General features: G+C 69.7%; 194 protein-coding genes, 5 tRNA genes, 1 other RNA gene, 4 pseudogenes and 2 riboswitches (2 of these 206 cut by a window edge). Of the genes and pseudogenes, 104 read left to right on the top strand and 100 right to left on the bottom strand.

Going from position 1 to position 230,686, the window contains the following annotated elements:
- Positions 1 to 980: the 5' portion of an FAD-binding oxidoreductase gene (locus G4X40_RS09830; RefSeq protein WP_277832053.1), read on the bottom strand. Its footprint begins 472 nt before the window's first position; only the first 980 of its 1,452 coding nucleotides appear in the window; its start codon is at positions 978 to 980; its stop codon lies off the left edge, out of view.
- Positions 981 to 1,088: 108 nt separating this feature from the next.
- Here G4X40_RS09830 and G4X40_RS09825 point away from each other — a divergent pair, with 108 nt between their 5' ends.
- The 7 genes from G4X40_RS09825 to G4X40_RS09795 all read left to right on the top strand — a co-directional run bounded on the left by G4X40_RS09825 (position 1,089) and on the right by G4X40_RS09795 (position 8,339).
- A complete protein-coding gene (locus tag G4X40_RS09825; protein WP_408642161.1) occupies positions 1,089 to 1,592 on the top strand; it encodes a GtrA family protein in 504 nt (167 codons plus the stop codon).
- Between the two features lie 92 nt (positions 1,593 to 1,684).
- Positions 1,685 to 3,559, top strand: a complete 1,875-nt coding sequence (locus G4X40_RS09820) for a glycosyltransferase (RefSeq protein WP_277832050.1) — start codon at positions 1,685 to 1,687, stop codon at positions 3,557 to 3,559.
- A gap of 77 nt (positions 3,560 to 3,636) precedes the next feature.
- Positions 3,637 to 3,972: a hypothetical protein gene (locus G4X40_RS09815; RefSeq protein WP_277832049.1), complete on the top strand. Its 336-nt coding sequence runs from the start codon at positions 3,637 to 3,639 to the stop codon at positions 3,970 to 3,972.
- Positions 3,969 to 4,553: a DUF3558 domain-containing protein gene (locus tag G4X40_RS09810; protein ID WP_332844333.1), complete on the top strand. Its 585-nt coding sequence runs from the start codon at positions 3,969 to 3,971 to the stop codon at positions 4,551 to 4,553. Before G4X40_RS09815 ends, G4X40_RS09810 begins: the two co-directional genes overlap by 4 nt.
- A 2-nt stretch (positions 4,554 to 4,555) precedes the next feature.
- Positions 4,556 to 6,067 carry a hypothetical protein gene (locus G4X40_RS09805; RefSeq protein WP_277832047.1) on the top strand — a complete coding sequence of 504 codons (1,512 nt, stop codon included), beginning with the start codon at positions 4,556 to 4,558 and terminating at the stop codon, positions 6,065 to 6,067.
- The gene (locus G4X40_RS09800; RefSeq protein WP_277832046.1) at positions 6,064 to 6,759 is read left to right on the top strand and encodes an ESX secretion-associated protein EspG; all 696 of its coding nucleotides are present in this window, start codon (positions 6,064 to 6,066) and stop codon (positions 6,757 to 6,759) included. Before G4X40_RS09805 ends, G4X40_RS09800 begins: the two co-directional genes overlap by 4 nt.
- Entirely contained in the window at positions 6,756 to 8,339 is a 1,584-nt protein-coding gene (locus G4X40_RS09795) for a glycosyltransferase family 39 protein (protein WP_277832044.1), read from the top strand. Before G4X40_RS09800 ends, G4X40_RS09795 begins: the two co-directional genes overlap by 4 nt.
- A gap of 3 nt (positions 8,340 to 8,342) precedes the next feature.
- On the opposite strand, the gene G4X40_RS09790 is transcribed toward G4X40_RS09795, so the two are convergent.
- Entirely contained in the window at positions 8,343 to 9,095 is a 753-nt protein-coding gene (locus tag G4X40_RS09790) for a VIT1/CCC1 transporter family protein (protein ID WP_277832042.1), read from the bottom strand.
- Between the two features lie 257 nt (positions 9,096 to 9,352).
- On the opposite strand from G4X40_RS09790, the gene G4X40_RS09785 reads away from it, so the two are divergent.
- Positions 9,353 to 11,023, top strand: a complete 1,671-nt coding sequence (locus G4X40_RS09785; RefSeq protein ID WP_277832040.1) for an LCP family protein — start codon at positions 9,353 to 9,355, stop codon at positions 11,021 to 11,023.
- Positions 11,024 to 11,157: 134 nt separating this feature from the next.
- Positions 11,158 to 11,328: riboswitch (M-box (ykoK) riboswitch) on the top strand.
- A 669-nt stretch (positions 11,329 to 11,997) separates the two neighbouring features.
- Entirely contained in the window at positions 11,998 to 13,290 is a 1,293-nt protein-coding gene (locus G4X40_RS09780; protein ID WP_408642178.1) for an NRAMP family divalent metal transporter, read from the top strand.
- A 33-nt stretch (positions 13,291 to 13,323) separates the two neighbouring features.
- Here G4X40_RS09780 and glfT1 read toward each other — a convergent pair whose 3' ends face one another.
- From glfT1 to G4X40_RS09760, 4 genes are read right to left on the bottom strand one after another with little or no spacing between them, the layout of a single operon-like run.
- A complete protein-coding gene (gene glfT1 / locus G4X40_RS09775) occupies positions 13,324 to 14,238 on the bottom strand; it encodes a galactofuranosyltransferase GlfT1 (protein WP_277832396.1) in 915 nt (304 codons plus the stop codon).
- Positions 14,231 to 15,031: a galactan export ABC transporter ATP-binding subunit Wzt/RfbE gene (gene wzt, locus G4X40_RS09770; RefSeq protein ID WP_277832037.1), complete on the bottom strand. Its 801-nt coding sequence runs from the start codon at positions 15,029 to 15,031 to the stop codon at positions 14,231 to 14,233. Before wzt ends, glfT1 begins: the two co-directional genes overlap by 8 nt.
- Positions 15,032 to 15,038: 7 nt before the next feature.
- The gene (gene wzm / locus G4X40_RS09765) at positions 15,039 to 15,908 is read right to left on the bottom strand and encodes a galactan export ABC transporter permease subunit Wzm/RfbD (RefSeq protein WP_408642160.1); all 870 of its coding nucleotides are present in this window, start codon (positions 15,906 to 15,908) and stop codon (positions 15,039 to 15,041) included.
- A gap of 19 nt (positions 15,909 to 15,927) precedes the next feature.
- A complete protein-coding gene (locus tag G4X40_RS09760; protein WP_277832034.1) occupies positions 15,928 to 16,473 on the bottom strand; it encodes a bacterial proteasome activator family protein in 546 nt (181 codons plus the stop codon).
- Positions 16,474 to 16,643: 170 nt separating this feature from the next.
- On the opposite strand from G4X40_RS09760, the gene G4X40_RS09755 reads away from it, so the two are divergent.
- Entirely contained in the window at positions 16,644 to 17,846 is a 1,203-nt protein-coding gene (locus tag G4X40_RS09755) for a cysteine desulfurase-like protein (RefSeq protein WP_277832032.1), read from the top strand.
- 30 nt (positions 17,847 to 17,876) lie between these two features.
- On the opposite strand, the gene G4X40_RS09750 is transcribed toward G4X40_RS09755, so the two are convergent.
- Positions 17,877 to 18,878, bottom strand: coding sequence for an NAD(P)H-quinone oxidoreductase (locus G4X40_RS09750; RefSeq protein ID WP_277832030.1), 1,002 nt, complete (start codon positions 18,876 to 18,878; stop codon positions 17,877 to 17,879).
- A 212-nt stretch (positions 18,879 to 19,090) separates the two neighbouring features.
- Between G4X40_RS09750 and G4X40_RS09745 the strand changes: the two genes are divergently transcribed.
- Positions 19,091 to 19,561 carry a MarR family winged helix-turn-helix transcriptional regulator gene (locus G4X40_RS09745; protein ID WP_277832394.1) on the top strand — a complete coding sequence of 157 codons (471 nt, stop codon included), beginning with the start codon at positions 19,091 to 19,093 and terminating at the stop codon, positions 19,559 to 19,561.
- Between the two features lie 40 nt (positions 19,562 to 19,601).
- Positions 19,602 to 19,689, top strand: a tRNA-Ser gene (locus G4X40_RS09740).
- 74 nt (positions 19,690 to 19,763) lie between these two features.
- Here G4X40_RS09740 and G4X40_RS09735 read toward each other — a convergent pair.
- Positions 19,764 to 20,681: an aldose 1-epimerase family protein gene (locus G4X40_RS09735; protein ID WP_277832028.1), complete on the bottom strand. Its 918-nt coding sequence runs from the start codon at positions 20,679 to 20,681 to the stop codon at positions 19,764 to 19,766.
- Positions 20,682 to 20,688: 7 nt separating this feature from the next.
- The gene (gene hisC, locus G4X40_RS09730; protein ID WP_277832027.1) at positions 20,689 to 21,765 is read right to left on the bottom strand and encodes a histidinol-phosphate transaminase; all 1,077 of its coding nucleotides are present in this window, start codon (positions 21,763 to 21,765) and stop codon (positions 20,689 to 20,691) included.
- 185 nt (positions 21,766 to 21,950) lie between these two features.
- Between hisC and G4X40_RS09725 the strand changes: the two genes are divergently transcribed.
- The 3 genes from G4X40_RS09725 (at position 21,951) to G4X40_RS09715 (ending at position 22,858) form a co-directional block, all read left to right on the top strand.
- A tRNA-Ser gene (locus tag G4X40_RS09725) sits at positions 21,951 to 22,040 on the top strand.
- Positions 22,041 to 22,088: 48 nt separating this feature from the next.
- A tRNA-Arg gene (locus tag G4X40_RS09720) sits at positions 22,089 to 22,161 on the top strand.
- A gap of 172 nt (positions 22,162 to 22,333) precedes the next feature.
- Complete coding sequence (locus tag G4X40_RS09715) at positions 22,334 to 22,858, top strand: DUF488 domain-containing protein (RefSeq protein ID WP_277832025.1); 525 nt, start codon at positions 22,334 to 22,336, stop codon at positions 22,856 to 22,858.
- A gap of 135 nt (positions 22,859 to 22,993) precedes the next feature.
- Here G4X40_RS09715 and G4X40_RS09710 read toward each other — a convergent pair whose 3' ends face one another.
- Entirely contained in the window at positions 22,994 to 24,520 is a 1,527-nt protein-coding gene (locus G4X40_RS09710; protein WP_277832024.1) for an MFS transporter, read from the bottom strand.
- 153 nt (positions 24,521 to 24,673) lie between these two features.
- Between G4X40_RS09710 and G4X40_RS09705 the strand changes: the two genes are divergently transcribed.
- From G4X40_RS09705 to G4X40_RS09640, 14 genes are all read left to right on the top strand, one after another.
- A complete protein-coding gene (locus tag G4X40_RS09705) occupies positions 24,674 to 25,297 on the top strand; it encodes a TetR/AcrR family transcriptional regulator (RefSeq protein ID WP_277832023.1) in 624 nt (207 codons plus the stop codon).
- Positions 25,298 to 25,418: 121 nt separating this feature from the next.
- Positions 25,419 to 30,272, top strand: a complete 4,854-nt coding sequence (locus G4X40_RS09700; protein ID WP_277832021.1) for a cation-translocating P-type ATPase — start codon at positions 25,419 to 25,421, stop codon at positions 30,270 to 30,272.
- A 38-nt stretch (positions 30,273 to 30,310) separates the two neighbouring features.
- The gene (locus G4X40_RS09695) at positions 30,311 to 30,694 is read left to right on the top strand and encodes a hypothetical protein (RefSeq protein ID WP_277832019.1); all 384 of its coding nucleotides are present in this window, start codon (positions 30,311 to 30,313) and stop codon (positions 30,692 to 30,694) included.
- Positions 30,695 to 30,976: 282 nt separating this feature from the next.
- On the top strand, positions 30,977 to 31,525 hold the full coding sequence (locus tag G4X40_RS09690; RefSeq protein ID WP_277832018.1) for a hypothetical protein: 549 nt from the start codon (positions 30,977 to 30,979) through the stop codon (positions 31,523 to 31,525).
- Positions 31,526 to 31,656: 131 nt separating this feature from the next.
- A complete protein-coding gene (locus G4X40_RS09685; RefSeq protein ID WP_277832016.1) occupies positions 31,657 to 31,788 on the top strand; it encodes a hypothetical protein in 132 nt (43 codons plus the stop codon).
- A 297-nt stretch (positions 31,789 to 32,085) separates the two neighbouring features.
- Positions 32,086 to 32,255, top strand: a riboswitch (M-box (ykoK) riboswitch).
- Between the two features lie 499 nt (positions 32,256 to 32,754).
- Positions 32,755 to 34,119, top strand: coding sequence for a magnesium transporter MgtE N-terminal domain-containing protein (locus G4X40_RS09680; protein ID WP_277832015.1), 1,365 nt, complete (start codon positions 32,755 to 32,757; stop codon positions 34,117 to 34,119).
- Positions 34,097 to 35,749 carry an NRAMP family divalent metal transporter gene (locus tag G4X40_RS09675; RefSeq protein WP_408642159.1) on the top strand — a complete coding sequence of 551 codons (1,653 nt, stop codon included), beginning with the start codon at positions 34,097 to 34,099 and terminating at the stop codon, positions 35,747 to 35,749. The genes G4X40_RS09680 and G4X40_RS09675 overlap by 23 nt, the downstream gene beginning before the upstream one ends.
- A gap of 3 nt (positions 35,750 to 35,752) precedes the next feature.
- Positions 35,753 to 36,685: a DUF3558 family protein gene (locus G4X40_RS09670; RefSeq protein WP_277832012.1), complete on the top strand. Its 933-nt coding sequence runs from the start codon at positions 35,753 to 35,755 to the stop codon at positions 36,683 to 36,685.
- 78 nt (positions 36,686 to 36,763) lie between these two features.
- Complete coding sequence (locus G4X40_RS09665; protein ID WP_277832011.1) at positions 36,764 to 37,570, top strand: hypothetical protein; 807 nt, start codon at positions 36,764 to 36,766, stop codon at positions 37,568 to 37,570.
- A gap of 56 nt (positions 37,571 to 37,626) precedes the next feature.
- Positions 37,627 to 38,079 carry a MarR family winged helix-turn-helix transcriptional regulator gene (locus G4X40_RS09660; RefSeq protein WP_277832009.1) on the top strand — a complete coding sequence of 151 codons (453 nt, stop codon included), beginning with the start codon at positions 37,627 to 37,629 and terminating at the stop codon, positions 38,077 to 38,079.
- Positions 38,079 to 39,977, top strand: coding sequence for an MFS transporter (locus tag G4X40_RS09655; protein ID WP_277832007.1), 1,899 nt, complete (start codon positions 38,079 to 38,081; stop codon positions 39,975 to 39,977). The genes G4X40_RS09660 and G4X40_RS09655 overlap by 1 nt, the downstream gene beginning before the upstream one ends.
- Positions 39,883 to 40,464, top strand: coding sequence for an isochorismatase family protein (locus tag G4X40_RS09650; RefSeq protein WP_277832006.1), 582 nt, complete (start codon positions 39,883 to 39,885; stop codon positions 40,462 to 40,464). Before G4X40_RS09655 ends, G4X40_RS09650 begins: the two co-directional genes overlap by 95 nt.
- A gap of 281 nt (positions 40,465 to 40,745) precedes the next feature.
- Positions 40,746 to 43,004, top strand: coding sequence for a 5-methyltetrahydropteroyltriglutamate--homocysteine S-methyltransferase (gene metE, locus G4X40_RS09645; protein ID WP_277832005.1), 2,259 nt, complete (start codon positions 40,746 to 40,748; stop codon positions 43,002 to 43,004).
- A gap of 143 nt (positions 43,005 to 43,147) precedes the next feature.
- Positions 43,148 to 43,696 (top strand): putative glycolipid-binding domain-containing protein, encoded by a 549-nt coding sequence (locus G4X40_RS09640; RefSeq protein ID WP_277832392.1) that lies wholly within the window; start codon positions 43,148 to 43,150, stop codon positions 43,694 to 43,696.
- Positions 43,697 to 43,742: 46 nt separating this feature from the next.
- Here G4X40_RS09640 and G4X40_RS09635 read toward each other — a convergent pair whose 3' ends face one another.
- Together G4X40_RS09635 and G4X40_RS09630 are read right to left on the bottom strand one after the other, a co-directional pair.
- Positions 43,743 to 45,074 (bottom strand): amidase, encoded by a 1,332-nt coding sequence (locus tag G4X40_RS09635; protein ID WP_277832003.1) that lies wholly within the window; start codon positions 45,072 to 45,074, stop codon positions 43,743 to 43,745.
- Entirely contained in the window at positions 45,071 to 45,970 is a 900-nt protein-coding gene (locus tag G4X40_RS09630) for a prephenate dehydrogenase (RefSeq protein ID WP_277832002.1), read from the bottom strand. The genes G4X40_RS09635 and G4X40_RS09630 overlap by 4 nt, the downstream gene beginning before the upstream one ends.
- An 88-nt stretch (positions 45,971 to 46,058) precedes the next feature.
- On the opposite strand from G4X40_RS09630, the gene G4X40_RS09625 reads away from it, so the two are divergent.
- The 3 genes from G4X40_RS09625 to G4X40_RS09615 all read left to right on the top strand — a co-directional run bounded on the left by G4X40_RS09625 (position 46,059) and on the right by G4X40_RS09615 (position 47,230).
- Positions 46,059 to 46,589: a tRNA adenosine deaminase-associated protein gene (locus tag G4X40_RS09625; protein ID WP_277832000.1), complete on the top strand. Its 531-nt coding sequence runs from the start codon at positions 46,059 to 46,061 to the stop codon at positions 46,587 to 46,589.
- 22 nt (positions 46,590 to 46,611) lie between these two features.
- Positions 46,612 to 47,094, top strand: a complete 483-nt coding sequence (locus G4X40_RS09620) for a nucleoside deaminase (RefSeq protein WP_277832390.1) — start codon at positions 46,612 to 46,614, stop codon at positions 47,092 to 47,094.
- Between the two features lie 45 nt (positions 47,095 to 47,139).
- Positions 47,140 to 47,230: transfer RNA gene (locus G4X40_RS09615), tRNA-Ser, on the top strand.
- A 49-nt stretch (positions 47,231 to 47,279) separates the two neighbouring features.
- On the opposite strand, the gene G4X40_RS09610 is transcribed toward G4X40_RS09615, so the two are convergent.
- The gene (locus G4X40_RS09610; RefSeq protein WP_277831998.1) at positions 47,280 to 47,549 is read right to left on the bottom strand and encodes a hypothetical protein; all 270 of its coding nucleotides are present in this window, start codon (positions 47,547 to 47,549) and stop codon (positions 47,280 to 47,282) included.
- Between the two features lie 40 nt (positions 47,550 to 47,589).
- Here G4X40_RS09610 and G4X40_RS09605 point away from each other — a divergent pair, with 40 nt between their 5' ends.
- Both G4X40_RS09605 and G4X40_RS09600 read left to right on the top strand, forming a co-directional pair.
- Complete coding sequence (locus G4X40_RS09605; protein ID WP_277831996.1) at positions 47,590 to 48,288, top strand: hypothetical protein; 699 nt, start codon at positions 47,590 to 47,592, stop codon at positions 48,286 to 48,288.
- An 18-nt stretch (positions 48,289 to 48,306) separates the two neighbouring features.
- Positions 48,307 to 48,735: an SRPBCC family protein gene (locus G4X40_RS09600; protein ID WP_277831994.1), complete on the top strand. Its 429-nt coding sequence runs from the start codon at positions 48,307 to 48,309 to the stop codon at positions 48,733 to 48,735.
- A 40-nt stretch (positions 48,736 to 48,775) separates the two neighbouring features.
- On the opposite strand, the gene G4X40_RS09595 is transcribed toward G4X40_RS09600, so the two are convergent.
- Positions 48,776 to 49,381: a TetR/AcrR family transcriptional regulator gene (locus tag G4X40_RS09595; protein ID WP_277831992.1), complete on the bottom strand. Its 606-nt coding sequence runs from the start codon at positions 49,379 to 49,381 to the stop codon at positions 48,776 to 48,778.
- A 142-nt stretch (positions 49,382 to 49,523) separates the two neighbouring features.
- Between G4X40_RS09595 and G4X40_RS09590 the strand changes: the two genes are divergently transcribed.
- From G4X40_RS09590 to G4X40_RS09575, 4 genes are all read left to right on the top strand, one after another.
- On the top strand, positions 49,524 to 50,636 hold the full coding sequence (locus G4X40_RS09590) for an ABC transporter permease (protein WP_277831990.1): 1,113 nt from the start codon (positions 49,524 to 49,526) through the stop codon (positions 50,634 to 50,636).
- Positions 50,637 to 50,674: 38 nt separating this feature from the next.
- Complete coding sequence (locus G4X40_RS09585) at positions 50,675 to 51,472, top strand: SDR family NAD(P)-dependent oxidoreductase (protein ID WP_277831988.1); 798 nt, start codon at positions 50,675 to 50,677, stop codon at positions 51,470 to 51,472.
- Positions 51,473 to 51,494: 22 nt separating this feature from the next.
- Positions 51,495 to 52,754 carry a tRNA guanosine(34) transglycosylase Tgt gene (gene tgt, locus G4X40_RS09580; RefSeq protein WP_277831986.1) on the top strand — a complete coding sequence of 420 codons (1,260 nt, stop codon included), beginning with the start codon at positions 51,495 to 51,497 and terminating at the stop codon, positions 52,752 to 52,754.
- Between the two features lie 1,448 nt (positions 52,755 to 54,202).
- A complete protein-coding gene (locus tag G4X40_RS09575; protein ID WP_277831985.1) occupies positions 54,203 to 54,655 on the top strand; it encodes an Lrp/AsnC family transcriptional regulator in 453 nt (150 codons plus the stop codon).
- Positions 54,656 to 54,668: 13 nt separating this feature from the next.
- On the opposite strand, the gene G4X40_RS09570 is transcribed toward G4X40_RS09575, so the two are convergent.
- From G4X40_RS09570 to gluQRS, 3 genes are all read right to left on the bottom strand, one after another.
- The gene (locus G4X40_RS09570; protein ID WP_277831984.1) at positions 54,669 to 55,391 is read right to left on the bottom strand and encodes a queuosine precursor transporter; all 723 of its coding nucleotides are present in this window, start codon (positions 55,389 to 55,391) and stop codon (positions 54,669 to 54,671) included.
- Positions 55,392 to 55,483: 92 nt separating this feature from the next.
- Positions 55,484 to 56,230, bottom strand: coding sequence for a DUF2189 domain-containing protein (locus G4X40_RS22885; RefSeq protein WP_332519443.1), 747 nt, complete (start codon positions 56,228 to 56,230; stop codon positions 55,484 to 55,486).
- Positions 56,231 to 56,739: 509 nt separating this feature from the next.
- Positions 56,740 to 57,687, bottom strand: a complete 948-nt coding sequence (gene gluQRS / locus G4X40_RS09560) for a tRNA glutamyl-Q(34) synthetase GluQRS (RefSeq protein WP_277831980.1) — start codon at positions 57,685 to 57,687, stop codon at positions 56,740 to 56,742.
- Positions 57,688 to 57,745: 58 nt separating this feature from the next.
- On the opposite strand from gluQRS, the gene G4X40_RS09555 reads away from it, so the two are divergent.
- Positions 57,746 to 58,474: a rhomboid-like protein gene (locus tag G4X40_RS09555; RefSeq protein WP_277831977.1), complete on the top strand. Its 729-nt coding sequence runs from the start codon at positions 57,746 to 57,748 to the stop codon at positions 58,472 to 58,474.
- A gap of 49 nt (positions 58,475 to 58,523) precedes the next feature.
- Here the strand turns inward: G4X40_RS09555 and G4X40_RS09550 are convergent.
- Positions 58,524 to 58,608 (bottom strand) — tRNA-Ser (locus G4X40_RS09550).
- Between the two features lie 69 nt (positions 58,609 to 58,677).
- The gene (locus G4X40_RS09545; RefSeq protein ID WP_277831975.1) at positions 58,678 to 59,442 is read right to left on the bottom strand and encodes a sulfite exporter TauE/SafE family protein; all 765 of its coding nucleotides are present in this window, start codon (positions 59,440 to 59,442) and stop codon (positions 58,678 to 58,680) included.
- Positions 59,443 to 59,565: 123 nt separating this feature from the next.
- On the opposite strand from G4X40_RS09545, the gene ffs reads away from it, so the two are divergent.
- From ffs to G4X40_RS09530, 3 genes are all read left to right on the top strand, one after another.
- Positions 59,566 to 59,660: signal recognition particle sRNA small type (gene ffs, locus G4X40_RS09540), an RNA gene on the top strand.
- A gap of 51 nt (positions 59,661 to 59,711) precedes the next feature.
- A complete protein-coding gene (locus G4X40_RS09535; protein WP_277831974.1) occupies positions 59,712 to 60,989 on the top strand; it encodes an aminotransferase class I/II-fold pyridoxal phosphate-dependent enzyme in 1,278 nt (425 codons plus the stop codon).
- Positions 60,990 to 61,212: 223 nt separating this feature from the next.
- Positions 61,213 to 62,454, top strand: coding sequence for a L,D-transpeptidase (locus tag G4X40_RS09530; RefSeq protein WP_277831973.1), 1,242 nt, complete (start codon positions 61,213 to 61,215; stop codon positions 62,452 to 62,454).
- Positions 62,455 to 62,465: 11 nt separating this feature from the next.
- Here the strand turns inward: G4X40_RS09530 and G4X40_RS09525 are convergent, their stop codons facing one another.
- Both G4X40_RS09525 and G4X40_RS09520 read right to left on the bottom strand, forming a co-directional pair.
- Positions 62,466 to 63,704, bottom strand: coding sequence for an RNA polymerase sigma factor (locus G4X40_RS09525; RefSeq protein WP_277831972.1), 1,239 nt, complete (start codon positions 63,702 to 63,704; stop codon positions 62,466 to 62,468).
- A 154-nt stretch (positions 63,705 to 63,858) separates the two neighbouring features.
- Positions 63,859 to 64,068, bottom strand: a pseudogene (locus tag G4X40_RS09520) (YciI family protein); the annotation flags it as partial.
- Between the two features lie 200 nt (positions 64,069 to 64,268).
- Between G4X40_RS09520 and G4X40_RS09515 the strand changes: the two are divergent.
- On the top strand, positions 64,269 to 65,459 hold the full coding sequence (locus G4X40_RS09515) for a hypothetical protein (protein WP_277831970.1): 1,191 nt from the start codon (positions 64,269 to 64,271) through the stop codon (positions 65,457 to 65,459).
- Positions 65,460 to 65,622: 163 nt separating this feature from the next.
- Here G4X40_RS09515 and G4X40_RS09510 read toward each other — a convergent pair whose 3' ends face one another.
- From G4X40_RS09510 to G4X40_RS09500, 3 genes are read right to left on the bottom strand one after another with little or no spacing between them, the layout of a single operon-like run.
- Positions 65,623 to 66,420, bottom strand: coding sequence for an SDR family NAD(P)-dependent oxidoreductase (locus tag G4X40_RS09510; RefSeq protein ID WP_277831969.1), 798 nt, complete (start codon positions 66,418 to 66,420; stop codon positions 65,623 to 65,625).
- Positions 66,413 to 67,456, bottom strand: coding sequence for a 2,3-butanediol dehydrogenase (locus G4X40_RS09505; RefSeq protein WP_277831968.1), 1,044 nt, complete (start codon positions 67,454 to 67,456; stop codon positions 66,413 to 66,415). Before G4X40_RS09505 ends, G4X40_RS09510 begins: the two co-directional genes overlap by 8 nt.
- On the bottom strand, positions 67,453 to 68,619 hold the full coding sequence (locus G4X40_RS09500; protein WP_277831967.1) for an LLM class flavin-dependent oxidoreductase: 1,167 nt from the start codon (positions 68,617 to 68,619) through the stop codon (positions 67,453 to 67,455). Before G4X40_RS09500 ends, G4X40_RS09505 begins: the two co-directional genes overlap by 4 nt.
- Before the next feature lie 137 nt (positions 68,620 to 68,756).
- On the opposite strand from G4X40_RS09500, the gene G4X40_RS09495 reads away from it, so the two are divergent.
- Positions 68,757 to 69,518 (top strand): helix-turn-helix transcriptional regulator, encoded by a 762-nt coding sequence (locus G4X40_RS09495; RefSeq protein WP_277831966.1) that lies wholly within the window; start codon positions 68,757 to 68,759, stop codon positions 69,516 to 69,518.
- Between the two features lie 124 nt (positions 69,519 to 69,642).
- Here the strand turns inward: G4X40_RS09495 and G4X40_RS09490 are convergent, their stop codons facing one another.
- Genes G4X40_RS09490 through G4X40_RS09480 form a run of 3 tightly spaced genes read right to left on the bottom strand, consistent with a single transcriptional unit; the run spans position 69,643 to position 72,848 of the window.
- Positions 69,643 to 70,044: a nitroreductase family deazaflavin-dependent oxidoreductase gene (locus G4X40_RS09490; RefSeq protein ID WP_277831964.1), complete on the bottom strand. Its 402-nt coding sequence runs from the start codon at positions 70,042 to 70,044 to the stop codon at positions 69,643 to 69,645.
- 21 nt (positions 70,045 to 70,065) lie between these two features.
- Positions 70,066 to 70,869, bottom strand: a complete 804-nt coding sequence (locus G4X40_RS09485) for a shikimate 5-dehydrogenase (protein WP_277831963.1) — start codon at positions 70,867 to 70,869, stop codon at positions 70,066 to 70,068.
- On the bottom strand, positions 70,866 to 72,848 hold the full coding sequence (locus tag G4X40_RS09480) for a M13 family metallopeptidase (protein ID WP_277831962.1): 1,983 nt from the start codon (positions 72,846 to 72,848) through the stop codon (positions 70,866 to 70,868). Before G4X40_RS09480 ends, G4X40_RS09485 begins: the two co-directional genes overlap by 4 nt.
- 138 nt (positions 72,849 to 72,986) lie before the next feature.
- On the opposite strand from G4X40_RS09480, the gene G4X40_RS09475 reads away from it, so the two are divergent.
- Entirely contained in the window at positions 72,987 to 74,282 is a 1,296-nt protein-coding gene (locus G4X40_RS09475) for a lipase family protein (RefSeq protein ID WP_408642158.1), read from the top strand.
- Here the strand turns inward: G4X40_RS09475 and G4X40_RS09470 are convergent.
- The 4 genes and pseudogenes from G4X40_RS09470 to G4X40_RS09455 all read right to left on the bottom strand — a co-directional run bounded on the left by G4X40_RS09470 (position 74,168) and on the right by G4X40_RS09455 (position 77,593).
- Entirely contained in the window at positions 74,168 to 74,917 is a 750-nt protein-coding gene (locus G4X40_RS09470) for a TetR/AcrR family transcriptional regulator (RefSeq protein WP_277831958.1), read from the bottom strand. The two genes, G4X40_RS09475 and G4X40_RS09470, sit on opposite strands and share 115 nt — an antisense overlap.
- 30 nt (positions 74,918 to 74,947) lie before the next feature.
- A complete protein-coding gene (locus tag G4X40_RS09465; RefSeq protein ID WP_277831956.1) occupies positions 74,948 to 75,793 on the bottom strand; it encodes an intradiol ring-cleavage dioxygenase in 846 nt (281 codons plus the stop codon).
- Complete coding sequence (locus G4X40_RS09460; protein ID WP_277831954.1) at positions 75,774 to 76,538, bottom strand: pirin family protein; 765 nt, start codon at positions 76,536 to 76,538, stop codon at positions 75,774 to 75,776. Before G4X40_RS09460 ends, G4X40_RS09465 begins: the two co-directional genes overlap by 20 nt.
- An 81-nt stretch (positions 76,539 to 76,619) precedes the next feature.
- Positions 76,620 to 77,593 (bottom strand): annotated as a pseudogene (locus G4X40_RS09455) (pirin family protein).
- 218 nt (positions 77,594 to 77,811) lie between these two features.
- Between G4X40_RS09455 and G4X40_RS09450 the strand changes: the two are divergent.
- The gene (locus G4X40_RS09450) at positions 77,812 to 80,559 is read left to right on the top strand and encodes an aminotransferase class I/II-fold pyridoxal phosphate-dependent enzyme (protein ID WP_277831952.1); all 2,748 of its coding nucleotides are present in this window, start codon (positions 77,812 to 77,814) and stop codon (positions 80,557 to 80,559) included.
- Between the two features lie 6 nt (positions 80,560 to 80,565).
- Here the strand turns inward: G4X40_RS09450 and G4X40_RS09445 are convergent, their stop codons facing one another.
- Entirely contained in the window at positions 80,566 to 80,997 is a 432-nt protein-coding gene (locus tag G4X40_RS09445; RefSeq protein ID WP_277831951.1) for a MarR family winged helix-turn-helix transcriptional regulator, read from the bottom strand.
- 87 nt (positions 80,998 to 81,084) lie between these two features.
- Here G4X40_RS09445 and G4X40_RS09440 point away from each other — a divergent pair, with 87 nt between their 5' ends.
- Positions 81,085 to 82,533 carry an MFS transporter gene (locus tag G4X40_RS09440; RefSeq protein WP_277831949.1) on the top strand — a complete coding sequence of 483 codons (1,449 nt, stop codon included), beginning with the start codon at positions 81,085 to 81,087 and terminating at the stop codon, positions 82,531 to 82,533.
- Between the two features lie 68 nt (positions 82,534 to 82,601).
- On the opposite strand, the gene G4X40_RS09435 is transcribed toward G4X40_RS09440, so the two are convergent.
- On the bottom strand, positions 82,602 to 83,435 hold the full coding sequence (locus G4X40_RS09435) for a hypothetical protein (protein ID WP_277831948.1): 834 nt from the start codon (positions 83,433 to 83,435) through the stop codon (positions 82,602 to 82,604).
- 184 nt (positions 83,436 to 83,619) lie between these two features.
- Between G4X40_RS09435 and G4X40_RS09430 the strand changes: the two genes are divergently transcribed.
- A complete protein-coding gene (locus tag G4X40_RS09430) occupies positions 83,620 to 85,053 on the top strand; it encodes an MFS transporter (protein ID WP_277831946.1) in 1,434 nt (477 codons plus the stop codon).
- A gap of 180 nt (positions 85,054 to 85,233) precedes the next feature.
- On the opposite strand, the gene G4X40_RS09425 is transcribed toward G4X40_RS09430, so the two are convergent.
- Both G4X40_RS09425 and G4X40_RS09420 read right to left on the bottom strand, forming a co-directional pair.
- Positions 85,234 to 90,738, bottom strand: coding sequence for an ATP-binding protein (locus G4X40_RS09425; RefSeq protein ID WP_277831945.1), 5,505 nt, complete (start codon positions 90,736 to 90,738; stop codon positions 85,234 to 85,236).
- Positions 90,739 to 91,443: 705 nt separating this feature from the next.
- Entirely contained in the window at positions 91,444 to 93,042 is a 1,599-nt protein-coding gene (locus G4X40_RS09420) for an ABC-F family ATP-binding cassette domain-containing protein (protein ID WP_277831944.1), read from the bottom strand.
- 241 nt (positions 93,043 to 93,283) lie between these two features.
- On the opposite strand from G4X40_RS09420, the gene G4X40_RS09415 reads away from it, so the two are divergent.
- Positions 93,284 to 95,011 carry an NTF2-like N-terminal transpeptidase domain-containing protein gene (locus G4X40_RS09415; protein WP_277832389.1) on the top strand — a complete coding sequence of 576 codons (1,728 nt, stop codon included), beginning with the start codon at positions 93,284 to 93,286 and terminating at the stop codon, positions 95,009 to 95,011.
- Here G4X40_RS09415 and G4X40_RS09410 read toward each other — a convergent pair.
- On the bottom strand, positions 94,968 to 95,921 hold the full coding sequence (locus tag G4X40_RS09410) for a LysR family transcriptional regulator (protein ID WP_277831943.1): 954 nt from the start codon (positions 95,919 to 95,921) through the stop codon (positions 94,968 to 94,970). The genes G4X40_RS09415 and G4X40_RS09410 overlap by 44 nt on opposite strands.
- Positions 95,922 to 96,023: 102 nt before the next feature.
- Between G4X40_RS09410 and G4X40_RS09405 the strand changes: the two genes are divergently transcribed.
- Positions 96,024 to 97,064, top strand: a complete 1,041-nt coding sequence (locus G4X40_RS09405) for a YeiH family protein (protein WP_277831942.1) — start codon at positions 96,024 to 96,026, stop codon at positions 97,062 to 97,064.
- 5 nt (positions 97,065 to 97,069) lie between these two features.
- On the opposite strand, the gene G4X40_RS09400 is transcribed toward G4X40_RS09405, so the two are convergent.
- From G4X40_RS09400 to G4X40_RS09380, 5 genes are all read right to left on the bottom strand, one after another.
- On the bottom strand, positions 97,070 to 98,476 hold the full coding sequence (locus tag G4X40_RS09400; RefSeq protein ID WP_408642177.1) for a peptide MFS transporter: 1,407 nt from the start codon (positions 98,474 to 98,476) through the stop codon (positions 97,070 to 97,072).
- Positions 98,477 to 98,600: 124 nt separating this feature from the next.
- Positions 98,601 to 99,434 (bottom strand): NAD-dependent epimerase/dehydratase family protein, encoded by an 834-nt coding sequence (locus G4X40_RS09395; RefSeq protein ID WP_277831940.1) that lies wholly within the window; start codon positions 99,432 to 99,434, stop codon positions 98,601 to 98,603.
- Positions 99,431 to 99,838, bottom strand: coding sequence for a DUF3054 domain-containing protein (locus G4X40_RS09390; RefSeq protein WP_277831939.1), 408 nt, complete (start codon positions 99,836 to 99,838; stop codon positions 99,431 to 99,433). Before G4X40_RS09390 ends, G4X40_RS09395 begins: the two co-directional genes overlap by 4 nt.
- A gap of 51 nt (positions 99,839 to 99,889) precedes the next feature.
- Positions 99,890 to 100,402, bottom strand: coding sequence for a cupin domain-containing protein (locus G4X40_RS09385; RefSeq protein ID WP_408642176.1), 513 nt, complete (start codon positions 100,400 to 100,402; stop codon positions 99,890 to 99,892).
- Positions 100,403 to 100,445: 43 nt separating this feature from the next.
- Positions 100,446 to 100,814 carry a DUF4267 domain-containing protein gene (locus G4X40_RS09380; protein WP_277831938.1) on the bottom strand — a complete coding sequence of 123 codons (369 nt, stop codon included), beginning with the start codon at positions 100,812 to 100,814 and terminating at the stop codon, positions 100,446 to 100,448.
- A gap of 81 nt (positions 100,815 to 100,895) precedes the next feature.
- Here G4X40_RS09380 and G4X40_RS09375 point away from each other — a divergent pair, with 81 nt between their 5' ends.
- The gene (locus G4X40_RS09375) at positions 100,896 to 101,459 is read left to right on the top strand and encodes a TetR/AcrR family transcriptional regulator (protein WP_277831936.1); all 564 of its coding nucleotides are present in this window, start codon (positions 100,896 to 100,898) and stop codon (positions 101,457 to 101,459) included.
- A 21-nt stretch (positions 101,460 to 101,480) separates the two neighbouring features.
- Here the strand turns inward: G4X40_RS09375 and G4X40_RS09370 are convergent, their stop codons facing one another.
- Positions 101,481 to 102,914, bottom strand: coding sequence for a coniferyl aldehyde dehydrogenase (locus G4X40_RS09370; protein ID WP_408642157.1), 1,434 nt, complete (start codon positions 102,912 to 102,914; stop codon positions 101,481 to 101,483).
- 152 nt (positions 102,915 to 103,066) lie between these two features.
- Here G4X40_RS09370 and G4X40_RS09365 point away from each other — a divergent pair, with 152 nt between their 5' ends.
- Complete coding sequence (locus G4X40_RS09365; RefSeq protein ID WP_277831934.1) at positions 103,067 to 104,185, top strand: NDMA-dependent alcohol dehydrogenase; 1,119 nt, start codon at positions 103,067 to 103,069, stop codon at positions 104,183 to 104,185.
- A gap of 80 nt (positions 104,186 to 104,265) precedes the next feature.
- On the opposite strand, the gene G4X40_RS09360 is transcribed toward G4X40_RS09365, so the two are convergent.
- Positions 104,266 to 104,817, bottom strand: a complete 552-nt coding sequence (locus G4X40_RS09360) for a YceI family protein (protein ID WP_277831933.1) — start codon at positions 104,815 to 104,817, stop codon at positions 104,266 to 104,268.
- Positions 104,818 to 104,899: 82 nt separating this feature from the next.
- Positions 104,900 to 106,435 (bottom strand): adenylate/guanylate cyclase domain-containing protein, encoded by a 1,536-nt coding sequence (locus G4X40_RS09355; protein ID WP_277831932.1) that lies wholly within the window; start codon positions 106,433 to 106,435, stop codon positions 104,900 to 104,902.
- 361 nt (positions 106,436 to 106,796) lie between these two features.
- On the opposite strand from G4X40_RS09355, the gene G4X40_RS09350 reads away from it, so the two are divergent.
- The 4 genes from G4X40_RS09350 to G4X40_RS09335 are packed head-to-tail and all read left to right on the top strand — an operon-like array spanning position 106,797 to position 109,579.
- Positions 106,797 to 107,030, top strand: coding sequence for a hypothetical protein (locus G4X40_RS09350; protein ID WP_277831931.1), 234 nt, complete (start codon positions 106,797 to 106,799; stop codon positions 107,028 to 107,030).
- Positions 107,027 to 108,058, top strand: a complete 1,032-nt coding sequence (locus tag G4X40_RS09345) for a WXG100 family type VII secretion target (protein ID WP_277831930.1) — start codon at positions 107,027 to 107,029, stop codon at positions 108,056 to 108,058. The genes G4X40_RS09350 and G4X40_RS09345 overlap by 4 nt, the downstream gene beginning before the upstream one ends.
- A gap of 49 nt (positions 108,059 to 108,107) precedes the next feature.
- Complete coding sequence (locus G4X40_RS09340; RefSeq protein WP_277831929.1) at positions 108,108 to 109,061, top strand: hypothetical protein; 954 nt, start codon at positions 108,108 to 108,110, stop codon at positions 109,059 to 109,061.
- Positions 108,998 to 109,579, top strand: a complete 582-nt coding sequence (locus tag G4X40_RS09335) for an LpqN/LpqT family lipoprotein (RefSeq protein WP_332844332.1) — start codon at positions 108,998 to 109,000, stop codon at positions 109,577 to 109,579. Before G4X40_RS09340 ends, G4X40_RS09335 begins: the two co-directional genes overlap by 64 nt.
- Before the next feature lie 34 nt (positions 109,580 to 109,613).
- Here the strand turns inward: G4X40_RS09335 and G4X40_RS09330 are convergent.
- Positions 109,614 to 111,017, bottom strand: a pseudogene (locus tag G4X40_RS09330) (2-isopropylmalate synthase); the annotation flags it as partial.
- 166 nt (positions 111,018 to 111,183) lie between these two features.
- Between G4X40_RS09330 and G4X40_RS09325 the strand changes: the two are divergent.
- The gene (locus G4X40_RS09325) at positions 111,184 to 111,876 is read left to right on the top strand and encodes a FadR/GntR family transcriptional regulator (protein ID WP_277831926.1); all 693 of its coding nucleotides are present in this window, start codon (positions 111,184 to 111,186) and stop codon (positions 111,874 to 111,876) included.
- A gap of 44 nt (positions 111,877 to 111,920) precedes the next feature.
- Here the strand turns inward: G4X40_RS09325 and G4X40_RS09320 are convergent, their stop codons facing one another.
- Together G4X40_RS09320 and G4X40_RS09315 are read right to left on the bottom strand one after the other, a co-directional pair.
- Positions 111,921 to 112,796, bottom strand: a complete 876-nt coding sequence (locus G4X40_RS09320) for a TIGR03619 family F420-dependent LLM class oxidoreductase (protein WP_277832386.1) — start codon at positions 112,794 to 112,796, stop codon at positions 111,921 to 111,923.
- 50 nt (positions 112,797 to 112,846) lie between these two features.
- Positions 112,847 to 113,485, bottom strand: coding sequence for a TetR/AcrR family transcriptional regulator (locus G4X40_RS09315; RefSeq protein ID WP_277831925.1), 639 nt, complete (start codon positions 113,483 to 113,485; stop codon positions 112,847 to 112,849).
- 143 nt (positions 113,486 to 113,628) lie between these two features.
- On the opposite strand from G4X40_RS09315, the gene G4X40_RS09310 reads away from it, so the two are divergent.
- Entirely contained in the window at positions 113,629 to 115,089 is a 1,461-nt protein-coding gene (locus G4X40_RS09310; protein ID WP_277831924.1) for an FAD-binding protein, read from the top strand.
- A 191-nt stretch (positions 115,090 to 115,280) separates the two neighbouring features.
- The gene (locus G4X40_RS09305) at positions 115,281 to 117,284 is read left to right on the top strand and encodes an acetoacetate--CoA ligase (RefSeq protein ID WP_277831923.1); all 2,004 of its coding nucleotides are present in this window, start codon (positions 115,281 to 115,283) and stop codon (positions 117,282 to 117,284) included.
- A gap of 18 nt (positions 117,285 to 117,302) precedes the next feature.
- Here the strand turns inward: G4X40_RS09305 and G4X40_RS09300 are convergent, their stop codons facing one another.
- Both G4X40_RS09300 and G4X40_RS09295 read right to left on the bottom strand, forming a co-directional pair.
- Positions 117,303 to 118,511 (bottom strand): lysylphosphatidylglycerol synthase transmembrane domain-containing protein, encoded by a 1,209-nt coding sequence (locus tag G4X40_RS09300; RefSeq protein WP_277831921.1) that lies wholly within the window; start codon positions 118,509 to 118,511, stop codon positions 117,303 to 117,305.
- Between the two features lie 58 nt (positions 118,512 to 118,569).
- Positions 118,570 to 120,015: an adenylate/guanylate cyclase domain-containing protein gene (locus G4X40_RS09295; RefSeq protein WP_277832384.1), complete on the bottom strand. Its 1,446-nt coding sequence runs from the start codon at positions 120,013 to 120,015 to the stop codon at positions 118,570 to 118,572.
- Between the two features lie 200 nt (positions 120,016 to 120,215).
- Here G4X40_RS09295 and G4X40_RS09290 point away from each other — a divergent pair, with 200 nt between their 5' ends.
- Positions 120,216 to 121,487 carry an AI-2E family transporter gene (locus tag G4X40_RS09290; RefSeq protein WP_277832382.1) on the top strand — a complete coding sequence of 424 codons (1,272 nt, stop codon included), beginning with the start codon at positions 120,216 to 120,218 and terminating at the stop codon, positions 121,485 to 121,487.
- Here G4X40_RS09290 and G4X40_RS09285 read toward each other — a convergent pair.
- On the bottom strand, positions 121,472 to 123,436 hold the full coding sequence (locus G4X40_RS09285; protein ID WP_277831920.1) for a neutral/alkaline non-lysosomal ceramidase N-terminal domain-containing protein: 1,965 nt from the start codon (positions 123,434 to 123,436) through the stop codon (positions 121,472 to 121,474). The two genes, G4X40_RS09290 and G4X40_RS09285, sit on opposite strands and share 16 nt — an antisense overlap.
- 226 nt (positions 123,437 to 123,662) lie before the next feature.
- Between G4X40_RS09285 and G4X40_RS09280 the strand changes: the two genes are divergently transcribed.
- Positions 123,663 to 124,901 (top strand): lipase family protein, encoded by a 1,239-nt coding sequence (locus G4X40_RS09280; RefSeq protein WP_277831919.1) that lies wholly within the window; start codon positions 123,663 to 123,665, stop codon positions 124,899 to 124,901.
- A gap of 153 nt (positions 124,902 to 125,054) precedes the next feature.
- On the opposite strand, the gene G4X40_RS09275 is transcribed toward G4X40_RS09280, so the two are convergent.
- The 5 genes from G4X40_RS09275 to G4X40_RS09255 all read right to left on the bottom strand — a co-directional run bounded on the left by G4X40_RS09275 (position 125,055) and on the right by G4X40_RS09255 (position 128,712).
- Positions 125,055 to 125,522: a zeta toxin family protein gene (locus G4X40_RS09275; RefSeq protein WP_277831918.1), complete on the bottom strand. Its 468-nt coding sequence runs from the start codon at positions 125,520 to 125,522 to the stop codon at positions 125,055 to 125,057.
- A 74-nt stretch (positions 125,523 to 125,596) separates the two neighbouring features.
- On the bottom strand, positions 125,597 to 125,917 hold the full coding sequence (locus G4X40_RS09270; protein WP_277831916.1) for a hypothetical protein: 321 nt from the start codon (positions 125,915 to 125,917) through the stop codon (positions 125,597 to 125,599).
- On the bottom strand, positions 125,914 to 126,384 hold the full coding sequence (locus G4X40_RS09265; protein ID WP_277831914.1) for a winged helix-turn-helix domain-containing protein: 471 nt from the start codon (positions 126,382 to 126,384) through the stop codon (positions 125,914 to 125,916). The genes G4X40_RS09270 and G4X40_RS09265 overlap by 4 nt, the downstream gene beginning before the upstream one ends.
- Before the next feature lie 62 nt (positions 126,385 to 126,446).
- The gene (locus tag G4X40_RS09260) at positions 126,447 to 127,424 is read right to left on the bottom strand and encodes an alpha/beta hydrolase (protein ID WP_277831913.1); all 978 of its coding nucleotides are present in this window, start codon (positions 127,422 to 127,424) and stop codon (positions 126,447 to 126,449) included.
- Positions 127,425 to 127,521: 97 nt separating this feature from the next.
- Complete coding sequence (locus tag G4X40_RS09255; RefSeq protein ID WP_277831911.1) at positions 127,522 to 128,712, bottom strand: PucR family transcriptional regulator; 1,191 nt, start codon at positions 128,710 to 128,712, stop codon at positions 127,522 to 127,524.
- A 225-nt stretch (positions 128,713 to 128,937) separates the two neighbouring features.
- On the opposite strand from G4X40_RS09255, the gene G4X40_RS09250 reads away from it, so the two are divergent.
- Positions 128,938 to 130,115 (top strand): IS3 family transposase gene (locus tag G4X40_RS09250; RefSeq protein WP_277831909.1). Its coding sequence is split into 2 segments (ribosomal slippage): positions 128,938 to 129,222 and positions 129,225 to 130,115, totalling 1,176 coding nucleotides; the frame shifts between segments, so codons are not numbered across the junction.
- A 274-nt stretch (positions 130,116 to 130,389) separates the two neighbouring features.
- On the opposite strand, the gene G4X40_RS09245 is transcribed toward G4X40_RS09250, so the two are convergent.
- The 3 genes from G4X40_RS09245 to G4X40_RS09235 all read right to left on the bottom strand — a co-directional run bounded on the left by G4X40_RS09245 (position 130,390) and on the right by G4X40_RS09235 (position 133,081).
- Positions 130,390 to 130,863, bottom strand: a complete 474-nt coding sequence (locus G4X40_RS09245; protein ID WP_277831907.1) for a hypothetical protein — start codon at positions 130,861 to 130,863, stop codon at positions 130,390 to 130,392.
- Positions 130,864 to 130,955: 92 nt separating this feature from the next.
- Positions 130,956 to 132,695, bottom strand: coding sequence for an alpha/beta hydrolase (locus G4X40_RS09240; protein WP_277831906.1), 1,740 nt, complete (start codon positions 132,693 to 132,695; stop codon positions 130,956 to 130,958).
- 74 nt (positions 132,696 to 132,769) lie between these two features.
- Complete coding sequence (locus G4X40_RS09235; RefSeq protein ID WP_277831905.1) at positions 132,770 to 133,081, bottom strand: type VII secretion target; 312 nt, start codon at positions 133,079 to 133,081, stop codon at positions 132,770 to 132,772.
- On the opposite strand from G4X40_RS09235, the gene G4X40_RS09230 reads away from it, so the two are divergent.
- Complete coding sequence (locus G4X40_RS09230) at positions 133,074 to 133,313, top strand: hypothetical protein (protein WP_277831904.1); 240 nt, start codon at positions 133,074 to 133,076, stop codon at positions 133,311 to 133,313. The two genes, G4X40_RS09235 and G4X40_RS09230, sit on opposite strands and share 8 nt — an antisense overlap.
- A 49-nt stretch (positions 133,314 to 133,362) precedes the next feature.
- On the opposite strand, the gene G4X40_RS09225 is transcribed toward G4X40_RS09230, so the two are convergent.
- From G4X40_RS09225 to G4X40_RS09215, 3 genes are all read right to left on the bottom strand, one after another.
- On the bottom strand, positions 133,363 to 134,331 hold the full coding sequence (locus G4X40_RS09225; protein WP_277831903.1) for a hypothetical protein: 969 nt from the start codon (positions 134,329 to 134,331) through the stop codon (positions 133,363 to 133,365).
- Between the two features lie 341 nt (positions 134,332 to 134,672).
- On the bottom strand, positions 134,673 to 135,296 hold the full coding sequence (locus G4X40_RS09220) for a PIN domain-containing protein (protein ID WP_332844331.1): 624 nt from the start codon (positions 135,294 to 135,296) through the stop codon (positions 134,673 to 134,675).
- A gap of 54 nt (positions 135,297 to 135,350) precedes the next feature.
- Positions 135,351 to 135,761: a helix-turn-helix domain-containing protein gene (locus tag G4X40_RS09215; protein ID WP_277831902.1), complete on the bottom strand. Its 411-nt coding sequence runs from the start codon at positions 135,759 to 135,761 to the stop codon at positions 135,351 to 135,353.
- Positions 135,762 to 135,980: 219 nt separating this feature from the next.
- Here G4X40_RS09215 and G4X40_RS09210 point away from each other — a divergent pair, with 219 nt between their 5' ends.
- The gene (locus G4X40_RS09210) at positions 135,981 to 136,490 is read left to right on the top strand and encodes a hypothetical protein (protein WP_277831901.1); all 510 of its coding nucleotides are present in this window, start codon (positions 135,981 to 135,983) and stop codon (positions 136,488 to 136,490) included.
- 169 nt (positions 136,491 to 136,659) lie between these two features.
- Here G4X40_RS09210 and G4X40_RS09205 read toward each other — a convergent pair whose 3' ends face one another.
- A complete protein-coding gene (locus tag G4X40_RS09205) occupies positions 136,660 to 139,233 on the bottom strand; it encodes a hypothetical protein (protein ID WP_277831900.1) in 2,574 nt (857 codons plus the stop codon).
- A gap of 280 nt (positions 139,234 to 139,513) precedes the next feature.
- Here G4X40_RS09205 and G4X40_RS09200 point away from each other — a divergent pair.
- A pseudogene (locus tag G4X40_RS09200) lies at positions 139,514 to 140,802 on the top strand (IS256 family transposase).
- Between the two features lie 197 nt (positions 140,803 to 140,999).
- Here the strand turns inward: G4X40_RS09200 and G4X40_RS09195 are convergent.
- Positions 141,000 to 141,656 (bottom strand): TetR/AcrR family transcriptional regulator, encoded by a 657-nt coding sequence (locus G4X40_RS09195; RefSeq protein WP_277831899.1) that lies wholly within the window; start codon positions 141,654 to 141,656, stop codon positions 141,000 to 141,002.
- A gap of 105 nt (positions 141,657 to 141,761) precedes the next feature.
- On the opposite strand from G4X40_RS09195, the gene G4X40_RS09190 reads away from it, so the two are divergent.
- Positions 141,762 to 142,784, top strand: coding sequence for a hypothetical protein (locus G4X40_RS09190; RefSeq protein WP_277831898.1), 1,023 nt, complete (start codon positions 141,762 to 141,764; stop codon positions 142,782 to 142,784).
- A 30-nt stretch (positions 142,785 to 142,814) separates the two neighbouring features.
- On the opposite strand, the gene G4X40_RS09185 is transcribed toward G4X40_RS09190, so the two are convergent.
- From G4X40_RS09185 to trmB, 3 genes are read right to left on the bottom strand one after another with little or no spacing between them, the layout of a single operon-like run.
- The gene (locus tag G4X40_RS09185; protein WP_277831897.1) at positions 142,815 to 145,580 is read right to left on the bottom strand and encodes an MMPL family transporter; all 2,766 of its coding nucleotides are present in this window, start codon (positions 145,578 to 145,580) and stop codon (positions 142,815 to 142,817) included.
- A 56-nt stretch (positions 145,581 to 145,636) separates the two neighbouring features.
- Entirely contained in the window at positions 145,637 to 146,302 is a 666-nt protein-coding gene (locus G4X40_RS09180) for an NYN domain-containing protein (protein ID WP_277831896.1), read from the bottom strand.
- Positions 146,299 to 147,060, bottom strand: coding sequence for a tRNA (guanosine(46)-N7)-methyltransferase TrmB (trmB, locus tag G4X40_RS09175; RefSeq protein ID WP_408642175.1), 762 nt, complete (start codon positions 147,058 to 147,060; stop codon positions 146,299 to 146,301). The genes G4X40_RS09180 and trmB overlap by 4 nt, the downstream gene beginning before the upstream one ends.
- A 97-nt stretch (positions 147,061 to 147,157) precedes the next feature.
- Between trmB and G4X40_RS09170 the strand changes: the two genes are divergently transcribed.
- The 11 genes from G4X40_RS09170 (at position 147,158) to G4X40_RS09120 (ending at position 159,414) form a co-directional block, all read left to right on the top strand.
- Entirely contained in the window at positions 147,158 to 148,180 is a 1,023-nt protein-coding gene (locus tag G4X40_RS09170; protein WP_277831894.1) for a hypothetical protein, read from the top strand.
- A complete protein-coding gene (locus G4X40_RS09165; protein WP_277831893.1) occupies positions 148,173 to 149,726 on the top strand; it encodes a hypothetical protein in 1,554 nt (517 codons plus the stop codon). Before G4X40_RS09170 ends, G4X40_RS09165 begins: the two co-directional genes overlap by 8 nt.
- A gap of 17 nt (positions 149,727 to 149,743) precedes the next feature.
- A complete protein-coding gene (locus G4X40_RS09160; RefSeq protein WP_277831892.1) occupies positions 149,744 to 150,010 on the top strand; it encodes a DUF6802 family protein in 267 nt (88 codons plus the stop codon).
- A gap of 19 nt (positions 150,011 to 150,029) precedes the next feature.
- A complete protein-coding gene (locus tag G4X40_RS09155) occupies positions 150,030 to 150,950 on the top strand; it encodes an alpha/beta fold hydrolase (RefSeq protein WP_277831890.1) in 921 nt (306 codons plus the stop codon).
- Between the two features lie 297 nt (positions 150,951 to 151,247).
- Positions 151,248 to 153,077, top strand: coding sequence for a phosphoenolpyruvate carboxykinase (GTP) (locus G4X40_RS09150; RefSeq protein ID WP_277831889.1), 1,830 nt, complete (start codon positions 151,248 to 151,250; stop codon positions 153,075 to 153,077).
- Between the two features lie 211 nt (positions 153,078 to 153,288).
- Positions 153,289 to 154,032, top strand: a complete 744-nt coding sequence (locus tag G4X40_RS09145) for a phosphatase PAP2 family protein (protein ID WP_277831887.1) — start codon at positions 153,289 to 153,291, stop codon at positions 154,030 to 154,032.
- Positions 154,033 to 154,157: 125 nt separating this feature from the next.
- Complete coding sequence (gene cysK, locus G4X40_RS09140) at positions 154,158 to 155,093, top strand: cysteine synthase A (protein ID WP_277831886.1); 936 nt, start codon at positions 154,158 to 154,160, stop codon at positions 155,091 to 155,093.
- 4 nt (positions 155,094 to 155,097) lie between these two features.
- A complete protein-coding gene (epsC, locus tag G4X40_RS09135) occupies positions 155,098 to 155,682 on the top strand; it encodes a serine O-acetyltransferase EpsC (protein ID WP_277831885.1) in 585 nt (194 codons plus the stop codon).
- Positions 155,683 to 155,688: 6 nt separating this feature from the next.
- Positions 155,689 to 156,237, top strand: coding sequence for a TetR/AcrR family transcriptional regulator (locus G4X40_RS09130; protein ID WP_277831883.1), 549 nt, complete (start codon positions 155,689 to 155,691; stop codon positions 156,235 to 156,237).
- 183 nt (positions 156,238 to 156,420) lie between these two features.
- Positions 156,421 to 158,016: a GMC oxidoreductase gene (locus tag G4X40_RS09125; protein WP_277831882.1), complete on the top strand. Its 1,596-nt coding sequence runs from the start codon at positions 156,421 to 156,423 to the stop codon at positions 158,014 to 158,016.
- Positions 158,017 to 158,118: 102 nt separating this feature from the next.
- Positions 158,119 to 159,414, top strand: a complete 1,296-nt coding sequence (locus tag G4X40_RS09120) for a lipase family protein (RefSeq protein WP_277831881.1) — start codon at positions 158,119 to 158,121, stop codon at positions 159,412 to 159,414.
- 3 nt (positions 159,415 to 159,417) lie between these two features.
- Here the strand turns inward: G4X40_RS09120 and G4X40_RS09115 are convergent, their stop codons facing one another.
- Together G4X40_RS09115 and G4X40_RS09110 are read right to left on the bottom strand one after the other, a co-directional pair.
- The gene (locus G4X40_RS09115; RefSeq protein ID WP_277831880.1) at positions 159,418 to 160,383 is read right to left on the bottom strand and encodes a cation diffusion facilitator family transporter; all 966 of its coding nucleotides are present in this window, start codon (positions 160,381 to 160,383) and stop codon (positions 159,418 to 159,420) included.
- Positions 160,383 to 161,399, bottom strand: a complete 1,017-nt coding sequence (locus G4X40_RS09110) for a phosphotransferase family protein (RefSeq protein WP_277831879.1) — start codon at positions 161,397 to 161,399, stop codon at positions 160,383 to 160,385. Before G4X40_RS09110 ends, G4X40_RS09115 begins: the two co-directional genes overlap by 1 nt.
- 193 nt (positions 161,400 to 161,592) lie before the next feature.
- On the opposite strand from G4X40_RS09110, the gene G4X40_RS09105 reads away from it, so the two are divergent.
- Both G4X40_RS09105 and G4X40_RS09100 read left to right on the top strand, forming a co-directional pair.
- Positions 161,593 to 162,363: an enoyl-CoA hydratase/isomerase family protein gene (locus G4X40_RS09105; RefSeq protein ID WP_277831878.1), complete on the top strand. Its 771-nt coding sequence runs from the start codon at positions 161,593 to 161,595 to the stop codon at positions 162,361 to 162,363.
- Between the two features lie 188 nt (positions 162,364 to 162,551).
- Entirely contained in the window at positions 162,552 to 163,130 is a 579-nt protein-coding gene (locus G4X40_RS09100; RefSeq protein ID WP_277831877.1) for a hypothetical protein, read from the top strand.
- 96 nt (positions 163,131 to 163,226) lie between these two features.
- Here G4X40_RS09100 and G4X40_RS09095 read toward each other — a convergent pair whose 3' ends face one another.
- From G4X40_RS09095 to G4X40_RS09065, 7 genes are all read right to left on the bottom strand, one after another.
- Positions 163,227 to 164,669 carry an aldehyde dehydrogenase gene (locus tag G4X40_RS09095; protein WP_277831876.1) on the bottom strand — a complete coding sequence of 481 codons (1,443 nt, stop codon included), beginning with the start codon at positions 164,667 to 164,669 and terminating at the stop codon, positions 163,227 to 163,229.
- Between the two features lie 188 nt (positions 164,670 to 164,857).
- Positions 164,858 to 165,736 (bottom strand): ROK family protein, encoded by an 879-nt coding sequence (locus G4X40_RS09090; RefSeq protein ID WP_277831875.1) that lies wholly within the window; start codon positions 165,734 to 165,736, stop codon positions 164,858 to 164,860.
- A gap of 58 nt (positions 165,737 to 165,794) precedes the next feature.
- Positions 165,795 to 166,568, bottom strand: coding sequence for a class I SAM-dependent methyltransferase (locus tag G4X40_RS09085; protein ID WP_277831874.1), 774 nt, complete (start codon positions 166,566 to 166,568; stop codon positions 165,795 to 165,797).
- Between the two features lie 31 nt (positions 166,569 to 166,599).
- The gene (locus G4X40_RS09080; RefSeq protein ID WP_277831872.1) at positions 166,600 to 167,484 is read right to left on the bottom strand and encodes a 5-oxoprolinase subunit C family protein; all 885 of its coding nucleotides are present in this window, start codon (positions 167,482 to 167,484) and stop codon (positions 166,600 to 166,602) included.
- A complete protein-coding gene (locus G4X40_RS09075) occupies positions 167,481 to 168,125 on the bottom strand; it encodes a 5-oxoprolinase subunit B family protein (RefSeq protein WP_277831870.1) in 645 nt (214 codons plus the stop codon). The genes G4X40_RS09080 and G4X40_RS09075 overlap by 4 nt, the downstream gene beginning before the upstream one ends.
- Positions 168,122 to 168,874: a LamB/YcsF family protein gene (locus G4X40_RS09070; RefSeq protein ID WP_277831868.1), complete on the bottom strand. Its 753-nt coding sequence runs from the start codon at positions 168,872 to 168,874 to the stop codon at positions 168,122 to 168,124. Before G4X40_RS09070 ends, G4X40_RS09075 begins: the two co-directional genes overlap by 4 nt.
- Before the next feature lie 341 nt (positions 168,875 to 169,215).
- On the bottom strand, positions 169,216 to 169,467 hold the full coding sequence (locus G4X40_RS09065; RefSeq protein WP_277831867.1) for a hypothetical protein: 252 nt from the start codon (positions 169,465 to 169,467) through the stop codon (positions 169,216 to 169,218).
- 261 nt (positions 169,468 to 169,728) lie between these two features.
- On the opposite strand from G4X40_RS09065, the gene G4X40_RS09060 reads away from it, so the two are divergent.
- Positions 169,729 to 170,988 carry a glycosyltransferase family 4 protein gene (locus G4X40_RS09060; RefSeq protein WP_277831866.1) on the top strand — a complete coding sequence of 420 codons (1,260 nt, stop codon included), beginning with the start codon at positions 169,729 to 169,731 and terminating at the stop codon, positions 170,986 to 170,988.
- On the opposite strand, the gene G4X40_RS09055 is transcribed toward G4X40_RS09060, so the two are convergent.
- Positions 170,884 to 172,671: a hypothetical protein gene (locus G4X40_RS09055; RefSeq protein ID WP_277831865.1), complete on the bottom strand. Its 1,788-nt coding sequence runs from the start codon at positions 172,669 to 172,671 to the stop codon at positions 170,884 to 170,886. The genes G4X40_RS09060 and G4X40_RS09055 overlap by 105 nt on opposite strands.
- Before the next feature lie 81 nt (positions 172,672 to 172,752).
- Here G4X40_RS09055 and G4X40_RS09050 point away from each other — a divergent pair, with 81 nt between their 5' ends.
- Complete coding sequence (locus tag G4X40_RS09050) at positions 172,753 to 174,018, top strand: polysaccharide biosynthesis protein (RefSeq protein ID WP_277832378.1); 1,266 nt, start codon at positions 172,753 to 172,755, stop codon at positions 174,016 to 174,018.
- Here G4X40_RS09050 and G4X40_RS09045 read toward each other — a convergent pair.
- The 4 genes from G4X40_RS09045 to ku all read right to left on the bottom strand — a co-directional run bounded on the left by G4X40_RS09045 (position 173,921) and on the right by ku (position 177,932).
- Positions 173,921 to 174,991 (bottom strand): phosphatase PAP2 family protein, encoded by a 1,071-nt coding sequence (locus G4X40_RS09045; protein ID WP_277831864.1) that lies wholly within the window; start codon positions 174,989 to 174,991, stop codon positions 173,921 to 173,923. The two genes, G4X40_RS09050 and G4X40_RS09045, sit on opposite strands and share 98 nt — an antisense overlap.
- Positions 174,992 to 175,116: 125 nt before the next feature.
- Positions 175,117 to 175,575 carry a nitroreductase family deazaflavin-dependent oxidoreductase gene (locus G4X40_RS09040; RefSeq protein WP_277831862.1) on the bottom strand — a complete coding sequence of 153 codons (459 nt, stop codon included), beginning with the start codon at positions 175,573 to 175,575 and terminating at the stop codon, positions 175,117 to 175,119.
- 170 nt (positions 175,576 to 175,745) lie between these two features.
- Positions 175,746 to 176,948: a DUF3068 domain-containing protein gene (locus G4X40_RS09035; RefSeq protein ID WP_277831860.1), complete on the bottom strand. Its 1,203-nt coding sequence runs from the start codon at positions 176,946 to 176,948 to the stop codon at positions 175,746 to 175,748.
- Between the two features lie 168 nt (positions 176,949 to 177,116).
- Positions 177,117 to 177,932: a non-homologous end joining protein Ku gene (ku, locus tag G4X40_RS09030; RefSeq protein ID WP_277831858.1), complete on the bottom strand. Its 816-nt coding sequence runs from the start codon at positions 177,930 to 177,932 to the stop codon at positions 177,117 to 177,119.
- Between the two features lie 50 nt (positions 177,933 to 177,982).
- On the opposite strand from ku, the gene G4X40_RS09025 reads away from it, so the two are divergent.
- A complete protein-coding gene (locus G4X40_RS09025) occupies positions 177,983 to 180,301 on the top strand; it encodes an ATP-dependent DNA ligase (RefSeq protein WP_277831856.1) in 2,319 nt (772 codons plus the stop codon).
- A gap of 18 nt (positions 180,302 to 180,319) precedes the next feature.
- Here the strand turns inward: G4X40_RS09025 and G4X40_RS09020 are convergent, their stop codons facing one another.
- Positions 180,320 to 180,766 carry a PAS domain S-box protein gene (locus tag G4X40_RS09020; protein ID WP_277831855.1) on the bottom strand — a complete coding sequence of 149 codons (447 nt, stop codon included), beginning with the start codon at positions 180,764 to 180,766 and terminating at the stop codon, positions 180,320 to 180,322.
- Between the two features lie 214 nt (positions 180,767 to 180,980).
- Between G4X40_RS09020 and G4X40_RS09015 the strand changes: the two genes are divergently transcribed.
- The 9 genes from G4X40_RS09015 to G4X40_RS08975 all read left to right on the top strand — a co-directional run bounded on the left by G4X40_RS09015 (position 180,981) and on the right by G4X40_RS08975 (position 189,883).
- On the top strand, positions 180,981 to 181,658 hold the full coding sequence (locus G4X40_RS09015; RefSeq protein WP_277831853.1) for a ScbR family autoregulator-binding transcription factor: 678 nt from the start codon (positions 180,981 to 180,983) through the stop codon (positions 181,656 to 181,658).
- Positions 181,659 to 181,678: 20 nt separating this feature from the next.
- On the top strand, positions 181,679 to 182,359 hold the full coding sequence (locus G4X40_RS09010) for a ScbR family autoregulator-binding transcription factor (RefSeq protein ID WP_277831852.1): 681 nt from the start codon (positions 181,679 to 181,681) through the stop codon (positions 182,357 to 182,359).
- A 113-nt stretch (positions 182,360 to 182,472) separates the two neighbouring features.
- Positions 182,473 to 183,276 carry an SDR family oxidoreductase gene (locus tag G4X40_RS09005; protein ID WP_277831851.1) on the top strand — a complete coding sequence of 268 codons (804 nt, stop codon included), beginning with the start codon at positions 182,473 to 182,475 and terminating at the stop codon, positions 183,274 to 183,276.
- A 17-nt stretch (positions 183,277 to 183,293) separates the two neighbouring features.
- Positions 183,294 to 184,112, top strand: a complete 819-nt coding sequence (locus G4X40_RS09000) for a class I SAM-dependent methyltransferase (RefSeq protein ID WP_277831850.1) — start codon at positions 183,294 to 183,296, stop codon at positions 184,110 to 184,112.
- Between the two features lie 223 nt (positions 184,113 to 184,335).
- Complete coding sequence (locus tag G4X40_RS08995) at positions 184,336 to 186,387, top strand: CocE/NonD family hydrolase (protein ID WP_277831849.1); 2,052 nt, start codon at positions 184,336 to 184,338, stop codon at positions 186,385 to 186,387.
- A gap of 47 nt (positions 186,388 to 186,434) precedes the next feature.
- Positions 186,435 to 187,631: an acyltransferase family protein gene (locus tag G4X40_RS08990; RefSeq protein WP_277831848.1), complete on the top strand. Its 1,197-nt coding sequence runs from the start codon at positions 186,435 to 186,437 to the stop codon at positions 187,629 to 187,631.
- Positions 187,632 to 187,732: 101 nt separating this feature from the next.
- On the top strand, positions 187,733 to 188,188 hold the full coding sequence (locus G4X40_RS08985; protein WP_277831847.1) for a hypothetical protein: 456 nt from the start codon (positions 187,733 to 187,735) through the stop codon (positions 188,186 to 188,188).
- 111 nt (positions 188,189 to 188,299) lie between these two features.
- A complete protein-coding gene (locus tag G4X40_RS08980; protein ID WP_277831846.1) occupies positions 188,300 to 188,839 on the top strand; it encodes a TetR/AcrR family transcriptional regulator in 540 nt (179 codons plus the stop codon).
- Between the two features lie 102 nt (positions 188,840 to 188,941).
- A complete protein-coding gene (locus G4X40_RS08975) occupies positions 188,942 to 189,883 on the top strand; it encodes a lipase family alpha/beta hydrolase (RefSeq protein WP_277831845.1) in 942 nt (313 codons plus the stop codon).
- 4 nt (positions 189,884 to 189,887) lie between these two features.
- Here G4X40_RS08975 and G4X40_RS08970 read toward each other — a convergent pair whose 3' ends face one another.
- From G4X40_RS08970 to G4X40_RS08945, 6 genes are all read right to left on the bottom strand, one after another.
- Positions 189,888 to 191,435: an adenylate/guanylate cyclase domain-containing protein gene (locus G4X40_RS08970; RefSeq protein WP_277831844.1), complete on the bottom strand. Its 1,548-nt coding sequence runs from the start codon at positions 191,433 to 191,435 to the stop codon at positions 189,888 to 189,890.
- Between the two features lie 13 nt (positions 191,436 to 191,448).
- Complete coding sequence (locus G4X40_RS08965) at positions 191,449 to 195,780, bottom strand: alpha-(1->3)-arabinofuranosyltransferase (protein ID WP_277831843.1); 4,332 nt, start codon at positions 195,778 to 195,780, stop codon at positions 191,449 to 191,451.
- Between the two features lie 64 nt (positions 195,781 to 195,844).
- A complete protein-coding gene (locus G4X40_RS08960) occupies positions 195,845 to 196,015 on the bottom strand; it encodes a DUF2613 domain-containing protein (RefSeq protein WP_277831842.1) in 171 nt (56 codons plus the stop codon).
- Positions 196,016 to 196,089: 74 nt separating this feature from the next.
- Complete coding sequence (locus G4X40_RS08955; protein WP_277831841.1) at positions 196,090 to 196,350, bottom strand: GlsB/YeaQ/YmgE family stress response membrane protein; 261 nt, start codon at positions 196,348 to 196,350, stop codon at positions 196,090 to 196,092.
- 84 nt (positions 196,351 to 196,434) lie between these two features.
- Positions 196,435 to 197,598 (bottom strand): isochorismate synthase, encoded by a 1,164-nt coding sequence (locus G4X40_RS08950; RefSeq protein ID WP_277831839.1) that lies wholly within the window; start codon positions 197,596 to 197,598, stop codon positions 196,435 to 196,437.
- Between the two features lie 114 nt (positions 197,599 to 197,712).
- Positions 197,713 to 198,189, bottom strand: coding sequence for a universal stress protein (locus G4X40_RS08945; RefSeq protein WP_277831837.1), 477 nt, complete (start codon positions 198,187 to 198,189; stop codon positions 197,713 to 197,715).
- 178 nt (positions 198,190 to 198,367) lie between these two features.
- Here G4X40_RS08945 and G4X40_RS08940 point away from each other — a divergent pair, with 178 nt between their 5' ends.
- Both G4X40_RS08940 and G4X40_RS08935 read left to right on the top strand, forming a co-directional pair.
- Positions 198,368 to 199,123 carry a DedA family protein gene (locus G4X40_RS08940; protein WP_277831836.1) on the top strand — a complete coding sequence of 252 codons (756 nt, stop codon included), beginning with the start codon at positions 198,368 to 198,370 and terminating at the stop codon, positions 199,121 to 199,123.
- 70 nt (positions 199,124 to 199,193) lie between these two features.
- Positions 199,194 to 199,820, top strand: coding sequence for a TetR/AcrR family transcriptional regulator (locus G4X40_RS08935; RefSeq protein WP_277831835.1), 627 nt, complete (start codon positions 199,194 to 199,196; stop codon positions 199,818 to 199,820).
- Positions 199,821 to 199,908: 88 nt separating this feature from the next.
- Here the strand turns inward: G4X40_RS08935 and G4X40_RS08930 are convergent, their stop codons facing one another.
- Positions 199,909 to 200,775 carry a MaoC family dehydratase gene (locus tag G4X40_RS08930; RefSeq protein ID WP_277831833.1) on the bottom strand — a complete coding sequence of 289 codons (867 nt, stop codon included), beginning with the start codon at positions 200,773 to 200,775 and terminating at the stop codon, positions 199,909 to 199,911.
- Positions 200,775 to 202,151 (bottom strand): 3-oxoacyl-ACP reductase, encoded by a 1,377-nt coding sequence (locus G4X40_RS08925; protein ID WP_277831832.1) that lies wholly within the window; start codon positions 202,149 to 202,151, stop codon positions 200,775 to 200,777. Before G4X40_RS08925 ends, G4X40_RS08930 begins: the two co-directional genes overlap by 1 nt.
- 382 nt (positions 202,152 to 202,533) lie before the next feature.
- On the opposite strand from G4X40_RS08925, the gene G4X40_RS08920 reads away from it, so the two are divergent.
- Complete coding sequence (locus G4X40_RS08920; protein WP_408642174.1) at positions 202,534 to 203,898, top strand: acetyl-CoA C-acetyltransferase; 1,365 nt, start codon at positions 202,534 to 202,536, stop codon at positions 203,896 to 203,898.
- Positions 203,899 to 204,195: 297 nt separating this feature from the next.
- Here the strand turns inward: G4X40_RS08920 and G4X40_RS08915 are convergent, their stop codons facing one another.
- Entirely contained in the window at positions 204,196 to 205,695 is a 1,500-nt protein-coding gene (locus G4X40_RS08915; protein ID WP_277831830.1) for an Ig-like domain-containing protein, read from the bottom strand.
- A 273-nt stretch (positions 205,696 to 205,968) separates the two neighbouring features.
- Here G4X40_RS08915 and G4X40_RS08910 point away from each other — a divergent pair, with 273 nt between their 5' ends.
- Complete coding sequence (locus G4X40_RS08910; protein WP_277831828.1) at positions 205,969 to 207,648, top strand: VanW family protein; 1,680 nt, start codon at positions 205,969 to 205,971, stop codon at positions 207,646 to 207,648.
- 76 nt (positions 207,649 to 207,724) lie between these two features.
- On the top strand, positions 207,725 to 208,186 hold the full coding sequence (locus G4X40_RS08905; protein WP_277831826.1) for a CD225/dispanin family protein: 462 nt from the start codon (positions 207,725 to 207,727) through the stop codon (positions 208,184 to 208,186).
- Positions 208,187 to 208,246: 60 nt separating this feature from the next.
- Here G4X40_RS08905 and G4X40_RS08900 read toward each other — a convergent pair whose 3' ends face one another.
- The 5 genes from G4X40_RS08900 to G4X40_RS08880 all read right to left on the bottom strand — a co-directional run bounded on the left by G4X40_RS08900 (position 208,247) and on the right by G4X40_RS08880 (position 214,978).
- Positions 208,247 to 210,259, bottom strand: a complete 2,013-nt coding sequence (locus tag G4X40_RS08900; RefSeq protein ID WP_277831824.1) for a YhgE/Pip domain-containing protein — start codon at positions 210,257 to 210,259, stop codon at positions 208,247 to 208,249.
- Positions 210,260 to 210,262: 3 nt separating this feature from the next.
- Complete coding sequence (locus G4X40_RS08895; RefSeq protein WP_277831822.1) at positions 210,263 to 210,958, bottom strand: P-loop NTPase family protein; 696 nt, start codon at positions 210,956 to 210,958, stop codon at positions 210,263 to 210,265.
- A gap of 126 nt (positions 210,959 to 211,084) precedes the next feature.
- Positions 211,085 to 212,920, bottom strand: a complete 1,836-nt coding sequence (locus tag G4X40_RS08890; RefSeq protein WP_277831820.1) for an acyl-CoA dehydrogenase — start codon at positions 212,918 to 212,920, stop codon at positions 211,085 to 211,087.
- Between the two features lie 283 nt (positions 212,921 to 213,203).
- A complete protein-coding gene (locus G4X40_RS08885) occupies positions 213,204 to 213,815 on the bottom strand; it encodes a class I SAM-dependent methyltransferase (protein WP_277831818.1) in 612 nt (203 codons plus the stop codon).
- A 23-nt stretch (positions 213,816 to 213,838) separates the two neighbouring features.
- Positions 213,839 to 214,978, bottom strand: coding sequence for a DUF4185 domain-containing protein (locus G4X40_RS08880; RefSeq protein ID WP_408642156.1), 1,140 nt, complete (start codon positions 214,976 to 214,978; stop codon positions 213,839 to 213,841).
- A gap of 340 nt (positions 214,979 to 215,318) precedes the next feature.
- On the opposite strand from G4X40_RS08880, the gene G4X40_RS08875 reads away from it, so the two are divergent.
- Genes G4X40_RS08875 through G4X40_RS08850 form a run of 6 tightly spaced genes read left to right on the top strand, consistent with a single transcriptional unit; the run spans position 215,319 to position 223,445 of the window.
- The gene (locus tag G4X40_RS08875) at positions 215,319 to 216,755 is read left to right on the top strand and encodes an L-fucose/L-arabinose isomerase family protein (RefSeq protein WP_277831814.1); all 1,437 of its coding nucleotides are present in this window, start codon (positions 215,319 to 215,321) and stop codon (positions 216,753 to 216,755) included.
- Positions 216,756 to 216,767: 12 nt separating this feature from the next.
- The gene (locus G4X40_RS08870; RefSeq protein ID WP_277831812.1) at positions 216,768 to 218,258 is read left to right on the top strand and encodes an FGGY-family carbohydrate kinase; all 1,491 of its coding nucleotides are present in this window, start codon (positions 216,768 to 216,770) and stop codon (positions 218,256 to 218,258) included.
- Complete coding sequence (locus G4X40_RS08865; protein WP_277831811.1) at positions 218,255 to 219,640, top strand: sugar porter family MFS transporter; 1,386 nt, start codon at positions 218,255 to 218,257, stop codon at positions 219,638 to 219,640. Before G4X40_RS08870 ends, G4X40_RS08865 begins: the two co-directional genes overlap by 4 nt.
- Positions 219,637 to 220,719: a glycoside hydrolase family 172 protein gene (locus G4X40_RS08860; RefSeq protein ID WP_277831809.1), complete on the top strand. Its 1,083-nt coding sequence runs from the start codon at positions 219,637 to 219,639 to the stop codon at positions 220,717 to 220,719. Before G4X40_RS08865 ends, G4X40_RS08860 begins: the two co-directional genes overlap by 4 nt.
- A gap of 4 nt (positions 220,720 to 220,723) precedes the next feature.
- Positions 220,724 to 222,547 carry a hypothetical protein gene (locus tag G4X40_RS08855; RefSeq protein WP_277831807.1) on the top strand — a complete coding sequence of 608 codons (1,824 nt, stop codon included), beginning with the start codon at positions 220,724 to 220,726 and terminating at the stop codon, positions 222,545 to 222,547.
- A gap of 10 nt (positions 222,548 to 222,557) precedes the next feature.
- Positions 222,558 to 223,445 carry a glycoside hydrolase family protein gene (locus G4X40_RS08850; protein WP_277831806.1) on the top strand — a complete coding sequence of 296 codons (888 nt, stop codon included), beginning with the start codon at positions 222,558 to 222,560 and terminating at the stop codon, positions 223,443 to 223,445.
- Between the two features lie 31 nt (positions 223,446 to 223,476).
- On the opposite strand, the gene G4X40_RS08845 is transcribed toward G4X40_RS08850, so the two are convergent.
- On the bottom strand, positions 223,477 to 225,150 hold the full coding sequence (locus G4X40_RS08845) for an oleate hydratase (RefSeq protein WP_277831805.1): 1,674 nt from the start codon (positions 225,148 to 225,150) through the stop codon (positions 223,477 to 223,479).
- Between the two features lie 200 nt (positions 225,151 to 225,350).
- On the opposite strand from G4X40_RS08845, the gene G4X40_RS08840 reads away from it, so the two are divergent.
- Positions 225,351 to 225,761, top strand: coding sequence for a DUF3761 domain-containing protein (locus G4X40_RS08840; RefSeq protein ID WP_277831803.1), 411 nt, complete (start codon positions 225,351 to 225,353; stop codon positions 225,759 to 225,761).
- A gap of 16 nt (positions 225,762 to 225,777) precedes the next feature.
- Here the strand turns inward: G4X40_RS08840 and G4X40_RS08835 are convergent, their stop codons facing one another.
- Positions 225,778 to 226,083 carry a DUF2218 domain-containing protein gene (locus G4X40_RS08835; RefSeq protein ID WP_277831801.1) on the bottom strand — a complete coding sequence of 102 codons (306 nt, stop codon included), beginning with the start codon at positions 226,081 to 226,083 and terminating at the stop codon, positions 225,778 to 225,780.
- Between the two features lies 1 nt (position 226,084).
- Positions 226,085 to 227,176 (bottom strand): hypothetical protein, encoded by a 1,092-nt coding sequence (locus tag G4X40_RS08830; protein WP_277831799.1) that lies wholly within the window; start codon positions 227,174 to 227,176, stop codon positions 226,085 to 226,087.
- A gap of 124 nt (positions 227,177 to 227,300) precedes the next feature.
- Between G4X40_RS08830 and G4X40_RS08825 the strand changes: the two genes are divergently transcribed.
- Complete coding sequence (locus G4X40_RS08825) at positions 227,301 to 228,953, top strand: APC family permease (RefSeq protein ID WP_277831798.1); 1,653 nt, start codon at positions 227,301 to 227,303, stop codon at positions 228,951 to 228,953.
- A 51-nt stretch (positions 228,954 to 229,004) separates the two neighbouring features.
- Here G4X40_RS08825 and G4X40_RS08820 read toward each other — a convergent pair whose 3' ends face one another.
- Together G4X40_RS08820 and G4X40_RS08815 are read right to left on the bottom strand one after the other, a co-directional pair.
- Positions 229,005 to 229,769, bottom strand: a complete 765-nt coding sequence (locus tag G4X40_RS08820) for a PIG-L deacetylase family protein (RefSeq protein WP_277831797.1) — start codon at positions 229,767 to 229,769, stop codon at positions 229,005 to 229,007.
- Between the two features lie 16 nt (positions 229,770 to 229,785).
- A protein-coding gene (locus G4X40_RS08815; protein ID WP_277831796.1) for an NAD(P)H-dependent amine dehydrogenase family protein crosses the window boundary here: on the bottom strand, positions 229,786 to 230,686 show its 3' portion. 164 nt of this gene lie beyond the right edge of the window; only the last 901 of its 1,065 coding nucleotides appear in the window; the start codon falls outside the window, past its right edge; it ends in the stop codon at positions 229,786 to 229,788.

Here is a 230,686-nt window from a genome sequence, read left to right as displayed (position 1 = left end):
CCGCGGTAGTTGCCGGACTTCTGGAACCACAGCTCGCCGATGGCGCTGAACGAGTACTTGTTGGCCAGCCCGTTCGGGAAGATGTCCGGCAGCGTCAGCAGGGTGGGCGCGTCGAACTTCAGCGGGTTCTTCTGCAGCTTCTTGGGCAGCTGATCCAGCTTGGCCAGGTTGCCGCGGGAGAGGGCGGCCCGGCCCAGCTTCGGCGGCGCGGCGATGGCGTCGAACCAGGCCGAGGAGTATTCGTAGTCGTTCTCGCTGCCGTCGCTGTGCAGGGCGATCGTCTCGTCGAGCGTGGACGTGCGGTCGCCGTCGGCGATGAAGTAGGCGGTCTCGGTGGGCGTCATCTTGATGGTCGCCCGCAGGATGATGCCGGTCAGGCCGGCGCCGCCGACGGTCGCCCAGAACAGCGCGCCCTTCGGGTCGTTCTTGCCGCCGCGCGGGGTCAGCTTGCGCACCTCGCCGTCCGCGGTCAGCAGGTCCATCGACACGACGTGGTTGCCGAAGCTGCCCGCGCTGTGGTGGTTCTTGCCGTGGATGTCGTTGGCGATCGCGCCGCCGACGGTCACCTGGCGGGTGCCCGGCAGCACCGGGACCCACAGGCCGAACGGCAGCGCGGCCTTCATCAGCTGATCGAGGTTCACGCCCGCGTCCAGGTCCACCAGTGCGGTGTCCCGGTCGATGCGGTGGATCTTGTTCAGCGCGTTCATGTCGACGACCAGCCCGCCGGCGTTCTGCGCCGGGTCGCCGTAGGAACGGCCCAGCCCGCGGGCGATGACGCCGCGGCGCAGGTGCGTGGGCTTGCCGTCGTTGTCGTCGGCGACCCGGGCCACCGCAGCCGCGATCACCTCGACGTCCGGCGTGCAGAGCACCTCCGCGGTCGTCGGTGCCGTCCGGCCCCAACCCGCGAGGGTCTGGGTGGTCGTCGTGAACGTGGGTGCCGTCGCGATATCGGCGGTGCTGCTGTCAGCGTTGGTGGACATCGCTGGAAAGGCTACCGCGTGCTATCTGGGAGGTCACCGATCCTGTCGCCGGGATCGCACCGCGGATGCCGGCCGCCCGGAACTCGTCACCTGCAGCGGGCTCACCGGATGCCCACAGCAAGGTCCGATACCCTCGACGCCGTGTCAGCACCCGTCCCGGAGCATCCGCGCGAGTACCCGCTCCCCGTCGAGATCCCCGTCACCGACAACATCGGCGGTGCCGAGGTCGGGTTGAAGACCCAACTGATCAGGTTCGTCATCACCGGCGGCCTGTCCGGCATCCTCGACTTCTCGGTGACACTGCTCCTGCAGAACGGGCTGGGATTGCCGCGCGCGGCAGCCAAGTCGGTCGGCTTCATCCTCGGCACGACGACGGCCTACCTGCTCAATCGCCGCTGGACGTTCAATGCGCCGCCCAGCCGGGCCCGGTTCCTGGCGGTCGTCGCGCTGTACGCGGTCACCTTCGCGGTGCAGGTCGGCATCTACACCGCGCTCGGGCAGGTCTGGCCGAGCACCATCGTCTACAACGCGCTGTCGTACGTCGTCGCGCAGGGCACCGCGACCGTCATCAACTTCGTCGTGCAGCGCGTCTGGATCTTCAAGATCGACTGACCGCGCCGACAATCCCCGCCGTCATGTGGGAGTGATCGGTTGACCGCTCGCTATCGTTGTCTCGCCCGATGCCAGCGGAAGTGGAGTGCTCAGTGGACAGGTCGACAGTGCAGCAACTGCCCGAGACGACGGCGATCCCGGTGGAGCCCGGCCGCAGCCTGGTGCAGCGCACGCTGTTCGCCGGCCCCGCGAGCTGGGTCAGCGTGGACCTGTACAGCAAGGTCAATGCCGGTGTCGCCCGCCGTCGCCGCAACGAGTTGCGGCTCGACGCGGGCGCGATCGTGCACACCAACTCGTATTTCGGCCGGTTCGAGGCGTCGTACTGGCAGCGCTGGACCACAGCGACCACGGTGCGGGTGCAGGTCACCGTTCAGGGTGACGCCGAAGGCGCGGTGCTGGTCCGCGCGTCCGACATCGGCAGCCACGAGCGCACGGTCACGGTCGCGCACGTCGAGGGCGGCGGCACGGTCACGCTGGACGCACCCATCGACAAGTTCCTCGACGGCGGCGCTATGTGGCTCGAGTTCCGGGCGGTCGACGGGACGCTGACGTTCACCGACGTGCGGTGGACGGTGGCCGAGGACGACACCGACCGGCCGGTCACGGAGCACCGTCCGACGGCGATCGCGATCTGCACGTTCAACCGTGCCGACGACTGCGCCAACACCGTCGCCTCGTTGGCCGCCGATCCCCAGGTGCTCGAGATCATCGACGCCGTCTACGTCACCGATCAGGGAACCGACGCGGTGGAGACGCGGGAGTTGTTCACCGAGACGGCGGCGAAGCTGGGCGACAAGCTGCACTACCTGCGCCAGCCGAACCTGGGCGGCGCCGGCGGGTTCAGCCGGGGCATGTTCGAGGTCACCGGCCGCGAGTCGCACGCCAACATCCTGCTGATGGACGACGACGTGCGGGTCGAACCCGAGACCGTGCTGCGGTTGACCGCGCTGGCCAACCACGCGACGTCGCCGATCCTGGTCGGCGCGCAGATGCTGTACCTCTACAACCCTGACTACCTGCTGGTGTCAGCCGAGCGGTGCAACATCGACACGCTGCATGCGGGCCTGCCCGCCGACGAGTGGTGCCTGCAGGACGAGAGCGTCATCGAGGAGGTCCAGGAGCGGCGGATCGACGCGCAGTACAACGCCTGGTGGTCGTGTCTGGTGCCGGCCGAGGTGGTCCGCGAGATCGGCCTGCCGATGCCGTACTTCTTCCAGTGGGACGACATCGAATACGGCCTGCGCGCCCGCGAGCGCGGATTCCCCACGGTGACGATGCCCGGCGCGGCGGTCTGGCACGCCGACTTCTACTGGAAGGACGGCGACGACTTCGGCCACTACTTCAGCATCCGCAACGGACTGATCACCTCGAGCCTGCGCAGCGGCTTCGACATCAAGGCGCTCAGCGGTGACCTGCGGCGCCGGGTCGGTCATGCGCTGGTCGGCATGCAGTACGGCTTCGCGTACACGACGTTGGAGGCGATCGAGGCGTTCCTCGAGGGGCCGGACGCGCTGGCCGACGGTGGCCAGGCGGCGCTGGCGCGAATCCGCCAGGAGCGCAGCAGGTTCCCGGAGACGGTCAAGCACGGGGTGGCGGAGATCCCCAACGGGGCTCCCACCCGACGTGCGGTCGGGCGACTCAAGCCGGGCAAGGAGGACCAGGTGCTGGCCAAGCGGGTCGTCCAGCAGGCCACCGGCAGGATCGAGCGCGGTCCGGTCGTGGTGCCTTATGAGGATTCGTTCTGGTGGCACGTGTCGCTGTTCGACAACGCGTACGTCACCGATGCGTCGCAGACGGGCGTGCGGGTGCGCCGTCGCGATCCGGAACTCGCCAAGGAATTGGGTAAGCGCGCGGTGCGGGTCTTCCGGCGTTTCCACGCCGAGGCGCCGGCGGTGCGCGACGCGTTCCGTGCCGCGCAGCCGCAGTTGACCAGCCGCGAGAACTGGGCGCGACTGTACGGGGTGTAGCCGGGAGGCGCTGATAGATTGGCCGGCGGTCGCGTGCCGGCCGGGCGCGTGGGGTGCGTAGGGGAGGAGATTTCGCCGTGGCCGACAAGTTGAGGCTGAGTCCGGAGGGTATTGCGCAGTGCGTCAAGGCGTGTGATGAGTTGATCGATACGTTGGATCGGCAGCTCAGCGCCACCTACAACCTGGACGCGCTCGATGGCTTCGGGCCGCTGCAGTCCGCGCAGATGCTTCGCGCTGGTTTTCTGCGCAAAGCGAGTGGAACGCCGGAATCGGCCAGGGAGCGTATCCATCAGTTCCGGGAGATCGCGGTACGGATGCGGGAGAACTTCGCCGCCGGTGGCGAGGGATTCGCGGAGACAGAGGCTGAATTCGCGTCGGCTCTGGGTAACGTCGCCAAGGGGTTGGAGGCGTGAGGACGAAAAGGCGCCTGAGCCTGGTAGTCGCGGCTGGGAGTGCGGTGCTCGCGGCGGCGTGCGCCACTCCGCACACGGGTGGGGTTTCCGCAGCGAGTTCAGTGCCGACTGCTTCGGTTCAATCGACGCTCGCGGGTGGCTCCGGGCGGTCAGAAGTTACCTTTGACCCCTGCCGCGACCTGCCTGCGGCCGTAGTCAGCGAGGCTGGCTATGACCCCCAATCAAGAGACACGCAGCAGAAGCCCTTTAATTCTGACGACGGAGAAACGTTTCTTCTGTGTGGGTTTCTTTCCGACCTGTATTCCATCGTGATCGACTCCGGAAACCGCACCGTGGCGGAGCAAAAGGCGCAGGCGTCAGGCAAGGAACTGACGCAGGTATCGATCAACGGCAGGCAGGGGCTCATCATTCACGATCCGGGCGACACCTATGCCTGCACGCTGGCCTTCTCGACTTCCTACGGAGAGATCATGCTGGCGCGGACTCTGCGTGATCCCGCAGAGAAGGCGGGGATGGATCCCTGCGGCGGCTTGCAGGACACCGCGAAGATCATTGCGTCGGCTTTGCCGAAGGGGGTTTGACCATGCCTGACAATTCAGGTCTGCAGGGACTGCTGATCCCGCCGGTTGGGCAGCAGTCGACCGGCGGTACGCCACCGCCGTTGGTTCCCGGTGTCACCGTGGCGCAACCGACGACAACGAAAGCGGCTGCTCCAGCGTCCGATGGCCTGGGTGGCCTGACGAGCATGTACCCCGGCACCTCTGCCGCTGAGCAGCAGTTGCGCCGGCTCGCGCACAACGAGACGGTGCTGACGGCGGACGCGTACGGAGCGGCAGACGACGCCTTCGTCGCCGGCTTCGAGAACTTCCAAGCATGGACGCAGGAACAGATCTTCGCTGCCGTCACTCCGATGCGCAGCACATCGATGAACAGTGTTGCCGGAGCGTGGACGCAGATCGGCTCGACGCTGGACGAGGCCTATACGACGTTCTTCACGAAGATCCAGTCGACGATCGGTGCGGAGTGGGAGGGTGACGGCGCGACCGCTGCGGCGCAGGCGGTTACGGCTTTCGCAAACTCCGGTCACAGCTTCACACAGGGGATGCGGGCGACGGCGTTGAAGATCGAGTCGGCGGCGGTGACCACCGACGCGGTGAAGGCTCAGGTGCCGGTACCCGCGACCCCTGCGGCGGACATCCTGATGATCACGAGCCCGCAGTCCGCGCAGATGATGGCGGAAGAGGAGCGCCAGCGGGCGATTCTGGCGATGCAGACGACGTACGTGCCGGGGTTCACGCAGGCAGGTACCGGTGTGCCGTTGCTCGCACCGCCACACAACGCCGTGAACGGTTTCTCCATGCCCGGCACGGCCGGCATGACCGGCGGTTCCGGCGGCGGACCGGTCGGTATCAACGGTGTGTACCAAGGTGATTCGTCTGATGGTGGCGCACCGGTGGATCCGGCCGGCGCCGGATCGGGTGCACCCGGCGCCGGTTCGGATGGTCCGGCCGACGCATATCGGGCGCCCGGACCCGGCGGTGGCGGTGATGCGGAGGGCGGCCTGCAGGACGGCTTCGGGGGCATGCCGGCCGGGACCCAGTCGGCCGGGCTGTCGCCTGCGGATTCCTTGGGGACCAACCGTTCCGGATCCGGAGGTTCCATGGGATCGCACGCCGGAGGCGCAGGTTCGCTCGGTTCGGGATCCGGCATGGGCGGTCTGGGTGTGGTGGTTCCCGGCGTGGGCGGAGGCTTCGGCGGCTCCGGCGGTGGGTACGACGGTTCGTCCGGTGGCTCGTTCGGCGGCGCCGTTCCGGGGCCGGGTTCCGGCTCGGGAGCAGGTGGTTCGACCGGACGCGGCGTCGCCGGCGGTTCGGTCGCGGAGGAACAGGCCGCCACGGCCGCGGCGAAGGCGGCGCGGTCGACGAGCAGGTCGATGGGCGCAATGCCGCACGGTGCTCGGCAGAACGGTGATGATGACGAGGAGTACCGTCCCGCAAGCTATTTGGTGTCTGCCGGTAACGGCAGCGAGCTGATCGGCGAGTTGCCTATGGTGGTGCCTGCGGTGATCGGCGCATTCGTCGAGGACGACCGGTGAGCTGGGTCCTGTCATCGGCGCAGTTCGCGTCGCTGTGGGAATCGGTGACCACGCTGGATCGGCTGCCGTACCCGGTCACCCACCGCGACACCGAACCCGATCTCACGGCCTACGAACGCGCGCAGACCGAACTCCGGCACTGGTGCGCCGGCGTCGATCCGCAGCTGCGCGCCGCGCTCGACACCGTGCAGCATCCGTCGGTGCGAGTCCAGGTGTATGCCGAGGCCGCGACCCCGATCCGGCTGCTCGGTGCCGCCCGGGCCGGCGTCGCCACGCTGATCGAGCAGGCCGCCGGACCGGACCGCGAGTTCGGCGGCGAGGTCCGCGTGTTCACCGGACCGGCACACGCGATCGCCGGGTCGATCATGCAGGCGTTACCGGCGAACCGGCCGGGACGCACGACCGCGCTGACCGCACACCACGACGAGGTACGCCGGCCCGACCGGGGCGCGGTGCTGCAGACTGTCGAATCCTCGGCCGCGACACGGCTGCGCCAACTGCTGCTGCGCGCCCGGGTCTGTACCGGATTCGTCACCGTCGAGTCGGCCGGGTCGTCGGCGACCACGCACCTGACCTGGCTCGATGTGGCGCAGGACGGCCGCTACCTGTTGCGCGGCGATGACGTCCTGCACGCGCAACCCTGCGACCCGCAACAGCTGTTCGGCGCGCTCGAGGAGGCCGTCGGGCGGTGACCAGTACGACGGACCCCACCCCGCTGAGGATCGAATCCGGTCGGCGGCATGCGGTGTGGCGGCGTGGCCGCGCGCTCGATGCGGTCACCGTCGGACTGATCGGGTTCGTCCTCGGCGTGATCGGCTCCTGGCGACCGTCGCTCTGGTACGACGAGGTGGCGACCGTGCACTCGGCGACGAGGACACTGCCGCAGCTGCACCACTTCCTCGAGAACCAAGATGCCGTGCACGGGCTCTACTACGTCGTCATGCACTTCTGGTTCGAACTGTTCGGGGCCTCACCGCTGTCGGCGCGGATCCCGAGTGCGATCGGAGTCGGAGTGGCTGCCGCGGGCGTGGTGGTTCTCGGAACTCGGCTGGGCACAAGACGATTCGGGTTGCTGTCCGGGCTGGTGTTCGTGGTGCTCCCGCGGGTCACCTGGGCGGCGGTCGAGGCGCGATCGTATGCCTGGACGATGGCCGCGGCGGTGTGGCTGACCGTGTTGTTCTGCGCTGCGATCCGCGCGACAACCGGGCGTAGCGGCTTGCTGTGCTGGCTGGGTTACGCGCTCGGCGTGACCTTTTCGACGGTGCTGTTCCTCTACAGCGCGACCCTGCTGATCGCGCACGCGCTCACCCTGTTGGTCGTGCGTGCGCCGCTGCGCACCTGGCGGCGCTGGGCGGCGGCATGCCTCGCCGGTCTGGTCGTGGCCTCGCCGCTGGTGCGGCTGATGGTGCACGAGCACGGTCAGGTCGCCTGGATCCCGGCCCTGGACCGGCACGCGGTCCGCTCCGTGCTCGGCTACCAGTGGTTCCTCGAGGCCCCGGTGTGCGCGGCGCTGGCCTGGATCCTGATGCTCGCTGCCCTGGCCTTCACCCGGCGCCGGACCCTGCCAGGCGTCCGCGTGGTCATGATCCCGTGGGCGCTGGCACCGACCGCGACGCTGGTGGCCGCATCACTGCTCTGGCGGCCGATCTACCTGGACCGTTACCTGACCTTCACGACGCCGGCGGTCGCGCTGCTGCTCGGCTGGGCGTTGCTGCAGTTCTCGGCACACGCCTGGGTGAGCCGGCTCGGGTTCGCCGTACTGGCGGCGGCCGCACTGCCGGCCTACGTCGGGCAGCGCGGTGAATACCCGAAGCCCAGCGGCATGGACTTCACCTCGGTCAACGATTACCTTGCGACGCACACCAGTCCCGGCGACTGTCTGCTGTTCGATCCGAAGCCGGCCTGGAACCCGACCTCCGCGCGACTGGCCAAGGATGCGGACCCCGGCCCGCTCGCGGGACTACGGGACCTGGAACTGGGCCGCACCGCCGCGAGCCAGGGCTCCCTCTGGGACGAGGACCTGCCGCTGGCGCAGGTGCAACAGCAGCTGCCGAGCTGCCCGACCGTCTGGTATGTCGCCGACATCGAACGTGAGGTGCCCGAACACATCCGGCACACGTCCAACGAGCAGTGGGGTCTGCCGTCGTATCACTTCGTCGACACCGACGACTACCGGCGGCTCGCCGCGCACGGCTTCCGGATCGTCGACCGCCGGGAGTTCCACGTCTCGCAGGTCGTCGAGCTGAAGCCTACGGAAGCCGCGCCCCGCTGAACGTCAGATCGTCAGCCCGACCAGGTGGCCGATCAGATAGGTGACGGCCAGCGCGACGGCGCCGCCGAGCACGATGCGGACGGTGGCGCGACCCGGTTGGGCGCCACCGAGGCGGGCGCCGACACCCCCGGTGAGGGCAAGGGCGGCGAGGACCGCGGCGAACGCGACCGGGATGCGTGCGGATGCCGGCGCGGCCAGCAGGGCCAGCAGCGGGAGCAGGGCGCCGACCGTGAACGAGATCGCCGACGAGACGGCGGCATGCCACGGGTTCGTCAGGTCGTCGGGGTCGATCCCGAGTTCGGCCTCGGCGTGGGCGGCGAACGCGTCGTGCGCGGTCAGTTCCTCGGCGACCTTCTGCGCGGTTGCGGGGGACAGGCCCTTCGCCCGATAGATCGCGGCCAGCTCGGCCAGCTCGGCTGCGGGCTCCTCGGCGAGCTCGCGTAGCTCGGTCTCCAACAGTGCGCGCTCGCTGTCGCGCTGGCTGCTGACGGAGACGTACTCGCCGAGGGCCATCGACACCGCCCCGGCGACCAGTCCGGCGATGCCCGCGGTGAGGATGGGGCCGCGCTCGGTGGTGGCCGCCGCGACGCCGATCACGATGCCGGCCACGGAGACGATCCCGTCGTTCGCGCCGAGCACACCGGCCCGAAGCCAGTTGAGCCGAGAGGACAGCCGCACCCGGTGCGTGTCGCCGGCGTGAAGCGCGTCGACCTCGACGGCGCGCCCACCGGGCACGCGGGAGTCCAGATCACTCATGCCCATCACGGTAACGGGGAAGATCATCTGCCACCAGCAATGAAAGGCTCGCCGAAGTTAGGTAATGCGTTCTATACCAAGGGATCCCACACCTAATATTGTGTCTGCCCGAACCGGACGCCGTGGGCGCGGACGGAGCCTGTCGAGCGATCCGGGCCGCGAGCCTGGTGCCCGTCGGGCGGTATCGGTGGTTCGATGGACGGAGATCCGAGCGCTCGGCGCCGCCAGTGCCTGGTGATGCGGAGGAGGTGTGCGCCATGTCCGATGCCGATCGTCCGGGGGTTCGCGCGCGCCGTCCCTTGCCGACGACGCAGCGGCACAAGTCCCCGCGGGTGGCGTTGCGCGTCGTGGTGGCGCTCTGCGCCGTGGCCTCGCTCGTCATCACCGGGCTGGCCTGGGCGGCCTATCACAATCTCACCGCCGGGCTGATCACGTCGCACGCGCTGTTCGGCGGTCCGACCTCGTCCAACGGGGACCAGAACATCCTGATCATGGGCCTGGACAGCCGGCTGGACGAGAAAGGCAATCCGCTGCCCCAGCAGATGTACGACGCGCTGCACGCGGGCGACGAGAGCAACGGCGGATACAACGCGAATGTGCTGATCCTGCTGCACGTTCCGGGCGACGGCTCGAAGGCCACCGCGATCTCCATACCTCGCGACGATTACGTCTCGCTGTCGGGTTGCCCGGACGGGCAGTGCAAGGGAAAGATCAAGCAGGCCTACGGCCTTGCGGTAGATCAGGCGCGCCGCACGCTCTCCGCGCAGGGGGTGACCGATCCGCAGCAGTTGGAGCAACAGTCGCGCGAGGCCGGCCGTAAGGCCGAGATCGCCACTGTCAGACAGTTCCTCGGCGACGTCCCGATCGACCACTTCGTCGAGATCACCCTGGCCGCCTTCTTCCAGATCGCGCAGGTCGTGCAGCCGATCCAGGTGTGCCTGAATGAGGACACCTCCGACAGCTACTCAGGCGCGAACTTCCACAAGGGGCTGCAGGAGATCGACGCCTCGCAGGCGATGGCATTCGTGCGCCAGCGCCGCGACCCGAATTCGGACCTGAACTTCACCGACCTCGACCGCGACCGCCGCCAGCAGGCGTTCATCGTGTCGCTTGCGCACAAGCTGCAGAGCAGCGGCACCTTGACCGATCCGGCCCAGCTGACCTCCATCCTCGACGTGGCCAAGCAGAACATGGCGGTCGACTCCGGGCTCGACCTGGTCTCCTTCGCTCGGAAGGCATCGGCCCTGACCAGCGGAAACATCACGTTCTTCACGCTGCCGATCCAGCGGTTCGGGCAGGACGCGAACGGCGAGGACGTCAACATCGTGAACACAGCTCAGATCCACGCGATCGTCGCGCAACTCCTCGGTGTACCGGAGGGCACGCCGACATCGACACGGACACCGACCCCCTCGCCGACGCCACCGGTGCCGACCTCGGTGGCGGGTGCCGAAGGCGTCGTGCTCGACGTCGTCAACGGCTCCGGGCGCAACGGACTGGCCGGCGAGCTCGAGGCCGACCTGTCGGCGCTGGGCTTCACCCAGGGATCAGCGTCCACCGGGGCGGTGCGTGCCGGCACGGCCGTCGACTACGGCCAGGGCGCTGAGCAACCCGCGCAACAGCTCGCGAAGCTCCTCGGCATCGACGCCTCCGCGGCACCGGAGTCGGCCGTGCCCGCCGGTACCGTCCGGTTGACGGTCGGTACCGACTTCGGCATGCCACCCGGGCTCGGAGGTGACTCAGGCGGTGACACTGTCAGTGGCACAGCAGGATCGGATTCAAACGACCCGGTCGGGACCGACTCCTCGGATCCGTCGACGGCGCCCTCCCCGGTCGCGCCGGTGTCGGCCACCGGATCCGGCGATCAGGCCCCGGGCCCCACGGACCTGACACAGCTCGGCGGCACCGGAATCCCCTGTGTTAAGTAGTGGGAAGACGAGTATCGGTCGAATGAAATGTATTGCGGGTCAAGGTGATGTACTCGTAAAGATCACGTAAGGACGAGTGTGTTCGCATCGTTTTCGATTTGACACGACGCGCGAACACGCTCACTATTTTCAGGCAAGCACCTCGCTAGGTGAGGCTCCTGCACGAACACAGGCCACTGATCTGACGACGTCGAGAGACGCCCAAGGTTAGGACAGGTCTCCCCGGATTAAGGGGTGACCCGAAGTGGCTTCCCGCCAAGGGATCACGTCGTGCAGTGCCGAAACTCTGACGAGAGGGGTGCCCGCCCGGGAATCTGAATCCGGGCGCCTCCCCGTGTGCATCGACACGACGCCCGCGTGCGTCTCGGCTGCGAGGAGGTGGGGAACACGATGAGTGGCGATAGTCCTTATCCGAGTATCGAATTGTTCCCACTCGGTCGCGGCCCGGTGCCGGCCCTCCGATCCTGAACGCAGCGTGATGCGCGGGGTGTGTCCTCGTCGCATCGCGTCGCCGTGGTCAGGTGACGGCTGATCGGCCTGCCGCGACCTTCCCCGTGAGGAGAAGCATCATGGCCTTCGTTCTGTCCCGTCGTGTCCACAACCCGGTCGCATTGTTGTCGATCACGGTGTGCCGCAATCACTTGCGACGTATCCGGGCTCGTCGCAACCTGACTCCGCAGGAGCGTGCGAACCTGCGTGCGGCGTGCGCGCCGACCGCAATCGTCGCGGCCTCCCTCGGCGGCGGTACGCACTGGTGAATGCCCGGGTCGGGCCGTCCGCGACCGTCGCTGCGACGGTCGCGGTGGTCTCGGGCATTCTGTTCGTCCAGGACCGGAGCACCCCGCCCGCGACCGCCCCGGCGCGATGAGCACGGGACGGGACGGGACGGCCTCGGCCGCCGAAGACGAAAGCGGTAGCGGAGCGTCGACCGCCAGGAAGCTGACAGGTTCCGGATCTAAGGTGAGCCTGCCCAAATCACTTCCCGAGAGGCGGCCAGGATGCTGGACACCGCACCGCGCCGGACCCCGCGCCGGGTGACACCCAAGACCGCGCTGCTGATGTGGCTGGCGACCGCCGGACCGGGCCTGGCGGTCATGCTCGCCGACACCGACGCCGGCAGCCTGATCACCGCCGCGCAGAGCGGCGCCACCTGGGGGTACTCGCTGCTGCTCGCGCAGCTCGTGCTGATCCCCATCGTGTTCGTGGTGCAGGAACTGACCGTTCGGCTCGGGCTGGTCACCGGCAAGGGGCACGGCGAGCTGATCCGGGAACGGTTCGGCACCGGGTGGGCGTGGCTGTCGGTGTCGACGCTGGTGCTCGCGTGCGCGGGAGCGATCGTCACCGAGATGAGCGGCATAGCGGGCGTCGGGATGATGTGGGGCCTCCCGAAGTGGGTGGGCACACTCGCGGTGGTCGCGTTCCTCGCGATCATGGTCGTCACCGGCAGCTACCGCCGCGTCGAGCGGGTCGCCATCGCCGTCGGCCTGTTCGAGCTGGTGTTCCTGGTGACGATGTTCCTGGCCGGTCCCGATCCGCACCAGATCGTGCGGGGTCTGGCCACATTCCCGATCGGCAACTCCGACTACATGTTCCTGATCGCCGCGAACATCGGCGCGGTGGTCATGCCGTGGATGATCTTCTATCAGCAGTCCGCGGTGGTGGACAAGGGACTGACCGTCAAGCATCTGCGCATCGCCCGCTGGGACACCGCGGTCGGGTCGGTCATCACCCAGCTGGTCATGGTAGGGATGCTGGTCACCGTCGCGGCCACGCTGTGGGCGCACGGTCAACAGAACGCGAGCCTGAACACCGTGCAGGACATCTCGGACGCGATTACCCCACACCTCGGCGACTTCGCCGGCCGCGTGCTGTTCTCCCTCGGGATGGTCGGCGCCTCGCTGATCGCCGCGATCGTCGCCAGCCTGACCGCCGCGTGGGGGCTCGGCGAGGTCACCGGCTACAAGCGTTCGCTCGAGCATTCGCCGCGCGAGGCGCCGTGGTTCTACGCGGTGTTCTTCGTCGTGATCCTCGCCGGCGCGATGATCGTGCTGTCGGGCGTCAACCTGATCCAGCTCAATTTGTGGGTGCAGGTGATGAACGCGCTGCTGCTGCCCACGGTGCTGACGTTCCTCTACCTGCTCGCCCGCAAGGCGCTGTCCGGCCGGTTCCGGCTGGCCGGCGCGTACCGGTGGATCGTGCTCGCGATCATCGCGGCGACCGCGGGGCTCGGCGTCTACTCCGCGGTGATGGGCATCCTCGGGACCTGAGGTCGCTCGAGAAGCCTGGGGGCGTCCGAAGAGCTAGGGCCGCTCGAACCGTTCCCGGCGGCCCAGGCCGCGCAGTCGCATCCACTCCCGGAATCCGCGCGGATCACGTTGCTGGACAAGGAAGAACCAGCCGAACCGGGCGTACTCCTGGGGGAGCAGCTTGCGCATCCCGGGCTGTGCCATCAGGTAGCCGCGGTTGCGATAGGTGAAGAACCGCTTGGTGTCGTTGTCCGGGTACTGGGTGTGCATCCGGCCGCCGAGGATCGGCTTGAACTCGTCCGCGCCGTTCGGGTGCAGGTAGGCCGTGGTCAGGCAGGTGCCGAACGGCAGACCCGAGCGGACCAGTCGGCGGTGCACCTCGACCTCGTCGCCGCGGACGAACAGGCGCAGGTCCGGCACGCCGACCGCGTCGATCGACTCGGCGCGGAACAGTGCGCCGTTGAACAGCGACGCGATGCCGGGCAGCAGGTCGTCGCCCGACCCTTCGGTGTGCAGTTCCGAGCGCCGCCGGCGCCAGACGGTCCCGCGGCGCAGCGGAAACGCCAGCCGGTCCGGGTCGTCGATGTCGCAGACCACCGGCGAGACCTCCGACAGTCCGTGCCGCGCAGCGCAATCCAGCAGCGTGGCGAGCACCTCGGGGCCCTCGGGCCGGCCGTCGTCGTCGGCCAGCCACACCCAGTCCGCGCCGAGCGAGAGCGCGTAGAGCATGCCCAGCGCGAAACCGCCTGCGCCGCCGAGGTTGTGGCGCGAGCCGAGGTAGCTGGTCGGCACCGGGAAGGCCTCGACCAGCGCCTTGACCTCGGGCTCGTCGGCGTTGTCGACGACCACCAGGTGGTCGACCGGCCGCGACTGTCCGGCCAGCACCTTGAGCGACTGTTCGAGCAGTTCGCGCCGCTTGTGGGTGACGACGACCGCGACGACCCGGTCAGGCTGGACCTCGTCAGGCACGGTCACCGGTCTCCGCGAGCACCCGGCGCACGTGTGCGGCGGCGTCGGGACCCTCGTAAGCGCCGACGACCTCGTCGATGCTGCTGTGCATCCGGATGGTGCCGTGGTCGATCCACATCGCCGAGTCGCACAACTGGGCGAGGAACTCGTTGGAGTGGCTGGCGAACACCAGGATCCCGGAGCGCTTGACCAACTCCTGCAGGCGGATCCGCGCCTTCTTCATGAACTCCGCGTCGACTGCGCCGATACCCTCGTCGAGCAGCAGGATCTCCGGGTCGATGCTGGTGACCACGCCCATCGCCAGGCGCACCCGCATGCCGGTCGAATAGGTGCGCAGCGGCATGTGCAGGTACTCGCCGAGCTCGGTGAAGTCCGCGATCTCGTCGATCTTGGCCTGCATCTGCTTGCGGGTCATGCCCAGGAACAGTCCGCGGATGATGATGTTCTCGAAGCCGGAGATCTCCGGGTCCATGCCGACGCCGAGGTCGAAGACCGGCGCGACCCGGCCCCGCACGACCGCACTGCCGCGGGTCGGTTCGTAGATCCCCGACAGCAACCGCAGCAGCGTCGACTTGCCCGCGCCGTTGTGCCCGACCAGGCCGATCCGGTCGCCCTCCTTGAGTGAGAGCGTGATGTCGCGCAGCGCCTCGACCACGACGGTGTTCGAGTCGGTGCGGCCGATGGCGCCGCCGGCCTTGCCCAGGAACGCCTTCTTCAGCGAGCGGGACTTGGCGTCGAAGATGGGGAAGTCGACGCACGCCTGGTACGTGTCGATGCTGACGGTCGATGTCATGTGAGCCTCACACCCAATAGGGCACGCGGGCCCGGTAGTTGCGCAGCGCCAGCAGGGCCAGCGCCCAGCCGACGACCGTGCAGCCGATGACGATGTACCAGTGGTACGCCTGCTGCGGCTCGCCGAGCATCGGCGCGCGGATGATGTCGAGATAGTGGTACAGCGGGTTGATCTCGGCCAGCTTCGCGCGGTCGGCCGCCTTGCCGCCGCGGTCGGTGATCACCTTGGTGGTCCACACGATCGGGGTCACGTAGAACAGCAACTGCACCATGCTGTTCAGCAGCGGGGCGATGTCGCGGTAGCGCGTGGCGAAGATGCCGAACAGCAGCGACGCCCACACCCCGTTGAGAACCAGCAGCGCGAGCGCCGGGATCGCCATCAGCGAACTCCACGACAGGTGGTGGCTGCCCAGGAACACCAGGATCAGGATGACGTAGATGATCAGGTTGTGCGCGAACAGCAGCAGTTGCCGCCACACCAACCGGTACACGTGCACACTCAGCGCCGACGGCAACTGTTTGATCAGGCCCTCATTGGCGATGAACACCTCGGAGCCCTCGAGGATGCAGCCCTGGATCAGCGTCCAGATGATCAGCCCGACCGTCAGGTACGGCAGGAAGTACGACATCTGCTGGTCGAGGATCACCGAGTAGAGCAGGCCCAACGCCAGCGCCATGACGCCGGTCGCGATGGTGATCCAGAACGGGCCGAGCACCGAGCGGCGGTACTTCTGCTTGATGTCCTGCCATCCGAGGTGCAGCCACAGCTCGCGCTGCTGCCACCCGTCACGCAGGTCCTGGAAGGCCCGCTTGAACGTCCGCGAATCCGACACGACGGGCCGCTGCTCGGCGACGGCAGGGCTCACATCAGCTGACACGGACGCCAAGAGTACCGGTCTAGAGGTACTGCCCCGTCCCGCCCATCGGGTTCACCGGACCGTCCTGCGGCGATCCGGGACCTTGCGGCAGTGCGTGTCGCATCTGCTCGAGTTGCGCCCGTGCCGCCATCTGCTGCGCGAACAGTGCCGTCTGGATGCCGTGGAACAGGCCTTCGAGCCAGCCGACGAGCTGAGCCTGCGCGATGCGCAGTTCGGCATCCGAGGGCACGGCGTCCTCGCTGAACGGCAGCGCGAGCCGCTCGAGCTCCTCCCGCAGTTCCGGGGCCAGGCCCTGTTCGAGCTCGTGGATCGAGGACTGGTGGATCGTGCGCAGCCGCGTGCGGCTGGCGTCGTCGAGCGGGGCCGCCCGCACCTCCTCCAGCAGCTGCTTGATCATGGTGCCGATCCGCATCACCTTGGCCGGCTGCTCGACCATGTCCGCGAGCGAGTTGTCGGTCGTCTCGTCGCCCGTCGCGGCGCCACCGGGTACCTGGCTCGCGGGGATCGCCACCGGTTGCCCGTTGGGGCCGATGACCACGACTTGCTCGTTCTCGGAATCCGCCATGGGGCCATTCTGCCGCCTACCGGTCGGCGCTGCGCGCGATGGCGCGGCCGCGGCCCGACGGACCCGGCGCGGCGGCGTCGTGTCGATACCCGGGTGGGGACCACGGCGGCCGCTCGGGCAACGGGGACGTGGATCACAGTCGGTAACACGGGGCACCTACTCTGTACGGCATGGTCTACGACGTCTGGCGGGTGAGGGGGCTCTTCCCGTCTTTGGGGGACGGCTGGATCCACCTCGATCCCCAGGCCGGGATGCAGATTCCGGACACGGTCGCCACCACGGTGTCGACGGCCTTCCGGGCATCGGTCTCGGCTCCGTCGGGGCCTTATCCGTCGGCGCGACGGAGCGCCGCGATCCTCGACGCGGCGCGTGCCGCGGTCGCCGACGTGGTCGGCGCCGACCCGGCGGGCGTGGTGCTCGGGCCGAACCGGTCGATGCTGCTGTCGGTGCTCGCTGAATCGATGCACCGCAGGCTGGGCATCGGGACCGAGGTGGTGCTGTCGCGTCTGGACGAGGAGTCCAACGTCTCGCCGTGGGTGCGCGCGGCCGACCTCTACGGCGCCCAGGTCCAGTGGGCCGAGGTGGACATCGAGACCTGTGAGCTGCCCGCCTGGCAGTACGGCGACCTGATCGGGCCGTCGACCAGGCTCGTCGCGGTGACCGCGGCCTCGGCGACCGTCGGCGTCGTGCCGGATGTGCCGGCGATCGCGAAGCTCGCCCACGAGGTCGGGGCGCTGGTCGTCGTGGACGCCGCCGCGGTGGCGCCGTACCGGCCGCTGGACATCGACGAACTCGGGGCCGACGTGCTCGTGCTCAACTCGGCATCGTGGGGCGGTCCGACGCTGGGCGCACTGGTCTTCCGCGACCCGCACCAGCTCGACCGGCTGCGCTCGCTGTCGCTGGACCCGCACGCGCGCGGGCCGGCGCGGCTCGAGGTGGGTGAGCACCAGTACGCGCTGCTGGCCGGGCTGGTGACCTCGGTCGAATACCTGGCCGGGCTGGACGAGTCGGCGACCGGCAGCCGGCGTGAGCGGCTGGTCAAGTCGCTGGCCGCGCTGCACACCCACCACGAGCCGCTGCTCGAACAGTTGCTCTCGGCGTTGCGCGCGCTGCCGTCGGTGATGGTGCTCGGCGGCACGGAGCAGCGTGTGCCGGCGCTCAGCTTCACCGTCGCCGGGGTCCCTGCCGTCGACGTCGTGCAGCGGCTGGCGGACAACGGGATCTGCGCGCTCAGCTCGACCCGGTCGGTCAACCGGCTACTGGACGCCATCGGCGTCACCGAGGTCGGCGGTGCGGTGACCATCGGTCTCGGCCACTACACGACCGCCTACGAGATCGACCAGCTGGTGCGGGTCGTCGCCTCGCTGACGTAATCCGTCGCCTCGGTGACGTAGTCGGGCGGGTCAGTTGCGCACGACCAGCACGATCTTGCCGACGACCTCACCCGAGTCGAGCAGCCGGTGCGCTGCGGCGGCCTCGGCGACCGGCAGTTCCGCGTGCACGACCGGCTGGACCAGGCCCTCGGAGATCAGCGGCCAGACCCGGTCGACGACGGCACCCGCGATCTCCGCCTTGCCGGACGGCCCGATTCGTGGACGGGTGCGCAGGCCGGTCGCGAGTACACGGGCACGCTTGGCCATCAGCGCCGACAGGTCGAGCTCGGCGGTGCGGCCGCCCTGCATGCCGATGATCACCAGCTGACCGTCGGGTGCCAATGCGTCGAGGTTCCGGGCGAGATACTTCGCGCCCATGTTGTCGAGGATCAGGTCCGCGCCCGGACGCGCCGAACCGGCGGTCGCCGCCTTGATCGCCTCGACGAAGTCCTCGGTGCGGTAGTTGACGGTGATCTCGGCGCCGAGTTCGCGGCAGCGCGCCAGCTTCTCGTCGGAGCCGGCGGTGACCGCCACCCGGACCCCCAGTGCGGTGGCCACCTGGATCGCGTGGGTCCCGATGCCGCCGGCGCCGCCGTGCACCAGCAGGAGTTGTCCCGATCGCATACCCGCAGCCATGACCAGGTTCGACCAGACCGTGCACGCCACCTCCGGCAGCGACGCCGCCACGTGGAGGTCGAGCCCGGCCGGGATCGGCATCAGTTGGGTCACCGGGACCGCGACCCGCTCGGCGTAGCCGCCGCCGGCGACCAGCGCGCACACCCGGTCGCCGACATGCCAGCGCGTCACGCCGGCACCGAGTTCGCTGATCACCCCCGAGCATTCGAGGCCCAGGATCTCGCTTTCGCCCGGCGGGGGCGGATAGAAGCCGAGGCGCTGCATCACGTCGGCGCGGTTGACCGCGGTCGCGGCCACGTCGACGATCACCTCGCCCGGTCCGGGACTCGGGTCGGGTTGCTCGCTCCAGCTCATCACATCCGGATCGCCGAAGCCGGACAGCGTGATCGCGTACATGCCTCCCGACGCTAGTACGGGTGTGGCCGTCGTGGGGATCGTGTGCCCGCTGCCTGCCCGTAGGCGGTGCGTCGCCGCAGGTCGGCCCGCCCTGTCGCCTGTCGACGAGTTGTACGAGCGCCCAACCAAGATCGGATGGGGGTTGATAGACGCCGGTCTAGAATATTTCTGTGACTGAGGTAGCTGTCGGGGGTGCCGGGGACCACGAGGTCGTGAACGATCGCCTCGAAGTCGAGTGGCTCGCGTCTGGTGAGCAGCGGGCGTGGCGCGCCTTCATCGAGGGGAGCCAGCGCCTGTTCGAGGTGCTCAACCGCGCGTTGGTGGACAAGCACGGGCTCTCCATGGACGACTATCGGATTCTGGTGATGCTCTCGGAGTCGCCGAACGGGTCGCTGCGGATGAGCGAGCTGGCCGACGGCGTGGTCGCCTCGCGCAGCAAGCTGACCCACCAGATCCGGCGGATGGAGGGCGAGAACCTGGTGGCCCGCGGGGGCTGTGATTCCGATCGGCGCGGGGTCAATGCGGTCATCACGGACGTCGGGCGTGATCGGCTGGCCGCGGCGGCCCCCGATCACGTCGCCGATGTGCGCCGCTACATGGTCGACGCGCTGACGCCCGATCAGTTGCGCACCGTCGCCGAGGTCTTCGAGAAGGTCAACGCGGCGGCGTCAGGCAACGGTTGAAGGTGCGGCGCCCGTGCCGCCACTGTGTAGGATTCGGCACGGAAGCGTGGCAGAGCGGCCGAATGCACTCGCCTTGAAAGCGAGCTTGGGTAACACCAACGGGGGTTCAAATCCCTCCGCTTCCGCCACAGCCCGTCGCCTGCTGTTGCAGGTGGCGGGCTCTTTTGTGTGGTTGGTTTGCGTCGCGGCCGTCGCTGCAGGCTCACCCGGTCAGCAGGCAACCCCATGTCGTCGTGGCGGATTCGCCGGGTTCGAGGCGGATGAGCCGGTCGCCGGTGGCGAAGGCGTTCGCCGGGGCGGTCATCGGCTCGGCCGCAAGCCCCGCACGCCGACGCCCGTCGGCGAGGGTGTGCGCCGTGTAGACCTGCAGGACCGGGAAGCTCTCGTCGACCCACACCGCCGCGGTGCGTCCGTCCCCGCCTGTCAACCTGACCCAGGCGCGGCCGTCGTCGTCGCGGGCGAGGTCGGTGAAGCCGTCGTCGAGCGCCGTCGCGCCGAGCCGGCGAGATCGCCGGAAGTCGTGGTCCGACTCCGCGACAGTGGTTGTGCCGGTGGGTAATCCCCGGTCGGGGTCGGTTGTGATCCGGGCGCCGGCGGTGATCTGCAGCAGGCACGCGTCGATCGCTCCCCGGCCCGGCGAGAGGTACGGGTGTTGCCCGTGCGCATACGGGCAGGTCCGCTCGCCCCGGTTGGTCGCGGTGGTCCGCACGGTCAGTCCGCCGTCGTCGAGCGTGTAGGTCGCCGACACCTCCAGCAGGAACGGGTAACCGGTCATCGGATTGAGCGCCGTCGTCATCGTCACCGAGTGCTCGACGTGCTCGACCGCCGCCCAGTTCCGCCACCGCAGCAGCCCGTGGATCGCATTGCCGGTGGCCGGCTCCGTCAATGCCAGTTGGTGCTCGACACCGTCGAATCGGTATCGCCCGTCCGCGATCCGGTTCGGCCAGGGGATCAGCGGCGCGCCGTGCGCACCGTCGCAGACCGCGTCGAGAGCGTAGGGGTGGAGCACGTCCCGGGTCCCCACGGCGTAGTCGCGGATCCCGCCGCCCACCTCGACGATCGTGGCGCGCTGGTCGCCGTGGGAGATCTCGTACTGGTGGCCGGACGGGACGACGGTCATGGCGTGGTCACCCCTGGTGGGCTGCGCGGTCGGTGGTCGCGAACGCGAGGAACGCGTCGTTCTCGTGGGGATCGCCGATGGTGACCCGCACGCCGTCGGCGGCGTACGGCCGCAACAGCACACCGGCCTCGGTCGACCGTGCCGAGAAGTCTTGGGTCTCTTCGCCGAGCGGCAGCCACACGAAGTTCGCCTCGCTGGATGGAACCTCGTAGCCGGCGGCGATCAGCGCGTCCCGGACGCGCGCCCGCTCCGCGACGACCGCGTCTGTGCGGTCGAGCAACTCGTGCTGGGCGTCCAGGCAGGCCACCGCGGCGGCCTGCGCGAGTGAGCTGACGCTGAACGGCACATAGACGACCCGCATGGCCTTGATCACCGACGGGTCGCCGACCGCGTAGCCGACGCGCACGCCGGCGAGCCCGTACGCCTTCGAGAAGGTGCGCAGCACGACGACGTTCGGGTGCGAGCGGGCGATCTCGACGCCGTCCGGGATCTCGTCGAGCTGGTCGCCGGGGCGCATGTACTCGAAGTACGCCTCGTCCAGCGCGACCGCGATGTGGTCCGGGACGCGGTCGAGGAAGGCCTCGATCTCGGCGCGGCCTACGGCGGTGCCGGTCGGGTTGTTCGGGTTGCAGATGATGATCAGACGGGTGCGGTCGGTGACCGCGTCGGCCATCGCGTCGAGGTCGTGCCGGTGATCGGCGGTCAGCGGCACCTGGACCGGAACCGCGCCGACCGCCTGGGTGGTCACCGGGTAGACCTCGAAGGAGCGCCACGCGAAGACGACCTCGTCGCCTGCGTTGCAGGTGGCCTGCATGAGCTGCTGGATCAGGCTCACCGATCCGCAGCCGGCCGCGATCTGGTCGGTCGAGACATCCAGGTGCTCGCCGAGTGAGCGGCTCAGCTCGACCCATCCGTTGTCGGGGTAGCGGTTGGCGGTCTCGACCGCCTCCGCGATGGCCTTGGCGACGCTGGGCAGCGGTCCGGCGGTGGTCTCGTTGCTGGCGAGCTTGATCGCGCCCGGCACCGACTTGCCCGGAACGTAGGCGGGCAGTGAATCGAGCTCGGGGCGCGTGTACGGCTTCATGGGTTCCCAGTATGTCGTGTCGGCCCCGCTCTCGGTGGCGCACCCGGGTCAGATCGTGGCCGATCACCGGCGAGTCGGTGTCCGGATCGGTCCGGTAGCGGGTCGATGGACCATCTGACCAGCCGTTTTGCCGAATCGGCCGATCGATGTGTAGTGTTTCCGTTCGGCGGCTCGCAAGGGCCTGAGGAGGCGTGCCAGAGCGGCCGAATGGGACTCACTGCTAATGAGTTGTCCCTTCACAGGGACCGGAGGTTCAAATCCTCTCGCCTCCGCCATCCGGTGCAGGTCACCGGACGCCGACTTCGGTCGGCACAACCGAATATGCGCCCGTAGCTCAACGGATAGAGCATCTGACTACGGATCAGAAGGTTAGGGGTTCGAATCCCTTCGGGCGCACACAGGAGAGCAGGTCCCGGGCAATGCGCCCGGGGCCTGCTTTCGTCTTGTGGTGCGGTCGGCGTCCGGTGGCTCGAACCGTGGATCCGGTCGCTCGGGCGGCCGCGGCCCGTTCGCGTCCTAGTCTGGTCACACGCGAGATCTGGTCCCACGCGAGCGGGAGGAGGCCGGTGTGGCCGCGACCGTGTACACCGTCGGGCATTCCACGCACCCGATCGCCGAGTTCCTTGCGATCTTGCGGGCTTACGGCATCGAGACCCTGGCGGACGTGCGGACCATCCCCAGGTCCCGGCACAATCCGCAGTTCGCGCAGGACGGACTGCCGGCGTCGCTTCGGGAGGAGGGGATCGTCTACCGGCGCATCGACGATCTCGGTGGACTGCGCCACACGCGCAAGGATTCGGTGAACACGGGCTGGCGCAACACTTCCTTCCGTGGATACGCCGACTACATGCAGACCGAGGGCTTCGCGCGCGGCGTCGCCGAGTTGGAGGCCATCGCGGCCGAGTCGGTCACCGCCATCATGTGCGCCGAGGCGGTGCCGTGGCGGTGTCACCGGTCGATGATCGGCGACGCATTGCTGGTGCGCGGCCACTGCGTGCTCGACATCTACAGCGCGACTCAGGCGAAACCGGAGAGGCTGACCTCCTTCGCCTCCGTCGACGGCACCACGATCACGTATCCGCCCGAGCAGTAGGGCACTTGCAACCTGCGCACCTCACATGCCGCCGGCGTACCTCGCACGGTGCCGGGGTCATGCGAAGTACACGCGGGGTGTGTGAGGTGCGCGGGTGGCGGCTCGCGGCGCCGACAGGTTCGGTCGGGACGCGTTTCACGCCGCGACCGGAGCGGCCTCCTCGTCCCTCGGCACGCCCGCAGGGTGGTCGGTGGTGATGAGCGCGAAGGACACCGCGGCGGCCAGCAGGACGGCGCCGACGCCCCACCAGATCCCGGTCGAGAAGCCGTGCACCATCGCCTCCATGTGCAGCATCCGCCCGGCGGCCGGCGAGGTGATCAGATGCGCGTGGACGGTGAGGTATGACGCGGTCGCGGTGGTGGCGATCGTGTTCAGCAGCGCGGTGCCGATCGCCCCGCCGATCTGCTGCGAGGTGTTGACCATTGCGGAGGCGACGCCGGCGTCCTGCTCGTCGATGCCGTGGGTGGCCAGGTTGATGGCGGGCATGAACGCCGTGCCGAGTCCGACGCCCATGAGGAACAGTCCGGGCAGCACGACCTCCGCATAGGAACTGTCCACCCGGATCTGCGCCAGGATCGCGAGTCCGCCCGCGGCGACCAGCAGTCCGGGCGTCATCAGCACGCGCGGCGCGACCCGGGTGGTCAGGCGGGCACCGATCTGCGTCGAGCCGATCATCATGCCGACCACCATCGGCAGGAAGGCCACACCGGCGACGACCGGGCTGTAGCGCAGCACCACCTGGAGGTAGAACGTCATGAAGAGGAACAGCCCGAACATGCCGATGACCGCCAGTCCCAACGACAGGAACGCGCCACCGCGGTTGCGCTCCAACACGACTCGCAAAGGCAGCAGCGGCGCCGGCGCGCGGGTCTGCCAGTAGGCGAATGCGCCCAGCAGCACCGCCGATGCGATCAGCACGGCAACGGTCCCGGTGTCGCTCCACCCGTCGGTCGCGGCCCTGCTGAACCCGAACACCAGCGCGGCCAGGCCCGCACTGGCGAGGGTTGCGCCGACCACGTCGAGCCGACGGTGACCGGCCCCGGTACGGGGCTCACGCACCACCGTCACCGCGCCGACCACCGCGACGGCGGCGAACGCGACGTTGATGTACAGCGTCCAGCGCCAGTTCAGGTATTCGGTCAGCACGCCGCCGAGGATGAGGCCGATCGCGGCGCCGCCGCCGACGATGGCCCCGAACACGCCGAAAGCCTTTGCGCGCTCACGAGGTTCGGTGAAGGTGACGGTCAGCAGCGACAAGGCCGCGGGAGCCAGCAATGCGCCGAACATGCCCTGCACGGCGCGGGCGCCCATCAGCATGCCGGTGCTCAGCGCCGCCCCGCCCAGCGCGGACGCCGCAGCGAAGCCGATCAGCCCGACGATGAACGTGCGCCGCCGACCCCACATGTCGGCGATGCGCCCGCCGAGCAGCAGCAGGCCGCCGAAGGCCAGGGCGTATGCCGTGATGACCCACTGCTTGTTGGCATCGGAGAAGCCCAGATCGGCCTGCGCGTGCGGCAGTGCGATGTTCACGACCGTCCCGTCCAGCACGACCATCAACTGCGCCAGGCAGATGAACGCGAGCGACCGCCACCGACGCGGATCTGGTGGGGTCCCCGATGAAGTTGGATCCACCCGGACTTCTGGAGCCTGACGATCGGTCATGACGATGACCACCTGATGATCGAGGGATGCCGGTCGAGCGCGTCGCCGACCATATCGGACGGTCGCGTTCTCTATTTCGGTAGCGTAGAACCGCCCGGTAGGAAACGCAACCGTGCACTAACCTGGAATCGGATCGGGAGAAGCGAGGTCGCGGTGAGCGTCACGGAACCGGCCGCCCCCGGCGCGGGCACACGGCGCAAGCGCGGTGCGGTCCTGGAGGACACCATCCGCTCGGCCGCGTATGCGGAGTTGTGCGACGTCGGCTACGCCGCCTTCACGGTCGAGGGTGTCGCGGCGCGCGCCCGGACCGGCAAGGCGAGCATCTACCGCCGCTGGCCCACCCGGCAGGAACTCGTCCTCGACGCGTTGTGCGCCGAGTTGCCGACCCCGGCGCAGTGCGGACTCGAAGTCGAGTTCGACGACTCGGTCGCGACGGCGGAGGCGCTCCGGCGCGTCGCGATGGTCATCAGTGCGGTCCTGGCGAGTCCCGCGGGCGCCGCCATGCGGGCGGTCAAACTCGAATCCGCCTCGGACCCGGACCTCGCGCGGGTGGTGGACGAGAGGTTCCAGGCTCCGCGCCGGGCGGTACTGCTCGCGCTCCTGCGGCGCGGGGTCGACCGTGGCGAGGTGCGTGAGGGTGCGGCGACCCAGTTGGTGGCCGACGTGCTGCCCGCGATGCTGCTGCACCGGATGCTGTTGCAGAACGAACCGGTCACCGGGCAGGACGTCGCAGAGATCGTCGAACAGGTGCTGATCCCGCTGGTCGCCGCACGCTGAGCGCGGCGAACACCGGCTGAACAGAAGGTTTCCTGGGAGAAACCTCGATGCGGCCCGCAGGGGTGACCGCTGGGGCACACTGGGGTGATGCTGTCGCCTGCGGTGACGGGGAGCTGACGCGATGGGGCCGTTGGGCATGTCCACCGCGTTGTCGTCGTTCGCAGCCATCGGGTCGACCGCTGTCCGGGCGGGTTTCACCGCCACCGCCATCGGCGCCGGGACCGTGATGGCGCTGACCGATCCCGCCGTGCACGCCGGACGCAGTGCCTTCGACGGCGCCCGGACACTGGTCGGGCAGGGGCCGGCGCTCGCATGGTCCGCTCGCGGCCGGCTGCACCTCGACCTCGAGCCGATGGTGCCGTTCCACCAACTCTCCAGGCACACCGCCGATATCGAGGACGCGGTCCGAGCGCTCCCCGGCGTCACGGTCGCGCACGTCGAGGGGACGCTGGGCCGGATCGTCGTCGAGCACGAGTCCGGTCTCGACGTCGAGGAGGTCCGGCGGGCGATCCGGGAGGCGACGACGCGGTTGCGACAAGGACCCGCCGCCCTCGCGCCCGCTGATCGTGAGGCGGACGAACGTGCGCGCGCTGCGCTCCGAGCGGCGAAACGTGCTGTACCGGTGGCCGATCCGGGAGACCTGCTGGCCATTGTCGTACCCGCGGTGATCGCCGCGTTGGACGTGGCGGCGGTGGCGGTCTCGTTGGCGACCGGATTCGGTCGGGTACCGGCCGCACCGCGTGCGGCCCGCGCGGCCGCCGCGGTGGTCCACCATCAGCCGAGAGTTGTTGCGGCACTGGAATCACGGCTCGGCCGAGTGGGCACCGACGTCGTGCTCGCCACGATGAGCGCCGCGACCAACGGCTTCGGCAGGGCTCCGGCCGCGCCGATGCTGGACCTGGTCCAGCGGGTCGCGCAGATCTCCGAGGCGCGCGCGCACCGGCACACCTGGGCCGGTCGCGAACGGGATCTGGCGAGTGCCGCCCGGCCGCAGGCCCCGGTCGTGCCGATCACCTCATCGGCGATCGAGGACCTGGACGAGCCGCGCCACAGTTGGGCTGCCGCCGCGGCGGGGGAGATCTCGCACGTCGTCGTCGATGCCGCGGTGGATGTGGCCGTCGACAGCGCGAAGGGTGCGAGCGGCGGCGTGGTCGAGGAATACACGGAGCAGGCCGCCAGCGGTTCGCTGCTGGCCGCGGCCGGCGCGCTGATCGCCAGCGGTCATCTCCACGACGTCGCCGATTCCATCCTGGCCGGCGTGCCGAAGGCCGCGCACGTGGGGCGTGGCATGTTCGCGGCGATTCTCGGCCGCGGACTGGCGCGGTCGGGCCAGCTGGTGCTCGACCCGGGCGCCCTGCGGCGGCTCGACCGGGTGAAGGTGGTGGTCATCGACGGCGCGGCACTGCGCGGCGACGCGCGGGCGGTGTTGCGGACCGAGGCGAGCGCGCCCGGCTGGGACGACGATCGCGTCTACGAGGTCGCCGATGCGCTGCTCCATCGTGAGCCACCCCCCGCGGCCGGCCCGGAAGAGCCGGACGCAGATCGCCCGGAACTGCACTGGCGCAAGCGTTCCTCGGCACCCTCGACGCCGGCGGAGGGTCTCGAGCGGGCCGACCTGGTCTGCGCGGGTGAGGTGGTCGGCACTGTCATGGTCGGCTGGGAACTGGATCAGTTCGCGGCGCCGCTGATCGAGACCGCGCGGCGCAGCGGCACCCGGGTGGTGCTGCGCCACGTCGCCGGCACCGAGGATCTCGCCGCGTCGGTGTCCGAGACGCACCCCGCCGGGACCCCGCTGCTGCAGGTCGTGCGCGAACTGCGCAAGGACCGAGGCCCCGTTTTGCTCGTCACCTCGCTGCACCCCGACTTCGCCTCCGCGGACACCCTCGCGGCGCTCGCCATCTCCGACATCGGCGTGGCACTGGACGATTCGAGTGCGGCGACACCCTGGACGGCCGACGTGCTGACCGGGTCGGACCTGTCCGCCGCGGTGCGGATCATCTCGGCGCTGCCGGCGGCCCGGCGGGCCAGCGCCACCGCCGTGCGGCTGGCCAAGGGCGGAACGACGCTGGCCGGTCTGCTGCTGGTGACGGGGGAGTCCGGCAGTCGCGGTGCGGTCGGTCTGGGTCGGTGGCTCAGCCCGGTGAACGCCGCGGCGGCGATGGCGATGCTCTCGGGTGCGCTCGCGGCCGTGGAGGTGTTGCGACGCCCCGACCCCGACCCGCAGCTGCTCACCGCCTGGCACGCGCTCGACCCGGACATCGTCTATGCGCGGCTCACCGAACAGGCACAGCCGTTGACCGCTCCTGCCGGACAAGGGTTCTGGCGTCGAGTGCAGACGGACCTGTCCGACAGTGTGGTGGCGGCGCCGCTGCTGGATCCGGCGCGCAACCTCGGCCGACTGCTGGCGGCGACCCGGCGCGAGCTGTCCGATCCGCTGACGCCGGTGCTGGCGGTGGGTGTCGCCGCATCGGCGATCCTCGGCAGCAGCATCGATGCACTGCTGGTCGGTGGGGTGATGGTGGTCAATGCCTTCGTCGGTGGCGCACAACGGGTCCGGGCCGACAATGCGGCGGCGGAGCTGTTCGCCACGCAGGATCAGCGTGCGCGCAGGGTGGTCGTCCCGATCATCGGGGGGACCCGTCGACGGCTGTCGGTCGCCCGCACCACCGAGCGGGTCGTGACGGTGTCCGCCGCCCGCCTGCATCCCGGCGATGTCGTCGACCTGCGCGCCAACGAGGTCGTTCCGGCGGATGCGCGACTGCTGCTCGTCGAGGACCTCGAGGTCGACGAGTCCTCACTCACCGGGGAGTCGGTGCCGGTGAGCAAGCAGGTCGATCCGGTCTCGGTCACCGAGTCCGAAGACCGCGCCAGCATGGTCTTCGAGGGCAGCACCGTGGTCGCCGGCCGAGGGCGGGCGATCGTGGTGGCGACCGGCACCGGCACGGCAGCGCACCGCGCGATCTGGGCCGCCTCGGGCATCGGGCCGGCCCCGGGGATCCAGGCCCGGCTGCACGAACTGACCTCGAAGGTGCTGCCGCTGGTGCTGGCCGGCGGCGCCGGGGTGACGGGCCTGTCGCTGCTGCGTCGCCGGCCGTTGCGGCAGGCCATCGCAGACGGCGTCGCGATCGCGGTCGCCGCCGTGCCCGAGGGGCTGCCGCTGGTCGCCACGATCGCGCAACTCGCCTCCGCCCGGCGACTGTCCCACCAGGGCGTGCTGGTGCGGACCCCGCGCACGCTCGAGGCGCTCGGGCGGGTCGACACCGTCTGCTTCGACAAGACCGGGACGCTCACCGAGAACCGGCTCCGGGTGGTCACCGTCGCCCGCTACCCGGACGGGGCGACCGGTGACGCGGCCGCGACGGTGCTGCGGGCGGCCGCGCGCGCGTGTCCACGGCCGAAGGCCGAGGAATCGCATGCGCACGCCACGGACGAGGCCGTCATCACCGCGGCGGGTGCTGCAGCGGAAACCGCGGACACCTGGCAGCTGCTCGACGAGGTGCCGTTCGAGTCGAGTCGCGGCTACGCGGCGGCGCTGGGGATGCACACGGACCGCGACGGCAGCCGGAAGATGTTGGTGCTCAAGGGTGCGCCGGAGGTACTGCATCCCCGGTGCCGATTCGACGATCCCGACGGGCCTGCCCGCGCGGAGGCCCTGGTGCATGAGCTCGCCGATCAAGGACTGCGGGTGATCGCGGTCGCGCGGGTGCCGGTCGAGCCGCACGCCAGATCAGTGGACGGCGATGCCGATGAGTTCGGTGCCGACGGCCTCGCCGAGACCGCGGACGATCTCGAACTGCTCGGCTATGTGGGACTGGCCGACACCCCGCGGCCGAGCGCGCGTCCGCTGCTCGAACAGCTGACCGCGGCCGGTCGCACCGCGGTCCTGATCACCGGCGACCACCCCGTCACGGCCCGCGCGATCGCGTGGCGGCTGGGCCTGCCCGACGACGTGGGTGTGGTCACCGGCGAGCAGCTGGCCGACTGCGACGAGGAGGCGCGGATCGGTCTGGTCTCGTCGGCGCAGGTGTTCGCGCGGGTGAGCCCGGAGCAGAAGATGCAGGTGGTCACGGCCCTGCAGTCCGCGGGACGGATCACCGCGATGGTCGGCGATGGCGCCAACGACGCCGCTGCCATCCGCGTGGCCGACGTCGGTATCGGCGTGACCAGTCGGGGTTCGACCGCAGCCCGCGGGGCCGCAGATCTGGTACTCACCGTCGACGACCTGACGACGATGCTCGATGCCTTCGTCGAGGGCAAGAACATGTGGCAGAGCGTGCGTGATGCGTTGGTGATCCTGCTCGGCGGCAACGCCGGCGAGGTTGCGTTCACGGTCGTCGGCACCGCGCTCGGCGGGCGTGCCCCGCTGGGCACTCGTCAACTGCTGCTGGTGAATCTGCTCACCGACATGTTCCCGGCGCTCGCCGTCGCGGTCACGCCGCATCGTCCGGCACCCGAGCTTGTCACCGACGGCGCATCGCCCGAGGACATCGAACAGCAGCGTGTCGAGCACCGCAGGGAGGCGCTGTCCGAACCGGCGCCGTCACTGGGCCGCCCGCTGGTCCGGGACATCGTCGAGCGCGGCGCGGTCACGACGGTCGGCGCGACCGCCGCCTGGGCGATCGGACGCTGGACGCCGGGCACCTATCGCCGCTCGGCCACGATGGGACTGGCCGCACTCGTGGGTACCCAGCTGGCGCAGACCCTGCGCGGCCGCACCCACAGCCCCCTCGTCGTCGCGACCGCCGCGGGCAGCATCGCCGTGCTGGTGGGGATCATCCAGACCCCCGGCGTGAGCCAGTTCTTCGGCTGTACGCCGCTCGGACCGGTCGCCTGGACGGGGGTGTTCGCCGCCACGGCCGGGGCCGGAGCGGTGTCGGTACTCGCCCCGCGGTGGCTCGCCGGTCATACCGTGGGATCCGCACCGGAGCCGGCCTCGGACCCGACCCCTGTGCCGACCGGAGAACGAACGGAATAGCGGAACCTGTCCGCCGAGCCCCGAGGAAAGGACACGACATGGCAACGACGAGCGGCAGATCCGCCGCCCCCGCGAAGAAGGCTACGAAGAAGGCCGCGGGCAGTCCGGCGAAATCCACCCGGAGCCCCGCGAAGGCAACCGCCGCAGGACGGTCGGAGCCGGTCGGCGAGGCGGCGGAACCGGTCGTCAAGCCCACGGCCGCAATCGAACTTCCTTTTCTCAGCGCATCGGTGACGCTGCCGAAGCCCGGCGCGAACGTGCGGGTCGGGCCGGTGTCGATGACGTTGCCGACCGGCTATCTGTACTACGGCGGCCTCGCGACCCTGGCGGTCGTCGGCACCTTGGAGTGGCCGATCGCGATCGCGCTGGGGACCGGCGGACTGGTGGTCGAGCGGGTGCGGTCGCGAGGCAAGGCAGGATGACGTGGAGCTCCGCGCCCGCCCCACGGTGATGAGTTCTCACAACCTACTTGGTGACAGGTACAGTGCCGGACAACTCGTTTCCAATTCAAACATGTTGGGACGCTGCCTAGTTCAATAGTTGATAATTACAGTTCTTCGCGGTGAGGCCTGTCTGCGCGTGTGCCGGATTGGTACAGATCCATGCGTGACGCGCCGACCATCACCGTGTCGAACGGTTTCCCGGTCGCGTTGCGGCCCGGCTCCCACAGCCGGGTGCCTGCCACCACCGACAAGGGAGACCCTGTGAAGAGAGCTGCTTCTGCGGCATTCGTGTCCGCCGCGTCCGCGCCACTGATGGCACTGGCATTGGCCGCGCCGGCGAACGCCGCACCCGCCGACGTGTCGATCCCTGCCCCGGTGGCCACCGGAAACTCGGTCGGCGTGCATGTCGTCAACAACAGTTCCCAGTGGATCCAGTGCACCGGCAACCTCGCCGGCGCGGGTGGGTGGCAGGCATCGCAGTCCATGAACCCGCTGCTGCTGATCGCGCCCGGCACCTCCTATGACTCGAACTTCTTGAACGTGCCCGCCGGGACGTATCAGTTCGGATGGGTCTGCAGTACGCCGGTCGCGCCCCAGCAGTTCTGGGGCACGGCGGGTGTGGGCGGCGGATCCGGATCGCCGACGGTCACCGCCCAGTCGTCGACCGTGGTCGTCGGCGGCTCCGGTGGCGGTGCGCCGGGGGGAAGCGGTAGCGCCGGCAGCAGCGGCAGTGCGGGCAGCAGCAGTGGCAGTGCCGGAAGCAGTGGAGGGGGTACAGGCATCTGGCAACTGCTGGGTATTCTCGGCTGATCGACGCACGATCCGTGAATCTTCACCGAAATAGTTGCGAATCAGCATGATCCGGCCACTGTGATCTCGCGTCCGAGCCGCGATCATGGTCGCATCGTGTCGACCAATCCAACTGAAGAGGAGTGTGCGACATGGACTTCGGCAGCGCCGTCGGCAACATCGCCAACATGCTGGTTCCGCTGTTCATCCATCAGAACGGGACATCCTCCACGATGGGACTGAGTTCGGGTCCCGAGGGCGGGGCCACCGGCTCCGCCATCTGATCGTCCGCCCGCCCGGCAGCACTGCTGTCGGGCGGGCTCCGCTCTGTTGGGCCGATCGGCCCGAGTTGACGGGAAGCGGCCGGCTGTCGCGGACGCTTGCCCGGAACGTGGACGCTCCTGTGAGTTGGCTGGGACTTTCGCCTCCGTCGTACCCGATTGCCGCTGCACCCAGCCCACGCTCGCCATTGATTGCACTGGTGGGCAACAGCTCTGACCGGACTCCCGGCATCGTCCACCGGAATCGGCCCGATTCGCCCGAGTTGACGCCCACGGGCGCCCGGGTGCATCATTCTCCGGTATGCACCTCGCTAGGCGAGGCGTCTGCAAGGACACAGGCCACTGACCCCGAACGTCGAGAGACGCCCCGGGTCAGGACAGCTCTTCCCGGATTAAGGGTTGAGCCCAAGTGGCTTCCGCGAAAGCGGATACGCCCTGCAGTGCCGAAGCTCTGACGAGAGGGGTGCTCGCATCGGGTTCTCCCGGGCGTCCTCCCCGTGTTGCTTTACAAACGTCGGCGCCCCCGCGCGCCCTGGCCGCGAGGAGGTGAGGACCGAGTGAGTTCGAGTCATAGTCCGTATCCGAAACACCGCTCAGTCCATGCTCACCCGCAGCCGGGTGCATCTTCACGCGAATCCGTCACGCGCGCTTTGTGATCTGCCGCATTGTGTGCGGTCGATGACGCGCGCCGCCGATGTGATGCCACGGTCGTGGGCCTGACGATTGGAGAGATCCGATGGTCTTTCATCGACGCGCCGATCTCGACGCTCACCACCGCCAGGTCGGCCCCACCGTGGTCGACGCGGCCTCGCTGAGCGGCCACCCCTAGCTCTCGCCCCGTGAGGGGGTCGTCGGCCGGTCGATTCGACATGCCGCCCACACCCCGGGGCCGTCCCGAATTCGCCTTGCGTTCTGTTCGGCGTGCGCATGATCGGCTGTCTGCAGCACGCCACTCGAGAAAGTGACAACATGAACGAATCCCACGCCGCGCGTGAGCTTTCCGGTGGAGGCCGGCCAACGACCGTGCACCTGTCCGACCTGCTCGGCCGCCCGATCGTCGCCCAGGGAGGCGACACCGTCGGTCGGGTCGACGACGTGATCGTCCGGTTGCCCGACGGCGAGGCGTTGCCGCGGGTGTCCGGCCTGGTCGCCGGGGTCGGCGGCCACCGGATCTACGTGTCGCTCGATCAGGTCGAGGACCTCCTTCAGGACAAGATCGCGTTGACCAGGAACAAGATCGACCTGCGTGGCTTCGAACGGCGCGAGGGTGAGGTGCTGCTGCGGGCCGATGTGCTCGATCACCGGCTGATCGATGTCTCGGCGGCGGAATTGGTGCACGCCTACGACATCGAACTCGAGCGGGACGGCGCCGAATGGACCGTCGCGCGGGTGGACACCCGGCGCCCCGCCCGGCTGTTCGGCCTGATCAAGCCGCAGGACGGCCACGCCGCGCGTGACTGGCGGGCATTCGCGCCGCTGATCGGGCACCGGCACTCGATGCCGGTCCGCCGGTCGGGGGCGGTGCACAGCCTCAAGCCGGCGCAGATCGCCGACCTGCTCGAGGAGGCGAACAAGCGCGAGGGCGGCGAGATCCTGGACCGCGTCCATGACGACCCGGAACTCGAGGCCGACGTCTTCGAGGAACTCGAACCCGAGAAGGCGACCAAACTCTTCGGCGACATGAGCGATCGGGAGGTCGCCGCCGTGCTGGGGCGCATGCGGGCGGACGATGCGGCGGACGCGGTGGCGGACCTGCGTCAGTCGCGTCGGCGCCGGGTGCTCGACCTGATGCCGGCGGGTCAGCGCGCCAAGGTGATCACGCTGATGGGATTCAACCCGTCCAGCGCGGGCGGGCTGATGAGCGTGGACGTCGTCGTGTGCCAGCCCGAGCAGACTGCCTCGCAGGGGCTGTCGATCATCTCGGTGGCGTCCACGTTGCAGCCGGAGGCGCTGCTGAAACTGCAGGTCGTCGACGGTGGTGGCCGGCTGCTCGGCGTCGTGTCGGTGATCCGGCTACTGCAGGCCGATCCTGACCTGCCGGTCGCCGAGCTGATGGACACCGACCCGGTGCGGGTCGCGGCCGACGCGGATCTGGTTGATGTCGCGCTGCTGATGGCCGACTACAACCTGACCACCATGCCGGTCGTCGACGAGGTCGACCGTGTGCTCGGCGTGGTCACCGTCGACGACGTCCTCGAGGCGACCATCCCGGACGACTGGCGGCGCCGCGAGCCGGCCCCCCGTCCGGTGTTCGAACGTCCGGCAGAGCCGGGGCCCAGTGGGGAAGAGGGAACAGAAGGAGAAGGCAGCGATGGAGACGGCCACCGTGACTGAGTCGAAGACCACGACACGCACCGGTGCGGTACTGGATTCGGCGCACGTCGGTGACATCGAGGGCGCGTTCGGCCGGATCAGCGTCACCGAGACCGACTCCGCGCGCACCATCAAGCGGCGTCTGCTCACGATGGCCGCCATCGTCGGGCCCGGGTTGATCGTCATGGTCGGCGACAACGACGCAGGCGGCGTTGCCACCTATGCGCAGGCCGGCCAGAACTACGGCTACTCGCTGCTGTGGGTGCTGCTGCTGCTGATCCCGGTGCTGATCGTCAACCAGGAGATGGTCGTTCGGCTCGGTGCGGTCACCGGCGTGGGGCATGCCCGGCTGATCAACGAGCGCTTCGGTCGCGGCTGGGGCTGGTTCAGTGTCGGCGACCTGTTCATCCTGAACTTCCTGACCATCGTCACCGAGTTCATCGGAATCTCGCTGGCCGCCAGCTACTTCGGCATCTCGAAGTATGTGGTGGTGCCGACCGCGGCGGTCGCGCTGGTGGCCATCATGGCCACCGGAAGCTTCCGGCGCTGGGAGCGCGCGATGTTCGTGTTCATCGCGATCAGTGCGGTGCAGATCCCGATGGTGCTGATGTCGCACCCCGATTGGGGCCGGGCCGCGCACGACTTCGTGGTGCCGGGCATCAAGGGCGGCGTCACCTCCGACGCGGTACTGCTGATCATCGCGATCGTCGGGACGACGGTGGCGCCGTGGCAGCTGTTCTTCCAACAATCCAACATCATCGACAAGCGGATCACCCCGCGGTTCATCGGCTACGAACGTGCCGACACCGTCCTGGGCGCGTTCGTCGTGGTCATCGGCGCGGCCGCGTTGGTGATGACCGCGGACTTCGCCGCGCGGGCGACCGGCACGTCCGGCGGTTTCGTTGACGCGGGCCAGATCGCGCACCTGCTCGGCGCGCACAGCGGTGCGCTCGGCACCATCTTCGCGATCGTGCTGCTCGACGCGTCGATCGTCGGCGCCGCGGCGGTCACGCTCTCGACCAGCTACGCCTTCGGTGACGTGTTCGGCATCAAGCACTCGCTGCACCGAGGATTCAAGGACGCCAAGCAGTTCTACGTGTCCTACAGCGTGATGATCGCGCTCGCCGCCGCGATCGTGCTGATCCCCGGCGCCCCGCTCGGCCTGATCACGACCGCGGTGCAGGCGCTGGCCGGCCTGCTGCTGCCCAGTGCCAGCGTCTTCCTGCTGCTGCTGTGCAACGACCGGGAGGTGCTGGGGCCGTGGGTGAACAAGCGGTGGCTCAACGTCGTCGCCGGGCTCATCGTCGGGGTGCTGCTGTTGCTGTCGGGGATCCTGATGGCCACCACGCTGTTCCCCGATCTCGACGTCATGACGGTGACCACCTACCTGGCCGTCGGCATGATCGTGGTGGCCGTCGTCGCGGTCGCCGGGATCAAGCTGGCGGAGCGGCGACGGGGCACGGCACCGGCCGTGCCGGCGCCGGAGTTCGGGCCGGAGGAGAAGCTCGGCTGGCGGATGCCGCCGCTCGCGTTGCTGCAGCCCGTGCGCTGGTCCGCCGGTACCCGGCTGGGCATGCTCGCGCTGCGCGGCTATCTGGTGATCGGGGCGATCCTGCTGGTGGTCAAGGCCGTCGAGCTGGGACGGGGCTGACTGATGGGGCGGCGTCGTCGGGCGGCGGGGGTGCTGGTGTCGCTCGCCGCGGCGCTGCCGCTGGCCGCCGGCTGCGGCTCGTCGACCGGAGCCGCGGCGACCGGGCCCACCGCGGCGGGTTTCGCCTTCGGCCGGTGCGATTCGGTCGGTGACGCGGAGGTGGCGGAGCAGGCGCACGACCGCACGCTCACCCGTACGATCACCAGTCCCTATGGGTGCCAATGGGAATCGCCGAGCCGGACGGTCCGCACCTGGTGGTACCGGGACAGTCCGCTCGCCGACGCACGCACCCGGGCGGGCGCCGATCGAGCGACCGTTGCCGACCTCACCGTGGCCGGCCTGCCCGCGCTGACCGACCGAAACCACGCCGGTCGCTGTGACGTCGATGTCGTCGCGGGTCCCGACGTCGTGGTGTGGTCGGTCGACGGGACCACGCCGGGGGTCGACGCCTGCACGGCGGCGACCGCACTGGCCGGGATCAGTGCGGCCCGGGGCCGGCGGTCGGGCGCCGACACCACGACGTTCGCCACACCCGACGAGGCCTATCCGTGCGGCCTCGCCGACGAGTCGACCGTGGCCGGGCAGGTCGGCGCGGCCGGGGGAGTGAAGGTGTTCGAGGGCGACGTGTGCCAGTGGTCGCTGGCGGTGCCCGGCGGCCGGGCCGACGCGCTGTCGTCGTGGTTCGTGCAGGACACCCTCGACCGGGAGAAGACGCTGACCGCAGCCCTGGGCTATGCGGCCACGCCGCTGCGGATCGACCGTGACCAGGCCGTCACGCTGCGTGACCCCAAGGTGCCAGGGGACTGCGGCGTCGAGGTGCAGACCGATTCCGGCACCGTGGGATGGTGGATCGCCTACCGCGCCCCGGCCGACCGCTCGGACCCGTGCGGGGTCGCCGCGACGCTGGCGAAGTCGACGCTCGATCTCGAGCCCTGACGCGCGCCGGAGATCCCCGACGTAGACGGCGGATAGGCTGGGCGTTCGTCGGACGGGCTGGTGTGGAGGGTGGTGGCGATGCGGTCACGGGGTAGGCGCCGCGGCTGGATCGTGGTGGTGGCGATCCTCGTTGCCGTCGGCGCCGCGTGGTTCGTGAACGTCGGACGCCACCATCTGCCGTCGCCGCCCGGGTGCACGGTTGCCGATCCCGACGGCGGGTCGGGCAGCTACGAGCTGACGCCGGGGCAGGCGGGCAACGCCGCGACCATCGCCGCGGTCGGGATGCAGATGGGCATGCCGAACCATGCGGTGACGGTGGCCCTGGCGACCGCCATGCAGGAGTCGAAGCTGATCAACCTGGCCGGTGGCGACCGTGACTCGGCGGGCCTGTTCCAGCAGCGGCCGAGCCAAGGGTGGGGCACGTACGACCAGGTGCGCGACCCGGTCTACGCGGCGAAGACCTTCTATCAGCACCTCGAGGCCGAGCCCGACTGGACGCAGCTGAGCGTGAACGACGCGGCGCAGCTGGTGCAGAACTCGGGCGCGCCGTCCGCCTACGCGAAGTGGGAGGGCGAGGCGCGCGCGGTGGCGATGGCGCTGACCGGGGAGTCACCGGCGGCGCTGTCGTGCCACGACCTGAAGCTGACGACCCCGCGGGGCAGCCTCGTCGACACCGCGTCGGCGGAACTCGGGACGACCACGCTCAGCGGCCCACACGACCCGGCGCGCGGGTGGGCGATCAGCGCGTGGCTGGTGGCGCACGCGAACGATCTGGGTGTCGACCGGGTCGGCTTCGCCGGGCACTCCTGGACCGCGGCGTCGGGCAAGTGGACGTCGGATGCGTCGGCGACCGACCTGACCTTCCACCAGGTCGGCACCGCTTGAGGCGGTCGCATTCACAGCAGTTGTTCAGGTCGGGTTTATCAGTTTAGCCTGAACATATGGCTGACGGGGTCGACGCCGACGAGGCCGATGCGGAACAGGTCGCCGCGGAGCTGCGGCTGAGTATCGGCCTGCTGGTTCGGAGGCTGCGCCAGGTGCGCATCGAGGGCGACCTCACGCTCCCGGAGAACTCGGCGCTGGCCCGGCTGGACCGGGACGGGCCCACCACCTCGAGCGCACTGGCGAAGATCGAGCAGATCAGCCCGCAGTCGATGGGGGCGACCGTCGCGGCGCTGCTCTCGCGGGGCCTGCTCGAGCAGCGCGAGGACCCCGCCGACGGGCGACGCCGGCTGCTGTGGGTCACCGAGGCCGGCCGTCAGGCGCTGGGCAGTCGGCGCAACGCGCGCACCCAGCAGCTGGCTCAGGTGCTCACGAGCGGGTTCACCCAGGACGAGCTGCGCCGGCTCGCGGCCGCGGCACCGCTGATCGAACGCCTCGCGCAGGAGCTGTGATGACATCCGGTGGCGGGATCGGCGGCGGGACCGACACAGCGACCGCCGCCCTGCCGCCGAGCGGCCCGGTGCGACCGGACCGCAACGCGTGGTCCGCGCTGGCGAACACGACCGCGGCGGTGTTCATGTCGGCCCTGGACGGCTCGATCGTGCTGATCGCGCTGCCGGCGATCTTCCGGGGCATCCACCTGGACCCGCTCGCGCCCGGCAACGTCGGCTTCCTGCTGTGGATGATCATGGGCTACCGGCTGGTGCAGGCGGTGCTGGTGGTCACGCTGGGGCGCCTCGGCGACATGGTCGGCCGCGTCAAGATCTACAACGCCGGTTTCGCGGTGTTCACCATCGCTTCGGTGCTGCTGTCGTTCGACCCGTTCAGTGGCGGGCACGGTGCGGTGTGGCTGATCTGCTGGCGGATGCTCCAGGCTGTCGGCGGCGCGATGCTCACCGCGAACTCGGCCGCGATCCTCACCGATGCCTTCCCCGCCGAACGCCGCGGCTTCGCGCTGGGCATCAACCAGGTCGCGGGCCTGGCCGGCCAGTTCATCGGGCTGGTCGCGGGCGGGCTGCTGGCGATGTGGGACTGGCGGGCGGTGTTCTGGGTGAACGTGCCGGTCGGCGTGTTCGGCACGCTGTGGGCGTACCTCAAGCTGCGTGACCGCGGCGAGCGGCATCCCGGGCGCATCGACTGGTGGGGCAACGTCACGTTCGCGGTCGGGCTGAGCGCGGTGCTGATCGCGATCACCAACGGGCTGCAGCCGTATCGCCGGCACGCGATGGGCTGGTCGAATCCGTCGGTGATCGCGATGCTGGCGGTCGGGGTCGCGTTGCTGATCGCGTTCGTCGTGATCGAACTACGGGTGAAGGATCCGATGTTCGAGCTGTCGCTGTTGCGGATCCGCGCGTTCACGGCCGGCAACCTGGCGGGGTTCGCCGCTGCCCTCGCGCGCGGCGGAGTGCAGTTCGTGTTGATCATCTGGCTGCAGGGGATCTGGCTGCCGCTGCACGGCTACGACTACGACCAGACGCCCCTGTGGGCGGGAATCTTCCTGCTGCCCATGACGATCGGCTTCCTCGTCGCCGGGCCGATCTCCGGGTTCGCATCCGACCGGCTGGGGTCGCGGGGGCTGGCGTCCGCGGGCATGGGGCTGTTCGCGCTGAGTTTCGTCGCGTTGATGCTGTTGCCGATCGACTTCCCGTACTGGGCCTTCGCGGTGACGATCGCCGTCAACGGCATCGGTACCGGCATGTTCGCCTCGCCGAACTCGTCGTCGATCATGGGCAGCGTCCCCGCGCGGTTCCGCGGCGTCACCTCGGGGATGCGCTCGACGTTCCAGAACTCCGGAACCGCGCTGTCGATCGGGGTGTTCTTCTCGCTGATGATCGCCGGGCTGGCGAGCAGCCTGCCGCACACGCTGACCGGCGGGCTGCAGCAGCACGGCGTGCCGTCCGAGGTCGCGCACCAGGTCGGGGCGCTGCCGCCGGTGTCCTCGCTGTTCGCGGCGATCCTGGGCATGAACCCGATCGAGCACCTGCTCGGACCGAGCGGGGCGCTGAACTCGGTGGGCGAGGCGAGCCGACAGGTCCTCACCGGCCGGGAGTTCTTCCCGCAGTTGATCTCCGGGCCGTTCCATCAGGGTCTGCTGATCGTGTTCGCGTTCTCCGCGGTCCTGGCCGTGTTCGCCGCGGTGGCATCGCTGATGCGGGGCGGCCGGCCGGTTGTGGAAGGTGCGGAGTCGGTTTCGGGGTCGGGCCCGGGGCCCGGTTCCGCTGTTGTCGTTGATGGTCGAGGAAAGGTAAGACACGATGACGTTGACGGTGATGGACGAGCGCGCCGCGTTGGTGGTGATCGACCTGCAGAAGGCGACGGTCGCCCGCACGACGGAGCCGCCCACCGCTGAGGTGGTGCAGCGGTCGGCGGAGCTGGCCAAGGCGTTCCGCGACCGAGGCCTTCCGGTCGTGCTGGTCAATGTGACCGGTGGGGCTCCCGGGCGCACCGATGCGACGCAGGCCCAGGCCAAGGCGCAGACCCAGACCCCGAAGCGGCCGGCCGACTGGGCGGAGCTGGTCCCGGAGTTGGACGCGCACCCCGACGACCTGCGGGTGACCAAGCAGACCTGGGGCGCCTTCCACGGCACCTCACTGCACGGGGACCTGCAGGCGCGCGGGGTCACGCAGGTGGTCCTCACCGGCATCGCGACGAGCATCGGCGTCGAGTCCACCGCACGCGCCGCCCACGAGCACGGCTATCACGTGGTCCTCGCTGTCGACGCGATGAGCGACCTGGATCCGGTGACGCACCGCCACAGCATCGAACGGGTCTTCCCGCGACTCGGCGAAACCGCCACCACCGCCGAGATTCTGGAGGTGCTCACGCGGGTTGGCTGATCGCCGCGGTGGAGGAGCGGCCCGGCACAGGCGGGACCTTCGTCACCTTCACAGGGGCTCTTCGAGGACTATGCTGGCGGTGCAGTCGGTTCGTGCGACAGGTCGCGAGGAGCCCCACGCGGCGGGTGTCACACGCCGACGCGCCGGGTACGCCGTGCCCGGCGGTCCGCCGCCTCGAGGGGGCGCGCAGATCTCACCGTGCCGGGGCTCGCACGCGGCTCCGGTCGATGAGAACGCGCCCGCGGTGGTGGTCCCTCCGCCGTGGGTACTGGAGTGAGACCGTGTCGCAAACAGAGAAGACGACGTTTCGTTCGACGATTCTGGGTAGTGCCCGGATCGGACCCGATCGCGAACTGAAGAAGGCCACCGAGGGCTACTGGCACGGTCGCGTCGACCGTGCCGGGTTGGAGTCCGTCGCCCGAAAACTGCGCGCGCAGAACTGGACTGCGTTGCGCGATGCGGGCCTGGACTCCGTGCCGGTGAACACCTTCTCGTTCTACGACCAGGTGCTCGACACGGCGGTCATGCTGGGTGCGCTGCCGCCGCGGTTCGCGCACATCGCCGATGACCGGGACCGCTACTTCGCCGCGGCCCGCGGCGACGACGACGTGCCGCCCTTGGAGATGACCAAGTGGTTCGACACCAACTATCACTACCTGGTGCCCGAGATCGACGAGCAGACACGGTTCACGCTCGACTCCCGCAAGGTGCTAGGTGAACTGACCGAGGCACTGGCACTGGGGATTCCGGCCCGCCCCGTCGTCATCGGCCCGATCACCTTCCTGCTGCTGTCGAAGTCGACAGACGGTGTGGCGCCGCTCGATCGGATCGAAGAGCTGGTGCCGCTGTACCGAGAGTTGCTGGCGGAGCTGGCGACCGCCGGTGCCGAATGGGTGCAGCTGGACGAACCCGCGCTCGTCGGCGATCGCGCCGAGGCCGAAATCGACGCCGCGGCAAGGGTGTATAGGAGTCTGGCCGCGGCAGAGGTGCGGCCGTCGATCCTGGTGGCGTCGTACTTCGGGCACCTCGGCGCGGCACTGCCGGCGCTGGCCGGGTCCGGTGTCGAGGGGCTGTCCGTCGACCTGACGGCCGTTGTGGCGCCGGAGCTTCCGCAACTGGGTGACACGCTGCTGGTGGCCGGGGTGGTCGACGGTCGCAACGTGTGGCGCACCGACCTCGACGCCGCGCTGGCAACGCTGCGCGCGCTGCCGGGCACGGTCGCCGTGTCGAGTTCCTGCTCGCTGCTGCACGTCCCGTATTCGCTCGTGCCGGAGACCGGGCTGGACCCGGCGTTGCGGTCGTGGCTGGCGTTCGGCGCCGAGAAGGTCGACGAGGTCGTCGTGCTCGCCCGGGCACTGGCCGCCGGCGACGGCGCGGTAGCCGAGCAACTGGCCGCGTCGCGGGCGGCGGCCGAACTGCGTCGCGGCGACCCGCGTCTGCGCGAGCCCTCCGTGCGGGCGCGGGTTGCCGCGCTCGGTGAGGAAGCCGCGACCCGGGCGCCCGCCGAGGAGCGGGCGGTGATGCAGGCGCGGGCGATACCGCTGCCGACGTTGCCGACCACCACGATCGGATCGTTCCCACAGACCCCGCGGATCCGGGCGGCGCGGGCGCAGTTGCGCTCCGGCGAGATCGATCAGGCCGAGTACGACCGGCGCATGCGCGAGGAGATCGCCGAGGTCGTCGCGTTGCAGGAACGGTTGGGGCTGGACGTGCTGGTGCACGGCGAGCCGGAGCGCAACGACATGGTGCAGTACTTCGCCGAACTGCTCGACGGGTTCGCCGCGACCGCTGCCGGCTGGGTGCAGTCCTACGGCACCCGTTGCGTGCGTCCGCCGATCCTGTTCGGCGACGTGCGCCGGACGTCGGCGATGACGGTCGACTGGATCGGCTACGCGCAATCGCTCACCGACAAGCCCGTCAAGGGCATGCTGACCGGGCCGGTGACGATCCTGGCGTGGTCGTTCGTCCGCGACGACCAGTCGCTCGCCGACACCGCGGCCCAGGTGGCGCTGGCCATCCGCGATGAGACGGTGGACCTGGAGGCGGCAGGGATCCAGGTGATCCAGGTCGATGAGCCTGCCCTGCGTGAACTGCTGCCGCTGCGCGCGGCCGACCAGCAGGCCTACCTGGACTGGGCGGTGCACGCGTTTCGGCTGGCGACCGCCGGGGTGCGCGAGGAGACCGCGGTGCATACGCACCTGTGCTATTCGGAGTTCGGGGACGTGATCGGGTCCATCGACAGGCTCGACGCCGATGTCACCTCGATCGAGGCCGCGCGGTCGCGGATGGAGGTGCTCGACGACCTGAACGCGGTCGGATTCGCCCGCGGTGTCGGGCCGGGCGTCTACGACATCCACTCGCCGCGCATCCCGGGCCGTGACGAGATCGTCCGATCGCTGAAACTGGCGTTGAAAGCCGTGCCGGCCGAAAGGGTCTGGGTCAACCCGGACTGCGGACTGAAGACCCGCACCGCCGAGGAGGTCGAGGCCTCGCTGACCAACATGGTCGCCGCGGCGGCCGAGGTGCGCGCCGGGCTGTGACGGCCGGACATCACGGGAGCCTGTGGTAGCCGGGCTCGGTGGCCTACGGTGGAAGGGTGACTGCCTCACCGGATGCCGGGGCCACCGAGCAGGGGCCGACCGCGGACGCGCGCCCGTCGGCGAACACGCAGCAGTGGCCGGCGATGCTGACCTGGCAGGCCCATCAGGCGCCGCGAATGGAGTCGGCGCGCGTGGCGCTCAACCGTAATCGCATCAAGGCCGCCGGGCGGATCATCGGCGGACACTGCGCGGAGCACCCGGCGTTCAGTGCCTCCTACGACCTGGTCACCGACGAGGCCGGGGTCACCCGTCGGCTGTCGATGCGCACCAGCACCCGCGCCGGGGAGCGGCAGCTGTCGATCAGCCGCGACGGAGAGGGCAAGTGGCTGATCAGCGACGGTCACCGCTCCACCCGCTCGACGTTCGGCGGGGCGCTCGACGTCGACGTCGTGCTCAGTCCGTTCTTCAACGTGCTGGCGGTGCGCCGCAACGCGCTCGCGCACGACGCCGCCGAATTGCAGCTGCCGCTGGTGTACGTGCGCCTGCCCGACCTGTCGGTCTCGGAGGAGCACCTGACCTACATCAGCGGACCCGAGGGCATCCACGTCATCTCGCCGGTGTCCAGCTCGACGATCACCGTCGACCAGGACGGCTTCGTGCTCGACTACCCGGGGCTTGCCAAGCGGATCTGAGTGGTCCGGGGTTCAGTCGGCCACCAGGTTCAGTCGGCCACCAGGTTCAGCCGGAGACGGCGAGCGCCAGTGCCAGCGCCGTCGACTCGCCCGGATGGGTGCCGCTCACCCCCGGGCCGGCGGTCGCGAGCCCGGCCAGCTGCAGGCCGATCGGCAGGCCGTCGACACCCGGGGCCGGCACCGAGACCGTCGGGATGCCCAGCGTGCTGAACGGGATGCACATGCGCAGCAGCTCCGAGGCGACCCGCCGCCCGTCGACCGTGCCCTCGTGCAGTCCGGTGGCACGGATCGGGGTGGTCGCGGTGAGCAGCGCGTCGAGTTCGAGGTCGCGGCGCAGTGTGTGCAGGGCCTCGTCGCGCATCCGCGCCATCGTCCGGGCGGCGCGGAGGTAGTCGGTGGCCGAATAGTCGATGTTGCCGGCCAGTCGCTCGAGCGTGCTCGCCTGGTAGGCGCCGGGCAGGCGGTCCATGTGCGTCTCGAGCGCCTCGCAGCCGACCACGACCGGATAGGTCGCGGACAGCTCCGCGGCGTGTGGCAATTCGACGTCCCGCACGGTCGCGCCCGCATCGGTCAGTGCGGTGCAGGCGCGGTCGAGCGCCGCCTCGATCTCGGGGTCGTGCACCTGCCAGAGTGGCCCGCGAAGCCGGCCGATCCGCAACCCGACCACCGGGGTCGGCAGATGCGCCACCCCGGGGACCGCGCCCCACGCCAGCGCCGTGTCGACGACGTCCTCGGCGATCAGCCCCACATGGTCGAGCGTGGTCGACAGCGGGAACACCCCACGGGTCGAGAGTGCTCCGAGCGTCGGCTTGAGCCCGACCACGCCGCACAGCGCCGACGGCACCCGCACACTGCAGCCGGTGTCGGTGCCCACCGCCAGCGGCACCACTCCCTTGGCGACCAGCGCGGCCGAGCCCGACGACGAGCCGCCGGTGATCCTGGTGGGGTCGTGCGGGTTCGCGGCCGGACCGTCCGCGTTGGCCTGGCCGGTCGGGCCGTAGGCGAACTCGTGAAGGTGCGCCTTGGCCACGACGATCGCCCCGGCGTCCTGCAGCCGGTCGACGATCCAGGCGTTCTTCTCCGCGGCCGTGGCATCGGCCAGTTCGGCGCTTCCGCAGCGGGTCGGCATGCCGACCACGTCGATGTTGTCCTTGATCGCGACCGCCACCCCGTGCAGCGGGCCGCGCCATCCGTCGCGCGCCAGCTCCCGGTCCAGCTGCGCGGCCCGCGACAGCGCGGCATCGTCGGCGCGGGCGGCGACCAGGTTCTCCCAGGCGGTGCCCTTGAGCTCGTCGAGTGCCGTCAGGGTCTGCTCGATGTGCGCGGTGACCGTCAACTCCTTGCGGGCCAGCGCGGTCGCCGTCTGACGCAGGGTCATCGCTGCCCCCGGGCGGCCAGGTAGCGCCGATGGGCCCGGTGCCCGGCCTCGACCAGCTCGGCGACCGTGCCGGGACCGGCCAGCTCCTCGCGCGCCCGCTCGAGCAGTTCGAGCGCCTCGTCCAGCGCACCGAGCAGCGATTCGGCGTTGGCCTCGCACATCGCGCGCACCAGGGCGGGGGCGGTCCCGGCGACCCGGGTGCCGTCGCGGAACGACCCTGCCGCCAGCTGCAGCGCGAGCCCGTCGTCGGCTCCGACGCACGCCAGCGCCTCGGCCAGCAGGTGCGGCAGGTGTGAGATGCGCGCGACCGCGTCGTCGTGCTCGTCGGGCGCGGCGGCGACGATCCGTGCGCCGCAGTCGTGCGCGAGCCGCTCGACCAGCGCACGGACCGGGGGATTGCCCGGATCGCCGTCGCAGACCACCCACACGGCGTCGCGGAACAGGTCCGCAGACCCGGCCGGCCAACCGGAGTCCGCGGTCCCGGCCATCGGGTGCCCGCCGACGTACCGAGCGGCCAGACCGTGGCGGGCGACCGCCTCGACGACCGGTCCCTTCACGCTGACCACATCGGTGAGCGGGCATCCGGGCGCGTGCTCGGCGACCGCGGCCAGGACCTGGTCGACCGCCGGCATCGGTACCGCGACGACGATCAGGGCACCGGCCTGCTGGGCCCGTGCGAGTGTCGCGGTGAGGTCCGCGGAGACGTCGAAGCCGTCGGCCGACGCCTCGGCGACGGTGGCCGCGGATCGGTTGTATCCCCAGGCTGTGCGGCCCGCCTTCGCCGCGGCGCGCAGCAGCGAGCCGCCGATCAGTCCGAGGCCGAGCACACACACCGGGGGGAACTCCTGCGGGTGCGCCGCGGCGCCCTTCGCGGAGTCGCTCACGTCGCCAGTCACCCGTCAAGGTTGGCATACCGGCCGTGGGTCCCGCTCGGATTGATTACAGAGTTCATATCGGCCGCGAAACCGGGCTACCGTTGGCCGCATGGCTGCACAGCAGGCGGGCAACAACAGTGCCCCGGACGACGATCTCGACGGCTTCGGCGTTGCTGTCGTGCGCGAGGAGGGCAAGTGGCGCTGCACGGCGCTGACCCCCGCCGTGCTCTCCAGCCTGGATGCCGCCGAGACCGAGCTGCGGGAGTTGAGAAGCGCGGGAGCTGTATTCGGCCTGATCGACGTCGACGACGAGTTCTTCGTCGTCGTCCGGCCGGCGCCGGCGGGCACGCAGTTGCTGGTCTCCGACGCGACCGCCGCGATCGACTACGACCTGGCGGCGGACGTGCTCGAGGCGCTCAACATCGAGATCCCCGACCTCGACCCCGACGAGATCGACGACGTCGAGCCGTGGGCCGAGGGCGACATGGCGCTGCTCAGCGACCTGGGACTGCCCGAGCCGGTGCTGACGATCATCACCTCCGACGCCGAGCTGTACCCGGACGAGCAGCTCGGGGACATCGCCGAACGGCTCGGCTTCCCCGCCGAGCTGCGCGCGGTGCTCGACAAGCTGCCGCACTGAGCCGGCGGTGACGCCCGGCCGGATGCACCCGGACGATCCGCTGCGCTCCGACCTGCGCCGCGACGAGGACCTGGTCCGCCGCGCCATCCAGGCGGCCGGTGCGGCGAAGGGGGAGGACGTCCCGGTCGGTGCGGTGATCGTCGACGCGCAGGGACGCGAGCTCGCACGCGCGTCGAACGCGCGTGAACAGCTGGCCGATCCGACCGCGCACGCGGAGATCCTGGCGCTGCGCGCGGCGGCCCCCCTGCACGGCGACGGCTGGCGGCTCGAGGGTGCGACGATCGCGGTGACGTTGGAGCCGTGCACGATGTGCGCGGGCGCGCTGGTGCTGGCCCGGGTGGCGCGCGTGGTGTTCGGCGCGTGGGAGCCGAAGACCGGCGCGGTCGGGTCGCTGTGGGACGTGGTGCGCGACCGTCGGCTCACCCATCGACCCGAGGTCCGCGGCGGTGTGCTCGAGCCGGAGTGCGCTGCGCTGCTCGAAGATTTCTTCCGCGACCGGCGCTGACGGGCCGATTTCGGCCTGGTGCGACGGTCCGGTACAGTTCTCGGCGGTGGCGTGTCCGAGCGGCCGAAGGTGCAGCACTCGAAATGCTGTGTGCGGTAACCCCGTACCGAGGGTTCAAATCCCTCCGCCACCGCCAAGAGTGAACCCTCGACCCCGCGGTCGGGGGTTCACTCGTTTCGCGACCCTCACGTCGTGTCGCCGGTGATGCGGTCGCCGGCCCGCCGCAGCACCTGATCAAGGGTATCCCCGGTGTGTGCGGCGGCATCCTCGGCCAAGTAGTGGCCCAGCATCACCAGCCCGGCGACCAGGTGCAGCGGGACCGCGGGGTCGGTGTCGGTGCCCAGCCGGGACAGCTCGTCGTCGAGGAACTGCGAGTCGCCGGTGACGCGGCTGTCCTCGTAGGCGGTCAGCACGTCGAAGGCCATGCGCAGGTTCAGTGCTTGCCGCGGCTCCATAGACGAATTCTGCCGCCTGCGATCGGGCTACATTCCGGGTATGGACGATCGGGTATCGATCGGTGACCTGGGCGACCGGCTGGGCCGGATCCAGGTGCGTCCGGGTTCGGACGCCGACCACGCGGACCGGACCCTGCAGCCGGCCGGGCTGTCGCTGTCGGGCACCGTCGTCGAACTCCTGCGCAGCGCACTCGACCACCTGGACCTGGCTTCCCGCGACGGCGACCCGCACGAGTTCGCGCACCCGACGTTGCTACGCTCGGCGATCACCACCGCGTCCACCGCCCTCTGGATGATGGCCGGTCCGGTCGACGAACAGTGTTATCGCACACTGCAGTTCGGGTTCCGTGACCAGGTGTTCAGGCATCAGTACCTGGAGATCGCCCGCGCCGACCCGACCGCTCAGGCCGCTGTCGACGCCCGGTGCGACGAGCTGGCCGCCGCCGCCCGCACACTGCGACCGGAGCTGAGCGAGCGCCGATTCCACACGATCGACTCGGACAGCTACATCGTCGCGCAGGCGGGGCTGCTGATGGCGCCGGGCGCGCTCGGCGGCCGCGACCCTGCGGTCGAGGTACTCACCCAGTGGAACCTGCTCAGCGCCTACGCGCACGGCCGGAGCTGGGCGGCGACCGTCACGGAGGGGGAGCGGCTCGACAGCGACAGCGTGGCGCTGGCCGTCGTCGACGCCGCGGTCGCGCGACTCGCGCAGGTCGCCGATGTGAGCGGCGGGGCGTGATCGACTAGTTTCGTCGGCATGACGGTGACCGGAGGACGTGAGGTCGACATCGCGGCGACGCCCGCGCAGGTGATGGCGGTGCTCGCCGATGTCGAGTCGATGCCGAGCTGGTCGCCGGTGCACCGCGACGTCACGGTCGAGTCCTGGCACCCGGACGGCCGCCCGCAGCGGGTGCGTCAGTCGGTGCTGGTCATGGGCGTCTCCGACGAGCACGTCGTGGAGTACGAGTGGGACGGCGACGAGCGCGTCAGCTGGAAGCTGGTCGAGAGCGCGCGGCTGAGCAGCCAGGACGGCGAATACCGGCTCACCGCGACGCCGAAGGGAACCCACGTCGCGTTCACGCTGGCGGTGGACATCCGCGCCTCGGTGCCGGGCTTCCTCGTCAAGCGGGCGCAGAAGTCGATCCTCGAGGCCGCGACCGACGGCCTGCGCAAGCGCGTCGGCTGACCCCGCGCCCTCGCGATACCGAGCCGCCGGCCTGAAACGGTCAGCCGTCGACCAGCAGCTGGATCGCGCGGCCGTAGTACGCGACCAGCTCCTCGGCCGGCGCCGAGACCAGCCCGGGATCCTGCACGACGTGCAGCGCGGCCATCAGGCCGGTGACCTGTGCCGAGATCAGGCGTGAGCGCAGGTCCGTCGAGGTCCCCGGCAGCCGCTGTGCCAGGTTCGCCACGATCATCTCGTCGACCGCCTCGCGCAGGTGCACCTGGACGGTGGGACGGTCAGAGGCGCGCAGCAGTGCCGCGAAGACGTGCGTGGCCTCGTTGCGGGTGCGCTGCACGAGGAAGTCGACCAGCCGGCGGCCGAGGTCGTCGAGCGGTCCGGCGATCACCGCGGTGAAGGTGTCCGGCATCGTCATCGTCCGCAGGAACAGCTTTTCCTTGGACCCGAACCAGCGGATGACCAGCGCCGGGTCCACACCGGCCCGGGCCGCGATCTCGCGCACGCCGGTGGCGGCGAAACCCTGGGCGGCGAACAGTTCGGTGGCCACTGCCTGAACCTGCTGCCGGTGCGCCTGCGTGCCGTTCGCCTTCGCCGGTCCGGGATCGGCGCCGGTCGCTGCCTGCGCGGCATCTGCATCACGTGTGGGCATGGGGTCCTCCGTTTCGTCCGCCTTCGAGTCAACCTCATCACGTGACGCTCGTCAACACTGTTGACAACCAGGCGTCAACGGTGTTGACTGCCCTTTGTCAACGTTGTTGACGCACGCAGTGACTTCAGTGAAGGTGGATCCGATGACTCAGCATCACGGCATGGAGGAATTCGAGGAGGCGTTCGAGGCCGACGTCGCCGCGGTCGCCCCGGCGGTCACGCTCGAACACGAGCGCCCCGGCCCCGCCCCGGCGGCAGACACGCCGAGCGCGCCGCCGTGGGGAGGCATCGCCAAGGCGATGGTGTTCCCGATCTTCTTCGTGGTCATGTTCGCGCTCTGCTACATCAGCGCGTTCCACCACCCGACCCCGCATGACGTCAAGCTCGCGCTGGTCGGCCCGTCCGCGCAGACCTCGATGGTCGCCGACCAGCTGAGTCAGCACTCCGACGGCGCGTTCGCGGTCAGCACCTCGACCGACCTGTCCGCCACGCTCGACCAGCTCCAGTACCAGAAGATCGCCGGGGCGATCGAGCTCGGCCCGACCGTCACTGCGCATGTCGCCTCGGGCGCGGGGATGACCGTGACGCAGACGGTCGAGAAGGTCGGGCAGCAACTGGCGTCGGCTACCGGCACCCAACTGGTGGTGCACGACGTCGCCCCGCTCGGAGGCGGTGACGGCACCGGTATGGGACTGTTCTACTTCATGGTGGTCTGCACCATTGGCGGCTACCTGACCGTCACCGTGGTCTCCCAGGCCGCACCGAAGCTGCGGGTGCGGCACCAGGTCACCGTGCTCGGCGTGATGTCGGTGCTCGCCACGCTGATCGCGTTCGGCATCTCCTCGATCTTCGTCGGCAGCTACGGCGCCACCGCAGCGGGACTGACGGCGATGGTGCTGATCGGCATGGTCTACACGTTCGCGGTCGGGTTGGTCGCGATGCTGTGCAACAAGGTGCTCGGGCAGGCGGCGATCTTCCTGGTGATGACGTTCGCGATCTTCCTGAACTTCCCGAGCGCCGGCGGCGCGATCCCGACCGGCTTCATGCCGCCGTTCTGGGAGTGGCTGCACAATTTCTGGATCGGTTCCGGTGTGGTGCAGGCGATGCGCTCGGTCGTCTACTTCGGCGGAGCGGGCGTCGGACACGGACTGCTGATCGTCGGCCTGTGGCTGGCCGCGGCGGCGGCGCTGACCGGGCTGGTCGTCTACCTCAAGCGGGACCGCAACGGCGGACGCCACGAAGCGGTCGCGGCGTGATCCACACCCGCACAACACGAATCGAAAGGATGCACACGATGAACAGGCTCGAGGGCAAGAAGGTCGTCATCACCGGGGCGGCCAGCGGAATCGGCCGGTCGGCGGCGGAGTTGATGGCCGGTGAGGGCGCACAGGTGCTGATCGCGGATCTGCACGACGACGCCGCACAGCAGGCCGCCGCCGAGATCCGGGCGAGCGGGGGCGCCGCAGTCGGCGTCGGCGTGGACGTGATGGACGAGGCGTCGGTGGCCGCGATGATCGACCGCGCGGTCGCCGAGTTCGGCGGCATCACCACGTTGAGCAACCACGTCGGCGGCAGCAACCCGAAAAAGGACCTCGACCTGCTGCGGCTCGACCTGGACGAGTGGGACCGGACGATGACGCTCAACGTGCGCAGCACGGTGGTCGCCTCGCGACTGGCGATCCCGCACATGATCGAGGCCGGCGGCGGGTCGATCATCAATACCGCCTCGGTCGGCGGGCTGCTCGGCGATTCGCTGCAGTGCGCCTACGGGTCGGCGAAGGCCGCGGTGATCCGACTGACCCAGTACATCGCCACCCAGTACGGCCGGCAGGGGATCCGCTGCAACGCGGTCGCGCCGGGCGCGATCATGACGCCGGCGCTGCGGGACAACCTGCCCGCGGACGTAGTCGCGGGCATCCAGGCGGCGAACGCGTTGGACATGCTGGGCAGCCCGGAGGACATCGGCTACGCGATGGTCTACCTGGCGTCGGACGAGTCGCGGTACGTGTCGGGGCAGACCCTCGTGGTCGACGGCGGACTCACCGCGCAGAGCCCTTTGGCCGCCGGTCGCCGCTCGATGCTCGGCGACTGAGCCGGTTTGATTGGATGGTCCGGTGACCGACGCCCCGACCAGTGACCGCCCGTTCTTCACCGTCCACACCCGGCTCGACGGGCACCTGGGGCGCACCGGCACCATCGCAACCCCACACGGCGACATCCGTACCCCGGCGTTCGTCCCGGTCGGCACCCAGGCGACGGTCAAGGCGGTGCTGCCGGAGACGATGGCAGAGCTGGGCGCGCAGGCACTGCTGGCGAACGCCTACCACCTGTACCTGCGGCCGGGGTCGGACATCGTCGACGAGGCCGGCGGGCTGGGCCGGTTCATGAACTGGCCGGGGCCGACGTTCACCGACAGCGGCGGCTTCCAGGTGATGTCGCTGGGGGTGGGCTTCAAGAAGGTGCTGGCGATGGAGGCGGTGGACATGCGTGCCGACGACGTCATCGCGGCCGGCAAGGAGCGCCTCGCGCACGTCGACGACGAGGGGGTGACGTTCAAGTCGCACCTGGACGGGTCGCGGCACCGGTTCACCCCCGAGGTGTCCATGCGGATCCAGCACCAGTTGGGGGCGGACGTCATCTTCGCGTTCGACGAGTTGACCACGCTGATGAACACCCGCGGCTACCAGGAGGAGTCGGTGCAGCGCACCCACGAGTGGGCGCTGCGCTGCCTCGTCGAGCACGAACGGCAGACCGCCGAGCGGAGCAGCAAGCCGTATCAGGCACTGTTCGGGGTGATCCAGGGCGCGCAGTACGAAGACCTGCGCCGGCAGGCGTGCCGGGGGCTGGAGTCGCTGCGCACCGACGACGGGCTCGGCTTCGACGGCTACGGCATCGGCGGGGCGCTGGAGAAGCAGAACCTCGGCACGATCGTCGGCTGGTGCAGCCAGGAACTGCCCGAGCACAAGCCGCGACACCTGCTCGGCATCAGCGAACCGGAGGACCTGTTCGTTGCCATCGAGAACGGGGCGGACACCTTCGACTGCGTGCAGCCTTCGCGGGTGGGTCGTAACGCGGCCATCTACACGTACGACGGGCGGTTCAACATCGACGCGGCCCGGTTCAAACGGGACTTCACGCCGATCGACGAGGACTGCGACTGCTATACCTGCGGGCACTACACGCGGGCGTATCTGCGGCACCTGTTCAAGGCCAAGGAGATGCTGGCGTCGACGCTGGCGACGATCCACAACGAGCGGTTCACGATCCGGTTGGTCGACCGAATCCGCGACGCCATCGACGACGGCAGCTATGAGGAGTTCAAGGCGGAGGTGTTGGGGCGGTACAAGGTGCGCGGAACCCAACAACAGCCGTAGGTCGGGCGGGTGATCGCGTCCGACCTACGGCTGTGTGAGTGGCTCGGGATCAGCCTCCGGTCAACGAATTCAAACTGCCCCAGCCTGCGCCTTGGGAGGAGGCGGTGTACAACCCGAGGACGGCAACGGCGAAATCGCCCATGCCCATACTAACTGATCCGTCTAAGAACTTGGACAGCATTCTTCAACTCCTTTTAAGAAAGCGCGTGCAGGAATGTGCCCACGGGCTCTTTGCCGCCCGTGAACCAGAACTTACCGAACACGCCGAGTAGGTCCACCGAAAGCATTTGGAGTGACGACATGAGGCTCCTTTCTTAGTGGGCCTGGAAGCCTATGGAAAGATTGAGCGGTTGGAGGAACATCATCTGGAACAGCATGGGAAGCATCTGCGTTACCGTCTGCCCAAGCGAGCTCGTTGATTCTGCGACTGACCCCTGAATGTTCATCTCATGCCCCGCTTGAATAGTCTTTTGAAGAGAGTGTGTTCAGCCCGCTGACAGAGCCGCCCAATGGGCCTGCGATGCCGTTGACCAGTTGCGACAATGCTTGCGCGAAATCGAAAAGCATCGGGTCACCTCACTGTACGAAGTTGAAGTGGTACGCGGACAGCGGGGGGAAGCCATAGCCGTGATCGGCGAACACGCTCGAGTTGATGTGGGTGTTCCCGCCGGACGCCCAGGGACTCGGAGTAGATGGCGAAGCTGCAGTGAGAACGACGTAACCCCCGGTGGTAACCGTTGTTGCCATAGCAGACGTGCCCTGGACGCAGTACTCGCCTCCCGAACCCGTGGTGGCATTGCCTGTCCACCCACTCGCGGTGCCGTCGCTGTTGTAGAGCGTTCCGGTCACAGTGACGCCGGGAATTCCCTGCGAGGTAGCGGGCGGAGCGGAGTTTTCCGTCCAGGTACCCGAATAGACGGTTCCGCATAGTTGATAACTGGCAGTCGGAACCCCCTCGACTGCTGTTGCAGCGGCAGCATTCGTGGCCAGCGTCAGCGTGGCTGCGCCGGCCACGGCTATGGCGCCGATGCCGATTCTTCTAGCTCTGCTGTGGAGCATTCGTACCCCTCGTGAAGAGTATTGCTGTCTTGTGACTTGCCTTGCGCGGTTCGGTGGTGGCCGGTTTGCGCACCCGAATTGCGTGTCGACTCAGGTGATCCACCTGGCGATGCGCAGAACGATAAATAACCGGTGTTGCCGCGTCGAGACAATTCGGCGACTTTCAAATACTTCGCTTGATTGTTCAGTGGCAGAGACGTCGGGCGACGAGATCTTTCGGCAGACCGGCGCCTGGCCGAAAAAGTTTCCGGACCGGCATGGGCGGAGTCGAAATCCGCCGGTTGAGGCGTCTCAGCCGATCTTGTAGATGCCGTGCGCACCACAGACTTTGCTGTGTTTCTGCCGAACGACCGGCGCTGTGTGGGTTCAGCCCGTTATCGTCCTGCGACATGACACATGTGGGGGATGGTCTGGATCAGGTGGACCAGCAGTTGGTCGACGAGTTGCTAAGCAACGGGCGGGCCAAGCTCAGCGACCTGGGGGCGAAGGTCATGCTCTCGGCATCCGCGGTGCACGCGCGGTTGCACCGCCTCGAAGCCACCGGCGTCATCGAGGGCTACCGCGCGGTGATCAATCCGGAAAAGCTCGGCTTCGCGGTCTCCGCGTTCGTTGCGGTCACGCCGACCGACCCGGCCGACCACGCCGACCTGGCCGAAAAACTGGTCAAGTATCCCGAGGTGGAGACCTGCTATTCGCTGGCCGGCACGGCCGACTACCTGATGCTGGTGCGGGTCGCCTCGGCGACCGCGCTGGGCGAGTTCCTCTCCGAGATCCGCACCGCGCTGCGGGTGAACAGTCAGGCCGGCGTGATCACCAAATCGTGCTCCGCATCGCCGCGGTGAGCGGGTCCCGGCGTCAGCCGGCGGCCTGGTACGTCGGCTCGTGCTTCTTCACGTACGCGATGACCCGGTAGGTGATCGGCATCAACGCCACCTCGAGCAGCGACTTGTAGACGAAGCCCAGCGCCACGTAGGTGATGAAGTCGTTCGCGGTCGAGATACCGATCGCGCCCGCGGCGATGGCGCAGAACACCAGTGTGTCGGCGAACTCGCCGACCACTGTCGACCCGACCAGCCGTGCCCACAGGTGCTTCTCCTTGGTGCGGGCCTTGATCCGCACCACGACCAGCGCGTTCAGCGTCTGCCCGACCATGTACCCGGCCAGGCTCGCCAGCAGGACCTGCAGGAACGCCCGGATGACGGTCTCGAACGACGACTGGTTCTGGTAGAAGTCGGCGGCCGGCAGCACCATCGCCAGCCAGAACGAGAAGCCGCCGAGCACCGCCAACCCGAATCCGATGTAGATCGCGCGGCGGGTGGCCTTGAAGCCGTATACCTCGCTGAGCACGTCGCCGAGCACGTAGGCGAGCGGGAACAGGAAGAAGCCGCCATCGGTGAGGATCGACCAGTTGCCGACGACGGGCCCGAATGCGATGCCCTTGGTCGCGCAGATGTTGGAGATCAGCAACAGGGGCGCGAAGATCGCGACGATGGTCGGATAGAAACTCTTTCCGACCTGGGCGAACGTCGCCTGCTGTGCGGTGGTGTCGGTCCGGTCTGTCGCTGTCACGCCGACCATCCAAGCATCTTGTGCTGTGAGGCATTGCCCCAGCACAGACGACGGCGCCGCCCGACCGCAGGGGTCGGACGGCGCCGTCGAGGGTGAGTCGGTCAGGGGGCGACCGGTCGGCCGGAGGCCACCCGGTACGCGTAGGTCGAGGCGATCATGGTGAGCGGGATGGTCACCAGCAGACCGACAAGGCACAGCAGCGCACCGATGATGTTGATACCGACCAGCGCCAGCGCCAGCAGGAACAGCGTCCCGACGTTCTGCGAGATCACCCGGTAGCTCGACTTGATCGCGGTCATCGCATCCATGTTCTGGTCGACCACGAACTGCATCGTCCACCAGGTCAGGAAGACCACGACCAGGCCCGGGATGATGAACAGCATCATGCCGATCCAGGTGGCGATGCCGACCACGATGCTGGCGATGACGATCGCGGCCACGTTGCGGAACTGGAAGAACGCCCCGAAGTCCGGCTTGTGGCCGTCGGTCTCGCGCAGCGCGCCGTGCACGAACGCGGCCTGGATGAAGATGCCGACCACGGCACCGACCAGCGTGCCGATGATCCGCATCGGGCTGTAGTAGTCGCCGAAACCGGATACGCCGCGGTTGAGCCCGAAGATCCAGTCGATGAGCACCTGGATGATCGCGGCGATCACCATCACGCCGATCCACACGCCGGCGTTGCCGCTGAACTTGCGCCAGCCGTACGAGATCGCGTCGCCGACGCTCAGCTGCTGCGGGCGGCCGGGCGGCATGCCCTGGCCGTAGCCCGGGCCACCGTAGCCCGGGCCACCGTAGCCGGGACCGCCGAATCCGGGCGGCGGGAAGCCACCGGGCGGCGGGGGCATGCTCCCCGGAGGCGGGTAATTACCGGGCGGGGGAGGCATGTGCCCACCCGGAGGCGGGTAGCTGCCGGGCGGCGGGGGCGGCATGCTCCCCGGAGGCGGGTAATTGCCGGGTGGGGGCGGCGGCATGCTGCCGGGCGGCGGATAGCCACCCTGCTGCGGCGGCCGCGCGCCACCGGGCGGCGGGTAGTTACCGGGCGGCGGGGGCGTGCGGCCAGGAGGGGGCGGGTAGCTGCCCGGGGCCGGCGGGTAATTGGGCGGCGGCGGGTAATTGCCCGGCGGGGGGTAGTTACCGGGCGGCGGCGGATAGTTGCCGGGCCGCGGTGCGGCACCGCCGGGCGGCGGGGTCTCGCGCTCAGGTGGGTTCGCCCCCGGACCGTGCTCGTTCGGGTCAGTTCCACCGGTTGTCATTCGGGCCCCTCTGTGTCAATCGGATCCGCGTGACGCGGACTTTGCCGCCCCGACCCTACGTGGGGATCGGCCGTTTGTGCAGGACCTGTGACCAGCGTGTGCTAGCGATGTCGCAACTGTTCGCCCGGCGAAATACCTTGTGGTTCGGCCATGATCGGTTCCGGCCGGACCACCCACGGCTCGCGCGGCAGCCGCGCCGGGGCGAACCGCGCGAGCAGCTCGGCGAGCATGACCATCTCGCCCGGCCCGGCCAGCCCCAGCGACCGCGCGATCGTCGCGAGTACGTCCGACGGCGAATGCCCCAGCGCCGCGAGATCGGCCAGCGTGACCGCGCCGTCGCGTTTGGCCAGGCGCTGCCCCTGCTCATTGAGCGCCAACGGCACGTGCGCGTACGTCGGCACCGGCAGGCCGAGCAACGTGGCGAGGTAGCCCTGGCGGGGCGACGACGCGAGCAGGTCGTCGCCGCGGACCACCTGGTCGACGCCCTGCGCCGCGTCGTCGACGACGACCGCCAGGTTGTAGGCCGGCGCGCCGTCGCCGCGGCGCAGCACCAGGTCGTCGACCGGACCGGTGAAGTCGCCGCACAACAGGTCGCGGACGGTGAACTCGGTGACGTCGGACCGCAGCCGCAGCGCAGGCGCCCGGCCGGACCGTTGCCGCTCGGCGCGCTCGTCGGCGGTCAGCGACCGGCAGGTTCCCGGATAGGCGCCGGGTATCCCGTGCGGGGCCTCGGTGGCCTGCTGGATTTCGCGCCGGGTGCAGAAGCACTCGTAGGTGCGGCCCGCGGCGGTCAGCCGGTCGATCGCCTCGGCGTAGAGGTCCAGCCGGGCCGACTGGTGCACGACCGGCCCGTCCCAATCCAGGCCCAGTGCCGCAAGGTCGGCGAGCTGGCGGGCCTCGGCGCCGGTGCGCGCCCGGTCGAGATCCTCGACGCGCAGCAGGAACCCGCGGCCGGTCGACCGCGAGAACAGCCACGCCAGCACCGCGGTGCGCAGATTGCCGATGTGCAGGTCGCCGGACGGGCTCGGCGCGAATCGTCCCGCATTCATGGGGGCATCGTCGCAGATACACAGTCATCGTTCACGAAGGCGGTGAATGATCGTGGACGTGACGGAACCCGCGAGGAGAGCTCCCGGACGGTGGTGGGCTCCGGTGGTGTGGGGTCCGGCGCTGTGGCACTACGTCCGCCGCGCGCCGGGCACTTTCATCTGGCTGGCGATACTGCTGGCCACGACGTTGACGCTGCGGCATCTGCCGGAGCACGTGCAGCACCACATCCTCGGTGCCCGGTCGACCAACCTGCATCACCTGGCCCAGGATCCGCTGCGGGTGCTCGTCCTGAGTGCCTTTTGGCTCGAGGGCGGCGGGTGGCTGTCGTACCTGGTGATCTACAACATCTTCCACGTGCCGGCCGAGCGGTGGCTGGGCACGCTGCGCTGGCTCGCGGTGGTGGTGATCGCGCACGTCGGCGCCACCTACATCAGCGAGGGCGTCCTCTACTGGGCCATCCAGCACGACGACGCGCCGCACCGGGCGATCTTCACGCTCGACGTCGGGGTCAGCTACGGGCTGATGGGGATCGTCGGCATCCTGACGTATCGGATCGCGCGGCCGTGGCGCTGGATCTATCTGGCCGGTGTCTTCCTCGTGGTCGTGATCCCGCTGGTGGAGGACCGCAACTTCACAGATCTCGGTCACTTCACCGCGGTGCTGATCGGGCTGGCCTGCTACCCGCTGATCGGGTCGCGCGCGGGCACGTGGGATCCGATGGTCACCGCGCGGGACTGGATCGGCCGGTTGCGTCGGCGTTCCGTCGGTCACGAGCGCACCGCCTGAGATACCGACGAGAATGGCCCGGACCGTGCGGTCCGGGCCATTCTCAGCGCGGAGGATAGGGGATTTGAACCCCTGAGGGCGTTAACCCAACCCGCGTTCCAGGCGAGCGCCATAGGCCACTAGGCGAATCCTCCGCTGGCGAGCATACCGGGTGATCCGGCACGGATGCACATCGCCTCGGGGCGACCGGTGAGACCGCCGCGTCACGCGGACAGCGCGAGGTAGGGCGCGAGCGCCAGCAGCGCGACGATCAACGCATATTTCAGCGTGCGGGTCGGCAGGGCGTGCGCGATCTTCCAGCCGACGATCACGCCGGCGAGTTCCGGGATGCCGACGATCGCGGCGAGGGCCCAGTCGATCGTGCCGTGCGCGGCGTAGCCGATCGTGCCGACGGTGGCGATCACGATCGACTGCGCCTGGGCGGCCGCGAGGGATTCGAGCACCGGCACCCCGCACGCGATCAGCAACGGAACGGTGAGCATCGGCCCGCCGATGCCGACGATCCCGCTCAGGACCGCGACGGCGAACCCGAGACCCGCGACGACCGCGACATGCGGGTGCCGTCCTGCACTGGGCGCGCGAGTCTCGCGATACCAGAGCAGCAGCGCGACCCCGCCGACGATGACCGCGAGGATGATCCCGAATACGTGCTTCGAGACCAGTGTGTTGACCACCACGCCGATCGGCGTTCCGACCACCGCGGCACCCGCCAAGACGAGCGCGGTTCGCCGGGTGTGCGGTTGGCGCAGCTGACCGGAGCGCGTGTACGCGAGGGTGCCCAGCGCGCCGGTCGCGATGTGCGTGACGATCGCGGTGCCGGCGACGGCGGAGGCCGACAGGTCGGTGAGCGCGAACAGGCCGATGGTCGGCAGCACGCCGCCCGGCCCGAGCGCGGTGATGCCGATGCCGCCGAGCAGCCCGAGCAGCGCCAGCACGGCGAGCAGGGGAACGGAGGCGCCGGAGATCACGCGAAGGCACCCTACCGTCCGTCGAACCCGCGGCCGGGCCGCCTCGACGGGGCATCCGACATCCCGAGCGGCGACGGAGGGGCACCGAGTCGTGCGCAGTCCGCGGGTCCCGGTACACTCGACCACGGACCCCGCGCGGCGTCCATCCTGTGAACTCCCCCAGGGCCGGAAGGCAGCAAGGGTCAACGGGCTCTGGCGGGTGCGCGGGGTCCCCTTATGTCTTCACCTCCCTGCGCCCACCCTCGATTTGCCTGTGAGAGGCCCCTGCGATGTGGATCGATTCCCTCGGCCGCGAGGAACTCCTCGCCGAACATGAGCGTCAAGCCGCGAAGTACGCGCAGCTCAAGGCCGAGAAGCTCGCGCTCGACCTCACGCGGGGAAAGCCGTCGCCGGAGCAACTGGACCTGTCTGCCGAGCTGCTGCGCCTACCGGGCGAGGAGTATCGCGACGCCGTCGGGACCGACTGCCGTAACTACGGCGGACTCGAGGGACTGCCCGAGCTGCGCGCGATCTTCGGTGAACTGCTGAACATCCCCGTCGGGAACCTCGTCGCCGGCAACAACGCCAGCCTCGAGATGATGCACGACCTCATCGTCTTCTCCCTGCTCAAGGGCAACCCCGATTCCCCGCAGCCGTGGTGCCGCGAGGAGAAGATCAAGTTCCTGTGCCCGAGCCCCGGCTACGACCGGCACTTCGCGATCACCGAGCAGTACGGCATCGAGATGATCACCGTGCCTATGCGCGAGGACGGCCCGGACGTGCACGTCATCGCCGAACTGGTCGCGAACGATGCGCAGATCAAGGGCCTGTGGGCGGTCCCGAACTACGCGAACCCCACCGGCGCCGTGTTCTCCGAGGAGGTCGTGCAGGCGCTCGTGTCGATGCCGACCGCCGCGCCGGACTTCCGGCTGTTCTGGGACAACGCCTACGCCGTGCACCCGCTGACCGAGACGGTCGCGCCGGTGCTGGACGTGCTCGGCATGGCCGCCGCGGCCGGCAACCCGAACCGTCCGCTGGTGTTCGCGTCGACCTCGAAGATCACCTTCGCCGGCGCCGGCGTGTGCTTCTTCGGCGCGTCGACCGCCAACCGCTCCTGGTACCTGGGCCTGCTCGGCAAGAAGACCATCGGCCCCGACAAGATCAACCAATTGCGGCACGTGAAGTTCTTCGGCGACGCCGACGGCGTGCGCGCCCACATGGCCAAGCACCGCGAGATCCTCGCGCCGAAGTTCGCGCTGGTGCAGAAGATCCTCGAGGACCGGCTCGGACCGCCGAAGGCCGCGTCGTGGACCGAGCCCGACGGCGGCTACTTCATCAGCATGGACGTGGCCGACGGCACCGCCGCGCGGGTGATCGAGCTGGCCAAGGACGCCGGCATCGCGCTGACCGCCGCAGGATCGGCGTTCCCGTACCGGATCGACCCCGACGACCGGAACATCCGCATCGCACCCAGCTACCCGTCACTCGACGAGCTGTCGACCGCGATGGACGGGGTCGCGACCTGCGTGCTGCTGGCCGCGACGGAGCGGGCCCTGAGCCTGCAGTGACCGCGCCCCGCGAGGGGTGATCGGGACGTGATTCCTGTCACGGGAACGGCGTGGATGCCTGACCTGTCGTAGCGCTGTGACCAGCCTGTAATGCCGGTTCGGCATTGTGGTGGTCGGTGCATGCCGGCATCGGCCGGCGTCGTCCGGTGAGCCGTCCGAAACAGACCATGGCACCGGAACGATGGTGTTCATCGAAACGATCGATTCGAGAGGTACGGGGCGGATGCGGGCTTGGCAGAAGTCACTGGGGCTGATCAGCGCCGGGGTGGCGACCCTGGTGGTGGCGGGATGCACGATCGGGGGCGCCGACAAGACCACCGGCAACGCGGTCGCGGGGCAGACCACGACCAAGTCCGCGAGCGAGGCTGTCGTCACGGTCACCCCCGCGAACGACGACCAGCCGGTCAACCCGCTCGACCAGGTGCGCGTCGACGTCGCCAAGGGCACGCTGACCTCGGTGACGCTCACCAACCCGGACGGCAAGGTGGTCCCCGGCATCACCACCCCGGATCGCACGTCGTGGAAGCCCGATGAGCCGCTCGGCTACGGCAAGACCTACCACCTGACGGTCAACGCGATCGACGGCAAGGGCCTGACGACCGCGAAGAGCACCACGTTCGCGACGCTCGAGCCAAGCAATCAGACCAAGGTGTACTTGAACACCACCGGTGGGGCGGCGCTCGCGGACGGCGGAACCTACGGCGTCGGGACGGTCGTGGTCGCGCACTTCGACGAGGCCATCGACGACAAGGCCGCTGCCGAGAAGACGCTGACGGTCAAGACCGACCCGCCGGTGCAGGGCTCGTGGTACTGGCTCGACAACCAGAACGCGCACTGGCGCCCGCAGAACTACTACCAGCCGGGCACCAAGGTCACCGTCGACGCCAAGCTGTACGGCAAGAAGGTCGGCGACGGCCTGTACGGCCAGGAGGACGAACACGTCGCCTTCCAGATCGGCGACTCGCACGTCTCGATCGCCGACGACGACACCAAGATGGTCACCGTCTACGAGAACGGCCAGGTCGCCCGCACGATGCCGACGTCGATGGGCATGGGCGGCGAGGAGGTCGTCGGCGGCAAGACCATCCACTTCTGGACGCAGCCCGGCACCTACACGGTGATGGACAAGGCGAACCCGGTGATCATGGATTCGTCGACGTTCGGCCTGCCGATCAACTCCCGGCTCGGCTACAAGGAGTCGATCAACTGGGCGACCCGGATCAGCACCGACGGCATCTACCTGCACGAGCTGGAGAGCACCGTGTGGGCGCAGGGCAACACCGACACCTCGCACGGCTGCCTGAACCTCAACCCGACCAACGCGAAGTGGTTCTACAACTTCTCGCAGCCCGGTGACGTCGTCGAGGTCAAGAACACCGGCGGCCCGGCGCTGGAGGTCTGGCAGAACGGCGACTGGTCGGTGCCGTGGAGCGAGTGGGCCGCGGGCAGCGCCCTGCACGCCTGACGGTCCGGGGTTCAGCCCAGCTGGTCGAGCCGGCCGGCCAGGAACTCGCGCTCGACCGCATTGCCCGCCAGCAGCAGTGCCTCCTGATAGGCCAGCCGCGCCTCATCGGTGCGGCCGAGCCGGCGCAGGAAGTCGGCACGGGCGGCGGCGAGGTAGTGATAGGTCGCGAGCGTGGGCTCGCCGGCCAGCGCGTCGAGCTCGGTGAGGCCCCGCCCGGGGCCGTGCGCCTCGCCGACGGCGACCGCCCGGTTCAGCGCGACGATCGGCGACGGCCACACCTGCACCAGCAGGTCGTAGAGCCCGGCGATCTCGGCCCAGTCGGTCTGCGACCACGTCGGCGCCTCGTCGTGCACGGCCGCGATCGCCGCCATCAGCGCATACCGGCCGGGCGGGCGGTGGTGCAGCGCCTCGCGGACCAGCGCGGTCCCCTCCGCGATCGCCGAGTGGTCCCAGTCGGCGCGGTCCTGGTCTGCCAGCAGCAGCAGACTCCCGTCGGGTGCGGTCCGGGCATCGCGGCGGGCATCGGTGAGCAGGATCAGCGCGAGCAGGCCGGTCACGTTCGAGTCGCGGGGCAGCAGCGTGTGCAGCATGCGGGCCAGGTCCATCGCGCGCTCGACGAGGTCCCGGCGGATCAGCGCCTCCCCTGTCGGCGCGGTGTGGCCGGTCGTGAACAGCAGGTGCACGACCGCGAGCACCGCATCGAGACGGTCGGGCAGTTCGGCCAGCGGCGGCACCCGGTAGGGGATACGCGCCGCGGCGATCTTCTTCTTCGCGCGGGTGATCCGCGCCGCCATGGTCGACTCGCTCACCAGGAACGCCCTTGCGACCTCGACGGTGGTCAGCCCGCACAGCAGCCGCAGCGTCAACGCCACCCGCGCCTCCACCGACAGCGCAGGGTGACAGCAGGTGAAGATCAACCGCAGCCGGTCGTCGGGCACCTCGTCCCGTGCTGTCGGCTCAGGTTCCGGATCGATCAGCAGCGGCAGCTTCGCCCGCTGGGTCGCGCCGCGGCGCAGCGCGTCGAGCCCGCGGTGGCGGGCCGCGGTGGTCAGCCAGGCGCCCGGCCGGCGCGGGATGCCGTCGCGCGGCCAGGTGGTCAGCGCCTGCGCATAGGCGTCCTGCACGCATTCCTCGGCCAGGTCGATGTCCCGGACCAGCCGCACGGTCGCGGCGAGCACGAACGCCCATTCCTCGCGGTGGGCCTGCGCGACCGCGGCGGTGACGGCCGGGTCCGGGACGATCGTCGACATCGTGGGCGAGGCTACTTCTCGAAGACCCGGATGGGGCGCACCTCGACGCCGCCGAACGGGCACGGCACGTCCCTGGCGATGGCCAGCGCGGCGTCCAGGTCGGGGCCTCGACCAGGTAGTAGCCGCCGAGTGCCTCCTTGGTCTCGGCGAACGCGCCGTCGGTGACGGTCAGGTCGCCGCTGCCGTCGGTCCCGCGCAGCGAGGTCGCGGTGGCGGTGGGTTGCAGCGCATTGCCACCGAGCACCGACGCGCCGTGCTTGCCCTGGAATGTCACGTGGTCCTGCAGGATCTGGTCCGACTGCTGCCGGTCGGCGTTGGCGTACTGGTTCTCGTCCTCGTACAAGAGGATCAGGTACTGCGACATGACGATCATCCCTTCGTCTCGGGGCCCGCTGTCCGGGCCGCTCGATTACTCGACGTGCGAGCCCGGCGGAAATCGACAGTTGGTGAAGAATCGGTGCGAATCTGTGCGGTGGCGACGGGGCTGGGGAACTTCGGGCGCGGGGCGACCCCGATGGGGGAGACTTGATTTTACCGACAGCACCCGCGGCGGAGGGAATGGAAGTGGGCAGGAAGAAGCACGTCGCCAAGGCCAAGACCAATGCGCCGCGGGGGAGCCGACGACGCGAGCGCGGACGGTCGTCCGTCGCGGTGCGCGAACCCGAGTTCGCGAATGTGCTGGGGCCGTTCCGGGACTGGCTTCGCGCCGAGGCAGAGCTGGACGGCCACGAGGACCTCGCCGTCGAGGGCGCGCTCGACGGGCTGCGGGTGATGCGGTCGGCAGATCCCAGATTCGACGAAACCGCCTGGAAGGCAGCAGATCTCGATTCGGTTCTCGCGGCCGTTCCGCTGGGCGGAGACGAGGAACAGCTCGGCTACGAGGACCCGGCCGAGGTGCTGGGCGACGTGTTCGCCCCGCTGGGGCTGTTGCTCGGGTTCCTTTTCGAGACCGGCCGGTGGACAGGCACCGAGCAGTCCTACCTGGTGTGCGCGGAGACCATCGACGAGTACCTGGAACCGGACTCCGGCCTGATCGACCTGGATGCGCTGGACGTTCCGGAGGTGGAACAGCAGGCCGAGTTGGCGGCGCTCGCCGGGCTGCCGGTGGTGCTCCAACTCGACACGTTGCTGACATGGATCGGCACCGGGCGTCCGGTGACCGGGGAGGGCACGCTCGGGCAGCAGGAGTTGCTCGAGGTCACCCGTGAGCTGGGCGTCGCCGTCGAATCGGGGGAGGCCGGCGATGTGGACACCCTCGCCCAGTCGGTCGCCGAGGTGTCCGAGTTCGACCTGCTGTGGTCGGTCGCCGAGGACGCCGAACTGGTCGCGGTGGCCGACGGCACCGTCACGCGGGGCACCGGCGCCGACGCGTGGTCGGGCCAGGACCCGGGGGCGCGGCTGGAGTTGCTGCGCGCGGTGGCGGCGCGGGTGTTCGCCGAGACGATGCTGCCTCCCGCCGACGACGACGGCCATCCGTACCAGGAGGCCGACGACCTGGCGATGGCGCTGGTCGCGGCCGCGTTCACCGACGACCCGGCCGAGGTCGGCTTCGTCGACGGCGAAGCGCTCGCCGACCTGTCGGACGACGAGCGCCGCGCGTTCGAGGAGACGGTCGCGCTGGTCAAGGAGACCATGCTCGACCTCGAGGACCAGGGCTTCGTCCGCATCGGCGAGACCTACACGGTGCCCGAGCCGGTCAAGCCCGCCGTGCACTGGGGGCTGGTCGCCGCCGCTGACGCGCTGTCCGCGGAGTAGGCGCGGGCCGGCGCGTCAGCCCCGCGCTTCGCAGCCGCCCCCGCCGCCCACTCCGCCCCCCGCCGCCACCTCGCACTTCACACAGGCCGCGAGCACTTCGCATGAGCCCGGGCCGGTGCGAGGTGCACGCAGGCTGTGTGAGGTCACCGCAATGGCGGTCAGGTCAGGCCCCGCCGACGATCTTCATGATGTCCGGGTAGTTCGAGAGCTCCCAGCCGCCGTCGACCATCAGGCTCGAGCCGGTGATGTAGCCGGCGTCGTCACTGGCCAGGTACAGGCACGGCGCGGCGATCTCGTCCGGCGTGGCGGGCCGGCCCATCGGGATGCGCTCGAGGAAGCCGGTGAGCAGCGGCTCGTAGCCGGTCACCCCGGCAACCAGCGGGGTGTCGACGAGTCCGGGCAGCACGGTGTTGACGCGGATGCCGTGCGCGGCCAACTCGAGCGCGGCGTTCTTGCCGAACATCTCGACGCCGGCCTTGCCGGTCACGTAGGGACTGCCGCCGTGCATCGGGACGTGTGCGTTGAGCGACGCGACGTTGACGATCGCGCCGCCGCGCTCGACCATGTGCCGCGCCTCGTGCTTGGTGCACAGGAACACGCCCTTCTGCACCAGGTCGATTGTGAAGTCCCAGTCCGACTCCTCGAGGTCGAGGATCTTGCCGCCGCGCGCTGCCCCGGCCACGTTGAATGCCAGGTCGAGTGCTCCGAATCGTTCGACCGCGACCCCGACGGCGGCGGCGACCTCACTCTCGACGGTGACATCGGCGGTCGCCCCGACGAACCGGTCGCCGAGTTCGCCGGCCATCCGGTCCAGCGCCTCGCCGGTGATGTCGATGCCGACGACCGACGCGCCCTCGCCGATCAGTCGCGTTGCGACGGCCGCACCGATACCGGATGCCGCGCCGGTCACGACGGCGACCTTACCGGCAAAGCGCGAACCGTCGAATGTGTTGTCAGCCATGGGAAACCTCCACGAGAACCTTCATGCGGCGACCATCGGACGCCGCCTGCACGCCGTCGACCACGTCCGCCAGGGGGACGCTCGACGTCCAGCCGTCGAGCGGATAGGCGCCTGCCGCCATCCGGTCGATCACAGTACGGAACTCGTCGCGCGAATAACAGAGCGACGACATCAGCCTCATCTCGCCGAACATCATCGCGTAGGTGTCGAGTGCCACCGGTTCCTTGTAGGTCGCCAGCAGCACGACCGCTCCGCGGGCCCGTACCGCGCCGAGCGCCGTATGCACCGCGACCGCCACGCCCGCGCACTCGAACACCGCGTCGGCCCCGGCACCGGCACCCGAGTCTCGCACCGCCGCAACCGGGTCGACCGACTCCGGATCGATCGCGTCGAAACCGAGTGCGGCGGCGACCTTTCTGCGCTCCGACGACCGCTCGCTGAGCAGGATCCGGTCGACTCCGCCGGCACGCAGGTTCAGCGCGGTGGCGATCCCGATGGGACCGGCCCCGATGATCAGCGCCGTCTGCCCCGGCGCGATGCCCGACAGCTCGACGGCGTGCAGCGCGACGGCGAGCGGTTCGACGACCGCCGCCTGTTCGAGCGTCACCGAGTCGGGCAGCACGTGCACGTTCGCCGCGGGGACCACTGTGCGCTCGGCCAGCCCGCCGCCCGGCGCGTTGATGCCGTGGAAGGCGGCGACCTCGCACAGGTGCTCCAGGCCGCCGCGGCAGCGAACGCACGTGTCGCAGTGGTAGTTCGGCTGCACGACGACGCGGTCACCCACGGCGATGCCGTCCACATCGGCGCCGAGTTCGCTTACCGTGCCGGAGAACTCGTGACCGAGGATCTGCGGTCCGCACACGCCGGTCAGCGGATGCGGCTGCGAGGAGATCCCGAACGCGTGGACCATGCCGAGGTCGGAGCCGCAGATCCCGTTGTACGCCACGTCGATCAGCACATGACCGGGCTGCACCCGCGGCTCGGGGACCTCCTCGACACGCAGGTCGTCGATGCCGTGCAGGACAGCGGCTCTCATTTCTTCGCCGCCAGTTCCGCCTCGTACTTCTCGGTCATGTGCGCGATCGCGGCGTGTTGCGCCTGGTTGTCGTTGTCGCGGCGTCCGCCGGCCCGCGCCGCGGCGTCGAACAGCGGCTGCGACTGGCCCTGGAAGTGCGGGGCCACCTCCTGCGCGATCAGTTCGAAGGACCGCCTGGTGGCGGCCGGGTTGGCCCAGTCGGTACCCATGATCAGCATCGAGCCGAAGCCGCCGGACTGCGCGATCAGCTTGTCGACCAGCTCCCGGGCCTGCGCGGGTGTGCCGATGATGCCCATCCCCGACTGGTTCATGTACTTGATCATGTCGTCCATCGCGGCTCCGCCGGAGCCGAAGTGCGGGAACGCCGCGACCTTGCCGAAGTAGTCGATCCACTCGCCGAGCCCGTACCGCACGTCCTGCTGGGCCTGCTCCTCGGTCTCCGCGATGTGCATCGGGCACACCAGCCGCCACTGGTCGCGGTCGACGGTGGTGCCGTAGGTGGCGGCGCGTTCCTCCATGATCCCGAAGTGGTGGCCGAGCGCGTCGAAGCCCTCGGGGGTGAGCGTCGCGCCGATCGAGAGCAGCCCGAGCCCGTGTCGTCCGGCCAGCCGCGGTCCGGTCGGGGAGGCGACGCCGGCGACCACGATGTCGAAGCACGGGTGCGAGTAGGGGCGCAGCTGCAGTTGCGCGTCGACGAGCGTGTGGGTCTTGGTTGTGGCGGTCACCGATTCACCGCGCAGCAACCGGACGACGATGTCGAGGTTGTCGTCGAGCAGTTCGCGGCACTCGGTGGGGTTCAGCCCGATCATCGCGGAGTCGGTGGGCAGCGAACCCGGGCCGACGCCGAGCATGACGCGGCCGCGGGTGAGGTGGTCGAGCAGGACCATGCGGTCCGCGACCCACAGCGGGTTGTGGTAGCTCAGCGAGGTCACGCCGGTGCCGAGCTTGATGCGCTGGGTGCGTTGCGCAGCCGCGGCGATGAAGATCTCCGGGCTGCCGATGATCTCGCTGCCGGCGGAGTGGTGCTCGCCGATCCACGCCTCGTCGAAGTCCATCCGGTCCAGGTGTTCGACGAGGTCGAGGTCGCGCTGCAGTGCGACGGTCGGGTTCTGTCCGATGGCGTGGTGCGGTGCGATGAAAGCGCCGAAACGTAGCCTGCCCATGCGTTCTGCTCCTCGGGATTCCGATGGGGTGCGGTCCTGAACGACGTTAGGATTCGCCGCGACCGGGAGACAGTGCACTTTGGTGGACAGTTCTCCGACGCCCGTGCCGTGACGACCCGAACTGGTGGTGATGTGAGGTGACCGAGGTGTCGTTGCGCACCGCCGACTACCAGCGCGTGTTCGCGGTGCTCGACCGGTGCGAGAGCGTCCGCACGGTGTCGGAGTTCCGGTCGCGGATCGTCACGGCGATGACCGAGGCGTTCCCGATGCGGGTGGCGACCTGCTTCGTCGGCGACAGGTTCGACACCCAGCTGTCGGATCCCGACGCGACCTTGGCCGGGGCGGGGTCGTGGGAGAGCAAGCGCTCCGACTATCACCGGCACTGGGCCAGGCACGACGTCTTCGGCACTCCCGAGGCGCGGCGGCACCTGGATGCGGGGCGGGTCGCCTCGCTGCGGGACCTGCGCGAGCTGCCCGACGAGTCGGCCGCGTACGTCCGCGACTACCTCGATGCGTTCCAGATGAGATCGGTCAATGCGATGCAGCTCGACCTGCCCGGCACCGGCCGCGCGATCGTCGGTCTGTTCGATACCGACGAGAACGCGCTCGGCCCAGCCGATCTCGCGGCGCTCCGGTTGCTGGCGCGGCAGCTGTCGGTGCTGACCCGGAGCCTGGACGCGGAGCCCTTGCGTGACGTGCTCGCGCCGCTCACCGAACGTCAGCGCCAGGTCGCGCGGCTGGTCGCCGACGGGCTGAGCAATGCGGCGATCGCGCGCCGGCTCACGCTCACCGAGGACACGGTCAAGAAGTATGTCAGCCGCATCCTTGCCGCGACCGGGTGTTCGTCGCGGACCCAGTTGGCGGTCGACGTGCAGCGCCAGGGGTTGCGGCCGGGCTAGTTCGTCCGCACGCCGCCGCAACCCGCCACCTCGCACAACCTGCGTGGACCTCACATGACCCCGGTGCTGTGCGAGGTGCACGCGGGTTCTGCGAAGTGGTGAGAGGCCTGACGACCGGACCGGCTCAGCCAAGCCCGGCGACCAGCACGCCGAGTCGTGGCACGACCCGCCGCGCCATCCACGGCAGGGCGGGATCGGCCGGGTCGGTGACGATCCGCGGCTCGGTCAGCCGGTACTGCCTGCCCCGGTACCGGACCTCGGGATCGCCGGCCGCCGCGAGGACGTTGCGGACCCAGTCGCTGTCCGACCCGTACAGCAGCACGATCGCGATCGACCCGCCCTTGCGCAGCGCCATCACCGGGGTCTGATAGATGCGGCCGGACTTGCGCCCGCAGTGGACCACCAGCGCCCACGGCGGCACATACGGTGCCCAGTACTTCTGCAGCCGGTTGTGGGTCGCCTTGTTGAAGCGCGGCAGCCAGTTCGGCATCATCGACGGTGTCGTCGGAATCTGCTTGTCACCCATTGCCTCTCCAATCGGGAACGGTCAGGAACGCGAATACTCCGATGCTCGCCGGATCTGCTCGTCGCTGGGGCGCACACCCGTGTACAGCGCGAACTGCTCCGCCGCCTGCAGTGCGCTCACCGCGGTACCGAGGATCACCTGCTTGCCCGCCTTACGGGCGCGCCGGACCAGCGGCGTCTGCTCCGGGACCGCGACCACCTCGAACACTGCGGCGGCCGCGTCGACGGCCTCGGCGGAGAAGGCCAGGTCCGCGGACTCCGCGCCGCCGTCCATCCCGACCGGGGTGGCATTGAGCAGCAGCGCGGGCCGCAGCTCGCCCAGTTCGCTGCGCCAGCCGAAGCCGTATCGCTCGGCCAGCAGCCGCCCGGTCTGCGGGTTGCGGGCGACGACCGTCACATCGTCGAATCCACTGTCGCGCAACGCCGCCACCGCGGCCTTGGCCATGCCGCCGCTGCCGGCGACCGCCGCCGGACCCTGGACGGCGGGCAGCAGTGCGCGCACCGCCAGATAGTCGGTGTTGTACGCCGTCAGCAGCCCGTCGTCGTTGACGATGGTGTTGGCCGACGCGATGACCGCCGCGGACGGGTCGACGACGTCGACGAGGTCGAGCACGTCCTCCTTGAACGGCATCGACACCCCGCACCCGCGGATCCCCAGCGCCCGGATCCCCAACATCGCCCCTTCGAGATCGGTTGTGGTGCACGCCTTGTAGACGAAGTCCAGCCCCAGCTCGCCGTAGAGGTAGTTGTGGAACCGGGTGCCGAGGTTCGAGGGACGCCCGGCCAGCGAGATGCACAGCCGGGTGTCCCTCGTCAGGTGGTTCACCAGATCCGCACCCGCTCGGCCGGATCGAGGTAGAGCGCGTCGCCCGCGGCGACGTCGAACGCGGCGTGGAAGTCGTCGACGTTGCGGATCACGCCGTTGCAGCGGAACTCCGGCGGCGAGTGTGGGTCGATCGCCAGCCGGCGGATCGCCTCGGACTCGCGGGCCTTGGTGCGCCACACCTGCGCCCAGCCGAAGAACACCCGCTGGATGCCGGTGAGTCCGTCGATGGCCGGCGGTTCGGCGCCGTCGGTCGCGATCCGGTAGGCGGCGAGCGCGATCGACAGCCCGCCGAGGTCGCCGATGTTCTCGCCGATGGTGAGCTCGCCGTTGACCTTGTGCCCGTCGAGGCCCTTGGGTGAGAACTGACCGTACTGCTCGATGAGCGCCCTTGTGCGCTTGCCGAATTCGGCACGGTCGTCGTCGCTCCACCAGTCGACCATGTTGCCGTCGCCGTCGTACTTGGCGCCCTGGTCGTCGAAGCCGTGCCCGATCTCGTGCCCGATGACCGCGCCGATCCCGCCGTAATTGGCGGCGTCGTCGGCGTCGGGGTCGAAGAACGGCGGCTGCAGGATCGCCGCGGGGAAGACGATCTCGTTCATGCCCGGGTTGTAGTAGGCGTTGACCGTCTGCGGGGTCATGAACCACTCGTCGCGGTCGACCGGTCCGCCCAGCTTGGCCAGGTCGCGGTCGTGCTCGGCGGCATACCCGCTGCGGTAGTTTGCGACCAGGTCGCCACGGGTCACCTGCACGGCCGAGTAGTCGCGCCACTTGGCCGGGTAGCCGATCTTCGGGGTGAACTTGTCCAGCTTGCGCAGCGCGGCCTCGCGGGTGGCCGGACTCATCCACTCGAGTACGGAGATGTTGCGGCGATACGCCTCGATCAGGTTCGCGACCAGCTCTTCCATGCGGGCCTTCGAGGACTCCGGGAAGTGCTGCTCCACGTAGAGCTTTCCGACGGCCTCTCCGAGCAGGTCCTCGACCAGCGAGACGCCGCGCTTCCAGCGGTCGCGCAGTTCCTCGGTGCCGGTGAGCGTCTTGCCGTAGAACTCGAAGTTCTCCTGCACCAGCTCGTCGGTCAGATACGGCGCGCGGGAGCGGATGACGCGCCAGCTCAGCCACGCCTTCCACTCGTCGAGACCGCGCTCGCTCCACAGCTGCGCGGCGCCGGTGAGGAAGCCGGGCTGACGCGCGACGACCTCGTGGAACGACTCCTCGGTGCCGCCCAGTGCGAGCGCCCAGGCGCGCCACGGGAATCCGGGGGCGAGCGTGTCGAGGTCGGCGAGGGTGTGCAGGTTGTAGGTCAGGTCGGCATCGCGGTTGCGCACCACGTCCCAGTGCGCCGCGGCCAGCGCCGTCTCCAACTCGAAGATCCGCTGCGCGAGCGCCTCGACGTCGTCGAACCCGGCGAGCGTGAGCATCGCCGCGACGTGCGCGACGTACTTCTCGCGGATCGGCGCGTAGGTGTCCTCGCGGTAGTACGACTCGTCGGGCAGGCCCAGACCGGACTGGTTCAGGTGCACCAGGTAGCGCTCGGAGTCCTTCGCGTCGGTGTCGACGAAGTTGCCGACCAGCCCGCCGACGCCGACCCGCTGCAGCCTGCCCAGCAGTGCAGCCAGCTCGTCGCGGTCGGCGACGGCGCGCACCTGGGCGAGCTCCTGCTCGAGCGGGGCCAGCCCGGCCGCCGCGACCGCGTCGGTGTCCATGAAGCTGGCGTAGAGGTCGCCGATCTTGCGGGTGATCGAACCGGGCTCGGCGTCGGCGTCGGCCGCGGACTCGATGATCGAGCGCACGTCGACCTCGGCGCGGTCGTAGAGGGTCCGGAAGGCGCCGTCGACGGCGCGGTCGGCGGGGATCTCGTGATCGGTCAGCCAACGCCCGTTGACGTGGACGAACAGGTCGTCCTGTGGCCGGGTGGCCGGGTCGAGGTGGGTGAGGTCGATGCCGGACTTGATCGAATCGGACTGCGCTGCGGTGGTCACCGTTTCATCCTTACACCAGGATGCCGATTCTTTCAGCGGCCCACGGGACCGGGCATTTTGCTTGACCGGTCGGTAATGCAACTCCTATCGTGACGATCGACCGATCGGTTCGGACCAGAGAGAGAAAAGAGCTGCGTCATGCCTCGTATCCACGGAAGACCCCGCGCCGGCGGGCGGTCCCTGAGATGGCGCGCCGTGACGGCGTGCACGGCCCTGGGGATCGCCGTCGCCGGTGCCGTGCTGCCCGCGACCACCGCGTCCGCGGCGCCCGACGCCACCCCCGGGACCGTCGTCTCCAGCACGCCGCTCGCGAGCAACCTGTGGATCCCCGGCACCGGGCAGGCGGATCGGGTTACCTACTGGTCCACCGGGCCCGACGGCGCACCCGTGCAGACGACCGGCGCCGTGTACGTCCCGAAGGGCGCCCCGCCGGCAGGCGGCTGGCCGGTGCTCTCGTGGGCGCACGGCACCGTCGGCCTCGCCCCGGACTGCGCGCCGTCGGTCGCCGGACCGGCCGCGCGGGACCGCGACATGGACTATCTGGGCACCTGGATGTCCAAGGGCTACGCCATCGTCGCCACCGACTACGCGTTCGTCGGCAACCCGGGCGTGATGCCGTACCTCGACGGCAAGGTCGAGGCCCACAACGTGGTCGACATGGTCAAGGCCGGGCGCAACCTCGACTCGAGCCTGTCGAACAAGTGGGTCGTCATCGGGCAGTCGCAGGGCGGCGGCGCGGCCATCACGACCGCGCGGTACGCCACCGAGTTCGGCGGTCCCGGGCTCGACTACCGCGGCGCGGTCGGTACCGGAGTGCCCGCCTACATCGAGAGCATCGTCGCGACGTTCGCGCCGGGCTTCCCGCCGGTCGCGCTGCCCGCGGGCATGACCGCCTACGGCATGTACATCCTTGCCGGACTGAATGTCTCGCACCCGGAGCTGAACGTCCCGTCCTACCTGAACGCCACCGGCAAGCAGTGGCTGCAGAAGGCGTCGACGATGTGCCTGGAGCCCTTCGAGAACGAGATCAAGGGCACGGTGCTGTCATCGCTGCTGACCAAGCCGCTCTCGTCGCTGAACGCGAACGGCCTGCTCTCGAGTTACATGGGCGTGCCGGAGAGCGGTTACGACAAGCCGTTCCTCATCGGCCAGGGCCTCAAGGACACCGACATCGTCATGCCGGCGACGCTGCTGTTCGGCACCCGGCTGGTCGCGAACCACCAGCCGGTGACGTTCAAGACCTATCCGACCGACCACAGCGGCACCATGGCCGCGTCGCTGCCCGACAGCGTTCCGTTCGTGCAGAAGCTGTTCGCCGGTCAGACCCCGGCGCCGGGCTTCGGCAGCGCGGGCGGCTCCGGGTCGGTCTCGGGCAGTGCCGGCACCGCGAGCGCCGGCGCGGTCGGCACCCTGCTGGGCAGCTCGGGTAGCTGACCCTCGCGCCACCGGCGCATCCGCGCGCGGTTCTCGTCGACGAACAGGTCGAAGGCCCGGTCGACGTGCGCGCGGTCGCCGGTGGCGAGGAGGTGCAGCAGCAGCCCGCGGATCTGGGCCAGCACGAGCGTCGCGTACAGCGAGGCCTGATCCGGCGGGCACCCGGCCCGCAGCACGATGCGCTCGAACGCGGTCAGCCAGTCGTCGACGAAGTGCGTGAGGAACCGGCGGTGCTCGTCCGGCTCCAGCAGTGCCTGCGCGAACACCTCGAGGGTGAGCCGGAACCGCGGCAACTCGTCCGGCGCGGTGCGCGCGGCCCACCAGGCCCGCATCACCTCGGTGGGGTCGATCTCGCCGGCGCCGGCGGTGGCGAAGTGGGCCAGCTCGGCCGGCATCGACTCGCGGCGCAGGTTCTCGACGACGGTGGAGAGCAGTTCGTTCTTGGAACCGAAGTGGTGCAGCAGCGCGGCGTGTGAGACGCCGACGGCCTTGGCCAGCGGCCGCATCGCGACCGCCGTGGTCCCGTGTTCGAGCACGTAGTCGGTGACCGCCCGGAGCAGCTGCTCGCGCCGGCCCGCGTACCGCAGCCGTCGGCCGTCGACCGGTTGGTCGTCGCTGGGCTGGGACTCGGGCACGACTTCAGCGTAGCCAGTCGTATGGGTCGGCTAGACCACGATGTTCACGGCGCCGAGGTGGCCGTCGGCGGTGGGGACGACGGTGACCAGGCCAAGCGGGTCGAAGATCGCGTCGGTGGCGTTGGTGACGTTGCGCTCGCGTCCGGTGTGCAGGTTGTAGGGGTCGGTGGCGTAGATCGCGTCGATCAGGGCCTCGTCGAAGTACAGCTGGGTGGTGCGCACGGTCTGCCGGTCGATGTGCACCTTGAGGTGGATGTGTGTGGTCCGGCCCGTGTACCAGCCCGGGAAGACCGTGGTGAAGCGGACGACACCCGCACCGTCGGTGACCTGCGCGCCGCGCAGGAAGGTGTCGTGGTCGGTGGGCGCGAAGAAGCCGTTGCCCTCGCTGTACGAGCCATGCGACACCTCGACCTTGCCGGGCGCGGGTGCCTGCTCCGGGGGCGCGCCGTCGTTCGCGGAGCGCGAGGACGACTCGAACCCGGAGTAGGCGCCGCTCGCATCGCAGTGCCACAGCTCGACCACCGCGTTCGGGATGGCGCCGCCGCCCTGAGGGGTGCAGGACGCCGTGTCCTGCACGCGCACAACGAGATCGAACCGCGATCCAGGTCGGCCCTCGCGGATGTCATTGCGGATCGAGTCGACGTCGAACCAGTACGGTCCCTGCGTCTGCTCGGGTATCGCGACGCACTGCGGCGCTCGGGTCAGCAGCGCCGGTACGTCGGGCGTGGTCGCCGCTTCTGTCGCGCCGGGGCCGGGAGACCGGCCCGACGAGCAGGCGGCGATCAGTCCGGACAGCCCGACGGCGCCGCCGACGGCGAGTACCCGTCGGCGGCCGAATCGTCGGGCCCGTCCGTCGTCAGTTCCCGAGCCGCGCATGCATCTCCCAGACGATGATCTCGGCGGGCTCGGAGGCCGAAACCCGTTGTCCGCCGGTGTTCGTCAGGCGCACCGCGTCACCCTGGTCGAGTCGGCCGGCGCCCTCGAAGTCCACGCTGCCCTGTGCGACGAACACGTGCACGAACGGAGCGTCGGGGAGAGTCACGGCGTGGCCGGGCTGCAGCCGCGCCACATACATCGCGGCGTAGCGGTTGCGGATCGTGATCGCCGACTGTCCGGCGTGCTGCGGCATGCCGGAGGCGACGGGAACCAGTGCGCCGCTGAGCAGTTCGTCGTCGATCTCGACCTGCTCATAGCCGGGTTCGATGCCTGCGGTGTCGGGGGCCACCCACATCTGGACGAACCGCACCGGCTCGTCGTGCTCGTCGGCGTTCGCGCCGGACAGCCGCCAGGAGTCGTTCTTCTCCGAGTGCAAGATGCCGGTGCCGGCGCTCATCCGTTGCGCCAGGCCCGGGTAGATCACGCCGGAGTGACCCATGGAGTCCTGGTGCACCAGCGACCCGCGCACCACCCAGGTGACGATCTCCATGTCGCGGTGCGGGTGGGTCTCGAACCCCTGGCCGGGCACCACGATGTCGTCGTTGTTGACCAGCAGCAGCCCGTGATGGGTGTTGTCGGGGTCGTAGTGGTGGCCGAACGAGAACGAGTGGTTCGAGTCGAGCCAGTCGATCTTCGTGCGCGGACGGTCGCCGGCGCGGCGGACGTCGATGATGGGTGTGGTCACGTGGGTTCCTCCGGAGTCGAGCGTAGCGGTCCGGCCGATGGGCCGATGCCCGCGCAGTGGCGCGGGCTCGGCCTACTCCTGTCAGTCGCCGTCGGTGACGCTCTCGTGGGCGGCGGGGATCGACCCGAGCCGGCCCGCCTCGTAGTCCTCGAACGCCTCGAGCAGTTCGGCCTTGGTGTTCATTACGAACGGTCCGTACATGGCGACCGGTTCGCGAATCGGCTTGCCGCCCAGGATGAACATCTCCAGCGCGTCGGTGCGTGAGTCCTGCGCGTCGGCCGCGGAGATCTCGAGGAAGTCTCCCTTGCCGAAGACCGCCATCTGGCCCATGTGCACCGGACGCCGCTCGGCGCCGACGGCGCCGTCGCCCGCGAGCACGTAGGCGAGCGCGTTGAACTCCTGGTTCCACGGCAGCACCAGGCGTGCCCCCGGCGCGATGGTCGCGTGCACCAGGCTGATCGGCGTGTAGGTCGAGCCGGGTCCGTGATGGCCGTCGACCTCGCCGGCGATCACGCGCACGAGCGATCCGCCGTCGTCGGTGGTGAGCAGGCTGACCTTCGATCCGGTGATGTCCTGGTAGCGCGGCGCGGCCATCTTGTTGTCGGGGGCAGGTTCACCCACAACTGGACGCCGTGGAACAGTCCGCCGCTGACGACGAGGTGTTCCGGCGGCTTCTCGATGTGCAGGATGCCGCCGCCGGCGGTCATCCACTGGGTGTCGCCGCCGCCGATCGTGCCGCCGCCGCCGTTGGAGTCCTGGTGCTCCATGATCCCGTCGATCATGTAGGTGACGGTCTCGAAGCCGCGGTGCGGGTGCCACGGGGTGCCCTTGGGCTCGCCGGGCGCGTACTGCACCTCACCCATCTGGTCCATGTGGATGAAAGGGTCGAGGTGGGCCAGGTCGATCCCTGCGAAGGCGCGGCGGACGGGGAAGCCCTCGCCCTCGAAGCCGCGGGGTGCGGTGGTGACCGAGTAGACGGGGCGCTCGGCGGCGTCGGCGCGGGGTGCGCCGATCCGGGGGAGTGCCAACTGGTCGGGTGCGGTGATCGCCGGCATCGGTTGCTCCTGTCTTCTAGTTGATTATTCAACTAGTTGTCTCAACACTACCACCCACCAGATATTCCGGCACCGCCTCGTACCGCCGACCGACGACGAACATCGTCGTTTTCTTGCCTGGTCAGAGCGGTCGGGAGCACGCTGGATACGTCCACCGAACCGCGCGGCCGTGCGCGCTGCGCGATCCGCTGTCGGGGTCGAGCCGCCGGGAGGCCGCCATGGTCAAGGTCAGTCCGCAGGTGCTGCGCCACGGTCTACGGGCCTACAACAGTGTCTGGCAGTACCGCGCCGACGAGTGGTGCCGGCTCGAGGAGGCGGCCGTCCGGCTCGCGGGAGGTGTGTCGACGGACCGGCCGCTGTCGATGCTGACCGAGACGGTCGAGGCGATGCTGGCGCAGTTGCAGCCGGTCGAGCGCTACTGGGCGTTCCCCGGCGCCCGCGGCTTCGCCCGGATCCAGCGGCTGTTCGCCTCCGGCGACCACGCCCGGTTCGCGCGCACCGTCGCCCAGGTGAATCGGGCGCTGACCACCGAGTCCTACCGGCACGACGGCACGCTCGCCCCCGTGTCCGGCGACCTCGAGGGACTCGACGACGCGCCCGCCGAGCACGAGGCGACGGAGGACGCGCCGACGCGCCCGTACTTCGAGGTGCTCGTCGTCGAGGCGATGACCGAGGCCCAGGAGCGGGCGCTGCGCCGCGAGCTGCGCCGCTGGCGCCGTCCGGACGACCAGTTCGTGTACGAGTTGGTGATCGTCGGCAGCGCCGAGGACGCGCTGATTGCGACCCGCGTCAACGTCGGCCTGCAGGCCTGCGTGATCCGTCGCCAGTTCACCCACCGTTCCGGGCAGCACGCGTCGTCGCTGACCAGCCTGGTCGCCGCCGACGTCGCCGCGGACCTGGCGGCGCCGACTACCGAGGAGCGGGTGCGGCTGCTCGCCCGCGCCCTCACCGAGACACGGCCGGACCTGGACCTGTACTTGATGACCGAGATCGAGGTCGAGGGGCTGGCCGGACGGCTCGGCCAGGACTTCCGGCGGGTCTTCCATGCGGGGGAGGGGTCGCTGGACCTGCACCTGAGCCTGCTCGACGGCATCGCCGCGCGGTACCGCACGCCGTTCTTCAGCGCGCTGCGCGAATACAGTCACCGGCCGACCGGGGTCTTCCACGCGCTGCCGATCTCGCAGGGCAAGTCGATCATCAACTCGCACTGGATCCGCGACATGGTCGACTTCTACGGGCTCGACGTGTTCCTGGCGGAGACGTCCGCCACCTGCGGCGGGCTGGACTCGCTGCTCGAGCCGACCGGTCCGCTGCGCGAGGCGCAGCAGTTGGCGGCCAAGGCGTTCGGGTCGCGGCAGACGTACTTCGTCACCAACGGCACCTCGACCGCCAACAAGATCGTCGTGCAGGCCCTGCTCGCGCCCGGTGACATCGTGCTGGTCGACCGGAACTGTCACCAGTCGCACCACTACGGGCTGATGCTCGCGGGCGCGCAGGTCACCTACCTGGACGCCTATCCGCTCAACCGGTATTCGATGTACGGCGCGGTGCCGATCCGGGAGATCAAGGCCCGGCTGCTGGCGCTGCGTCGCGCCGGCAAGCTGGACCGCGTCAAGCTCGTCATGCTGACCAACTGCACCTTCGACGGCGTGGTCTACGACGTCGAGCGGGTGATCGAGGAATGCCTGGCGATCAAGCCCGACCTCGCGTTCCTGTGGGACGAGGCCTGGTTCGGGTTCGCGCGGTTCCACCACGTCTACCGTCGGCGGACCGCGATGCACGCGGCGGCGGCGGTGCGCGAGCGGCTGCGCCGACCCGGGTCCCGCGAGGACTACGACCACTACGCGGAGGAGATCGCGGGCCTCGACGACGACGCGCTGCTGGACCGGCGGCTGATGCCCGATCCGGCGCGGGCGCGGGTGCGCGTCTACGCCACCCAGTCGACCCACAAGACGCTCACGTCGCTGCGGCAGGGATCGATGATCCACGTGTTCGACCAGGACTTCGACCAGAAGGTCGAGGAGACGTTCCACGAGGCGTACATGACGCACACGTCCACCTCGCCGAACTATCAGATCCTCGCCTCGCTCGACGTGGGTCGCCGGCAGGCCGCGCTCGAGGGAGTCGAGCTGGTGCAGCGGCAGGTCGAGAACGCGATGCAACTGCGCGACGCCATCGACAACCATCCGCTGCTGCGCAAATACATGCACTGCCTGACGACGGTCGAGCTGATCCCCGGGCAGTTCCGTCCGGCGGGCATCGGCCAGCCGCTGCGGTCGGGGCTGCACAACATGGAAACAGCTTGGGGGCAAGACGAATTCGTGCTCGACCCGTCGCGGGTGACGCTGTACATCGGGGCCACCGGGATCGACGGCGACACCTTCAAACGCGCCGAGCTGATGGACCGCTACGGCGTGCAGATCAACAAGACCTCGCGTAACACCGTGCTGTTCATGACCAACATCGGCACCACGCGCAGTTCGGTCGCCTACCTGGTGGAGGTGCTGGTCAAGCTCGCGCACGAACTCGACGACCGGATCGCCGACATGAGCCTGACCGAGCGGGCGATGCACGAGAACGCGGTCGTCCGGCTGACCAGTTCCTCGGCGCCGCTGCCGGACTTCAGCGGATTCCACCCGGCCTTCCTCGAGAACGACGGCGCTGCGGAACCGACGCCGGACGGCGACGTGCGCCGCGCGTTCTTCCTCGCCTACGACGACAACCTTTGCGAGTACCTGACCCCGGACGAGGTCGACGAGAAGCTCGATGCCGGCGACGCGGTGGTGTCGGCGACCTTCGTCACCCCGTACCCGCCAGGTTTCCCGGTGCTGGTGCCCGGGCAGATGTTCAGCCGCCAGATCGTGTCGTTCCTGCGCAGCCTGGACACCCCCGAGGTGCACGGCTACCGGCCGGAACTGGGCTACCGGGTCTACACGACCAAGGCGCTCGAGATCGCCGGCGGATAGGGCGCGTCAGCGGCCGTCGCAGGTGAAGGCCGCGTCCGCGGTGCACACCGCGACGTCGGCGCGCAGTGTGCTGCGATGGGTGGGCCGGGCCTCCTCGTAGCGGCGGCGGCCGGCGTCGGTGAGGCTGGTCCACATCGCACGCCGATCCGTGGTGCACACGTTGCGGGCGAGCAGGCCGTCCTTCTCCAGGCGGGACACGAGCCGGGACAGCGCGCTCTGACTCAGGTGCACCAGCTCCGCGAGCGTCGCCATCTTCATCTTCGGCTCGTCGTGCGTGTACAGCTGCTCGAGCACGTCGAACTCGCTGGAGCTCAGCCCGTGCGCCGACCCGAGGGCGCGGTCCAACGCACAGGTCAGCCGGTGATAGCGCCCCATCACCTCGTGCCACGACGCGGCCAGGGCGTCGTCGTCGACCGGGCTGACGGTGCGGGCGTTCATGGCCGCATCTTAGCAGATGCGACCGCATAATATGCATCTAAATATTATGCTTGTGCATTTAATGCGTATGCATCTAATGTTTCCCGCATGACCACAACCACTCAGGCCCCGCTGCGGGCGTCACACCTCGCGCCGGACATCCACGCGACCGTCGGCACCGCCACCGGATGGAGCCGGCGGATCTGGCTGCTGTTGGTCGTGCTGTGCGGCGCATTGTTCCTCGACGGACTGGACGTCTCGATGGTCGGCGTCGCACTGCCTTCGATCGGTGCAGATCTGCACATGGGCCAGGCCCAGTTGCAGTGGATCGTCAGCGGTTACGTGCTCGGCTACGGCGGGCTGCTGCTGCTCGGCGGTCGCGCCAGCGACCTGATCGGCCGGCGATCGGTGTTCCTGAGCGCGCTGGCGGTCTTCGGGCTGGCCTCGGTCGCCACTGCGCTGGTCGACGTCGACCTGCTGATCATCGCGTTGCGCTTTGTCAAGGGCGTGGCGGCGGCCTTCACGGTGCCGGCGGGCCTGTCGATCATCACCACGACCTTCGCGGAGGGTCCGGCCCGCAACAAGGCGCTGAGCATCTACACGGTCTGCGGTGCCAGCGGCTTCTCGCTCGGGCTCGTGTTCGGCGGCCTGCTGACCGAATTGAGCTGGCGCGCAACGCTGTTGTTCCCTGGTCCGGTGGCTCTGGTACTGCTCGCGGTCGGGCTCAAGGTGGTACCCCGCGCGGCCGGCCAGGGCTTCCGGCTCGCACACTTCGACGTGCTCGGCGCGCTGACCAGCACCGGTTCGCTGCTGGTGTTCGTCTACGCGGTGGTGCAGGCGCCGCAGGCCGGCTGGGGTTCCGGCAGCACGGTCGGCCTGCTGGTGGCCGCGGCGGTGCTGCTGGCCGCGTTCGTGGCGGTCGAGCGTAGGCACGCGCACCCGTTGCTGCGGTTGGGGATCCTGCGGTCGGTGCGCCTGGTGCACGCCAACCTGGCCGGAATGGCGATGTTCGGCGGATACGTCGCCTTCCAGTTCGTGGTGACGCTGTACCTGCAGGACTCGCTGCAGTGGTCGCCGCTCGCGATGGCGCTCGGCTTCCTGCCCGCCGGACTGATAGTCGTGGCCAGTGCCACCAAGATGGACAAGGTCCTCGACCGGGTGCCGACACCGCTGATGATCGCGGTGGGACTGGCCGCCTTCGTGATCGGCTACCTGCTGTTCCTGCGGGTGCAGCCGGGCATGGGCTACGCGGCCTTCCTGCTGCCGACGATCATCCTGCTCGGCGTCGGGTTCGCGCTGTGCTTCCCTGCCGTCAACTCGCAGGCCACCGCCGGCGTCGACGACGACGAGCAGGGCCTGGCCTCGGGGCTGGTCAACACCAGCATCCAGCTCGGCGGCGCGGTGATGCTGGCCGTGACGACCGCGATCCTCGGCAGCGCCGGCCGCCCGACCGCGGGCGCACTGATCCCGGGGATGATCCCGGCGGTCGCGGTGGTCTCGGCGCTGACCGTGACCGCGCTGGTGGCGACGATCGGGGTGATCGTGCGCCGGCGGTGAGCCGGGCGCGAGGGCGGGAGTGGTCCCGGCCCCCACTGGGGGGGGGTCGGGACCACTGCCGTTCGCGTTCAGTGGTGGTGCGCGCCGTGTCCCGCATGTGCGCCGAGGTGGTCGTGGCCGACGTGCGGGGCGTGGTCGGCGTGTTCCGGCGCCCCGCCGACCGCCACCGTGAATTCGGCTGTCCGGACGGTGTTCTCGTGCTGGAAGTCGAGGAACAGCCGGTAGGTTCCGACGCTCGGCGCCTGCGCGTGGAAGGTGATGTCGGGGCCGGCCGGGGTGACCCCGTCGCCGGGCTCGCCCTGCGGGTGGACGTGGAGGTAGGCCAGGTCGCCGGCGCGCAACGCCACCAGGTGTCCATAGGCGCCGAGGTACGGCTGCAGGTCGGTCACGGGCCGGCCGTCGCGGCTCACCGACAGCGTCAGTGGGCCGCCGGCGGTGGCCAGGTCTCCCGCGAGCGCGACGCGGTAGCCGTCCACCTCGGTGGTGCGCGAGGGTGCCGGCAGCGGGGTGGGCTCGAGTGCGCCCGCGACGTCGACCGTGCGGGTCAGCGTCAGCGCGGGACCGCCGGTGGGGTGGATGTCCGCGAACACCCGGTAGCTGCCGGCGTGCGCCCAGGTCCAGTCGATCGACCAGGTGCCGTCGTCGGCCAGGACCGGGTGCACGTGCCGGAATCCGCTGGTGTCGGTGCGGACGACGATCAGGTGCAGCTCCTTCTCGTGCTGCTCGTCGAAGGCGGTGACCGGGACGCCGGCGGCGTCGAGGATCCGGAAGCTCAGTGCGCCGGGCTCGTTCGCCGTGGCCGGCGCGGTGATCTCCGAGAGCGCGTAGCCCTGCTCGGCGACCTGCAATCCGCCGGGGACGAGGGCTGCGGCGTGATGGTGGGCGGCGTGGGCGGTGGTCATGACTGCCTCCTGTGGTCGGTTCGCAATACCCCAGTGGGGTATCAACTCGATGAGTGGAAAGTACCCCCCTGCGGTATGTGGCGCAACCCTGTCGAAAAGCTTGCCCTAGATACCCGGCGGGGGTATACATCTCGATCATGGTGATCGAGCCGCGATCGCCACCGGCGAGTCAGGAGTGATCGGGATGGTTCAGAAACGAAGTCTCGGAAGATCGCGAAAGTGGCTGGCGCTGGCGTTGATCGCGCTTGCGCAGTTCATGGTCATCATGGACACGTCGATCATCGGGGTGGCGCTGCCGCGGATGGCGGACGACCTCGGCTTCACCCAGGAGAACCTCACTTGGGTGTTCAACGCCTACGTCGTCGTGTTCGGCGGACTGTTGCTGCTCGGCGGCAGGCTCTCGGACCTGTTCGGCGCGCGCCGGATGTTCGGCCTGGGCTGGCTGATCCTGCTGGTCGGGTCCGCGGTCGCGGGATTCGCCGCGAACGTGCCGGTCGAGCTCGTCGGCCGGGCCGTGCAGGGTGCCGGCGCGGCCATGATCGCTCCGTCGGCGTTGACGCTACTGATGACGCTGTTCGGGGCGAGCCCGCGTGAGCTGACCCGGGCGCTCGCCGTCTACGGCGCCGCCGCCCCGGCCGGCGGGACCGCGGGGGTCTTCCTCGGCGGGCTGCTCACCGAGTACGCCTCGTGGTCGTGGGTGTTCTTCGTCAACATCCCCTTCGCAGTGCTGGCCCTGGCGGCGGCCCCGGTGCTGCTGCCGGGTGGTCGGGGAGCGGCGTCCGGTGGGGTCGACGTGCTCGGCGCCGCGACCGTCACCGCCGGCATCGGTGCGGCCGTGTACGGAATCGTCCGGGCGCCGCAGGTCGGCTGGGGATCGGCGGCGACCGGGGTGACCCTCGTGGTCGCGGCGGTCCTGCTGGCCGCGTTCCTGGTGATCCAGGCGCGCCGCCGCGCACCGCTGGTGCGGTTGGCGATCTTCCGCACACCGAACCTGGGCGCCGCGAACCTCGCCCAGTTCCTGCTCGGCGCCGCGTGGATCCCGATGTGGTTCTTCCTGAACCTGTACCTGCAGCAGGTGCTGGGACTCTCGGCGTTCCCCAGCGGCGCCGCGCTGATCCCGATGACGGCGCTGATCATGATCGTCATGGTCCTGGTGGCACCGCGGCTGATCGCGCGGTTCGGGCCGAAGCCGCTGGTCGTGGCGGGCCTGCTGCTGCTCGCGCTGGGGCTGGGCCGGCTCTCGCTGGTGCGCCCCGACGGCAACTTCCTCGTCGACGTCCTGCCGGCCTCGCTGGTGAGTGCGCTCGGCATGGCCCTCGCGTTCATCCCGTCGCTGGGCACGGCGATCTCCAGCGCACGTCCGGAGGAGGGTGGACTGGCCTCGGGGATCGTGAACACCAGCTATCAGCTGGGATCGGCGTTGGGGCTCGCGGTGGCGACCGCGGTCGCCGCGCTCGCCGGCACCGATGCGGTCGGCGACCTGACCGGCCTGACCGACGGGTTCTCGGCCGCGTTCGTCACCGCCGCGGTGCTCGCCGTCGCCGGCGCGGTCCTGGCCGCGGTCACGCTGCGGTCCGGAGCCCCGGCATCTGAGCCGGAGCGGGTGTCCGCCCGATGACCCGCACAGACGCCCTGCGGGACCCGCGGGTGCAGGCGGTGTTCAGGTGCACCCTGGGGTGCCTGCTGGTCGGGGTCCGGTCGTGGCTCGACCGGCGCCGCGCACCATGAAACGACCTGTGCAGCCACGAACGGCGCCACCGGAACGAATTCCGATGGCGCCGTTCGTGGTGGGGAGTTGCTATCCCTCGCGCCCGTTGAGTGTGCGGCTCATGCCGCGCTCGACGGCGGCGGCCAGGCGCGGGCGCAGATCGGCGGCGGGCACGATCGAGTGCACCGAACCGACCTGCAGCGCACGGTCGATGTTGTGCACCGACTCGAACTCGGTCGCGACCTCGCCGAGCTTGTCCGACCGCACCGCCGCACGGGTCGCGTCCAACTCGACCCGCAACTGCGCGCTCTCGGCCTCGTCGGTGGCGGCGGCCAGCCGCTCGGCGAGTGCCTTGACGCTCGGGTCGGCGTCGGTGCGCGCGTTGACCTCACGGGTGAACACGACCGCCGCGGCCGGCGCACCACCGATGACCGAGGCGAACGAGCCCTCGACCGCCAGTACCTCCATGTTGTCGTTCAGCGCTCCGGAGAACACCACGAACGCGCCGCCGTGGTAGCGGGAGATCACGCAGAACACGATCGGACCGTCGAAGTTGACGATGGCCCGGCCGATCTCGGCGCCGTACTCCAGCTGGATGTTGCGCAGCGACTCCGGCGAGCCGTCGAACCCGGACAGGTTCGCCAGCACCACGACCGGACGGTTCCCGCTGGCCGCGTTGATCGCCCGCGCGGTCTTGCGCGAGGACTGCGGGAACAGCGTGCCCGAGGTCCATTGGTCCGGACCGTCGGTCGGGAACCAGCCCTTGCGCGGGATCGCCCGCGACTCGATGCCGATGACCGAGACCGGCTGGCCGGCCAGGTGCGCGTCGAACACGACCGAGGTGTCGGCGTCGGCCATGTCCGCCCAACGCTCCAGGACCGCGTGGTCCTGGTCGACGATCGAGCGCATCACCGTGCGGATGTCGAACGGCTTCTTGCGATCCGGGTTCTTCTCCGCCGAGAAGACGTCGCCGACGGTGGTGAAGTCGCTGGCCGGGTGCACGTGCGGGTGGCTGCGCACGTCGCGGTCGACCGGGTCGGTGGTCACCGCCTTGCGCGGGAACCGTTCGCCCGGAGCGACATACGCGTGCTCGTAGTGCGTGAACAGCACCTCGCACGCGGCCGACAGGTTCGGCGCCCAGTACTGCGCCTGACCGTTCGGGCCCATCACGCGGTCGTAGCCGCCGATGCCGAAGTTGTCCTCGGCAGACACGCCGCCCGAGTAGTCCAGCGACTGCTTGCCGGTGAGCACCATCGCGCTGTCCGGCGTCATCACCAGGATGCCCTTGGTGTGCATGAGCATCGTGGCCTCGGCGTTCCAGTACGGCTGGGCGCCGACGTTGATACCCGCGACGATGACGTTGATCTCGCCGCCGTTCTGCGTGAACGTGATGATCCGGCGCAGCCCACGCGAGACCCAGTCCATGTTCTCGGTGCCCGACTCCATCGAGATGGTGGCGCCGGAGGACAGCGCGAACCACTCGACCGGGGCGCCGATCCGCTCGGCCAGGTCGATGGCCGCGACCACCCGCGAGCACTCGGCCTCGGCCACGGTGCCCAGCGCCTTGGTCGGGTCGCCGAACATCGCCACGCGGGTCATGCCCTCGGGGTATCGCGCGGTCGGGGTGGTGACCAGGCCGACGATCAGGCCGGCCTTGTTGCGACCGTAGGGCCGCTCGACCGGGACCAGCCGTCCGTGCTCGTCCAGGTCGTGCTCGACGAAGCTGCCGTTGTCTCCCGCGAGCAGCGGGATCAGCTCGTACGGGTACACGGTGCCGCGGGCCCGCGAGCGCTGGACCTTCTGGGTGTACTCGTCGAGCGGGCGCAGCGGCTCGGTCGGGCGGTCGGTCACGGTCGACACGACCCCCGCGCCGGGGCGGTAGGAGAAGCGCAGCGCGACCTCGCGCGACTCGGCGCCGGGCTGCTCGCGCAGGCGGCCGATGAAGGTGATCTCCTCCAGGCCCGCGCCGACGGTCAGGGGCGCGGTGTTCTTGGCGACGATCGCCATCCGCTCCACCGGGATCTCCAGGGTCGGCCACACGAACAGCGTCACCCGGTTGTGGTCCAGGCGGCGCTTGGCGCCGCGCTGTGCCTGCGCCCGGCGGATGCCGTCCAGGCACGCGGTCAGTGCGCGCTCCATCGCCGGCATCGCGACGATCTCACCGTTCTCGTCGAGATGCGGTGTCACATCGTGGATCTCGGCCATCACGAACAGCCGCTCGTCGGCCGGGTTCTCCTTGGCCGACAGGTGGAACAGGTACGTGTCGTCGGTGGCCGGGAGGCGGGTGCCGACGAAGTTGGTCAGCCGCCACAGGTCCAGTCGCTGGCCGGTCAGCGGGTGGATGTCGCGGATCGTCAGGTCCTCGACCAGTTCACCGTCGGCGTTGGGGCGGAAGGTGATCTGGTGTGTCTCCGGACCGGCCGGGTTGCACACGGTGACCGTGATCCGGCGGTAGCCCGCCAGCGTGGACCGCTCGGCCAGCACGCTGTGCAGCGCCGCGGCCCGGGTGTCGCCGTCTGCGGGGGCCTCCGGCCACGACAGGTACAGGTCGATCACGACATCGTGGGAATTCGTTGAGGTGGAGGCGATCTCGTCGATCGATGCCAGCGCCACCGGGAGCTCGGCGTAGTCGGCGACCGTGGAGATCAGGTGTCGGGTCTCGCCGCGGAGCTCGAAATCTCCGGTGACGAAGTGGCGACCCTCCAGGTCGAACGCCTTCACGCCGTCCAGCGAGCGGATCCGGTAGTAGCGGCGGGTGACCACCTCGAGCAGCGGTCCGACGTCGGCGCCGGCGCGGCCGATCCGCTGCGCGAGCAGGTCGGTCAGCGGTCCCGGCGCGGACACCAGGGCCTCGATGCGCTGGTTGTGGTCCGGTGCGTCCGGCCGCTCGGACAGGTAGGCAAGCGTGCCGCGTGCCCGGTCGTAGACCTGCTCGCGCGCCTGGCGGATGGTCGGCTCGTCGAACAGCCGGAATCGCAGGTGCCGGGCGGTGTCGCCGATGGCCGGGAAACGCAGCTGGGTGGCGATGATGAGACGGTCGAGCACCTCGCCGAGCTCGGCGGGGGTGGAGGTGGGCAGCGGAGACTCGGTGCGCCAGCGGTCCAACAGGGCCGCGATCACCGGGGTCTGATTGCCGATTCGCTGCTGCGCCAAGAAGATCCGATAGACGGCCTCCTCGGTCTCGGCGCACGGCGACACCTCGTCGATGTCGTAGTGGCGCAGCGCGCGGGACAGCTTGGCGCGGAACGACTCCGGCAGACCCTCGAGCTCCACGTCGAGCGAACGCAGGAAGGTGTGGAAGTGCTCGCGCGGGCTGTGCACGCCCTCGTGGTTGCCCTCCTCCGCCGCGGTCGGGCGGTTCCGGGACAGCTCACACAGGTCGGCGAAGGTGGTCAGCAGCGCCAGTTCCGCGCTGTCGAGTGCGGCGTCGTCGTGCGGGAGTTCGGCGCGCAGCGACTCGTACTCGGCGAGCACCGACCGGGTGCGTGCGGTGCCGACGTCGTATCCGGTGATCAGCGCCCGGAGCACGTCGAGCGCGGCGAGCGCGGACGCCTGCGGATCGGACTGGGTGGCGGCGACGGGCGGGGCGAACTCGACCCGCGGCGCCTGCGACTCGGCGGCCTCGTCGCCGGCCTGGTCGACGCGCAGCAGCGGCGCGCCGGCATCGACCTGTGAGTTGACGACGGCCAGGACCTCGCGGACCACACCGGCGTGCGGCGCGCGGATCGCGGTCTCCATCTTCATGGCCTCGAGCACGACCAGGGTGGCCCCGGCCTCGACCTCGTCGCCGACGGCCACCGGCAGCGCCACGACCACGGCGGGCGACGGGGCGCGGACCACGCCGGCCTCGTCCTGGCTGATCTGGTGGCTGATCCCGTCGACCTCGACGAGGTGGTGGGCCGGCCCGGCCACGGACACCACGTGGTGGCGGGAACCGTCGAGGGTGAGGCGGCACTCGAACTCGCCGAGCCGGTCGACGTCGACGTCACGTACGCCGCTGTCCCCGTCGATGCGGTAGCGGTGCGGGCCGACCTGCTCGACGGTCAGCTTGTACGGCTGACCCTGGTAGCTCAGCTCGACGCCGCGGCCGATCGTGTGGTTGGCGCGGGGACGGCCGCCGCGGGCCGCGGTGCGGAACTTGCCGAGCTCGATGGACTCCTCGGCGTCGTAGACGCCGATGGCGGTGGCGATCAGCGCGATCGACGCCGCATGGGTGGGGCCGGACGCGGTGCCCGCGCCGGTGCGGTCCAGCCAGCCGGTGTCGGCGCTGGCGTCGATCACCTCGGGCCGGTCGAGCAGGTCGAGCAGGAAGGACTTGGTGGTGGTGCCGCCGTCGAGCACGACGGTGGTCTCGCGCAGCGCGGTGCGCAGGCGGGCCAGGGCCTCGGAGCGGTCCTTGCCCCAGGCGATGATCTTGGCGACCATCGAGTCGTAGTCGGGCGGGATCACATCGCCCTGCGCGATGCCGGTGTCCACGCGCAGACCTGGGCCCAGCGGGAACTTCAGCAGCTGCACGGTGCCGGGCGCGGGGGCGAAGCCGTTGTCGGCGTCCTCCGCGTTCAGGCGGGCCTCGACGGCGTGGCCGAACTCGGACGGGCACGCGCCGGACAGCTCGCCGCCACCGGCGACGTGGATCTGCAGCTTGACCAGGTCGATGCCGGTCGTCGCCTCGGTGATCGGGTGCTCGACCTGCAAGCGGGTGTTGACCTCGAGGAAGGTGAACATCTTCTGCTCGGGCTGGTACAGGTACTCGACCGTGGCGGCGCCGCAGTAGCCGGCGGCGCGCACGAGGTCGGCCGAGACGGTCCGCAGCTCGTCGGCCTGTTCCTTGGTCAGCAGCGGGGAGGCGGATTCCTCGATGACCTTCTGGTTCTTGCGCTGGATCGAGCAGTCCCGCACGCCGGGCGCCCAGACGTTGCCGTGCGAGTCGGCGATGACCTGCACCTCGACGTGGCGGGCGTCGGTGACCAGGCGCTCGATGAACACGACGGGGTCGCCGAACGAGCGCTGCGCCTCGCCCTGGGTGCGCTCGAGCGCGAGTTCGAGCTCGTCCTCGGACCAGACCTTGCGGATGCCGCGGCCGCCGCCGCCGGAACGGGCCTTGATGATCAGCGGGTAACCGATGGCCTGCGCGTGCCGACGGGCGTCCGGGCGGGTCTCGACCGGTCCGCCCGACCACGGTGCGACCGGCACGCCGACCTTCTCGGCCAGCAGCTTCGCCTCGACCTTGTCGCCGAGCAGGCGCATGGCCTCGGGGGAGGGGCCGATGAAGGTGATGCCGAGGCGGACGCAGAGCTCGTCGAACGCCGGGTCCTCGGCGACGAAGCCCCAGCCGACCCACACCGCGTCGGCGCGCGACTCCCGCAGCGCCCGCTCGAGCTCGGCGTGGTCGAGGTACGGGGTGGCGGCCGTGGTGGACGGTCGCAGCACGACACCCTCGTCGGCCTGCCGGACGAACATCGCCCGGCGCTCCGCCTCGGTGTGCAGTGCGATCGTCGTGATGTGCCGGCCGCTCTCGGCGCTCAGCTCACGCACGGCGCGGATCAGGCGTACCGCAGCCTCCCCCCGGTTGACCACCGCAATCCGTGTGAACATCGTTTCGCTCCACCGTCCTTGAAAAGTCAATTCGCATCACCATTTGGTGACCCGTCATGAATCGTCCTGAGCGCGGTCGTGGTCACTCACAATCGACTGTGAGATCCGCACCGTGACGAACACGAGACTGCGGACGGCGGCCGTGGCGCATCCGCTTCCGGAAACGCCTCGATGTGTTGGCCCGGGACCCGTTCCGCGGCGAGCGGCGACCACCCCCGAAACCGCTGTTCGGTGGCCCCGCTCGCTGAAGGCTCGGACGTCCCGGATTGCCCATCCCGACAACCCACTCGGAAGTTCAGCATGCAGGAATCGCGCGGCCTTGTCATGTCCCGAATCGGACGTCTGTCCGGAGATGTCGGCGAGTGGTCGCAAACGTGCATGGAAGCTGTTCGGGCACAGCATGTTTCATGTCCGGGTGAACGCGTTGTGAATCGTCTTTGAATTCGTACCGTTGGGTAACTTATAACGTACTGATCAGTAGCATTTTGTTACGCGCCAGTAGCTTTCGCGGAGCCGGCGGTTGTGCCCACGGGGGAGGCCGCCCGTCCGCGTCCGGGTGTGCGAAGGGCGGTGTCGCGGGATCGATCTCCTGCTGCGCGCCGAGCGAAGATCGCCGAGCGCTTCTCGCCATCCGGGCACTTCGATATTCGATCTTGTATTTCCCGGAATGGCCTCCGCAATTGCTGCCCCGGCGTTTCGGTGCGGTCACAGGGGATCGATTTCCCGAATTGCTCCCGCATCCATTTCCAGCCAGCGGCCCATCTCGGCGTCCCTGAGGAATCCGACGTCGTGGCTGACGACGATCAACGCGCCGCGGAACGCGCGCAGCGCCTGCCCGAGTTGGCGCGCGCTCGCCATGTCGAGGTTGTTCGTCGGCTCGTCGAGCATCAGCAGCTTCGGCGTCGGATCGGTGGCCAGCGCCAGTGCCAGCGCGGCGCGGACGCGTTCACCGCCGGAGAGTGTCGACACCGGCGCCTCCGAGGCATTGCCCCGGAACAGGAACCGGGCCAGCAGCCCGCGCAGGGCCTGGTCGGGACTGCGTGGGGCATGCCGCCGGAGGTTGTCGAGCAGGCTCGTCTCTTCATCGAAGACGTCCAGGCGCTGCGGTAGCAGCGCGAAGGGCACCGCCGGCGGTGCGTCGGCCACCGCGCGCAACAGCGTGGTCTTGCCGCCGCCGTTGGGTCCGACCAGCGCGATCCGTTCGGGTCCGTGCACGACCAGTCCGGGCGTCTCGACGACGACCTGCGACGGGTGCACTGCGGTCTCGGATAGATCGATCCGGATCTCGCGGTCCTCACGTAGGCCGTCCTGGGCGCGGGCGAGCGTGTCGCGGGAGTCGGCCAGCCGGTCCTGGTGGGTGCCGCGCAGCTTGCCGGCCGACACCTCGGCCTGACGCTTGCGCATGCCCATGACGATCTTGGGCTCGCGCTTGTTCGCGCTCATCTTGTCGCCGTAGCGCCGCCGTCGGGCGAGCTTGGTCTGCGTCTCGGCCAGCTCGCGCGCCTGTTTGCGCACGTCCGACTCGGCGTCGCGCACCGCGGACCGCGCGGCGTGCTGCTCGGCGGCGATCACCTCCTCGTAGTGCGACAGCGGCCCGCCGAACAGCCGCAGCTCGCCGTCGCGCAGTTCGGCGATCGTGTCGACGCGTTCGAGCAGCGACCGGTCGTGGCTCACGGTGACCACGGTCCCGGGGAATCGGGCCAGCTCGTCGGACAGGCGGGCCCGGGCGCCGCGGTCGAGGCTGTTGGTCGGCTCGTCGAGCAGCAGCACGTCGGGTCCGCGCAGCAGCTCGGCGACCAGGCCCAGCAGTGTCGCCTCCCCACCGGAGAGGGTGCCGACCCTGCGGTCGAGGTCGGCGGCGTCGCCGACGATCCGGTCCAGGCCGAGGCGGTGCAGCAGCGCGATCGCGCGCTCCTCGACGTCCCAGTTGCCGGCGAGCTGCGCGAGGTCGGCGTCCGACCCCTCGCCGGATTCGACCCGGTGCAGCGCGGCCCGCAACGCGGCGATGCCGAGGATCTCGTCGACCCGCAGGCGGGTGTCGAGGAGCAGGTCCTGGCGCAGATAACCGAGCTCGCCGCGGATGGTGATCGAGCCGCTGTCCGGGCTGCGGCGCCCGGCGACGAGTTCGAGCAGCGTGGACTTGCCGGCGCCGTTGGCGCCGATCAGGCCGATGTGGCCCACACCGAACTCGGCACTGAGGTCTGTGAACACGCGCGACCCGTCGGGCCAGGCGAAGCGCAGCGCGGAGAGTGAGAGCGAGGGGCGCGCAGCGCCGGAAGATGCGGTGGACGGGAAAGTGGGCATGGGAGTGCTCCTGGAGGTTGTTGTCGCGGCGGTGTCGACGCAATGCGATCGACGACCGGAACGGTCGACGGCGAAACCTCTAACGGAGCATCGGCCGGTGTCCCCTTTCGGGTGATCGTCAAAAGTGTGAAAACAGATGGTAGATGCGGCGCGGAATTGACGGCAACCGAATTGATATGAGCAGTTGCCCGCGTCCTCGCGACGAACTCGGGGGTGGCAGGGCACAATTGGCCGGGTGGGGATGCATCGCTTGGCTCGGCGGGTCGGAAGCGCGGTGCCCCCTGCGGCACTGCTGGTGATCGCGATGTTGGCTGTCACGCTCACCGCATGCGGATCCGGCACGTCGACCTCTCAACAGGCAGTGGCGGATTTCGTCTCCGCTTTGAACCGGCACGACGTCAAGGCTGCGGCCGCGATGACGGACACGCCGTCCGCCGCGCAACCGGTGATCCAGCAGCTGATCGACGGGTTGGCGCCGAAGAACACGAATTATCAGGTGGAACAGGTGGCGCCCACCGGTGGGAACACCGGCAGTTTCAGCCTCAGTGCCGACTGGGACTTCGGGCAGGGACGGCAGTGGAAGTACACGACCGACGGGCAGCTCACGCAGCTCTCGATCGGGTGGCGGGTGTCCTGGTCCCCGCAGGTGCTGGCGCCCTCGCTGGCGCCCGGCGACACCGTCCACGAGGTGCGCACCGACGCGGCGGCGCCGAAGGTGCTCGATCGGACCAACGCACCCATCCTCACCGAGCAGACCATCAACAAGGTGCTGCTCGATCCCGCGCACATGCCGGATCCGGTCGCCTCGACCACCGAGCTGGCCAACATCCTCGTGCCGGTCGCCCCGCTGATCACCGCGCAGTCGTTGCAGCAGGAGCTGGCCGACTCGAAGGGCAAGCCGATCACCGCGGTGTCGCTGCGCGACGGCGACTTCGCGATCCTCGGTGACCGGATCCGCGCGGTCCCGGGTGTGGTCGTGCAGCAGGGACCGCAGCTGATCCCGGTCAGCGGCATCCTGTCCTCGCCCGCGCTCGACGGCGTCAAGACCTACTGGCAGCAGAGCCGCGACGCGACCGCCGGCTGGGCGGTGCTGATCAACCACCAGAACGGCAGTGTGTCCCAGGTGGCCGGCTTCCAGGGGCCGCCGCCGCCGGACGTGCCGACCACGCTGGACTCGCCGCTGCAGTTCGCGGCCGAGAACGCGGTGGCCTCGGTCGGGACGCCCGCCGTGCTGGTGGCGATGCAGCCGTCGACGGGTGCGATCCTCGCGGTCGCCCAGAACAACCAGGCCGATGCGCAGGGGCCGATCGCCTTCACCGGCCAGTACGCGCCCGGCCTGGTCTTCGACGCCCTCCACGAGGCCGCCGGACCTGCGCCGGCCGCACCCGGCTGCGCAGACAACGTCAACGCGGGCCACGCCACGCCGAACTCGGCCCAGGGCGGGCAGGGTGAGGACCGACCGGTCTCCGACAAGAAGTGCGCGGATCCCGGCCCGGCCGACTCGGCGCGCAGTTTCGCCAGGCAGCTCGGCCTGGGCGTGGACTTCACCGTGCCGGCACTGACCGCGCAGACCGGCAAGACCGACCCCAACAGCGAGATCACCGCGACCCCGTTCGGCATGGCGGTGGCGGCGGCCACGATCGGTAAGGGGTCCATCCCGATGCCGATGCTGATCAACGGAAAGCCGGGCACGGCGGACCAGAGCCCGACCCAGCTGGCCCAGCCGGCGCTGGATCGGATGCGCGCCCGCATGCGCGACTCGGTCGCGAACGGCGCGTTGAGTCAGCTCAACCAGTACCCCGGCGTCAACGCGCTGGTCGGCGAGGCCGGCAACACGCAGAATCCGCCCAGCTGGCTGATCGGCACCCGCGGCGACCTGGCCTTCGCGATCCTGGTCACCTCGACTGATCCGTCCGACAACCCGGTCATCGTGGCGAACCAGTTCCTGCGCCCGAACCAGCCGGGCTAGCCGGCGCCCGCCGCGCGATCGTCACCAGTTCGCCGGCCGGCCCGTCGAGCCGCCGCGCACCCCGCCACACCGCGCGCAGCGTGCGGCCGAGGTCGAGGCCGTCGACATCGACGACCCGCAGTTCGCCGGAGCGCACCTGATCCTCGACCGCGAAGGTGCTGAGCACCGCGGGGCCGACACCGGCCAGGATCGAGGTGCGCACCGCCGCGCTGCTGCCGAGCTCCAGCAGCGGCGCCGGGCGCGCGTGGTCGATCAGCGCGACGTCGAGGGTGGTGCGGGTGCCCGAGCCGGGCTCGCGGACCACCAGCGGTGTCGCGGCGAGTTCGGCGACGGTCAGCGGGCGGCGTCGCCGCGTCCACGGATGGTCCGCCCGCACGACCACCACCAGCCGGTCGTGCGCGACGGTCGCGCTGTGCAGCGTCGCGGCGTGCAGTGTCGACGGCACCGTCGGCGACTCGACGAACCCCAGGTCGCAGGCGCCGGCGGCGACCAGCTCGAAGATCTGCGTCGAGTTGTGCACCTGCAGGTGGATCTGCACCTCCGCATGGCGCCGGCGCAGCTCGCCGAGCCAACCCGGGACCAGGTACTCGGCGATGGTCATCGAGGCCCCGACCGTCAGCTCGGGGGCCTGCTCGGCGCGCAGCGACGCGGCGGCGTCCAGCAGCTCGGTCGCCGCGGTCAGCACCCGGCGGGCCCAGTGCGCGATCACCGTGCCCTGCGGGGTGAGCGTGGATCCGCGGGGGCTGCGCACCAGCAGCGGGGTGCCCAGCCGGCGCTCGAACGACTTGATCGCCCGGCTCGCATTCGGCTGCGCGACGCCGGCCGCCCGCGCGGCAGCACCGAGCCCGCCGTGGTCGTCGACCCCCACCAGCAGCTGCAGGACGAGCAGGTCGGGCCACGTGTCAGTCATGCAGAAAATGTATGACTCATGGCTGAGTCATATCAAGCTTGTATGACCTCATGTGAAACTGGGGACTACTGGGCGACGCTCGGCCGGACGACCCTGATCACCATGACGACGCAAACGAAGCCCGCCGGCACACCGGTCCGCCCGCAAGCAGGGCCGCCCGCGTTGTCCGCCGCGCTGCTCCCCGGTCTGGCCGTCTGCGTGCTGGCGACGGCGGTCGCGATGATCGCCAACCACTTCCTGCCGGCGGTGAGCCCGCTGCTGATCGCGATCATCCTCGGCGCGGTGATGGCGAACGTCGTGCACCTGCCGCAGCGACTGCAGCCGGGGCTGCAGTTCTCGGCGAAGCGGCTGCTGCGCGCCGGGGTGGCGCTGCTCGGCCTGCAGTTGATGTTCAGCCAGATCCTCGGCCTCGGCTGGGGCGTGATCGTGATGGTCGTCGCGATCGTCGGGCTCGGCATCACCGGGTCGATGTTCATCGGCAAGCTGCTGGGCCTGAGCTGGACCCAGCGGATCCTGATCGCCTGCGGGTTCTCGATCTGCGGTGCGGCCGCGGCGGCCGCCGTCGACGGCGTGGTCCAGGCCGAGGAGGAAGAGGTCGTCACCGCGGTCGCGCTGGTCATCATCTTCGGCACGCTGATGATCCCGATCATTCCCGCGCTGTCCGACCTGTTCGGCTTCGGTTCGAAGCAGGCCGGGCTGTGGGCCGGCGGTTCGGTGCACGAGGTCGCGCAGGTGGTCGCCACCGCGGGCGCGATCGGCGGTGGCGCGCTGGCGGTCGCGGTGGTGGTCAAGCTGGCGCGGGTGCTGATGCTCGCGCCGGTGATGGCGGTGCTCAGCCTGCGGCAGCGGCGGTCGGCCGAGGGACTGCCCGCAGGCAGCAAGCGGCCGCCGATCATCCCGCTGTTCGTGGCGATGTTCATCGCGATGGTCGCGCTGCGCTCGACCGGGGTCCTGCCGGACGCCGTGCTCGGCGCCGGCAAGTTCGTCGAGACCGCGCTGCTGACCGCTGCGATGTTCGCGCTGGGGGCCGGCGTGCAGGTCGCGACGATGCGGAAGGTCGGTGCGAAGCCGTTCGTGATGGCGCTGCTGTCGACCGTGTGGGTGATGTCGATCGCGCTGGTCGGGGTGCTGCTGGTGGGCTGAGCCGCTCAGCGCACGCCGCCCATGAGCGTGCGGATCGGGCGGGCGATCAACGTCAGCACGACGCCGATGGCGACCGCGACCACGCCGAGCCACAGGAAGTACGGGAACTCGTTGTTCTCGTCGTAGTACCCGGCCAGCGAGCCCGACAGCGCGGTGCCGAGGGCCACCGACAGGAAGAACAGGGCGACCATCTGGGTGTGGAACGCCTTGGGCGCGAGCTTGGTCGCCAGCGACAGCCCGACCGGCGAGAGCAGCAATTCGGAGACGGCGAACACTGCGAGGATCGCGATGACCGCGATGACCGGCACGCTGTTGGGCCCGCTGCCGGTCAGCGGCAGGAACAGCAGGAACGCGACGCCCATCCCGGCGGTGCCCAGGGCGAACTTGATCGGGGTCGACGGCTGGCGGTCGCCGAGCTTGTCCCACATCGCCGCGAACACCGGCGCCAGCGCGATCACCCAGACCGGTTCGATCGACTGCACCCACGACACCGGGAACGTCCAGCCGAAGATGTCGCGGTTCATCCGCTTGTCGGCGTAGATGGTCAGCACGGTGAAGATCTGCTGGAACAGCGACCAGAACGCGACGCTGGCGATGAACAGCGGGATGAAGGCGATCACCCGGCGGCGTTCGATCCGGTCCACCTGGCGGCTCGCGAGGATGACCACGAAATAGCAGATCGCGGCGAAGATCGAGACCCCGACCGTGATGTTCGCCAGGTTGGAGGCGTGGATCACGCCGGCCGCGATCAGCACGGCCAGCGCGATCAGCACGACCAGCGCCGCCGCGCCGTAGCGGAGGCGAAGCGCCGCGGGCAGCGGGTCGGTCGGCCGCTTGCCGATGCCGCCGAGGTTCTTGCGGAAGATCGTGTACTGGATCAGACCCAGCGCCATGCCGATCGCGGCCAGCCCGAAACCGTAGTGGAAGCCCAGCTTCTCCTGTGCGAGGCCGGTCAGCAGCGGTCCCACCAGCGCGCCGATGTTGATGCCCATGTAGAACAGCGAGAACCCGGCGTCGCGGCGCTTGTCGGTCTCGTCGTAGAGGTCGCCGACGATCGAGGTGGCGTTGGCCTTGAGGCCGCCGCTGCCGATCGCGACGCAGACCAGACCGACGCCCACGCCGGTGAGCCCGGGGAGCACCGAGAGCGCGATGTGGCCGATCATGATCAGCACCGCGCTGTAGAACAGGGTGCGCTCGGAGCCGAGCACGCGGTCGGCCACCCAGCCGCCGAGGATCGTCGCGAGGTAGACGAGCCCACCGTATGCGCCGACGATGCTGGTCGCGGTGGCCTGTGAGATGCCCAGCCCGCCCTGGTCGGCCGAGTAGTAGAGGTAGATCAGCAGGATGCCCTGCATCCCATAGAACGAGAAGCGTTCCCACATCTCGACGCCGAACAGGTTCGCCAGACCCATCGGCTGGCCGAAGAAGGCGCGGTCGCCCGGCGGACGGTCGCCCTCGGGCCTCGTCTCGGTGGTGGTCACGCTACAAACTCTGGCACTGCGGCGCGCGGCGCGTCGGGGAAGTGACCGGACCCGGTCAGGCGGTGAAGCCGGTGCGCCACGTGGAGTGGCGCGGAGACCAGCCCCTGCTGCGCGCCAACGCGTTCGAGATCGGGCGGCCGATCGGACCGTCGTCGGTGGGCTCGGGGGCGGGGGCGCCCACGGCGGCGGCGAACACCGGCGCCCAGTCTCGTCCGGAGGCCGGCTCGTCGTCGACGATGTTGACGATCCCTGCCGGCCAGTCCAACGCCGCGACCGTGGCGTCGACGGCGTCGTCGACGTGCACGAAGCTGGTCACCTCGGGGCCCGCGGGCAGCGTGCCGGCATGCGCCTGCTCGGCCATCAGGCCGTCCGGCGCGTACCAGGTTCCGGGGCCGTAGAGCATGCCGTAGCGCAGGATCACTGACTGCTCGATCTCCGCGACCGTGGACTCGAGCGCGCGTACGCCGTCGAGGGTCACCGCGCGGGCCGGGTCGTCGTCGATCGGGTCCTGCTCGGTTGCCGGTCGCGTGCCGTCCGGGTGGACGAAGGCGATGGACTGGGCGAGCAGGCGTTCGATGCCCGCGGTGCGTGCGGCGTCGACGAGGTTGCGGGTGGCCTGCTCGCGGATCCGGGAATTGGCCGCGAAGTCCCGGCTCGCGAGGTCGGTCAGCTGGTGGATGACGACGTCGGGTGCGCAGCCGGCGACGGCGGCCCGCACCGCCTCGGCGTCGAGCGCGTCCAGCAGCACCGGCCGCGCCCCGGCGGCGGCGATGGCGGCGGTGCGGTCGGGCCTGCGGGTGGTGCCCCACACCTCGTGGCCGGCGCCGGTCAGCGCCGGCACCAGCCGTCGCCCGATCACCCCGGACGCGCCCGCGAGGAAGATCCTCATGCGGACAACCGGTGCTCGTCGCGGCGGCGGTGATCGCGCACGCGGCGGCCCACGAACAGATACACCGCCCGCCAGCCCATCAGGAACAGGCCGACGAAGCAGGTCGCGACGATGATGAAACTGAACGCCGTGCCCTGACCGACGACGACCCGCAGGATCATGCCGCCGGCCACCGTGCCGATCCAGGCGGCGAGCCCTGTCGGCGCCAGCGCGGTGGGCCGGCGCCATCCGGCGACCACCACCCAGCCGATCGCGAGTCCGGCCAGGAACGGCCACGCGGTGTGCCATAGCCCGGCCAGCGCCTCGGATTCGTCGTGACTGTTCCGCCCGAGCGCGGCGAACAGCAGGATCAGGACGACGTCGGCGACGACGGAGGCGGCGAGGGCGGGGTGGAACTTCTTCATGCAGGTCACGGTAGCCCTGCGCCGTATCCGGGTCGCCGCGCGGTCGGGCTGTCAGCCTTGGGCCGAGGCCCCGCGAAGCCGCGCCCGCTCCTGCCACCATGCGGGTGCGTCGACGAAGTGGTTGTCGTATTCGTCCTGCGCCGCGGCGAGGTCGGCAAGGGTGGCCTCCCCGGACTGGATGCGGGCCAGCAGCCGGAAGTACTCGAACCGCTCGACGCCGGGGGTCAGCACGATCAGCACGCGGGCGGCCGCGTCGGCGGTGGCGCCGAACGCGTGTGGCATCAGGCGCGGGACCACCAGCGAGTCGCCGGCGGCGAGGCTGGTGATCCGGTCGCCCGTCATCACCTGCAGTTCTCCCTCGAGCAAGTAGAACAGCTCGGACGAGCGGGTGTGGAAGTGCGGTGCGGCGCCGTCCGCGCCCCGGCCGAGGCGCACCTCGAGGGTGCTCAGCGCGCCGGCGGTGTCGGACGCGTCCATCAGGAGGTGCATCGAGGTCGCGTCGTTGCCGACGACCTCGAGGTCCTGTGCGCGGACCGGTTCGGCGTGCTGCGGGTGGTCGGACATGGTTACCTCCGGGTCGATGGGCGCGGTGATCATGCGAGTGCGGTCAGGCCCAGAGCAGCCCCGCCGCGACGATCATCGCCGCTGCGGTGGCGCCGTGGACGGCGAACGCGGTGGCCCGGTTGCCGCGGTTGGACAGCACGATGCCCATGTCGCCGAACGGGATGATCGCGAGCAGCAGCACGAGCAGCGGCAGTGCGTCGCGCGCCGCGAAGGTGAAGACGATGACCAGCACGCCGGTGGCGACGTCGCGAATCCCCTTGACCTGCCACCATCCGCGAGCCTCGGCAGCGGGGAGGACCGGAAGTCCGAAGCCGGCGGCGTTACTGGCGCTTTTCGCGAGGTAGGCGATCCCGACACCGATGATGCCGAGCGCTCCGATCCAGCTGACGACGAGTCCGATCCAGGAGAGCATCTGAGATCCTTTCGTTGGAAGGCTTTTTAACGACATTAAGATAACGATGACTGTTTGTCTATCACTGTTAGGATCTGAACTGTGGGAGTCAGGGAACGCAAGGTGCGAGAGCGTCAGGAGCGCGAGGGCCGGATCGTCACTGGTGCGCGGGCGATCGCCGAGGAGGAGGGCTGGGCCGCGGTGACGATCCGGCGCCTGGCCGACGAGATCGAGTACAGTCCGCCGGTGCTCTACGGGCACTTCCCCGGCGGGCGGGACGACATCGTCAATGCCGTTGTCCTGGAAGGGTTTCACGACTTCACTAGGGTTATGCGCGCGGCGGTCGAGGGTGCGCAGGGCCGTGACCGGCTGCGCGTCGTCGTCGAGGCGTACCGAGGCTTCGCGGCCGACAACCCCGCGACGTATGAGGCGATGTTCTCGATGCGGTCGGGTCTGAAGTTCGCCCACGAGTCGACGCCGCCGGTGTTGCGCGAGGGCTTCGGTCTGCTCGTCTCCGTGGTCGATGATGGGCGGGGCGACGCCGACGCGCGCGCCGAGGTGTTCTGGAGCGCCTTGCACGGCATGTGCGTACTCGCCGCAGCAGGGCGTCTACCCGCGGCCGGCGAGCGGGCGCGGGTAGACGCCCTGTGTGAACTTTTCGGTTGAGTCCGGCTGCGAGAGAGCCTGTTACGGGGTGATCTGGGCGGCCATCATCGACTCGAAGTCCGGCCCGTACGGCGGGACCAGGCCGTACTCGCGGCGCAGGTCGCTCGGCGGCGCCTCGAACACGGTGCGGGCGTGGCTGAACTCGAGGAACCCCTCGCGGCCGTGGTAGTGGCCCATGCCGGAGGCGCCGACCCCGCCGAAGGGGGCGTCCTCGAGGCCGGGGTGCATCATCAGGTCGTTCACGGTGACACCGCCGGAGAGGGTGTGGTCGAGCACCTGCTGCTTCTCGGCGGCGTCGGTGCCGAAGTAGTACAGCGCCAACGGGTTCGGTCGGGCGTTGATGTCGGCCAGCACCTGCTCCACGGTGTCGTAGGGGAGCAGCACCACGGCGGGGCCGAAGATCTCCTCCCGCATGATCAGCGCGTCGGCGGGCGGGTCGATGACGATGTGCAGCGGAAGCCGGCGGTCCTCGGCCCGACCGCTCTCGTCGGCGGGAGCGACCTCGATCCGCGCCCCGTGTGCCGCGGCGTCGTCGAGGTAGCCGCGGATGCGGGCGTGGTGCTTGGCGCTGACGACACTGACCGCGTCGGGGTTGCCGGTGACCTGCGGCAGCAGCTCGCCGTACGTCTTCGCCAGGTCCGCGGCGAACTCGTCGAGCCGCTCCCGCGGCACGTAGACCAGATCGGCGTTCACGCAGAGCTGGCCGGCGTTGCTCGCCTTGGCCATCGCCGTCCGCTCGGCCGCCTGCGGCAGGTCGGCGCTGCGGCCGATCACCGTCGGCGACTTGCCGCCGAGTTCGAGGGTGACCGGCACGAGGTGCTCGGCGGCGTTGCGCATCACGGACTTTCCGACCGCGGTACTACCGGTGAACACCAGGTGGTCGAACGGCTGACGGGTGAACGCGTCGGCCAGTTCGGGCCCGCCGGTGACGACCGCGACGTCGGCCGGATCGACGCGCGCGGCGAAGAGCTCGGCCAGGATCGCCGCGGTGCGCGGGACGATCTCGGACGGCTTGAGGACGGCGCGGTTGCCCGCGGCGAGCGCGTACGCGAGCGGGCTCAGCAGCGTGAACAGCGGTGCGTTCCAGGTGCCGAGGATCCCGACCGAACCCTTGGGCTGATAGCGCACCTGCGCGGTCGCGCCCAGCTGGTCGTACGGTGCGAAGACCGGACGAGGCTCGGGCTGCATCCACGTCTCGAGGTGGTCGCGGGCGTGCTTGAGCGAGGTCAGCGACCCCAGCACGTCGTTCATGATCGAGTACCCGCGGGGCCGGCCGCCGAAGTCGAGGTCGATCGCCTCGACGAGCGTCCGGTGGTTCTCGACCAGCAGGTCGATGACCCGCTGGATCCGCACTCGTCGGGACGCGGCGTCGCCGCAGCCCTCGGCCAGTCGCTGCGCACGCTGGCGCGCGAGGAGGTCGGCGATGTGCTCGGCCGGTGTGGCGTCCACGATCACTCCCTGTTGTCGTCCCCGATGTTCGATGGGAGACGCTAGCCGCCGGGTGTGATGGCCGACACGTTCTGATCTTGCTGAGCGGGACGTCACCTCGGCCGCGGCTGCCCGTGCGGGTAGACCCGAGCGAAACCGTGCGCCCCTGAGGAGGACCCATGAAGACCCGCGCCGCCATCATCCGCGAGGCCCCCGGACGCTTCGAGGTGGTCGAGCTCGATCTCGACGAACCCCGGCAGAACGAGATCACGGTCAAGATGGTCGCGTCGGGACTGTGCCACTCCGACGATCACATCGCCCGCGGCGACCACGCGGTCGGCCACTATCCGATCTGCGGCGGTCACGAGGGCGCCGGCGTGGTCGTCGCGGTCGGTCCGCACACGCTCGGCTGGCAGGAGGGCGACCATGTGGTGTTCTCCTTCCTGGCCGGGTGCGGCAGGTGCCGCTGGTGCGCGCACGGCATGCAGAATCTCTGCGACCGCGGCGCCGCGATCATGACCGGCGGCCGGCCGGACGAGCCTGGCACCCACCGGCTCTCGCTCGACGGCGAACCGGTCGCCCAGACCTGCGGCATCTCCACGTTCAGCGAGTACACGACCGTCCACGTCGACAACGCGGTCAAGGTCGACCCGGCGCTGCCGCTCGACCGGCTCTGCCTGCTCGGCTGCGGGGTGGGCACCGGCTGGGGTGCGGCGGTGAACTCGGCGCAGGTGTACCCGGGTCAGACCGTGATCGTCATGGGTATCGGCGGAATCGGCATCAACGCGGTGCAGGGCGCCGCGCACGCCGGGGCTGCGCACATCATCGCGGTGGACCCGGTGCCGTTCAAGCAGGACAGCGCGCTGAAGTTCGGTGCCACCCATGCGGTCTCGACAATCGACGAGGCGGCCGAGATCGCCCGCTCGCTGACCAACGGTCAGGGGGCGGACTCGGCGATCGTCACGGTCGGCGTGACGACCGGTGAGCATGTGGCGCAGGCGTTCTCGTCGATCCGCAAGGCCGGGACCTGTGTGGTGACCGGGCTCGGGCGAATGGACGAGGTCGGGTTGCCGGTCAGCCTGCTCGAACTGGTGTTGTACCAGAAGCGGATTCAGGGATCACTGTTCGGCGAGTCGAGCCCGAGCGCGGACATCCCGTGGATGATCGACCTCTACACCAGCGGCAAGCTCGAGCTCGACGGACTGGTCACCAACACGTACCGGCTCGACGAGGTCGCGCAGGGCTTCGACGACATGCACGCCGGCAAGAACCTGCGCGGCGTCGTGCTGTTCGACTGACGAACGCAGAACGGCGGCGGTGCACCAGGGGCATCGGTGCACCGCCGCCGCCGTCGCCGGACGGGATCCGGCTGGTCGGGTCAGGCCTGGAGGCCGGCCTCGATCTCGAGCGTGATGGTGATCTTGTCGCCGACAACCGCGCCGCCACCCTCGAGCGGCATCTCGATCGAGATGCCGAAGTCCTTGCGGTTCAGCACGGTCCGGGCCTCGAATCCGGCCACCGGGCCGTGGCCCATGCCGGGGTTCACGCCGTTGAATTCGAGGTCCATCTCCACCTGCTTGGTCACGCCGCGCAGGGTGAAGTCGCCGACGAGCACGTAATCGTCGCCCTTGGCGTGTACCGAGGTCGACGTGAAGGTCGCGGTCGGGAATTGCTCGACGTCGAAGAAGTCGGCCGAGCGGATGTGCTGGTCGCGCTGCTCGTTCTGGGTGTTGATCGAGTCGACCTTGATCTCGGCCTCGACGGCGGGGGAGCCGTCCTCGGCGATGGTGATCTGGCCGCTGAACTCGGTGAAGGTGCCGCGCACCTTGCTCACCATGAGGTGGCGCACCGCGAATCCGACGGAGGAGTGGGCGGTGTCGATGGCCCAGGTGCCGGCGGTCAGTCCGTTGGGTGCAAGTGCGATGGTCATGGCGCCTCCAGGTTGGTCATTGGTTGAACTTTCAACAATATTAGCGCACGGGTGTCGTGGAAGATTCCCGATGTGACTCAGCTCACGTGCGGGTCGGCGCCAGCAGTCGCTGCCAGGTGGGCCGCGGCTCGTCGTCGTCCACCCTGACCGGCTCGGCCAGCCGGGTACGGGTGCTGCGGCCGCGCAATGTGACCCGATCGGCCAACCGCCAGTGCTCGGCCTCGGACTCGCCCGCCGCCGCGACGGTCCGGTCGGTGCTGAGCACCCGTGAGCGGCGACGCTTCGCCAACTCGGTCAGCCGAGCGGCCTCGTTGACCGGGTCGCCGATGACCGTGTACTCGAACCGCTCGGCGGCGCCGACGTTCCCGGCGACCGCCGGGCCCGAGGAGACCCCGATGCCAACGTCCACCCGGCCGGACTCCTTGACCCGCGCGCGCAACTCACGCGCCGCGGCCAGTGCGGACCCCGCGGCATCCTCGGCGTCCTGCGGCGCTCCGAAGATCGCCAGCGCGGCGTCGCCCTCGAACTTGTTGACGAACCCGCCGTGGGCACCGACGACGTCCACGACGATCGCGAAGAACTCGTTGAGCCGGCCGACCACCTCGCCGGGCGGTCGCGTCTCCGCCAGCCGGGTCGAGCCGATGATGTCGACGAACAGCACCGCCACCTCGCGCACGATCCCGCCGAGCTCGGTGCCGTGCTGCACGGCCTTGCGGGCCACGTCCTCGCCGACGTGCTTGACCAGCAGATCCTTCAGTTGTTCGCGTTCGGCCAGACCCTTGACCATCCGGTTGAAGCCGGTCTGCAACTGGCCGATCTCCGAGCCGTCGTACACCGAGACCGAGGTGTCGGTGTTCCCGTGCTCGACCTGCTCCATCGCCTGGCTGACCGAGCGGACCGGGTCGGAGATCGAGCGCGCCACGACGGTCATGCCGACCAGACCCACCACCAGCGCGATGACGGCGAGTGTCAGTGCCGACGCCGCGATCTGGCCGCTGACCGGCAGCACGTGACCGGTCAGCTTCGCGAGCGCGATCAGGCCGATGCCGAACACCGGGATCGCGGTGCTCAGCGCCCAGATCAGCAGGATGCGCAGGGTGATGCCCGGTGCGGTGTCGGATCGCGGGACGTGTGCCGCCATCGCCCGCGCGGTGATCGGCCGCAGCACCCGCTCACCGATCACGTAGACGATCGAGCAGGCGGCGGCGCCGCCGAGGACGACGGTGATGGCGATCGTCATCATCAGGTCCTCGCCGCCGCGTACGTTGATCGCGGTGAACAGCACCACCCCGACCGCCCACAGGCCCGCCTGCACCCACACCTGGCGGATCGGCTGACGCAGCGCCGCACGATGTTCGCGCGGGTCGGGGGACCCGCCCCGGGTGAGCCAGGTGACCACCGGCCGGCCCACCAACGTCCCGAAGGTGGCGCCGAGCGCCAACGCGACCGGCATGTATGCCGCGAAGACGATGTAGTTCAGCCGCGAGAGCACCGCGAGCTGGTCCGCACCCGGCAGCGGCAGCACAAACCGCAACAGGGTGAACACCACGACAGCGCCGACCATGTTGGCCAGCACCATGCCGACGGCATAGCGCGCCAGGGGCGATCGTCTGATCACCCGCGTCCGGCGTGCTTGCCATCGCATATGCCCAAGCTAGCGGACGATCGACAGCACGGGCTGTGAGATATTTCGCCGCGGAGAACCGCGGAACCGTGTTCGGCACATGGGGCCACCCCTCGCGCAATCTGCTCGATTCGATGCATCTGCGGACTCGACGCCGTGCGCCAGCGTTCTCGGCTCGCTCCGGTGAGTCAACACGGGGTGGGGCATGACGAACAAGGAGCGATGCGCTGCGGTGATACCGTTCCGGCGACCAGGGGCGGGGCCGTGACATCACGGCGAACTAGCAGGGGGCAGGGTGGACGTCGATCCCGCTGTGTTGCGGCGATTCTCCGACTCGACGGCGCAGCGAGCCGAGATGTTGGCTGAGTTGGATCTGGCCGGGCCCTTCGCTCCGACTCAGGGTGCGGTACCGGGCACCGAGATCGCCGGGGTCGGTCGTGAGGCGCTCGAGGCGACGCTGACCGCGGTGCGTCACGTGTGTCTCCGCTTGACCTGCGTCTCGCAACTCGCGAAGGGGACCGCGCAGGACTATCGGGTGACCGATACGGACTTCGCAGGGATGCTGAAGGCAATGGGGTCCGGAAGGTGACCGAAATCGGCATCTGTCTCATGCCGCTGACCGTGGCCGATGTCCGGGCGTGGCAACCGGACGAGTTGGCTGCCGCCTCGACGGCGATAGCGGGGCTTGTCGACCGGGTGGACGAGCAATTGAAAGGTCTTCGATCCGATCAAGGCGCGTTGGACGAGACGTGGCACGGGACGGCTGCGGCCGCGGCAACGGATCGGATCGACGAGGAAGTTCGACTCAGTGGTCGCATCAGTAAGGCACTGTCGGAAGTGGGCGAGGCGATCGGCTCGGGTACATCGGCACTGCACTCGGCGCGGCAAGCACTGCTCGGGCAGGTCGACGCCGCTCAGTCACGTGGATTCCGAGTTGCCGACGATGGCGCCGTGGACGCCACTGCTCTGATGGTGGGAGTAGACGAGCCGACAGCCGCCGCTCTGAAGGCTGAGGCACTGGAACTGACCGCCGCAGTTCGTGATCTGTTGCGGCAAGCGACGGACGCGGCGGATCACACGGGTAGCGTCGTCCGGTCGGCCGTCGGGCAACTGAGTGACGCAGCGGCAGCGGCTGAGCCGGGCAAGGTCGTCAAGAACGGTGACGACTTCAGTTGGAGCGTGGACGTTCCCGCGACCTCTGCGGCAGCGGTCACGGGCGCGATGAACGACGCGGTGCGCCGGGGCTTCGATGGCGCGACCGACGGGATCACGAAGGGAATCTCCAGGGGATTCGGGGCATTCGGCGCGATCCTCGGGACCGTGCCCGCGATTTCGGACGACATCAAGGGTGGAATGAGTCCGACGAAGGCCGTGGTGACGGAGAGTGCTGGGACGGCTGTCGGTGTTGGCGGCTCCTGGCTGGCGGACGCGATTCTCGCCCGAGTTGCTGCGGCTCCAGGAATCGAAGCCGGAGCTGAGTTGGGTGCCGCCGCCGGCAGTGTGGTGCCGGGTGCCGGAACCGCTGTGGGCCTCGTTGTCGGCGCCCTCGCCGGTGGGGTCGCCACGTACTTCGGTTCTAAAGGCGCACTGGCGATATGGAATGCGACTTCGAACTGACGAGGGCAACGCCGTCGACAGGTTGTATTCAGTAGAGCGGGAGGGTGATGTGAATCAATATGTCATTGGAGGGGATTCGCCGGACACTGGTGCTCCTGTGCAGAAGTCTGCGCTAGAAGCCCTCCAATCACGTCTGTTGGACGTGATGCAGACGCCGACATGGCCCCAGCGGCTTTCCTGGTCGACGGTTCCTCTTCTGATTCTTGGCTTGGGTGTGCTCTTCGTCGGCGTGACGAATGTGGTCTTGGCATTCGGCGTCGGGGATGTCGGAATCTTCCTGGTGGGTGCCGCGCTGACAGTTTCCACCCTGTGTGCTGGGAGTGCCTACTTATCCGTCGGGCCTTTTCGCCGGCATTCGTTGGCGCACCGTATCCGCGTCGTCGACGCCGGAGAAAGAGGAATCGAGATACCGGCGAGCCGTGCCTTCGCTCGAGCGGCGGAGGTATTCATCGCAGTGACGGCCGTCTATACCGTGTTGGGGTTCGTGCTCTGGCATACAAACCGGATCGCGCTCATGCCTGACCGGGCACGGAGCGACGCAACTGCGAACATTATGGGCTTGGTCGGAGTTGTACTTGCCGGAGCATTGATTTGGATTGCAGCGCAGGGAACACTGTGGATTTTTCTTTCGCCTTCTGGAATCGCGTGGGTGCGCTGTCGATTGTCTCGGAAGTCCATTGACACGGTCGTCAAATGGGACGACGTGACGCGGGTGTGGTCGGACGTTTTCAGGGTCCGCACCAACTTGGGTGTCACGGATGACCCGATGATCCGGATCGACGCCGACCGGTCCCTGAGAATCCTTCCGGCCAACTTGACTGCCGAACCCAATGCCCTCTTCGTTCTAGTCCAGCACATGGCGGCAAATCCTGACGACCGCTGTCTGCTTGCTGAAGCGGAGGCCGCGACACTGCTCGCACCGATACCGCTGCGAGAGCGGTGGGCAATTGCTCGAGAGATGGGCCGAGCGGCCGGAGAGAGCGGGAATCGAGGCCGGGCATAGTGACTGGACACCGAGTTGTCGGATACCTCAACGAGCGGGGCGTTGTGTGTTTGCCGTGCGGTCGCGGCGATCCCGCGCACCCAGGCGTGTCAATTCCTCAGCTTCCCGGGTGGGAGATGCTTCCGGACGAAGCCTTCCCGTCCGCGTCGCTGGTGCTTGCATACCAGGACCGCATATCCGATGGATGGTGCCCTGACGCTGTTGTGCTGCAGGGGAAGCTGCTGGGTGCGTTCGACGCTGCCGAACTGCTCGATCACGTCTACCGGGATGCACATGACCTGCCTTCCTGGGTGGGCTTTGAAACAGGAACAGGTGCGTGGAATGGCCACCCCTCGATGTTTCTCCGTGGCACCTACACGGTGGGCGACTGGCACCTTGCCGCCGCGACCCGCACGATCGTGTACGAGGGTCGCGGCGGCGTCTACCTGACGCAGTTGACGACCACTGTCATGGCCGGACAACTCGACGAGCTCGACATCGACCTGACCGTGATGCACACCGGATTGATGATCACCTGACCGCGTCGGCGGCGCGACTGTGTGCGTGCTCCGGGAAGTGCGTGCACAGCACGTCCCACAGCTGGGCCACGGTCAGCTCCCGTCCGGTGACGTCGGCGATCTGCTGGACCTTGCGGGCCAGGGCGACCTGCACCTCGCGCGGCAGTGTCACCCCGTATTCGGTTTCCAGCAGGTACGCGACCCCGCCCTTGCCGGACTGGCTGTTGACCCGGACGACTGCGGTGTAGTCGCGACCGACATCTGCGGGGTCGATCGGCAGGTACGGTACGGCCCAGGGCATCTCGGAAGGATCGCGACCGGCACGCTCCGCGGCGGCGCGATGGTGGGCGAAGCCCTTCTTGATCGCATCCTGGTGGGTGCCGGAGAACGCGGTGTACACCAGCGACCCCGCGTAAGGGTGCCGAGGATGCACCTCGATCCGATTGCAGTACTCGACAACGGCTTTGACATCGTCGAGGTGGGTGAAGTCGATCATCGGATCGACCCCCTGGGCGTGCAGGTTCAGTCCGAGCGTGACCAGGTCGACGTTGCCGGTGCGCTCACCGTTGCCGAACAGGCACCCCTCCACGCGTTGCGCGCCCGCGAGCACCGCCAGCTCCGCGCACGCGACGCCGGTCCCGCGGTCGTTGTGCGGGTGTACCGACAGGATCACCGACTCCCGGCGGTCCAGGTTCTTGTGCATGTACTCGATCTGGTCGGCGTAGAGGTTCGGCGTCGCGATCTCCACCGTGGCCGGCAGGTTGTGGACCACCGGGCGGTCCGGGCACGCCTGCCACAGCTCGGTCAGCCCGTTGCACACCTCGATCGCGTAGTCCGGCTCGGTCAGGACGAACACCTCGGGTGAGAACTCGAAACGGATCCCGGGACGGTCGCCGCCGCGGTGGAGGATGTCGCACGCTGCCTCGAAGATCATGTGCCGCAGGCTGTTCCGGTCGTAGCCCAGGACGACGTCACGCCACGTGGGCGCGGTGGCCGTGTACATGTGCACGACCGCCTTGCGCACCCCCTCGACCGCCTCGAAGGTGCGGGCGATCAGTTCCGCACGCGCGGGGGTGAACACCACGATGGTGACGTCGTCGGGGATCAGGTCCAGACGCACCAGGTCGCGGACGAAGTCGAAGTCGGCCTGGCTGGCGGAGGGATAGCCGACCTCGATCTCCTTGTAGCCCATGGTGATCATCAGCTCGAAGAACCGGCGCTTACGTTCCGGATCCATCGGCTCGGCGAGGGCCTGGTTTCCGTCGCGAAGATCCACCGGAACCCACAGCGGCGCGGAGGTGGTCCGGTGCGTCGGCCAGTCGCGGTCGACCAGTGGTACGTCCACCCGGTCCCAGGCGGGGAGATAGCGATGCGAGGGCATCGGGCTGGACTGCTGCGGATTCCATTGGGGCTGAGCGGGACTGGAGTTCGGGGAAGCGGAGGGTCGCGGCGAGTGCATCTGGGGCTCCTGGCGTGTCCGATGAGGCGACCGGCACACTCGAACCCCGCGGCGGGGAGCCGGCCTGGTCAGGCCCCGCCGCGGCTGCCGAGGAGAAGTCCGCGAATGGCCACGTGGGTAGACTAGGCGACCAGAACTTGTCTGACAACCTGAAAGGTGGGTCGTGGTGGCCGACGTGCACTTGCGGCGCAGTCCACTGGCGGAGCAGGCCGCCGAGGTGCTGGCCGTGCGGGTGACGTCGGGCGTCTGGACGGTCGGGGAGAAGTTGCCGGGTGAGACCACGCTGGCGACGGAACTCGGCGTGGGCCGGTCCACCATCCGGGAGGCCATCCGGACGCTGGTGGGCAAGGGTATGTTGCAGTCCCGGCAGGGTGCCGGCGTGTTCGTGTCGAGTGCGGCACCCGCCGCTGATGCCGATGCGCTCCTCGCGGCAGTGCAGTCCGCGGCGATCCTGCACGTGATCGAGGTGCGCAACGCACTCGAGATCGAGGCGGCACGGATGGCCGCCGAGCGCCGCACTCCCGCGGATGTGCGGCGCATGCGGGATGCCTTGCGGCGCAGATCGTCCGCCGCTCTCGGCGACGACGAGGAGTTCGTCGATGCCGACGTCGACCTGCACCGCGCCGTGGTCGCCGCCGCCCACAACCCGGTGCTGGCCGAATTGTTCGATGTCTTCCGGCCGCGCCTGCGTCAGGCCATGCTGGACCTGCTGACGCTGCGCGACCTGCGCCGCGCCGAACCCGACCACGGCGCGGGCGAGCACCTCGAGCTGGTCGAGGCCATCGCAGCCGGGGATGGCGCGTTGGCCGAACGGGTCAGCCGGGACCACCTCGAACAGATGGCCCGCGCCGTGGCCTGACCGGTCCGGGGCGATCGGGCCCGGGATCGGTCAGGCCGTCCACGTCAGTTCAGCTTGGAGATGACCGAATCCGCGTAGCGGTTCAGGTGCGCGATCTTCTTCTCGAGCGGCTGGGTGTCCTGGCCCATGATGTACGGCAGTCGGAACCCGACGATGACGTCGGTGATGCCCTTGTCCTCGAGACGCTTGATCCCGTCGAGGGTGTACGCGTCGCCGGAGATGACGTGGATCTCGAACGGGTCGTTCTCCTTGCCCTCCTCCTTGCGGATCTCGTTGAGCCGGCCCAGCAGGCGATCGAGTTCCTCGGCGTCGCCGCCGGCGTGCATCCAGCCGTCGCCGCGCACCACTGCACGGCGCAGCGCGGCCTCGCTGTGGCCGCCGACAAGGATCGGGATCGGCTGGGTCGGAACCGGGTTGATCTTGATGGACGGGATGTCGTAGATCTCGCCGTGGTACTCGAAGTAGCCGCCGTTCGTCAGCCCCCGCACGATATCGATGGCTTCGTTGAAGCGCTTGCCGCGCTTGGGGAACGGCACATCCATGACCTCGAAGTCCTCCGGCCACGGGCTCAGCCCGACGCCCAGGGCGAGGCGGTTGTTCGACATGTACGAGACGGTCGCGGCCTGCTTGGCGACCAGCACCGGCGGGCGGATCGGCAGCTTGAGCACGAACGGGATGAACCGCAGCGTCTTCGTGGCGGCGGCCATCGCCATGGCGAGGATGAACGTCTCGGGGAAGGCCTTGTCCTCGAGGAACTCCCGGCTGCCGTCGGGGGTGTAGGGGTAGGTCGAATCGGAGACCTCCGGGTAGCAGACGCTGTCGGGCAGCGTGATGCCGTGATACCCGGCCTCCTCGGCGGCCTGCGCGAGCGGCACGTAGAAGTCGGGGTTCGTCATCGCCTCGGCGTAGGTGAATCGCACTGCCATCACTCCTGGTCTCTGGTCGGTCGGGGGTCATGCTAGAACGTATTTCAGTGTTTGGGGAGGTCACTCCCGGTGGTGGCCGGACTCGGCGCGGTCAGCATCCCGACCAGCATGGCGACGAGGTCGTCGGCGCCGGAGCGGTCGGCACCTGCGGCCTCGCCTGCGTCGGCGCGCTCGTGGTCGGCGAGCAGTGCGAACATCGCCGTCGCCATCGCGGTGATCCGCCGCCGACGGAGAGGGTCGGGCATCGGGGCGAGTGCGCGGTGCAGCCGCGTCATCACGATGCGGATCGCCGGCCAGCGTTCGACGGACAGCTGTGCCCGAACGATGACGCGGTGCGGGCGGACCTGTTCGAGGAATCGGGCGTAATGGGTGGAGCCGTCCGCGTAGGGGATCTCCAGCATCGGCCGGACCATGATCTCGACCAGCGAGGCCGGGTCGTCGTCGCCCCCGGAGTCCTCGTGCTCGGCGAGCAGCGCGAGCTGGCGGGCCTCGAGCGAGGTCTGGCGACGGTCGAGGATCGCCTGGATCAGCCCGTCTCGGGAACCGAAGTGATAGTGCACGGCAGAGTTGTTGCGCTGGCCCGCTGCGGCCGCGACCTCGCGCAACGGCACCTCGACGCCGCGCTCGGCGATGAGTCGCTCGCCGGCGAGCAGGATGCGCTCGCGCGCGTCGGGGCTGGTCACAGCGTCCGACCTTATCCGATGTCGCGACCGTGTAAAGCGAAGTCATTGCAGAATTAAGGCATTGTGTTTAATCTCGCACCGACGACATCGCCGCGGGCCCACGACGGCCGCGGCGACCGGCCCGGACATGTGAAGGATGCGCGATGACCCTGCAGACCCCCGAACTGATCACCGCCGAGTCGGTCGCGTCGTGGTCCGACGAGTACGACGTGGTGGTGGTGGGATTCGGCATCGGTGGCGGCTGCGCCGCGGTCGAGGCCGCCGCCGCGGGCGCTCGGGTATTGGTGCTCGAGCGCGCGGCCGTGGCCGGCGGCACCACCGCGATGGCGGGCGGGCACTTCTATCTCGGCGGCGGGACCGCGGTGCAGCGCGCGACCGGTCAGGACGACAGCGCCGACGAGATGTACAAGTACCTCATGGCGGTCTCCCGCGACCCCGAGCCGGAGAAGATCCGCGCCTACTGCGACGGCAGTGTGGCGCACCTGGACTGGCTCGAGAGCCTCGGCTTCGAGTTCGAGCGCAGCTACTACCCAGAGAAGGCTGTGATCCAGCCCGGCACCGAGGGGCTGATGTACACCGGCAACGAGAAGGTGTGGCCGTACCGCGAGCAGGCCGTTCCGGCACCGCGCGGACACAAGGTCCCGGTCCCCGGCGACACCCAGGGCGCCGCGCTGGTGATCGACCTGCTGGTCAAGCGGGCGGCCGCGCTCGGCGTCGAGATCCGCTACGAGACCGGCGCGACCAACCTCGTCGTCGACGACGCCGACCAGGTCGTCGGTGTGAACTGGAAGCACTTCGCCGAGACCGGCGCAGTCAAGGCCGGGGCCGTCGTGCTGGCGGCGGGCGGCTTCGTGATGAACGACGAGATGGTTGCCGAGTATGTGCCGCAGCTGGCCGAGAAGCCGTACACGCTGGGCAGCACCTATGACGACGGCCTGGGTATCCGGATGGGCGCCTCGGCCGGCGGCGCGACCCGGCACATGGATCAGGCGTTCATCACCGCCCCGGTCTACCCGCCGTCGCGGCTGCTGACCGGCATCATCGTCAACAAGGACGGCGACCGCTTCGTGACCGAGGACTCGTACCACTCGCGGACCTCCGGATTCGTCATGGATCAGCCCGACGCGGTGGCGTATCTGATCGTCGACGAGGAACACCTGGAGCGGCCCAAGTTCCCGCTGGCTCCGTTCGTCGACGGCTGGGAGACGGTCGAGGAGATGGAGACCGCGCTGGGCATCCCGGCCGGGCGGTTGCAGGCGACGCTGGAGCGCTACAACGAGAACGCCGCGCGCGGAGAGGATCCCGACTTCCACAAGGCGGCGGAGTGGCTGGAGCCGCAGGAACACGGGCCGTGGGGCGCGTTCGACATGACCCTCGGGAAGGCCCTGTATGCGGGGTTCACCATCGGCGGGCTGCGGACCTCCGTCGATGCCGAAGTGCTGCGTGAGGACGGCAGCGTGGTCGCCGGCCTGTACGCGGCCGGTGCGTGCGCGGCGAACATCGCCCAGGACGGCAAGGGCTATTCCAGCGGCACGCAGCTGGGCGAGGGCTCGTTCTTCGGCCGGCGCGCCGGTCGGCATGCGGCCGCGCGCGCTGCCATGTAGGACGCAAGGGGAGGTTGTCGTGGCGCGGCCAGAGTTCCAACAGTGCGAACACTGCCAAGATTGGGAACACTCCCAACTGTGCGAACACTGGGAACTCTGGCGGCCGAGCGAGACCGTGTCCGCCGCCTCGATGCTCCCGAATTCAGTTATCGGCTGTTAACCTAGTTGTCAGCCGAGTGTGGGAGGTCACAGTGTCCGAGCAGCTTGCCGACGGAACTGCCGCGGGATCCGAGGTCGCCGGCACGGTCCTGTGGGAGCCCACCGAGGCCGGGATGCGCGCCGCGCGCATCACCGATTACCACCGCTTCGCGCACGAGCGGCACGGCGCGCCGCTCGGCCCGTACGCGGACCTGTGGCGGTGGTCGACCGAGCATCTCGCCGACTTCTGGCGCTCGCTGTGGGAGTACTTCGACGTCCCCTCGCGCACGGACCCCGGAGAGCCGCTGGCCGAGGCGTCGATGCCCGGCGCCCGGTGGTTCCCCGGAGCCCGGCTGAACTACGTCGACCAGGTGTTCCGCAACGCCACCGCCGCGCGGCCCGCCGTGCTCGACCTCGCCGAGGACCGCGACGGCCGCGAGCTCTCCTGGGCGGAGTTGCGCCGTCAGGTCGCCGCGCTGGCGGCGACGCTGCGCGACCGCGGGGTCGGCGAGGGCGACCGCGTGGTCGGGTACCTGCCGAACATCGCCGAATCGGCGGTCGCGTTCCTGGCCACCGCGAGCCTCGGCGCCGTCTGGGCCGCCTGTGGGCAGGACTATTCGGCACCCGCCGCGACGGACCGGCTCGGCCAGCTCGCCCCGAAGGCGCTGATCACCGCTGACGGCTACCGCTTCGCCGGACGTGAGCACGACCGCCGTGAGTCGGTCACCGAGCTGCGGGCGAGCCTCGGCGACTCGCTCGAGCTGACCGTCGTGGTGCCCCGACTGGCTACCGAGCCACCGGCCGGCACGCTCGGGTGGGCCGAGGCGACCGCCGGCGACCACCCGCTCGAACCTGTCTCGGTGCCGTTCGACCATCCGCTGTGGGTCGTGTTCTCGTCCGGCACCACCGGGCTGCCCAAGGGGATCGTGCACGGCCACGGCGGGGTGGTGCTCGAACATCTCAAACAGGTTGCGCTGCACACCGATCTGGGCCCCGACGACACCTTCTTCTGGTTCACCAGCCCCAGCTGGATGATGTGGAACTTCCTGCTCGGCGGACTGCTCTGCGGGTCGACGATTGTCTGCTACGACGGCAGCCCCGCCCATCCCGGCCCGGATGGGCTCTGGGCGCTGGCCTCCCGGCACCGGGTCACCGTGCTGGGTACCAGCCCCGGCTACCTGCTGGCCTGCATCAAGGCCGGCGCGCATCCCGGCGCCGACCACGAGCTGAGCGCACTGCGCACGGTCGGCGTCACCGGTGCCACGCTGCCCGCGAGTACCGCGCAGTGGCTGTGCGACGAACTCGGTCCCGGCGTGCAGATCGCCTCGGTCAGCGGCGGCACCGACGTCGTCACCGCGTTTCTCGGCACCGTCCCGACCGTGCCGGTGTGGGCGGGCGAGCTGTCGGTGCCGAGTCTCGGTGTGGCACTGGATGCCTTCGATGATTCCGGGCGTCCGGTGCGCGGGAAGGTGGGGGAGTTGGTCATCACCGCGCCAATGCCGTCGATGCCGGTCGCCTTCTGGAACGACCCGGACGGCCACCGCTACCGCGACGCCTACTTCGACACCTTCCCCGGGGTGTGGCGGCACGGCGACTGGATCACCATCACCGGGCGGGGCAGCGTGCAGATGCACGGCCGTTCCGATTCGACGTTGAACCGCAACGGGATCCGCATGGGTAGCGCCGACATCTACCAGGCGGTCGAGTCGCTGCCCGAGATCCTCGAGGCGTTGGTGATCGGCGCCGAACAGCCCGACGGCGGGTACTGGATGCCGCTGTTCGTGGTGCCGGCCGCCGGCGTGACCCTCGACGAGGAGCTCGAGCGCCGCATCGCGCAGGCCGTCCGAGAGCAGGCCTCGCCCCGACACGTGCCCGACGAGGTGATCGTCGCGCCGGGGATCCCGCACACCCGCACCGGCAAGAAGCTCGAGGTGCCGATCAAACGGATCCTGCAGGGCGCAGACCCCGCACAGGTGCTGGACCTGACCGCCGTCGATGCGCCCGAACTGATCGCCTGGTATGCCGACCGTCGCGCGGTGGCGGATGAGCCGGCGTAACTGCAGGGGGGCGGTCGGCTAGTCCGAGGACAGGCGCGGCTTCGGGCGGGGATGCAGTAGCGACGACTGCATCCCGTCCTCGCCGGGACCGCCGGTGCCCAGGTCCGGCCCCGGGGGGATCTGCTTGCCGGGGTCCGGGTTCTCGGGTGCGGGGTCACCGCCGTGGGACTCACGTTCGAGTAGTTCGCGGTCGAGGGCGAGGTCCTCGTGCTGGTGGGCGCGGTACATCAGCAGGAAGATGATCCACCCGACGATCGCCACCAGGATGAAGCTGATGATCCGGTACACCAGCACCGCAGCGACCGACTCTGCCCCGCTCATGCCCGCCGCGGTCAGCGCGGCGATCAGGGTCCCGTCGACGAACACCAGCCCGCCGGGCGCCAGCGGGATCGACCCGACCGCCTTGCCGGCGGCGTAGGCGATGGCCAGTCCCGCGATGCCGGGGTGGGCGCCGACCGCGAAGCAGGCGAACGCCAGGCAGGCGATGTCCGCGACCCAGTTGTAGAACGACCAGCCGAACGCGATGGCGGTGTCGCGCCGGCCCATCTGCACGGCCTCGAGCTGGTGCAGGATCTCCCGCCAGCGGTCGAGGCCCGCCTCGTCCGGCTTGTCGCGGACCTTGTTGTACCAGCCCAGCGCCCAGCGGCCCACGTCCTCCAACGAGTCCGGGTGGGCGGCCACGTAGCGGCCCGCGAAGACCAGCAGGATCACGCCGGCGATCGAGAACACGACGGTGAACGGGTTGACCGAGCTGCCGACGAACAGTGCGCCGCCCACACCGAGCACGGCCAGGCCGGCGGCGGCGAGCACACCGGACATCGCCACCTGCCAGGACGCGACCACCGGGGTGGCGCCCCACTTGCGGGTCTGCCGGTAGGTGAACGCGGTGGAGAAGACCTGACCGGCCGGCAGCGTCAGGCTCATCGCGGTGCTGGCGTAGATCACCGACAGCGAGCGGCGCTGGCTGATCCGGACCCCGGCGGCACCGAGCAGGCGCTGCTGGACCCGGCCGAAGCTGGACATCGACGCGGCCTGAGCAAGGATGCAGGCGGCGATCCAGCCCCAGTGCACCTCGGTCAGGGCCCGCCACGAGTTGTGCAGGGTCGGCCACAGGTAGACGCCCTCGGCGACCAGCAGCCCGATCAGGGCGACGCCGACGACCCATTTGGCCCACCAGAATCGACGGCGCCCCTTCGCGGTGGCGTCGTGGGTCTCCGACTCGGCCATTTGTCCAGCGTAACCAGAGCGGAAGCCGGTTTTGCATTTCTGGGCGACGACACGGGCGTCAAAGGGCGTCGACCGGCCAGGCCAGCTGGGTGGCAGAGCTGCGTCCGCGCAGCGTGACCGCGTCGCCGAAGTTCCACCGCGCCCGCTCCGTGGGATTCGAGGTTTCGATCACAGTGCTCGATGCGAGCACCCGGCCGGGTCGATGTTTGGCCAATTCGGTCAGTCGAGCGGCCTCGTTGACCGGGTCGCCGATCACGGTGTACTCGAACCGCTCGGCCGCCCCGACGTTGCCGGCGACGACGATGCCCGCCGAGACGCCGATGCCGGAGTCGAACTCGGGACGGGTCCGCAACTCCTCGTGTAGTTCGCGGGCCGCGGTCAGTGCGGCGGTCGACGAGTCGTCCCGTGCCAGGGGTGCCCCGAACACCGCGAACGCCTCGTCGCCGACGAACTTGTTGACGATCCCGCCGTTGCGGTGCACCACCGACACCACGATCCGGAAGAATTCGTTGAGCAGCTCCACCACGGTCGTCGGCGGCTGGGCGGCGGCGACCTTCGTCGACCCGATCAGGTCGATGAACAGCACGGCGACGAACCGGGTCTCGCCGCCCAGTTCGGTGCCGTGTTCGAGGGCGCGCCGGGCGACGTCCTCGCCGACGTGACGGCCGAACAGGTTCTGGATGCGGCGACGTTCGTCGGCCGCGCGGACCATACGGTTGAAGCCGACCTGCAGCATGCCGACCTCGCTGCCGTCGTAGACGTCGACAGGTCCGGGTGTCTGCCCGGCCTCGATCTGCTCGATCGCGCGACGCAACTCCCGGATCGGGTCGGAGATGTGTCCGGCGGTGAGCATCGACAGCAGGAACGCGGCCCCCGCGGTGACCGCGGCCACCACCAGGACCGAGATCGCGAACGCCGACCGCGAGGTCACCAGCGCGCCGTTGAGCTGCGTCACGCACAGCGCGATGATCCCGATGACCGGCACCAGCGTGCCCAGCCCCCAGGTCAGCATCAGCCGCACCCACACGCCGGGGGCCAGGTCCGCCGCGAACTCGCCCTCCGACATCGCGCGGGCGGCGACCGGCCGCAGGATGCGCTCGCCGAGCATGTAGCTGCCGCCGAAGTTGGCGACCGCGGCCAGACACACCGTCACCATCACGGCGACGGCGGTCTCCGGGATCAGCGAGTAGGTCATCGCGGTGAACAGGATCCCGCCGACGATCCACAGCGCCAGGTGCACCAGCGACTGGTTGAGCGGGGCGCGCATGGCCGCGGACTGCTCCTGGCGGGTCGGCGCGCCGCCGCGCAGATACCACCGGGCGACCGGCCGCAGCATGATGCCGGCCGCGACAACGCTGATGCCGGCGGCGATCACCAGATAGATGACGATCACGATCCAGGTCCACGGGTGATCGCGCAGCACGCGGTCCTCGCGCGGCAGCGGCAGCACATAGAAGAGGAACAAGATCACCAGGGCGCCGCCGAGCGCGTTCGTGACCAGCATCGAGGCGACGTAGAGCGGCCAGCGACTGCGGAATCCGCGCGAGACCAACAGGCCGATGGTGTTCACCCGGACCAACCTAATGCGGTCCCGTTACGCTGAGCCGGGTGAGTGCACACGAGCATCCCGACTCGGCCCGCGACACCACCTCGCAGGGCGCCGCCGGTGCCGCGGAACCGGCGAGGTTGCGCCCCGAGGTCTACGTGCATCCGCTGGTGCGGGTGGGCGCCGCGTGGACGTGGCGGCTGCTGGTCCTGCTCGCCGGACTGTTGGCCCTGGGCTATGTGGTGCACCGGCTCAACACGGTGGTGATCCCCGTGTGTCTGGCGCTGCTGGCGACGGCGTTCCTGGCGCCGATGGTGGACTGGATGCAGCGCAGGGGAGTGCCCCGCGCGCTCGGGGTGATCGTGGTGATCCTCGCGGGACTCGGGGTGATCGCCGGCATCCTCACCTTCGTCATCGAGCAGTTCGTCGACGGGTTGCCGCAGCTGACCAGCCAGGTCACCGACAGCGTCAAGCGGATGCAGAACTGGCTCACCGAGGGGCCGCTGCACTTTTCGGACACCCAGATCCGCAATGCGGGCGACTCGATCGTCAAGTCCCTGCAGACCCACCAGGACGCGCTGACCAGCGGCGCGCTGACGACGGCCACGGTGATCGGCGAGATCCTCACCGGTGCGCTGTTGACGCTGTTCACGACCATCTTCCTGCTCTACAGCGGCCGGCAGATCTGGGAGTTCTGCACGCGCATCGTCCCGAAGGGCACGCGTGAAAAGGTTCGTACCGCAGGAACATTGGGGTTCGGTTCGCTCGTCGGCTACGTGCGCGCAACGGTCGCCGTGGCCGCCGTGGACGCGATCGGGATCGGCGCGGGCCTCGCGGTGATCGGTGTCCCGCTGGCGCTGCCGCTGGCCTCGTTGGTGTTCATCGGCGCCTTCATCCCGATCGTCGGTGCGGTCCTCGCCGGCTGCGTCGCGGTGTTCGTCGCGCTGGTCACCAAGGGTCTGCTCAGCGCCCTGCTGACGTTGGCGATCGTGGTCGCGGTGATGCAGCTCGAGGGACACGTGCTGCAGCCGTTGCTGCTCGGCCGCGCCGTGCGGATCCACCCGCTCGCGGTCGTGCTGGCGATCACCACCGGCATCGTGCTGGCGGGCATCATCGGCGGTCTGCTCGCGGTCCCCCTGGTCGCGGTGCTCAACACTGCGATCCGCTCGCTGATGTCGGACGATCCGGAGGCGATCGCCGATGCGGAGCGTGACTCCGGCGAACCGCTGTATTCGGCGCGTGCCGACGAGCCGTACCCGGTACCTGAGTACGAGCGGGGCGGCTGGCTGCGTTGGGGTGCGGTCAAGCAGGACAACGGCAACCAGCCTGCCGTGGATCCGGTGTCGGGCCGACAGGATTCGGCCCGACGGGATTCGGGTGCGGAAGGTGGGAAGGGTAAGGACCCGGACGGCGCTCAGTCGAAAGGCTGACCGGCGATCTCCGGCTGTCCGGCGTTGGCGCACAACACGAAGCGATGCCGTCCCGGGCGGCCGAGCGGCGGTGCGAACCACCGGGTGACGTACCGGTGGCGTCCCCCGCTGCCGCCGAGGTATTCGACGCCGACCCGCCAGCCCTGGTCGTCCACCGGCAGTCCGTCCTGCGCGGCCGGCGCCCACGAGCCGTCCTCGAGTTCGGTCTGAACGCGCACCAGCGGTGCGTGCCAGTGCAGATCGCCGGGGCCGACGTCCGACCACTCCATCCTCCAGTGCGCGTCCTCGACCGCGGTGGCGTCGACGAACCGCGCCCTCTCGGCGCGGCGCGGAGCGGGGACGCCGTCGGGTCGGGCACGGTAGTGCCGGACGGTGAAGTCGAAGACACGATGACCGGGCACGTCGGCGACCACGCCGCCCTCGGCGAGATCCTCGGCGAGGTCCGCGGCGCAGGCGGCGACGAACTCCTGCTGCCGTGGGCCGTACAGGGTGCTCGCGCCCTCGTAGTACTGCGCGGCGTATTCCTCTGCGGTGGTGAGGTAGTCGCAGTGGTCGTTCGCGAGCGAGGAGACCACAACCGTCTCCGCGTCGGAGCGGGCGCGAACGGCGTCGGCGATGCGGCGCCCGGCCGCCACGGTCACCTCGAAGGGCAGGCCGAGGATCGCGACGTCGTCGATCCGCAGCAGCTGTACCGGCATGAACTGCGGGAAGCTCGCCGTGGGGTTGACCACGCGATGCGCGGGTTCGCCTGCCACCACCCGCTTTTCGGCCTGCATTCCGTGCGGCCGGCGCGGGCAGCCCGGCCGGAACGGCGGGATCCGGTCGAGCAGCGGTGTGGTGTTCTCCTGGGCGCCGGCGAGCTTGGCGACACCGATCCGCGGCTCGGGTAGCCGTATGCCCGCGACCTCGGGGTGCGCGGACATGTCGACCTCCCGCAGCCCGGCGGCGAGATCGACTCTGGAATGCAGGCTCTCGCCGAGACGCGCGTGCAGTTCCGCGGCCGCCGCCCCGATGCCGCGGCCCACCCGCTCCGCTTCGGGGAACACCAGCATGCCCGGGCGCACGGCCGGGGTCATGTCGCCGTGCGTGCCCTCGACCGCGCCGACGACCGGACGGGTGCCGGTGCGGTCGTGCACGCGTTGGGCGAGTTCACCGGTCAGATACGCCCAGACGTCCGCGTTGTAGGACCGGTCGTGATGGCTGATGCCGGTGCCGTGGATGGAGAACCAGGCGAACGCCGCCATCGGCACCGATCCCTCGGCCTGGCCGGTGCCGTCGGTGTCCACTCGCAGCAGGTGCAGCCACGGGTTGACCGCGGTGTACTTGCGTTGCGGCTCCGTGCGTTTGTCGGTCTCGGTTGCGTTTCGCACGTGCGCCGGCAGCGAGCGGTTACGGGTGTATCCCCACACCTCGGTGGAGCCGAAGGCGAGCCGGGCGGGCCGACGCCCGGCGACCGCGGTGCGTACCGCCGCGGCCAGTTGGTCGACGAGGAAGCCTGTGTAGGCGGGGTCGAAACCGGGGCGGTTGGACGACCACCGGTTGTAGAACTCGCTGCCGCTGAACTGGCCGGGCCCCGCGTGGGTGTGGGTGGCGCCCAGGAACAGTCCCGGCAGCCGGACGTCGGTGTCGTCAGCGAGCTGGTCGGCGAGCAGGCGGTGCACGATCGCCGAGCCGCTGAGCAGATCGCACGCGATCAGGGTCAGCGAGCTGTGTCCGGCACGCAGGTGCAGGACCCGCGCCCGCAGGCGCGTGCGGAAGCCGGTGCCGTCGTGGGCGTTCTTGGAGTGTCCGGCCTTCGGCATCCCCGGCGGCGGCGTGATGTCGACCTCCGCGCACCCGGCGAGAAGTCTTTCCTCCCAGGGGAGTTCGGAGTGTGTCGGGGTGGTCACCGCGATCCGCATCCGCTCGAAGGCCGGGTCGGCGAAGTCGTGCAGCGGGTTGCGGCGCATGGCTCAAGCTAACCCATCGGGGCTGTCGGGGAAACCGTCCGCGCGACCGATTTCGTGAACCTGGCCGGAGCCGTCGGCGCGGCACGGTGAATCGGGCCCGCCGATGGTGGACGCTTGTCCAGATCGGTGGATATGATCCGACTCACAGTGGCCAGTGGTGTCTCGCGTCGGTACGGGATGGCGAGAGCGGCCCGATGGAAGGGGAGAGCCCGTGGGGTGTACGACGGTGAAGGCGACGATGTTGGCGGGGCTGACGGTCGCCGCGATGGCGGTGCCGACGGCGGCGGTGCAGACGGTGGCGGCGGCGAGTCCGGCGCCGGCCGGCGACGCGTTCTATCAGCCGCCGTCGCCGCTTCCGGCGGGTGCACCGGGCGACGTGATCCGCACCGAGCCCTCCGGATTCCCGACGACGGCGATCAAGGGGCCGGTCACGACGACGAAGGTGATGTACCTGAGTCGCGACACCCACGATCGGCCGATCGCGGTGACCGGCACCGTGTTCGTCCCGGACGGCCCGTGGCGCGGACCCGGGCCGCGGCCGCTGGTGGTCGACGGGCCCGGGACGCAGGGGCAGGGCGACCAGTGCGCGCCGTCGAAGCTGTTCGCGAGCGGCGGCGAGTACGAGGCGGCCACGATCATCCCGATGCTCGCCGAAGGCTACGCGGTGGCGGTCACCGACTTCGAGGGCCTGGGCACCCCCGGAATCCATCCGTACATGAACCGACTCTCACAGGCGCACACCGTGATCGACATGGGCCGGGCGGCGCTGCGACTCGGCGATCCGTCGATCCCGAAGGATGCGCCGGTCGCGCTGTGGGGGTATTCGCAGGGCGGCGGTGCGGTTGCGTCAGCGGTGGAGCAGCTCCCGTCCTACGCGCCGGAACTCCACGTTGTCGGCGGCTTCGTCGGGGCGCCGCCGGCCGACCTGGCGGCCACCGCGAAGTACATCGACGGCACCGCGCTGATGGGCGCCATCGGCTACACGACCAACGGGCTGGTGGAGGACTACCCGCAGATCAAGCCGGCCGTGGAGGCCGCACTCAACGACAAGGGGCGCCAGTTCCTCGAGGACGTTTCCACCCAGTGTGAGTCGGAGACCATCGCGCAGTTCGGGTTCCACCACAGCAGTGAGTTCACCAGCGATGGCAGGTCGATCGGTGACCACCTGACCGAGGAGCCGATCAAGTCCGTCGTCGACGCGCAGCGCATCGGACTGATCAAACCGACCGTGCCCGTGTTTGTCACCAACAGCACCTCCGATGACCTGGTCCCGCCGTCGAATGTCGAAGGGCTGGTGCACGAGTGGTGCGCACTCGGCGCCGATGTCACCTACCGTGAGTACGCGCTGCCGCACGTCGCGCCGGTGGTCGATCACTCGATCCCCGGTGGGCTCGCGCTGCCGGAGGCCGGGCCGTGGATGGCCGACCGCTTCGCCGGCAAGCCGGTGCCTGTGGGTTGCGACTGACGGATGCGGGTCGGCTGTGACCGCCGGGTGGCGGTCACAGCTGGTGGGGGCGACAGCCGACGGTGGGGCATCCTCTCGCGGGGGCTTCGCCGTGGCCAGAGAGACGCGTGCGAGGTGACGAAAAGCTGCCCGCCGCACCGGTGATCACCCGATTCAGGACGTCGACGAGTCCGGCCGGGTCCGATTGAGGATCGTTTCCCACTCGCCGGTAGCGCTGCCGCGGAGGATCGTCACGTGGGTGTCGCCGACGGCCGCTGAGGCGAGTTCGGCGAGCTCGACGGCGTGCTGTGCGCACCTGGAAAGTTCGGTATCCGTGAAGCAGATGTCGATCGCGGCCGGGGGAGTGAAGCGGCCGCCGAGCAGATCGGTGCCCCCTACCCATCGGCGGCGGCCGCGCCACCAGCGGGCCAGGGCCTGCTCGTGGCAGGTGGTGCGGTCGGCGTCGATGGCGATGACCTCCACCCGCTGGTAGTCGCCTTGCGCGAGTTCGGTGACGAGCCGCGGCGCCTGTCCCCTCCAGCTGAGAGTGCCTTCCACCACGATGTTCTCGCGTTGCGCGATGCAGATTCGGCGGATCTGATCGATCAGCCGGATCGATTCGTGATGGACGAGCCCCGCCAACTCACGCGGCGCGACGGCCTCGCCGTCGGGCAGTGGGCGCGCCAGGATGTCGTCGTAGATCCCTCGGTCAGGGCCTACTCGAGCAGCGCGTCCTTGACGATGTCGGCGTCCAGGATCCGGTAACCGTCCAAGTCTGGTGCGCGCGCACGCAACGCGGTGCTCTTGCCGGCACCCGGGGCTCCGGCCGAGATCATCGCGGACAGACCACCTCGCACCGGATTCTGCCGGTCGAGGCACTTGGCGACGACCCGCTTGCGGAACTTCGCGCTGCGCACGTCGGCGGCGTAGCGGATGTAGGTGTTTCGATCAGAGTCGGTGTTCAGGACATGCCCCGGGGCGGTCAAAAATGACAGCTGTGCGGCGACAACGTCGCGCAGCGGCTCGGCTGCGGTCACTGAGTGCGGGCCGTGCGCTCGAGACGGGCCGTGTTGCGTTCGACGAGTCGGGTGAACTCGTCGTCGGTGAGTCGATCTTGGTAATACGCCTGCTCAACCTCGTCCCAGTTGCCGGTGGTGTGCGAGTCGGTGGCGACGCCGTCGACGTGCGGTACATCGCCGAAGGTGTAGGGCCAGTTCAACAACGTCTCCATCATCGCGGCTGCGTCGATCAGGCCGGCGTCACGCTTGTCGATCACCTCGGCGGGCGTCTCCTGCAGCAGCGCCGGATTCTCGGCGAACCAGGCCAGGATCCGCTGGATGGTGGCCTGCGAGTGCGCACCCACGCGGGCACTGATCTGCCTTTGCGACAGCCCGGCCTCGTGGGAGGCCCGGTAGATCGCCCGGTTGAGCGCGAGGTCCTCGACCCGGTAGCGAGCCGCGATACGGACCAACTCCTGCTCGGCGTGGCCGTCGATGGTCGTCATCACACCACCTCCTGATTCAGATTGAATCACCTTGGATCTGGCAGGCAAGACCCGACAGGGTCTCAGAGCAGGGCGCGGCTCAGATAAGCCAGACGGGTCTCGTTGGCCGTGCGGGACACTGCGGCATGCGGGACAAGGGAATTGAAGCCGTGGAATGCCCCGGGCCATACGTGCAGCTCCACGGGTACACCGGCGTACGACAGCCGCGTCGCGTACTCGACCGCCTCGCTCAGCAGCACTTCGCTGCTGCCCACATCGATGTAGGCCGGGGGCAGCCCGGAGAGGTCCTCGGCACGGGCCGGCGACGCGTACGGTGAGACGTCCGGCCCACCGGCCGCGTCGCCCAACAGGGACGCCCAACTGTGCTGCAGCATCTTCCGGAAGTTGGTGCTGTGCAGATCGGGGGCATGAATGGATGGCCCCTGCAGTCGGTCGTCCAGCATGGGGCATCCGAGGATCTGATGACTGATGACCGGTCCCCGCCGGTCGCGCGCCAGCAGCGCCGTCGACGCCGCCAGTGCAGACCCGGCGCTCCCGCCCATGACAACGATGCGCCGGGAGTCGATCCCCAGACCGCCGGCATTCTCCGCCACCCATTCCAACCCGGCGTAACAGTCTTCGACCGGGGCCGGATGCTGATGCTCGGGAGCGAGCCGGTACTCCACCGACACCACTACCACCTTCAGCGCCACAACCAGATCCGCAAGCGACTCCGCACCGTAGAAGCGATCGCCCGCAACCATCGCGCCGCCGTGAACGTGGTAGATCACCGGCCATGGGCCGTTCCCCTGGGCCGGGGACATGATCAGGAGTGTCACGTCGGGTTCGCCCTCAGGCCCCGGAACCTGCCGCTCGTCGACGACCACGGCGCCGCCGCGGGTCAAACTCTCCACACTCGGCCGCCAGGACGCCATCAGTGCCCGGGACTCCTCGATGCTGCTGGGCCCGTCCTCGGTGCCGAAGATGTCGGCCGGGAGATGCGTCAGGCCGACCTCGAGTTCGGGATCGTACGGGGCACGGATCGAAACTGCTTTGCCCACACTCGTACTCAATTGCTCTCCTCGATAGGACGATTCGCGATGAGACATATCATCAGCTACCGGGCGAGCGCGTGGCGACCGCCAACTGTCGGGGATGTCAGGCCAGATGCCGACGTACGGCTGTTGCCTCCCCGAAACCGCTCACCACCGCCGTCACGGGAAACGCGCCATCATCGGCCGAGCTACGGAGCAGCTGCAACGCATGCAGTGCAATGCTCGCGCGCAGCACATCGGACGGGTCAGCGAAGCTCCAGCCCAGCTTCAGTTCTGCCCGCGCGATGCGGGCAGCCACAGTGCTGTGGTGCATGTGCAATGACGCCGCAGCCTGGCGGAGCGAGCCCGCGCGGCACAAAGCGCCCACGGCTTCCAGCTCGATGCGACCACCGTCCGTCGTGGTGAGAGCTGCAAGCGCGACGACGTCCGGGTTTGCAGCGAGCCGGTCGGGCGGTACGTCCGCCAACAGCGCCACTGCGCCGAGTTGGTCGTGATCGATCACCGCCGACACCGTTCCGGCCGCGGCGAACCTCAACGCGAGCTTCCCCTGCAGCCACGACTGTCGCGCCAGGTGCGGCGGCACGGCGCTGCCGACGCCCGCCAATGTGTGCGGCGCGGCCGCGGTCCCAGGCGCTCCTCCGAGGTCCGAGACCACCATCGACGGATCCGATCGCGGTTGGAGAATGGCGGCCGCGAGCGACCCGATCGGGGCCACCCGGGCCCGTCCCGCCACCGCCGACCGGACTCGGGATACCAGCGCCCTGGCAGCCAGATCCGCGTTGTCGCCGCTCGTCGTCGCCACCGCGACCACTCGGACCGGCCGGTATGGATCCAGGCCGAGCAACCGAATCGCCCGCGCGCGATCCTCCGCGGAATGGGAGCCGGAGATCAGCACCTCCGTGAGCGCCGGGTCAGCGATATCCCGCGGCTGCAGTCCGTCTCGCGACGGCGTCAGCGCGCACGCGGCCAGGGCGAACCGCTCGAGGATGAGATCGTCCAATTCGTTGGGAATACCCGGTCTTTCCAGCCACACCGTTACGCCGTCGCCACACCGCCGCGGCTGCCACACGTCCGGATACTCGTCGTCCAACCGATCACCGTTCGGTGCGAAACGCACGACCGGGTCGTCGGGGCGACCGATGCCCGCCGCGCACTGGGCCAGCGCCGCGGTGGCCCGAGTCAACGCACCCACCGGGACCTGCCGCTCGACGAGCCGGTCGAACGCCGCGATGATCCGCACCGCCGCCTCCGCGCCGGCGTCTAGACCCGACAGCTTCACGAGCAGCCTGTCCACGTCCAACCTCCTGCTGAGAAGTGCCGCTTCCAGCGAACCGCAGTGGCGGACGCCCACGCACATTCTGTATCAGCCCCCGGCGGCGGCCCGGCGGCCCGGACCCTCGCAGCGATTTCACCCGGACTGGGACAGCCTGCCGTCGCGAGGTTCACCGCCAGGGACTGCTGCACGGATAGGTGACAACCAAGCTGCCTGGTCGAGAGACTGGGCTGGAAGGATGTTGCCGTGCCCAAGCCGTTCCCCAAGGAGTTCCGCGACGATGTGGTCCGCGTCGCGCGGAATCGCGATCCGAAGACCACGCTGGAGCAGATCGCGAAGGACTTCGGGATCCACGCCACCACCCTCGCGGGATGGATGCGGAAAGCCGATGTCGAAGACGGTGTGAAGCCCGGGACGACCGAGGATCAGAACGCCGAGCTTCGTGAGCTCAAGCGCCGCAACCGGCTGCTCGAGCAGGAGGTCGAGGTCCTGCGCCGCGCGGCCGCGTATCTGTCGCAGGCGAACCTGCCGGGAAAATGATCTACCCGCTCGTCCGCGAGTTGGCCGAAGACGGGATCCCCGTCGCGGTGACGTGCCGGGTACTGAAGATCGCACGCCAGCCCTACTACCGCTGGCTCGCCGCACCGGTGACCACCGCCGACCTCGACGAGGTGTACCGGGCGAACGCCCTGTTCGACGCGCACCGCGACGACCCGGAGTTCGGGTACCGGTTCCTCGTCGACGAGGCCGCGGACGCCGGCCAGAAAATGGCAACCCGCACCGGGTGGCGGATCTGTTCGGACAACAAGTGGTGGAGCTCGTTCGGCAAGAAGCGCGGCGCCAAGAACGCCCGTTCCGGCCCGCCGGTCCACGACGACCTCGTGGCCCGGGACTTCACCGCAGCTGCGCCGAACATGCTGTGGCTCACCGATATCACCGAGCATCACACCGGCGAGGGCAAGCTCTACCTGTGCGCGATCGAGGACGTGTTCTCGAACCGGATCGTGGGCTACTCGATCGACTCGCGGATGAAGGCACGTCTCGCTGTCGAGGCGCTCGATTCGGCAGTTGCCCGGAGGGCCGCGGCCGGCGATCGGGTCGCCGGATGTGTGGTTCACAGCGACCGTGGGTCGCAGTTTCGTTCTCGAAAGTTCGTGCGCGCCTTGGGTCGTCACGCGATGGTTGGGTCGATGGGCCGTGTTGGCGCGTGCGGTGACAACGCTGCGATGGAGTCGTTCTTCGCGTTGCTGCAGAAGAACGCCCTCGACCGCCGACCGTGGGCCACCCGTGATGACCTGCGGATCGCGATCGTGACCTGGATCGAACGGACCTATCATCGCCGCCGACGTCAGAGCAGGCTGGGGAAGTTGACCCCGGTCGAATACGAGACCATCATGACCACGCCAGCCACTCAGGCTGCGTGAACCGAACTGTCACCTGATCGTGCAGCAGTCCCATCTGTTGGGCAGCAGCTGAACCAGAACAAGGGACTGTCAGCGAGTGGGGTCACCTGGTTTCGTGCACATGCCGAGCCACTCCTAAGAACCAGTGCTGGCCGGCAGGAACCGGGGGCCAGCACCACTGCTGATGGGAGTGCCCGATAAACGGTGGATCCAGTCCGCTAGGCCGTCGGCTCGCGCCCCGAGCCACACGGCAGGCAGCGTTCGTGGACGCCGAGGAGAACGCGGCCGTGCTCGACTACTTCGCCTCCGACGGTTCGATCACGCTGGGCTGGGGTGTCGTTGTGCCCTGTGCCGATTCGGGAAAACAGGGGGAAAACGTAGCCAGGCTCAACGATCCATGTCCCTTGCCGGCGTCTTGCAGGGCGATGCTGTAACCGTCCGGCGTGGTGGCCACGGTGTAGTCATCAGTTGACCCGTGCCGGATCGTCCACCCCTTACCTGCCCAGAAGGCCCGGATCAGGTCGAAATAGTGCCGATCCTGCCCCGGCGGGACACCGACCAGCCAATACCTGATCTGGACATTCCACGGGCCGTGTTCGACGGTGTTGCTGTCATCGCACGGAACAGTGACACCGGGACGCAGGTCACCGAGCACGGGGCTGTCCGGGTGATACGACAGGCTCACCCCGGGAGGCAGCGCGGCGAGGGTCTGCCGCAGATAGTCGTAGCTGCGGTCCCTGGCAGCCTGTTCGGTCAACGACTGGTCCACGCCCGATTCCTTCCCACTGGTGTGGCCGCTGCATCCGGTGAGCACACCGACCAAGGCGGCCAGGACCGCCAAGGCCAAGGCTGCGCGGCGGGTCATTTCACCGCTCCGGTGTTGCCCGCCATGATGTCTCCAATGTTCTTCAACGAGGCACACGGCCCGCTCGGCCCCACGTCCCAGTAGTTGCTGTGCACGCTCGGGTTGTAGCCAAGGTAGTACCAGGGGCCGGTCGGTCCGGGATCTGAGGTGAAGACCTGCCCGCCGAAGTCGCTGCTGGTGGGGTCGATCCCGAACGGGCCACCGTCGTGTCCGGTGACAGCCTCGCCGATCAGGTTGGCGACCGCCCCAGCCGGGCCACCGGCGACCGACAGGTCGGACAGGTGACTGGCCAGCGGCACCGGATCGTTGGCGGCCTTGGTCGCGAAGATGTGCTGTCCGACTTGGTCTTGTGGGATTCCGTCGAGATGCAGATCGGTGGCGTGGTCGGCGTCGGCGCCGGGACTGGCCAACAGCACCACATTGTCGGCGGCCAGGTGATGCCCTCCCGCGGCGGCATCACCGATCACCGTGGTGCCATACGAATGACCGAGCACCACGTTGTACGACGGTGCGCCGTCATGGGTGACGCGGAGTCCGTCCTGGAAACTGTCGAGCCGCGGCGCGCCGGCATCGGCCCAATGGATGTGCGCTGCGTCGGGGATTTCCGGTGGCGCGTTGTAGCCGTACCAGGTGATCACCGACGAATCCGCCGGTGCGCCCGACGCAATGGCCTGGCCGAGCATCGTCTCCGAGCGGCCCATGTCCTTGGCGATGTCGGGCAGTTTGGTGCCGGTGCCAGGCACGAACGTGGTCACGTTCGGCGCGGTATCGGGGTTGTTGATCGCGATCGCGCCGCGGCCGCCGTCGTCGATCTGCATCAAGAACCGGTCAGACCGCCCGGCGACCTGCTTGTCGACGGCCTCGAAGCCGGAGAGCTTATCCTGCGCGGCCTGCAGTTTGGTGTGCCAGGAGTCGTAGTACTTCCAGGCGAAGTCGACGTCGCTGCGCTGCGTCGGAATGTTCTTGCCCTGCGCCCAGTCCGGATGCTGCGCGGTGAGCTGGTCGACCGTCGCCTGCGCCGAGGCCGTGAGCGTCGGCAGATTCAGCCGGTTGTAGTGGTCCCGGTCCGCGACGGGGATCCCGTCACGGTTGCCGAGGTTCGAGTCCTTCGCGAACAGGGCATCCTTGTCCGCCGCCGAGAACGTGCGCCACAACGCGTTGAGCGCCGCCGGATCCGTCGGCAAAGGCGTGCTTCCGTTCACATACGGCGCCGCAGCAGCATCGACTCCCTGCCCCGGGCTGGAGGCGGCGGCAGCGCCGGCCAGCGCCCCGATCGCCGCGGCGACGGCCGCCGCGGCAGCCTGGTCGGCGGCGTCGACCGCGATGAGCCCGCCGTGGATCTGCACCGTCAGCATCTCGGCCTCGGCCTGTTGCTCCAGGTACGCCAGCGCCATCGTTGCCATGATCGGATCGACGGCGGCGATCGCCGCCACCGTCGTCGGGATTCCGGCCGGGGCCGCCGGCGCGGTCACGGTCCCATCCTCGGCCACCGTCATACCCCGACTCTCGGCCGTGGTCACCAAGTGCAGCACGGCGTCTCGGGCCGCGCCGATGCCGCCTTGGCCGGCGCTGAGGGCGTCGGTGACGGCCAGCAGCCCGGCCGCAAGATGGTTCCCTGCCTGGTGTTCCATCTCCGCACGACCCTGCGCGGCCCGGGCACCGTTGCCCTGCCAATGGTCCATCGCCGTATCGACCGAACGCACCACCTGCGACATGGTCTGGTCGAACCGGTCCACCACCCCATCCAGACCTACACCCGCAGTACCGAGGGCGTGGGGCTGCCACGCCCGCAGCTGCCCGATCCCCGGCCTCACAGGCCACCGCCGAGACCGCGCAACTGGTCGAAGAACGCTTGCTCGGCGTCCTCATAGGCGGTCGCGTTCGACGAGGCGGTCTGCGACATCTGCGACAGCCGGCCCGAGACCTGGGCCAGTGCGGCCTTGATCGCGGCAGGCGCCTGCGCGCATGCCCGGGCCGTATCCGAACCGGCCAACGCGCCGACGATCGGATCGAACACCGGTGCCGCGTCCAAACCCGTCACCTGATCGGCCTGCCCCTGCAGATCCGCGCCGAGCTGCCGCAACAGGCCCGCGTCGACCTTCAACACCTGCGGCGTGGTCACCGCGATCACCCCCGTGTCTGCTTCGGGATCTCCCCTGCCCGAACTCGCCGGTAACGGTAACAAGACGGCGCGCAGGTTCCCGCGGCAACCGTGGTGTGGACCCGCCGCCGGGCACGGCAATACGAGGTGCACGCCGCCACGCCGAACGCCGCTGACCGGCGACGAAGTCCTCGATGTGCTCGTCGCCCGCTACGGCATGGCCGAAGCCGTGGACATGCTGCGTAACCCCTGACCACCGCCACCCGACAGTGTGGCCGGACAGGAAGTGATCCGCCGTCGGCCTATCGGCCGGGGCGTTCGAGAATCCGCCGTTCAGACCAGGGTTCGAGACTCGCTGATGGAGGAAAAACCCGGCTTATCCAGCGATCATCTGCTCCGACGCTCGCGAAATCTTCTGGGCTGAGGCGGGATTCGCAATAGTTCAGCATCAACACCAGGCTCGCATCCCCGGATGGCGTCACCAGCGTTACCGAGCAGGAATCACGCCCGGGGCGGTAGCAGGTGCACCACTGATCCTGCACGAGCATCCCGAGCCCCCATTGTGGATCGGTGAGGGCGGCGACGAGTAGGTCATGGCTGCCCGGCACCTTGTGGTTCAGCTCGAGCCAGACCTTCAGTGTGTTGCTGTTGCTGTACGTGTATGTGCAGTGAGCTGCACTGAATCTGGTGAAGACCCCGATCCTCCGCAGCAGTTTCGATTCCAGCGCCACCAGCGGATCGTCTGAACGCCCTTCCAGGAATTCGCGCTCTTCCGCAGTGAGGGTGGGCCGGCGGCTGAGCGTCGTGGTCCCCCACTGATCGACGTTCCGTTGATGGGCTTTCAGATCAGCAGCCCAATCGATGTCCCCGACACCCCTGATGATGAGCAGGGCATCGGTCTGCGCGAACCCCAGGTGAAGATCCCGTCCCCGGGCACCCCTGATCCGGATCCCTGGCGAATCCTCCACGTAGCCATCGGAGTCGATGGTGGGGAGGACTGTCTCCAGAAACTGCGCGCAGACAGATCGTCCCTCGGCGTCACCGTCGAGGAAGACGATCGGTGCATCCCCATCAACGAGGCGAATACGCCCGACGTGGAGGGGATGAGCCGACCGTTCGTCGATCCCCGACAAGGCGCGGAACACCGCCGACTCGAGCCTCTGCTGGTTCTTGTCTGGGCACGACAGCAACGCCGGTGAGGGAGGCATCGGCCGGAAGGAAAGATGCTGGTGAGACTCACCTGTGTGGGTGTGAAAACTGAACGTGGGCATGCTCGTCGACCCGCCTTCATGTACCGCTCACCTTCAGTACGAAATCTGCTCGACGCTGCCATAAGTTGATTCGCCACACACGAACACACTGGCTTCATCCGAGCGCCACGGTGAGGACAGCCACTCGGAAACGGTGCCACGAACCGGCCCGGACGCTACCGCAGACAGCAACTGCGTGTCCTCGGATTCGGGGACGAACCGACGCGCAACGCAGGGGACGCATTCGGCCTTCTCGAGAGCGTGACCGCAGGCCCCGCCGACTGCCACTGCCACACCCAGCCGGTATCGGTCAGGGGAATCGATAGAAGACCGGATCTCGACCTATCCACTCCGCTTGGTCTTCAAGCCCACTCGGGCGCGCATGAGAGCGCCCGAGCGACCGCCGGAGTCTGCATCATCGTGCGGATTGCGGCGGCGAAGTTCGGGGCCGGTGCGGATTCGAGCCGGGAAACAAGGTTGAACGACCCTCCTCGCCGGCGGTGATAGGCGATCTGGTCGAGCAGCGCTTCCCGAACGGTGATGATCGAGTCCTTGTGGACCAGCATCAAGAAGTCGTCCGGGGTGTAGACCTCGTATCCGAGGAGGTCGTCGTTGTCGGCAGCGAACCGGTGGAATCCCTCGTCGCTGGTGATGACGTACTGGACGCGGCCGTGCTCGGCCGCGGCGTGCAGGTGCGCGTCGTACTCGTCGGTGTACTCGAGCCCCGGATCGATCTCGTATCCGCGGATCCGGCCATGCTCAGCGACAGCGGTGATCCGGTCTCGCACGCCGCCGATCTGCTGATCAGAGAAGTGCGGGTGATTCTTCCGCAGGTGGTAGACCAGCTCTGCAAGGATGTCTTCGGTCCAGCAGAGTCGGAACAGTGGCGGACCGGACCTGTTGGCGAGCAGGCAGATCCAATCGCGCAACGTCCTCGAATACAGCACGTTCGCGTCCGGCAGCACGTTCGGCACCCCTGCACTCACCCGAGTGAGGATAGGCGCCGGCACCGAACGTGCCACCAGGCGCGCGGATCGAGATCAGTAGTCCAGGCCCTCGGAGTCTTCGAAGTCGCGGAGTTCCCACAACGCCTCACGCTGTTGCTCACGCAGACGGTCGCGGTAGGCGAGGACGTCAGCGGTACGAAGCCGGGTGTGGGTACCGACCTTGTGGGCGGCGATCTGCCCGGTGGTGACCAGCTTCATCAACGTCGGACGTGAAATGCCAAGCAGGTCCGCAGCCGAGGTCGTCGTCAACTCCTCCGGCATCGCTCCGATCGTGACCGTTCCCCCTGCGGCGACGATCCGCGTCACCTCGACAAGAACCCCCGCCAGCTCCGGCGGCACCACCGACTCCAATGCCGAACGGTCGACCGCGCCCGCCTGCGACATTTCAGCCGCGGTCACCATCAGTGTCGCCTTCGCAGCCCCACGATCAACCATCGAGTTCATCGCCGCGCACCTCCTTGCACACCACCGACCGTAAACAGTTGCACTTATAAGTGCAACTCAATTTTGGGGCTTCCCCACGGCGATCGGCCGTGGCAAGAAGTACGCACGGCCGGCAGAACGAGGGCAACAGGCGCGCCATCCGGCCAGGTCACACCCCTAAAGTAGATGCTTTTTATATACTTAGTTGATACTTTCGTCATAGTTGTTATAGTGGTTTTCATGATCACAACCGAAGACACCGTCGTCGTTTTCACCGCCAAGAGCCCCGCAACGATCCTCCGGGAGGGCGGCTCCCAGGCCTGGAAGCTCGACCCGACCCGCGCCAAGAAGTGCACGTGGCTCGTGTGCACGCAGAACGCCCACAACGTCGAGGACTACGCCGACGGCAACGAACCCCACGGCAGCGCCTTCCTGATCGGCCGGATCTCCCGCATCAGCCCGGCAACCGAAGTCGGAGTCGAGGGCCGTTGGAAGGTCGAGTTCAGCGAGTACGCCCGCATCGCCTCCCCCAACGTGTGGGGCGGGGACCGTAACCCCGTCCGGTACACCAGCCTCGACGCTCTGGGCCTCGATCTCGACGGCGCCGACTTCCAGAAGGTGGACCGCGACAGTGCAGTGAAGCCGACGCCAGCCGTCTCGGCGGGGCTGACGATCGCGCAGGCAAAAGCCGGGCTCGCCGCCACCTACGGTGTCAGCGTCGACGCCATCGAAATCGTGATCCGCGGATAGCGTCATCCATAAAGCGGCGGTCCCATTTACCTATGGGGGCCGCCGCTTTCGGCTTCCTCGAGACAGCCGGTGACAGGCCCACCTCGCCGCCGGGGTACGGGTGATCGAGGGCAAGAGGGCGCGCAGCGGCCTCGCGGCAGCCCTCTCTTCTACGAGCAGTTTCCGGTGGCTACAGGCCGTGTCCGGTGTCGCGGGGCGCCTCGTAACCCATGTCGTAGGTGAAGTTCGAGGTGGTGGCCGCCGGCGCCGGGCGGGTGGGCTTGGCTTTTCGGGCGGGCGGGGCGTAGCCGGGGATCGTCCGCAGGTGACGCTCGGCGTCGATCGCGGCGACGTCGGCGAGCTCGCGCTGGATGTGGGGGTGGTCTTCGAGGGCGTCGAGTCGGTGTTCGAGGGCGGCCATGCCGGCCTCGGTGCGGGCGGCGCGGCGCAGTTCGGGTGCGGCGAGGGCCGTGCGGGTTTCGACCAGCCGTGCTGTGGCGAGGGATCGGGCGGTGGCCAGTTCTTGGTCGCTCATCCGGGCGTGGTCTGCCCGGTAGTGGCGGCCGTCGATCGCGGTGATCGCGTCGCGCAGTGGCCCGTTGGTGTCGGGGTGGACCCCGCCCATCGGGTCGGGGTCCTCGAGCGCGGTGCCGGTGAACATGCGGTGCGAGGTGATCGCTTCGATGACCTCGCGGCGCAACCGGTGGCGGCGCGGGTCGGCGCCAGGATCGCCGAGCGCGGTCACCCAGGTGGGCTGGTCGCGTTCGGCGGTGTCGGTGTGCTCACGGATCGCGGTAGTGATCGTCTTCGCCGTCCGGGCGAGCGGGGTGGCCGGATTCGTGTGCGGCGGCGGTAGGAGCAGGCCGATGTGCTGCAGGTCGTCGGTCCGCTCGGGCAACGGACCACGCGCGGCAGCGATCTGGCGGGCCAAAACCCGCGCCGGAGTGTTGCCGGCCTGGTCGAAGCCCTTCGCTTTGCCGACCTTCTGCAGTTCCTTGACCGCCGTCAGCACGATCGCAGGAGTATCCCGTTCGGCCATGTCGGTGCGGCCAATCTGCCGGGTCACCTGCCGCCACCCGGCCGTATCCCCTTCGAGGGTGCGCATGTTGTGGTCGGGTAGCAGCTCACCGAGCAGGGTCCGGGCCCGCTGCTCGTAGAAGTCGTGGATCTGGTGGGCGTAGTCGCGGATCTGCGTGGCACGGGCCGTCGGATCCTGCGACAACACGAAGGTATTGGCCTCGGCGGTGAGGTGGGTGGTGGCGTGCTCGAGCGCCCGCTGGCGTTCCGCGACCACCGTCCCGGCGGCCGCTGCAGGCAAGGCTCGGGAGAAATCGTTGACCGATAAACCATCCCTGAACTGCTGCGGGGTGAGAACTGGTGGGGCCTGCGGGTTTTCACCGTCGGTTGTTGCTGCGGCGTCGCAGCCCTCGGCGGTGATCCGGTCACACAGCCGCCACCACAGGGCGGCGGCGGGCAGTTCGTCGGGCAACGGCCGCCCCGCCACTGCCTCACCGGCGAGGGCCGGGACGTCGATACCGGACTGGTGGGCGGTGGTGAACCGTTCGGCCAGTTCGGGCCAATACGGATCGGTGGTGATGCGGGGGTCGAGCTGGTCGGCGAGGGGCTGCCAGCGGCCGGTGTGCGCGTGCGGATCCCCGAGAACCTCGGCCGCGCGGGCGTCGAGGCGTTGTTGCGCGCGGCGTTGCGCGGCGGTGGTGCGGTGCGGTCCGGTCGGCCGGCGGTCGGCGTCCGGGACCGCGAATGCGGCGCGGGCGACGGCGAGGTCGGCGACCAGCTCGCGCTGGCCGGCGGCGAGCAGTGGGCGCGCCCACCGCGGCGCCAACGCGGTATCCCATGCGGCGGCACGCGCGTGGACCTGCGCGGCGAGGTCGGTGACGAGATCACGCCTGCGGCCGAGGTCGGTGACGAGATCACGCCTGCGGCCGAGGTAGTCGGCCATGGCGGCGTCGATGGTCAGCATCATCGGGATCTTCGGCAGCCACGGCACCAGGCCCTGGCCGGCGCCGTGGCTGCCGGTGGGGTCGGGGGCGAGGCGCCAGTCCAGCACGGCAGCCGGGTCGGCGGCGGTCGCCAACTCGCGCGAGTCCACGACTGCCGCAAGCCGGTCGATCGGATCGGTTCCGTCGAGTTCGAGGTCGAGGGCCGCCAGGCGGCGGCGCAGCACCGGATACGCGGGTGCGTCGGTCAGGCCGGGGTGGATCTGTTCGGCGGCGGCGTCGATCCGCGCCAGCTTCTCGGCGCCGGCCTGGTGTTCGGCCGCGGTGCCGACCGCATCCTCGAACGCGGCGGCGGCCGCCGCCAGCCGGGTGGCGAGGTCGGCGAGTTCCCGTGCGGTGGTGGTGGCCGACTTCTGTGCCCCGTCCCGGGACAGAATTCCGGTGAGCACGTCGACCGCGGTCGGCGGGGACAGCACCTCGCGGCGGAGCACGGTTTCCGGGTCACCATCGTGCGCGGTGCCGAGATACAGGTGGTTCGCCCGTTTGCCGCGGGTGAGCGCCACGTAGGCGAGTTGCCGGGTTTCTGCGCCGGTCGCGACGACATGGCAGGACTCGGCGGTGATGCCCTGGGCGCCGTGGATGGTGCGGGCGTAGCCGAGCGTGACGTGCTCACGCACATACTCCGCCGGCAACGTGATGGTCCGGGCGGCGTCGCCGATCCGGGTGGCGGTCACGGACCCGTCCGGGTGCACGTTGTTGAGCGTCCAGCGGTCGCCGTTGCGCACGAAATCGGTGGCCGTCAGCATCAGCCGACGGTCGTTGCGGCGGGTGCAAATGACATCCCCGGCGGACGCTTGCAGCTCGTCGGACAGCCACACCGATGCCCCCGGCTCGGCGGTCTCGGTGCCTGTTTCGGCGGCGAGACGGTCGGTGCGGGCACGTTCGTTCAGGGCTTTGACGGCGTCCGCGGGAGTTGAGTCCCGCATAGTGGTGTAGCGCGGTCACCGTCCTCGTCCTGGACGAGGTGCGGCCACCGCGTGACCCTTTCGAGTGAACCTTCCAAGCACTCTCGGACGGAGCCCCACGATGACCGCACCCCATATTGTCGATCCTGCAGGCCTTCTTGGCGAGGCACTCGCGGAAGCCTCCCCGGATCTGATGCGTCACCTGCTGCAAACGATCGTCAACGCCCTGCTCTCCGCCGACGCCGACGCCGTGGTCGGCGCCGAATGGGGCCAGCAAAGCCCGGACCGAAGCGCCCAACGCAACGGCTACCGCCGCCGCGGCCTCGACACCCGCGTCGGGACGATCGACGTCGCGATCCCGAAACTGCGCAAAGGAACCTACTTTCCCGAATGGCTCCTCGAACGCCGCAAACGCGCCGAGTCCGCGTTGATCACCGTGGTCGCCGACTGCTACCTCGCCGGCGTCTCGACCCGCCGGATGGCTCCCCCGCTGCCCGCTTCGCGATCATCGCAGCGGGCGGTGCCCCCAAACTGGTCAAAACCCTCGGCATCGATTCGTTGTCGAAGTCGCAGGTCTCGCGTATGGCCCAGGACCTCGACGGGCTCGTCGACGACTTCCGTCACCGCCCGCTGGATCAAGCTGGCCCGTTCACGTTCGTGTCCGCGGACGCGCTCACGATGAAAGTCCGTGAAGGCGGCCGCGTCGTGAACACCGTCGTGTTGCTGGCCACCGGCGTCAACGGCGACGGGCACCGCGAGGTCCTCGGCATGCGCGTGGCGACCAGCGAAACCGGCGCGGCATGGAACGAGTTCTTCGCCGACCTCGTCGCCCGCGGACTCGGCGGGGTCCGGTTGGTCACTTCCGATGCCCACGCCGGACTGCGGGAGGCGATCGCGGCGAACCTGCCAGGCGCCTGCTGGCAACGTTGCCGCACCCACTACGCCGCGAATTTGATGAGTATCTGCCCGAAATCGATGTGGCCGGCGGTCAAAGCGATGCTCCACTCGGTCTACGACCAGCCCGACGCCCCGGCGGTGCACGCCCAGTTCGACCGGCTCCTCGACTACGTGACCGAGAAACTCCCCGCGGTGGCAGACCATCTCGGCGGCGCCCGCGAGGACATCCTCGCGTTCACCGGCTTCCCGAAAGACGTGTGGACGCAGATCTGGTCGAACAACCCGACCGAGCGGCTCAACAAGGAGATCCGTCGCCGCACCGATTCGGTGGGGATCTTCCCGAACCGCGACGCGATCGTCCGCCTGGTCGGTGCGGTGCTGGCCGAGCAGACCGACGAATGGGCCGAAGGGCGCCGCTACCTCGGCCTGGACATCCTGGCCCGCTGCCGGCTGACCACCATCACCACCGAACCCGAGATCGGAGTCGACACCATGCCCGCCCTGTCCGCCTAACCCAGCATCGGGTCACGCAGCGCTACACCACATCCCGGGACTTGACCGTGTGGCGGTCGCCGTCGGCGTTACTCCGGTGCTTGCGTAGCAACTCGCTGACGGTCACCCGCGGCCCGTTCGGGTCGCAGCGGTGCCGTCCGACCCCGGTGACCTCCGTGTCGGTCTTCGGTGCCTTCCCGCCGGTGCGTGTGTCGGGTTCACCCGCGCTCTGTGTCGTGGTGACTCTTCGCGGCCGAGTCGAGTGCCGGCGCCAGCGGTGCGAGCGCGGCGCGGAGGTGGTCGGGGAGTGATCCGGACATCACGACCAGGCCAGTGCCAGTGAGGTTTTCATCCGCCGGTCGCAGCCAACGCTCGAGTGCGATGCGGACCGCCACTGCCACGCCGGCGGCGAGCACGTGAGCCGTGTGGCCGTCGGCGCCGCCGAGTCGCTCGGTGATGGCGTCGGCGAGCGGTTGCTCCAGGGCGCTCGTGGTGCCCAGGAACGCCTGCCGGAGGGCTGGCTGGGTCGTGATCAGCAGCAGCGCATCACGACGGTGTTCGCCCGCGTCGGTGTACTGCTCGACGATCGCATCGGTGATGGCGTCGGAAAGCCGGGCGGTCGAGGGTTGTGCGGCAACTGCCGCAGCGACCTGGGCTTCCCGTTCGGCCGTGACGCCGGCGACGATCGCGTGCTCGCGACTGGAGAAGTAGTTGTTGTAGGTCCGGGGTGAGACGCCGGCGGCCTCGGCGATGTCCTCGACGCGCACGTTTTCCGGTCCGCGTTGGAGAGCCAGTCTCAGTGCTGATTCGCGTAGAGCTCGGCGAGTGGCTTGCTTCTTGCGCTCGCGCAACCCGGGTTGTTCCGTCGACACCACACCATCATGTCAACAAAGACTGCGCCCGCGCAATATTGCGTGCACGCATGTTTACGTTTAGCGTGTGACCGCGAACCGACATGCCCGACGGAAGGGACCGCTCAGATGCGCGGCAAGGGAATGACTTACGACACCGGCTTCGTCCGGAACGGCAGGGTGTCACGTGAGGAGTTCGACCCCGAGGTGGTCGGGCGCGAACTCTCCATCATCCGAAATGATCTGCACTGCACCGCAGTCCAGATCGTCGGCGGTGACCCTGGCCGACTCGAGCTCGCCGCTCGCTGCGCCGCCGAGGTGGGGTTGGAGGTCTGGTTCTCCCCCTACCCGCTGGACCTGACCCCCGACGAGATCGCGACCCTGTTCGTCGACTGCGCGGAGCGCGCCGAGCGGATCCGACGCACCGGAGCCGAGGTCGTGTTCGTCGCCGGTGTCGAGTTGAGCATCATGAACCACGGTTTCATCCCCGGCGAAAGCACTTCGGAGCGACTGGATCTGCTGCTGGGTGACCCCGATGCCCGGCCCGCCCGGTTCGCCGAGGTGAGTACACGGCTCAACGACTTCTTCGGTGAGGTGCTGCCTCGAGTGCGGGCACGCTTCGAGGGCAAGGTCACCTACGCCTGCATACAGTTCGAGCAGATCGATTGGACCCCGTTCGACTATTTGTCGATGGAACTGATCCGGTCCGCAGAGGTGGCAGACCGGTTCCGGGAGGGTGTGCGCACGCTCGTCGCGCAAGGAAAGCCGGTGGCCGTCACCGGATTCGGGACGGCAACGTGGTCCGGCTCCGGTGACGTCGCGCCCCGCAGCATGGAGATCGCCGAGCATGACGCATACGGTGACCCGATCCGGCTGAACGGGCACTACACACGTGACGAGGCCGGCCAGGCCGCGTATCTGCGTGAACTGCTCGAGATCTTCGACAGCGAGGGTGTCGACAGCACTTTCGTGTTTCTCTTCGCGCTCTACAACTATCCGCACCGGCCGAACGGTGACCCGCGCGACGACCTGGACCTCGCCGGCCTCGGGATCGTCAAGGTGCTCGAGGACCGGCGCGGCCACACCTACCCCGACATGGCGTGGGAGCCCAAGATGGCGTTCACGGCGGTGGCCGAGCACTACCGGAAATGACGCCCGGCATCCGGTCGGGCCCCGCCGGGATCACTCCCGGTGCTTGCGCAGCAACTCGCTGACGGTGACCCGCGGCCCGTCCTCGCCGCGGTGCCGGCCGCCGCTGGTGGTCTCCGCCTCGGTCTCCGGGATCCTCCGCCGACGTCCCGGGCGCGGGACCTCGCTGCCGTTGGCGCCGGCGGATTCCGGTGCAGCCGGCGATTCGGTGGCCACCTCCCACGGCATCGCCCGCGGCGTGGGCGCGGGGCGAGAGGGAGCGGGCTGCGGTGTGGGCCGGGCCGCCTCCGGTGCGGGCTGACGAGGCCGAACCGGCTGCGGGGCAGGGGCGGGCTGTCGCTGCGAGGGAACGGGCGCCGGCCTGGGTGCCGGGGCCGGCGCGGCCTCCGGAGCGGGCTTCGCCACCGGGGCCGGCCTCGGCTCGGGAACGGGCCGGAGAACCGGGACCGGCCTCGACGTGGCCCGCGGGCCCGACTCGGATCCACCCTGCGCCGCAGCGCCGCCCGAACCACCGGTGGCCGGCTTCGGGCGGGGCTGCGGCGCGGACGGTTTGACCGGCGCCGGCGCATCGGCGGCGAACGCGGGTGTCAGATCCGCGGTGATCCGCGGGATCGCCTCGGTCAGCGGTTCGCGGTCCCGCACCGGCGCGGGACGGTCGCCGAGTTCGTTCTCGAGCTGGATCTCGCCCAGGCCGATCTTGCGCTGGATCTTCTTCATCCACTGCGGGGCCCACCAGCAGTCGTCCCCGAGCAGCTGCATCACCGCGGGCACCAGCAGCATGCGGATGACGGTGGCGTCGAGGATCAGCGCAGCGATCATGCCGTAGGCGATGTACTTCATCATCACGATCTCGGAGAACCCGAAGGCGCCGGTGACCATGATCAGGATCAGGGCGGCCGCGGTGATGATCCGGCCGGTGTGCGCGGTGCCGGCCCGGATCGCCTCGGTGGTGGTCGCGCCCTGTTCGCGGGCCTCGACCATCCGCGAGAGCAGGAACACCTCGTAGTCGGTGGACAGGCCGAACAGGATCGCCAGCATCAGCGGGATCACCGCGACCATCAGCGGCCCGGGCGTGAAATTCGATATCCCCGAGCCGTGACCGTCGATGAAGATCCAGGTCAGGATGCCGAGCGTGGAGCCGAGGCTCAGCGCGCTCATCAGCACGGCCTTGATCGGCAGCACCAGCGACCCGAACGCCAGGAACATCAGGATCGTCGTCACCAGGATGACGAAGATGACCATGAACGGCAGCCGCGCGCCGACCGCGTCGATCGAATCCTGGTTGCTGGCAGGTGTGCCGCCGACGAGGATCCGCACCCCGTCCGGCGCCGGGATCGCCCGCAGCGCATTGATCTGCGACTGCGGGTGCATGCTGTCGACCAGGGTCGACGAGAGCACGTCCACACCGTTCGTGGTCGCCTGGGACGGGGTGAACTTGCCGGTGAAGCCGGGCACCTGGTTGGCCGCGCGCGCGATCTGGCTCAGCTGCTGGGAGTCGGCGTTCTCGATGACCAGGTTGATCGGGTCGGTGCGCAGCTTCGGGAACAGCTCGTCGAAGTGCTCCTGCGCCACGCGGGTGGGGTTGTTCGGCGGCAGATAGGTCTCGCTGAGACCGCCGAACTGGATGTTCTTGAACGGCACGATCAGCAGCAGCATGACGATCACGATCGGCGCGGCGACCACGGCCGGATGCTTCATCACCCAGTCGGTGGTGCGGGCCCAGAAACCGCTCTCGATCTCTTCCTGTGTCTTGGTGCGGCGCAGGAACTTCAGCCCCAGCGCGTCGACGCGGTGACCGAGCATGCCGAGCAGGGCGGGCAGCACTGTCAGCGAGGCGATCGCCGCGAACGCGACCGCGAAGATGCCGCCCAGGGCCACCGACTTGAGGAAGCCCTGCGGGAACATCAGCAGCCCGCCCATGCAGACGAGCAGCAGCGTCGCGGAGAACACGACGGTCCGGCCGGCGGTCATCACCGTGCGACGCACCGCGGCCCCGGTGTCGTATCCCTCGGCGATCTCCTCACGGAACCGGCTGACGATGAACAGCCCATAGTCGATCGCCAGGCCCAGGCCGATCAGGCTGATCACCGGCGAGGCGAACGTGTTGATGTCCATGAAGTGGGTCATCACCCACATCGCGCCGGTCGCGCCGGCGATGGTGAGCACGCCGATGATCACCGGCAGCGAGGCGGCGACGACGCCGCCGAAGACGAAGAACAGCAGCAGCGCGACCAGCGGCAGCGCGATCACCTCGGCCCGGCGGGTGTCCTCCTCCATGCCGTTGCCGATCGCGTCACCGATCGGCTGCAGCCCGGACACCTCGACCTTGACGCCGGGGATGTCGAAGTCGTTCTTGACCGTCTTGAACTGGTTGAGCGTCTCGGTGTCGGTGTTGCCGGTGAGCTCGACGCGCGCGAACGCATGCTGTTTGGAGTCGTCTGTGAAGATCGTCGCGTGCGTCGACCAGTAGCTGATGACCGAGCCGATGACGCCCGGATGCTCGGTCTTGAGCCGGTCGAGGCTGGCCTGGATCTCCTGCGTCAGCTGCGGGTCGTCGACGGTCTTGCCCTCGGGCGCGGTGTAGAGGACCAGGATGTCGCTGCCGTGGTCGCGGCCGAAGGTGGCGTCCGCGAGCTGGGCGGCCTGCGTCGACTGCGACGCCGGGTCGTCGTAGCCGCTCTGGCTGAGCCGGCTGCCGAGTCCGAGGCCGATCCCGCCGGCGATGAGCAGCGCGATGACCATCACGGCGAGCACCACGCGTCGGCGGCGGTAGACGAACCGTCCCCATCTGGTGAACACGTCGGACTCCTTCGTTCTCTGCTGAGCTGGACTCGCCGCGAGGCGGGGCGGCCGGGCTACCGGCTGCTGAGCAGGGCGGCCAGCGGACGGAACGGCTGCAGCCAGGCACCCTCGGCGGGCAGCGAGTCCAGGCTGATCCGCGGGAGCGGCTCGCGGAAGACGCCGGGAATGTCCTCGAGGTCGACGAACTCGAGCAGCTCCGAGGACAGCGCCCAGCTGGCGTGTTCACGGAAACCGATCACCTGCACCGGGATCCCGGCCTCGGCGAGCACCTCGAGCGGCTCGCGGAACGCCTGACCGTCGGCGGAGGCGACGATCACGCCGGCCAGGCCGTTGTCCCGGTTCCGCAGCGCGATGTGGTCGAGCATGTCGGAGTCGACGTCGCTGTCCTCGTCGACCTTCGGCTTGGCGAACACCGCGAAACCGACATTGCGCAGCGCCTCGACCCAGGGCCGGACGACGTCGGCGCTGCCGGGCGCGATGTTGGTGAAGACCGTGGCCTCGGGCTCCGGCGGCGGGGCGTCGGCACCGGTGAGGTCGTCGGTGCGCGAGAGCAGCCAGCGGCCCAGCGCGTCGAAACGCGGCCGGTGGGCGGCGGTCGGACGTCCGCCGAGGATGGCACCGAGGCCCATGTCCAGGTTCGGGGCATCCCAGACCAGCAGCACCCGGCGCGACGGGGCGCCGGCGGACCCTGCGGCGCGCTGTCCGTCGCCCACGGTCACTTCTCTTCTCCGGTGGACACGCTCTTCATCCACGTGAACTCTGTCACTGCGCTCCCTGCCCGTTCCGCTTTGCCTTCGAACTTGGTGGTCGGCCGCTCCAGACTCATCGGCATTTCCGCAGTTGACGAGTCCTGGACCAGCGATTCCCAGTCGAGCCTACGCAGCGCAGGCTCCGAGTTTCCTGCTTCCGCGATGGCCTCCGCGTAATCCGCGTGATCGGTGGCCACGTGCAGCACGCCGCCCGGGACCAGCCGCGAGGCGATCAGCGTGAACGCGGACGGCTTGAGCAGACGGCGCTTGTGGTGGCGGGCCTTGGGCCACGGATCCGGGAAGAACACCCGCACGCCGGTCAGCGACTCCGGGGCGATCATGCTCTCGAGCACGTCGACGGCGTCGCCGCGCAGCAACCGGATGTTGTCGATGGTCTCGCGGTCGATGGTCTGCAGCAGCTTGGCCAGCCCCGGCCGGTAGACCTCGATCGCGATCAGGTTGATCTCCGGCTCGGCCTGGGCCATCGCCGCCGTGGCGGTTCCGGTGCCGGAACCGATCTCCAGCACGAGCGGCGCGTGACGGCCGAACCAGGCGTCGGCATCGACCGGGGTGTCGCCGACGTCGGCCCCGATCACCGGCCAGAGCCGTTCCCAGGTCTGTTGCTGTGGCGCGGTCAGCGCGCCGCGTCGGGACCGGAAGCTGGTCACCCTCGGGTAGAGCCGGGAGGGTGCGCTGTCGGGGGTGTTCACGCGTCCATGGTTCCGTATATCCGCCCCGTGCAGCACGTGGGGCTGGATATGTCGAGGTCAGGCCCGTAACCTGACCCTGCACCGACGAGGGGTGAAGCGTATGTGCGGGGGAGAGATGCTGCAGGGGGAAGAACTGTCGGACCGGTTGCTGACGCCGCCGGTGCGGGTGGCCGTGTGCGGCCGGATCGGGGTCGGCAGGTCGACGCTGATCGGCGCGCTGGCGCCGAGGCTGGCCGCGGCCGGAGTCGCCGCGGAGCTGGTCGAGACCCCGGCGACGAACGATCCGGCGACGAACGATCCGGTCGGCGCCCGTGCGGTCGACGACTGCGAGGTCGTGCTGTACGTGCTGACCGACCGGGTCCTCGACTCGGATCGGCGATGGCTGTCCGGGCTGGGGGACCGCCTGTCGCTGGTCGTGCTGAACAAGGCCGACACGCTGCCCGCGGGCCTGCCGGCCGGGCTGTCCGCCCTGCCGGGGCCGGTGCTGCCCACGGTAGCCGGGCTCGGCCGGGCCTCGGTGGACGCAGCGGCGCTGTCGCCGGAGGACCGCGCGCTGCTGCACGCGATCGCCGAGGCGGGGGAGATGCCCGTCGATGCCCAGCACTTCGTGTCCGCGGGATCCGAGCAGGAGCAGGCCGGGCGGCGGTCGTTGCTCGAGCGTTGGGACCTGTACGGCATCGGCTGCGTGGTGTCCGCCCTGCGGTCCTGGGGGTCGGGGTCCGGAGGGGCAGGGTCGGCGTGGGCCGGAGACGATGCGGCGCTGTTCGCCCGGATGTCGCAGTGGAGCGGCGTCGACGCCGTGGTCTCCCGGCTGGCCGTGCTCGCCGACCGTGCCCGCTCGCTGCGGGTGGACCGGCAGCTACGCGAGTTGGACGCCGAGGCGGCCACCGGCACCCGGCGTGATGCGATCGAACGACTGCTCGCCACGGAGGCGGCCGGCCTGCGGGTGGCGACCGTGCTGGACCGCCGGCACGAACCGCGCACCTCCGGCGCCGCCGTCGAGATCGCCGGACGGTGGCGGGAACGTGCCCACGCCGCCACCGACACCTCGGCCTGGCGTGCGGCGATGGACCAGCACCGGCGCTACGCGGCACTGGCGGTCCGGTTGCGTGCGCGAGAGACGGCCCCGGGTGCCTGACGGCCCGCCCGGCGCCGGACCTGCCGCGACGGTGCGCGCCCGCGACGGTGCGGTCGACCGGGCCCGGACGGTGCTGCGCCGCCTTGCACCGGAGGCCGCCGAACGGCTCGAACGGACGGGCCGCGCGGACGAGGGTGCCGCGACGGTCGGGGTGCTGGGGTTGCCCGGCGTCGGTGTGCGCACCCTGGCGGGGCTCCTGCAAGGTCGAGACTCTCAGGGCAGCAACCGATTCCAGGTCGGCAGTGCCGGTACGGTGACGGTGTTCGTGCTCGACGCCGGGACACCCCTGGGCGTCGACGAGCTCGCACTGCTCACACGCTCCGCCCCCGATCCGGCCACCACGGTGTTCGCGCTGAACAAGGCGGATCTGCACCGCGACTGGCGTGCGGTCGCCGAGCGGAACCGCGCCCTGTTGCGCGCGCACGCCCGCAACCACGCCGACGCCGCCGTGATCGCGGTGTCGGGTGTGGGCGAGCCGGGCGTGGCGGCGCTGGACCGTGCACTGCGGCAGGCGGTCGCCGGCGGTGCGGCCCGGGAGGCCCTCCTGCGGGATCGGATCCGTGCGGTCGCCGCCGACGGACTGATCGAGGCGGCGGCGGAGCGACGCGCGCTCGTCGAGTCGCTGCGCCGCAGCAGCGAGGTCGAGGCGTTGCGCGCGGAGCGGCAGCAACTGGTGCGGGCGCGCGGCACCGGCCGCGGCGGGCACGGGCAGCCCGCGGAACTGGCAGGGGTGCGGGCGCGGTTCCAACTCGCCCGGGTCGACCTCGCCCACGAGGTCGCGGCGCAGTGCCGGACCCTGACGTCGGACGTGCGCCGGCACATCGAGGCCGCCGATCGCGGCGAGCTGCGCCGGTCTGCGGACGACCTGCGGCAGCGGCTGTCGGAGGCGTCCGAGCGGCTCGGCGAGGCGGTCGCCGCCCGGCTGGGCGGGGCCGAGCGCGTCGCCGTCGACGGCCCGGCGATCGGTGCTCCCGAGCCGCGACGGCGGGGGACCGAGGACCGGATGATGATCGCGGTGGGCGCCTCCGGCGGGGTCGGCCTGGGCCGGTTGGTGGTCATGCCGATGTCGTTGGTGCCTGCCTGGGACCTGATCTCCATCCCGGCCACCCTCGCGCTGGGGGCGGGAGCCGCGTGGTGGATGGTGCGGTCGCGTGCCCACCTGGCCGATCGAGTGCGGGTCAAGCAGTGGTCCGTCGACGTGCTCGCGGACTTCCGGGCGGCCTGGGACCAGGCGGTGCTCGCCGCCGCGCTCGAGGCCGAGGCGCGCGCGGTCGCCGAGGTGACCCGCGCCAACGCCGACCGGCTCGAACGGATCGATCGTCGGCTGCACGCGGTGGACGGGGAGTTGCAGCGGTGCGCGGCGGAGCGCTCGGCCGCCGTCCGGGCCGTCGAGGCGGATCTGGCGGAACTGGGCGCCGTGCTCGCCGAGTTGCAGGCCGATCGGGGGGAACCGCACGCGTCGTCGGTGCGTCGAACTCGGCAACGGCCCCTCCCCGAGGGCGGCCGGGCCGGCGAGGCCTGTCGGAGTTCGGAGTACGGAGAGTGACAGCGGAGGAGCGCGCGATGTGGTTGCCGGATGAGCTGGTCTTCGAGCCGGCGGAATTCGACGCAGGGCACGCTGTCGACACCGACGGCGACGGGCTGGCAGAGACGATGGTCGTGCAGGGCGACGACGGGTTGACCGTCGCCTACGACCTCGACGGCGACGGTCACACCGACTACCAGGTGGAGTTCGATCCCACCGGCGGCTACCGCTCCTGGGAGCTGCACACCGGGGCCGACGGCGCCGCGGCATGGCGGCTGACCGACCGGGGGACGGTCGCCGAGTGACGGATGGCAGGCTGTCGACATGAGCGACGTCACAATCTCGCGGAGCACCGAGCCCCGGGTCGAGGGCACGGTCGAGGTCGGCGGCCACCGGCGGTTGAGCTTCTCGGAGTTCGGGGACCCGCACGGCCGCGCGGTGATCTGGCTGCACGGCACCCCCGGCGCACGCCGGCAGATCCCGCACGAGGCGCGCGCCTACGCCGCCCGCGAGAACATCCGCATCGTCGGCATCGACCGCCCGGGCATCGGCAGCTCGACGCCGTACCGCTATCACGACTTCGGCGAGTTCACCGCGGACCTCGACATCCTGGCCGACTGCCTCGGCATCGACCAGATGGCGGTGATCGGGCTGTCCGGCGGCGGCCCGTACACGCTCGCCGCCGCGCACGCGTTCCCCGACCGGGTGGTGGCCTGCGCCGTGCTCGGCGGAGTGGCGCCCACCCGCGGCCCCGACGCGATCGGCGGCGGGCTGGCCGGGTTCGGTGCGCGTATGGCGCCGCTGGTCTCGGTCGGGCGGATTCCGATCGGCGTGAGCCTGACCGCGGCGGTGCGGGTGGTCAAGCCGCTGGCCTCGCCGATCATCGACCTGTACGGCCGGCTCTCCCCGCCCGGCGATCGGCACCTGCTCGCCCGCCCCGAGTTCAAGGCCATGTTCCTCGACGACCTGCTCAACGGCAGCCGCAAGCAGTTCTCGGCGCCGTTCTCCGACATCCTGCTGTTCTCGCAGGACTGGGGGTTCCGGTTGGACACCGTGACGGTGCCGGTCCGGTGGTGGCACGGCGACGCCGACCACATCGTGCCGTTCGCGCACGGCGAGCACGTCGTCTCGCTGCTCCCGGACGCCCAGCTCACCACCCTGCACGGCGAGAGCCACCTGGGTGGGCTGGGTGTGGCCGAGGAGATCCTGACCACGTTGATGGAGCTGTGGGACCGGCGCGCCTGAGCGGTCGCCGTCCGGCCTCGGCCGCGGCGTCGACGCGACCGTCCCCGGAGTCCCGCAGAGATCGACTCGCGGCTGCGCGGCGACATCTGAATCGATACGTCGGTCACGAGGGGCGCCCCGGTTCTGTGAACGATTGCCAACGGCGTTAACCTCGATGCAGGACACCCGGCGCTCGCGCGCCTTCCCGCCCGTTCGAGGACGGCGGGTCGCGCGGGCAGCACCCCGCCGATGGGGGCGCAGCCGGGTTCGCCGCGGTGGTGCGGGGGACCCGGTTCCGGCCCACCCCAGGAGAGGCTGATGACCGCAGCGACCATTCCAGGCTTGAACGGAACGGATGGCAACCCGCCGACCCAGCACGCAGGGCTGCTCGCCTGGGTCCGGGAGGTAGCGGAACTCACCGAGCCCGACCGTGTCGTCTTCGCCGACGGCTCCGACGAGGAGTGGGACCGGCTGACCGCGAAGCTGGTCGAGGCCGGCACCTTCGTCAAGCTCGACGAGGCCAAGAAGCCGAACTCGTTCGCCGCGCAGTCCGACCCGAGCGACGTCGCCCGTGTCGAGTCGCGCACCTTCATCTGCTCGCGCGACGAGATCGACGCCGGTCCGACCAACAATTGGATGGACCCGGCCGAGATGCGCTCGCTCATGACCGGCCTGTACCGGGGCTGCATGAAGGGCCGCACCATGTACGTGGTGCCTTTCTGCATGGGCCCGCTCGGCGCCGACGACCCGAAGCTGGGCGTCGAGATCACCGACTCGGAGTACGTCGTCGTCTCCATGCGCGTGATGACCCGCATGGGCCGCGCCGCGATGGACAAGCTCGGCACCGACCGCCCGTTCGTCAAGGCGCTGCACTCGGTGGGCGCGCCGCTGGCCGAGGGCCAGGCCGATGTTCCGTGGCCGTGCAGCGACACCAAGTACATCACCCACTTCCCCGAGGACCGCGAGATCTGGTCCTTCGGTTCCGGCTACGGCGGCAACGCGCTGCTGGGCAAGAAGTGCTACTCGCTGCGCATCGCCTCGGCGATGGCGCACGACGAGGGCTGGCTGGCCGAGCACATGCTGATCCTCAAGCTGATCTCGCCGGAGAACAAGAACTACTACGTCGCGGCCGCGTTCCCGAGCGCCTGCGGCAAGACCAACCTGGCGATGCTCCAGCCGACCGTGCCGGGCTGGCGTGCCGAGACACTCGGCGACGACATCGCGTGGATGCGGTTCGGTGAGGACGGTCGGCTGTACGCGGTCAACCCGGAGTTCGGCTTCTTCGGCGTCGCGCCGGGCACCAACCACGAGTCGAACCCGAACGCGATGAAGACGATGGAGGCCGGCAACACGGTCTACACCAACGTCGCGCTCACCGACGACGGCGACGTGTGGTGGGAGGGGCTCGAGGGCACCCCCGCGCACCTGACCGACTGGAAGGGCAACGACTGGACCCCCGAGTCCGGCGAGAAGGCCGCCCACCCGAACTCGCGCTACTGCACCCCGATGTCGCAGTGCCCGATCCTCGCCCCCGAGTGGGACGACCCGCAGGGTGTGCCGATCTCGGCGATCCTGTTCGGCGGCCGTCGCAAGACGACCATCCCGCTGGTGACCGAGTCGTTCGACTGGCAGCACGGTGTGTTCATGGGTTCGACGCTGTCGTCCGAGCAGACCGCCGCGGCCGAGGGCAAGGTCGGCAACGTGCGCCGCGACCCGATGGCGATGATCCCGTTCATCGGCTACAACGCCGGTGACTACCTGAACCACTGGATCAACACCGGCAAGCATGCCGATGCGACCAAGCTGCCGAAGATCTTCTACGTCAACTGGTTCCGTCGCGGCGACGACGGCCGGTTCCTGTGGCCCGGATTCGGCGAGAACTCGCGCGTGCTCAAGTGGATCATCGAGCGCATCGAGGGCAAGGCGACCGCCCAGTCCACCGCGGTCGGCTACGTGCCGACCGCCGGCGAGCTGGACCTGGCCGGCCTGGACGTCGACGCCGCCGATGTCGACGAGGCCCTCAAGGTCGACGTCGAGGAGTGGAAGGCGGAGATCCCGCTGATCGAGGAGTGGTTCGAGTTCCTCGGCGAGAAGTTGCCCTCCGGCATCCGCGACGAGTTCGAGGCGCTCAAGCACCGCCTCGGCTAGTCCGACACGGCACCGCACGACGGCGAATGCCGCGGCGGTTCGGCCCCGCGCCGAACCCCGCGGCATTCGCCGTCTGTGCGGACGGTTCGGCCGGGCGGTATCGCGCCCGGCCCGCCGTCGACGCCGATAGGCTCGGCGTATGAGCGATCACTACGGGCGGACCGCGCTCTGGGACGAGGCCGGCGTCCGGCCCGGGGCGGTCTAGTTCGACGTGAAGCGCCCGCCGTTGTGGGGCGAGGTGCTCGTCGTCGTGGCATTGGCGTGGGGATACGACCTGATCGAGGGGCTCGCCCCGGCGCGACGCGCGACGGCGCTTGCGCACGGCCAGGACCTGCTCGTCCTCGAGCAGTGGTTGCGCGTCGACGTGGAGGCCGACCTGAATTCCGCGCTGCTGCGGGCGGGGTCGGTCGTCGAACTGGCCGCCGACTACTACTACGCGATGCTGCACTTCGCGGTCACCTTCGCGGTCCTCGGCTGGCTGTACCTGCGCCGGCCGGCAGGCTACCGGCGGTGGCGGAACATCCTCGTCGTCGTCAATGCCGTTGCGCTGGTGGTCTTCTGGCTCTACCCCGTCGCGCCGCCGAGGTTGCTCAGCGGCTTCGTCGACACCGTCGTCGCCGACCACACGCTCGGCTCGTGGGGCAGCCCGGCCGCGTCGAGCGCGAACGTCTACGCGGCGATGCCCAGCCTGCACGTGGCGTGGGCGCTGTGGTGTGCGGCGGCGATCGCGGCGACCGCGCGTCACGGGTGGGTGCGGTCGGTCGTGTGGATCTATCCGCTGCTGACCGGGGTCGTGGTGATCGCCACCGCCAACCACTACCTGCTCGACACGCTCGCCGCGGTGGTCGTCGTCGCCGTGTCGTGGGCGCTCGTCGCCGCCGGACACCGGGTCCTGGCGCGGCCGCCGGATGCCGTGCCCGTCGAGCGCAGGCCCCCCACGCGCGTGCAAAGATGAATCCGCGGCACCGGATCGCGTCATCCGCGCGGGTCCCGGTGCGCAGGATCCCGGCGCACCGGATGCAGTGCACCGGGGGCGACCACAGCGAAGCCGGCCGCGGAGCGGTCGGGAGGAGGACGGCCGTGAGCAAGATCTACGACAACGTCACCGAGCTCGTCGGACGCACCCCGCTGGTGCGGCTGAACCGGTTGACCGACGGACTCGGCGCGCAGGTCGCGGCCAAGCTCGAGTTCTACAACCCGGCGAACAGCGTCAAGGACCGTATCGGGGTCGCGATCATCGATGCCGCGGAGAAGTCGGGGGAGCTGCGCCCCGGCGGCACCATCGTCGAGGGCACGTCCGGGAACACCGGTATCGCGCTGGCGATGGTCGCGGCGGCCCGCGGCTACAAGGCGATCTTCACGATGCCCGAGACCGCGTCCACCGAGCGCAGGGTGATGCTGCGCGCGTACGGCGCCGAGATCGTGCTGACCCCGGGTGCCGCGGGCATGGCCGGGGCGGTCGAGAAGGCCGAGGAGATCGTCGCGCAGACCGACAACGCGGTCCTCGCCCGGCAGTTCGGGAACCCGGCGAACCCGGATGTGCATGCCCGCACCACCGGCGAGGAGATCTGGGCCGACAGCAACGGTGCCGTCGACATCTTCGTCGCGGGCATCGGCACCGGCGGCACGCTGACCGGCGCCGGCCGCACCCTGCGCAAGTACAAGCCGGAGGTCACGGTCGTCGGCGTCGAACCCGCCGACTCCCCGATCCTCACCGGCGGGGCGCCCGGCCCGCACAAGATCCAGGGCCTGGGTGCAAACTTCGTCCCCGAGGTGCTCGACCGCGACATCTACGACGAGATCGTCGACGTTCAGTTCGACGACGCGATCCGGGTCGCCCGCGACCTCGGCACCCAGGAGGGCATCCTGGGCGGCATCTCTGCCGGTGCCAACGTGTGGGCGGCCCTCCAGCTCGCCGCGCGGCCGGAGAACGCCGGCAAGCTGATCGTGGTGATCGTGCCGGACTTCGGCGAGCGTTACATCTCCACCCCGCTGTTCGAGCACATCCGGGACTGACGCGGTGAGCCTGCTCTCCACCCTCCGCGAGGACCTCGCCGCCGCCAAGGGCCGGGACCCGGCCGCGCGCAGCGACTTCGAGAACGCCCTCGTCTACTCGGGCCTGCACGCGATCTGGTCGCACCGCCTCGCGCATGCGATGTGGGAGCGGCCGGCGCTGCGGGGCCCCGCACGGGTGCTGGCGCAGGCGACCCGTCTGGTCACCGGTATCGAGATCCATCCCGGTGCGACGATCGGCCGTCGGTTCTTCATCGACCACGGCATGGGGGTGGTCATCGGCGAGACCGCCGAGATCGGTGACGACGTGCTGATCTATCACGGCGTCACCCTCGGCGGCCGGTCGATGTCGAAGACCAAGCGGCACCCGACCATCGGCGACCGGGTCACCATCGGCGCCGGCGCGAAGGTGCTGGGGCCGATCGTGATCGGCGACGACAGCGCGGTCGGCGCGAACGCGGTCGTGACCCGCGATGTGCCCGCCGATGCGATCGCGACCGGGATTCCTGCCTCGGTGCGCCATCGCAGCGGCAAGCAGCACGAGGACCTGGTCGACCCCACCAGCTACGTCGACCCGGCCATGTACATCTGAACTGCCGTGAGGTCACGAAGGAAGATCCTGGACGCGACCGTCGAGCTGATCCGGCGGGACACGTTCGCGGACGTCTCCATTGCCGCTGTGGCGCAGCGCGCGGGGGTCACGCGGCAGACCGTGTACTCGAACTTCGGCACCCGCGAGGAACTGGTCTCGCAGGCGATCGGCGGCCTCGCCGTGCGTGTGTTGGGCGACATCCGGGCGCGGCTCGACGCGGCCGACACACCCGTCGAGTACGTCGTCGAACTGATTGTGTTCGGCCGGTACGTAATGCGCACCAATCCCGTCCTGATGACGCTGCTCAACGTCGAGCCCGGCAATCCGATTTTTGATGCAGGGATGATCGATCGCGCCAAACCGGTTGCACGTGAATTGCTTTCGCCATTGGAATCGCGGATCTCGGAATTGGGCAAAAGCCTCGACGACATCGTCGAGATCACCCTGTTGCTGGCGCTGTCGGTGGTGTTCTTCGACGACGAGCCGGTGCGTTCAGACGATGCTCTGCGCGCGTTCCTCACCCGCTGGCTCGGTCCGGCGCTACGCGCCGACTGAGAACCGTTCCGCGCAGCTATCGGCGTGATACTTGACACATGAATGTCTCGGTGTCTAGTTTTTAGCTCGCCCAAGGGGCGGTTGGGTGGCTGCATATCCCGACCGGGGTGGCGGGACCCACGTGTCTGCGGGCCGTGGCGAGGTGTGTTCGTCGTCGAGTCGTGTCCGAGAGCGGAGTCAGTCATGTCCGAGGTCAAGCGCAGGTCATTTCTGGTGGGAGCGGCGGTGGCCGGTGTCGCACTGGCGACGCCCGGTGTCGCGCAGTCGGCCACCGGGATCGCGGCGCGGGTCACCGGTGTGCCGGTCACCCGTGAGCAGCACCGGGTGGTGGTCGTGGGCTCGGGCTTCGGCGGCGGCATCACCGCGCTGCGGCTGGCCCGTGCCGGCGTGCCCGTGACGGTCCTCGAGCGTGGACTGCGTTGGCCCACAGGACCGAATGCGAACACCTTTCCGGATCCGACCCGGCCCGACAAGCGCATGCTCTGGTACGGCTCGGCTCCGGAACTCTTCGGTCGGCCGGTGGACCTCGCGCCGTACGCCGGCCTGCTCGAGGCCGTGTCCGGTGACAACATGACCGCCCTGTGTGCCGCCGGTGTCGGCGGCGGATCCCTTGTGTACCAAGGCATGACGCTGGAGCCGACCGAGGCGGCCTTCTACACGCAGTTCCCGCACGGCCTGGACTGGGCCGAGATGCACCGCGTCTTCTATCCGCGGGTCGCGAACATGCTGCAGATCGAGGTCGCACCCGACGCGCTCATCGACAGCCCCACCTACAAGGCGGCAAGGGTGTTCGCGCGCAACGCCCGCCGCGCGGGACTGCCGGTGTCGAAGATCCCGATGCCGATCGACTGGAACTACGCGCTCGACGAACTCCGAGGAAAGATGAAGCCGTCCTACACCAACGGTGACGGCGCGCTGGGGGTGAACAACGGCGGCAAGCACTCTGTGGACGTCACCTATCTCAGGGCGGCCGAGGCAACCGGGCGGGTGACGGTGCAAACGCTGCACCGTGTCACCGACGTCGAACGAGCACGGGACGGCCGATGGACGGTCCATGTCGACCGTACCGATGCGACGGGCAGGGTACTCGAGAAGAAGCTCCTGACCACCGGCGCCCTGGTGATGGCTGCGGGAAGCCTGAACACCACGAAACTGCTGGTGCGGGCGTCGGCGACCGGACAGATCCCGGACATGCCACGCGAACTCGGATCCGGGTGGGGGACGAATGCGGACCGCATCTACGTGTGGACCGATCTGCAGACCGACTTCGGCGCCGCGCAGGGCGGCCCGGTGGTGTACGGGAGCCTGGACTGGGCCGAGCCGGCGAACGCCGCCACGCTCATCCAGGCGTCGATCCCACCGCTGTCCGTGGACCCGCACAGCACAATGCTGGTCGGATACGGCGTCAGCGACGCCCGGGGAGGATTCGTCTACGACCGGGCTGTGGACGAGGCGAGACTGCACTGGCCGGCGAACGGCGACCACGTCATTCAGGACGGTCGCATCGCTCCGCTCGCACGCAAGATCGTCGGGAACTCAGGGCTGCTCACCGACACCAACGCGATCGCCCCGTCGACCTGGCATCCGCTCGGAGGCGCCTGCATGGGAACCGTGTGCGACCTCGAGGGTCGCGTGCATGGACAGCGCGGTTTGTATGTGATCGACGGGGCACTGATCCCCGGAAACTGTGCTGCGTGCAACCCGTCGATGACCATTGCGGCGGTCGCCGAGCGTGCGCTCGACCGCATCGTCAGAAGCGATGTGGGCCAGATCATCTGAGCAGTCCATTGGTTCCGGTGGCACCGTGGGAACGGGCCCCCGGATGAAGTTCACGGCACGGCCGTCGTGTGTGAGGGGATGGGGATTGACATGGGTTCACTGATGCGCAGGATCGTTGCGCTGACGCTCGCCGGCTGTGTGGGCGGCGCGCTCGCTGCGGCGGTGTCCACCGGCGTTGCCGGTGCCGCACCGGTCGGCGATTTCTACACACCGCCGGGCACACTGCCGGCGGCGTCCGGCGCGATCGTGCGGACGGAGCCGATGCCGCTTTACCTGACCGCACCGGGGCACGGTGGGGAATACCCGCTGACGGGTCGGCTGGTGATGTACACCTCCCGTCTGGAGGACGGCACCCCGACCGCCGTCACCGGTACCTACGTCGACAGCAGTCAGCCGTGGCGCGGCAAGGGACCGCGGCCGACGGTGGTCATCGCGCCCGGAACGTCTGGGCAGGGTGACCAGTGCGCGATGTCCCATGCGTTCTCGACCGGCCTGTACGCGACGGTGACACCGCCGTCCTTCTCCGCAAACCAGGAGGCTCTGTCCGCGGGGCTGTGGAATGCGCTGGGGGCGCGGGTGTTCGTCACCGACTACATCGGCCTCGGCACGCCCGGTATCCATACCTACGTCAATCGGGTCGAGGAGGCGCACGCCGTGCTCGACGCGGCCCGTGCTGCCGATGCGCTCAGTGGGACCGGTGCGGCGACCCCGCTTGCGCTGTGGGGCTATTCGCAGGGCGGCGGCGCGGTTGCTGCGGCCGCCGAACTGGCGCCGACCTATGCCCCTGATCTCAACATCAAGGGCGTTTGGGCGGGGGCGCCGCCGGCCGACCTGACTGCGGTGCTCGCCAAGGTCGACGGCGGGCTGATCGGCGGCGTGATCGGGTTTGCGATGAACGGGTTCGTCGCGCGCCACCCCGAGTTGGCAAACGTGTTGCACGAGCGAATGACCCCGGACGGTGTGGCAGTCCTCAGGGATCTGAGTACCGAGTGCATCGGTGACGTCATCCTCCGGCACCCCTTCCTGCGGACCGGTCTGTACACCAAGGACCACCGGTCCCTGCTCGACAACCTGCGAACGATTCCCTCGGCGATGCGGGTGCTCGACGAGCAGCGCATCGGACGGCTGAAGCCGCAGACGCCGGTACTGATCACCAGTGGTCGCAACGACGACACCGTCCCGTACGGTCAGGCAAGACAACTGGCACTCGACTGGTGCAGCAAGGGGGCGACCGTCACCTTCCATACCGACGAGTTGCCGCCGATCGCGCCCGGCACGACGATCGGCAACCACTTCGGTCCGGAGTTCATCGACGGCTACGGCACCAACGGCGCAGTTTCCTACGTCCTGGACCGGTTGAACGACGTACCCATCGCGCAGCACTGCTCGATCAACTGACCGTCACTCGGAGAGGCTCGGCTCGTCCTCCGTGGAGAGGGTGAGCACCGCCCGGCGCACCACCGGCGCCTCGGTGCAGATCCGCTCCTCGAGCTCGCGGAGGGTATGGGCCACACGTGATTCGGCGTAGTCACCGACCAGATCGACGCTGGCGACCAGGTACAACTGGTGCGGTCCGAGGAACTCCAGCCGCAGGTAGGTGACCCGCAGGACCTCGGGGCAGGTGAGCAGCTTCGCGAGCGCATGCTCGCGGAACTCGGGCGTGCCGGGTTCACCGACGAGGAAGCGGCGGTTGCGGTCCATGAGGATCACCGCGATGACGCCGAGCAACACCCCGACCGCGATCGAGCCGATCGCGTCGGGGATCGGCGAGCCGGTCAGCTGGTGCGCGAGAATCCCGGCGAATGCGATGACCAGGCCGATCAGCGCGGCCGAGTCCTCGGCGAAGACGGCTCGGGCGGTGGGGTCGGAGGTGAGCAGCGCGTGCTCGAGCAGGTCACGGTGCGCGGCATCGGCCTCGGCCCGGAGCTGGCGCAGTGCCTGCCGGAACGAGATGCCCTCCAGCACGAAGGAGATCCCGAGCACCGCGTAGGCGATCCCGAAATCGGTCGCCGGCTCGGAGCTGAACAGTTGCTGAATGCCGTGGGTGATCGACACCCCGGCGCCGACAGCGAACAGGCCGAGGGCGGCGAACAGCGACCACACGTACGCCTCGCGGCCGAACCCCAGCGGGTGCGCGACGTCCGGTTTCTTGCGGGAGCGTCGATCCGCGACGATCAACAGGATCTCGTTGCCGGTGTCGGCCCACGAATGGACCGCCTCGGCGACCATCGACGCGGATCCGGTGAGCACTGCCGCGACCGACTTCGCCACGGCGATCAGCGCATTGGCGGCGAACGCGAGCAGGACGGTCAGCGTGCTCTCGCCCGATCCGGACGCGGCTGTGGTGCTCCTCTGATCGGCGCTCATCAGGTCAGGGCCCGCAGGCCCTCCGCGGCCAGCACCGGCACCGCCTCGCCGACCCTGTCGAAGCCCTCGCCGACCGTCTTGCCCATCAGGAAGCGGGCGTGGATGCCCTCGGCGATCACCGCCAGCTTGTAGTAGCCGAGCCCGAGGTAGAAGTGCAGATCGGCCAGATCCCGTCCGGAGGCGAGCGCGTAACGCTGCGCCATCGCCTCGATGTCGGGCAGGCGGGGACTGGTCGACGCCGCAGCCTCCGCGCCGAGGATCGGATCGAAGGCGGGATCCCGGTAGACCAGGTGCAGCCCGAGATCGGCGAGCGGGTCGCCGAGCGTTGCCATCTCCCAGTCGACGACCGCGAGGGCCTTCGGTGCAGTGGGCGAGAGGATCACGTTGTCGATCCGGTAGTCGCCGTGCACGATCGACGCACCCGACTCCGCGGGCACCCGCTCGGCGAGCCGGGCGTGCAGGGTCTCGACGTCCGCGAGTTCCCGGGTCCGCACCCGGGACCACTGGTCGTTCCAGCGGTGCACCTGCCGTTCCAGATAGCCGGACGGCCGGCCGAACTCGCCCAGGCCGACCTCGCCGTAGGGGACCGCGTGCAGTCGGGCGAGCACATCGATGAGTTCGCCCGCCAGCGAGTCGATCTCGCTCTGCGCCAGCGCATGCAGCTCGGACTGCGTGCGGATCACCCGTCCGTCGACGTACTCGACCACCGAGAACGGTGCGCCGATCACGGATGCGTCCTCGCACAGCACGGTCGCCCGGGCCACGGGCACGCCTGATCCGTGCAGCGCCGCGACCACACGGAACTCACGCGGCATGTCGTGCGCCGACGGGGTCAGCCCGCCCAGCGGGGGACGGCGCAGCACCCAGGACGTCTCACCGTCGCCGAGCAGATACGTCAGGTTCGACTTGCCGCCCTGGAGCAGGCGGGCCGTCAGGCCACCGCGGAAGCCGGGCACCCGCTCGGCGAAATACCGCTCGAGTGCGGGCAACTCCAATCCCTGCACGGTCTCGGTCACCAGTGACGTCCTTCCGCTGGGCGGTGCGGCCGATCGACATCGGCCCGGCTAGCACGATAGCCGCGCGGCAGGACGCGCGGGCGGGCTCGCGCGACCGTGTCGTCCGGCGGCAGGGGTGGTGTCGTCGGGCGGCAGGGACGGTGCAGACCGCACCTGGTAGGAGTTGAGGAACCCCTGACCCCGTGGAGGAGACATGAGCGCAGTACTGGTGGAGCGGGACGGCAACCTGCTCACGATCAAGCTGAACCGTCCGGAGCGTGGCAACGCCATCGACTTCCCGCTGGCGGAGGGGCTGTCGGCGGCCCTGAAGCAGGTCGACTCGTCGGTCCGGGTGGTGCTGCTGGCCGCCGAGGGCAAGAACTTCTGCGTCGGCGGCGACCTCGGCGAGTTCGGTGCGGCCGAGAAGCCCGGCGAGTTCCTCACGGCGCTGGCCGGCCAATTGCACGTGGCGGTCAAGGCGCTGGCCGCGCTCGACGTGCCGCTGGTGATCGCACTGCAGGGCGCGGCAGGCGGGGCGGGAATGAGCCTGGCGCTGCTCGGCGACGTGGTCGTGTGCGGGAAGTCGTCGAAGCTGCGTCCCGCGTACCTCGCGGTCGGGTTGACGCCGGACGGCGGCATGTCCTGGGCGCTGCCGCAGCGGCTCGGCCGCACCCGCTTCATGGACCTGCTGATGACCGGCGACCTGCTCACCGCCGAACAGGCGCTGGCCGCCGGCGTGGTGAGCCGGGTCGTCGAGGACGGCGAGGTCTGGGCCGAGGCCTTCCGGCTGGCCAAGGAGCTCGAGCAGGGACCGACCGAGTCGTACAAGCGGCTCAAGGCGCTGGTGCGTGACGGCGCGGATCGTTCGCTGTCCGAGCAGCTCGACGCGGAGGCGATCGGCATCGGTGCGTCCGCGGACAGCGCCGACGGGCGGGAGGGCGTGGCCGCGTTCCTCGAGCGCCGTCCCGCCAAGTTCGGGGCCTGACAAGCACATCCGGGCCGCCTGTGGTCCGTCACAAGGTGGTACGAACGTACAACGAATGAGTCTCGGTCAGATGTCGATCATGCTGTTTCGATGGCACTCTGGCCGAGACTTCACGTTTGCTGTGAATCGTGTGTCCTGCCGTGCCGGCCGGACCGCCACCTCTGCCGGACCCCGGAAAGGGCTAGTACATGCGCACTCTCACCCGAAAGCCGCTCAAGGTCGCTGCTGGCGTGGCCGCCTCGGCCGCCGTCGTCGGCACGATGGCGCTCGCGGCGCCGGCCACCGCGTCCGCCGCGACGACGACGCAGGCGCCGGTGATCACCACGCAGCTCAGCGGCAACAATGTCTCGTTCACGCTGCAGGACAACAACAGCGGTGTCCTGGAGGGCTGTGCGGCGGCGGTCGTCGACGCCAAGGACGCGGTGAAGATCAGCGGGGCTCTCGCCAACATCACCGACCCGACCAACTTCATCACCGTGCTGAACAGTGGCGTCATCAAGGGCACACCGGCCGCGACCACGATCCTGAACCGCACCGCGACCGGGTCCGCCGGCAACCTGCCCAACGGGGTCTACGTCGTCGTCGGCGCCTGTGGAGGGGTCGGTGAGAAGACTGCCACCGCGATGAAGCCGGTGATCATCCCGTCCGGCGCCGGCAGCGTGACCAGCGTGCTCGACCTGGGCAGCACCGTGCTGCAGAACCCGGACTCGATCCCGGTGTTCCTGGGGCTGCTCAGCGGCGGCGGGCTGCTCGGCAACGGCAGCTGACGGACACGCCCCGAACACGTGGCGCCCGGCAAACGGCGCCCCGAACGCACTGCGCCCCTGCACCGGATCCGGTGCAGGGGCGCAGTGGCGTCGTGCCTAGGAGGTGTAGCCGGGCGGCATCAGGATCGACTTGAGCTCGCAGAACGCCGCCACGCCCTCGGGGCCGTTCTCGCGGCCGATGCCGGAGGTCTTGTAGCCGCCGAACGGGGAGCCCGGGTCGAAGGCGTACCAGTTGATCCCGTAGGTGCCGGTGCGGACCTTCTTGGCGACCTCGAGGCCGTGGTCGATGTCGGTGGTCCACACCGAGCCGGCCAGGCCGTAGTCCGAATCGTTGGCGATCTTGATCGCCTCCTCCTCGGTGTCGTACGCGATGACAGACAGCACCGGGCCGAAGATCTCCTCGCGGGCGATCGTCATCGTGTTGTCGACGTCGGCGAAGATCGTCGGCTGCACGTACCAGCCGTTGTCGAAGCCCTCGGGGCGGCCGCCGCCGACGACGACGCGCGCGCCCTCCTCCTTGCCCTTGGCGATGTAGCTCTCCACCCGGTCGCGCTGACGCTCGTTGATCAGCGGGCCGAGCTGGCTGCCCGGGTCGGACGGGTCGCCCTGCGCCATGAACGGCAGGACACCGGCCAGCGCCTCGACCACCTCTTCGTAGCGCGAACGCGGTGCCAGGATGCGGGTCTGCGCGACACATGCCTGGCCGGTGTTCATCAGCCCGGACATCAGCAGCATCGGCGCGCTGGCCGCGATGTCGGCGTCCTCGAGCACGATGGCGGCGGACTTGCCGCCGAGTTCGAGCGAGCAGCGCTTGAGCATGTCCGCGGCGATGGCGCCGATCTTGCGCCCCACCGCGGAGCTGCCGGTGAAGGTGACCTTGTCGACCTCCGGGTGGCGGACCAGGTACTCGCCGGTCTCCGCGCCGCCCGGCAGCACCGAGAGCACGCCCTCGGGCAGGCCGGCCTCGGTGAAGATCTCGGCCAGCGCGATGGTGCTCAGCGGGGCGTCCGGCGCGGGCTTGAGCACGATCGGGCAGCCGGCGACGACCGCCGGGGCGATCTTGTTGACGGCCAGGAAGATCGGCACGTTCCACGCGGTGATGGCGCCGACGACGCCGACCGGCTCGCGGCGCACGCGGGTCTCGCCGAACACACCGTGGCGGGTCTCCTCCCACGGGAACGCCTCGCCCTGGGTCGCGTAGAAGTTCAGCGTGGCCAGCGACGGCGTGATCTGCATCATGTCGACGACGGTGACCGGGGCGCCCATCTCGGCGGAGGACAGCGCGATCAGGTCGGCCTTGCGCTCCTCGATCAGCTTGGCCGCGCGCGAGAGCACCTCGGCCCGCTGCACCGGGTCGGTCGCGGCCCACTTGTCGAACGCGGCGCGAGCGGCGGCGACCGCGGTGTCGACATCGGCGGGGGTCGCCTCGGCGGTGCTGCCGACCTTCTCTCCGGTGGCGGGCGAGAACACCTCCAGGACGCGATCGGAAGCGGGCTCCACCCACTGCCCGCCGATGAAGAGCTTGTCGTACGTGGTCATCGAATCTCCTCTTGTCTGTCTGCTCGGCTCGCCGGCCACGCGGCCGCCACCGCTCGGTAGAACGTGTGCCAGGTTCGGGGAGGTGTGATCCCCGACTCGCTGCTCTTAGCGGAGACTACGCGGAAATGAACGTGTTGCATATGTCTCCGCTGCGGCCGGTCTGAGGGCGGGTCGAACCAACCCGGCGATCAGCTGTGCAGCGCGCCCGCGCCGATCAGCGTCGCGCTCGGGCCGAGCGATGCCGGGACCACCTTGAGGTCGTGCAGATAGGACAGCCGCGCGTGTCGCGCGACGGTCTCGGTCAGCGGCTCCCACAGCGCCGGACCGGAGCGCGCGAACCCGCCGCCGACGACCACCAGGGACAGGTCGAGCAGTGCGGCCGCCCCGGCGATCGCGTGCCCCAGTGCCGTCCCGGCGCGGGCCAGCGCGGCGACCGCGGTCGCGTGTCCGGCGGCCGCGGACTCGGCGAGGTCGGAGCCGGTGTTGCCGGTCCAGCCGCGGCCCTGCGCCCAGCGCACCGCCGAAGGCCCGCTGGCGACCGTCTCGAGGCAGCCGTGTCCGCCGCAGGCGCACTCGTCGTGCTCGCCGGGGACCACGATGTGCCCGATGTGGCCGGCGTTGCCGGTACGCCCGGCGACCACCGCGCCGTCGAGCAGGATGCCGCCGCCGACGCCGGTCGACACGACCATGCCGAGCATGTTCGGCACGCCGCGGGCGGCGCCGTAGCGGAACTCGGCCAGCGCGGTGGCGGCGCCGTCGATGGCCAGGGAGATCTTCGCCTGGGGGAACAACGCGTGCACGGCGTCGGTGATCGCGAAGCCGTCGCGCCAGTCGGGGATGTTCAGCGGCCCGATGCGGCCGCCGGGGATGTCGACCGGTCCGGCCGAGGCGATGCCGACGCTGCGGACGGCGTCGCCGTCGGCGACCGACTGCAGCAGCGCGGCGCAGGTGTCCCAGACATCGTGCTCGGGCGTCTGGCATCGCCGGGACCCGAGCACCGATCCGTCCTCGGCGACGACGCCGGCCGCCAGTTTTGTTCCGCCGATGTCCAGGGCAAGCGCGGTCATGCCTATTACTGTGCGCGCTTTGCGGGGTCCGGTGCACGAAAAACGCGCACGGGGTGGGTCAGCGTCGGCGCAGCACGACGACCAGGTTGCTCACCAGCAGCTCGCGCAGCACCGGGACGCGCACCATCCACCAGGCCCAGCGCGGGTGGTACCGGGGGAATGCGGCGAGCAGTTCGCCGTCGGTGGTCGAGCGGGCCCAGCGCAGGCCCTCGCCGCAGTGCACCGCGAACAGCGATCGGCCGAACCGGTTCTTGGGCTCGTGCCCGGTCTTGCGGCGGTAGCGACGGGCGGCGCGCTCGCCGCCGAGGTAGTGCCACCGGCCGGTTTCGTGCCCGCCGAACGGTCCCCACCACAGCGTGTACGACAGCACCATCAGCCCGCCGGGCTTGGTGACACGCAGCATCTCGTCCGCCATCTGCCACGGCTGCGGCACGTGTTCGGCGACGTTCGAGGAGAAGCACACGTCGACGCTGCCGGTGCGGATCGGCAGCGCCATCCCCGAACCGCGGACGGCGACGCCGGACAGGTCGATGTCGCGGGCGTGCATCTCGGTCGGGTCCGGTTCGACCGGAAGGTAGGTCGCTCCGACGGCGCGGAACCCGTCCGCGAAATAGCCCGGCCCGCCGCCGACGTCGAGCACGACCGTGCCGGACAGATCGGATCCGGTCGCTCCCCGGTGCAGGTCCTCGATCAGGTGGACCGAGTCGGCCGCCAACGCCCCGTAGAACCGGTCCGGATCGGACTGCTCGAAACGGAAGTCGCTCAGCAGACGCACCGAGCGGGACAGGGTGGCGCGCGCGGCGAAACGCCGGGTCACAGGGGGCTGGCTCATCCGGATCAGCGTAGCGACGAAGCAGCGGCGTTCAGCGGGCGACCGGACGGAACCGCACCTCCCGGCCGGGGCGCGCCTGCGCGAGCAACGCGACGTCGTCGTGGACGACCGTGGCGACCACCGGGTAGCCGCCGGTGATGGGATGGTCGGCGAGGAAGACCACCGGTTGCCCGCTCGGCGGTACCTGCACCGCGCCGAGGGCCATTCCCTCCGTCGGCAGTTCGCCGGTGCGGGCACGCCTGAGCGTCGGCGCGCCGGACGGCCGGTGCAGCCGGACGCCGATCCGGTCGCTGTCGGGGGACACCGTCCACGTCGCGGTGCACAGCACCTCCGGCTCGGTGAACCAGTCGTCGCGGGGGCCGAACACGATCCGCACGGTCAGCGGATCGTTGCCGATCGGTGCCACCGGGGCGGCGCCGATCCGGGGCCAGCCCGACGGTGGTGGGCCGACCGCGAGCAGGTCGCCGGGTTGCAGCGGGGCGGGACCGATGCCGGCGAGGGTGTCTCGGCTGCGGGATCCGAGCACCGCGGGCACGTCCAGGCCGCCGCGTACCGCCAGGTAGCAGCGCAGTCCCGCGTCGGCGACGCCGATCCGAATCCGCTGCCCCGGCTGCGCGACCACCACGGAACTGTGCGCCACCGGCGTGCTGTCCACGTCGACGGGGCACGGCGCACCGGTGACCGCGAACAGGACGGTCCCGCGCGCCTCGACGACGAGACCGCCGAGCAGACATTCGACTGCCGCGGCGTTCTCGTCGTTGGCCAGCAGACGGTTGGCCAAGGTCAGCGATCGCCGGTCGGCGGCACCGGACACCCCCACCCCGGCGTGGAACCAGCCCGGGCGGCCGAGGTCCTGGACCGTGCACAGCGGTCCGGTCGCCGACACCCGCAGGGCGCGCGCCGCCGGTGGGTTCACCGTCGATCCCGGTCGACGAACCGGACGACCGTGCCCGGCCGCAGCAGCGACGGCTCGGCACGGTCCAGGTCCCACATCACGGTGTCGGTGGTGCCGATCAGCTGCCACCCGCCGGGGGAGCGGCGTGGATAGACGGCGCTGTAACCGCCGGCCAGTGCGACCGCGCCTGCCGGAACGGCCGTGCGCGACTGGGTCCGTCGGGGCACGGACGGTAAGGGACGGTCCGGCTCGAGATAGCCGAAACCGGGCGCGAAGCCCAGGAACGAGCACCGCCACCGCCGCGAGGTGTGTTCGGTGATCAACTCGTCCGCGGTGCAGCCCAGCAACGTCGCGACGTCGTGCAGGTCTTCGCCGTCGTAGCGGACGGGCACGGTCACGGCGCCGAACCGATCGTGGGCGCCCTCCTCGGGTCCGTCGGCCGTGACAACGGTTCCGAGCCGGACCAGTTCGGTGCCCACCCACTGCCGGTCGGCGTGGGCCGTCAGGGTCACCAGAATCGTTCGCGCCGCGGGAAGGACGTCCTCGACGCCCTCGGGGGTGTCGACGGTGAGCAGGTCGACCAGCGCCGAAAGCTGCGCGGGATCGGCCGGTTCGAGCAGCAGGGCGCGGTCTCCGGCGGATCGGACGGTCGGCGCCCTCACGTGAACGGTCGGATCTCGATGCCCTGCTCGACGAGAGCCGCGCGTACAGCACGGGCCATCGCCACGGCGTCCGGGGAGTCGCCGTGCACGCACAGGCTGCGCGCCGGCACCGTCACCCGGTCGCCGGTGCCGGCGACCGCCGCAGTCCCCGAGGTGGCCAGTGACAGTGCCTGGGCCAGTGCGGCACGCTGCCCCAGTACCGCGCCGGGCTCGCTGCGCGGGACCAGATCGCCCGATTCGGTGTAGGCACGGTCGACGAAACCTTCTGCGAAGAAGGCGATCTCATGCCTGGTGGCCGCCCGCTCGAGCTCGCTGCGATGCGGACCCAGCAGCGCCAGGTGGGGATCGAAGGCGCGCATGGCGGCGACGATCGCGTCCGCCAGCTCGGGGTCGGATGAGGCCGAATGATAGAGCGCCCCATGAGGTTTGACGTAGCGTATGCGATCGCCGGCGACGCGGGCCGCGGCGTCGAGTGCGCCGATCTGATAGAGCGTCTGGTCGCCGACCTGCGCCGGCGGGAGGTCCATCGGGCGACGGCCGAACCCCTCGAGGTCGGGGTAGCTGATGTGCGCGCCGATGCGTACCCCGCCGGAGACCGCGCGCTCGCAGGTGCGGCGCATGATGCTCGCGTCGCCGCCGTGGAACCCGCAGGCGATGTTGGCGCTGGACACGATCGACAGCAGTGCGTCGTCGTCGGCCACCTCGACGGAGCCGACGCCCTCGCCGAGGTCGCTGTTGAGATCGAGCATCTGTCGGTTCCTTCGGGCTGCGGTCCGGCGGTGCGGGTCACGCGAGCGCGCACCTGTCCCGACGATACTGCGGTCCGAACCGGGCTGGACCCCGTCGGCGCCGAACGGCCCTCACCCCCGCTGGGGCAGTTGCGGGGGTGAGGGCTGTTCAGTTGTGAGTCGCGGTCACCGGTGCTGAACCCGGGTTGCGGGGCCCGCCGGGCCGGGATTGTTGTTCCGGCGCCTCGATAAACCCTCAGATTCTGATGATCTATCAAGGCCGCGGAATCATAGGTGCGACCGTGACGCGCGGCCGTCCGGATCCGGCAGGCCGAGCCGAGCCGGACCGGGCCGGGCCGCGCTCAGGGGGCCATCGGGACGAGGATCTGGCCGGGCATCGCCTGGGACGGATCGATGGGTGCACTGATCATCCGGCCGTGGCCGAGGGATCCGGTGCTGCCCATCGCACTGATCATCCGGCCGTGGCCGAGGGATCCGGTGCTGCCCATCGCGTTGGCCGCGCCGACCCCGAGGCCGACGGTGCCGCCGAGGGCGAGCGCGGTGACGGCCAGTGCGGTGAGTCCGTGCTTGACGGTGCTGATGGTCTTCGACATGACGTGGTCTCCTTGGGATCCGATGCCTCGGCGAGGCGGTGATTTGCGAGGTCCCCGATCGGGGTGCTTCCAGCCTGCGGCGAAGGCGCCGACCGTCCCAGGGGGCCAAGCGGTGGAGACGGTTCATCCCAGGTGGTCGGAAAGTCGATCCGAGGTGGGGGTTGACAAATCCTTCTCGTTCGGGGCGTGATCAGATTCGGTCCGGAGAGCGGTTAGGGTGGTCGAAGCTCAGGAAGCTGGTCCGGTCAGAAAGTGGCGCTCGTGCGAGAAGTTCTGTTGTTGTGCTGGCGCGATACCGGACACCCTCAGGGCGGTGGCAGCGAGCGTTATCTCGAAGAGGTCGGGGCCGTGCTGGCCGCGCAGGGCGTGCGGGTCACGCTGCGGACGGCCGCCTATCCGGGTGCGCCGGCGACCGAGACCGTCAACGGCATCCGGATCAGCCGCGGCGGCGGCCGTTACACCGTCTATCCCCGGGCCCTCGGCGCGCTGCTGGCGGCGAGGTTCGGGTTCGGTCCGCTGGCCGGCGTGCGCCCCGATGCGGTGGTCGACACCCAGAACGGGGTGCCCTTCTTCGCCCGCGCGGTCGTCAAGGCGCCGGTCGCGTTGCTGGTGCACCACTGCCACCGCGAACAGTGGCCGGTGGCGGGGCGTCTGGTCGGCCGCGTCGGATGGTGGATCGAGTCGCGGCTGTCCCCGCGGGTGCACCGCGACGACCAATACCTGACGGTGTCGTTGCCCTCCGCGGAAGAGCTGATCGCGCTGGGCGTCGAGCCGGACCGCATCGCCGTCGTCCGGGCCGGAGCCGACGAGGTGCCCGGCACCGTCACCGTCGGCAGCGAACTGACCCGCACCGCGCACCCGAGCATGTGCGTGCTCTCGCGGCTGGTGCCGCACAAGCAGATCGAGGACGCGCTGCACGCGCTGTCGGTGCTGCGGCCGTCGATCCCGGACCTGCACCTCGACGTCATCGGTGACGGATGGTGGGCCGAGCGGCTCCGGGCGCACGCCGCGGAACTCGGCATCGTCGACGCGGTGACCTTCCACGGTCACGTGTCGGAGGAGCGCAAGAACGAACTGCTGGCGCGGTCGTGGGTGCACGTGATGCCGTCGCGCAAGGAAGGGTGGGGCCTCGCCGTCGTCGAGGCGGCCCAGCACGGCGTGCCGACCATCGGTTACCGCAGCTCGCGTGGCCTGACCGACTCGGTCGTCGACGGGGTGACCGGTCTGCTCGTCGACAATCGCGACGACCTGAGCGCGGCGGCCGCGCGGCTGCTGACCGACGCCGACCGCCGGATCGAGCTGGGTGAGAAGGCCCGCAATCGGGTCGACGAGTTCTCGTGGACCACCTCGGCGGCCGGGGTGCGCACCGTCCTGGCCGCGGTCAGTCGCGGCGCCCGGGTCTCCGGCGTCGTCGGCTCAGACGGCGTCCCGGCTGCGTCCGGCGCGGCCACCGACGGTGCGCCGCCGCGCAACGTATTTCACGAGATCCGGCACAACACAGACCAGCAGGCCGCCGGCTAGCACCGCCGCCCACAGCAGGTGCGCGCCGATCATCACCGCGCGCGCCCCGGTCGCCGTCGGATAGGCGACGACCGGCCCGGGCACCCGATACAGCGCCAGACCGTCGTCGGCGTACACCCGCTCGAGTCGTTCGAGTGTCCGTGTGCTCGCACCGAACTCGCCGAGGCTGCCGCGTTCGACCAGCACCCAGCGCACCCCCGACTCGGCGAGCCGCGCGGGCTCGGCCCCGTCCAGCAGTGCCTGCTGCACCGCCTGGGCGCGGTGTCCCTCGCCGCCGACGGCGGTGCCGTCGACCACCAGTGACCCGACCTGCAGCACGTCGGGGCGCAGCATCCGCGGCGCCGGGTCCAGCACGGCGACCGGACCGCTCCACGGGAACATGCGGAACGTGCCGGTCGGCAGTACCGCGACGTCGCCGCTCCGGTCGGTCGCGGTGATTGCCTCGACCGACCGCCACGAGGACGGGTAGTGGACCGGTCGCAGCGCGCCGTGCACGCCCCACGCCAGATCCGGCAGGAACGCGATCAGCGCGGCGCAGGCCAGCACCGGGGCGGCGGGGCCGAGCACCCGGCCCGCGAGCCGGCGCTGCACCCAGGCCACGCCCGCCGCGGCCGCCACCGAATAGCCAGGCATCGCGAGCGCCACCCATTTCTGTGCGTCCCGGGCCAGCCCGGCCCCCGGCACATGCGCGACCGCCCACCGGCCCACGTCCAGGCCGGCACCGGTGGCGCCCAACGCCGGCAGCACCACCGCGGCCGCCGCCATCGCCACCACCGCGACCACCGTCGGGTTGCGTCGTCGCCGCCACAGTTGCGGCAGACCGGCGGCGACCAGCCCCACCAGCACCAGCGTCGCGATCGGCGTGAACAGTCCGGTTCGCGAACCGGGCACCGCCAGCCGGTTCCAGATGCCGCCGAGCCCCGCCAGGCTGCCGAGCGTCCCCAGCCCGAATTCAGCGCGGGCCGCGAACGCCGCGACCCCCGTCGGATCGGAGCCGGACGTGTCGGCGCCGCCGAGCGCCGCGGCCAGCAGCCACGGCGCCGACACCACCACGAACAGCGCGACCGCGCCCAGCACCCGGCGCGCGCGGGCCCCGCCGCCCGGGACCGCCATCATCACCACCACCGCGGTGATCGCGGCCAGCACCGCGCCGGTCGGGGTCAGGCCCGCGCACGCCATCGGCACCGCGAGCGCCGCCCAGTCCCGCGGCCCGCGCGCGGGGCGGCGCAGCCGCAGTCCCGCGCACACCACCCACGGCAACGCCGCGTATCCGACCAGCAGGCTCCAGTGACCCTGCAGCAGCCGCTCGGCGACGTACGGGTTCCACACCGCCACGGTCGCGGCGACCAGGCGCGGACCGAGTCGCAGTCCGGGCAGGAGCCGTCCGGCCATTGCCGCCGCGCCAACCCCGGCCGACCACAGCGCCAGGCCGAGGATCAGCTTGATCAGCACGCCGCCGTCGATCACCGTCGACAGCGCCGCGACGATCGTGTCCTGCGGGACCGCCCGCGGTGCGGCGTCGGACAGGCCGAGCGCCGAGTCGTTCAGGTACGAGCGCGGCGTGCTCACCGCGTCGCGCACCAGCAGATAGCCGGGGCCGAGCAGCGGGCCGAGGATCAGCAGTGTCAGCGCCAGGCTGTATGCGGGCACCGCGAGCCGTCGGACCCCGGTGCGCACGCTCATCCCCGGAACCCTACGGGCGCGATCGCGGCGCCGGCGCGGGCGGGCACCCGCGCGCGGGGTGACATCATGAGCGACGTGGAGATGCCCCGGCAGGACGGTTCGACGGCAAGGCGGGCCGCGTTGACCGGGATGACGATGGTGACTGTCGGTTCGATGACCGCGAACGTCGCCGCCTACCTGCTGCACCTGGTGGCCGGGCGATTCCTGCAACCCGACGGCTACGGCGAGTTCGCCAGCCTGCTGACCGCCCAGTTGGTCATCGCTGTTCCCGCCCTCGCACTGCAGACCGTGGTGGCCCGCGAGGTTGCCCGCGGGGCGGACCCGGCCGGCGCCCGCCGGCTCGGCTACCGCTGCACGGTCATCGCCGCGCTGCTGGCCGCCGCGGCGACGCCGCTGTGCGCGGCGGTGCTGGGCACCGGGGAGTGGACCGCGGCCGCCGCGCTGGTCGCCGCCCCACTGCTGGTGCTGCTCGGCGCCGAACAGGGCCTGCTGCAGGGTCAGGGACGGTTCGGACCGCTCAGCGCGGTGCTGGCCGGGGCGGGGCTCGCACGGGTGATCCCCGGCGTCGCCGTGCTGTGGGCCGGCGGCGGACCGGCGGCCGCGCTGCTGGCCGGCGCGGTCGGCACCGCGGTGGCGGCGGGGGCGGCGCACCTGATGGCGCGCACGGGATTGCAGTCCGGGCTGCGGATCGACCCGGCCGGGCGGACCGCCGGTGTGGTCGCGGTGCTGCTGGCCTCGCAGGTGCAGTTGGTGCTGGTCGTGCTCACCTCGCTCGACCTGATCGTGGCCCGCGCGGTCCTCGACGAGGACCACGCGGGCCTGTATGCGATGGGGGCGATCGCCACCAAGGCGGCGTTCTGGCTGCCCCAGGCGGTCGGCGTCGTGCTCTATCCGCGGATGGCGAACCCCGACCACTCGGCGCGGGCCGTGCGGACCGCGCTGCTGGTGCTCGCCGGGGTCGGTGTGCTCGCGGTGCTGGCCGCGGCGGTCGCCGCGCCGCTGGTGCCGCTGCTGGTCGGCGACGCCTACCGCCCGGTGACCGGGCTGTTGTGGTTGTTCGCGCTCGAGGGCGCGATCCTGGCGTTGCTGCAGGGTGCGCTGCTGTCGACGATCGCCCGAGAGCGCACCGGATTCGCCGGGGTCGCCTGGGTCGGCGTGGCCGTCGAGGCGGTCGTGCTGCCGCTGGCCGGATCGGTCACCGCGCTGCTGGTCTCCGCCGTCGCCTGTGCCGCGGTGACGACGGCGGTCGTCACGGCGTTGGTGCTGCGGTCGGTCGCCGACGCTCCCGCCACCGGTCGAACCAGCCGAACCCGACGAGCACGGCGGCCGCGAGCGCCCAGCCGATGAGGATGTCCGTGATGTAGTGCTCGCCGGTGTAGACCAGCGCGAACGCCATGCCCAGCGCGTACGCGGCGAGCAGCGGTCTCCAGCGTCGCCGGACCAGCGGCCACAGGAACGCCATCACCATCGCGGTCAGGCCCGCGTGCAGCGACGGGATCGCCGCGACCAGGTTCGAACTGGCCTGGTTCGAGTCGACCATCGTGCTGGCGGCGCCGAAGTGCAGGGTGTCCCAGCCGCGGTTCGACAGTCGCTCGACGTACGGCTCCGCGCCCGGATTGTGCGGATGGACCGGGCCCAGCAGCCCGCCGTCGGGCACCCCGGCCGGCGACTCGAACATGCAGGCCGGCGCGGACGGGCCGTCGGCGACCTCCGCGGGGGTGCAGCGGGCGGCCGCCCACGGCGGGGCCGCGGGCACCAGGACGTAACCGACCAGCGCCAGGAACGACATCACGATGAACCGGTAGATGTACTTGCGCCAGACCACGCGGTCGCGCAGCCACAGCACCGCGGCGATCGCGTAGGGGACGATGAAGAACGAGATGTAGATCGCGCTGATGATCACCTCCCACCAGCTGGGGGTGGCGGTTTTCAGGTGCGATTGCAGCCACACCGTCGGGACCTCGCCGAACATCGCACGGTCTGCGTCCGGACCCAGGTGCCAGTGCACCGGCAGCCCGATCACGCTGGTGACGCGGCGGCTGAGGTCGTAGGCGACGAGCAGCAGCGCGAACGGCAGCCAATCGAGCGCGACCGTGACCATCCGACGCCGGCCAATGCACGCGACCATCAGCCCCGGCACGATCAGCAGCAGGATCTGGGTGCGGTCGAACGAGACGCCCAGCAGCGCCAGCCGCAGCACGACGAGCGCGAGCCAGGTGGCCAGCGCGATGCGGCGCACCTTGGTCAGGTCGCGCGGCGGGCGGTCGGGTCCGGGGTCCGGCGGGGTGCTGCCGGACGCATGCTCCTCGAGCTCGGTCACCCCGGTGCCTCCCGTTCACCCGCCGTTGGCGGACTCTTAATCGTGCACGATCAACGGGGCACGTTAGTACCGAATCCTGGGGGTGGGTCGGGGGGTGGCCGAAAGACGGGGCCCGCGCCGCTGTGCTAGACGGTGTGGATCCGGAAAACCGGGTAGCCGGGCGCGATCGACAGCAGCGTCTCGTCCGAGGCATCTGCTCCGATGCCGTCGAAGAACACGCCCACCTCGAACTTCCACCGCCGCAGGTACGCCCGCAGCACCTCGGGCTTGTCGGCATCGGTCATCTCGACGGCGCTGAACGTCTCGGTGCGCCGGCCCACCCGCAGCAGTCCCTCGCCGCTCGCCCGCAGATTGCGGACCCACTGGGTGTGCCCGCGCGGGGCGACCAGGTAGCGCTGCCCGTCGTGGTCGAGGACGTTGACCGGGGTGTTGCGCCACTCGCCGCTCTTGCGGCCGCGCACCGACAGGATCCGGCTGCCGAACAGGCTGATCCCGCGACTTGTCAGTCCCGCGACGGCGCGGTTCATCAGCGGAGCGACGCGGCCGTCGGGCCGGATGTTGCGGGTGCTGTCGTAGCTGGTCATCACGTCTCCTCAGATTGTGAACAGTGCTCTCTGTCGAGTTCAGTGAACACTGCTCGCGGATCCGAGTCAAGAGCACTGCTCTCGCTTTTGGCGAGGAGGGTGCATTCCCGGCCAGAGAATGCCGAATGCCCCGCTCACACGCGTGAGCGGGGCATTCGGAAGTGGAGCGATCAGTCCCGGTTGGCCGGGCCCTCGTCGGTCCCCTTCTCGTGGGAACCGTGCTCGTGCTGGTCGGCCGCGGGGAAGACCTCGGTGTTGGCCTCGCCCCAGTCCTGGCCGGCGGGTCCGCCCTTGCCGTAGTCGATCACCTGCGTCTCGGCGTTGTCGAACGCCGGGTCGCCGCTGCCGGCCGGGGCCTGCTTCTTCATCGACACGCCCCGCTGCTTGACCGAGCGCAGGCCGAGGATGACGCCGCCGATCAGCGCGATCAGGCCGACGATCAGGGCGACGAGCGGCAGGATCCGGGTGTACAGCGAGATCTTGTCCTGGCCGTCCTTCGCCTGGTTGATCTGGTACTCGATGGTCGCCTCGTTGAAGCTGACGTTCATGTCCAGCACGGTCAGCGCGCGCTCTTCGGGGTTGCGGCCGAAGTACTGGGTCATGTGGTCGGTCGACTTGATGATGGTGCCGGTGACCGGGTCGACCCACATGGTGCGGTCGTCGGTGTAGTAGCGGTGCATGGTGACCGGCGCGTCACCCGGCAGGCCCCAGTTCTTCGCCGGCAGGCTGACCAGGTTGTCGCTGCCGGGCGCGGTCTTCGACAGGTCCGTGACCGGCACGACCTGGTGGAACTTGTACACCTTCATGCCGTTGATCTCGGTCTGGTCGACGAAATCGATCGGGTTGGTGGTGCGGGCGGTGACGTCGAAGTACGGGTAGGTCTTCTTCTCCACGTCGAACGGCCACTTGTACTGCAGGCCGTGGCGTTCGACCGGGATGCCCGGGCGGCCCGGCTGCGTCTGGATGGTGCCGACCGGGTCGTTCGTCGGCATCGAGGTCTTGCGGTCGACGGTGACCCGGTCGACCAACGCGTTGACGACCGCGGCGTCGCCGCTCTTGTCGCCGCGGCGCAGGGTCTGCCCGGACTGGACGGTCATGATGTCTGCGTTCGACGGGTCCTCGACTGTGACGAAGCGCTGCACGGTCAGCGGCACGTCCTTGTCGACGTGCGCGGTGCCGGACGCGAGCGAGGCGACGTCGAGGACCGAGCCCTTGCCGTTCGCGACGATGGTGACCTCGAGGTCCAGCGGCGTCTTGAGCGCGTGACTCTTGGTGTAGGTCGGCAGCAGCGCCGCGCAGGTGAGCAGGAACGCGCCCAGCGCGACCAGCACACAGGCGAGGATCCGTGACGTCCTACCGGGGCTATTGGCCATTGTCGTTGTCTCCTCAACAGTGCTCGCGCAGACCTTCTGCAACCAACGAAACCTGCGCGAGTAGTCGCCGAACCCACCTGTGGGCACGGATATACCACGCGTGTGGTGACCTTAACAGTGATGATCGAGACGTTCGATCCAGTACCGGCGTGTTTTGCCGCCTGCTTGCTACCGGGTGGCGCCGCGTCGACCCCCGGTGTCCCCGGTGGTCGCTCGGACGCTCTTCTCCAGCGCGGTCAGCAGATCGATGACCTCGGCGTCCGCGTCGCCGCCCCCGATTTCCGTGGTCGCAGGGCCGAAGGCCTCGCCGCCCTCGAGCTTCGCCTCGACCAGTTCGGCGAGCTCCTCTTGATACGTGTCGTGATACCGGTCGGGGTCGAAGCTCGCGGACATGCTGTCCACCAGTGTCTTCGCCATCGCCAGTTCGGCGTCCTTGACCGTGACGTCCTTGTCCAGCACCGGGAAGTCGGCGGTGCGCACCTCGTCCGGCCACAGCAGCGTCTGCACCAGCAGGGCGTCGCCGCGCACCCGCAGCGTCGCGAGCCGGGTCTTGCGGCGCAGCGCGAAATGGACGATGGCCACCCGGCCGGTGTCCTCGAGCGTGCGGCGCAGCAGTGCGTAGGCCTTCGGTGACGGTCCGGACGGCTCCAGGAAATAGCTGCGATCGAAGGTGATCGGGTCGAGTTCGTCCTCGGCGACGAACTCGAGCACCTCGATCTCGTGCGCGGATTCCTCGGGCAGCGTCGCGAGGTCGTCGTCGGTGATGATGACGCTGCGGCCGTCGTCGGCGGTGTAGGCGCGGGCGATGTCGGTGAACTGGACCGTCTCGCCGCACACCTCGCAGACCCGCCGGTAGCGGATCTTGCCGTGGTCCGCCGCGTGCACCTGACCGAACTTCAGGTCGTGGTCCTCGGTCGCGGCGTAGGCCTTGACCGGGACGTTGACCAGACCGAACGCGAGCGAGCCCTTCCAGATCGACCGCATCTTCGCATTATGGCCGGTCACGAAGGGTTCGTGCCGGTTAATCTCGCAACGTGGCGACCTTCGACGGTCGACGGGTCGAGTTCACCAACCGCGACAAGGTGATGTATCCGGCGACCGGGACGACCAAGGGCGACGTGATCGAGTACTTCCTCGGCGTGGCCCCGGCGATGCTGCCGCACCTGCGGTGCCGGCCTGTGACCCGCAAGCGCTGGCCGAACGGCGTGGACCACGATGCGTTCTTCGAGAAGAACCTGCCGGACTCGGCGCCGCACTGGCTCCCGGCACGCCGGATCGAACATCGTGCCCGCACCGTCCGGTATCCGCTGATCGAATCGGTGGCGGGCCTGGCGTGGCTGGGTCAGCAGGCGGCGCTCGAGGCGCACGTGCCCCAGTGGCGCTTCACCGGGAGCGGCGCGGTCGGGCCCGACTCCGCGATCGGACCGGCGACCCGGTTGGTGTTCGACCTCGACCCCGGCGAGGGGGTCACGCTGACGCAGTGCGCCGAGGTCGCGCAGGCGATCCGCGACCGACTCGACGAGATCGGACTGCCGGCCTTCCCGGTGACCAGCGGGGGCAAGGGAATCCACCTGTATGTGCCGTTGGCCGACCGGCCGATCCGTTCCGCGTCGGCGTCGACCCTGGCGCACCGGGTGGCGACGATCCTGGAACGGCAGTGGCCCGACCGGGTGACGGCGAGGATGTCGCGGACCCGCCGGGCGGGGAAAGTGTTCATCGACTGGAGCCAGAACCACGCCAATAAGACGACGATCTGCCCGTACTCGCTGCGCGGTCGCGCGGAGCCGACGGTCGCGGCGCCGCGGACATGGGCCGAACTCGAGGACCCGCAGCTGCGGCAACTGCGGTACGACGAGGTGATCGAGCGGTTGCGGCGCGACGGCGACCTGCTCGCCGGGCTCGACCCCGACACGGGTACGGGCCAGGACGCCGCGGACCGGCTTGCGGACTACCGGAGCAAACGCGACCCGCGCCGCACCCCGGAGCCCATCCCGCACGCGAACGCCGCGCCGGCGCCCGGCCCCGGCGCGACGTTCGTCGTCCAGGAACACCATGCGACCCGGCTGCACTGGGACTTCCGGCTCGAACGCGACGGCGTGCTGGTCTCGTGGGCGGTGCCGAAGAACCTGCCGGACGACCCGGGCGAGAACCGGCTGGCGATCCAGACGGAGGACCACCCGCTCGAGTACGGCGGCTTCGCGGGCGACATCCCGAAGGGCGAGTACGGCGGCGGGCACGTCGAGATCTACGACCGCGGCACCTATGACACCGAGAAATGGCGCGACGACGAGGTCATCGTCGACCTGCACGGCGACCGTCTCAGCGGGCGGTACGCGCTGATCCGTACCGGCGGCACGCAGTGGCTGGTACACCGGATGAAGCCGGGGCCGGCCCAGGGAGACCAGGCGAGCTCGGACCTGTCGAGCGGGGGCCTGCCCAGCGGGCTGCGTCCGATGCTCGCCACCGCCGGCACCGTCAGCGGACTCGACCCGGACGAGTGGGCCTTCGAGGGCAAGTACGACGGCTATCGGGTGCTCGTCGAGGTGGACGGCGGCCGGCTGCGGCTGGTCAGCCGCTCCGGCCGCGACCTCACCGCCGACTATCCGGCGCTCGCCGGGCTGGGGGAGGACCTGCGCAACCACCGGGCGGTGCTCGACGGGGAGCTGGTGGTGACCGACCCTTCCGGCGCACCGAGTTTCGCGCTGCTGCAGGATGTCCGCCGCCGCGTGGAGGTGGTGCTGTATCTGTTCGACGTGCTCCACCTCGACGGGGTGTCGTTGCTGCACAAGCGATATGACGACCGACGCAGGGTGCTCGAGTCGCTGGCGCGCATGCTCACCCGCGCGGAGGTCCCGGACCGGATCGGCGGCACGGGTGCGCAGGCGTTGGCCGAGAGCGGTCGGCGCGGCCTCGAAGGGGTGGTCGCCAAGCGGCGGGACTCGACCTACCTTCCGGGTCGGCGCGGTTCGGCGTGGATCAAGGAGAAGCACTGGAACGCAGCGGAAGTCGTGATCGGCGGCTTCCGCCGCGGTGAGGGCTCGCGCGCCGCGACCTTCGGGTCGTTGCTGCTCGGTCTCCCCGGCGAAGGCGGGCTGCGCTATCTGGGCCGGGTCGGCACCGGGTTCACCGAGGCCCAGCTGTCCTCGCTTGCCGAGCGGCTCGGGGAGCTGGGCTGCGCCGACAGCCCGTTCGTGGAGGAGCTGCCCGCGGCGGACCGCAAGGATGCGTGCTGGGTGCGGCCGGAACTGGTCGGTGAGGTCAGGTACGCGGAGCAGACCGCGTCGGGACACCTGCGGCATCCGAGTTGGCGCGGGCTGCGTCCGGACAAGAGCCCCGGGGAACTCGGCGGCTGATCCGGTCGCGTGGACGGATCAGTTGCCGCTGTCGGCCGGGTCCGTCGATGCCATGAACCCCGGATCCGACCACTTGTGGTCGGTCCAGTCCTCGACGACGGTCAGGACCAGCGTCCGATCCTGTCGCCGTGCCGCGCTGGCGTGCACCCGTACCCATCGGGTGCTGCCGTCCTTGTGGATCAATTTGCGGCCGCCGGACATCGACCGCGCCTCGCCGCTGTCGAGTGCCGCCCAGTGGTGCTCGAGGTCGTCGCCGTAGTCGGCGGGCACCATCTGACGGATGTTGACGTGCGGGGCCTCCTGCACCGAATAACCGAACAGATCGGCAAAGGCGTCGTTGATCGCATAGATCCGCCCGCAGGTGTCGTTCACCGCGACCGCGAGATCGAGATTGGCGAGCAGTTCGGCGTAGTCGGACGCGTCGATGCCGCCCGCGGTGGAGCTGGTGAGCGCCTTGTCGTGCATATTTCCCTCTTCATGGTCCCGACCGTTTGACCTTTAGGTTCGCACCGGGACCGTGGTCCGTTACACGGTTCGGGACAAGTGTGAGCGAGCCAACGAAGTGGACGAACCCTGTCTGCTTCGTTAGCGTTCGTTATCGGTTCGTTAGCGTTTGTGACCGTTTGCCACGATGTGTGGCGGTTCGTCATCGGAAAACGATCGAAAGGGAGAGCCGTACGTGGTTGCGTCGAAGGAGCCAAGAGCGGAGACGACTCGACGTGCGATCCTCGACTCGGCTGCGGACGAGTTCTCCAGACGCGGGTACAGCCGCGTCAACATCAGCGACATCGTGGCGGGCGCGCAGGTCAGCAAGGGTGCGCTGCATTTCCATTTCCCCAGCAAACTCGAGCTGGCCGAGGCCGTCATCGACGAGAAGCGCCGGCTCTTCCGGGAAGCGGTGGCCGAAACGTTCACCCGGCGGTTGTCCGGCCTCGAATCGGTGATGGACATCTTCTTCGCGACCGGCCGCCGTTTCGTCGAGAACCGCATGGTGCAGGCGGGGGTCCGGCTGACGGTCGAGATCGGCCGCGACACCGATGTGCTCCGGGACAGCCAGGCCGAATGGACCGGCGTGCTCGGTGGGCTGATCGAGCGGGCGACCGTGGAGGGCGACGTCCGCGGCGACCACACTCCCGACGGGCTCTCGCGGATCCTGACGTCGATCATGTTCGGCCTCGGTGACTACGCCGATCCACGGGATCCGGCCCGGTTCCTGCTGGACATCCAGCACGCGTGGGAACTGGTGCTCCCCGGGGTCGTGCCGGCGGACAAGCTCCCCTATTTCGTCCACCTGGTCCAGCGCCGCGGGCGTCACGAGATCCGGGAACTGACGTCCTCCCCCGTGGCGATCAGCTGACGACGCGCGAGGACACCGACATGCCACGACAGATCCGTGCAGAGACCACCCGTCACAACATCATCGCCGCGGCGGTGGACGTGTTCGGTCACCTGGGCTACGGGCGGGCCAGCCTCAACGACATCATCAGCGGGGCCGGTGTCACCAAGGGCTCGTTGTACTTTCACTTCGATTCCAAAGAGGCCCTGGCGCGTGCGGTCATCGACGCGTCGGTGGATCAGCTCCGGGCCGAGTTGACGAACATCACCAGTTCGCGTGCCCCGGCCCTGGAGAAGTTCATCCATTGCTGTTTTGTGACGGCCGTGCTGTTCCGCGAGGAGGCGTTGTTGCGGACCGGGGGCCGCCTGTTGCTGGAGATCGGTGACTTCCGGGGAGCCGAGGGCGAGAGCTTCCAGGACTGGACCGGTGTGGTCCGGGCGGTGGTGCAGGCCGCCGTCGACCAGGGCGACATCGACGACGGCCTGGACCTCGACGAGCTGACCTCCGGCGTCACCAGCGCGCTGTCCGGCGCGTTCTTCGCCTCCGAGGCACTCGGCGGTCGCACGGACGTCGTCGGACGGCTGGAGACGGTGTGGCGGTTGCTGGTTCGGGCCGCAGTCCCTCCTGCCGGGCAGTCGTACTTCCAGGAGTTCCTCTCTCGCGAGACCGCGACCGCCCGCGCCGGCGCGGTCACTCCCGACGCGGACACTCCGGCCGGCTGACACCTCCCGCTCGGCGGGAGACGACCGCGATGCGGCGGCGGTTCTGCGGCAATAGTGTGCTGCACACCCGCAGGCCGGAGTCGGCCGTACCCGCGGGACGAAAGGGGCTCTCGATGGCGACCTATGCACTGACCGGCACGGCCTCCGGGCTCGGCGCCGCCACCCGGGAACGACTGCAGTCTGCCGGTCACCGCGTGATCGGGGTCGACCGGGCGGGCGCGGACGTCAACGTCGATCTGGGGTCCGCCGCCGGACGTGCGGAGGCGGTCGAACGGGTCGCCGAACTCGCCGCCGGCAGCCTCGACGGCTTCGTGCCGTTCGCCGGGTTGGCGTCCACCGGCGGCCGCGCCGGCAGCCTGCTGGTCGCGGTGAACTACTTCGGGGCGATCGAGGTGCTCGAGGGCCTGCGTTCGCTGCTGGCCGCCGGGCAGGACTCGTCGGTCGTGCTGATCAGCTCCAATTCCACGACGACGCAACCGAACTGGCCGGTCGAACTCGCCGAGGCCTGCCTGGCCGGCGACGAGGACAAGGCCAGGTCCCTGGCGGACGGATTCGGCGATCTCGGCGGGCTGCAGGCCTATCCGGCCACCAAGGCCGCGCTGGCGTACTACGCGCGCACCCGGTCGGCCGAGTACATCGCGCAGGGCATCCGGCTCAACGCGATCGCGCCGGGGCTGATCGACACTCCGATGACCGACGGGCTCCGCGGCGACCAGGTGACGGGCGCGGCCATCGAACAGTTCATCGCCTCGACCCCGATCGGGCGCGGCGGACGCCCCGACGAGGTGGCCGCGCTGGTGGCGTTCCTGCTCGGGGCGGAGTCGAGCTATTTCGTCGGATCGGTGCTGTTCATGGACGGCGGGGTGGACGCGGCCTTCCGTGGAAAGGACTGGCCTCGGGTGTGGGACCTCGCCTGATGGGTTAGGTTTCGGTGATGGCGCAGAACGACCCGCTGCCCCTGGGCGCGGTGCAGCAGACGCTGTACTTCCCGCTCGCCGCTCGTGCGCGCGAGACCGGCAGGCGCCGTGCGATCCTGCGCGACCCCAAGGCCGTCGAGATCCTCGACGCGCTGAACGTGCCGGCCCCGCGCTACAGCCGATGGCCGGCCACGGCGATCATGGTGTTGCGCACGGCGATTCTCGACTGCTGGGTGCGCGAGTTCCTCGCCGAGCATCCCTGCGGCACGGTCGTCGAGATCGGCACCGGGCTGAACACCCGCTTCGAGCGGACGGACAACGGTTCCGTGCGGTGGTTCGACCTGGACCTGCCGGACACGATGGCTTTGCGCCGCAGGTACTTCGACGACACCGACCGTCGCCGGACCGTCGCCGCGTCGGTGCTCGACGAGGACTGGATGGACCGCCTCGAGACGAGCCCGCCCCCGCGGCTGTTCGTCGCCGAGGGCGTGCTGGTCTATCTGCCCGAAGACCGGGTGCGGCGCACCTTGTCCGTGCTGTCGCGGCGGTTTCCCGGCGCCGTGCTGGCCGCCGACCTCTACACCCGCGATGAGGTGCGGCGCCAGCATCGGCGGGCAGCCCGCAACAACCTCGAGGTCCCGTGGTCGTGGGCGTGTGACGATCCGGCGGAACTGCGCGAGTCGGGTTGGTGCCCTCTCGAATCGACCACGATCGCCCGTCCGCCGCGGGAAGTGCGCGCCCGGCTGTCGCCTGCGTATCGGACGCTGCTGCCGCTGTTCGATCCGATGCTGCGCCGTTCGTTCACGCTGAACCGGTTCGCGGCGGCGCCGAACTGACCGGCACGGTGGGACGGGCGGCACGGCCGGGCGCGTCCCGCGGTGCTCGTTGTAAACCGGCCGGTCCCATCTCACCTGGCGTTCATCTCGTTATTGATTAATGGTCAACAGTGTGATTGGGTATGCCCGCGAATGTGTTCCGGTGGTGTGGGTCACGCTCTTTCCTCATGGCCGGCGGTCGCGTTCGACAACCGTAACGGTGCGGGAGACGGGGGATTCTCTGATGAGTCGACGGCGGATGATCACGGCCGCGATGGGGGCTGCGCTGGCAGCGGCGACGACGATGGCGGTGGCGCTGCCGGCGGCCGCGGCGCCGAGTCCGGTCGCCCCGCACACCCCGGATGCGGGGGCGCTCGGCGCCCAGTGGACTGCGACCGAGCGTGGGCCGCAGAAGTATCCGGGGATGCACATCGACTGGGACGTGCCGATCCGGATGAGTGACGGCGTGGTCCTCAAGGCCAACGTGTACCGCCCGGCGGACGCCTCGGGCCGGCCGGTCGACGTGAAGACGCCGGTCATCGTCAACATGACCCCGTACACCAAGCTGGTCTCGGCCATCGCCTCCGCGGCGCTCAACCAGCCGCCGCTGGCGCAGCCGGCGATCGACATCGCGAATGCGATCAACCTGTCGGGCACTCCGGTCAGCGGGCTCGGCGACCTGATCAAGGCGGTCTCCGGCGGCGGGCTGCGCACGTTCACCGTCGACCCGAAGCTGATCGAGTCGGGTTACACCCAGGTCGTCGCCGACGTGCGCGGCACCGGCTTCTCGCAGGGCACCTGGCAGGTGCTCCAGGGCCGCGAGCAGCAGGACACCGTCGAGACCGTCGACTGGGCCGCCGAGCAGCCGTGGTCGGACGGCAAGGTCGGCATGAGCGGCGTCTCGTACTCGGCGATCAACCAGGTGCAGGCGGCCAGTCGTCGCCCGGCCGCGCTCAAGGCGATCTTCCCGGTCGAGCCGGGCGGCGACATCCTGCGCGACGTGGTCGCCCCGGGCGGCGCGTTGGGCATCGGCTTCATGCCGATGTGGCTGGCCGCGGTCAACGGGCTCAAGTGGGTGCCCAACGTCCAGTCGATGCTCAACGGCACCTTCGACTGGAAGTGGCTGGCGGACCGGCAGAAAGACCCGCTGACCTTCATGAACCTGCTGTGGGCGGCGCTGACCGTGCCCACCGTCAAAGACATCCCGCCGGACCTGCAGAAGTTGCTCGACCCGAACAGTTCGCTACGCAAGGATCTGGTCCTGCAGCCGCAGAACATCGACACCCCCACCATGGTGTACGGCGGCTGGCACGACATCTTCACCAACAGCGAGCCGCGGATCTACAACGCGATCCCGCTGCCGGCCGGTCAGAAGCAGCTGATCATGGGCGACACCTACCATCTCGACCCCGGCTCGACGATGGGGCAGCCCGGCAACCCGCCGGGTCTGGACGTGCTGCAGCGGGCCTGGTTCGACCACTGGCTCAAGGGGATCGACAACGGTATCCAGACCTACGGCCCGATCACCTCGTGGCAGCAGGGCAACGGCTGGACCACTCTCGACCGGTTCCCGCGGCCGGGCATGACCTATCACCGGATGTACCTCGGGGCGCAGGCCAGCGGCACCGCGCCGTACGCGACGCACGACGGCAGCTTGACCCCCGCCGCGGTCCCGGGAACCGTGTCGCTGACCGTCGCGCCGGGCCTGACCACGCTGTGCTCGCGGGACGCGTCCCAGGAGACGATCGGTGTGACCGCGGTGCTCGACGTCTGCGGCAAGGACTCGCGGATCGCCGAACGCGACGCGCTCACGTTCACCAGCGCCCCGGTGACCGCGCCCACGGAGATCTCCGGCCCGGTCAACCTGCATCTGAACACCGTGCTCGACGCGACCGACGGCTACTGGACCGCGACGCTCAACGACGTCGCGCCCGACGGCACCTCGACGGTGCTCACCAGCGGCCAACTCACCTCGTCGCTCCGTGCGGTCGACGAGGCCAAGAGCAGCAGGTCCGCCAACGGCGACTACACCGATCCGGTGCACATCCTGTCGCTGGCGTCGCGTAAGCCGATCGTCCCGGGGCAGCCGACCACACTCGACGTCGGCCTGACCGCGACCGATGCGGTGCTCAAGCCCGGGCACCGGTTGCGGGTGGACGTGTTCGCCAGCAACTTCCCCAAGGGCATGATGCTTCGTCCGCTGCTCAACGAGAGCGGGCTCAAGCCGCAGCACCTGGTGCTGGACCCGTCTGCACCCAGCTTCGTCAACGTGCCGCTGAGCAAGCCGATCGGCTGAGGCGGCTCCGCGGGCTCCCGCACACCGGTGGTCCATACTGAACCGCGATGGTGACCCAGACCGAGATCACGGCCGCGGCGGACGCGCAGGGAGCGCGCCCGGCCCGCGCCATCCCCTCGCCGCGGGGCTTCATCCCCGCGCTCGAGGGGATGCGCGCGTTCGCCGCGCTGGGCGTGGTCATCACGCACGTGGCCTTCCAGACCGGCAACTCCGGCGCGTCGGTGCTCGGACGGATCTGGGGGCGCTTCGACCTCGCGGTCGCGCTGTTCTTCGGGCTGTCCGGGTTCCTGCTGTGGCGCTCGCACGCGCAGGCGGCCCGCGGGATGCGCCCGCGCCCGGGTGCGGTCCGCTACCTGCGCTCCCGCGTCGTGCGGATCATGCCCGCCTACCTGGTGCTGGTCGTCCTGGTGCTGCTGTTCCTGCCGGACGCGCGGGGCGCCGGGGTCAGCACCTGGCTGGCGAATCTGACGTTGACGCAGGTCTTCGTCCCGTTGAGCCTGACCGGCGGGCTGACCCAGCTGTGGAGCCTGTCGGTGGAGGTGGCGTTCTACCTGGCGCTGCCGGTGCTGGCCTGGCTGCTGTGCGGGCTGCGCGGCGACCGCGCGCGCTACCGGATCCCGGTCATCGCCGCCGCCTGCGTGCTCAGCCTCGGGTGGGGGTTCGTGACGCTGCCGGTGCCCGGCGGTGTCAACACCGAGAACTGGTTGCCCGGCTACGTGGCCTGGTTCGGCGCCGGCATGCTGCTCGCCGAGTTGACCGTCAGCCCGCCCGGGCGGATGTATGCGCTCGCCCAGCGCCGGATCGTGATGGCACTGATCGCGCTGTTCGGGTTCGCGCTGTCGTGCACCGACCTGGCCGGTCCGCCGGGGCTGACCCAGCCGAGCCCGTGGCAGTACGCCACCAAGATCGCGCTGGGCGCGGTGTTCGCGTACGCGCTGCTCGCACCGCTGGTGCTGGGTCTGAAGGCGCGCACCGACGGCGACCGCGCCGCGCACAAGATCCTGGCGAGCCCACCCGCGCTGGCGGTCGGGCGATGGTCCTACGCGGTGTTCCTCTGGCATCTGTCGGTGCTGGCCCTGGTCTTCCCTGCCTTCGGGATCCGGCCGTTCGCCGGCAACATGGCGCTGGTCTGGGTGCTCACGGTGGCCCTGACGCTGCCGGTTGCCTCGGCGAGCTTCGCGCTGATCGAGGAACCGGCGCGGGTCCGCCTGGCCCGCTGGGAGCGTCGCCGCAGCCACGTCTGAGGCGGCTCCGCGGGGATTCGCGCGATTTCGCTGCCCCGGCGCGGTGAGCGTGCCACGCTCGGAAGTCGTCGGGGTCCTATCGCCGAGGGTGGGAGTGCGCCATGCGAGCTGCCCGGATCGTGGTCGTCGCGGTGGTGCTCGCGGCGTGTGTCGCCGTCGCGGTCGCGGCGGTCACGCTGCTCACCCGTACCCATGACAACGATGTGCCGCTGGCAGATCCGTCCCTGGTGGTCGAGGGCAGGTCGCAGACCTGCGCGCAGTTGTTCGACCGCACCTGCGACTTCTCGACCCAGCAGGCCTTCAACACGTGGGGCAGCGGGCTGGACCGGTTCGTGCCGTCGGTGCACCTCGACGCCAGCCTGCAGCCGATGTCGTACCGGCAGGTGGCGCTGCTCGGCCTGCAGACGTGCAACCTGCTGAACTCGTTCGACAACAACGAGACCGCGTTCCTGGCGATGGTCGCCGCGCAGTATCCGGGACACCGGCCGACACTGTTCTTTCCCGTCTGGAGCCAGTCGCGGTCGCAGCTGTGCCCGGAGACCGTGATGCGCCAGTGAGCCGGTCGTGGACCGGGAGGTGCCGCTGTAGGATGCCGTGGTGACCGGGTGGTCGGTCATCACGGTGGAGGCGGCGTGCATGCCGTCGTCCCGGGACGTTCGGAGGAGTCCATGGCAAGGCCCGCGGGGCCGGGGCGTACCGCACTGCTCGACGCCGGGACCGCGCTCGCCGACCGGGACGGGCTGCGGGGGCTGTCGGTCAACGCCATCGTCGCGGCTGCGGGGATGGCCAAAGGCAGTTTCTACCAACACTTTCCGAGCCGTCGAGACTTCGTGGTCGCGCTGCACCGTCGCTACCACGACGAGCTCACCGCGCTGGTGCTCGCCGCCGTCGAGGGCCTCGCCCCCGGCGCCGAGCGGCTCCGCATCGGCGTCGACAGTTTCCTGGACGCCTGCCTGGACACCAAGGGCACCAAGGCGTTTCTCGTGCAGGCGCGCACCGAGGCCGACCTGCTCGAGGAGGTTCGGAAGCGCAATGCGCAGGTCGGCGCGCTCGTCGCCGCAGACTTCACGGCGATGGGCCGGGACATGCCGGACGAGACGGCCCACCTGCTCGTGGCCATGGTCGCCGACCTCAGCCTGCAGGAGCTGTCCGACAGCGGTCCCCGCCGCGACCTGCGTGCCGCGCTCTTCGCGCTGATCCGCGTCTAGCTGCCCGTCGCCCCTCAAGCCGGCGAATGCCGGGGGTCTTGTGTCGGGCTGCTCAGCATGCAAAGGTATGACCGACTGGTCGGTCATACTTTTGGAGGGTGGATGTTCCGAACATCGGCGGTCACCGTTGCGGTACTGGCGGGAGTGTTCCTCGGCGGCGCCCTGCCGGCCGCCGCCGCGCCCGCGCCGCCCTCGATTCCGTACAGCTACCTGGCCGGGCTGGCCGCGCAGGCTGTGAGTCCGGGGCAGGCGCCCCCGGGGGCGGACGACTGGTCCTGCCGGCCCACGTCCGCGCACCCCGACCCGGTGATCCTGCTGCACGGCTTCGTGTCCACCAGCGCGCTGACCTGGCAGACGCTCTCGCCGCTGCTGGCCGGACACGGCTACTGCGTCTTCACCCTCGACTACGGCGTGGATCCGGTGACCGGCGTCGGCGGGCTGGGCCGGATCGACGACAGCGCCGACCAGCTCGCGGACTTCATCGGTCGCGTCCGGTCGGCCACGGGTGCCGCGCGGGTCGATCTCGTCGGCCACTCCGAGGGGGCGACCATGCCGTTCGCGTATCTTGCGCGTCACGACGGAGTCGAACACGCTGTGCGCCGGTATGTTTCACTCGCCGCCCTCGACCGCGGCACCACCCAGGACGGGCTGGCCCCGCTGATCCGTGCCGCGTTGGCAGTGCCGGGTGTCGGGGCGCCGGTCACCGAACACTGCGGGCCGTGCAGTGAACTGCTCGCCGGGTCGCAATTCCTGGTAGACCTCGACCCGCACGGGTGGCGCTACCCGGACATCGCCTTCACGAACATAGTCACCCGCGACGACGAGATCGCGACCCCGTACACGACGGGCCTGCTCGACGGACCCAATGTGACGAACATCGTTGTGCAGGAACGCTGCCCGGCCGACCATGCGGACCACCTCGAGCTGCCGTCGGATCCGGTCGCGACCGCGCTGGTGCTCACCGCACTCGACCCCGATCATCCGGCGACGCCGACCTGCCGGGCTGTGCTGCCGGTGGTGGGTCCGCCCCCCGCCCTCTCCTGACGGGTCACGCCACGTGCTGCGGCACGGCCAATCTGGTGGGTTCGAGCCGGCCCCGCAGCGTCACCTCGTCGCCGCACCGCCACCGCTCCGCCTCGGCGGGTGCGGCACCGGCGACCGCGCGCCCCGAGGCGACCGTGCGGCCGGGCAGGGTCTTGGCGAACTCGCAGAGCCGCGCGGCCTCGTTGACCGGGTCGCCGATGACGGTGTACTCGAAACGGGCGTGCGCGCCGACGTTTCCGGCGAGCGCACTGCCGGCGGCGACACCGATCGCCGCGCGGCACTCCGTCAGCTCGACGGTCAACCGGTCGGCGATCGCGCGTGCGGCGGCCAGTGCGCTGCCGCAATGGTCGTCGATCTCGAGGGGCGCACCGAAGATCGCGAGTGCCGCGTCACCCTCGAACTTGTTCACGAAACCGCCGTAGCGGTCGACCTCGTCGACGACGACGGCGAACAGCCGGTTGAGCATGTCGACCACCTCGGTCGGCGGGAGCGTCGCGGCGATGGTGGTGGAACCGATCAGGTCGACGAAGATGACGGCGACCTCGCGGACCTCGCCACCGAGGCCCGAGTGATCGAGTGCTGCGCGGGCGACGTCGCGGCCCACATGCCGTCCGAACAGGTCCCGGAGCCGTTCGCGTTCCCGCAGCCCGTCGGCCATCAGGTTGAATCCCGCCTGCAGTTGGCCGAGTTCGGTGCCGTCGAACACCGTGACGTCGGCCGAGAGGTCGCCCGCGGCAACCCGCTGCTGTGCGACCCGGACCGTGCGCACCGGCGCGACGGTCGACGACGCGACGAGCAATGTCAGCAGCAGGCCCGTTGCGAGGGCGACAGCGCCGATCGCGAGCATCGGGACGGCCAACTGGACGGTCGTCACCGTGCCCTCGGCCAGCGCCCAGATCGCGATGATCATCAGGCCCGCCACCGGCACCCCCGATCCGACCGCCCACGTCAGCACCATGCGGGTGGTGACGCCCGCACGGGCGGCGCGCGGTGTGTCCGCCTGCAGCGCCTGCGCCGCGATCGGGCGCAGGGCGAACTCGCTGAACAGATACGAGTTGGCGCAGACGACGGCGCCGCCGAGCAGGATCGTGAAGGCGATCTTGGGGATCAACTGGGGTTCGGCGATGCCGTAGAGCAGGGTGAACAGCGCGAAGGCGCCGAACCAGAGCAGACCCTGCAGCAGGGTGAGCCGCCACGGTACTGCGAGCGCGACACGCAGTTCGCCGGGGCTCGGTGCGCGATCGGTCTGCGCCCAGTGGAGCGCGCGGAGGGTCTTACGGGTGCCCAGGACGATGCCGAGCAGCAGCGCGAGCACCACGTAGAGCGGCACGGCGAGGAAGGTGATCGGCCACAGCGCGAAGGTGAACACGCTCGGGCCCGGCACCACGAACGCGACGAGCACCATGACGATGGCCGAGCCGATGAGGTTCGCCAGCACCAGCAGGGAGGTCAGCAGCAGCTGCACCCTGATCCTCCGCCGGCGCGTGCCCTCGCGGCCCGGCCCGAGGATCCGCGAGCCGAGGGGCGGTATCGCGGGCCGACGTCGTTGCATGGTGATCGAGAGCTTAGAGGGAATCGGTCTCGAAAGGTTCACCGTCCCTGTCGGGGCGGCGTGGCCGCAGCCGCCGCAGGATCGCCCGCGACAGCGGCACCGCCGACACCCCGACCGCGACCAGCGCGACCAGTGCCGGGAACTGCACGAGCATCGAGTGCCCCAGGTAGCCGTCGCGCGACCGCCACGGTCCGGTGGACAGGATCGCGGTGCCCACCACCATGCCCGTCCCGGCCAGTACGACCAGCGTGCGCACGGCGAACGCGCGGGAGCGGACCGCCGTCAGCCAACCGGTCAGCGCGGACAGCGCCACTGCGACCACGACCCCGACCGGGCCGCTGATCACGGTCGCCGACGCGACCACGCCGACCAACCCGAGGCCCGTCGAACGCCAGGTGCGGGTGGCCGGGCCGTGGACGTCCGCGCGGCGCTCGCGGCGCAGCGCGGGGACGAACGCGAGCAGGAACAGCGGGACCAACAGTGCGAGTCCGCCGAACAGGGCCCAGCGATACCAGGTGTCCGACGGGTACGACAGCGTGACGGTGGTGGCTGCGCCGGCCGGGACGATCCAGCCCTGCTGCCAGCCGTCGACGACGATCGGGTCGAGCCGGGTGCCGTGGGCGTCGGCGGCGATCCACCCGGGGTTGGTGCTCTCGGGAACCACCAGCAGCCGGCGCTGGTTCGACGCGGGCAGGTCGACGACGCGGCGGTTCGCGGACCAGTCGTCGGTGGTCAGGTGCTGCGGGGTTTCGGGGCCGCTCGCGGAAGCGCCTGTGGCCACAGGCAATTCCACACCGCCTGTGGCCACAGGCAATTCCACGCCGTCGACGAGGAAGGCGTCGCCGGGGCTCACGTTCACGTCCTGGCGGCCGGCCGGCAGTGTCACCGGATCGGGGTCGCAGATGGTGGCGGGAATCGGTGCGCCGCTGCGCAATTGCGCCGCGGTGGTGGTGATCGACGCGCGGCGGAACTGCCCGGCGACCGCGAGGGTCGGGCCGTGGGCGCAGTCGATGCGGATCGGCCGGTCCGGGTCGGCGGGTGCCGCGACCGGGACGGTGCCGCCGTCGGTGAGCACGCCGACACCGGCCAGCCCGGGCGCCTGGCGCTCGGCGAACCCCAGCCCGTTGACCCCGAGCACCGTGTCCCAGTCGACCAGCGACAGCATGATGGTGTCGGTCACCCGTGGGGTGAGCGCGATCGGCCTGTCGGACTTGCCGTCCGGCGTCAGCTTGCGGACCTGCGGGCCGTCGCCGAGGTTGACCGCCACCTCGGTCGGGTGTGCGGGCAGCGTGCCGATGCTGGGGGTGAGGACGAGTCCGGTGACCAGTTCGGGCCGGGGGAGCGTGATCGTCAGCGTCGGGTCGGCGGCCTTGACCGGCGCGGTCCAGCTGGTGTGCGGGTCGCCGTCGGTCGCGGCGAAGGCCGACCCGCGTGAGTCCGCCACCTGTGACTGCCCGGAGGCCTGCGGCCGATCCGGTTGTGCCAGCAGTGCATCGAGCGCGGGGCCGGGCCGTGGGCGCAGGTACAGTCGCGGCACGACCGCGGTGGCAGCGGGCACCGACAGCGTGCGCTGGAATCCGGACAGCGTCTCCGGACCGAGGGCGAGCGCGGTCGAGCACTGCACCATCCGGGGACCGTTCACGCAGCCGGGGCTGCCGGGGAACTCCTGGCCCAGGCTCCACCCGCGGACCGTCAGGCCGTCGGGGACCGGGGGCAGCACCACCCGGTGGTCGATCGGCACCACCTGTTCGTCGTGCCGGACCGTCAGCTCGCTGAGGCCGAATTGGACTCCCGCGGTGCCGTTCTCGGTTCCGATTGCGGTGATCTTGATCCAGTCGGTGGATCCGCCGGGCAGGGCGACGCTGACTTTCTCGCCGGGCTTGCTCACCCGCACCGTGGCGCTGCCGTTGTTGGTGGACACCTCGAGCAGGCTCACGGGTGTGCCGAGGGCCGCCGCGCTGGTGGTCAGGTCGAGCACTCCCTCGGTCAGCGGGGTGTCGAGGTCGATCTTCAACCACTGGCCGATCGCGGTCTGCAGTCCGTTGCTCAGCCAGCTGGTCGCGGGGTTGCCGTCGAAGGCCGCCGCGGCACTGGAGCCGGGCGAGACCGCGCCGAGCTGCGTGGCGTCGGCCGCGGAGCTCGACACCGTCACCCGCGCGCCGTCCCACCGGCCCTCGACGAGCGCCGCCCCGGGGACCGGATAGTCCGGCGCCCGGTTGTAGGTGCGGCGCGGGTCGCCGGGGGCGCGGATCGCGGAGCTGTGCCCGTCGACGCGCCCGAAGTCGACCTCGCGGTCGGTGGGGGTGTCGGTGACGATCGCGGACCTGCCGATGTCGGCCGCCGCCGGGCCGGTCAGGTCGGCGGCCAGCACCGCCGGACCGCCGACGTGGTCGGCCCCGGTGCGCTCGGCCAGCCGCTGCAACACCTCCGGGCCGCCCTGCACGACCGGCACCGAATCCAGGTTCACCGCATAGGGTCCCGCCACCTGCCGACCGGCCGCGCCGACCCGGTAGATCTCGATGGCCGGGTACTTCGGGCGCAGCCCCTCGTCGGCGACCAGGCCCTTGACCTCACCGGCCCCGATCTCGTCGCCGAACTGCGCGACCTTCGTCAGTCCGGGGGAGCCGTCGATGGCGTTGTGCACCACGATCGGCCGGGCCGAGCGGGAGTTGTCGGGGTCGAGGTCGTTGCGGACGACCAGGTAGTCGATGCCCTGACCGAGCAGCGTCGTCGCCAGTCCCGTCGACGGCCTGCCGGCGGCGAGCAACTGCTGGACGGAGTCGAGCGCGCGGATCGCCCCGGGCGGGGTCAGCGGGATGGCATCGCGCACCGCCCACGGCGTGGTCGCGAGCGGCTGCAGCGGCTCGTCGCGGGTCATGCCCCACACCTGGCTGGCGAACGGTGCGCCCGGGACCACCAGTGCGCGTTCGGCGCCGGACCCGTCCGGGGACGTGCCGCGCGCGTGCTCGCTCAGCCAGCCCGCCGCCTGCTTCCAGTAGTCGGGGATCGCGCGGTAGGCGCCGGCCGGCGCCAGGTCACCGGTCCAGGCGACCGAGGTGGCCAGCACGGCGGCGACGATCAGCAGTCCGGTCACCGCGACCATCGGTTCGTGTTCGGGATGCGCGAACGCGCTGCGGCTGCGCCGCCACGGGACCGACCCCGGCAGCGGCACCCGGCCGATCAGGTGCGCGATCCCGAGCACCAGCGGCAGCCGCACCAGCGGTTCGAGCTTGTGCACGTTGCGCAGCGGCGCGCCGCCGGCGTCGAGGAACGCGCGCACCGTGTCCGCGATCGGGGAGCCGAGTTCGCCGGCGTAGCCGGCGGCCAGGCCCACGACCCCGACGAACAGGATCAGCGTGAGCCGGCCCTTGGCGGGCATGCGCCGCATACACAGTCCGGCCAGCCCGGCCGCCGCGACCACCCCGGTCGCCAGCACCATGACCGGCTCGGTGACCAGCGCGGCCCCGGCGATCCGCTCCGGCGACACGAACGGGGTCCAGCTGTCGGTGCCGCGCAGCACCTCCACCAGCGAGGTCCACCGGGTGGTGGTGGCCGCCGACTCGATGAAGTCGAGGAACGGCGGGCTGACCTTCCCGAGCATCCACAGCGCCGCGAGCCACCAGAAGCAGGCCAACAGCACCGACGGCACCCACCACGCGGTGAAGCGCCACCAGCGGCGGTCCGGCCGGTGCGAGATCCACCAGAGTGCGGCGACCAGGCATGCGGCACCGGTGGCGACCGCGTTGACGGCGCCCATCAGTGCGACCGCTGCCGCCGATCGCGCGGCCAGCTGCCGCATTGACGCGTTCGGCCACAGGGCTTTCGGGGCCACAGCGTTCGGGCCTGGCGAGTCCGGCCCCGTCCGGGTCCGCTGCAGCGCCAGGATCACCGGCAGCAACACCCACGGCGCCAGCATCATCGGCGCGGTCTCGGAGGAGATCGAGCCGAGGGTGGTGAGGACCCGCGGCGACAGCACGAACAGCGCGGCCGCGACGATGCGGGAGGTGCGGCTGCCGATGCCCAGCGCGTCGGCGACGCGCACCACACCCCAGAACCCGGCGATCAGCAGCGCGGACCACCACAGCCGCTGGGTGATCCAGGCGGGCAGGGAAAGCCAGTGCCCGAGCACGAAGAACGCCCCGTGCGGGAAGAAGTAGCCGTAGGCCTGGTTCTGGACCTGACCGAACGTCGCCAGCGAATCCCACTGGTGCGCGGCACGTCCCAGGAAGCCCGCCGGGTTTGCGGTCAGGTCGAGCTTGGTGTCGGGAGAGATCAGCCCGGGCGCCTGGGCGAACGCGAGCAGCGTCAGCACCACCGAGCCGAGCAGCAGCCACCGGCGCGGCACCGGTTCGGTGTGGACGGGCGTGGCGTCGAGCCCCGGGGCGGACCGGTTCAGGGGCGCTGCGATATCAGCGCGAGCCGTACTCGACCTGGCCCAGGATGGACGACGGCGCGTTGCCGGAACGGTCCACCTGCGGCCGGGAGGTGCCCTCGATGGCGCTGGTCACGGGAACGACCACCGCGAAGCCGATGGCGATGCCGACGACCGCGCTGATCAGACCGGGCACGGCAAACTTCATCTCGGGACTCCTCGAGGGTGTGACGGATGTCCGGACCAAGCTATCACCCGGCCCGGTGTACGCGGCACACGAACCTAGGCGTGTGTGGACACCTTCTTGACCACCCACAACAGGATCACCGAGCCGAGCAGGCAGGTGAGGAAACTGAACAGCCAGCCGGCGTTGTGCACGTCGAAGAAGATGCTGAGGATGAAACCGCCGATCAGGCCGCCGATCACGCCCACGACGACGTTCATCACGATGCCCTGCTGTTCGTCGGTGCCCATGATCTTGCTGCCGATCCACCCGGCGAGCCCGCCGATGATGATCCATCCGATGATTCCGAGTCCGAGCATGTCGCCGACCTCCCGTGCCGGATGCACTGTCCTTCGAATCGTGTCAGCATCCGATCGGTCGTGCGAGCGGTTCGCGAGACCCGGTCAGTTCGCGGGAACCCCGAGCGCGGAGAGCAGCGTGCGCAGTTTCGTCGAGGTCTCGGCCAACTCGTCCTCCGGGACGGACCCCGCCACGATGCCGCCGCCGGCGAACGCGCGGGCCCGCAGACCGTCGGCACTGATCTCGGCGCAGCGGATGGCGACCATCCAGTCGCCGTCTCCGTTCGCGTCGCACCAGCCAACGGCCCCGGCGTAGAAGCCCCGGTCCTCCTCGACCTCCCGGATGGCCGCCAGCGCGGCCGGGGTCGGCGTGCCGCACACGGCCGGGGTCGGGTGCACCGCCAGCGCGAGGTCGAGCGCCGACCCGCCGCGGTCGTCGAGCACGCCGTCGATCGGTGTGCCCAGGTGCCACACGTCGGGGGTGCCGAGCAGGCCGGGCTCCGGCGCGACCGTCAACTCGCGGCAGAACGGGCCCAGACGCTCGCGCAGCCACTCGACGACGAACGCGTGCTCGTGCCGGTTCTTCGCCGAGGCGAGCAATCGCGCGGCCTCCTGCTCGTCGGCCTCGGGTTCGCTGTGCCGGGGCGCGGATCCGGCGAGCGGCCAGCAGCGCACCCGGCGACCGTGGCGGCGGATCAGCACCTCGGGGCTCGAGCCGACCAGGGTGCGCCCGGCCCAGTCGCCGCCGGCGGCGGACAGGTCCACGCCGAAGCCGTTGCCGCCCGGGTCCTGACTGATCAGCCGGGCCAGGAGTGCGTGCGGGGAGATCGGGTCGTCGGCGGCGAGCAGCACCGACCGGGCGGCGACGACCTTGTCGACGGCGCCGCTGCGCACCCGCTCGATGAGTGCCGTCACTCGTTCGAGATGTTCTGCGGCACTGGGGAGTTCACCGACCAGGCGAACTTCGGGAAGGGGCGGGAGCGGGTCGGTCCGCCACGGACCGGACAGTCGCGCGACGGTTTCGGGGACCGTCAGTGCGGCCGGGTGGTGCGGATCGAACGGCAGTGCACCGACGATCATCGGTGCGCCGTCGGCCAGTGCGCGGCGGGCCTGCGCGGGGTCGTCGTACCGGTCGCGGACCCCGGAGGTGCACAGCGTCGACTTCGACCGCGACAGCAGGAAACCGCCGGGTGTCAGGCCCACCGCGTCGGCCTCGGCGGATACCCGGCGGTCGCGAGTGGCGGTGCCACCTCCGGTCGTCGAATCCATTCCCCCATGATGCACGCCCGCAGGGGGCGGCCCGCACCGCGCTCGGGGTGTTCATCGGGATGCCTTCTCCGAGCGAGCGCGCCCGCGGGCCGCCTCATGTGGCTGTTCGCCCGGCTACTTGCCCGGCGGGACGATCAGGACCGGGCGGTGGCTGTGGCGAAGAACATGGTCGGCGGTGCTGGACTGCAGCAACGACCGCAGGCCGGTGGTGCCGCGGGTGCCGGTGACGATGATGTCCGCCTCCAGCTCGTCGGCCAGCGCCACGATGGTGGTCCAGATGGTGGTGCCGGTCTCGACGCAGCGGGCCTCGGCGGCCAGCCCGGCCTTCTTGGCGAGCTCGAGCCCCTCCTCGCACACCGACTTGGCATCGACGTGGGCGATGTCGTCCTGGTCCTCCTCGGGAAGCCAGTCCGGCTGCATCATCCCGGACAGTCCCGAGATCCTGGCGGCCTGCCGGACCATCGGCTCCCACACGGTGAGTACGACGGCTCGCTTGGCGCTGAGGAATCGCCCTGCGTACTCGACCGCCCGTTGCGAGTTCTCGGACCCGTCGTACGCGATCAGCACGAGGTCGCACGGTGTCGTCGACATCTGGTCATCACCCCCGTCGGGCCGGCTCTGTGGACCCGACGCTACTCCACCGGAAGGGCTTTCGGGTCGCACCGAGTCGGCGGTGTCGTCACCGGACAACGCCAGGTCGGAGGGCGTCTCGGCGGGGTGGCCTAACCTGGGGGCGGGCCGACTCGTGGCCCGTGCGAGCGAGGATGGTGTGCCGTTGACGAGCATGGTCGACAAGGTGCTGGGCGTCGGTGGACCGCTCGTCCTGCTGGTGGTGGGACTGCTGGTGTTCGCCGAGGACGCATTGTTCTTCGGCTTCGTCATCCCCGGTGAGACCGCGGCGGTGCTCGGCGGAGTGGTCGCCGCGCGGGGCCATGTGCTGCTCCCGGCGATCCTGGCCGTCGTGGTCGTCGCCGCCATCCTCGGTGACTCGGTCGGATTCGAGGTCGGACGCAAATTCGGCCCGCGGCTGATGCAGATGCGCGTGCTCGAGCGCCGCCGCAAGCGGTTGGACGACGCGCAGGACTTCCTCCGGCGACGTGGCGGCTGGGCGGTGTTCCTGGGCCGGTTCGTGGCGTTCTTCCGCGCGGTCATGCCGGCGCTGGCGGGCACCGCGCAGATGCCCTACCGGCGCTTCCTCGCCTTCAACGCGCTCGGCGGGGCCGTCTGGGGTGTCGCGTTCGTGCTGCTCGGGTATCTGGCAGGGAACTCCTACGCGGCAGTGGAGAAGACGGCCGGGCGCGGGGTCGCGATCGGGGTGGCGGCGGTCGTGGTGGTCGCGCTGGTGGTGTGGCGCATCCGCGAACACCGGGCCGGCAAGTCCCGGCAGGGCGAGCAGGACGGGGAGGCCGGGGCCGGAGTGGACGGTTTCGGCGAGCCCGGGCAGGCCGGCGACCGCCCCGATCCGGCCGGCGCGCCCGCGGTGGCGGCGGACGAGAAGGGCCCGCGGCGCGATGACTCCTGGTGAACGGTGCCGCGGCGGTATCCTTACTTGCAAGTAAGTTCTGGCGGGGGTGATCACAGGCGACGGAGGAACCATGGCGGAGCGCAGCAAGCGGCTACCCCGGGCGGTGCGTGAGCAGCAGATGCTCGACGCGGCGGTCGAGGTGTTTTCCCGCAGCGGCTTCCATGACACCTCCATGGACTCGATCGCCAAGCAGGCGGAGATCTCCAAGCCGATGCTGTATCTGTACTACGGCTCGAAGGACGAACTGTTCGCCGCGTGCATCCACCGGGAGAGCCGGCGGTTCATCGACGCGGTGGCCTCGGGGAGCGATCCGAAGCTCACGCCCAAGGAACAGCTGCGCACGATCATCGTGGCGATCCTCGGCTTCGTCTCGGAACATCGCCAGTCCTGGCGGGTGCTCTATCGCGAGGCGACCGCGGACAGTTCCTTCGCCAAGGAGGTCTTCGCCAACCGGGGCCGGATCGTCGAGATGGTCGCCACGCTGCTGCGGTCGAGCACCCGCGACCCCGAGCCGGGGCAGGACTTCGACCTGATGGCCACGGCACTGGTCGGGGCGGGCGAGGCGGTGGCGAACCGCGTCGCCGAGCAGGAGCTCGACGCCGATGCCGCGGCCGATCTGCTGGTGAACCTCGGCTGGCGCGGTCTGGCCGGGCCGCGCCGCGAGCACCACGACGACGAGGTGTCGGACTCGGCGTGAGGTGCGGGCCCGATGCCTGCGGGCGGCTGCATGACGAAGGGGCGCATCGGTTCCGGCGGAACCGATGCGCCCCTTGAGTTTTCTTCTTCTACCGCGCGGCGATCGTCGCGGTCAGGTGCGGGTACAGCTTCTTCGGGTGGCGCAGGCTGACCTCCCAGTTGCCGTCGCCGTCACCGGTCACGTACTCGTTGACCTTGGCGGGCAACAGGACCGGCTTGCCGAAGCGGACGTCGTAGTCGACCGCGTCGGGAAGACGTCCCTCGAGTGCGCCGAGAGCGGCTGCGGCGCTCCACATGCCGTGCGCGATGGTGCGCGGGAAGCCGAACGCCTTGGCGCCCAGGTTCGACATGTGGATCGGGTTCCGGTCGCCGGACACCGCGGCGTAGCGGTGGATCCGGTTCGCGTCGACCGACAGCGTGGTCACCGGGGCCGGCAGCACCGGCTCCTCGACGGGTGCCTTCTCCTTGGCCTCGGACGGTCCGCCGCCCAGCTTGAGGAAGGTGCTGGTCTGGCGCCACACCAGCTCACGACCGACGTTGAGCTCGCTGACCAGGTCGACCTGCGTGCCCTTGCGGTGCTCGCGCAGGTTCTCCGCGTGCACGCGCAGGTCCAGCGGCTCGATCACCGACACCGGCCGCAGCGACTCGATCCGGTTCTGCACGTGCACCATTCCCATGGCCGGCAGCGGGAAGTCCCGCGCCACCAGCAGTTTCATCACGCTGGGAAAAGCGAGCACGAACCCGTAGGTCAGCGGCAGCGTGTCGCCGAGGCGAAGCCCGCACACCTGGTTGTAGGCGGCGAGGTTCGCGACGTCGACCCGCAGTCCCTCCAGGGTGAGGGTGCGGTCGGGCACGGCGGTCGCGCCGCCGCCCAGCGGCAGCATGCCCACGGCGGCGCGGGCGTAGTTGCCGAGCATCCCGGGCTGGTCGTGCTGGCGCACGACGTCGGAGGTCATCACGCCCCCAACAGCGACTGGCCGCACACGCGCACGACGTTGCCGGTGACCGCCGACGACGCGGGGCTCGCGAAGAACGCGACGGTCTCGGCGACATCGACGGTCTGGCCGCCCTGCAACATCGAGTTCATCCGGCGACCGGCCTCGCGGGTGGCGAACGGGATCGCCGCGGTCATCTGGGTCTCGATGAAGCCCGGCGCGACCGCGTTGATCGTGATGCCCTTCTTGGCCAGCTCCGGCGCCTCGGCGTCGACCATGCCGATGACGCCGGCCTTCGAGGTGCCGTAGTTGGTCTGGCCGCGGTTGCCCGCGATGCCGGCGATCGAGGAGACGTCGATGACCCGGCCGCCCTCGTTGAGCGTGCCGGTCTCGACGAGCTTCTCGGTGATCCGCTGCGGCGCGAGCAGGTTCACGCCGATCACGGCGTTCCAGCGGCCGGCGTCCATGTTCGCGAGGGTCTTGTCGCGGGTGATGCCCGCGTTGTGCACCACGATGTCCAGGCCGCCGTCGTGGCGGGAGGCGACGTGGTCGGCGATCACCTGGCCGGCGTCGGCCGAGGTGACGTCGAGCGCCAGCGCGGTGCCGCCGACCTTGTTGGCGGTCGCGGACAGCGACTCGCCCGCCGCCGGGATGTCCGCGCAGATCACGTGCGCGCCGTCGCGCGAGAGCACCTCGGCGATCGTGGCGCCGATGCCGCGGGCCGCGCCGGTGACCAGTGCGACCTTGCCGTCGAGCGGCTTGTCCCAGTCGGCGGGGGCGGCGGCGTCCTTGTCGTCGACGCGGATGACCTGGGCGTCGACGTAGGTGGACTTGGCCGACAGCAGGAACCGCAGGGTCGAGGCCAGACCCGAGGCGTCCGCGCCGGCCTTGGGGGAGACGTACACCAGCTGGCAGGTGGCGCCGCGCTTGATCTCCTTGCCGACGCTGCGGGTGAAGCCCTCGAGCGCGCGCTGGGCGATCCGCTCGTCGATGGAGCTGGTCAGCTCGGGGGTGGTGCCCAGCACCACGACCCGCGCGCACGCGGTCAGGTTGCGGATCAGCGGCTGGAAGAAGTCGAAGAGCTGCTCGAGCTGCTCGACGTCGAGGATGCCGGTCGCGTCGAACACCAGCGCGCCGTACTTCTTCGAGTCCTCGGTCAGCGTGTAGTCGGCGAGCAGTGCGCGCAGCGGCTCGACCAGCCGGCCGCTGCCGCCGATGCGAACGGGACCGTTCAGGGCCGGTTCGCCCTTGCGGTAGCGGCGCAGCTGCTCGGGCTGGGGGAGACCGACCTTGCTCGCGATGAACGAACCGGGACCGGAGGACACCAGCTGCGAGTACAGATCAGAGGAGGCATTGCCAGACACGAGGTCACCTTCTTGTGTGTCGCTGTGGACCATGGACTTGTCGGAGCACCTTGCCGGGGCACACGAAGCCGTCGCACCCGCACATGGAGCTGTCGCACCCCGCGAGGCGCCGGCACCGCCGGTTCCGCGGAGGGGTGTCGACAGCTAACTTACTCATGAGTAAGAATAGCGGGTAGTGGCAATACCCCTACGAGCGTTTTCGGGAGAGCACGTGGCAACCAGTCCGAAACCCACCCCTGCGAAGTCCGCCCCGGCCAAGGCCGACGTGAAGTGCGCGCCTGCGAAGGCGGCGCCCGCCAAGCCCGCTCCGGCCAAGACGGCGCCTGCGAAGCCCGCCGCAGCGAAGCCGGCCGCGACGAAGGCCGCGCCCGCCAAGGCTGCGGCGACCCCGGCCGCTCCCGCGCAGACCGCTCCCGTGCAGACTGCGCCGGTGCAGGCGGAGGCCAAGGGTGCAGGGTCCGGCCGCGCCGCCCGCCGGGTGGCGGTGCTCGGCGGCAACCGCATCCCGTTCGCCCGGTCGGACAAGGCCTACGCGCACGCGTCGAACCAGGACATGTTCACCGCCGCCCTCGAGGGGCTGGTCAGCCGGTTCAACCTGCAGGGCGAGCAGCTGGGCATGGTCGCCGGCGGCGCGGTGCTCAAGCACAGCCGCGACTTCAACCTCATCCGTGAGTCGGTGCTCGGCAGCCACCTCAGCGCGTACACCCCGGCGTTCGACCTGCAGCAGGCCTGCGGTACCGGCCTGCAGTCGATCGTCGCGGTCGCCGACGCCATCGCCGCCGGTCGCATCGAATCCGGTGCCGCGGGCGGCACCGACACCACCAGCGACGCCCCGATCGGCGTGGGCAACGACCTGCGCGAGTTCCTGCTGTCGCTGAACCGCGCCAAGACCACCACCGACCGGATCAAGCTTCTCGGCAGCGCGCGTCCGTCGATGCTGGGCCTGGAGATCCCGAAGAACGGCGAGCCGCGCACCGGCCTGTCGATGGGCGACCACCAGGCGCTGACCACCAAGGAGTTCGGCATCACCCGCGAGGCTCAGGACGAGCTCGCCGCCGAGAGCCACCAGAAGATGGCCGCCGCCTACGACCGCGGGTTCTTCGACGACCTGGTCACCCCGTACCTGGGTCTGACCCGCGACGACAACCTGCGTCCCGGTTCGAAGGTCGAGAAGCTGGCCACGCTCAAGCCGGTGTTCGGCGCGCGCGGCGAGGACGCCGACAAGGCCACGATGACCGCGGGCAACTCGACCCCGTTGACCGACGGAGCGTCGGTGGCGCTGCTGGCCAGCGAGCAGTGGGCCGCCGAGCGCAACCTCGAGCCGCTGGCCTACCTGGTCGACTCCGAGACCGCTGCCGTGGACTTCGTGCACGGTCATGACGGGCGCACCCCGGACGGTCTGCTGATGGCCCCGACCTACGCGGTGCCGCGACTGCTCGAGCGCAACGGACTCACGTTGCAGGACTTCGACTTCTACGAGATTCACGAGGCGTTCGCCTCGCAGGTGCTGTGCACGCTCGCCGCGTGGGAGTCCGACGAGTACTGCAAGCAGCGCCTGGGCCTGGACAAGGCGCTCGGGTCGATCGACCGCAGCAAGCTCAACGTCAACGGGTCCTCCCTCGCGGCCGGCCACCCGTTCGCTGCCACCGGCGCGCGCATCGTCGCCACGCTGGCGAAGATGCTGAAGGAGAAGGCGTCCGACGGACAGGGCACCGTACGGGGCCTGATCTCGATCTGCGCGGCAGGCGGACAGGGCGTCACCGCGATTCTGGAGCGCTGAGTCCGGACCGCCGAAAGGGTCCGCGCGCCCAGACATTCGAGTGTCGGGGTGCGCGGACCCTTTGTCTGTCGCGGTGTTCGCCCGGGGAAGGGTGTGTCGTTGCGCACCAAGAGTTTTCAGTGTTCGCACACTTCCAACTGTGCGCAGCCTCCCCATTGTGCACACACTTTCAACTGTTCGAACACTTTGAACTGTGCGAACTCTGTCCGGCGGCCGAGAGTGCTTCCGCCGGCTCACCCGGCCCGGACATGAGAACGCCCCGGCCGGGTGAGCCGGGGCGTTCTCGCGAGGGTGTGCCTACTTGCTGGAGCCGAAGCCGCCCAGCAGGTTCGACAGGCTGCCGGTGCCGCCGCCGGTGCCCGGGGTTCCCGGGGTGCCGCCGCCGGTGCCCGGGGCGACCGACACCGACACCTGGTCGGACGAGGAGGTGACGGTTCCGTTGCCGGAGAACTCGGCGGTCAGGGTGCGCTGGCCGGAGGTGGCCGGGGTCCAGTTCGTCGAGGCGGTGCCGTCGGCGCCGACCTGGCCGGTGCCGATGACGGTGTCGCCGTCCTTGAAGGTCACGGTGCCGCCGGCGTTCGCGGGCGAGACCTTCGCGCTGACCGTGGTGGCCTTGCCGACCTGCGCGCCGGACAGCCCGTTAAGCGTCGTCGTCGAGGGGGTCGACTCGGCGGGCTTGTCGGCCACGGCGACCGTGACCGGACCGCCGGTGGACGCGTTGACGCCGTCGCGGCCCGAGAACTCGGCGGTGATGGCGTGGTCACCCGCGGTGGCCGGGGTCCAGTTGTAGCTCGCCTTGCCGTCGGCGCCGACCGGTGCGCTCGCGATGGTGGCCGCGCCGTCCTTGAAGGTCACGGTGCCGCCCGCGCCCGCCGGGGTGACCGTCGCGGCCAGCGTGCTGGCCTTGCCGACCTGGGCGCCCGCGACGGCGCCGACCGCGACCGTGGAGTTCACGTTCGCCTGGGTCGCGTTGACGTTCTGCACCGCCGACTGGGAGCCCGTGGCATATCCGGTGTCGGGGAACTTGGCCTGCAGCGAGTGGGCGCCCTTCACGGTCGGGGTCCACTGGAAGCTCGCCTTGCCGGAACCGTCCAGGGCGCCCGAGCCGATCTTCGTGCCGGCGTCGTAGAAGTCGACAGGGTCACCCGACCGGCCGCCGGTGACGGTCGCGGACAGCGTGCTGGCCTGCCCGACCTGGACGTTCTGCACCGCGGCGAGCGCGGTGGTGCTGGCGGACTTCGAAGCGTTGATCGTCGGACCCTTGTCCTGATACACGCCGCTGCCCAGTCCGCCGCCGTAGTGCATCGTCGTCATGAGGTCGGTGCCCAGCTGGCAGGTGGGCTGGACGACGAACTGCATCGAGATCGTGCGCTTGGCGCCCCAGCTGCCACCCAGTCCGGGCACCGCCCACGAGGTCAGGTTGGGGGAATCGACGGTCACCGAGGCTTGGCTGCCCGGGGCCGCCGGAGTCTCGGTGACCTTGGCGATCGCGCCGCCCTCCCACTTCGCGCTGCCCGGGACGTAGCTCAGGCAGCCGTCGTGTAGGTCCTTGTAGTTGTAGATGTCCTCGACCGACCACTTCCTCTGGAAGGCCGTGCTGATCGTGATCGTGTCGCCCACGTGCGGTGTGGCGTTGTCGATCGTGCGGGTGAACTGGGAGTTGCCGTCCGACCAGGTCGTCGGGCTCGCGATCGGCGCGGCCGCCGCGAATCCGGCTCCCACGGTCGCGACCATCCCACCGGCCAGCGCGACCGATCCGGCACCGGCGACCACCCGCCGCAGCACCTTCTTCGACATCCAGATTCCTTTCCAGAGCCGTCGGCGCACTTGCACGACGGGGCTAATCAACAGCGTGATCGCGGCCACGCTACCGAGAACTGGACGATTGGTATGTCGTTCGTTCGGCTGATTGGTACCGACCCCAAAAGGGTTTGTTAACGCTCAGCCCGCGGCGGCGATACACCTGATGTCTCCGCGCTGTAGCCGACCCCCGACCCGGCTGCAGCGCGGAGTACCTGTTTGTCGACAGGTCGATACGCTGGTGGCGAGCCGCGATCCCGAGGAGTACCGATGTCCGACCACCGCCGTCCCAAACTGCGCGCCGGCCTCGTCGCGGCCGCTGCCGTGGCCGTCGGCGCGATCGCCTACGGCGTCGACCTGGCGTTGACCGACGACAAGGTCGCGCGCGGGGTCACCGTGGCCGGTGTGCAGGTCGGCGGGCTCGAGGTCGACGAGGCCGATCGTCGGCTGCGGTCGGTGCTCGACGACCGTGCGCGCACCCCCCTGCCCGTCCGCGCGGGCACCGCGTCGACCGAACTGGTCCCCGCTCGGGCCGGCCTCGCCGTGGACTGGGACGCCACGCTCACCGGGCTCGGCGCCCGGCAGTGGAACCCGTTGACGCGTCTGAGCTCGTTCTTCGGCGAGCGCGAGGTCGAGGTGGTCACCCGGACCGACGAGCGCGCCCTCGCGCGGGCCCTCGACGGACTGGGCAAGCAGATCGACAGCGACCCGGTGGAAGGCGACGTCGTGTTCCGTGGTGCGGAAGCCGTCCCCATCCTGCCCAAGGCGGGGCAACGACTGATCGACGACGCCGCGGCACGGCAGTTGCGTGGATCATGGGCCGAGGGAACTCCCGTAGATCTGCCCGTCGAATCGCTCACCCCGGCCGTCTCGGAGCGCTCGGTGCAGTCGGCGCTCGCGCAGGTCGCGCGCCCTGCGGTCGCGGCCGCGGTCCGCGTGTCCGGCAAGGACGGGGCCGTCGCGACCATCGCCCCCGACCAGATGGGCCGGGTGCTCGATTTCGAGGCGGACCACAGCGGAGATCTGGTGCCGCGGTTCGACACCGAGGCGGCGATCGCCCTGCTGCGACCGCAACTCGCGCGCACCGAGACCACGCCGCGTGATGCGCGCGTCCGCCTGGTGTCCGGCGCCCCGCAGGTGACGCCCCACGCGGACGGCGAGACGATCGACTGGCGAAAGACGCTCGAATTCCTGCCCGAACTCTTCTCCGCCACCGGCACCCGCACCGCCGCAGCGAAGTATGTGACCGCACCGGCGAAGGTGACCACACAGCAGGCGGAGGCGCTCGGCATCGACGAGGTCATCGCCGAGTACACCACCGGCGGGTTCAGCTACGCCTCCGGGGTGAACATCCGGCTGGTCGCAGAGGAGGTCGACGGCGCGGTCGTCGGTCCGGGAGAAACCTTCTCGCTCAACGGATACACCGGACCGCGCGGCCGGTCCGAGGGTTACGTTCCGTCCGGGATCATCAACAACGGTCATGCCGACGAGGCGGTCGGCGGCGGGATCAGCCAGTTCGCCACGACGCTGTACAACGCCGCGTACTTCGCGGGACTCGACGACGTCGAGCACACCGAGCACAGCTACTACATCTCGCGGTATCCGGCGGCGCGCGAGGCGACCGTCTTCGAGGGCGCCATCGACCTGAAGTTCCGCAACCCGAGCCGCACCGGCGTGCTGATCGAGACGATCGGCACCGGATCGGACATCACGGTCCGGTTGTGGGGCACGAAAAACGTTGATGTCGAATCGATCACCGGAGACCGGCACAGCTACACCCAGCCGCGCTCGCTGAGCCTGACCGGCGGGACGTGCAGCCCGTCGAGCGGCGCCCAGGGGTTCACCACCAGCGACACCCGCGTCGTCACCGATCGCGGCACCGGGGCCGAGATCTCCCGGCGCACCAGGACCGTCACCTACGACCCCGCGCCCATCGTCACCTGCAGATAGGCCGACAGGTTCCCGTGTGACAGGCTGATCGCGCCCGCGCGCCGTTGCGCGGGAAGACAGAGGGGAACTTTCGACGATGACCGATCCGATCAATCCGCAGCAGCACGAGGCCCCGGGGTATGGCCTGCCGCAACCGGATTACGGCCACACGACGCAGGGATATGCGCCGCAACCGGTGTACCAGGCGGCCGTCCCGCAGACCGCGATGCCGCCGGTCTCCACGCCGCAGCCCGCCGCTGCGGCCGCGCAGTACGGGATGCTGCCGCCGGTGCCGCCGACCAACGCCGGCTGGGCCGTCGCCGCCGTGGTCTTCTTCTGGCCCTTGGCGTTCTCCGCGTTCACGCACTCGTCCAACGTGTTCCCGCTGTGGTCCCGCGGCGACCATGCGGGCGCGCAGTACGCCTCGGACCGCGCCAAGACCCTGGGCAAGATCTCGCTCGGCCTGTTCTTCGGACTCTGGGCTCTGTTCATCGTCTTCTACGTGATCATCATCGCGGTCGTCGTCGCGAACTCCGGCGGCGACACCTCGACTTACTGATCCACCGCGCGCGGCCTCTCTCGCGGTTCGTCCCCGGGGGAGGTCGCGGCGCCGCGGGACTCAGACCGTCAGGGGCGGGTGCAGGCGCTCGAACGTCCAGCGGCGGTCGCGCCACACCGAGAGTGCGCCGGCCGCCAGCGAGACCAGCAGCAGCCCGCCGAGCACCGCGATGGCGATCCACAGCCGGTTGTCCACCCCGCCGACGGTCAGTTGGCGAAGTCCGTTGACCGCGTACGTCATCGGGTCGACCACGTGCAGGATCTGGAACGGTTTCGCCGTCGTCTGCACCGGATACACGCCGCCCGACGACACCAGCTGCAGCATCAGGAACGCGAGCGTGACGACACGGCCCACCGGGACGCCGAAGATCGCGTTGAACGCCTGGATCAGCGCCAGGTAGGTCAGCGCGATCAGCGCGAGGAATCCGATGGTGCCCCAGGTGTACACGGTGTGCATGCCGACCGCGAACCGCACCACCAGGAACATCACGATGACCTGCGCGATCCCGATCAGGGCCGCAGGCCAGTAGGAGGCCAGCACCACGCGCAGGGCGCCGAGCTTCGCGGAGATCGGCCGGCTCTGCAGTGGCCGCAACAACATCCAGATGATGATGCCGCCGACGAACAGTGCCAGGGGGAGGAAGAACGGCGCGAACCCGGTCCCGAACGTGGCCGCGCGGTGCAGGAAGGTCGAGTCGAGGGCGACCGGACCGCCGATCGTCGACGCCACCTTCTGACGTTGGGAGTCGCTCCAGGTCGGCAGCAGATTGGTACCGGCGGACAGCTTCTGGGCCAGTTCGGTGGAGCCCGCCTTGAGCTTGCCGCTGCCGTCGGTGAGTTGCCCGGTGCCGGCGACCAACTGGTGTCCGCCGTCGCTGAGCTGGCCCAGCCCGCCGCTGAGGGTATGCGCGCCGTCATCGACCTGGCGCCCGCCGTCGCCGAGCTGGACCAGGCCGCTGTGCAGTGCGGAGCCGCCGTCGACCGCCTGTGTCAGTCCGGACCGGAACGGGCTGGACGGGTCGTCGAGCTGGAACGCGAGTTGGCGTGCGCCGTCACGGAGCTGGCCGAGCCGGCCCATCGTGGCCTGATCGAACCCCTGCGAGGTGAGCAGCCGGTGGGCCTCGTCGAGGGCGTGCGCCGCCTGCTGGGAGAGCGGATCGGGATTGGCGTGCATGGCGGCGGCCAGGTTGCCGACGGTCGTCGCGGCCTGGGCCTGCGCGTCGCCGAGCGGCGTGAGCTGGCCGACCAGCTGGTCGACGCCGCCGCTGATCTGCTGCGCCCCGTCGCCCAGTTGCGCCGCGCCGCCGGCCAGCCGGCCGAGTCCGTCGGTCAGCTGCTGCGATCCGGCGGTGGCGGCGTCGATGCCCGCGGACAGCTGGGTGGTGCCGTCGGCAAGCGTGACCGATCCGCTTCGTGCGGTGTCGATTCCGGCGGACAGGGTCTTCGCGCCGTCGGTGAGCTGATGGATACCGCCGTCGAGCTGGCCGGCTCCGGCTGCCAGGGCGCCTGCCCCGTCGGCGGCCTGCTGCAGCCCGCCGCCCGCCGCGCCGAGGCCCACCAGGACCTGGTCGACCGCCTGGGTGCTGATCGTGGTCGAGACGGCGTGGAGCACCTGGTTCATCGCGTTCTGGCCGATGACGCTGCCGAGGTAGTTGTTCGCGTCGTTGAACGTGACCTTGAGCTCGGCCTTCTGCGGGTGCGCGGTGGTCGGCGAGCTGACCGCCTTGCTGAAGTTGGTCGGCAGCTCCACCGAGAAGTAGTAGCGCCCGTGCGCGACGCCGTCGCGGGCCTCCTCGGCGGAGACCTCGCGCCAGCCGAGATCGCCCGACTTGAGCAGCGCGGCGGCGACCTGATCGCCGGCGCGCAGTTCCTGCCCGGAGACCAGCGCACCGCGGTCGTCGTTGACCAGTGCGACGGGGAGCTTCTGAACCTGCCCGAACGGATTCCAGAACGCCCACAGGTACATCGCCCCGTAGAGCAGCGGCATGAAGACGATCGCGACGAGGGCGATCTTCGGCATCTTGCCGCGGCGGAAGCGTTTGAGTTCGGTTCCGATCGAGAACCCGGCAAACATCGGCTAGACCTCGCCTTCGGTGGTCTCGGTGAGGATGGCGTAGCGGTGTGGAGGCGACTGCGGCGCAAGGGGATCGATCGCCGAGACGATGACGGTGGCCTCGAGTGCGAGGTCGGCGAGCCGGTCCAGCAGGGCGCTGCGTTCGGCGTGCGCGCGGACCTGCTCGATGTCGTCGACCAACAGCACCGCCGGTCCGCCGGACCACACGAGGCTGACCTTGAGCAGCAGCCGGTCCAGTTCGGTCAGTTCGTCGAGGTGGGCGTGCAGCGGCGGCAGCGGCAGCGGGCCGAAGACGGGCCGGCACATGGCCTCGAACCGGGTCGCGTCCGCGCGGCGCACGAACTTGTACCAGGGTGTCTCCCAGGCGATCTGCTCGGTGATCACATCCCGGACGATGACGTTGTCGTCGAGATCGTCGATGCCCTCGAAGCCGGCGACGGCGGTGACCTGCCGGATCGAGGCGGGGGTGCGCCGGCCCAGCACGTCCAGCGAACCGGAGACTGGCCGGAACCGCCCGGCGAGCGTGAGCAGCAGGCTGGTGCGCCCCGAACCGGCCGGCCCCTGGATCACGTTGATCACGCCCGGACTGAAGTCCAGGAACAGCGGTCCGAACGCGGCGCCCGCCGGTCCCGCGATCCCGAGTTCCCTGGTGTGCACCGAGATCGGTGTGATCGGCTCCGTCGCATCGGATTCGGACACTGTGCCCCTTTTCCTCGCCGCGCTCCCGACTTCTCGGTCGATCCTATGGCCGGGCGTCGTCCCTGTCCGGGGATGACTGTGGCCCGGTGAGTGAACTCACCGGGCCACAGGTCACTGCGCGATCCGTCAGAACGCGGCTTCGTCGATCTCCATGATGTCGGTGTCGAGGTTCTCGACGATCTTCCGCGTGGCGGTCATCTCGGGGAGGATGTTCCGGGCGAAGAACTGCGCCACGGCGACCTTGCCCTCGTAGAACGCCTTGTCCTTGTCGGCCGGGCCCTCGTCGAGCGCCTTGAGGGCGATCTCGGCCTGGGTCAGCAGCTGCCAGCCGATCAGCAGGTCGCCGAAGGCCATCAGGAAGCGGACCGAACCCAGTCCGACCTTGTACAGCTCGGTCGGGTTCTCCTGGGCGCCCATCAGCCAGCCGGTGAGCTGGGTGACGATGCCCTGCACGTCCTCGAGCGCGGTCGCCAGCAGCGTGCGCTCGCCCTTGAGACGGCCGTTGCCCGCCTCGCGGTCCAGGAAGGACTTGATCTGGCCGGCCACGTGCGCCAGGGCGACGCCGCGGTCACGGGCGATCTTGCGGAAGAAGAAGTCCTGCGCCTGGATGGCGGTGGTGCCCTCGTAGAGCGAGTCGATCTTCGCGTCGCGGATGTACTGCTCGATCGGGTAGTCCTGCAGGAAGCCGGATCCGCCGAAGCACTGCAGCGACTCGGTCAGCTTCGCGTACGCCTGCTCGGAGCCGACACCCTTGACGATCGGCAGCAGCAGGTCGTTGACGCGGAACGCCATCTCCTTGTCGGCGCCGGAGACCTGCAGCGCGACGACGTCGTCCTGGTGCGCGGCGGTGTACAGGTAGATCGCGCGCAGGCCCTCGGCGTACGCCTTCTGGGTCATCAGCGACCGGCGAACGTCCGGGTGGTGGGTGATCGTCACGCGCGGGGCGGACTTGTCGGTCATCTGCGTCAGGTCGGAGCCCTGCACGCGGGTCTTGGCGTACTCGAGCGCGTTCAGGTAGCCGGTCGACAGCGTCGAGATGGCCTTGGTGCCCACCATCATCCGGGCGTGCTCGATGACGTCGAACATCTGCGCGATGCCGTTGTGGACCTCGCCGACCAGGTAGCCGACCGCGGGGGTGCCGTGGCCGCCGAAGGTGAGTTCACAGGTGCACGAGGCCTTCAGGCCCATCTTGTGCTCGACGTTGGTGACGAACACCCCGTTGCGCTCGCCCATCTCGTTCTTCTCGAAGTCGAAGTGGAACTTCGGCACGAAGAACAGCGACAGTCCCTTGGTGCCCGGTCCGGCGCCCTCGGGGCGGGCCAGCACCAGGTGGAAGATGTTCTCGAACAGGTCATCCGAGGTGGCGGAGGTGATGAACCGCTTGACGCCCTCGATGTGCCAGGTGCCGTCGTCCTGCTTGATCGCCTTGGTACGGCCCGCGCCCACGTCCGAACCCGCGTCGGGCTCGGTGAGCACCATCGTTGCGCCCCAACCGCGCTCGACGCAGGTGGCGGCCCACTGCTTCTGCTCGTCGGTGCCGTTCTTGAAGAACACGTCGGCGAACGACGGGCCGGCCTGGTACATGAAGGCGGCGGGCTGCGCGCCCAGCAGCATCTCGGCGATCGACCAGACCACGGTGCGCGGGACCGGGACGCCGCCGATCTCCTCGCTCAGGCCCATGCGGTACCACTCGGCGTCCCACATCGACTTGAAGGACTTCTTGAACGACTCGGGGATCGTCGCCTCGTGGGTCTCCGGATCGAAGACCGGCGGGTTGCGGTCGGCGTCGGCGTACGACTCGCCCAGCGGTCCCTCGGCCAGCCGGGCAACCTCGCTGAGCATGCTCTTGACGGTGTCGGCGTCGAGGTCGCCCCAGGCGCCCTCGCTCAGAGGCTTCTCCAGACCGAGCACCTCGAAGAGGTTGAACTCAAGGTCCCGGACGTTGCTCTTGTAATGGCCCATGTCTTCACTCTCTCGTGACTAGCCGCTTCGGCTGGTTCTACCCGGGTGACATAGCAATCGTAAGGCTACTGGCGGGTAACTTGCACGAGTATTGCGCGGAACCTGGCAGGTTGCAAACATGAGGAATTGCTCAGATCTGCCGGATGGTGTATGTCCGCTCACAGTTCGCGCCCGGGGGTGTCGGCGGTTACCGGGGCCGGATCCGTGCGCGTTGCGGTCATCCGCGCAGGTGCAGGCGGTGCGCAGGGCTGAACGGTGTGCAGATGACCACACGGTGTGCGGATCAGCGGCGCCGGGCGACAACCAGCGCGTCGATGGCGGTGCCGGCCTCGGTCTCGCGCAGATGATCCTTCGCGACGACGATCTCCATCGCCACGGAGTCGTCGGCCCCGCCCAGGTCCGCGACCACGTCTTGCGGGGTGAACAGGATCTGCGCGTCGGGCGGCCCGCCGACCCCCTCGTGCAGGTTGCGCGAATGGTGGCCCAGCATCAGCAGGGTGCCTCCCGGCCGTAGCGCGGCGACCGCCCGGTCCAGCAGGGTCCTGCGCTGTTCGGCCGGCAGGTGGATGAACACGATGAGGATCAGGTCGCGGCCGGTGCCCAGGTCGGCGGCGAGCAGGTCGTCGCACACCCAGTGCAACCGCTCGCGCACCGGCCGCGGATGGTCGGCGACGATCTGCGCGGCCTTGTCGAGCGCGACCTGGGAGAAGTCGATGCCGGTGGTCTCCCAGCCACGGGTGGCGAGCCAGATCGCGTTGCGGCCCTCACCGCAGCCGACGTCGACCGCACTGCCGTGGGGGAGCGACGTCACATATTCGACGACCACGGGGTTCGGCGGCGCGCCCCACACCAGGTCGGACTGCCGGTACCGCTCGTCCCATGCGCTCGCATCCATACCCGCGAGGGTATCGCGGAAGGTTACTTACGCAGCGTCGTGTGCATCAGCATGACGTTGTACCGCGGGAAGTCGGTGGCCAGGAAGTACAGGTTGGGCCCGGACGACCACGGGTGCATGAATCCGCCGTACAGGCCCGGCATGGCATTGGCCGGCACCAGCACCCGCGGCGGGCTCCACGGACCCGTGAGCGACGGCGACTGGCGCAGCACCAGCGACGCGTTCTGCGTGTACATCGCCAGGTACTGGCCGAGGTAGCTGTTGTACTGCACCGACATCTCGCTGACCGGCCCGGGGATGACGACCGCGGCGACCTCGGGCTTGCCCTTGATCCAGTTGTGCCCGTCCCAGTACTCGTAGGCGCCCATGTCGCGGATCTGAGCCTCGGGCACCCGGGCCAGACGGGCGTCGCCCTGGCGCCCCTCGGGGGTGCCGAACTCGTAGACGTAGCCGCCGTCCTTCACGAACGAACTCATCTGGAAGTTCGCGAACGGGCCCGAGTTGGGCCGGTCGAGGCGGCCGTCGAGTTGCCAGTTCTCGCCGTTGTCGGTGGAGTAGGCGAGCATCGACCGGTTGGTCTGCCATTCGCCGGGCGCGCCCCACAACCGCACCGACATCATCCGCATGTACTGCACGCCGTTCACCGCGACGCCCGCGGTGGGGACGACGGTGTTCTCGATGCCCGGGATCTTGCGACTGTGGATCAGTTCCTTGGAGTGACCGGGCCGGTCCTCGGGCGAGGAGGCGATGGTCATGCCGGCCGCGAGGTTGTGGTCGTTGCTGCGGAACAACACGTTCGACCGCCAGTCGCCGATGCCGTCGTGCAGCATGCCGTCCAGGCCGAAACCGAACGTGTCGCCGAACGCCGTGAGCACCTGCCCGGCGCCGTTGTCCCACATGATCCCGAGGTCGGTCCCCAGCACGTTGAACCGCTGGGTGGTGTTGTTCGGGCTCTCCAGTCCGGTGAAATACGAGATGACCTGGGCGTCCGACGGCGCGGTGAACTGGGGCAGCCCCAGCGGCATCCCGTTGATGATCGGGATCGGGTTGATCCCGTAGGGATCTGCCGACGCGGTGGTGGCGCCCATACCGACTACGGTGATCGTCGCGGCAGCCACCGCCGAGAGCAGAACGCTTCCAACTCGTTTCACCGGTTCACCCATCTGTCGATCAGACATACGAATTCCGTTGAATCGCCAGATTCAAGATCGCCCAAGATGGTAACAAAGCCGCGACCTGTGTCACATTCGGTTCGCGTCGAATGCCAGCTCACAGCGAACGCTCATCGCGGTCACAGCCCCCTGACGGTCCGTCATCCCCATATGTTTCCCCCGATTCGTGCCTGTTCGCGCACGCTGTCGGCCGTGGCTGGGTAGGAATGAGGTGTGGCGCCGCCGGACCCCCGACACCGGCGGCGTCACGCCCCGAAACTCCTTGACACTGCTCTGAACTGGCTCATACCGTCGAGGGGACCGGCTGCCCACACGTAGGAGGGGCGGGGGTATGGCGCGGATCGGTGTATTGAGCATCTCGGACGGTCGCGACTTCGTGCACCGGCAGACCGAGGAGTTCATCGCGGATGCCGAATGCCGTCTGGTCGAGGCGCTGCGCGGCGCGGGGCACGAGGTCCTCACCGCGCCGTCGGCGATCACGAGCAACCGCGAGGCCGTCCGGCACGGTCGTGAGCTCGCCGACGCGCATCCCGACCTGACCGTGTTGCACTACGCGGTATGGGCGTTTCCTCAGTTCACGATGATGACGGCCGAGGCGATCGGCGGCCCGATGCTGCTGTTCGGCAGCATCGACCCGGTCCAGCCCGGCATGGTGGGCATGCTCGCGGCCGGCGGGGCGCTGGATCAGATCGGGCGACGCCACTGGCGGGCCTGGGGCGCGGTCGACGACGTGCTCGTCGCGACGATCGGCCGGTATGCGACAGCGGCGCGGACGGTGGGGTCGCTGCGCGGGCAGACGTTCGGGCGCATCGGCGGCCGCCCGATGGGCATGAACACCACCGTCGCCAACACCGATCAGTGGCAGCGGCGGTTCGGCATCGACGTCGAGGAGATCGACCAGTGGGAGCTGGTGCTGCGCTCCGAGCGGGTGCCGGGCGCCCAGGCGCGCGCCGGCCGGGAATGGTTCGAGCGCCTCGCCGCCGGCGTCCACTACGACGGCTGCGCGCTGACCCCGGACCTGCTCGAGCGGCAGATCCGCTCGTATGTCGCGATGCGGGAACTGATCACCGAACGCGGACTGGATTTCTGCGGTATCAAGGGGCAGCCGGAGCTGACCGACAACTTCGCGACGATGGACGTCACCGAGGCGCTGCTCAACGATCCCTACGATTTCGAGGGTCCGAAGGCGCCGGTGGTGTGTGCGACCGAGGCGGACATGGACGGCGCGCTGACCATGCAGATCCTGCAGTCGGTCGGCGGCGGTGTGCCGGCGCTCTTCGCCGATGTCCGCCACTTCCACGCCGACCGTGGCATCTGGGATCTGTGCAACTCCGGCCAGCACGCCACCTGGTTCGCCGCGCGCAGCGACGACCCGGCCGAGAACCTGAGACTGGTCCACCTGCACCCCGAGGTGTTCTTCTTCCCGGCCGGTGGCGCCTCGATCCAGCATTTCGCCGCGCCCGGCGAGATGACGTTCGCGCGACTGACCCGACTGAGCGGCACCTACCGGCTCCAGCTGACCCGCGGCGATTTCGAACGCTACGACGACGAGACGAACGCCGAACTGGCCCGGCAGTCCACACCGGAGTGGCCGCACGCCTTCGCACGCTGGGACGCCCCGGCCGACCGGTTCCTCGCCCGCTTCGGCGCCAACCACGTCCACGCGGTGCCCGGCGACCGGCGCGCCACCCTGCGTGCGGCCGCGGAGCTGCTGGACATCGAGGTGGAAGATCTGGGCGAGCCGCCCAGCCCCGGCGCGGGCCGCTGACCGGGGCCCGGCATGGACGATCTGTGGCTGGGCATCGACATCGGCACCTCGGCGTCAAAGGGTGTCGTGGTCGACCGGTCGGGGACGATCCTCGCGAGCTCCCGACGCGGTCACGGCACGTCGTCGCCGCGGCCCGGCTGGTTCGAGCAGGACGCGGAAACGGTGTGGTGGCACGACTTCCGTGAACTGAGCGCCGAACTGGTAGCGGCCACACCCGGCCGGCCCGCGGCGGTCGCGGTCAGCGGCCTGGGGCCGTGCCTGCTGCCGGTCGACGCAGACGGTCGTGCGTTGCGCCCGGCGATCCTGTACGGCATCGACACCCGCGCGACCGCGGAGATCGCCGCGCTCGAGGCCGAACTGGGCACGGAGCGCATCCTCGCGCGCGCGGGATCGATGCTGACCGGCCAGGCGGTGGGCCCGAAGCTGCTGTGGCTGCGCAACGACGAACCCGAGGTGTACCGGCGGACGGCGATGGTGTTCTCCGCGGCGAGCTACCTCGTGTACCGGCTCACCGGCGAGTACGTGCTCGACCACCACACCGCCAGCCAGTGGACACCGCTCTACGGCCTGGACGGGCAGTGCTGGAACACGCGATGGGCCGAGTCGATCGCGCCCGGACTGTCCCTGCCCGCGTTGCGCTGGGCGTCGGAGGTCGTCGGCTCGGTGACCGAGCAGGCGGCGACGGAAACAGGCCTGCCGCAGGGTATTCCGGTGACGGCCGGGACGGTCGACGCGTGGGCGGAGGCAGCGAGCGTCGGAGTGCGCCGCCCCGGCGAGGTGATGGTCATGTACGGCACCACGATGTTCCTCGTCGAGGCGACCGCACGGGCCGCGCGCCACCGGGGACTGTGGAGCACGGCCGGGCTGTGGCCGGGCAGTCACACGCTGGCCGCGGGCATGGCGACCTCCGGCTCGCTCACCGAGTGGCTCGCCGCGCTGACCGGGGCGGCGGTCGCCGACCTCACGGTGGAGGCGGCGCAGTCGCCGCCGGGCGCGCACGGCCTGCTGATGCTGCCGTATTTCGCGGGCGAGCGGACGCCGCTGTTCGACCCGTGGGCCAGGGGAGCGGTGCTCGGCCTGACGCTCGCTCACCACCGCGGCGACCTCTATCGGGCTGCCTTGGAGGCCACCGCATTCGGGGTCCGGCACAACCTCGATGCGATGAGCGAGGCCACCGGCGGCGCGGACCGGGCGCTGACCGCCGTCGGCGGCGGCACCACCGGCGGACTGTGGCCGCAGATCGTCTCGGACGTGACCGGACTGTCGCAGCGACTGCCGGCCCAGACCGTCGGCGCGTGCCTGGGCGACGCGCTGCTGGGGGCCATGGCGACCGGGCGCGAACCTGACATCGACCGGTGGAACCCGACCGCCTCCGTCGTCGCACCCGACCACTCGACCCGCGGCCTCTACGACGCGCGCTATGCAGACTATCGCGAGTTCTACAGTGCCACGGCCGATATCGCGCACCGCCTCGCCGCGGCGCAGTTGCGGGGTGCCCGATGACCGCGCTGCGCCTGTCGCCCACCGGCGCGACGGCCCGCCGGGTCTACGGCCTCGGTGCACTGGCCGGCGTGCTCTTCGGCTACGACAACGGGATCATCGCCGCGGCCATCTTGTTCATCCCGCGCGACCTGCCGCTGACGCCGCTGCAGAAGGGCATGGTCGTCAGCGCCACCGTGGTCGGCGCGATGGCCGGTTCCCTGGCCGGCGGGCCCGCCGCAGACCGCTTGGGGCGCAAGCGGATCCTGATGGTCGCCGGGGCGGTCTTCGCCGCCGGCGCGCTGGGTGCGGGCCTCGCGTCGACCGTCGAGGTGCTGGTCGGCTTCCGCTTCGTGCTCGGCATCGCGATCGGCATCGCATCGGTGCTCGCACCGATCTACCTCGCGGAGATGGCCCCGGCCCGCGACCGCGGCGTGATCACCTCGTTGAACCAGTGCACGATCATCGTCGGCACCGCGCTGGCCGGAGCGATCGGCTTCGGGTTGGCGTTCACCGGCGCCTGGCGCGCGATGCTGTTGATCGCGGTCGCGCCGGCGGTCGCGCTGATCGTCGGGTTGATCGGCGCGCCGGACACCCCGCGCTCGCTGATCCGGCGCGGTCACCGGGCAGAGGGCCGGGCCGTGCTCGAACGGCTGCGACCCGACGAGGCCGGCGCGGAGTTCGCCGAGATCGAGGCCTTCGAGCGCGAGCAGCCGACCGGCCCCGTGCGGGTGCGGTTGTCCGACCCGTGGGTCCGCCGGCTGGTCATGCTGGGCACGCTGCTGGCGATCTTCCAGCAGATCACCGGCATCAACGCGGTCGTCTACTACGCGCCGACCGTGCTGACCGACTTCGGCCTGTCCGACCGGACCGCGCTGCTGTTCGGCTTCCTCAACGGCCTGCTCAACGTGGTCACCATCGTGGTGGTGCTGCGCTCGAGGGTCGTCGACCGGCGCGGTCGCAAGCCGGTCCTGCTGGCCGGACTGATCGGCATGTCGGTCGCACTGTGTGCGCTGGGCGCGGCGGCGTGCGGCCTGCCGACCGGCTCGGTGGCGCTGCTGGTCATCGCGATCGCCGCGTTCGTGCTGTTCACCAACACCTTCTCGGCCACCTGGGGGCCGGTGCTGTGGGTGGTGCTGGCCGAGATCTTCCCGCTGGCGATCCGCGGCACGGCGATGGCCGTCGTCATCGTGTTCACCTGGCTGACCGACTTCTCCGTCTCGCTGACGTTTCCGGTGTTCACCGACCTGGTCGGGGCGGGGCCGGTCTTCTTCGCCTACGCGGCGGCCGGGGTGGTGATCTTCCCGATCGTCTGGTGGGTGGTGCCGGAGACCAAGGGGCGCAGTCTCGAATCCCTCGAACACGAGTTCCACAGTGGTCGTGGCCGATTGAGGAGGAACAGATGACGAGCCGTTACGGACCGCACGGGTCCAGCCTGCGCGACCTGCCACGTCTGCGCGACAGCCGCCGGCACCGCGCGTCGAGTTGGGACCGCACCGGCGGCAACGACGACCGGGTCACGCTCGCGCCGGGCAGGGCCGTGGTGCTCGCCGACATCGCGGGCGCCGGCGCGATCAACCACCTCTGGGTGACGGTCGCGAACGAACGGATGAACCGCGACCCGTGGATGCGCGAGCCCGACCACCTGCGACGGCTGGTGCTGCGCGCCTACTGGGACGGCGAGGAACAGCCGAGCATCGCGGTGCCGCTCGGCGACTTCTTCGGCGTCGGCCACGGACGGACCACCAACTTCGTGTCGGCGCCGCTGCAGATGAGCCCCGAGGACGGCAAGGGATTCAACTGCTTCTTCCACATGCCGTTCGGCGACGGCGCCCGGCTGGAGATCGCCAGCGAGCTGACCGACGAGCAGGTGTACGTGTACTACTACGTCGACTACGAGTCCTTCGACGCGCTCGAGGACGGATTGGGCCGGTTCCACGCGCAGTGGCGGCGCAACAACCCGTGCGCCGGGGCGGACCAGGACGGTGAGATGAATGACGAATACCTGCTCACCGGAACGAATCTCGACGGCAGGGACAACTATACGATCCTCGAGGCCACCGGGCGCGGCCACTACGTCGGCTGCGTGCTGAGCATCCGCAACCTGCGCGAGACCGACCAGTGGAACTGGTACGGCGAGGGCGACGACATGATCTTCATCGACTCCGACGACTGGCCGCCGACGCTGCACGGCACCGGCACCGAGGACTACTTCAACACCGCCTGGTGCCCGACCCAGAGCTATCACGCGCCGTATCACGGGATCACGCTGCCCGGCGGCGACAACTGGAGCGGGCAGATCGGCCTGTACCGCTTCCACATCGAGGACCCGATCACCTTCGAGCGGTCGATCCGCGTGAGCATCGAACACGGCCACGCGAACAAACGCAGCGACGACTACTCGTCGGTGGCGTACTGGTATCAGCAGGAGCCGCACGCACCGTTCACGCTCGACCCGGTCGACGCGCGGCTACCGCGGGGGTGAGCGCATGGCACAGGGCCGCATGAGTCGCCGGATGTTCGGTCGGCTCGCGGCCCTGTCCGGGGCCGGGCTGGCACTGGTGGGACGACCGGGAATCGCTCGGGCGGCGACGGATCCACGGGAACACGAGCGGTGGTTCCTCGAACCGGACAGCGCCTTCTTCGCGACCGCCGCCGTCGAGTACGCGGCCGGTTGCTGGGCGCTGAGCACCGGCGACCTGTGGCCGTCGTGCTGGGCCGACGACGACCAGATATACGCGGCCAACGGTGACGGCATGGGCTTCGGGCTGATGCGCCCCGCGGACCTGGTGGTCAACCGGATCGCCGGAACCCCGGAGCAGGGCCTGCGCGGCACCCGGTTGGCCGACAGTGACGCGGTCGCGCAGATCTATGCCGACCCCGCCGAGTACAACCGCAAACCCACCGGCATCGCCGCGGTCGACGGCGACGGCGACGGCCGCGACGAGCTGTACCTGGCGGTGCAGGACCTGCGGTTCACCCCGGCGGAGGAGGCCTTCAACGACGCCCCGAACGCCGCGATCTGCCGGTCCGACGACCACGGGCGGCACTGGCGCATCCCGGACACCCCGATGTTCGACGACCACGTGTTCACCACGATCATGTTCCTCGATTTCGGCAAGAGTCAGCAGCATGCGCGGGTGCTCGGCCCGGAGGGCTCCGGGTATCTGTACGCCTATGGGCTGGACGGCAATTGGCGCGGCTCCTACAGCGACACCGTGCCGGACCCCACCTGCCTGTACCTGGCGCGCGTGCCGCGGTCGACGGTCCAGCAGCGCGAGACCTGGCAGTTCTTCGCCGGGCTGGACCAGTCGGGTGCGCCGCGGTGGAGCGCGGAGCTGTCCGACCGGGTGGCGGTGCTCACCGACGGCCGGATCGTCTATCCGAGGCTGCTGCACGACAACGGGCCGAAGAAGCTGAGCGTGCTCTCGCAGGGCGGCGTCGTCTACAACGCGCCGCTACGCCGCTACCTGTACACGTCCTGGACCGAATACACCTTCCAGTTCTACGAGGCGCCGACCCCGTGGGGCCCGTGGCGACTGTTCCTGACCCACGACGCCGGCGGCTACCCCTGGTACGGCCGGCCGCTGCTCACCGAACTGATCCCGTCGCCGTTCGGCCACCCCATCCCTCAGACCCTGAACCAGGCCCTCGACCTGCACTGTCCCGGGCCGAAGAACGGCGGCTACGGGTGCACCATCCCGTCGAAGTTCATCGGCGATGACGGCACCGAGATGTGGGTGCAGTCCAACTGGTTCGTCGGCGACGGGTGCGGGGCGCCGAACTACTCGTACTCGCTGCGCCGACTGCGCGTCGCGCAGAGCGCCGAGACCGAGGCGACGAATCCGTCGGACTCGCAAGCGGATCTGGCGCGGGTGCCGGGAACTGTGCCCGTGCAGAAGAGCGCGCACTACGGCCACGGCGACTGGTACTCCGCGGGGAGGACGGATCGGAGCGAGGACAGTTTCGACAACTCGCCCAAGACCGTCGACTTCTGGGGCTACACCTGGGACCGCGAGTATCGACTGGACCGACTGGTGTACACGACCGGAGACATGTTCGACGACGGAGGCTGGTTCGCCGCGGACCTGACGGTGCAGGTGCGTCGGTCGGGGCGGTGGCAGACGGTGTCCGGGACGCGTGTCGAACCGCGGTACCCCTATGTGCGCGTGGGTAAGCGGGTCACCTACACCTGGACCTTCTCGACGACCGTCGGCGACGGCATCAGAATCCACGGGACGCCCGGCGGAAGCGGGCACTTCACCTCGATCGCCGCGCTGGCGGTCCACCACGACGGAGTGCGGACGCAGTGAGGAGGGGAGCATGAGACGAGCCGAGTCGGTGCCGCTGGCCGGTCCGTTCACCCGCATCTACGACCCGGGTGAAGGCCTCCCTGACGCGTGGTACATCAACGACCACAGCCTGATCCGCGACTACTCGGGATCCTGGCACCTGTTCGGGATCACCCACCGGGAACCGGCCGCCCCCGAGGACGAGCGGGTGTTCGCGCACGCCACCGCCCCCGAACTGCACGGCCCGTGGACCCGGCGACCGCCGTGCCTGACCGCCGACCCCGACTACGGCGAGACGCACCTGTGGGCGCCGCACGTGATCGCGCACGAGGGCGTGTACCTGATGGTGTATGCGGGCGGCGGGTACGAACCCGACAGTGCCGCAATCAACCTGGCGTACTCGACGGATCTGGTCGAGTGGACGCGCCGCGGGGACGGTCCGCTGTTCCGCGACGGCTACGAGGCGCGCGACCCGATGCTGCTGTGGGTCGACGACCGGTGGGTGCTGTATTACTGCGCCACCGAGGACCCCGCCGGTGGACATCACGTCGTGGCGTACCGCACCAGCGTCGACCTCGAGCACTGGAGCGGCCGGCGCATCGCCTTTCGCAGCAGCCGGGCCGGGACCGTCGGCGGCGACACGGAGTCGCCGTTCGTGGTCCGGCACGGCCGCCACTTCTACCTGTTCGTCGGTCCGTGCGGGGCGTACGCGGACGCCGAGGACGGATACACGTGCACCGCCGTCTACCGAAGCGACAGCGCCTACCGGTTCACCCCCGCCGACATCGTCTCCCGGGTACCGGCGCATGCCGCGGAAGTGGTGCACGCCGAGGGTAAGTCGTGGATCACCCACGCGGGGTGGGCGCAGGGCGGGGTGCACCTGGCCCGGCTGAACTGGTCGGCCGGGCTGTCCGTGTGACGCGCAGTCGCGTGGGTGGGGTACTGCCGCCTCAGCGGAACATCGTGACGGCGGCCTTGGCTAGCACCTTCGGGTCCTTCTCGTAGTGGTGCATCTTGGTGAGTTTGTCGTCGTCGATGCCGAGGAAGTGGTACACGGCGATCTGGGCGCACCGCACCGAATACTGCTCGGTGAACACCATGTCGAAGGGGATCTCGGCGAACTGGCTGATGAACGCCAGGTTCTTCGAGTGCTTCGGCACCACCAGTGGCCGGTCGCCGACCGCGCGACGGTTGAAAAGCGAGCTGGCATAAGGCATGTAGGCGGGAAGCACGTTCACCACCGTGGACAAGATCTGGTCGCGTTTGGCGGCCAGCGCGCCGGTGGTGTCGAGGCGCTCGAGGTGGCCGAGTGTCTCGATCAGCATGTCGCGACCGGTCATCTCCATGACCTGCTTGTCGACGAAGTCGCCGTTCTTGCGCGGGAACAGGAAGTAGCCCCAGAAGACGGCCTCGTTCTCCTTCTGCGCGTGATAGTGCGGCTGGTGGTGGACGACCAGCGAGAGCATCGCGTCGGAGTCGATGATCGTGTTGAGCGCGTTCCCGGGTTCCTGCTTGGTGATCCGCGAGATCTCGTTGATCAGGTCGTGGGTGTTGTTGGTGACTGTGAAGCTCATCCACTCGCTCTGGGCGCGGTCGCCGAAGAACTTGTCCGGGTGCCCCAGGTCGTAGAAGTGCTCGGTCGCCTGCTTCCACAGCAGCGCGCTGGGGGCATAGCGCATGTCCTCGACGATCGCGGTGTCCAGGTCACCGATCGACGAGCTGTCGGTGATGCTGCCGTTGGTGTCGAAGACGAGGTCGTCCTCGTCGACCTCGATGCTCCCGGTCTCGCCGGTGCGGACGTTCTCGTACTTGAGCCCGGTGACGACGATCTCGTCGCGCATGGCGGTGTCCTTGAACTCGAACTCGGTGACCTTGAGTTCGTTGACGAACTTCACGCCCTGGGCTGTCAGGTGGTTGCGCATCGGCATGATGATGGACTCGTACTGGTTGTACGGCGACCGGGTGACACCGGCGAGGGTGTTGATCCGGCTGAACTCCAGGATCATCCGGTTCATGTAGCGGCGCAGTTCCATGGCCGACAGGCTCGGCTTGAACGCGAACGTGGTCTGCCACATGTACCAGAAGTTGGTGGTGAACATGTGCGGGCTGTCCTCGAACCACTGCTCGATGCTGATGTCGTCGAGTTCGCGCTCCTTGGACTCGGGCAGCGTCATCAGCTTCGTGAGCAGGTAGCGGTCCTTGTTGTCGAACTGCATGTGCTTGTAGTCGAGCTCGTCGCCCTTGTCGCGGATCCCGCCTGTCGAGTCGATCAGCCGGGCGATGTCGTGGGTGGGGTGCGCGTGGTCGAAGTCGAGGATCTCCTGAGTGACCGACTTGTCCGGATTGTCCAGTGAAGGAACGGAGCCCAGGACGTCCCAGATGTTCTCGTAGGTCTCCTCGTTGAGCATGCGGCCGCCGCGGTTGAGGAAGCCGCGGTCGTTGCTCAGTTCGGTGTAGCCGTACTGGTTCTGGAAGGTCGCCGCGGACTCGCCGTCGTTCGCGCCGTGCATGTCCAGGCCCATGATGGTGATGTCATCGCCGGCCCATTTGCCGTCGCGGATCAGGTAGATCGCCGACGCGAGATTACCGATGCCGGCGCCGATCATGTAGGCCTTGTGACTCATGTCCAGAACTCCAGTCCGTGTCGATGTACATACGGGCACCGCAGTGGGTGGCCGGGGGTCTCGAACCTGTGAAGCTCCTTCGAGCATATGAGGCCGCCGGAGGTTTCGCTCGGTGGCCGATGCGCCTACCCGCCACAAGTGCCTATCGGACGTTTGGTATCAATATTGACTGTTGACCTGCGGCGCCACAAGGAGAATGCGTGTCCATTCGTACGAGATCTTTGATCGCCAGCGCCACCACCGGACTCGCACTGTTGGCCGGTGGCGTTGCCACCCAGTCGGCTCAGGCGGCGCCGATCGTGACGCAGGCGTCGTGCGGCGTGGACTCGTACGCCAACACCTACGGCGATTGCGTGCACAGTCCGGATGGCGATTCCGGTGGTGCGACGGCACGGTGCAATGACGGTACGTACTCCCACAGCCGGTCCCGCTCGGGAACGTGCTCTGGCCACGATGGTGTCGCGTCGTGGATGTCCGGTGACCCGACTGCCGGGTCGTCGGAGCTCGTGGGTACAGCGTTGGTCGGCAGTGCTGTGGTCGGTAGCTCGGCCATCCTTCCACTTGCAATGCCGCTGCTGTTCCTGGGTTCGGCTGCCTTACAGTCGATCTGACCCCGGCGGACCGAACTCAGCCGGCGGACCGCTCCCACGTCACGGTCAGCTCGTCTCGCTCGCCGAATCGGACCAGATGGCGCGCGATGACGTCCTCGAGTCGGGCCAGTTCGTCGATGTCGTCGCTGTCGATGCGCAGGTGCAGCGCGCCCTCGGCGGCAGTCACCGTGGCCCGGCCGGTGTCCAGGTCGATCCAGCCGGTCCCGGATTCGGGTGACCATTCGCCGCCGTGTCTGCGGCCGAGATGCGAGACGAGTTGCTTGCCATAGCGTCCGGGTCGGTCGGTGCGCACGATGGCGGTGGTCACGCTGTCGTCGGTCATGTCACTCCTGATGCCGCTTCTTGGGTTCGGAATCATCATCACTCGACCGGCTGTGGGTGCGCTGTAGATCGGATGCGGCTCGGACCCGCCGGGCGGCCCACAGCGCCGGCACCGTCAGCAGCCCGGCCAGCGTCAGCACCAACGCGGTCTCGGTGAGCTGGAACCGCCAGTAGCGACTGTCGCGGTGATAGCGGACCTCGTAGTGGTCGGCGCCCTGTGCCCGCAGACAGTCGTCGAAGGCCTGCGCCCGGTGCCGGGAGTCGGTGGACGCGAGCATCCCTGAACAGGCGCTGTACCGGACATCGACCGTCCGGCCCTGCGCGTCGGCGTAGCCGCCGCCGATGACCCACCCGCCGTCATGGTCGAGCTGGTCGCCCCACCCGGACCACTCGTAGCGGTCGGCGGCGTTCAGCGCCTGCCGTTCGGTCAGTGCGGGTGCGTAGTGGGGGCGGATCGCCAGCGGCAGCGCGATCAGCACGATCGGCATCACGATGAGCGTCAACATAATCGGGAGAACGGTGCGGCGCAGCAACAGGGCGAGGGTGGAGCCGACCATCAGTGCGAGGAAGGTGTACCCGCCGGTCACGAGGCCGGAGATCTCGAACTGCGGATACTCCAGGCGCGGTGCGTCGTAGTCACGGATCGGTCTGGTCGAGTCGGGCCGCGCCCAGCCCAGCGCCAGGCCGAGCGCGGTCATCGCGAGCGAGATCGGCACGAACACCGTCAGCACCCGAGCGAGGTACCAGGCTCGGAAGCTCGGTGTCGAGGAGTGGTCGACCCGCCGCCGGGAGAAGGTGGTCACGCCCACGACGGCGCCGAGCAGCACCGGCAACACCAGTGCGAGGATGCCGGTGAGTGTCAGCGCGGTCTCCGGGCGGCAGCCGCCGCGGCCGTCGTACCAGCGCGAACACATGCCGCCGAAGTCGGTCCGGGCGCCGGACCGTCGGGCAAAGATCCCGGCGACCACGGCGACCGCGACCAACACGCCGATCGCAGACAACGCCGCGACGACCGTGGTGCGGCATTGCCTCCAGGCGGCTCCGATCTGGGCGAGGGCGGGCCGCGGCACTGCGGGCGGGTCGAGATCGGTCATCGGGCTCCCATCGGGGGTGAGGCTGTCCGGCAACGATTTCAATAGATCGACAGGTGGGCAAGCCGTGCGGGCGGTCCGGCGATTCGCGTCCGCGGGCCCCGTGCCCCGCCCTACCGTGGCAGGGGTGAACGCCCCACCCGCAGGTGATGTCTCGTCGACGATGGCCGCAGCACAGGCCGAGGACCACAAGCTGCGCAAGGAACTCGGGTTCTGGTCGCTGGTCGCGGCCGGGGTCGGCAGCGTCATCGGCTCGGGCTGGCTGTTCTCGACCATGTACGCCGCGCAATCGGCCGGTCCGGCGGCGCTGATCTCGTGGGTCATCGCCGGCGCGCTCATGCTGATGATCGCGCTGGTCTTCGCGGAACTGGGCATAGTCCGGCCGGAGTCCGGGGGACTGGTCCGCTACCCGCTGTACAGCAACGGCCGGCTCGCTGCGAGCATCATCGGCTGGGCGATGTGGTTGTCGTATGTGGCGAATCCGCCGAGCGAGGCGTCGGCGGTCGTGCAGTACGCGTCGAGCTGGTGGCCGGGCGTCTACGACGCGCACACCAGTGACCTCACCGTGCTGGGCAGGGTGGTCGCGGTCGTGCTGATGGCGGTGTTCGTCGCGTTGAACTACTACGGCGTCAAGTGGTTCGCCCGATCTAACAACATCGTCACCGCGGTCAAGGTGTGCATCCCGATCATCACGGTGATCCTGTTGCTGGCCAGCGGATTCGGCGCGAACAGCAGCGCGGGCGGGCTGCCGGAGAACATCGGCCGATACGGTTTCGCGCCCTACGGGATCACCGCCTCGCTCGGTGCGATCGCGTCCGGCGGCCTCATCTACGCCTACACGGGGTTCCGCAACATCGTGGAACTGTCCGGCGAGGCGCGCAACGCCCGGCGTGACATCCCCCGGGCCATCATCTTCACGATCGTGTTCAGCATTCTGCTGTATCTGGGGCTGCAACTCGGCTACCTCGGCGCGCTGCCCGGCACCGAACTCGCCAAGGCCGCCGGCTGGCACGGGGTCAACCTGAACTCGCCGTTCGCCGACATCGCGACCATGCTCGGCTTCACCTGGCTGTCCTGGCTGCTGATCGCCGACTCGTCGATCTCGCCGTCGGGATCGGGCATCGTCTACACGGCGGCGAACGCGCGCAACGTGTTCGGGCTGGCGAAAAACGGATTCTTCCCCTCGCTGGTCATGCGGGTCAGCGAGCGCACCGGGGTTCCGGGCATCGCCATGCTGCTCAACTTCGCCGTCGGCGTGCTGTTCCTGGTGGCGCTGCCCAGCTGGCACAGCATCGTCGAGGTGCTCAGTGCGCTGGTCGCGCTGACATTCTCGATCGGTTCGGTGTCGCTGATGGTGTTCCGCAACGTCGGACTCGGCAACGCGCGGTCCCGGCTGCCGGGGATGCGGGTGATCGCGCCCGCGGCCTTCGCCGTCTCCTCGCTGGTGATCTTCTGGCAGGACTGGGGCACGCTGTGGAAGACGACGATCCCGCTGGCGATCGGACTGGCATGGTTCGTGGTCAGCTTCGCGCGCGGCGACCGGAACTCCGGTGACCTGGCCGGTGGGGCGTGGCTCGTCGTGTACATCGTGTTCGTCTACGGCGTCGCCGCATTCGGCAACTACGGTGGGCGCGCGGACATTCCGCAACCGTGGGACTCGGTGATCGTCGCGGTCGGCGCGCTGACGATGTACTTCTGGGCGGTGCGGGCCGGCACCGGATACCTGCGTGGGCAGCGGGAATTGTTGGCCACGTTGGGGAACGATGCAGTGTCGCCGTAACACCGCCGGAAGGCGGCCTGGGTCATCCCGCCACTCCGCAGCGAGGGTCGGTCACTCGAAGATGTCGCGGCGGACGCGGCCCGGTGGGATCTGCGGGTCGACGAACCACTCGCGGCCCAGGACGAGAGCGAATGCGCGAGGTGGCACCCGGCGCAGCACGGCGGACCAGACCGGGAGCCCGGCGGTCTGTGAACGGTGGGCGAGCAGTGCGTCGCGTTTCTGCCGCGCGAACCGGCGGACATCGATCCGGTGGGTGATGGTCGCTCGTGGGGCATACGCGGTCCGGACGACATCGGGTTCGTAGGGTGGCGGCAGACGTAGCAGGCGGGCGAGGTTGCCGGCCCGGAGCAGTGCTTCGCGCGGCATCGTCACCTCCAACACGCGTGGCGTTCCGGCGAGTTCGGCGGCGCGTTTGCCGACGTGATGGACCTGCACGTGATCGCGGTGACCGTAGCCTCCGTTGCGCTGATAGCCGAGAAGTAACTCGGCGTCCTCCTCGCGAAGGATCTCGGCGAGTCGTTGCGCCGCCTCCTCGACGTCGGCCCGGGCGAACCGGGTACGACCTGGCGGGTCCGGCGGGAACACCGGGCCGTAGCCGCTGTCGGCGTAGCCGAGGCATGCGACCCGATGTACCCCGAGAAGGTTTGCGCTTGCCTGCAATTCGTCCAGCCTTACGGGGTCGTCGTCGTGGACCCGGCCATCGGTCGCCACCACGACGACCACCCGCTGCCCGGCCGCCGCTGCGCGTGCCAGGGTGCCGCCGGTCAGGATCACCTCGTCATCGGGGTGGGCGTGGAAGGCGACCACGGTGGCCACGGATGCGTCCCGCCCCTCAGCGGACCGTCGCGCGGCCGGTGACGACCGGCAGGTCGGCGAGCGTGGCGATACCCGGCGCGGCGGCGACCACCCTCGGTACCGCATTGGTCACCGGCATCGCCGTGTAGATCATGCCCAGGCCCATGAAGCCGTCCTCGTCCCAGCCGTCGTGCGGCAGGCAGTGGATTGTGGTGCGCATGTTCGGCACCCCGAACACCTGGATGTCGTGGCCGTGCTTGAGCGGCTTGGGCGGGGTGACGTGGCCGCCCATCGTCCAGTTGAAGCCGACGCTGATCAGGTTCTTCTCGCCCACCCACCCGCGGTGATAGCCGTAGACGCCGGCGACGGTGCCGGCCGGGATGGTCATGAAGCCGAGGTCGCTGTCACCGGTCGCCGCGGTGAAGGTGACGTCGAAGTCGATCCGGTCGAGGGTGGCGCACAGCGCGTCGGCCATCATCGCGACCGATTCTGCGAACACCTCGCTCTCGCGGCGTACGCTCGCCGCGAGTCCCGGTGTGTCCGGGTCCTGCGCGAAGCCCATCGCCCGCTGGGTGTCGGCCGACGCATAGGTCGAGCAGTCGACGGATTCGGTGATGCGGATGTGGTCGACACGCTCGCAAGAGGCGCTGAGCGCGAGTCCGACGGTGTTGGTCATGCCGGGGTGAGCGCCGCTGCCGAAGATCGTCGACTGTCCGCGCTTGCAGGCGTCGGCGACCCGCGCTCGCTCGGCCGGGTCGAGCTTGGTGCCGTTGATCCAGCCGGCCGAGGTGCACACGTTGATGCCCGACTCGAGCAACCGGACCAGCTCGTCGGTCGACGACCACAGCGGGTTGTAGACGCAGGCGTCGGGATCGAGCGCAATCAGCGCGTCGATGTCGTTCGTGGCGAGCACGCCGGACGGTGCGATCGCGCCGGTC

Source organism: Speluncibacter jeojiensis (assembly GCF_029589495.1).
GTDB classification, from domain to species: domain Bacteria; phylum Actinomycetota; class Actinomycetes; order Mycobacteriales; family Mycobacteriaceae; genus Speluncibacter; species Speluncibacter jeojiensis.
Note: the sequence above shows the minus strand (reverse complement) of the source record. Positions and strands in the feature narration are given on the sequence as shown.

Coding starts and splice junctions, on each gene's coding strand:
- G4X40_RS09825 (WP_408642161.1), top strand. CDS start 1,089: ATGCCCACAGCAAGGTCCGATACCCTCGACGCCGTGTCAGCACCCGTC.
- G4X40_RS09805 (WP_277832047.1), top strand. CDS start 4,556: ATGCCTGACAATTCAGGTCTGCAGGGACTGCTGATCCCGCCGGTTGGG.
- G4X40_RS09790 (WP_277832042.1), bottom strand. CDS start 9,095: ATGAGTGATCTGGACTCCCGCGTGCCCGGTGGGCGCGCCGTCGAGGTC.
- G4X40_RS09785 (WP_277832040.1), top strand. CDS start 9,353: ATGTCCGATGCCGATCGTCCGGGGGTTCGCGCGCGCCGTCCCTTGCCG.
- wzt (WP_277832037.1), bottom strand. CDS start 15,031: ATGACATCGACCGTCAGCATCGACACGTACCAGGCGTGCGTCGACTTC.
- G4X40_RS09760 (WP_277832034.1), bottom strand. CDS start 16,473: ATGGCGGATTCCGAGAACGAGCAAGTCGTGGTCATCGGCCCCAACGGG.
- G4X40_RS09755 (WP_277832032.1), top strand. CDS start 16,644: ATGGTCTACGACGTCTGGCGGGTGAGGGGGCTCTTCCCGTCTTTGGGG.
- G4X40_RS09750 (WP_277832030.1), bottom strand. CDS start 18,878: ATGTACGCGATCACGCTGTCCGGCTTCGGCGATCCGGATGTGATGAGC.
- G4X40_RS09735 (WP_277832028.1), bottom strand. CDS start 20,681: ATGACCGTCGTCCCGTCCGGCCACCAGTACGAGATCTCCCACGGCGAC.
- hisC (WP_277832027.1), bottom strand. CDS start 21,765: ATGAAGCCGTACACGCGCCCCGAGCTCGATTCACTGCCCGCCTACGTT.
- G4X40_RS09710 (WP_277832024.1), bottom strand. CDS start 24,520: ATGACCGATCGTCAGGCTCCAGAAGTCCGGGTGGATCCAACTTCATCG.
- G4X40_RS09700 (WP_277832021.1), top strand. CDS start 25,419: ATGGGGCCGTTGGGCATGTCCACCGCGTTGTCGTCGTTCGCAGCCATC.
- G4X40_RS09695 (WP_277832019.1), top strand. CDS start 30,311: ATGGCAACGACGAGCGGCAGATCCGCCGCCCCCGCGAAGAAGGCTACG.
- G4X40_RS09685 (WP_277832016.1), top strand. CDS start 31,657: ATGGACTTCGGCAGCGCCGTCGGCAACATCGCCAACATGCTGGTTCCG.
- G4X40_RS09680 (WP_277832015.1), top strand. CDS start 32,755: ATGAACGAATCCCACGCCGCGCGTGAGCTTTCCGGTGGAGGCCGGCCA.
- G4X40_RS09675 (WP_408642159.1), top strand. CDS start 34,097: ATGGAGACGGCCACCGTGACTGAGTCGAAGACCACGACACGCACCGGT.
- G4X40_RS09670 (WP_277832012.1), top strand. CDS start 35,753: ATGGGGCGGCGTCGTCGGGCGGCGGGGGTGCTGGTGTCGCTCGCCGCG.
- G4X40_RS09665 (WP_277832011.1), top strand. CDS start 36,764: ATGCGGTCACGGGGTAGGCGCCGCGGCTGGATCGTGGTGGTGGCGATC.
- G4X40_RS09660 (WP_277832009.1), top strand. CDS start 37,627: ATGGCTGACGGGGTCGACGCCGACGAGGCCGATGCGGAACAGGTCGCC.
- G4X40_RS09655 (WP_277832007.1), top strand. CDS start 38,079: ATGACATCCGGTGGCGGGATCGGCGGCGGGACCGACACAGCGACCGCC.
- G4X40_RS09650 (WP_277832006.1), top strand. CDS start 39,883: ATGACGTTGACGGTGATGGACGAGCGCGCCGCGTTGGTGGTGATCGAC.
- G4X40_RS09640 (WP_277832392.1), top strand. CDS start 43,148: ATGCTGACCTGGCAGGCCCATCAGGCGCCGCGAATGGAGTCGGCGCGC.
- G4X40_RS09635 (WP_277832003.1), bottom strand. CDS start 45,074: ATGACCCTGCGTCAGACGGCGACCGCGCTGGCCCGCAAGGAGTTGACG.
- G4X40_RS09625 (WP_277832000.1), top strand. CDS start 46,059: ATGGCTGCACAGCAGGCGGGCAACAACAGTGCCCCGGACGACGATCTC.
- G4X40_RS09620 (WP_277832390.1), top strand. CDS start 46,612: ATGCACCCGGACGATCCGCTGCGCTCCGACCTGCGCCGCGACGAGGAC.
- G4X40_RS09610 (WP_277831998.1), bottom strand. CDS start 47,549: ATGGAGCCGCGGCAAGCACTGAACCTGCGCATGGCCTTCGACGTGCTG.
- G4X40_RS09605 (WP_277831996.1), top strand. CDS start 47,590: ATGGACGATCGGGTATCGATCGGTGACCTGGGCGACCGGCTGGGCCGG.
- G4X40_RS09600 (WP_277831994.1), top strand. CDS start 48,307: ATGACGGTGACCGGAGGACGTGAGGTCGACATCGCGGCGACGCCCGCG.
- G4X40_RS09595 (WP_277831992.1), bottom strand. CDS start 49,381: ATGCCCACACGTGATGCAGATGCCGCGCAGGCAGCGACCGGCGCCGAT.
- G4X40_RS09590 (WP_277831990.1), top strand. CDS start 49,524: ATGACTCAGCATCACGGCATGGAGGAATTCGAGGAGGCGTTCGAGGCC.
- G4X40_RS09585 (WP_277831988.1), top strand. CDS start 50,675: ATGAACAGGCTCGAGGGCAAGAAGGTCGTCATCACCGGGGCGGCCAGC.
- G4X40_RS09575 (WP_277831985.1), top strand. CDS start 54,203: ATGACACATGTGGGGGATGGTCTGGATCAGGTGGACCAGCAGTTGGTC.
- G4X40_RS09570 (WP_277831984.1), bottom strand. CDS start 55,391: ATGGTCGGCGTGACAGCGACAGACCGGACCGACACCACCGCACAGCAG.
- G4X40_RS22885 (WP_332519443.1), bottom strand. CDS start 56,230: ATGCCCCCGCCGCCCGGTGGCTTCCCGCCGCCCGGATTCGGCGGTCCC.
- gluQRS (WP_277831980.1), bottom strand. CDS start 57,687: ATGAATGCGGGACGATTCGCGCCGAGCCCGTCCGGCGACCTGCACATC.
- G4X40_RS09535 (WP_277831974.1), top strand. CDS start 59,712: ATGTGGATCGATTCCCTCGGCCGCGAGGAACTCCTCGCCGAACATGAG.
- G4X40_RS09530 (WP_277831973.1), top strand. CDS start 61,213: ATGCGGGCTTGGCAGAAGTCACTGGGGCTGATCAGCGCCGGGGTGGCG.
- G4X40_RS09525 (WP_277831972.1), bottom strand. CDS start 63,704: ATGTCGACGATCGTCCCGGACCCGGCCGTCACCGCCGCGGTCGCGCAG.
- G4X40_RS09510 (WP_277831969.1), bottom strand. CDS start 66,420: ATGGCTGACAACACATTCGACGGTTCGCGCTTTGCCGGTAAGGTCGCC.
- G4X40_RS09505 (WP_277831968.1), bottom strand. CDS start 67,456: ATGAGAGCCGCTGTCCTGCACGGCATCGACGACCTGCGTGTCGAGGAG.
- G4X40_RS09500 (WP_277831967.1), bottom strand. CDS start 68,619: ATGGGCAGGCTACGTTTCGGCGCTTTCATCGCACCGCACCACGCCATC.
- G4X40_RS09490 (WP_277831964.1), bottom strand. CDS start 70,044: ATGGGTGACAAGCAGATTCCGACGACACCGTCGATGATGCCGAACTGG.
- G4X40_RS09475 (WP_408642158.1), top strand. CDS start 72,987: ATGCCTCGTATCCACGGAAGACCCCGCGCCGGCGGGCGGTCCCTGAGA.
- G4X40_RS09465 (WP_277831956.1), bottom strand. CDS start 75,793: ATGCGCGGCTCGGGAACTGACGACGGACGGGCCCGACGATTCGGCCGC.
- G4X40_RS09450 (WP_277831952.1), top strand. CDS start 77,812: ATGGTCAAGGTCAGTCCGCAGGTGCTGCGCCACGGTCTACGGGCCTAC.
- G4X40_RS09445 (WP_277831951.1), bottom strand. CDS start 80,997: ATGAACGCCCGCACCGTCAGCCCGGTCGACGACGACGCCCTGGCCGCG.
- G4X40_RS09440 (WP_277831949.1), top strand. CDS start 81,085: ATGACCACAACCACTCAGGCCCCGCTGCGGGCGTCACACCTCGCGCCG.
- G4X40_RS09435 (WP_277831948.1), bottom strand. CDS start 83,435: ATGACCACCGCCCACGCCGCCCACCATCACGCCGCAGCCCTCGTCCCC.
- G4X40_RS09430 (WP_277831946.1), top strand. CDS start 83,620: ATGGTTCAGAAACGAAGTCTCGGAAGATCGCGAAAGTGGCTGGCGCTG.
- G4X40_RS09425 (WP_277831945.1), bottom strand. CDS start 90,738: ATGTTCACACGGATTGCGGTGGTCAACCGGGGGGAGGCTGCGGTACGC.
- G4X40_RS09420 (WP_277831944.1), bottom strand. CDS start 93,042: ATGCCCACTTTCCCGTCCACCGCATCTTCCGGCGCTGCGCGCCCCTCG.
- G4X40_RS09415 (WP_277832389.1), top strand. CDS start 93,284: ATGCATCGCTTGGCTCGGCGGGTCGGAAGCGCGGTGCCCCCTGCGGCA.
- G4X40_RS09410 (WP_277831943.1), bottom strand. CDS start 95,921: ATGACTGACACGTGGCCCGACCTGCTCGTCCTGCAGCTGCTGGTGGGG.
- G4X40_RS09405 (WP_277831942.1), top strand. CDS start 96,024: ATGACGACGCAAACGAAGCCCGCCGGCACACCGGTCCGCCCGCAAGCA.
- G4X40_RS09400 (WP_408642177.1), bottom strand. CDS start 98,476: ATGGGTCTGGCGAACCTGTTCGGCGTCGAGATGTGGGAACGCTTCTCG.
- G4X40_RS09395 (WP_277831940.1), bottom strand. CDS start 99,434: ATGAGGATCTTCCTCGCGGGCGCGTCCGGGGTGATCGGGCGACGGCTG.
- G4X40_RS09390 (WP_277831939.1), bottom strand. CDS start 99,838: ATGAAGAAGTTCCACCCCGCCCTCGCCGCCTCCGTCGTCGCCGACGTC.
- G4X40_RS09385 (WP_408642176.1), bottom strand. CDS start 100,402: ATGTCCGACCACCCGCAGCACGCCGAACCGGTCCGCGCACAGGACCTC.
- G4X40_RS09380 (WP_277831938.1), bottom strand. CDS start 100,814: ATGCTCTCCTGGATCGGACTCGTCGTCAGCTGGATCGGAGCGCTCGGC.
- G4X40_RS09365 (WP_277831934.1), top strand. CDS start 103,067: ATGAAGACCCGCGCCGCCATCATCCGCGAGGCCCCCGGACGCTTCGAG.
- G4X40_RS09360 (WP_277831933.1), bottom strand. CDS start 104,817: ATGACCATCGCACTTGCACCCAACGGACTGACCGCCGGCACCTGGGCC.
- G4X40_RS09350 (WP_277831931.1), top strand. CDS start 106,797: ATGTTGGCTGAGTTGGATCTGGCCGGGCCCTTCGCTCCGACTCAGGGT.
- G4X40_RS09310 (WP_277831924.1), top strand. CDS start 113,629: ATGACCCTGCAGACCCCCGAACTGATCACCGCCGAGTCGGTCGCGTCG.
- G4X40_RS09300 (WP_277831921.1), bottom strand. CDS start 118,511: ATGGCCGAGTCGGAGACCCACGACGCCACCGCGAAGGGGCGCCGTCGA.
- G4X40_RS09295 (WP_277832384.1), bottom strand. CDS start 120,015: ATGCTGGTCACGAACGCGCTCGGCGGCGCCCTGGTGATCTTGTTCCTC.
- G4X40_RS09285 (WP_277831920.1), bottom strand. CDS start 123,436: ATGCGCCGCAACCCGCTGCACGACTTCGCCGACCCGGCCTTCGAGCGG.
- G4X40_RS09265 (WP_277831914.1), bottom strand. CDS start 126,384: ATGACGACCATCGACGGCCACGCCGAGCAGGAGTTGGTCCGTATCGCG.
- G4X40_RS09225 (WP_277831903.1), bottom strand. CDS start 134,331: ATGCCCACGTTCAGTTTTCACACCCACACAGGTGAGTCTCACCAGCAT.
- G4X40_RS09215 (WP_277831902.1), bottom strand. CDS start 135,761: ATGAACTCGATGGTTGATCGTGGGGCTGCGAAGGCGACACTGATGGTG.
- G4X40_RS09210 (WP_277831901.1), top strand. CDS start 135,981: ATGATCACAACCGAAGACACCGTCGTCGTTTTCACCGCCAAGAGCCCC.
- G4X40_RS09205 (WP_277831900.1), bottom strand. CDS start 139,233: ATGCTGACGGCCACCGATTTCGTGCGCAACGGCGACCGCTGGACGCTC.
- G4X40_RS09190 (WP_277831898.1), top strand. CDS start 141,762: ATGCGCGGCAAGGGAATGACTTACGACACCGGCTTCGTCCGGAACGGC.
- G4X40_RS09170 (WP_277831894.1), top strand. CDS start 147,158: ATGCTGCAGGGGGAAGAACTGTCGGACCGGTTGCTGACGCCGCCGGTG.
- G4X40_RS09160 (WP_277831892.1), top strand. CDS start 149,744: ATGTGGTTGCCGGATGAGCTGGTCTTCGAGCCGGCGGAATTCGACGCA.
- G4X40_RS09155 (WP_277831890.1), top strand. CDS start 150,030: ATGAGCGACGTCACAATCTCGCGGAGCACCGAGCCCCGGGTCGAGGGC.
- G4X40_RS09150 (WP_277831889.1), top strand. CDS start 151,248: ATGACCGCAGCGACCATTCCAGGCTTGAACGGAACGGATGGCAACCCG.
- G4X40_RS09125 (WP_277831882.1), top strand. CDS start 156,421: ATGTCCGAGGTCAAGCGCAGGTCATTTCTGGTGGGAGCGGCGGTGGCC.
- G4X40_RS09120 (WP_277831881.1), top strand. CDS start 158,119: ATGCGCAGGATCGTTGCGCTGACGCTCGCCGGCTGTGTGGGCGGCGCG.
- G4X40_RS09115 (WP_277831880.1), bottom strand. CDS start 160,383: ATGAGCGCCGATCAGAGGAGCACCACAGCCGCGTCCGGATCGGGCGAG.
- G4X40_RS09105 (WP_277831878.1), top strand. CDS start 161,593: ATGAGCGCAGTACTGGTGGAGCGGGACGGCAACCTGCTCACGATCAAG.
- G4X40_RS09100 (WP_277831877.1), top strand. CDS start 162,552: ATGCGCACTCTCACCCGAAAGCCGCTCAAGGTCGCTGCTGGCGTGGCC.
- G4X40_RS09095 (WP_277831876.1), bottom strand. CDS start 164,669: ATGACCACGTACGACAAGCTCTTCATCGGCGGGCAGTGGGTGGAGCCC.
- G4X40_RS09090 (WP_277831875.1), bottom strand. CDS start 165,736: ATGACCGCGCTTGCCCTGGACATCGGCGGAACAAAACTGGCGGCCGGC.
- G4X40_RS09085 (WP_277831874.1), bottom strand. CDS start 166,568: ATGAGCCAGCCCCCTGTGACCCGGCGTTTCGCCGCGCGCGCCACCCTG.
- G4X40_RS09070 (WP_277831868.1), bottom strand. CDS start 168,874: ATGCTCGATCTCAACAGCGACCTCGGCGAGGGCGTCGGCTCCGTCGAG.
- G4X40_RS09065 (WP_277831867.1), bottom strand. CDS start 169,467: ATGTCGAAGACCATCAGCACCGTCAAGCACGGACTCACCGCACTGGCC.
- G4X40_RS09055 (WP_277831865.1), bottom strand. CDS start 172,671: ATGAGCGTGCGCACCGGGGTCCGACGGCTCGCGGTGCCCGCATACAGC.
- G4X40_RS09050 (WP_277832378.1), top strand. CDS start 172,753: ATGCCCCGGCAGGACGGTTCGACGGCAAGGCGGGCCGCGTTGACCGGG.
- G4X40_RS09040 (WP_277831862.1), bottom strand. CDS start 175,575: ATGACCAGCTACGACAGCACCCGCAACATCCGGCCCGACGGCCGCGTC.
- G4X40_RS09035 (WP_277831860.1), bottom strand. CDS start 176,948: ATGGCCAATAGCCCCGGTAGGACGTCACGGATCCTCGCCTGTGTGCTG.
- ku (WP_277831858.1), bottom strand. CDS start 177,932: ATGCGGTCGATCTGGAAGGGCTCGCTCGCGTTCGGTCTGGTCAACGTC.
- G4X40_RS09020 (WP_277831855.1), bottom strand. CDS start 180,766: ATGCACGACAAGGCGCTCACCAGCTCCACCGCGGGCGGCATCGACGCG.
- G4X40_RS09010 (WP_277831852.1), top strand. CDS start 181,679: ATGCCACGACAGATCCGTGCAGAGACCACCCGTCACAACATCATCGCC.
- G4X40_RS09005 (WP_277831851.1), top strand. CDS start 182,473: ATGGCGACCTATGCACTGACCGGCACGGCCTCCGGGCTCGGCGCCGCC.
- G4X40_RS09000 (WP_277831850.1), top strand. CDS start 183,294: ATGGCGCAGAACGACCCGCTGCCCCTGGGCGCGGTGCAGCAGACGCTG.
- G4X40_RS08995 (WP_277831849.1), top strand. CDS start 184,336: ATGAGTCGACGGCGGATGATCACGGCCGCGATGGGGGCTGCGCTGGCA.
- G4X40_RS08990 (WP_277831848.1), top strand. CDS start 186,435: ATGGTGACCCAGACCGAGATCACGGCCGCGGCGGACGCGCAGGGAGCG.
- G4X40_RS08985 (WP_277831847.1), top strand. CDS start 187,733: ATGCGAGCTGCCCGGATCGTGGTCGTCGCGGTGGTGCTCGCGGCGTGT.
- G4X40_RS08980 (WP_277831846.1), top strand. CDS start 188,300: ATGGCAAGGCCCGCGGGGCCGGGGCGTACCGCACTGCTCGACGCCGGG.
- G4X40_RS08975 (WP_277831845.1), top strand. CDS start 188,942: ATGTTCCGAACATCGGCGGTCACCGTTGCGGTACTGGCGGGAGTGTTC.
- G4X40_RS08970 (WP_277831844.1), bottom strand. CDS start 191,435: ATGCAACGACGTCGGCCCGCGATACCGCCCCTCGGCTCGCGGATCCTC.
- G4X40_RS08960 (WP_277831842.1), bottom strand. CDS start 196,015: ATGAAGTTTGCCGTGCCCGGTCTGATCAGCGCGGTCGTCGGCATCGCC.
- G4X40_RS08955 (WP_277831841.1), bottom strand. CDS start 196,350: ATGCTCGGACTCGGAATCATCGGATGGATCATCATCGGCGGGCTCGCC.
- G4X40_RS08950 (WP_277831839.1), bottom strand. CDS start 197,598: ATGGATTCGACGACCGGAGGTGGCACCGCCACTCGCGACCGCCGGGTA.
- G4X40_RS08945 (WP_277831837.1), bottom strand. CDS start 198,189: ATGTCGACGACACCGTGCGACCTCGTGCTGATCGCGTACGACGGGTCC.
- G4X40_RS08935 (WP_277831835.1), top strand. CDS start 199,194: ATGGCGGAGCGCAGCAAGCGGCTACCCCGGGCGGTGCGTGAGCAGCAG.
- G4X40_RS08930 (WP_277831833.1), bottom strand. CDS start 200,775: ATGACCTCCGACGTCGTGCGCCAGCACGACCAGCCCGGGATGCTCGGC.
- G4X40_RS08925 (WP_277831832.1), bottom strand. CDS start 202,151: ATGGTCCACAGCGACACACAAGAAGGTGACCTCGTGTCTGGCAATGCC.
- G4X40_RS08915 (WP_277831830.1), bottom strand. CDS start 205,695: ATGTCGAAGAAGGTGCTGCGGCGGGTGGTCGCCGGTGCCGGATCGGTC.
- G4X40_RS08910 (WP_277831828.1), top strand. CDS start 205,969: ATGTCCGACCACCGCCGTCCCAAACTGCGCGCCGGCCTCGTCGCGGCC.
- G4X40_RS08905 (WP_277831826.1), top strand. CDS start 207,725: ATGACCGATCCGATCAATCCGCAGCAGCACGAGGCCCCGGGGTATGGC.
- G4X40_RS08900 (WP_277831824.1), bottom strand. CDS start 210,259: ATGTTTGCCGGGTTCTCGATCGGAACCGAACTCAAACGCTTCCGCCGC.
- G4X40_RS08890 (WP_277831820.1), bottom strand. CDS start 212,920: ATGGGCCATTACAAGAGCAACGTCCGGGACCTTGAGTTCAACCTCTTC.
- G4X40_RS08885 (WP_277831818.1), bottom strand. CDS start 213,815: ATGGATGCGAGCGCATGGGACGAGCGGTACCGGCAGTCCGACCTGGTG.
- G4X40_RS08880 (WP_408642156.1), bottom strand. CDS start 214,978: ATGGGTGAACCGGTGAAACGAGTTGGAAGCGTTCTGCTCTCGGCGGTG.
- G4X40_RS08875 (WP_277831814.1), top strand. CDS start 215,319: ATGGCGCGGATCGGTGTATTGAGCATCTCGGACGGTCGCGACTTCGTG.
- G4X40_RS08870 (WP_277831812.1), top strand. CDS start 216,768: ATGGACGATCTGTGGCTGGGCATCGACATCGGCACCTCGGCGTCAAAG.
- G4X40_RS08865 (WP_277831811.1), top strand. CDS start 218,255: ATGACCGCGCTGCGCCTGTCGCCCACCGGCGCGACGGCCCGCCGGGTC.
- G4X40_RS08860 (WP_277831809.1), top strand. CDS start 219,637: ATGACGAGCCGTTACGGACCGCACGGGTCCAGCCTGCGCGACCTGCCA.
- G4X40_RS08855 (WP_277831807.1), top strand. CDS start 220,724: ATGGCACAGGGCCGCATGAGTCGCCGGATGTTCGGTCGGCTCGCGGCC.
- G4X40_RS08850 (WP_277831806.1), top strand. CDS start 222,558: ATGAGACGAGCCGAGTCGGTGCCGCTGGCCGGTCCGTTCACCCGCATC.
- G4X40_RS08845 (WP_277831805.1), bottom strand. CDS start 225,150: ATGAGTCACAAGGCCTACATGATCGGCGCCGGCATCGGTAATCTCGCG.
- G4X40_RS08835 (WP_277831801.1), bottom strand. CDS start 226,083: ATGACCGACGACAGCGTGACCACCGCCATCGTGCGCACCGACCGACCC.
- G4X40_RS08830 (WP_277831799.1), bottom strand. CDS start 227,176: ATGACCGATCTCGACCCGCCCGCAGTGCCGCGGCCCGCCCTCGCCCAG.